Origin of the sequence: Billgrantia tianxiuensis, assembly GCF_009834345.1 — a bacterium.
Classification (GTDB): domain Bacteria; phylum Pseudomonadota; class Gammaproteobacteria; order Pseudomonadales; family Halomonadaceae; genus Halomonas; species Halomonas tianxiuensis.
The window spans coordinates 2,557,878-2,786,433 of record NZ_CP035042.1 but is presented as its reverse complement, the minus strand read 5'-3'; the positions used below and the strand labels follow the sequence as shown (position 1 = coordinate 2,786,433).

Here is a 228,556-nt window from a genome sequence, read left to right as displayed (position 1 = left end):
AAGCGCAACAACGTGGTCGTTTCCCGCCGCGCCGTGCTCGAAGCCGAGAACAGCGCCGAGCGTGAAGCCCTGCTCGCCACCCTGCAGGAAGGCCAGCAGATCGTCGGTATCGTCAAGAACCTCACCGACTACGGCGCCTTCGTCGACCTGGGCGGCGTCGATGGCCTGCTGCACATCACCGACATGGCTTGGAAGCGCATCAAGCATCCGAGCGAGATCGTGGCCGTGGGCGACGAGATCAACGTCAAGGTGCTGAAGTTCGACCGCGAGCGCAACCGCGTCTCCCTGGGTCTGAAGCAGCTGGGCGAAGATCCGTGGGTCAACATCAAGGACCGCTACCCCGAGGGTACCGTGGTTCCGGCCCGCGTCACCAACCTCACCGACTACGGCTGCTTCGCCGAGCTGGAAGAGGGTGTCGAAGGCCTGGTTCACGTCTCCGAAATGGACTGGACCAACAAGAACATCCACCCGTCCAAGGTCGTCAACATCGGCGACGAAGTGGATGTCATGATCCTCGACATCGACGAAGAGCGTCGTCGTATCTCCCTGGGTATCAAGCAGTGCACTCCGAACCCGTGGGAAACCTTCAATGCCCAGTACAACAAGGGCGACCGCGTGTCCGGTACCATCAAGTCGATCACCGACTTCGGTATCTTCATCGGTCTGGAAGGTGGCATCGACGGTCTGGTTCACCTCTCCGACCTCTCCTGGTCCGAGACTGGCGAAGAAGCCGTGCGCCGCTTCAAGAAGGGCGACGAAGCCGAAGCCGTCATCCTCTCCATCGATCCGGAGCGTGAGCGCATTTCGCTTGGCATCAAGCAGCTCGACTCCGACCCGGTGGCCGAGTACCTGGCCGTCAACGACAAGGGCTCCATCGTCTCCGGCCGTGTGGTCGAGGTCGATGCCAAGGAAGCTCACATCGAGCTGGCCACTGACGTCGTTGCCGTGCTCAAGGCTTCCGAGATCAGCGCCGACCGCGTCGAAGACGCGCGCAACGTGCTGAACGAAGGCGACACCGTCGAAGCCCGCATCGTCAGCGTCGATCGCAAGAACCGCGCGATCAACCTGTCGATCAAGGCCAAGGAGCAGGACGACACCCGTCAGAACCTGAAGAAACTGCGCGAGCAGGAAGTCGAGACCGGTGGCCCGACCACCATCGGCGACCTGATCAAGCAGCAGATGGGTCAGGACTGATCGTCCTTCGGGCTCCGCTCGCGGAGCCCGATGAGCCAAGGCTCAAACAAGAACGCCGCCCCTCGGGGCGGCGTTCTTGTTTGCATCCTATACCTGCCAAACCAGAGGGAAGCTCTAGCAAAGGCCAGGCTAGGCAAAAATTGACGCAGAAACGGAGTTTACAAGTTGTAAATGAGTATTCTAAGTCAATTTTTAACGACGCATGGCCGAAGATAGGGCTTTCTATGCACCGTAAAAATCCAAGAATTTGACCGGTTGTGCTTCCTCAATCACCTCCGCCCAGAGGTCGTACTCGTCGGCATTAGTCACCCGGGCGCGCACCACGTCGCCGGGGCGCAGGGTGCGCTTGGACTCCAGGAACACCATGCCGTCGATCTCTGGAGCGTCGGCTTCGCTGCGACCGATGGGGCCGTCCTCATCGACCTCGTCCACCAGCACTTCGATCTCGCGGCCGATCTTGCGCTCCAGGCGAGCGGCGGAGATCTGCTGCTGATGCGCCATGAAGCGCTCCCAGCGCTCCTGCTTCACGTCGTCCGGCACCGGCTCCAGGCCCAGTTCGTTGGCCGGCGCGCCCTCCACCGGTGAGTACTGGAAGCAGCCCACGCGGTCGAGCTGGGCTTCGCTCAGCCAGTCGAGCAGGTACTGGAAGTCTTCCTCGGTCTCGCCGGGGAAGCCGACGATGAAGGTGGAGCGAATGGTCAGCTCGGGACACAGCTCACGCCAGCGCTTGATGCGGGCGAGCGTCTTGTCCTCGAAGGCAGGGCGCTTCATCGCCTTGAGCACCTTGGGGCTGGCGTGCTGGAAGGGAATGTCCAGGTAGGGCAGGATCTTGCCCTCGGCCATCAGCGGAATCAGCTCATCCACGTGGGGGTAGGGGTACACGTAGTGCAGCCGCACGCGAATGCCCAGCTCCGAGAGCGCCTCGCACAGCTCGGTGAGGCGCGTCTTGACCTCGCGGCCGCGCCATTCACTGGGGGCGTAGCGCAGGTCCACGCCATAGGCGCTGGTGTCCTGGGAGATCACCAGCAGCTCCTTCACGCCCGCCTTGGCCAGTCCCTCGGCTTCGCGCAGTACGTCGCCCACCGGGCGGCTGACCAGCTTGCCGCGCATGGAGGGGATGATGCAGAAGCTGCAGCTATGGTTGCAGCCTTCGGAGATCTTCAGGTAAGCGTAATGGCGCGGGGTGAGCTTCACGCCTTGGGCGGGCACCAGGTCGATATGAGGGTCGTGCCGGTGCTGGTGCGGGGCGGCTTCGTGCACGGCGCCCACTACGCGCTCGTACTGCTGCGGGCCGGTAACGGCCAGCACGCTGGGGTGGACGTCGCGAATTGCACTCTCGTCCACACCCATGCAGCCGGTGACGATCACTTTACCGTTCTCGGCGATAGCCTCGCCAATGGCATCCAGCGACTCGGCCTTGGCGCTGTCGATGAAACCGCAGGTGTTGACCACCACCACGTCGGCATCGTCATAGCTGGGCACGATCTCGTAGCCGTCCGTGCGCAGCTGAGTCAGGATGCGCTCGGAATCCACCAGGGCCTTGGGGCAGCCAAGTGAGACGAAACCGACCTTGGGTGTGGTCATGCAGAACCTCTTGAAATAAAAATGCCTAGCGCTTCATCTCGCTCGGCGATTTGCCGAGTGCATCCGAACAAACGCGTGCGTAAGCAAAGATTAGCTATTCTCGTTAGCTAACATGTAGCAGGACGGGTACCCTGCAATGTGAAGGTGGAGCATTTTAGCGTTGTAGAGCAGCATAGGGAACCGCATGGCCACGATCGAACACAGTGCAATTCTCAAGGCCCCGCCGGAACGGGTCTATGCCCTGCTGGAGCGGGTCGAGGACTTCGTCGACTACTCCGACCTGATCAAGGCGATCGAGCCGCTGGGTGACGAACGCTATCGCTGGCACGTGCACGCCGTCGGCATGGACTGGACCTTCGAGGTGGCCATTACCGAGCATCAGCCGCCCGAAGTCCTGGCCTGGGAGTCGCTGGACGGTGTGCACAACCAGGGCTGCTATCGGCTCAGCCCGGTGGAGGAGGGCACGGAGGTCTCCTTTACGCTGACCTACACCATTCGCAACCGCCTGGTCGAGAAAGCCGTGAACAAGGCCGCCAAACCCCTGGTAAATAAGGTGAGCCGGCAGATCCTGGAGCGGGTGGAAGCCAGGCTGTAGCAGGCTTCTCGCTCAACGAGACGTGCAGGAGGCTGCTCTATTAGCAGCCTATCTATCTTTTTTTCACGGCCAGGACTACACTCGACTCGACGAGGCCGCATCGGCCTCAGCTCGTACGAATCGAGGTATACGACCGTGAGCGTGATCAAGGGGTTCATGTGGTGCCTGGCCGTGTTGTTCGTCCAGCTCGGGCTGCTGCGTTACATCGACTTGCGCGTTGCCGCCATGCCGCGGCTGCAGGATACGCCACAGGAACCCGGCAAGGAGCTGCCGTCCGCCGAGCCCGCCGACAAGGAAGGTGAATTCGGCGCCTGAGCGGGCGAAAAGTGACCTGAATGATCCGGCATGGCAACATTGCTGCAAACCTGACGGATGATTGCCAATGCCGAACGACTCGTCACTTCGCCGGCACTGGCGCTGGGTTGCCCTCGGCGCCAGTGCGACCATGGCCGCCTATGTGTGGTTCTGGCACTCACCGGACCTTTCGGCCGTGCGCCATTGGGTCGAGGAAACCTCGCATCATCCGCTGGTCGTCATCGGCGTCATGCTGACCATGGCCATCACCCTGGCCATCGGCCTGCCGGGTAGCATCGGGTTATGGCTCATCGCTCCCTTCTATCCGCCCCACATCGCTACGCCAATGCTGATCCTCGGCAGCGTCAGCGGTGCCTTGGGTGCCTACCACCTGGCGGCTCGGGTCGGCGAGCGCTGGAACCCCAAGGGGCTGACGCGCAAGATCATGGAGATGCTCACGGTACGCAGCGACCTGCTGACTCAATGCGCCCTGCGTGTGCTGCCCGGCTTCCCGCACTCGGTGATCAATTACGCCGCCGGCCTGTGCCGGCTCCCGCTCGGCACCTTCATTGTCGCCGCCGCCCTTGGCTTGGGGATCAAATGGGCCGTCTACGCCAGTGCCATTCATAGTGGATTGCAGGCAGTCAGTCGTGAAGACGATGCCTTCACCTTCGACATCCTGCTGCCGCTGTTCGCCCTGGCCCTGTTGCTGCTGGTCGGGGCGTGGATGAGGAGGAGGGTGGAGCAGGGCCGCGAGTTCTAGGCCATCGCTTACCGTCAGGGAATGACGAGGATCGGCAACGGCACCCTGGCGATCACTTCCTCGTCTTCCCTCAACAGGCTTTCCAGCTCGCCTCGGTGCAGCAGCAGGCCGCCGGCATCGGCATGAGCCAGCAGGTTCTCCAGCTCGCCGGCATGGCGAGCAGACAACGGGGCAGCCTCATCGAACAGCGCCGCCAGCCACTGAGGGATCGTGGGGATGGCTGGATTCTGTGCAGGGTCATTGCCACGGGTGTCCAGCCAGCGTAGTGGGCCACGCCGGAAAGGGTGTCGTTCGTCCCACAGCAGCACCGTGCAGGGAGCCTCCAGGATCAGGCGGCGGCTGGTGGAGCCGAGCCGGTTTCCCCAGCGCTCGCTGGTGCCGGCCTTGCCGAGTACCAGCACGTCGCCGGGCTCGGCCTTGGTCAGCGCCTCGGCGGCTATCTGGCCGCGGCTGACCTCGAGCCGGTGGTGCAGGTCGCGTCCGGCCACCGCGGTTGCCAGGGCCTGTTGCACGCGCTGAAGCTGAAGGGCGATGCTGGCTTCCAGCGATGCCGACGTGAGCGGCCGTGTCAGCCCCGATTGAGCGCCGATTTCACAGGAGAAGGGAAAGGTGGCGCAGCGCAACAGGTCGATGTCTTCCACGTACAGCGCCACCAGTTCGGCATGGCGCTGGCTGGCCAGATCCACCGCCGCGGCCAGAGCGGCCAGGCTATGGCGCGAGGCGTCGAGAAGGGCCAGCACCCGCGCCACATCCAGTGCCGGTGTCGGCGAGCCGCCGGGCAGGGCATCGTCAGTCGTCATCGCTACGCTCCTCGTCGCCTGGGCCCCCGTTTGCCTCATCGCTCTGCTTGCCGCTGTCCCGTTCGGAGCCCCGGCTCTTCTTCACCGCCTGGTGGAACGTCTCCAGACGCTCGACCACGCGGGCATTGAGACTGCCGGCAGGATAGTCCCCTTGTGCGTTCCGTTCGCCTGGCGTGAGTCCGGTGAGCAGCTCCAGCGCTTCGTCCAGGTGTGCGATGGCATAGACCCGGAAGTCACCGGCGGCAATGGCATCGCGAACCTCGCGCTTGAGCATCAGGTGCTCCACGTTGGTGGCCGGCAGTAGCACGCCATGCCCCTTTGCGCCGCCCCGTGCCTGGCAGATGTCGAAAAAGCCCTCGATCTTCTCGTTGACGCCCCCCACGGCCTGCACGCGGCCATGTTGGTCGATGGAGCCGGTGACCGCCAGGCGTTGGTCGATGCCCGCCTGGGCAATGGCCGAAATCAACACGCACGCTTCCGCCACCGAGGCGCTATCGCCCTCAATTCCGCCATAGGACTGCTCGAAGGCCAGGCTGGCGGAGAGCGAAAGCGGCGTATCCGGGGCATAACGGCTGGCCAGGCAGCGTGACAGGATCATCACCGCCTTGGAGTGGATACGACCGCCCAGGCGTGCCTCGCGCTCGATATCCACCACATGGCCGGGGCCGGGCCTAGCAGTGGCCGTGATACGGGTGGGTTGGCCGAAGGCATAGTCGCCCAGGCTCATCACCGAGAGCCCATTGACCTGCCCGACAACCGCCCCTTCGAGCTGAATCGCCACGGTGCCGCGGGCAATGGCCTCGTGGCTGCGCTCGTGGATGCGGCTGGCGCGCCACAGCTGCTGCGCTATCGCCTTGTCGACATGAGCGCGGGTGATCACCTTGGCGTCTTCGCGCTCGGCCCAGTGGTCGGCTTCTTCCAGCAGGTCGCTTAAGGCCGGTGGCGTGCGGTGAGCTTGCTCTGGTCGTCGGCCAGGCGGCTGGCCCGCTCGATCACCGCCGCTACGGCGCTGCGATCCAGCGGGCGCAAGGCCGACTCCCGTGCCAGGGTGGCCACCATGCGGGCATACAGCGGCTGGTTGCCGTGGTTGCGTTCCAGCTCATCCTCCAGATCGGCCTGCACCTTGAACAGCTCGAGGAAGTCGGGATCGTTCTCGCACAGCAGGTAATAGAACAGCCGCTCGCCGAGCAGCACGACCTTGAGATCCAGCGGCACCGGCTCGGGCTCCAGCGTAGTGGTGCTGATCAGGCCATAGGCCTGCTCCAGCGACTCGGTGCGAATCTCGCCGGCACGCAGCACGCGCTTGAGCGTCTCCCAGGCGCCGGCATGCATCAGCAGGGCGCGCACGTCCACCACCAGGTAGCCGCCGTTGGCGCGATGCAGGCCACCGGCCCGAATCAGCGAATAATCGGTCAGCAAGGTACCGTTGTGAACGTGATGCTCGATCCGGCCGACCAGGTGCTGGTGCGTCGGCAGGTCGAGATAGATGACGGGGGCTCCCTCGCAGTCGGTGTTGTCGACGATCAGGTTGATTTGAAAGCGGCTGAAAATCGCCTCGGGCGGCATCTCGGGTTCGTCGGCAATGAACGAATCGACGTGCAGCACCATTGCCTCGCGTATCGCGCCTAGATGATCTTGTATGCCGTCGTGGTCGGTGTAGCGCTCTTCCAGCTCGGCCAGCGGCGCTTCGATGGCCGTTTGCAGCATCTCCTGGTTGAGCGCGGTGATCTGTTCGCGCAACTGCTTCGCCAGGCGAGGCATGCGGCGAATGGCCTGGGCCAGCTTCTTCTGCAGTACCTGTACCGTGCCCTCGATGCGCTCGCGCTCGTCCCTCTCGAGCTGCTCGAACTCCTCGGGCGTCATCATCTTGTCATCCGCGGTGGCCGGGGCAAACGTGAAGCCGTTGGGCGTGGAGAGCAGCAGTATGTCGTGCTCGCGCGCCTCGCGTCGTACCGCCTCGACGTTGTCGCGCTGGCGTTCGCCCATGGCCTGCTTCAGCTCGTGCAAACGGTTCTGATATTCGTCGCCCTCGAACACGGCGGGAATGGCCGAACGCAGCTCCTCGGCCAGCAGCTCGAGATCGGTGCGCAGCATGCGGCCCATGCCGTTGGGCAGCAGCAAGTGCAGCGGCTGCGATGGGTCCTCGAAATTGTAGCGGTAGGCGATGTCCGGCGGCGTGGGCTCGCTGCGCGAGCGCTCGGCCAGGAAGCGTCCCACCAACTGGTGCTTGCCGTGGCCGGGGTGTCCCAGCACATAGAGGTTGAAACCCTCGCTGCGCATGGAAGTGCCGAAGTCCAGCGCATCGCGGGCCCGGGTGTGACCGCTGAGCATGTCCAGCGATTCGAGCTCGCTGGTGACCTCGAAATCGAAGGTATCCTCGGGCAGGCGCGATAGACCTGCGTGACGTCCAGTGGCTTCACCCGCCATTCTCCTTATTTGCTAATACACTCAGTATGGCGAAGTAAGTTCGATACTGCATGATCCAGGTCATGGGCGCGGTTGCTCGCTCGGCACGGAGACCTAAATGGCAATATGGATAGCAATAGGGATTGCGCTGGGGAGCGCTATTGGCAGTATGCTGGGAAACCTTCCGCTCGGCATTGGTATCGGTGTGGCGCTCGGATTGGCATTGCACGCGGCCCAGGGCCCCAAGGGATAGCGGCTTTCAACCATGGTTTGCAAAGAGACGACATCATGACCTTTACCTTCTGGTTCGAATTCGCCAGCACCTACTCCTATCCGGCCGCCATGCGGCTCGAGCATCTGGCGGCCGAGCGAGACATCGAAGTGCGCTGGCAGCCCTTCCTGTTGGGGCCGATCTTCCAGGCCCAGGGCTGAACGACACGCCCTTCAAGCTCTACCCGGCCAAGGGGCGCTACATGTGGCGCGACATCGAACGGATCTGCGAGCGCGACGGCATTCGCTTCCGGCGACCCTCGCAGTTCCCGCGCAACGGCCTGCTGGCGGCGCGTATCGCCAACTGGCATGCGGAAGAACCGTGGGTACCGGCCTTCGTACGCAGCGTGTTCCGCGCCAACTTCGAGCACGACGAGGACATCGCCGATCCCCAGGTCATTGCCAACTGCCTGGCGGAGGTCAACCTCGACGCCGAAGTGCTGCTGAAACAGAGCCAGCAGCCGAGGTCAAAGCGTCGCTGCGCGAAGCCACGGAGCGGGCGCAGGCACTGGATATATTCGGCGCGCCGTTCTTCATGGCCGGTGACGAGCCGTTCTGGGGCTACGACCGCATGGAACAGGCGCTCGACTGGTACGAAGCCCGGATGGGCGAAGAGGAGTGAGCACGCGATGAACGCCAGCAAGATCTTGCAGCAGCTGATGCAGCAGGCCGGTGGCCAGGGCGGTAACAGGAATAGTGGCGGTGTGGATGTCAAGGGCATGCTCGATGGCCTATCCCGCCAGTTGGGAGGCGGCTCGCCGGGCCAGGCTTCGCCCGGCGGCAACGGCCTGAACCTGGATATGAAGAGCCTGCTGGGAGGAGGGGCCATGGGGCTGCTGGTCGGCTCCAAGCGTGGGCGCAAGCTCGGTGGCAAGGCACTCAAGTACGGGGCCATCGCCGCGGTCGGCGTGCTGGCCTGGAAAGCCTGGCAGAACTCACAGAACTCACAAGGAGCGGTTGGCCAGCCGGCAGGCAGCGGTGCCGAAGGCGAGCGAGTCGAGGAGCTGGAAGGCGAGTACCAGGAGCGCCGCAGCCTCGAACTGCTGCAGGCAATGATCATGGCGGCCCGCGCCGACGGCCATATCGATGCGCAGGAGCGCGAACTCATTGCCCAGCAGATCGATGCCCTGGGGGCCGACGATGAACTCCATCGCTGGGTCGAGCAACAGCTCAGCGCCCCGCTGGATGCCGAGGCGCTGGCGCGCCAGGCCGATTCGCCCCAGGCCGCGCGCGAGATGTACCTGATCAGCGTGGCGGTGATCGACGAGCAGAATCCCATGGAACGCGCCTGGCTCGACCAGTTGGCCAAGGCACTGAAGCTCCAGCCCGCGCTGGTCGCAGAGTTGGAACACCAAGCACGGCAGGCAGGCTAGGGCACGCCAGGGCGTGCATTAGCGATAGCGGTAAATTCTGAGCGACGGCAGGTAGGGGGTATCTTCGAGCTTCTCGTCGCTACGGCGTGCCCGGGTACGGCTCTGCGGCGGCGCGGCCGGGGGCTGGTTGTGGTCGGGCAGGCGCCCGCGTGGCGCGGGCAGGAACAGCGGCAGCGCCACGTTCATGGCGCGGCGGGTGCGGCCATCTTCCAACGGCTCGCAGTAGAACAGGTTGGCGCGCATCAACGGCGCCTGGCGCTGCACCTGGGCCAACGGTTCGCTCGAGGGCAGGGCGGCCAGCTTGCGCAGCTGAATGCGAACGTGAGGGCATCGCTGTCCAATGCCAGCAGCTTCTTCTCCACCTCGCGCACCGTGAGCCGCTTGATCGAGCGGCCGCTGGAGTACCAGGCCAGGCGTACCCGGGCGACCGGCGCTTCGGCCACGGGAACGGCCCGCCAGCACTGCTTCAGGTGCAGCCGGGCCAGGCCGCTGCCGCGTAGATGGTCGTGCAGCTGTGGGTGGCGGAAGGGCAGTACCGCCTTGGCCTCGGCCAGCAGCGGTGGATGCTCGGCCTTGATGCGCGCAAGCCGCTTGGCGAACTCGCCTTGGTCGCATTCACCTCGGCTACCCGCGCCATGAGTATGTCATCGGCGGCAATCAAGCCCACATGGCTGCGGGTGGCGCGACCATCCTGTCCATCGGTGTACCAGAAATCGAGCAGGGCGCGACGCAGCCACTCGGTGCTGGCCTCGGCCTGAAAGGCCCAGGCTCGGAGGGCGAGGCCGCGTAAGCTTCGAGCAAGGCTTCGGTACTCTCGATCAGCCTGTCGAAGGCGAGTTCGAGTTCGGCCAGCAGCCGATAGGTCGGCGCCGGGGCCAGGGTCACCGCTCGTCGCCTCGCTCGGCGCGGGCCAGCCACTCGTCGATGTTGGTCTCGTCGAGCGCCGGCTCCCCGGCAATGCGGTGCGATTCATCGGCCCAGGCGCCCAGGTCGATCAGCTTGCAGCGCTCGCTACAAAAAGGGCGGTAGGGATTCTTCTCGCTCCACACCACCTTTTTCTGGCATTGCGGGCAGGCGACGGTCAGGGGACGTTGGTCGTGTTGGCTCATGAATCCAATGCGGTTGGTGGCTTTCCACTCATTCTAGCGGCTCTCGGCCATCTCTCGATAGCGTCGGTCCAGTTCGGCGACCTGGGCGGCGAGATGCTCCTCGCTTCCGCTGTTGTCGATCACATCGTCGGCGCGGGCCAGGCGTTCGCTGCGCGGCATCTGGGCGGCAACGATGGCGCGGGCCTGTCGTTCGTCCACGTCATCACGGAGGCGGTACGGGCGATCTGCACGCTCTCCGGCACGTCGATCACCAGGCAGCGGTCCACCATCTCGCTCTGGCCCGATTCGAACAGCAGCGGCGAGACCAGCAGCACGTAAGGCGCGCCCTCGTTCTGGAGCCGTTCCAGATGGGCGATGATGCGCTCGCGAATGCGTTGGTGGGTCACCGACTCGAGCCATAACCGCTCGCTTGGCTCGGCAAACACGATCTCGCGCAGGGCGCGGCGGTTCAGGCTACCGTCAGCCTGCAGAATCCGCACGCCGAAGCGCTCGGCGATCTCGGCCAGCGCCGGCTCGCCGGGCTCGACCACTTCGCGAGCCACGTCATCGGCATCCACCCAAGGCACGCCAGCGCCGCGAAGGCCCGCGCCACGGTACTCTTGCCGGAAGCGATACCGCCGGTTACGCCAACGATCAAAGCAGGTTCTCCCTCACAAGCCCTCACTCAGAGTGTCATGCCGACATAAATGGCCATCAACGGCTCGCCCACGAGCAATGCTATCCATCCCGATATGGCCAGAAAAGGGGCGAAGGGCATGGGGGCGCCGCGCAGGCGGGGCAGGGCGAGCTGCACCAGAATGCCGACGAGAGCACCGGCGCCGGCGGAAAAAATCAGCACCAACGGCAGGTATTGCCAGCCCAGCCAGGCGCCCAGCGCCGCCAGCAGCTTGAAATCACCGTAGCCCATGCCCTCCTTGCCGGTCACCAACTTGAACAGCCAATAGACGCTCCACAGGGCGAGGTAGCCTGCCATGGCGCCAATGACGGCGCTGGCAACATCAGCGGCTGGAACAGCAACTGGTAGAGCAGGCCGGCCCACAGCAGCGGCAAGGTCACCACGTCCGGCAGCAGTTGGGTGCGCAGGTCAATCACAGCGAGTGCCAGCAGCGCCAGGCAGGCGGCAAGAATGAACACGCCTTGCCAAGTCACGCCGTACAGCGCCACCACGGCCAACGTCAGGCCCGCGCCGGTCAGCTCCACCAGTGGGTACTGTAGACTGATGCGCGTCGCGCAAGTGGCGCAACGGCCGCGACGCTTGAACCAGCCGATGACGGCAGGTTGTCGTGCCAGGCAATCGGCGCCTCGCAGCGGGGGCAGATCGAGCGCGGCACCAGCAGATTGAAGCGGGGCGACTCCTCCTCCGGCAGCTCAGCGCCTCGCGGGCCTCGGCCCGCCAGCCAAGCATCAACATGACGGCAGGCGCACGATCACACGTTGAGGAAGCTGCCCAGGCAAAGGCCCAGCAGGGCTGCCAGTGGCCAAAGAAGGCGGGGGGTAGGTCAAGCAACAAAGGAATACCTCACAGCACCGTACCCAGCTCGAAGATCGGCAGGTACATGGAGACCACCAGGCGCCGACCAGCACGCCGAGTACCACGATGATCAGCGGTTCGAGCAGTGAGGTCAACGCGTCGACCTTGTTATCGACCTCTTCCTCGTAATAGTCGGCCACGCGGTTGAGCATGGCGTCCAGCGAGCCGGATTCCTCACCGATGCCCACCATCTGCACCGCCAGCGCCGGGAAGCGCTCCGTCAGGCGCATGGCGAAGTGGAGCTGCTGACCGGTGGCCACATCCTCGCGCACCTGGCGCGTGGCGCGCTCGTAGACCAGGTTGCCGGTCGCCCCGGCGGCTATGTCCAGCGCTTCAAGCATAGGGACGCCGGCACCGTAGGTCGTGGCCAGGGTGCGGGAATAGCGCGCCACGGCGGACTTGTCGAAGATATCGCCGAGGACCGGCAACCTGAGCAGGAACGCATGCACGCGGTAGGCAAAGGCCGGTGAGCGCTTGATGCCCTGGCGTATCAGGCACACGAAGGTGATTATGCCGCCCAGGCCCCACAGCCAATACTGCTGGGCGAATTCGGAAAGGGCGATGGTCATGCGAGTCATCGCCGGCAGCTCGGCGCCGAAGCCGTTGAACAGGCTCTCGAACTGGGTACCACCTTGATCAGCAGCAGTGCCGTCACGCCGATGCCTACCAGGATCACGGCGATGGGGTACCACAACGCCTTCTTCACCCGGCTCTTGAGCGATTCCACCTTCTCCTTGTAAGTGGCGATCCGGTCGAGCATGCGGTCGAGCGAGCCGGAACTCTCGCCGGCTTCCACCAGATTGCAGAACAGCCTGTCGAAGTGCTCGGGATGGTTGCGCAGCGCCTGGGAAAAACTCGAGCGCGGCGGCCACTTCATTCATCATCTGCTGCACCACCGCGCTCATGGCCGGCTTGCGAATGCTCTCGGCTACCACCTGAAAGGCCTGCAACACCGGTACCCCGGCGCGGATCATCGTCGCCATCTGGCGAGCGAACAGCATGACGTCCCGTGGCGTTATGGTGCCCATGCCACCGCCAAACCTACCCTTGCGCCGCACGGTCTTGACGATGATGTTCTGGCGGGCCAGCTCGCGTTCCACCTCGTATTTCCTGGCGGCTACGATTTCGCCGCTCACCTGCCGCCCTCCGGGACCCTTGCCCGTCCAACGCCAGCGGTACAGTTTCAGCTTCCTTGGCGCTCTCGCCGATCTCGTTGCCATAAATTCCCTGCGAAGTGACTTATTCAGTCTTTCCCATTCATTATCGCGCGGACCAAGAGGTTGCCGAGCGATTCGCTCGCTTAGGGCTAATCTTTTGTGACTCTGTTGACCTCGGTCAGGCTTGTAATCCCCTGCATTACCTTCAGCAGGCCGCTGCGGCGTAGATCCGGGTGGCCCTCCTCGCGCGCCAGGCGATCGAAGTCCATGGAGTTACCGTTACGCATGATCAGTTGGCTCATGGCGCTGCTGATCGGCACCACCTCGTAGATCCCCACGCGGCCCTGGTAGCCATGGGTGCACTGCTTGCAGCCTACCGCCTCGAAGACAGTGGCGCTATCCACTTCCTGTGCCGTAAAGCCCTCCTGCAACAGCGCCTCGCGGGGCAGCTGCGTCTCCTGGCGGCAGTGCTTGCACAGCCGCCGCGCCAAGCGTTGAGCGATGATCAAGCTCACCGAACTGGCAATGTTGAAGGGCGGCACGCCCATGTTGGCCAGGCGCGTCAGGGTCTCCGCGGCGGAATTGGTGTGTACCGTGGACAGCACCAGGTGGCCGGTTTGTGCCGCCTTCACCGCGATCTCGGCGGTCTCCAGGTCGCGGATCTCGCCTACCATCACCACGTCTGGGTCCTGGCGCAGGAAGGCGCGCAGCGCGCTGGCGAAATCCAGGCCGATCTTGGGCAGCACATTGACCTGATTGACTCCCGGCACCTTTATTTCCACCGGGTCCTCGGCGGTACAGATATTGCGCTGTACCTCGTTGAGGAGGTTCAGGCCGGTATAGAGAGTGACCGTCTTACCGCTGCCAGTGGGGCCGGTCACCAGGATCATGCCCTGGGGGTGGTCCAGTACGCTCTCGTAGAGCGCGCGCTGTTTCGGCGTAAAGCCCAGTGCATCGATACCGATCTGCGCCGAGCTGGGATCGAGAATACGCAACACGATCTTCTCGCCGTACACGGTGGGCAGCGAGTTCACGCGAAGATCGATCGAGCGCGACTTGGAAACCTTGAGCTTGATCGCGCCATCCTGCGGCAGGCGGCGCTCGGAAATGTCTAGCCGCGCCATTACCTTCAAGCGCGCGGCAATGCGTGAGCGCATGGCAAACGGCGGGTGCGCCGCCTCCATCAACATGCCGTCCACGCGCATGCGCACCGGTAGCTGGTTTCGTAAGGTTCGAAATGAATGTCCGAAGCGCCACGGCGAATAGCATCGAGCAGGATCTTGTTCACGAACTTGACGACCGGGGCGTCGTCGGTACCGCTGGTAACGGCGTCTGCCGCTTCCTTGCCGATATCTTCCCCGCCCTCGAATTCCAGCTCGCTGATGGCAGCGTCTACTCCCGCTAGCTCATTCATCATGTCGGTGTCGTGCTGCGCCAGGTAAGCCTCCAGCACCGGCATCAACTGGTCCACTGGGCATAATACGGCCTCGATACCCAGGCCGGTGGCGAAACGCAGCTCGTCGAGTCGCACCAGGGTGGAGGGATAGGGCACCGCCACCGTGAGCCGATGCCCACGGCGGGCAAGCGGCACCGCGCACAGCTTGCGTAGCAGCGCATGGGGATACTCGCTGGCGGCGGGCAGGCTCGCCAAACGCAGTGCGTCCAGATCGACCAGCGGCAGGCCATACTCCCACGCGGCACACAGCGTCCCTTGACGGGCCGTGACGAGGCCTGTCGCGATCACATGCTCCAGCAGGCTGGTCTCGGCTTCGCGCGCCTCGTGCTCTGCCCGCCGTACCGCCGCGGGTGAGAGCAACCCATGCTCCACCAGCCGCTGGGGGAAGCCACGCAGCCCCTCGAGGCTGGCGGCATGTCGTTGAGCGGTATCTGCGCTGGCTGGCTCGTGGGCACCCAGCGGTACCGTTCGATAGTCGTTCATGGCGCCCCAGGTATCAGGCCCGCAAGGGTATTTGGCGAAAATCTACCAGGCATTCTAGCCCCCTGGCCAAGGTACGGCACGACGCGCTGGCCAACGCCACTCCAACTGGTATTAACGTACTGGTCGTTTATGATGAGACAGCTTTCATGCCTACGTAGGAACGGCTTGCGAGGCGTGGGCTGAGTCATCTAATGTACGCGACAAGGCTCATGGGGCCACAAGGAAAGGTGTTGACAAGGCATGATGGAGAAGATGTCGCAGCAGGAAGTGGCCGCCAAGCGAAGGCAGGGCGGTTTCACGCTCATCGAGCTGCTGATCGTGGTGGCTATCATCGGAATATTGATGACGGTCGCGATTCCGCAGTATCAGAGCTATACGCAACGAGCGGCAAACAATGCTTGCGAAGTGGAAGTGCGGTCTTATGCCAATGCTGCGGCAGCCGAACTTTTCATTGGAAGCACGCCCCCTGCCTATCCGGTAGACTCGGCATGTACGAACTGGTCTCCCGCTGATCCAGCAAGTATCGCTCTAGGGTCGACGATTTCCGCCGATGCAGTGGCTCCTGGGCGCGAAGGGTATTTCCGTCGATATCTGAAGCAGAGCATTGTCGCTTGCAGGGCAGCTACTCAATGCGAAACGGCACCATACAGCCACTGTTGTGGCAGTGCGATTTCCAGGCCGTGACATGCTGGTTGCGTAGTGTTTTGGCATAAAGCAGCAGATAGGAGATATCCCGGGCCTTGTCGGCGCTCTCCTGCATTCGGTTGCCGTTCTGTTCCAGCAGGAACCACACTCCCGCTTGTCTCAGCCCCTGTCTGAATTCCGCTATCTCCGCGTCGATACCATGCTCGGCATAAGCGAGAAAGACCTGACATTCCACAGTCCATCGCTCGCTGTGCCGCGAACTCTCATAGCACGCCCAGCCCATGTCGTATCCTTTGGCAATGGCCTCGTGATAAGCGGTGTCGCCGTAGGCCGGTAGGGAGACGAGCGGCGCCAGTGAGAGAACCAACAGGGCGAGCACTCTCTTGCCACTGGGGTGCATGACGATCTCCTGTGAGTCAATCGATTTGATTGACATCGGCGAGTGCGGGAGAAACTTAAGAAAAATTCGCAATCAATGTGACAAAGTGTGCCGGAACATGCCGTTTCGTTGCACGCTCATTGCGTATTCATCTCCTAGGCTCAAGATGACAGCCAACCTGCAAGGAGTGCCACCATGCGTCATGCCAAGCGAATTCTGCTGCCGAGCCTGGCAGTGCTGATTCTGACCGCGACTCATGCCCAGGCGCAGCCGGGCGAGAACCGCGGCCAGGGGCAAGGGCCAGAACAGCAGCAGGGGCAAAGTCAGGGCCAGGGCCAGGCGAGAGGGCAAGCCCAGCAGGCAGTGCCGGGCCAGCCCGGACGAGGCGCCGATCACGAGCCCGGACGCGGGGCGAGGGGAAGCGACGAGTGGCATGACGACAGGCGAGACGAGCGCCGCATCATCGTCGATGGCCCGCGTATCGACGAGCGCGAGATCCGCCGCCTGTTGATCGAGCGGCGCGACTGGGTCGAGATAGACCGCAGCCGCGAGAGCCTGCCGCCTGGCATACGCATGAACCTGGAGCGCGGCAAGCCGCTACCTCCCGGTATCGCCAAGCAGCTTGACGAGCGCATTCTGCGTGACTTGCCGCGCTACGACGGTTATGAGTGGCGTCGGGTTGGGCCGGATGTCGTGCTGGTGGACGTCGCCAACGCCATCATCTACGAGATTCTGCGCGACATTTTCTGAGCCGGATACTGAACCAGAGCCCGCCCCCATGGAAGTGGGGTGGGCTCGAGTGGCTACCTCCGCGCGCCGGGGAAAACTGACCCCGATCAACAGATTTGCATGTCTTGTAAAAAAATTGGTGATATCAGGAGAGGCCTGGCCCAAGGGGCATCGCACCGGCCAGCCTGCATTTTACCGGTGGTGCGACGTCAGGAAAGAAACTCCATGTTTTCCTGCCTGAAACCGCCCAGTGTGGCCAGGCCGCTCCAATTCATGATGCGAATTTGCCTGTTATCGCAGTTCTCGATCAGTCCCTTGCGCTTGATCTTGCTGATCGAGCGGCTGACATGCACGCTGGAAAGCCCCAGCACGTCGGAAATTTCCAACTGCGTGAGCGGGAAGAAATAGCGGCCTTTATAGGTCAGCCCGGCCGCATGGGAGCGGGCATAGCATTCGCACAACAGGTTGGCGATGCGCCCCTCGGCACTGCGCGCCGAAACGTTGATGATCCAGTTCAAGGCCACGTTATGGCTCATGTGGCCCGAGGCCTTGAACAAACGCAGTATTCTTGGGCGTTTGAACAGCCGCTCGGCGCTTTCCGGATTGATGGTAGTGAAGCGGAGCGGTGTCAGGGCCTTGATCGAAAAATCCATCCTGGTATGCAGGCCATGCCGCTATCGCTGAGATCGCCAGGCAACAGCAGCGAAGTAATGGGCTCGCTGCCGTCGGGCAGCATCTTGTAGCGACAGGCCCAGCCTTTCTCGATCAGGTGCAGGCACTCGAGCGGTTCGCCTTCGCGAGCCAAGTGGCTACCTTTCCGCACCTCCCGTGCGGGGCCGGTGCAGGTGGCGAACAGGCGCTTGTCCTCGTCGCATAAGTCATTGCGTTCCTTGAAGTTATGGAACAAATACATTGACGTCCCTTTCGTCGTATCGCTCATCGCTTCCCTTGCAGTGTAACAAAGCTCCGGGGGCTTACAAATTGCTTCATTAGAAATATCTGATTCACTGGTGTAGCCTCGAGGCTTGCTAGTTGCACTTCGGCATGGTGCAACCCGGGCGCACGAAGAGTAAAAATATGACTCATGCAATTGACAAATTGTGATGTTTCAGTTTATGAGGGGCGTGCCGTGCTTAAAAGATGCGAGCAATTGGTTCTCGCCTATACGCAGGTTTTTTTGACACCAAGTGCCTCTTAACTGCACGCGTATTTGACTCACTCCGTTCGAGTCGGCTAAAACTAGATCGAAGTGTTGTCATTTCGGTCGGGTTGTTGTATTTATAAGCGGCATCCCATAAACCTCCCATTTAGAAGCAAGGACCGTGCACATGTCTCTTCTCAGCGAATTCATGCAGAAAGAACAGCAGCTCAAGCAGCTTCAGGCTGAAATGGAGCGGCTGCAGAACGACGAGCGCCTGAAGGCCGAACTGGAATTCAAGGATAAGCTCGAAGCCCTCATGCGCGAGTTCAACAAGAGCTCAGCCGATGTTATCGGCCTGCTGGAGCCGCAGGGCGGCAAGTCAGCGCAGGCCAAGTCCGCGGCTTCTTCCAGCACCGGGCGCCGCAAGCGCAAGCTGAAGATCTACAAGAATCCGAAGACCGGCGAAGTGGTGGAAACCCGCGGCGGCAACCACAAGACGCTCAAGGCATGGAAGGACGAGCACGGCTCCGACACCGTAGAAGGCTGGCTGGTTCGCGTCGAATCCTGATGCACGTGGAATTCTGATTAGAGGGTCGAACCCTAATTAGGACTGTGGGCTCGCGCCATACGCGTGAGCCCACTTGTCTGGCCTCATCAGGCCTGGTGAATGGGCAGTCTGATCATAATGCCGGTTTCGTCCCATTCCACCTGAACGGCATCCCCGCTGGCATGAAGCTTCTTATCCGGCAATCCCTCGCAAACGAGGAATTGTATGACATCCGGAATCTCCTCCAGTGCTTGCAGTTTGACACAAGCGTGCTGCTGGGCGGGGAGTTTCAGCAAGCGAAAGGAGGCGGGAATGGCAATTCCCGGCGCTTCGTGCTGCTCGATCAGCGGACCGACATCGATCCGTTCCACATCGCTAGGTAGAGGCGTGTTATGCATCAAGGCAATGGTGCGCCCCTGCCGTAGGCGTTCCGGCAGGCTCTCCACGCCTTTGGCATGTTGGGTCCATTCGCGCAATACGCCGAAAGAACGATGGTTATCCTTACGGTATAAGCGTGTCGCCAGAGCGTAGCGCACAGGCGCCTTGCAGATTTCGAACTCGGGCGCCGTGCCGCCATGCCCTTGGCAATAAGGATTGTGATGTAGCTGCAAACGCAGCGCTTGGCGGTATTGGCGCGGCGTTTGGTTGTGGTATCGTTGGAAGGCGCGGCTGAAAGCAGAATGATTTTGATAGCCACACCGGGTCGCGATGGTCTGTATCGGGAAGGGGGTGAACGCCAGCAGGCGTGCCGCCTTTTCCAGTCGCAGGGTGTCGCGATAGGCGCTAGGGGACAGACCGAAGCACTGCTTGAACCTGCGCCGGACCTGTGAGGTCGAATAACCGAGTCGGCTGGCGAGGTCTTCTACTCCCTGCTGGCTCTCCAAATGTTCCTGCAGCCAGATCTCCGCCCGCATCATCTCGTTAAACATAACTGTCCCTTGCTTGATCCCGCAGCATATGAGGTGCTGCATCCATAACAACGCTGGTGCCCTCAATGGCGCCGGGGCAGTGCCGGAAGCGGCATGTGCCCGTGATCTTTATGGTTTTTATGCACCTCTTTATGCGCTTTGGCAGGAGGCAAAGGCAAGTTTGGTTAGAGATTTTGACCGTTTGTGCATAATTGTAGCCGGGTGCGATGTGACGCTCCTTGTGCGTAAGCCCGCGTATCTCTAAGGGTAGCGCACTGGCTGGCCTTCGCTACTCGAGGTGTTGGCGGTATACTCGAGGCCTATCGCCATCGGGTGCCGTCAAGGAAGCGAAGCCATTCATGCAGCGCTTCCAGGTACTTGAGCAATTACGGATACACATGAGAAACCAAAAACCCAACCGATCGATGGACGAGCGCGAGAAACTGCGCAAGTTTCGTGAACTCGATGACGCCTTCGCTCAGGCGCTGCGCGAACTGGAAAAGCCCAATTCACGTCTCGACATTCCCACGGGGCCGCCGGTGCGCAGCCTGGCCGAGCTGGAGGCGGAAGAGCAGCAGCAACGCCAGCAGGCGTTCGAAGCGCAGCTCAAGGCATTGATGAAGGAATACGCCCAGCCCAGGGAGAGTGTGGCCGACCTGCTGCGCACCCTGAAAACGCTCGGCCACATCGCCTGATTCACCCATGACCCATACTCGCCAATGACCTACTTGCTGGTGATGGGCAGCCTGGTACTGTCTGTCGTGTTCACGCTGGGCTGGGCGCTTTCGCGCCTGTTGCGCTGGGTAGCCGCCGGCCTGCCGGGTGGCGGCAAGGCCAAGCGCAAGCCCGCCAGGCGCAGCGGCGCCACGCGCCAATCCGGCTCGAGCCGGGCATCGCGCGGCGCCGGCACCAAAGCTGCCGCCAAGGCTAGCGCCAAGCCGCCCCGCGAGCCTTGGCGCGTCACCCGGCGCCTGGCCGAATGGCATTCCAGCACCGCGTTCGCCCTGGTGGCGGCGCTCACCTACCTGGTGGCACGCCTTGCCGAGCACGGCATGAGCTTTCGTCCACCCCATAGCGTGCCAAGCGGCTTCACCGACTTGGTTGCCGGCCTCGGCTGGCTAGCCGCCGGCCTGATCCTGCTCGCTCTCCTTCATCGTCTAGCCGCTTGGCGCTGCCGTTGAGTTAGCGTTGTCTTGGCGCTTTATCAGTCGTTTTCGCGATTTCGCTGTCATATTTTCGTAAAACGCGAACAACTCACTGACCGCTCAGCATTATTCGGATTCACTCAGCGGTAGAGCAACGCGCCCGAGTCCCGTAGAATCATGCCATTCCAATAACGATATTCGGCAGGGGGCCTGAAAGCGCAGCGACCCATGCTGTACTTCAGGAAATGTCGAGCGCCAGCTCGGCGACGGACCGTGAGAAGTGGCGTGCCAGGGGCTTGCCCTGTGCTTTTCCGTGCGCGTTTTCGCAACGGCCCGTTCCCGTTCTGGTATCGCTCCGTGACAGGGCCAGGGAACCGCCCGGAACAATCCCCGGGCGGTAGCGTGCCTGAACAGTGGCTAGCGGCCACGAAAGCCCATACGTAAGGGAACGAACCGAGTGAAGCTGCCGGTCATCGGCACGACGCTGTTTCGCGAAACTGGGTTCGACAAACCGCGACAAGAACGAAGAATGAAGATTCTCCACCACGGCGCTGCCAGCGGCGTAACCGGTAGCTGCCATCGGTTGCAGATTGCACCGGGCCGTGCACTGCTGATCGATTGCGGCATCTTCCAAGGGCAGGATGCCGAGCGTCTTGATAGCCTCGAGCAGCACCAGGTGCGCTTCCCGGTGGAGGACGTGCTGGCGCTGGTGGTCACCCACGTACATATCGATCATATCGGCCGCTTGCCCTACCTGCTGGCGGCGGGATATACGGGGCCGATTCTCTGCTCGGTGCCCTCGGCCCGGCTACTGCCATTGGTCATAGAAGATGCCCTCAAGGTCGGCTTTACCCGCGACCGTGCGCTGATCGAGCGCTTCCTGGCCGAAGTGCAGGGCCGCCTGGTAGCGCTGGACTACAAGACCTGGCACACCGTACTCGACGACGAACGCCACCGGGTGCGGGTCAAGCTGCAGCGTGCGGGCCACATACTCGGCTCCGCCTACGTGGAAGTGGATACGCTCGATAAGTCCAGTGGCAAGCAACAGCGCACCATCTTTTCAGGTGACCTGGGCGCCCCCCATGCACCGCTGCTGCCGGCACCCCAGCCGCCGTATCGCGCCGACGTGCTGGTGCTGGAAAGCACCTACGGCGACCGCCTGCATGAAGACAGGCGCCATCGCCGCGAACGACTCAAGGCCGCCATCGACAGGGCACTGGCAAACGGTGGCACCGTGATCGTTCCCGCCTTCAGCGTGGGGCGCACCCAAGAGCTGCTCTACGAACTGGAAGGGCTGATACACAACGCGCAAAGCGAGCGCTGGCGCGAACTCGAGATCATCGTCGATTCGCCGCTGGCCGCCCGCTTCACCGAGGTGTACCGCGAACTCAAGCCGTGGTGGGACGCCGAAGCCCACCAGCGGCTGCGCAGTGGACGCCACCCGCTCAGCTTCGAGAACCTCTACACCGTGGAAGGCCACGAAGCCCACGAGCGTACCATCGAATACCTGGCCGACAGCGGCCGGCCGGCAGTGGTGATCGCCGCCAGTGGCATGGCCAGCGGGGGCAGGGTGGTCAACTACCTCAAGCGCATGCTGGGTGACGAACGCCACTGCGTGCTGTTTACCGGCTACCAGGCACAAGGCACCCCAGGGCGCGACATACAGCGCTTTGGCCCCAAAGGCGGCTGGGTAGTGCTGGATGGCCAGCGGATAGACATTCGCGCCCGCATCGAAACCGTGAACGGTTACTCGGCTCACGCCGACCAGCACGACCTGCTCAACTTCGTGCGACGCATGCGCCACCCGCCCAGGGAAGTGCGCCTGGTGCACGGCGACGCCCACGCCCAGGCCGCGCTCAAGGCCAAGTTGCTGGAATGGGCCGAAGGAGCACGGCATGAGTTGAGCGTGACGCTGGGGGCGGATCACCTGTACGACGAGAAACTACCCGAGACAGCCTATGCACCTTGACCGCCTGAGGCTTGAGAACTTCCGCGCCTGCGAACAGCTCGAGATTGAGCTGGGCAGGCGCCTGACAGTGCTGCTGGGTAACAACGGCAGCGGCAAGACCTCCGTTCTGGATGGCATTGCCATTGGCCTGGGGGCTGCACTGACGCATCTGCCATCAGTATCGGGCATCACATTCAGGAAAACGGGAGACATTCGCCAGCAGGGCAATGCACTTGCGCCTTATACCCGCGTGGCGCTTACCCTGCGCTCAGGCGTGAAGTGGGATCGTATACAGCGACGCGACAAGAGCAAGGCCACGGTAGCTGCTACGCCGAAAGCCACGGGGCTCAAGGAGCTGGAAGCCTACCTAGACAGCACCGTCATCGATCCCCTGAATGCTGGAGGGCAATACGATCTACCCATGGTGGCCTACTACGGTGTGAGCCGAGCCGTGCTGCAGGTGCCGCTCAGACGGAAAGGTTTTCCCAAGAGCCATACGCGCATGGAAGCCCTGGAAAACGCGCTGGAGGCGCACAGCAGTTTCAAGTCTGCATTCATCTGGTTCTACAACAAGGAAAACGAAGAGAGCCGCCTGCAGAAAGAACGGCGAAGCTTCGATGTGACACTCAAGGAGCTGGATGCCGTCCGTCGCGCCATCCGCCAAGTGTTTCCGGACATTAGCAATCCCCATATAGAAGTCAATCCTCTTAGGCTCGCCGTAACGCTCAACGGCGAGACGCTAGATTTGATGCAGCTCAGCGATGGATACAAGACCCTGCTAGGCCTAGTCATCGATTTGAGCATGCGCATGGGGCTAGCCAATCCACACCTGAGCAATCCCCTGAGTGCGGAGGCGGTAGTGATGATCGATGAGGTGGATCTCCACCTTCACCCTTCATGGCAGCGCCGTGTATTGGCAGACCTGTTACGCACTTTCAGCAACACCCAGTTCATACTGACGACGCATAGCCCCTTCATCGTGGAAGCGTTGAACAACCATCTGAAGCGCCATCAACTGGGTGAACCAGCGACCGGGGATCAGGAAATCGACCATTTGATGCCTCTCTCCAGTGACGATGTGCGTGCCTATTTGATGGAGAGCAGCGCCAAGCATTCACTGGTCGATGAGGAAACCGGGCTGGTGGATGACACCTTGCTGATGCACTTCAACGACATCAACGCGCTCTATGATCGTATGCGCGACATCGAATGGAATCGAATGGATGATCAACACAGGTCCGTATAGTCACTGCGAGTGCGTACGGATGGGGAACATCCATTCGGTATGCAAGACCGATTTGATGCTGGAAGAGCAAGGCAAGAAGGTTTCCCTGAGCTTACGCGCGAATGAAGAGGCAAAGGCGTTAGTGCTCGATGGCTGTGTCTTCACGAATAACGCCATGAAGTGCGATGCCATGTACCTGTTCAAGGGCCACAACAAGAAGGTAGTGGTGCTAGTGGAGCTTAAAGGCGCAGGCGATATCCCACATGCGTTTGAGCAGCTTGCTTACACACGCTTTCAGCGAGCCGAATACAGTCAGTTGAAGCAACTTCTTGATACCTCCGGTCCTGGCCAGATGGCTGAAAAAGCATTCATCGTGAGTAACGGTATGCTATCCAAGCCGGCAATCGAACGGCTTGAAAAGGCGCACGGCATTCGTGTGGGAGCAGTGCTTCACTCAGAGCCGTCGAGCAAGGTACCGGACCTGAGGGAGTGGTTGTGAGATATACCAAGGCCAAGCTGCTGGAATGGGCCGAAGGGGCAGGGCACTCGCTTGAGGTGACGTTGGGTGGCGATCACCTCGCCGGGACGACAGCAGACGAGGCCGTTCTGGCCACGGCGTGACGGCGATCAAGCTCTGGGCTAACACAAGCCCGACTATACCTCTGGAAGAGAATTCATAAAGGAACGGCAATGAACGTTACCGTATTCGGAACCGGCTATGTGGGCCTGGTGACTGGTGCCTGTCTCGCCGATGTCGGGCACGACGTGATGTGCATGGACATCGATGCCGACAAGATCGCGGGCCTGGAGCGCGGAGAGATTCCCATCTACGAGCCGGGGCTCGAAGCCATGGTCAAGCAGAACGTGGCCGCCGGGCGGTTGCGCTTCACGACCGAAGCCGCCAAGGCAGTGGCCTTCGGCAGGCTTCAGTTCATCGCCGTGGGCACTCCGCCGGATGAAGACGGCAGCGCCGATCTGCAATACGTCCTCGCCGTGGCCAAGAGCATTGGCGAACACATTGACGACTACAAGGTCATCATCAACAAGTCGACCGTACCGGTGGGAACGGCGGACAAGGTGCGCGTGGAGGTGAGGAACGCCCTGGAGGCTCGCGGCCATCAGGTCGACTTCGATGTCTGCTCCAACCCCGAGTTTCTCAAGGAAGGCGCCGCCATCGAGGACTTCACTCAAGGTGCCCGTATCGTGGTCGGTACCGACTCCGAGCGGGTCAAGGCATTGATGCGCGAGTGCTACGCCCCCTACAACCGGCTGCGCGACAAACTGATGTTCATGGACATCCGCGCCGCCGAGCTGACCAAGTATGCCGCCAACGCCATGCTGGCGACCAAGATCAGCTTCATGAACGAAATTGCCAACCTGGCCGAGAGGCTGGGCGCCGACGTGGAACAGGTGCGCCATGGCATCGGCTCGGACCCGCGAATTGGCTACCAGTTCATCTACCCCGGCTGCGGTTATGGCGGCTCCTGTTTCCCCAAGGACGTACAGGCGCTAATGCGTACCGCCAGCCAGGCAGGGTATGAGCCCGCACTGCTCAACGCGGTTGAAACGGTCAATCGCCGCCAGAAGCAAACCCTGTTCACCAAACTCATGCAGGCCTTCGATGGCGACCTGAGCGGCAAGACCATCGGCTTATGGGGGCTGGCGTTCAAGCCCGACACCGATGACATGCGCGATGCTCCCAGCCGCGTACTGATGGAAGCCCTGTGGGACGCCGGTGCCAAGGTACAGGCCTACGACCCGCAAGCGATGCGCGAATGCCGGCGCATCTATGGCGACCGTGACGACCTGATACTGGTGGCCGATCGTATTCAGGCCGTGAAAGGCGCCGATGCCCTGGCGATCTGTACGGAGTGGAAAGACTTCCGCGCCGTGGATTTCGACTGGCTGAAGCAGCAATTGGCCTCGCCCGTCATAGTGGATGGGCGCAATGTGTTCGATCCAGTACGAGTGAGGGAAGCCGGGCTTCTCTATTTTGCTGTCGGTAGGGGCGATTCCCTGCAATGACGGTTTACGTTGCATGAACGGTAACGGCACCAAGGCAACCAAGTGGCTCAAAAGTTAAATGTCGATTGATGCGTTAGCCACGTTGGGCGTCATTGGGGTGGTGCTGGCATTGCTGGCTCTTACTAGAATTGCTGCCGATGTCATTCTCATGGCATCGCTAGCCACTCTGGTCGTTTCAGGCATCCTGACCCCCGGCGAGGCCCTGGCCGGGTTCGGCAATCCTGGCGTCATGACCATCGCGGTGCTTTATGTCGTGGCCGCCGGGCTGAAGGAAACCGGCGCCATCCAGTGGCTGGCGCACCGCTTGCTGGGTCAGCCACAGCGCCTGCGGCAAGCGCAACTGCGCGTTTTGCTACCGGCATCGGGTTTGAGCGCCTTCATGAACAACACCACCGTGGTGGCCATGTTCATCCCTGCCATTCAGGAGTGGGCGGGGCGCCTGCGGCTGCCACCCTCCAAGCTGCTGCTGCCGCTCAGCTATGCCGCCATCATCGGTGGCACCTGTACCTTGATCGGCACCAGTACCAATCTGGTCGTGGATGGCCTGCTGCAAAGCGAGAAGGGAATCGGGCTTGCCATGTTTTCGCTCGCCTGGGTCGGCATCCCTGTCGTACTGATAGGCGGCACTTTTCTTTACCTTTTCGCCGATCGCCTGCTACCGAACCGGCAGGGCGTGTTGGAGCAGCTCGAGCAGGCGCGCGAATACTCGGTAGAAGTGGTGGTAGACGAGAAAGGGCCGCTGGTCGGCAAAAGCATCGCCGATGCGGGGCTGCGTCACCTCAGCTTCGGCTACCTGGCCGACATCGAACGGCATGGCCGTCTGCTTACCGCCGTGCCGCCGAGTACCGAACTGCAGGCAGGCGACATCCTCATTTTCATCGGTGCGCCCGAGTGCGCCCGTGAGCTGCGCCGCATCCACGGCTTGAAACCGGCCAGTGGCGACGTTCACAAGCTGGATATTGCCCACCATCAGCGCTGCCTGGTGGAAGCCGTGATCGGGCCGGACTTCGGCGGGCTCAATCAAACGGTACGCGAATCGCGCTTCCGCTCGCGCTACCAGGCCGTGATTCTGTCGATTTCCCGCCATGGCAAGCGATTGCCAGGCAAGCTAGGCGATTTGCGCCTGCAAGTGGGCGATACGCTGCTGATCGAAACCGCCCAGGACTTCGTCGATCAGTACCGCTACCGCAAGGACTTCCTGCTGGTCAGCGCACTGAACGACTCCACGCCGCCGGATTTTCGCAAGGCTCCGGTGGCGATGGGCATTCTCGCGGCCATGGTAGTGGCCAGTGCCACGGGGCTTTTGAGCATTCTCGAAGCAGCGCTGCTGGCCGGCGGCGGCATGCTGGTCTCACGCTGCGTGCCGGCAAGCAAGGCCAGGCGCTATGTGGACCTCTCCGTACTGGTGGTGATAGCGGCTTCGTTCGCGCTGGGCGCGGCCATGACGAAAACCGGCGCCGCCGCCCAGATCGCCCAGTGGCTGCTGCTGATAGACGGCCTGGCACCATGGGCTGCACTGGCGCTCGTCTACCTCATGACGGTGCTATTCACCGAACTGATCACCAACAATGCGGCCGCAGTGCTGATGTTTCCCATCGCCGTGGCCGTGGCCGAGCAGTTGGGCGTGAGTTTCATGCCCTTCGTCATTGCCATCATGTTTGCCGCCTCGGCCAGCTTCATGACGCCACTGGGCTACCAGACCAATCTCATGGTGCTAGGCCCCGGTGGCTATCGCTTCATTGATTATCTGCGCCTCGGTGCACCGTTGAGCTTGATCGTAGGCGTTACCGCCGTGGCGTTGATACCGTTGGTTTGGTCGTTTTGAGCGACAAGATGCCGCTACGCGGCTGAAGAGGTAAGAGGTAAGAGGTAAGAGGACTTTCCCTCTTCTCACTTCTCACTTCTCTCTTCCCTCTTCCCTCTTCCTTCTTCTATCTTCTGTCTGATTGCGAGAATTATCTGTGACATTTTTCATTACCGACAACATGCGCACCCGTTTGGTCGAGGGCGTTCATGCTGCAGGCCGCGAAGTGATCTCGATCTACGAGCGGGATTTCAACGTCGAGACGAAGGATGACAAGAGCCCACTGACCGAAGCGGACATGGCTTCCCACCACGCCCTTGTGGATCTGCTGGAAAACCTTGCCCCAGAGGTACCGATTCTCTCTGAGGAGTCTGCGGAAATTCCTTTCGCCACTCGCTCGGCCTGGCAGCGCTACTGGTTGATCGACCCGCTCGACGGTACCAAGGAGTTCATCAAGAAGAACGGCGAGTTCACCCTGAACGTGGCATTGATCGAAGCGGGGGAGCCGGTATTCGGCATCGTGCACGCACCGGTACTTGATGCGACCTGGGTAGGCCAGCAAGGGCAGGGGGCATGGAAACAGGAAAACGGCGGGGCTTTGCATCCTATCCAGGTGCGGCCTCTTCCCGAGCCGGAGCAAGCGCCCTGGCAAGTGGTCGGCAGCCGTTCCCATGGCTCCAAGGAGTTCGAGGCGTTCCGCGCCGGGCTCCCAGCCCATGAATGCGTCTCCATGGGAAGTTCGCTCAAACTTTGCCTCGTTGCCGAGGGCAAGGCCGATCTCTACCCACGCCTGGCACCGACCAGCGAATGGGACACCGCAGCCGCCCAGGCAGTGGTTACCGCAGCGGGCGGCCAGGTACTGAATGCCCATACCCTGGAGCCGCTGCGCTGCAACCAGCAGGAGAGCGTGCTCAACCCGTTCTTCATCGTATGTGGGCAGCGGGATGAGCGCTGGGAAACGGCCCTGCGGGCTAGTCTGAAGAGATAAGAGAGAAGAGTTAAGAAAGAAGAGATAAGAGATAAGAGAGAAGAGCTTCTTCCCTCTTTCTTCTTCCCTCTCCCTTCTTCTTTTATTACCGAAGGTTTTTCGATGCCTGAAATTTCCATTGAACGTCAGACCCACCTCAAGCAACTCGAAGCCGAGTCGATTCATATCATCCGTGAGGTGTCGGCCGAGTTCCGCAACCCGGTGATGCTCTACTCCATCGGCAAGGACTCCTCGGTGATGCTGCATCTGGCGCGCAAGGCCTTCTTCCCCGGGCCGCCGCCGTTCCCGCTGATGCACATCAACACCACCTGGAAGTTCCGCGAGATGATCGTCTTCCGCGACCGCATGGCCGGTGAGGTGGGCATGGAGCTGATCGAGCACATCAACGAAGAGGGGCGGGCCGCGGGCATCAACCCCTTCGATCACGGCTCCAGCGGCTATACCGACGTGATGAAGACCCAGGCGCTCAAGCAGGCGCTGGACAAGTACGGCTTCGATGCCGCCTTCGGCGGTGCCCGCCGCGACGAGGAGGCCAGCCGCGCCAAGGAGCGGGTGTTCTCCTTCCGTGACAAGTTCCACCGCTGGGACCCCAAGAACCAGCGTCCCGAGCTGTGGAACCTCTACAACGCCCGGGTCAACAAGGGCGAGTCGATCCGCGCCTTCCCGCTCTCCAACTGGACCGAGCTGGACATCTGGCAGTACATCTACCTGGAGCAGATTCCCATCGTGCCGCTCTACTACGCCGCCCCGCGCCCGGTGGTGGAGCGCGACGGCATGCTGGTGATGGTCGATGACGAGCGCATGCCGCTGGCCCCCGGCGAGGTGCCCGAGGAGAAGTGGGTGCGTTTCCGCACGCTGGGCTGCTACCCGCTGACCGGCGCGGTGGAGTCCAAGGCCGACACCCTGCCCGAGATCATCCAGGAGATGTTGCTGACCCGCACCAGCGAGCGCAGCGGCCGGGCCATCGACCACGACCAGGCCGGCTCGATGGAGAAGAAGAAGAGGGAAGGATACTTCTGAGCCTCCGGCTCATAAGTATCAAGAGGGAAGAGCGAAGAGAGAAGAGAAATGGACTTCGAAAAACTGGACGTATGGAAACGCTCGGCGCGCCTATCCGCCAATCTCTATCTTCACTTCGCTGATTCCAGAGACTTCGGCTTCAAGGACCAGATCACGCGGTCCGGTTTATCCGTACCCAGCAACATTGCAGAAGGTATGGCACGACCTACTGTCAACGACCGCGTCAGGTTTCTCTATATTGCGAAAGGTTCCTGTGCCGAACTCAGGACACAAATTTATATCGGTATGGAAATTGGATACATTGAACGCGAGAAGGGGCAGCAATGGGTTGCCGAAACGAAGGAGATCGCCGCCATGCTGACTGGCCTGATTCGCAAGCAGCCAGCCTTCGAACCAGGCTGACCGGGTTTTCTTCCCTCTTTCCTCTTCTCTCTTATCTCTAGGGTTTCCCATGTCACACCAATCCGCAATGATCGCCGAGGATATCGAAACCTACCTCCGCGAACATGAGAACAAGGACCTGCTGCGCTTCATCACCTGCGGCAGCGTCGACGACGGCAAGTCGACCCTGATCGGCCGGTTGCTGCACGACTCCAAGATGATCTACGAGGACCAACTGGCCGCCATTGCCAGGGACTCGAAAAAAGTCGGCACTACCGGGGAAGAGGTGGATCTGGCGCTGCTGGTCGATGGCCTGCAGTCGGAGCGCGAGCAAGGCATCACCATCGACGTGGCCTATCGCTTTTTCTCCACCGACAAACGCAAGTTCATCATCGCCGACACCCCGGGCCACGAGCAGTACACCCGCAACATGGCCACCGGGGCCTCGACCGCCAACCTGGCGATCATCCTGATCGATGCCCGCTACGGCGTGCAGACCCAGACCCGGCGCCACAGTTTCATCTGCGATCTGCTGGGCATCCAGCACCTGATCGTGGCGGTGAACAAGATGGATCTGGTCGATTACTCCCAGGCACGCTTCGACGAGATCGTCGAGGAGTATCAGGCCGTTGCCGAGAAGCTCCACGCCCGTGACATTCGCTTCGTGCCGATGTCGGCCCTCAAGGGCGACAACGTCGTCAACAAGAGCGAGAGCATGGGCTGGTACGATAAGCCGGCCCTGCTGGAGCTGCTGGAAAGCGTAGAGATCAGCCACGATCACAACCTGCGCGACCTGCGTTTCCCTGTACAGTACGTCAATCGCCCCAATCTCGATTTTCGCGGTTACTCCGGGACCCTGGCTGCCGGCATCGTTCACCGCGGCCAGGCCGTGAGGGCGTTGCCCTCCGGCAAGGTATCCAAGGTGGAAAGAATCGTCACCTTCGATGGCGACCTCGAAGCCGCCTACCCGGGGCAGGCGATTACCCTCACCCTCGAGGATGAGATCGATATCTCTCGTGGCGACTGGATCGTCGCCGAAGAAGCCAAAGTGCCGCTGGCCAATGGCTTCGAGGCGGATATCGTATGGATGCATGAAACGCCCCTGGAGCCCGGCAAGCTGTACGACCTCAAGCTAGCCACCCGGGCCGTGGCCGGCAAAGTCACGGCCATCGACTACCAGGTCGATGTCAACACGCTCGAGCACCGCCACGCCGAAAATCTCGATCTCAACGCCATCGCGCGCTGCCATATCGAACTGACGGCTCCTGTGCCCGTCGACGACTACCGCACCAGCCCCGGTACCGGCTGCTTCATCGTCATCGACCGCCTCAGCAACGTAACGGTCGGGGCGGGGATGATTCATCAGCCGCTGGATAGCGAGCTGCCCTACGAATTCCGCGAGCACGAGAGCAAGGCCAACGTGGTGTGGAACCGCACCAGCGTTACTCAGGCCATGCGCGAGCAACTCAACGGCCATCAGGGCAAATGTGTGTGGTTCACTGGGCTTTCCGGCTCGGGGAAATCGACCCTGGCCAATGCTCTGGAAGTGGAACTGAACCGCCGTGGCTATCACACCATGCTGCTGGATGGCGACAACATCCGCCACGGCCTGTGCAAGGACCTCGGCATGAGCGAGGAAGACCGCGCCGAGAACATCCGCCGCGTGGGCGAAGTGGCCAGGCTGTTTGCCGAGGCCGGCATCATCGTCATTACCGCCTTCATCTCACCGTTCCGCAGCGACCGCGACGCCGCACGGGCTCTGTTCCAGAACGGGGACTTCATCGAAGTACATGTCGATACCCCGCTGGATATCTGTGAGCAGCGCGACCCCAAGGGGCTTTACCAGAAGGCACGCGAAGGCAAGATCAAGGACTTCACGGGCATTAACAGCCCCTACGAGGTGCCTAAATCAGCAGAACTGACGGTCAATACCGCAGAATTGAGCCAGCAGGAAATCATTGGGCTGTTGCTGAAGCAGCTGTAATTCAGCTCTTGGCTCGCTAATTTTTCTCACCCTCTCATCAAGCAGTCTTTTGCCCCCTATGCCCATCAAGACCCTCTGCGTGTTCGGCACGCGCCCTGAAGCCATCAAGATGGCACCTCTCGCCCTTTCTCTCGCCGCCGACGATCGTTTCGATGCCAAGGTGTGCGTAACCGGGCAGCACCGGGAAATGCTCGACCAAGTGCTGGAACTGTTCGAGCTGGAGCCGGACCATGACCTGAACATCATGAAGCCGGGGCAGGACCTCACCGACGTAACCACGGCAATTCTGCAGGGCATGAAGGGCGTTCTCGCCGAGGAGAAGCCGGATATCGTGCTGGTGCATGGGGATACCTCCACCACGCTTTCCGCCACGTTGGCTGCCTACTACCAGCAAGTGCCGGTAGGGCATGTGGAAGCCGGCCTGCGCACCGGCAATCTCTATTCGCCCTGGCCGGAAGAGGCCAACCGCAAGCTGACCGGGCGCTGGCTGAATTGCACTTCGCGCCTACCGAACGCTCACGGCAGAACCTGCTAGAGGAAGGGGTGGCGCCGAGCAAGGTATTCGTGACCGGGAATACCGTCATCGATGCGCTGCTCGACGTGGTCAAGAAGCTCGAGAACAGCGCCTCTTTTCAAGAGCGCTTTACCGAGCAGTTCGGCTTTCTGGATGCCAGTCGCAAGCTGATCCTGGTAACGGGGCATCGCCGGGAAAGCTTCGGCGGCGGGTTCGAGCGTATCTGCCAGGCGCTGCATGACGTGGCGGCGCGCCACCCCGAAACCCAGATCGTCTATCCCGTGCACCTCAATCCCAACGTGCGGGAGCCGGTCAACCGGCTGCTCTCCGACATCGACAACGTACACTTGATCGAGCCGCTGGATTACCTGCCGTTCGTCTATCTGATGAACCGCGCCCACCTGATTCTCACCGACTCCGGTGGCGTACAGGAAGAAGCCCCTTCCCTCGGCAAGCCGGTTCTCGTCATGCGGGACACCACCGAGCGGCCGGAGGCAGTGGATGCAGGCACCGTCAAGCTGGTAGGCACTGATGTAGAGCGTATCGTCACGGAAATGCATACCTTGCTCACGGACAAGATTGCCTACGAAGAGATGAGCTACGCCCATAACCCCTACGGCGATGGGAAGGCGTGTCGGCGCATCCTCGATGCCTTGGCTGGCCTGAAGTAAGCCTCGCTTCTTGAACATCTTTTCCTCGATTTTCGCTGCTATTGGATAAGCCATGAATTTCAACACGATTTCCGTTATTGGCCTGGGCTACATTGGCCTGCCGACCGCTGCCGTCATCGCTTCCCGCCGCAAGAAAGTGATTGGGGTAGATGTCAACCAGCACGCTGTCGATACCATCAACCGTGGCGACATCCACATCGTTGAGCCAGAACTGGATATCGTAGTGCATGCGGCAGTAAAGGAAGGCTATCTGCGCGCCACCACCGAGCCGGAGCCGGCGGATGCCTTTCTCATTGCCGTGCCCACTCCGTTCAAGGCCGAGAATGGCAACGATCACGTACCCGATCTCAGCTATATCGAAGCGGCAAGCAAGAACATCGCCCCGGTGCTGAAAAAAGGTGACCTGGTCATCCTCGAATCTACCTCGCCAGTTGGGGCAACCGAGCAAATGGCGGCATGGCTGGCAGAAGCCAGGTCGGATCTCACCTTCCCGCAAACCCATGGGGAGGATTCGGATATCCGTGTAGCCCACTGCCCGGAACGTGTACTTCCCGGCCATGTGGTGCGTGAACTGGTGGAAAACGACCGAGTGATTGGCGGCATGACGGCCAAGTGCTCGGAAGCGGCTACGAAACTCTACAAGATCTTCGTGGAAGGGGAGTGCATTACCACTACGGCACGTACTGCCGAGATGGCCAAGCTCACCGAGAACAGCTTCCGCGACGTGAACATTGCTTTCGCCAATGAGCTTTCCATCATCTGCGATAAGCTCGACATCAACGTGTGGGAACTGATTCGCCTGGCCAACAGGCACCCTAGGGTGAACATTCTGCAGCCTGGGCCTGGTGTGGGTGGCCACTGTATTGCCGTTGATCCTTGGTTCATCGTTAGCGAAACGCCTGAAGAGGCGCGCCTGATTCGCACCGCTCGAGAAGTCAACGATGGCAAGCCACAGTGGGTAATCGGCAAGGTCAACGAGGCGGTAGGCAAGTTCCTGAGCCACCACCCTGACAAGACTGCCAAGGACGTTACCATCGCTTGCTTTGGCTTGGCATTCAAGCCGGATATTGACGATCTGCGTGAAAGCCCCGCGCTGAAAATTGCCGAGAATATCGTGTCACGGCATCCAGGACGGGTATTGCTAGTTGAGCCAAATATCGCTGAGCTTCCGAAAGGAAAGGCGGTGGGAGGTAATTTGGCCGATCAGCAGCAGGCACTCGAGATAGCCGATGTCGTAGTACTGTTGGTGGATCATAAGCCTTTCAAATCCATACCTTCTACTCGCGTGAAGATTGATTACCTTGTTGATAGTCGTGGGGTGTGGGAAGTCAGATAAGTATTTTGTGAACTCCATGAATATTCGGTATATTAAAATTTGAGAGTATAGGGATGTTTACTCAACAAAGTACCTTCGGCTTAGGAAGAAGAAAAATAAAAAATATCTCTCAGAGAGTTGGGCTTTACCCGTTTCTGTTAAAGGTCAAGAGACTTTTGGCTAATGGGAGAAAGGTGGTAAGGTCGCCTTCGCTTATATTTAATAAATTAAATGAAATAAAATATCGTTCGTCTTTCAGAGAAGCTGTTCACCTGTTCTACAAGCAGGGAAAGGTTAGCGCTGCGTACACTGTGTTAGAAGAGCTACGAAAAAGTGGAGCTATCTTTGATAAAAAGAATCTTGAGCTTTTGGGATTGATCCAAGGATATATGCGCCTTGCAAACGGGGTGGCTATACCTCCTCGACAGCCCAACCCAGGCTTGATGTCACGCCGTCAGCATATTCTCTACTGCCTACACCAATCAGTGCCTCACGCCACCAATGGCTACTCGACCCGTTCGCATGGTGTGGCAGTAGGCTTGCAGCAAGCAGGTTGGAAAGTATGTGCAACTACTCGTCCTGGCTTTCCTTGGGATACCGGCATAGAGGGGTTGAACAAAGGCTACCATAAGGAAGAAGTTGAGGGGGTCAGCTATACGGCGGTGTCTGGGTGGAATCTAGCCAGGACGCCATTGGACTACTATCTAGCTGAAGCAGCTGACCACTATCTTCGCGAGGCGCAGATTAATGGTGCCGAGGTTATTGTTGCCGCCTCCAACCACATTACTGCACTGCCCGCCTTGGTGGCAGCTCGACGTTTGGGGTTGCCCTTCGTGTATGAAGTACGTGGCCTTTGGGAAGTGACGCAGGCTTCCACTCAGCCCGAGTGGGCCGGCTCTGAGCGCTACCGGTTGATGCGCAAATTAGAGAAACAAGCCGCATTGGAAGCGGATCTGGTGATTACTCTCACCGAGGAGCTGGCGGATGAACTTGCTAGCTGGGGGGTGGCTCGAGAGCGTATCGAGGTGGTGCCTAATGCGGTCAATGCCCAGCGATTCCAGCCCATGGCGCCGGACGCCACCATTGCCAAGGAGCTTAACCTAAAACCCGGTGTGCCGGTAATCGGTTATGCGGGCAGCGCTGTGGCCTATGAAGGTTTGGAGCTGTTGATGGAGGCGATGGCCCAGCTCAAGCAGAAAGGCCAAGCTTTCACCTTCGTGCTGGTGGGCGACGGCAAGATCATCAACACCGTCAAGGCCAAGGCCAAGGAACTAGGCATCGAAGCGCAGTGCCGCTTTACCGGTCGGGTTCCCTTTGAGGAGGTGCCACGCTATCTCTCCTGTATGGACATTTTGCCAATTCCTCGGCTGTCTTCGGCTGTAACCGAAATGGTCTCTGCCCTCAAGCCGCTGGAGGCTATGGCCATGGAGAAGGCCTTGGTACTTTCGGATGTATCGCCTCACAAGACAATGGCTGGGCCCAACGATGAGCGTGCCCGATTATTCACCAAAAACAGCGTCGAGGCCCTCTGCGAAGCTCTACAGCAACTGATCGATAGCCCGAAGAGCGTAAGCGTCTAGGCAAGGCCGCACGTGCATGGATCGAGCAGGAGCGTACCTGGAATCACGTAACGCGACGCTATGCCGAGGCTCTGCAGCGATTGCGTCGTAACGCTGCAGGCACTGCCGAGACTCAGTTTGCCGAAGCAAAAACATTGGAGCAGATAACGCTGGGCCTGATTGCCGATCAGTTCACTACCGACACCTTGGCCAGTGCCGTTAAGGTAGTGCCGCTGTCACCTCAGAATTGGCGGGAAGAGTTGGAAAAACAGCCCATCGACGCGTTATTCGTCGAATCTGCCTGGAGGGGCAATAACGGGCAATGGCACCGTAAGGTGGGCTACTACTGCGACGAAGAATTAAATACGCTCAGCGAACTACTTAATCACTGCCGTGAACAAGGTATTCCTTCTCTTTTTTGGAACAAGGAAGATCCAGTTCATTTCGAACGTTTCCGTAAGGCGGCCAGCCTGTGTGACCATGTATTCACTACGGACAGTCGCAAGATCATTGCCTATCTCTCGACTCCAAGTGCGGTAACGCAAACGGCAAGTAGCTGTCCTTTCTTTGCTTCGCCAAAGATTCACAACTTACTGCCTTCTACCCGCGACTGGCAGCCCACCGCGGCCTATGGCGGCACTTACTATGGTGAACGCTACCCGGAGCGCACCGAATACATGGACAAGATCATGAGTGCGGCGGCGCCCTTGGGCCTCACAATCTACGACCGCCAGCACAATGATCCGGAATCACCCTACAAATATCCTGGTGGCCTGAGCGACTATGTGGCTGGCAGTCTCAGCTACGAGGAGATGATTCAAGCCTACAAGGCTCATCCAGTTCAAATCAACGTCAATTCTGTGCTTGATTCACCCACGATGTTCTCGCGTCGGGTAATGGAAGCGGCTGCCTGCGGTTCACCAATTGTCTCAGGTCCTGCTCTAGGCATGAACCGCTACCTAGAAGGAGCTGGGAATATCGTGCGTACTGAGAGCGAAGCCGCTCAGGCACTAGAGGATCTGCTGCAGTACCCTGCTTACCGCTGGCGAGTGGCGATGAAAGGCGCACGGGCGATTATGCGTGCCCACACAACCCAACACCGTCTGGCTCAGATGCTGCGCACCGCCGGCTTGGTGATTGATGCGCCTCAACCGCCTCGGTTGCAGTTGGTGACAGGCGAAATGTCTGATGTTGCTGTGAAGCGTCTCATGAACCAATCGCTGCGTCCCCATCGAGTAGTGGCTAGCCAGTGGCAAGCGAACACTCGGACATGCTTGGAAGCTGCCGGTATTGAGTGTGATACCTACGGTGGTTCTGTCGACAAAGACGAATCGCTCTGGCTATTGGCAGAACCAAGTGCGCTTGAAACCCTCGGACCAGAAGACCTGGAAGATCTGGCTTGGCCCACCCGATACGCGTCGCATAAGCGCATTGGCTTTGACCGTGGGTCACCTTGGACGCTGGCCAGTGGCCCGGTATCGCTTTTGAAGGCCAAGCAATTGATGCTAGCCTTCAGTTGATTCGTCCTCCTGCAGGCATGCCGATCAAGGCACTCGACGAATGGGCTGCACAGCAGCCGACGCTGGCCCTGCGAAAGCCGGCGGGGACCTATGAGCAAGCACCTAACATCTTCCCAAAGAAAACCATGGTAATTGCGGGGCATGATCTCAAGTTCATCAAGCCTTTCTATCCTTACTTCACAAAAGCGGGAATTCGAGTGCTGCTGGACTTCTGGAGTGGCCATAACCAGCACAATGAAATTGCCAGCAAGCGCTTGGTACGGCAGGCAGATACTGTGTTCTGCGAATGGATGCTGGGCAATGCCATTTGGTATGGCAAGAACAAGCGGGAAGGGCAGAAATTATTGGGCCGACTACATGCTCAAGAGTTGCGTAGCCCTCTGTTTGTTAAGGTGCCATTCGAAGTTTTTGATACCGTGATCTTTGTTGGTCCACATATGCTACGCAATGCCCAGAAGCGTAACCCTACGCTGAAGCGGAACGGTACAGTCGTCTATAATGGTGTGGACACAGACGCTATGAAAGCCGTCCCGCGTAAGCAAACTAACGGAAAAGTACTTGGCTTCGTTGGTATGGTACCTCAAAGCAAGCGATTGGATCGGGCCTTGGATGTCCTCAAGCAGCTTCGTAAGAAAAATGACAGCTACACTTTACGGGTTAAAGGAAAGCGGCCAGAAGAGTACCCCTGGATGGCGCAGCGTATCGAAGAAATGGCCTGGTACGAAGCACTGTATAATCGTATCAAGTCAGATCCAGACCTAAAAGGAGCTGTTTTTTTTGATCCCCAAGGCAATGATATGCCCGAGTGGTATTCTGGTATCGACTATATACTTTCTGTTAGCGATCATGAAAGTTTTCATCTTGCTGTGGCTGAAGGAGCAGCTAGTGGTTGTAACCCTCTGGTACTCCCTTGGGAAGGTGCAAAAGAAATATACCCGCATGAGTGGATTTTCTCAGATACTAAAGAAATTGCTGAATATTTATTGACGCTTTCTAATGCTAATATTCAGCTAGCACAGCTTAAAAATATCGACTGCGATATAAAAGTTATATTTAATGAGCTTAAAAAGCGTATTGGTTGATTCTATATTATATGCAATAGCGAGTATGAGATTTTTATGGAAAGCTTTCGATTGAGCATGATTAAAGATTTTATCAAAAATAAATTCAAAGAGAAAAACAAAAGCGAAAGTTTTGACGTTGAGATGTTGGAGTTGGAAAGAGAGAATGCTGATTTAGTTAAAAGGATGAAATTTGTTCCAGGAAGAGATGTTGATGATTATAACCGTTATATAAAAAATCTAAAAAGACTTTTTGAGATAACGGGAACTTCGATACACCTGATAAACATTTGCCGTGCTGAGAAAAAAATGCATGGAGTATTTACACCATTAGCGAAAAAGTGCGCAATAGAAGCTTACGATAAGAATAAAAATGAGAAGACCTTATATTTTGTCCTTGAGGTATGTCTCGCGAATTTGAAGCCAGCTTTGGCAAGAGAAAAATTAGACGATATTTTTTCCAAAACAAAAAAACCTGAGCTTCAAGTAATAAAAAAAATATACAGCGCTGGGTTGGCTAATAAAGAAGGGCAATATTGCAAGGCTAATAATTTATTGTCTGAGTTCAAGAAAAAATATAACGGCAAGGTTTTGTGGCAGTCATCTTTTGTAATAACTGATTTTGAAACAGGAAGTGAGGAAAACTATTGGTTAGGAAATGACAGTGCAATAGAGGTCGATAACGATCTGCATCTTGATAATATTAAATACGTCATAAGCGTTTCGTGCAACAAGCTTTATTTCGATACCTATGCTGAATATTTCCTCTCATCAGTTAAGGAGAGTTGTGGGAAAGATGCTCTTGTGCATATAGCTCTCGTGAATATGGATAAATCATATGTAGAAAAGAAGTTAAAGGAATGGGCGGAGGATCTAAATATTAGCTATAAGCTGTTTTCAGTGAATGAAAAAAAAGAAATACCCGTTTCAGCTACAGCTAGACTTTTTTTAATAAGGAGTCTACTGAAGGCGTATTTAAAGCCTGTATTTTATTGTGAAATTGATAGTGCAATAACAAAAAATTTGAAGACGTGGAAAGAAAGACTGGAGCAGAAAGATGCCGACCATTTAATAAGAAAAGTAGGATCTCTTTTGCCGTGGCGTATGTATACATGTGGGTTTGGGCTTATTGTGCCTACTGAGTCTGGTTTGAAAACTGCCTCTCTAATTGAAGCTTATTGTAAAGGTGTTTTTAATCAAGCCGACAAGCTTGTTTGGGCTGATCAAGCTATTCTTGAGGGAGCAATACGCTTTTCAAGTATAACAGATTCTAATTACAAAACTTTTTCGCCATCTTTAAAAGAAATATCTCAATTTATATGCACTCCAACAGGTTCCCATTACAAGAAACAGAAAATACTCAAAAGCACAGTAGCTCAGTACAGATTAAAAAACAAACGCTGCATCCAAGTGATTGGACTGCAGAGAAGTGGGACAAATTTTTTAACGGAAGTGCTAAAAAATAGTCAAACAAGTTATACACTGATAGAAACTGGTAATAATTATTATGCATGGAAGCATGCATTGCCTGACGAGAAAAAGATGACAAACAAGGAGTTTAATACAGTTAAGGACTCTTTGATGTCTGAAGAACATTTAAAAATAGTGCTTATTTCTAAGCACCCGTTGTGGTGGTTGTCTAGCATACTAAATAGAAATCCGGCAGATATAGTATCTCACAGGTCACACTTGTTAGATGAAAATGGAAATATAGATCCGATAAAAGCAATAGACTTCTATTTGCTTTTTTACAGGTCTTGGATTTCAAGTTTTGACAAAAACAAACTAATTCATATCAAATATGAAGATATATTGAACGATGCTGGCAATAGCTTGCAAAAGATAGATGAACAATTAGGCATGGGTTTAACAAATGACTTGAGCCTAGATGAAATAAAAGTTAAGTACTCTAAAGGTTCTTTTTCCGAGAAAAAAGATTTTTATTTGAATTCAAGGCTTGACTTAGATGAAAAGATTTTAAGTATGGTAAAAGACTCGGTTAGTGAGAAGGATGAAGTTTTTATCAAAGACTTGGGTTATACATTGCAAGTTTAATTGTTTTTCAAAGGAGGTTGTTAGTGTTATCTCATTTCCATAAAACTATTTTTGTGCATATACCTAAGTGCGGAGGCCAATCTATTGAAGATATTTATATAAGAGAGACAGGACTTACTTGGAAAAATCGGGCGCCTCTATTATTAAGGAAAAGAGCTGATGGGGAGAGTGCGCCTCCGAGGTTGGCACACCTGACGATTAAGGAATACTTAGAAAACAAATATGTCTCTAATGAGATGTTTGATAGTTATTTTAAATTTTCAGTGATAAGAAATCCCTATACAAGAGTAGTCTCGTTCTATAAATATATGGGCTTTTCCGACAAAATAAGTATAAATGAATTTTGTCAGGAATATCTAGTTAAGTTTAATTCTAAAAAGCATGCAAAATATTGGTTTTATATGCCGCAAGTTAATTTCCTATTAATGCGAGATGGGAGAGTTGGCATAGATAAGTTACTTAGGCTGGAAAATTTACAGGAAGACTGGGAAAGAAGTGTGCTATCATTAACTAATGTCGTGACGAGCAAAGTGCCACATGTGAATATCTCTAAAGAAAGTGACGAAAGCACTAGGCGTACAGATTATTTGCGTGAATTAAATAAAAAAAGCTTCGAAGTTATAAATCGCTTGTACGATAAAGACTTTTTGTTTTTTAACTATGAGCGCAGGTTGTACTAAGTTGCCGACGTGAAATTTTCGCATGAAAATATGAGGTGAACTTAGCCAACATGGGCGAACATACTTGTCAAGTTCAATGTCTAACTATTTCGGTATGGTTCTGCCATGGCTCAGTCTGTCATCTTGGACTGAAAGCATAGCTGTTGTTATGCTGATACGAACTTCTTAATTGATTCTAAACAACACACGTCAACTGATGAAATTAGACCTCCAAAGGTAGGTAAACAGACTGTCAGGATGGATGAAGTGTGCAACGAACTCGATGGCAAACTCTGGCCCACGAGCCGCGCGCCATGGTGATCTAGGGGCAAGTCGGAGTTTGATTAAGAGGTTTACAAGCTCTGTCAACTTGGTTGTCTGCATTTGCCCAACAATAGTGGACATCCCGTTAAGGCAGTACACTGAACAAAATGCCGCATGGCAAAGAACGTCCCTATGTGGCAACCTCAATCCATACACCGGCTCAGTGAGTTAAACTCGATTTGTGAGCCCGAGACTCAGAAGTTCGTATCATGTCTAAACCGCCATCAGAGCTGCTCGATCACTCTAGGTCACACCTAACCTGAAGCTGGAAAAGCGCACGCGGTGCCAATTCTCGACCGAGTACAAGTTGCGCATTCTAGCAGAGACCGATGCCTTCCGACATGGCGAGATCGGCGAGCTGCTACGGCGCGAAAAGCTGTACAGCAGTCAGCTGGCCAATTAGCGCAAAAAGCTCGCTCAGGACGGCGTGGAGAAGCTCTACAAGACCGCACTGGAGCCTAAGGCAAACCTGACACCAGAGCAGAAGCGCATCGAGGCGTTGGAGCAGGAAAATTTCAAGCTGCAACAGAAGTTGTCGCTGCCGAAGACTGCCTTTCGCTCCACAAATGCGTTGTCAATGCTCGATCGCATGATCAATGGGAACAAGCCATGATGACGGTGCTGGAAGCACGCTCGTCGCACCTCCCGGTGGTCAAGGTTTGCCGAGCCTTGGTATCAATCGCAGTATGTGGTGATTGCGGCGTGATAAGGCCCCTCTGAGCGAGTGGCGTCACGTTGGCACTGTCCGCAACCAAGAGCGCTATCGGCTGAGGAGCACGCGGATACTCAAGATTGCGCACAGCGAATGTATTGGGATCAACCGGTGTATGAGATCTACCATGACCTGCTGCAGCAAGGGATTTATCCCGGCTCACTCAGTACCTGATATCGGCAGCTGCGTGATGCGAAGGAAAGCGATGATCGTCGCCCTCAGCGTGCGCCTCAGCACCCTGCGTTGCCGCAGATCACGGCCAGGGTCGTCAATGAGGCTTGGACGTGGTGCATCAGAAAATTACCCCACCGCGCGCCGGAGCGTCTATCTCAACCTCTATGTGGTAGTGCTGGACCTTTATAGTCGCTTCATCGTGGTCTGGATAAACTCTCGCAAGGAGAATGCGGCGCTGGCCCAGCAGCTATTCTAGGAGACGGTAGACCGCTACAGCATTCCGCACGGTGCGCTGGCCCTCCACCAGGGCCGGGGCTCGCTGATGATCGCGCGCGGCTATTTGGGTCTGATGGGGGGGACGTGCAGCCATAGCCGCCACGGGTCAGTAACGACAACCCCTTCAATGAAAGCCAGTTCAAGACCAGTAAATACCAGCCGAACTACCCGGGTCGATTCGACAGCATCGCTCATGCCCGCAGTGTTATCGCACCGCATCTATTGCATCATCATCACAGCGGGCTGATCGGCTTCACGCCAGAGCAGGTCTCCACCGGCCGTTATTTCGCTATCGCGGAGGTTCGCCAGCAAGCCCTCGACTTGACTTTCGCCCTCCGAGTGATATACAGGGGACGCCCGACGGTGGCGATGCTACCAGCCAGTGTCTCGATCAATCCGGTACAGACTGATGGCGGCGACCCGGCCCCCTACAACGTGGTGAACTTTCCGGTGCTATCGGCGGCAAGCGTTACTGCCGCAAAATCGACGTTAATTTTTAACGTTCTGTCTGAATCAGGTTGATATGTAGGGGCTCGGATGATCGTTTAGGTCGGTGTCCACTGAAGCTAAGCAACATCAGTTCCCGGATGAGTTGCTGGAAAACTCTCTGGCAGCTAGCAGGGGATAACTCTTATAGGCGACTTAATCATCCTAGCCCTACATCTAGTGTCATAAATCAATATTTTTAAAGGATATATATATGTTGCGTGATTATCTTTTAAGTCCTGAAAAGTTTTGGCCAGAAACGCATTGTCGAAATTCGTTGAAGTTGCAGAAGAATCTTATAAAAGGGTGCGGAAGCAATGATAAAAAGATAATCGAAAAATATGTTGATAACATAATCTCTTTAGCAGAGTTGAGGTCTAGGTTTTCACCTAAACATGTATATATAGTTAATGCTGGCAGTTCAGGCTCACATTGGTTAGAAAAGATGTTGAGCTTTTTCCCAAATTTTCACAATGGCGGTGAAATTTACATCCCAAAAAATCTTATTAATTACATGGGGAAGATTTCAGGTGATCAAGCAAATATAATTTTGGATGCAATTTATATTGTTCATACGGGTGATGTTTTTAAGGATTCGCTCTCTGCTACGATAAGTAACTCCGCTCACTTGGCAAAACATAATCGTATTTCAAAGTTTAGCAGAAATAAATTACGTGTGTTGCTTTTGAGGAATCCTGTGGATATTGTTGCTTCAAGAACTTTTAGAAAGGATGAGTATAAAAAATATGTGGCCCCAAACGCGTCCGATAAAGAATATTTAGAAAGAAATTGCTCTTATGTAGAAAATTTTTTTAAAGAAATAGTTTATGATGATTTTGATATTATACTAAAATACGAAGATATTCTGAGCGACCCCAAAAATATTATTTCTAAAATTCTAAGTTATATTGATGTAAGCGCATGTGACGCTGACTTAGAAAAAGTCGTAGCCCTTACATCTAAAGAGGCAATAAAAAAATCAGTGGAAGAAGGTAGAGATGCTGTAACAAATGTCTATTTGGGTGAAAGAAAAGATTATGGGTGGGCAATGGAATATATAGAAAAAAGGGTGCATGATGTCGCTTTGAGTATGGGGTATTTATAAGACTGGAAACAGTATGTTCTTAACATATGAATTGAGTTATGGATTGAAGGTTGCCATAAATACCTTGGGTGAAGTTTTAAGTAATAAATCTCTTCGTAGGCTAGACATCAGCACACAGATAACTCTAAGACGTAATTATATCTATTTTCAAGCAAGTAGGCCTGCAAGCAGTACTGCTAGGTATGCATAGTAATGGTGTTCACTATGACACATAGACTAGGAGTGTCCACGGCACTGGGTAAGTCCAGTATTTGTACTTCGTGACATTGAGGGATGGTTTGGCTGGAGAGTTTCTAGTGTACCCTACACTGAGAGCGAAGAGTTGGTGCGTGAGTTTACTATCGACATCGTCCAGCAACCCAGTGCTACTTATTGTGGATAGTAAGTATTACTATCGACAGCGCGTTCCGCAGGTTTAAACTTTGTGTTTTGAGTGAAGTGAAAGACTGGAAAGACTAGCTTAATCTGTTCCGTTTGCCTTGCTTTAGCAATCTATTTGAGATGCTCTGAGCAGATGAGCCAAGGGTGGCTGTACTTTTATAGCCTCTCCTAATAGCCTATGGGTAACTAGTCGCTATTTCTTTTGAGGGTGTTATGTCCACATCAGTTCAAGAGTTTAAAATATTTGGAGAAAGAAACACGTCGACCAATGCCGTTGAGAAAGTTTTAAGACTTAACTTTAATAACTTGTATTTCTTTCCATCTACATCTGGTCAGATAGAGCCGAGAATTAAAGAGAAAATAAATTTGGCTTGCCAAGGTCTAGATGGTTTTCATCGGCTAAGGGAGAGAGAGAAAGTTATTGATTCGGTTTTTAAAGAGTGCGGATTGTTAACCTTATGGAAGCACTGTGCTTTAAATTTTGATGACTTTAGTAGCATGGGTGATACAAAATTTATTATAACGGTGAGGCATCCGGTTTCTTGGCTAATAGCACTTCACAAGAGGCCTTATCATAAGCTCCAGCGAATCGAAGAAAATTTTAAGGATTTCGTTGTTCAACCATGGCAAACAGTTGAAAGAGAGAGGTTGGGTTGCGCCATCCTAACTCCAATCCAACTTTGGAATGAAAAAGTTGGTTCGTATTTGCGGTTTCTGGAAGAGGTTTCCTTTCGAAATAATATTTACTTTGTGAAATTTGAGGACTTTGCTCGCTCTCAAGAGGAGGCGCTAAAGGATGTTTTAAATGCTATTGGGGGTATTCACGGCTTCAAAGAGCTTAATGTCTCCGCTAAAGGTGATGATAGAAATGTTCATTGGTATAGGAATTATTATGGAAATGAAGTTTGGCGTCGCGAAATTGAAGATGAAGCATTTAGAATTATTGAGGAGCGAATAGATAAGCGGCTGTTATCCATATTTAATTATGAAATTTAGGACTTGCGTGTTTTCTCTATTTGTCTATTGGTGAGGGGCTTTATTGTTTGCTATAGTCTGCTTGCGAATTTTTAATTATCTGTGATCTGTTTCAAGTGTTAAGTACATTGCTTCCGGACTTCTCCACGAAGTTTGATTTTTTTAAATTAAATATACTGGTTTATATCTATGCCTTTGCCTAAGCTTTTTGTTCATGTAGGGTATCCGAAGAGTGCATCTACTGCGTTACAGAAGGCTTGCTCTGACTCTCGGGAGAGGCTTAGGGAAAAAGGCGTGAACTACCCAAGCGCGCTCTGTGTAGGTGATATAAAGCATGAAGAGTTATTTCGTTTTGTACGTTTGGGGAAAATAAGTAAGGCGCTTAAAATTCTTCGTAAAGACTTGATTACCCATAAAGATAAAACGGTTTTTCTTTCGACTGAGTCCATAGTCAATCAGTTAGATAACATAGAAGATTCTCGTTGGGTAGAACTTTTTGAAGGTTTGAAAAAACTGGGTTGTCTTGAGCTTCTGATTGTTGTGAGAGAGCCTGTAGCATTCTTAAAATCTTACTACAAACAGGCTGTTGTTAACCAGCCTTCTTCGGCAATGAGCTTTTATGCAACGCCTCTAACTCTTGATGATTTCTCAGGGCTTGCCTCTATACAGAATCTTTTAGATTACCCAAAAGTTATTGAAAAACTCGAAAGGCTCAGTGGTTCTTCAATAAGAGTTTTTGAATATGGTGCTGATATTGTTGACGATATTTTAACTTGTGTAGTTGAGGGGCCTGTAGAAAATATTAAAGCTCAACGTAGTAATGAGAGCTTAAAGCCGGAAGAAGTTGAGTTGATTCGCCAGATTAATGCATTGGGCCTCTCTAGTGGCCAGCGCAATGCTTGGTTCAAGGTGATGAGTCACAGTTGCTCCTTGAATAGCCAAACAGCTTTAAGCTTGGCAAGTCGGGCTAATTACGAAGATCTTTTGGCGCTAGATGCTAATTGGCTACTTAATGTTAGGCTTGGTCAAAATGAAAACCTGGGCGTGAATGATAATAAATTAATGGCTTTATCACATGAAGTGCATCAATGGCTAGTGAAATATCAGCATGCTCATGAGGTTAAACATTTGCTTAGTAATACAGAGCGGGGGGCTATGTCCTTAAAAAAAGCTGGTTGTCTTGAGCTCGAGTGTTGCGTCCAGAAAAAATTGCTGCAGCTCTCGAATCATTCGAGAAACAAGGCGCTGGGCGAGAAACTATTCGCCAAACAGCAGCTTGAGCTAGCCCCTTTCAAAGCTGTCCCATTTTCCGGATGGGGTGAGTGGGAGAAGGACCCGCTCAACAACCGCAGCTGGCAGTGGCGATTGAACTGGTTGTCCTTTCTATCTTACCTGATAGCCTTTCATCGAACCAATGGTGAAGAGGCGGTACTAGACACAGCTCGCGAAGCGATCCAATCATGGCTTGACACCTACTTAGATACAGATACCAGCTACCCATTCGAGTTTATCTGGCACGACCATGCAACTGCGTTGCGCGCTGAGCAACTCGTGCTGTTTGCTTACTACTGCCGTGAACATGCAACCGAGTGGGCAAGCAAAAATAGTAAGTTTCTGACCTCCTTGGAACAGGCGTTGGTAGTGCATGGTCAGAGGCTGGCCAAGGATAGCTTTTATTCAGAGCACACCAACCACGGCCTGGAGCAGGCCCGTGTATTGCTATTGCTCGGTACCGTGTTTGAAGGAGGGCGGGCCCGAGAGTGGCAGCAGATCGCCATTCGACGTATCAGCAGTGAGCTGACGTTTGCCTTTACCGAAGAGGGCGTCCACGTCGAGAATAGCCCCGCCTACCACATCTTCGTCTTCAAGGTGTTCTTGGGTATAATCAAGGACTATCCAGAACAGATGCTGGGTGATCTGGCTGAACAGTTCAATCAGTTCTCCAATAAGGCGTTGAGCTTTATCACCCATGTTCTACGCCCAGATGGCAAGCTGCCACCCATTGGTGATACCGAGCAGCTACCCACCTCGGATGCTTATCGTGAGATGTTCGGCCACCGCCTGGAGTACCAGTATTTTCTCTATGCTCTGACCCAGGGCGAGCAGGGTGTAAGACCACCGGTACTGAACTGCGTTTATCCTAAGTCTGGTTACGCGATTTTCCGCGACCATTGGCCTATCAAGGAGCACTACCAGAAAGCGTTCCACCTGATCGCCAAAGTGGGCTGCTCCAGCCGTTATCACCATCAGCAAGATGAAAGCCATGTTAGTCTTTATGCTGGTGGTGAAGACTGGCTAATTGATTCTGGTCTCTATAACTATATCAATAATGATCCGGTGCGAAAGTATATGCGTGGTCGCCACGGTCACAATGTACCATTGATTTCTCATGCCAACTATCATAAGAATTTTGATCATCGTTTGAAGGCTTGGGAAGTCTTAGACTATTCAATAGATCCATCAAAGCCTTTTTTATGCATGAAGCTTGATGTCCTGGTGCCTGTGGCACATGAGCGGCGAGTCGAGTTTGATGCTAAAGACAAAATCGTGGAGATTAAAGATAAAATCTCATCAGGTGACGGTGAATATAGAGATATTACTTTGCAATGGCACTTTCCAAAGGATAAAAAAATTACGATTGAGGACGAGCAGGTAACGGTGACCAGTCGCTCGGGAAATCTCTTGCATATTAGTTTTGAGGGAAAGGTTCCAGACAGCCTGTCAGTAGTAAAGGGTAGAAAGGAAGAGCGTGTTTTTAGTTGTATCTCCTATAAGGCCAATCAAGTCGAGCCCAGTCAAATGCTACGTGTAGTATTCAAGAGTCGGGCAGGACTGGAGGTGACTACTAAGTTTGCATTTGAGATGTCAGAAGAGAAGGTGGCTCCTGCTGCGGCAGCTCCTGTAAAAAATGTTCAGTCACTAGGAGCCTCTTTTAAGTATTGGCAGCGAAAATCTAATAGGCAACATTCGGTTGTATTGGGGGCTGATGCTGTTTGTATAAAGCTAGCCAAGGCCCACCGAGCTAAAAAAATTGGTAAAGTTGACTGCCTTGCTAGTGGTTGTGGGGAGGGTAATTTTACCGACTTTAGTAGAGAAGATGGGCTCTCTGAGTGGCTTTCACTCCAGCTACTAAACGTCAGCGGTTCCTACCCGTTCGTTGACGATAGACAAGTCCTGCAGGGCTTTCAAGATCTAGAGTTGCTAGTTATTTCTGGAGCGGGATTTTCAGAGAAAGAATTTGCTCCGGTGCTCGTTTCCTTGCTGCCGAGTTTGTTTAAGTGTATGGCCGACGCTGGACAAGTTTGGGTCAATGATAGTTTGCCTGAGGAGTTAAAGACGTTTTGCCTGACATGGGCTATACAACATAACCTTTCGGTTAAGCTTATTTCTGGGTTGGAAGAGGCATTAGCCGTACCTCGTACGGTGAAAGAGAAATCACGAATGCTAACTGTTGTAAGTAGAATTATTAGGGGAATAAGAAAATTGGGTTGAGTATTTTATGTGGGCGGCATCGCTTCTCTTAGATGGAATGGTCTGCTTTGATATTGGTTGTATGGGGCGTCGTACTTTGATGCTTTCTTTTTCTATTAGTGCCCAGGTGATATGTTAGATGCTTAATGCAATTTTGAGCGCTTTGCGTTGGAGTGTATCTTTAGGGGCAAAATTTTATAGGGTCGTGCCTTACTATACCACTGGCATCGTGTTACTAACCCTGATAGCGCAGCTATCAGCGCTTTTGTCCTCCTTTCTTCCCTTGAAAGTTATTATACTGCTTGGGTCAGATGGGATGCCCCGTTACTTCCCATCATCGTTTCAGTCAGTAGATCGTGACTTGCTGGTAGTATTGCTTAGTGTTGCTACGGTCGGTTTCTTCCTGTTCAACCTTTTGGCGAATAAACTGATTGATTTGGCGACAGCTGCTGCGTCTGAAAAGCTACTTTCTAAGAGTCAGAAGCTAAGTCTGTTCGAAAATCAAGATCAAGTAGCGGCCAATGGCTATCAGAAATATTCAAGCGCTTTGGCTGGGCTGGTATTTGTTTTCCTTTCTTTGTCCGGAATTTCATTTTTTTACTCTTCTATGTCGTTAGTGTTGCTCGCTTACCCGGTTAGTGCTTTCCTGCTGGTTCTTGTACTATCCCGATATGTCTCAGCGTTCAATGATTATTTGGAAGCCAACCTCTCGGCCTTTGTTGGTTTGATTAGTAATGTTGGGTTTTTTGTTGCCTTTGCCTTTCTAATAGTGGAGTTTGTAATTTGGACGCCCCCTAGTTTTATTGTCGTAATAGTGTCTTTGTTGCTTAGTCGCCAAGTGTTCTCTCGAGTCACAGGTTTTGTTAACAGTATATATGGGCTAAGTAAACAGCGTCAAAAATTGGATGCGCTTTTTTTTCATGGCAAGCAACTCATTCCCTCGTCTGTATCGTCAAAGCAGAATAATATCTGGAGCTATTTGAGTCCGGAAGTGCGCGACGGTTGGTTGCCGCCTTTGCTTTCAGATGTTAAAAATTCACCATTATCTGCTAATTGTATAAGCGTGAAGTGGCTAGAAAGTGGGCAGCAAAATATTCCACACTTGCTGGTTTCTGTTGATGGAGATGAAAGAAAATTCTTGATCAAACTCTACGAAAAAAACCGTACCGCGCTGGCGAGACATGAGGCCTCTTTGTTGCTGGACCCGCCTAGTGGGTTACCCGCTCCAATTTTATTGCATGTAACAGAGATTGAGAAGCTTTCTTGCCATGTGTGTGAATTATCACCAGGAAGGATGTTGACAAAAAAGCAAGCAGACAAGGGGCGTTGGAAGTTGGTTACTCCCTAGCTCTTATCCTTCCTTCTGCTAGTTTAAAAAACCGTTATCTACGTTCCAGGCCATTAGTTGGTGATCGCTTAACGCCCGGCTTGTTGCAAAGAGTAAAGGTGGCCGTCAACGATGAACATCATTTGTTTACTGTTGATGAGTTTATTGAATCCTTGCCGGATCTTAAGAAGCTATTGGATAAGTTGCCATTGGTAATTGTAAACCCTGCTATTCGCAATGGAGTATGGAAGGATAGAAATTCAGATGCTCATCTGGCAATTAATTGGGAAAAATGGACGCTTGAACCCTTAGGGGCGGGTGTTCCACCTGGTCAGGTAAACAAGCTTTTAAATTATATTGAATCCGAGGGTGTAGATGTTCACAAGAACTTAGATCCAGACTGGGTTAAGCTTGCTGCTTTGGCATTAGAGCTCGAGCGCCTCATTAATAAGCAGAAGCTGTCTTTAGCATTTGGTAAAGTCAAGAACATGCTTCGCTTGCTAAATGAAAAGTGATAGGTGGAAATTAAATTGACAAATACAGTTTCCATGGTCGTATGGAACGAGTTTCTTAATGATGCGCGGGTGTTGAAGGAAGCACAGACGCTGCAATCGTCAGGTTATCAAGTGGTCGTGCATGCACTGCATACACCCGGTGTGACGGAAGAGCGAGAAATTCTTGCCTCTGGTGTTCAGGTGGTACGTGTCTCTCGCAGCCCGCTGTGGAAGCTTCGCAAGCGCAAGCGTATAGAAGCCGAACGCAATGCCGCCAAGAAGAGTGAGAAGACAAAGTCGCAACCGCAGAAGGTTGCTGCTCCGCCACCGGAAACCTTCATGCGCCAATTACTCAAGCTGGTGGCTAGGTTATGGACCCATGCTGGGCTTGCCGCTCAGCTCGTGCGCTCACGTCCGGATGTCATCCATGCTCATGATGTCAATGTACTACCTACCGCTTGGCTGGCGGCTAAGATTGCTCGCGTACCCTTGGTTTACGATGCTCACGAGATCAGTACGGACCGGGAAGGGTACAAGGCATTTCGAGGGCTGGTGGGGTGGCTGGAAAAGAAGCTGATGCCTAAAGCGGCGGGCACCATTACCACTACGGATGCACGTGCCAAGTTTTTTGCTCGTGCTTATGGCATACCGCGCCCCTTGGTGCTGCAGAATCGTCCGCGGCTGGTCAAAGTGGAGGGCTCGAACCGTATTCGTGAGGAGCTGGGGCTGGCCGAGCCTTGGCCGATCGTGCTCTATCAGGGCGGGTTACAGCCGGGCAGGGGGCTTCCTCGTTTGGTGGAGGCTGCTGCCAGTGTACCGCATGCCTATTTCGTGTTTATTGGGGGAGGCCGCCAGGCCGCTGAGCTGCACGAACTGACCGCCGAGTTGGGGTTGGAGGAGCGTGTGCGCTTCATTCCTACTGTTGCGCTCAGTGAGCTGCCGTCCTATACCGCCTCGGCGGATGTCGGTGTGCAGCCCATCGAGAACACTTGCCTGAACCACTTCACTACCGATTCCAACAAGCTATTTGAGTACGTCATAGCAGGCTTGCCGGTAGTGGCTAGCCAGCTACCCGAGATTGGTAAGGTGGTACGAACCCATGACTTGGGTTTGTTGGTGCCTCCGGGTGATACCGAAGCCTTGGCAAACGCCATTCGCCAATTGGTGGAGTCACCGGAGTTACGAGCTTACCATCGCGCCAAAGCGGAGCAGGCAGCCGGGTCGCTCAACTGGGAGAGTCAGGAGCGGGCATTGGTCGAGCTGTATGAGCGGATATTGCCCAGTTCACGGGTTGCCAAGGCAGGGCGTTAGGCTTCGTGAGATTGCTCCTGCTTGGGTTCTATTATCCGCCGGATATCAGTGCCGGTGCCTTTCGTACCGAGGCACTGGTGAATGCATTGGCGTGTCGTTTGCCCAAAGGGGCGGAGCTACATGTCATCACTACGATGCCTGGCCGGTGTGTAGCCGGAGGTGACGCACCGCCTGAAGAGGAAACGCTTTTCTCGGGTAGTGTGAGAATCATACGCTTACCTGTTCCCGGCGGGCGTGGTATGGCCGCGCAGGCTCGCGCGTTCACTTGCTATGCGCTTCAGGTACGTAGGCTGATCAAGGGCGTTTCGTATGATCTGGTGATCGCTACGTCATCGCGCTTGGTAACCGCTGCGCTTGGGCAATGGGTGGCAAGGCGTTGCAACGCCAAGCTATATCAGGATATACGCGATAATTTTGTTGCTAACCTGCCTTACGTGCTACCTAGTGGCGTGGGCCGGCTGCTGGCGCCTATCTTTGGTTGGGTGGAGCGCTGGGCATTGGACCGGGCCGACCGCATCAACCTGGTGTCGCGAGGGTTTGCTCCCTATTACGAGTCTCATTATCCATCCCAAGATTTCACGTGGCACACCAACGGTATCGATCTTCCGTTCGTCGAGGCGGCGGAATCCGGCTTTTTCGAGCGTGCGGATTGCCACGGCACCGAACCGCTGAAGGTACTCTATGCCGGCAACTTGGGGGCTGGCCAGGGGATCGAGCACGTGTTGCCGAGTTTGGCTGAGCGGTTGCACAAACGGGTTGAATTTACCGTTATCGGGGCCGGGGCGGGACGAGAGGCACTGTGCCGCGCTCTGAATGAGCGAGGCATCAAGAACGTTAACGTGCAAGACCCCGTGCCACGCGAGGCGCTGCTCGGTGCCTATCGCACAGCCGATGTGCTGTTTCTGCAACTGAATACCCTGCCTTCGCTGGAGACCGTGCTGCCTTCCAAACTGTTCGAGTATGCGGCAACAGGGCGCCCGATCTGGGCTGGGCTGGCGGGCTTTCCCGCGCGCTTCGTCAGGGAGGAAATAGATAACGCTGCGCTATTCGCACCAGGTGATGTCGAGTCGGCTGTCGCTGCATTGGATCGACTTGAGTTACACTGCCGCCCGCGCCCGGCATTCGTAGAAAAATGGCGGCGTGACAAGATCATGGCCGACATGGCCGAGGAAGTTTTGGCTCTGGTGACGAATGAAACGTAAGTACGAGCGCCGGCACTCCCGCTGGTACGAGGTGTTATTGCTGGGGCTGGGCATTCACGTGCTGGTGGGGTTGCCGCTGGTCATCCTGCTGCCATCGCTGGAGCGTTGGGGATGGGAGTTCTGGTTGTACCTGCCGGATGTCCGCAGTAACACCATTATCGCGGTTGGGTTGGCGTTCATGGCTTCTGCCCTGACGCTGCGTCGCTTGGCGGATTACCCAGGCACTCAGTTGCCTGCCTATATCCTGCCTACGGTATCCATTGCTTTTCTGATTGCCGTAGCCCTGCTGTTTTTTACTCGTGAGGGCTACACCCGCCAGGTAATGTTCGGTGGCTACCTGGCCAGCCTGATATGGTTCTATCTCGGCTATTTCATTGGCAAGCGCTATCGCAAGCTCAAGCTGGCCTTGGTGCCGTTCGGCGACACCAAGCGGCTGCTGGGCAGTAGGCGCCTGGACCTGCGTATGCTGGATGAGCCCGATCTTCAAGGGGTCCGCTTCGATGGCGTGGTGGCCGATCTACGCGCCGAGGATCTGCCGCCGGAGTGGGAGAAATTTCTGGCCACCTGCACCCTATGCCACATTCCCGTTTACCACATTCGCCAGATCCATGAGTCGATTTCCGGGCGCGTGCAGATCGATAGCCTCTCCGAAAACGAGTTCGGCAGCCTGCTGCCTTCGTTGATGTACCTACGCTTCAAGCGCCTTGCCGATACCCTTGGGGCTATCCTGCTGTTACCTGTGTTGCTGCCGATCATGCTGGTTACGGCTATTCTCATCAAGCTGGATAGTCCTGGCCCGGTGTTCTTCATGCAGCCGCGCGTGGGCTATCGCGCCCGGCCTTTCCTGATGTTCAAATTTCGCAGCATGTACCACGACATGAGCGGCGAGGATTTCACTATCTCCGAGGATGATCCGCGCATTACCCGGGTCGGCAAGGCCATTCGCAAGTACCGTATCGATGAGCTGCCCCAGATCTTCAACATCCTGAAGGGGGAGATGAGCTTCATTGGCCCGCGCCCGGAATCGGCGTCGCTCTCCGAATGGTACGAGCAAGACGTTCCTTTCTTCAGCTATCGCCATGTGGTGCGCCCGGGTATTACCGGCTGGGCCCAGGTCGAGCAGGGCTATGCGGCAGAGGTGCAGGGCATGACCAAGAAGCTGCAGTATGACTTCTACTACATCAAGCACGTATCGCTGTGGCTGGATGTGCTGATCTCCCTCAAGACGGTGCGCATCCTGTTTACCGGCTTTGGTGCCCGTTAAGGCTTGGCTGCACATCGCTATCGTGGGAGCTAGCCCTCGGACACTCATCGGCCTCAACGCACCGCCCGGTGCGGGAGGTGATATGATCTCAACGAGCGCCTGCGGGCGCTCGTTGCGTTTATGGCTCGCTTGGGGGAGAGAAGGGCAATGAAAGGGGTGTTCGAGCGAAAGCGAGCTTTGTGGGTCAACCAGTGGGCGTTGTTCCTGGTGCTGGTGCTTCTCATCGCCACGCCGATACGTAGCCATGCCGTGGTTGCGGTGCTGCTGCTTTATTCCATCGGCTATTTGGTGGTCAATCGCCACACGCTGACGATCACTCCGTTCGATTGGGTGGTGGTTGCGCTACTGCTGTTATTCTTGCTTTCCCGGCTGCCTATCTATTTCTGGGCCGATCAAGAGTCCCGTTACCTGGCTCCAGGCGCGCATATGGCCGCTTTGGTGCCCATCTACCTGATGCTACGCCACCTGCTGGTCCCGCCTGACTTGCCTGCTTTAAGGCAATACATGGAAGCGGGCTTGGTGCTGGGCTGCCTTGGTGCACTGGCCGTTGCGCTTTATCAAACCCAGGCATTGGGGAGCTACCGTGCCGACGGCTTTCTGTTCAGCATCAACCTGAGCTATCTCAGCTGTGCCATGGCTTTCCTGGCAGCCTGTTTGATCCGTGGTAGCCGCCATAAGGCATGGCTGTTGGCCGCGGCTCTGGCCGGTGCCGTGACTTGTGTGCTCACGCTAGCCAGGGGAGGCATTCTGGCAATGCCCATCCTGCTGATAGTGCTCTTGATGCTGAATATCGACAAGATCGGCTGGAAGACCTTCGCCAGCGGTATCGCTGCCTTGTTGCTGCTGGGCACGGTGAGTTATGTCGCGCTGCCCAGCGTACAGGATCGGGTTGCCTACACCATCGCCGAGTTGGATAACCTGTCAGAGGGTGACATTGAAGCTGCGGTATCCACCGGTGGGCGCTTGCAGCTTTGGACTGCGGCTTCTCATGCTTTCTTGGCTCGCCCACTGATCGGGCTTGGCTATGAGGAGCGCGAAGCGCTGAATGCGCAGTTGGTAGAAGATGGGGAAATAACCGAATGGGTACTCGGGGTCAGCCGTGGCCATGCTCATAGTCAGTATTTCGAGATGGCTGCCACGGGTGGTGTCTTGGGATTGGTGGCGCTCTTTGGCTATTTGGTCGTCCCTGGTGTTTTCCATTGGCGGCTGTGTCGGCAGGACAGCAGTAATGTCTGGTCGCAGGCAGCATTGGTGTTTACGCTAGGATTTGCCTTGTACAACCTGACCGAAGCGGCGATACACCATGAAATGATGACAACTTTCTACACCTACATGCAGGTGACGCTATTGGCGATGGCGCTCTTGCATCGGAATCAGATGTCCGAGAGGCAATGAGGGGTTCGGTACCATGCATTGCCTCTGGGTGTGCGGAGCCTCTACCATAGGCATCGCAGCTAGGCGGCGCGCATAAAGTACGCCGCCTTCTCTCATTAACCGATGCGAAGATGACGGTCTAGCAGGGTGAGGTAACGCTCTTGTGTTGCCTCTTTATGCTCGGCCAATGCGCGGCTTCTGCTCACGATGTTGCCAATTGAAGCGTCAATCGTTTCTTTTACCTGCTCATAGGGTCGTCAATAGCTATCATGTCTGCAAGGAAGCCTTTTACCGTGGCCGCTCGTCTATCATGAGCAAGCATGATGCCGGGGATTCCCATGGAGGCCGATATTCCGATACCATGGACACGGTAACCTATTACCAGATCATAGCGATTATAAATATCCAGATAATCTTTGGCGTCGTAGGAGTATCGAACGGTTTGATCACCGAAGTCCTTTCTAAAATGAGATAGCTCGTCTATGTAGTGTGAGACAAACTCTATTTCGTATTCGTCACCGTAATCATCAAGTAATTTTTTATAAATATTCATCATGTACTGGTAGGTATCGCTAGAAACGTTGTTGCTGGCAACCGCGTCGTTCGTACCGTACATTAAGCCGATTCTTTTGACTTTATCTACCAATCTTCCGCTTTTGCTAGATAGCAAGGCAGGGCAAGGTAGCTGATGGGTTTCTAGCGGTTGCAGCCCATCATGTGTGTCAGTATCTCTTGTGGTTATTAGCGAAGCTCGTTTAAAAACTTCTTGTTCTTCCTTAGTGAAGTGTTCGTCATTGAAGCTGAATTTCCCGCTGGTCCCCAAGCCAAGAAAAATGGTAGGAAGATCGTATTCGAGAATGGATGAATAGAGCTTGACCATGCGTCTGCCTCGCCACTCGGGGAGCCAGCGAAGACTACCATGTCAGCATAATCCATAGGCGGCCTTTCTTTGACCGAGTTGTCGAGAAATTTCTCAACTAGATCTTTGCCGGCCGCCTTGTCGATGGCTTTGATGATATCATACTTACGGGCGCGTCGTGTCTGCGGGTTTCGGTTGTAAATGATGGGATTAAACTCACCGAGGTATTGCTGAAGCAGGTTGATACACCCCATGAGAATAAATTCGTCGCCAGGATTCCACTGGCGGGTGGTCGAAAAAACGATATTCACGTCTATGCTCCTGGTTGGGTAGCCAAGGTCGTTACGGCTCGGTTATCGGGAGCGATGTGATGTGCTACCCTGAGCCATTTCCGGGTGCGGCAAGCCTAACGAAAAGTTCTTTCCGTTGCCAGTGTGGCCAGACGCGAGGGTGAGTGGTGGGATACCTTATCAGAAAAGGGTTGAATGGGGTCCGGTCGAGCCGAGATAGGCTTCGCATCGCACTGATTCGACGGCTTTTTGATCGTGAAAAGCTGGCCGTTGAAAGGCCCTCAGAGGTTCGCAAGGTGCTTTTCATCCGGTGGGATGCCAAATGGGGCGATTCGGTAGTGTTCTCCTTCGTGCCCAGAGAGCTGCAGCGGCAGGGCATTTCGGTGGAAGTCATCGCCACAGCCGATATGGCACCGGTATTTCGCGATCAGTTTGGCGTGGATACAGTGCACGTAACGAAGAAGCGTGCTGGCTACGGCGAAATCCGACAGCTAGCCAAGCGTATTGGTCAGGTCGATCTGGTCGTGTTTTTCAGCCATTTGGCTAACCATCGAGCGCTCTACCTGCTGAGTCAATTGCAGGCCAGGCATGTTGCTAGCCTGGACGATAGCGTAGGGCTGGTCGATCTCAAGCTGGGAGAGGCTACTCGAGGGCGTCATTTTGCCGAGAAATACCTGACACTGCTTGAACGCTGTGGCGTACAGGGGGCGGATACCCAGTACCTCGTCCCCGTAACGAGCAGAGCGATGAGCGGGTGGCTACCTTTGTGAGAGGTCGACGTCCCTTCATCTGTTTCAACGCTTTCAGCAAGGGGCGTGCCCGTACTCTCACGTTCGAGACTAGCCGGCAACTCATCCCCATGCTGCTTGAACGACTGCCTGGGCACGACGTATGCGTATTATCCGCTCCCGGCAAGCAGCAGGAGGTCGAGGCACTGTGTCAACAATGGAGTGAGCGAGTCTTTTCGTTGCCCGACACGCAGAGCGTCTATGACAATATCGCGCTTATCGCCCATGCCGATGCCCTGGTGTCGGGTATAACTGCTACGGTTCACATAGCTGATGGCTTGGGTGTGCCCTCCTTTGTGCTGTTCCCCTATGATCCGGCCGATCGCGACGATTGGCACAGCCGGCACCCGCTGTCGGTTAATATGTTGGCACAGCCTAGCGAGCCGCTGGATGTCAATCAGTTAGACTGGGATGAGGTGAAAAAACAGTTGAGCTGGTTTACTAGTGAGCTGGGAGTTTCGAAACTAGATCATAGCTCTCCGGAACCGTGAGGGCTGGGGCATGTCGTAGCTGGGGTATCCATGAAGAGGGGAAGCGAGTGAACAACTTTGGCGTACTGGCCTTTGCCAGGATGGTGAAACTGCTGGCCAACGTGACCAAGCTGGCTTCCTACGGCTTCCATTTTCTCTTTCCCAACAAGCGCTTCACCATTCCCGAGCGTGCCGCTCCCTGGTGGAGGTCGAAGCGCGCGGCCGAGGCCAAGGTGCCACGCATCCTGTGGCAGACCAACTTCACCGACAAGGCTACGCTACCGGTCTACCTGAACTATCTGTTCAACCGGCTGATGGCGCCGAGCTTCGAATATCGCTTCGTGATCACCGAGGCACGGGCCGCGTTCATCGAGCAGAATTACCCGGCGGATATCTTTGAAGCCTACTCACGCTTGCAGGTGGGCGCGGCCCAGGCCGATTTCTGGCGCGTGCTGGTGCTGCAGCGGCACGGCGGGGTCTACATGGATATCGACGGCCACGCGGTGTGGCCGTTGGCACGGATCGTCAAACCCGAGATCGGTGAGCTTTACGTGACGACCCGGCGAGGGATATCAGCAATTACTTTATCGCCAGCAAGCCCGACAATCCGCATCTGAATGGAATCATCGAAGCCATCTACTCCAATATCGAGAGCGAGGCCGACAAGAACATTTTCGAGCTGACCGGCCCCGGCGTGTTCAACAAGATGTTGCCACGCGATGAGATTCCAACCGCTTGCTACCGCTACACCTGCAACCAGGGCAACTTCACCAACGAGTACTTCCAGTACATGGACAAGCCCAGGGCAAGTGGACCCGCGAGCAAAGCAAGGTCGACGTGGTACGCAAGCGCGAAGCGGTGCAGTAGAGGCTCTTCGGTTCCACGACCAGTTGACGTTGGAGCCGCACATTCATCGGCAAATTAGTCCGCTCAAGGTCTTGTGCGAGCCGCCTTGGTGATTGTCCGGGCGCGCTCGCTCAACGGCGCAGCCTGCCATGGCGTCAGCGGCTACGTTTGGCGCTGAAGTCGAGCAAGATCAAACGGCGTAGGAATAAAACAATGTGGAAGGCAGCTTCCCGTCTCAGAATCGCTACGGAAAAGGGCTGAGACTCAGCTCGTCGGCGTTTTATTCCATTCGCTTCGTATGAGATAATCCATGACGCTGAATTAGCACATTTGGTATCTCGCTCTGCAAAAGCTTGGGTTACGTTGGAATACATTCCATTGAGTATGGAGTGGATTCAATGGCGACTCTTGTTACCGGCGTGGCGGGATTCATTGGCTACCATGTGGCTCGGGCCTTGTGCCACCGCGGCGAGATGGTGGTGGGGCTCGATAACCTCAATGACTACTACGATCCGGAACTCAAGAAGGCGAGATTGGCGAGTCTTGCCGAGGAAGCGGGCTTCCATTTCATCCGTCTGGATTTGGCTGACCGCCGTGGTGTGGATCAGCTTTTTGACGTGTGGCACCCAGAACGGGTGATTCATTTGGCGGCTCAGGCTGGCGTAAGGTATTCGCTCGAGAACCCCATGCTTATATGGAAAGCAATATGGTGGGCTTTCTGAATGTGCTGGAAGGGTGCCGAACGCAGCGAGTGGAGCACTTGGTGTACGCCTCTTCGAGTTCGATTTATGGGGGAACGTACGCACGCCATTCAAGGAAGGTGATCGCGCCGACCATCCTCTCAATTTATATGCGGCAACCAAGCGGGCCAATGAATTGATGGCGCATGCTTATAGCCATTTGTACGATCTTCCCACCACGGGGCTGCGATTCTTCACCGTCTATGGCCCTTGGGGGCGCCCTGACATGGCGCTATTCACTTTTACCAGGAAGATACTTTCCGGTGAGCCGATAGAAGTATTCAACTATGGCCGGCATCGCCGTGACTTTACTTACATCGAAGATATCGTTGAAGGCGTTCTGAAAATTCATGATCATCTGCCAGTGGCGGATGATGGCTGGTATGACCTGGCCGCCGTAGGCGAGCCCCCGGCGGCGAGCAGTACGGCGCCTTGGCATATCTATAACATTGGCAACCAGGCGCCCGTTGAGCTGATTCACTACATCAAGGTCTTGGAAGAGTGCTTGGGCAGGAAGGCGGAAGTTCGCCTGCTGCCGCGTCAGCCTGGCGATGCGCTGGATACCCATGCCGATGTCACAGGGCTACAGCAGGCCGTGGGCTACAGCCCTCGAACCACGGTGGAGGTGGGGGTGGCTCGCTTCGTCGAGTGGTATAGGGAGTACTACAAGGTACCGGAACACAAGGTACCGGAGCAGGAGCCTCTCCTGGACGGCCAGGATGCCCTGACCATGGTATCGCAGCCTGCGGTGCCACAGCCTGTGATATCGCAGCCTATGACAGGTACATGATGCATCCCCTGGGGTAGCGCGGGGCAAAATTGGCTTCGCTCCTGACTTGCTCTTGGTTTTTTGGCAGGGTACTTTCTTCTGGCTGCTTGGCCTGCATACTGAGGCCTGGCAACGAGATGACCGGGGGAATCGAGTGAAGATCACTGCGGTGGAAATTGCCGGCCGCAGGCGGAACTACCTGTTGTTCGAAAGCGGGCGAATGCGCCTACCACTGAGCTTGAGCAAGGACGACCGGTCCCGCCTGATGGAGGGAATGGCAAGCAGCGAGTTCTATTTCGACAAGACGACGGGCGTGCTGGCCAAGGTCAAGAGCGACAAATATCGCTGGCAGCAAAGACCCGTGCGCTGGTTTCTGCGCGATTTCATCGACAAGCGTATCTTCTGGCAGTTCGAGGCGCGCAAGGAAGTTCGTAGCAAGAAGATTCTGCAGCAGGCGGGGCTGAACACGCCGCGTTGTCTGGCCTGGGGCTTGTCGCTGAATCCGTTTAATCATCAGGGTTCGTTATTACTGATCGAGCATGTCGATGGGGTAATGACGGGCGAGCAGTATTTTGCGGGCTTGGGCGAATATCAGCGCGAGGGTTTTCTCGCCAGCCTGTGCGATGACCTGATGAAGTTGGCCGCTGCCGGCTATGTGCACCGCGACCTGCACATGAACAATTTCCTGTGCACTGCCACGGGTGAGATCATCTGGATCGATACCCACGTCAAACCGCTGCCAATCAACAAGCGTGCCAAGTGGCGCGCGCTTTATCGTTCGATAAGCCAGCGGCACCTGCTCGATTCGCACTATCGCGAATCGCTGCATCGCTATTTGAAGCGGCGCTGGCGCTCGGCGTGAGTAGGCGGTTGCCCAACCTTCGTTGGGCTACATCCGTGTGCGAGCCGCCTTGGTGATCGCCCGGGCGCACTCGATCAGCGGCGGAGCCAGCCGTTCGAGGGCGGCATCCAGCGTCCAGCGGCTGCCGGGGGCCGTGATATGAACCGCGGCTACCGGTTCGCCTGAGCCGTTGAGTACCGGTGCGGCGATGTTGATGTCGCCCAGGAAGTACTCGGCGTTGTTCCAGGCCACGCCGCGCTTGCGACACGCCAGGATCAGCTCCAGCAGGGTATCGATGTCCGTCACGGTGTCGGGGGTGTAGCGAATCAGCTCCGAGGCCTCCAGGTAGCGACGGATGGTCGTTTCATCCTGCGCCGAGAGGAAGGCCGCCCGGAAGCCGTGCAGTACATGGGCACCCGGCTGCCGATGGGCATGTGGATGGGAATGTAATGGCGGCTGGTGAAGCGGGCCACATAGACCATCTCGAGCCCACTGGGCTCGGTCAGCGAGACCGTTTCGAGGCAGCGGTTGCTGAGATCGGAAAGGTAGGGATTGGCGCAGTCCACCAGCAGGTCCGCTTCCAGGTATTGCGAGGCCACCGTCAGGATCTTGATGCCGATACGATACTTGCGCGAGGCGGGTACCTTGATCAGGTAGCCCAACTGCTCCAGCGTATGGGTAATGCGCTGTACCGAGCCCATGCTCATGCCGCTGAGCCGGGCGATTTCGGAAAGGCTCAGCTGGCTATGCTGGGCGCCGAACAACCCCAGGATGGCGAATGCCTTCTCGATGGATTGGTTGAACAGGGAAGAGCGCGAGGGCCGTTCTTCGCCGGTCGTCATTCGCTTGGCTCCTGAGATATCGTTGTTGAGATATCACTACTGAGATCGTTATTTGGCGCCCAGCCTACCATGCGCGGACTCTCCAGGGAGAGGGTGATATAGCGCAGACATTTTTCGCAAAGAGCCTAGCGTTCCAGCCAATCCCGGGCTCGATAGTAATTCACCACGGCACCCACGTAGAGCCGCTGCAACCCATGCAGGGGAATGGGTTGTATGGGCGTGATCGGGAGGGGCAAGGCGTCGTGGAGCGAGGCGTTGCCCAGGTGTTCGCCGATCAGCTTGCCCAGGTGCGTGCCCATGGCCACGCCCCGTCCGTTGTAGCCGAGCGCTACGGTCAGCCCCGCTGCGGGCTGATGCACGTGGGCAGGGCGTCGCGTGTCAGGGCGACCCGGCCCGCCCAACGGTAGCCGATCTCCACATTCTTCAGAGCCGGGTAGAGCTTGCCGATGGCCCGCTGCAGGTGGCGGAAGTCGGGCTCGCCCCGGGGCTCGTGGAACGGGCCGCGCCCTCCCATCAGCAACCGGCCGCTGGCGTCCCGCCGAAAGTAGAGCAGCAGCTTGCGGGCATCCGAGACGACTTCGCCCCCGGCAGTATGCCTTGCGCTTCCGTGTCGGTGAGCGGTCGCGTGGCGATCTGGTAGCTGTTGGCGGCTATTACGCTTCTTGCCAGCCCGGGCTGCAATCCTCCCGAATAGCCATTGGTGCATAACAGCACCTGGCCGGCGTCGATTCTGGCGCCACCCTGCACCTCGACCACCCATCGGCCTGACTGGGCATCCAGCCCCTGTACTGGAGAGCGCTCGAAGAGCCGTGCGCCGGCTGCCTCGGCGGCCGTTGCCAGGCCGCGTGCGTAGGCCAGTGGATTGAGGCCGCCGGCACGCGGGTCCAGCCAGGCGCCGAGATATGCCTCGCTGCCCAGGCGCTCGGCGCATGCCGCTCGGTCGAGCCAGCTTACGTCGACGCCGTGGTCGGCCCACTGGCGGGCGCGTGCCTCGATCACCTTCAAACTGGCATGCGTGGCGGCCGGCTGGATCCAGCCGTTACGGCTGGCCTCGCAGTCGATACCGTGGCGCTGGATCAGTTCGAACACCACATCGGCATTGCGTCCGGTGAGTTCGACCATCTTCTGCCGCGCTCCTGGCCATAGCGCTGGCGCAACGTCTCGGGATCGTACTTCAGCCCCGGTATGACCTGGCCGCCATTACGGCCCGAGGCGCCCCAGCCAATGGCGTTGGCCTCGAGCAATACGGTATCGATGCCGCGCTCGGCCAGCGCCAGTGCCGCGCTGAGCCCGGTAAAGCCGCCTCCTATCACCACGACGTCGGCGCGACGGCTTTCCGTCAGGGCGGGCCTGGCGGTGCTGCCGGTGCCGTATCCGCCCACAGCGAAGGGGGCATATGTTGCAGTTCGTCCATTGGCTCGGTTCCCTGTGGGCGGTTCAGTGATTGAGGACTCGGCGAAGGAAGTCCTGGGTTCGCTCATGCTGCGGTTCGGTGAGCAGGGCCCTGGCGTTGCCTTCTTCCACGATCTGGCCGCCGTAGAGAAAGCAGACGCGGTCGGCGACTTCCTTGGCGAAGCTCATCTCGTGCGTCACCACCACCATGGTCATGCCTTCTCTTGCCAGGTCGCGCATTACGGTGAGCACGTCGCCGACCAGTTCCGGGTCGAGGGCCGAGGTGGGTTCGTCGAAGAGAATGGCATCGGGGCGCATGGCCAGGGCGCGTGCTATGGCGACCCTTTGCTGCTGCCCGCCCGAGAGTTGCTGAGGGTAGGCGTCGACCTTGTCGCCCAGCCCGACCTTTTCGAGCAGCTCGATGGCTTGCTTGCGCGCTTCGCTGCGTGGTTCGTGTTTGACGTAAACCGGGCCCTCCATCACGTTCTCCACCACCGAGCGATGCGGAAACAGGTTGAAGCGCTGGAAGACCATGCCGACGCGGGTGCGCAGGTCGTGAATGTCCCGGCTGTCGGCATCGACCTGCCGGCCGTTGATGGTGATCGCGCCGCCGTCGTATCGCTCCAGGCCATTGATGCAGCGCAGGACCGTGGACTTGCCGGAGCCGGACGGGCCGATCAGGCAAACGACTTCACCTGCGTTCACTTCGAGGCTGACGCTCTTCAGCACTTCGGTGGTGCCAAAGGATTTGTGGATGCTGTCGATCGTGATCATTTGCCTGCCCCTTCGCGGATTTGCCGAAGTAACGCTCCAGCCGGTTGACGCCGAAGATCAGCGGCAGGCTCAGCGCGAGGTAGAGAAGCGCGACCATGGTGTACACGGTGGTGTTCTGGAAGGTGGAGGCGGCAATCAGTTGGCCGGCCCGTGTCATCTCCGCCACCGTGATGGTGGAAGCCAGCGAGGAGTCCTTGAGGATCATGACCGCCGTGTTGCCGTAGGGCGGCAGGGCGATGCGAATGGCCTGGGCAGCACCACGCGACGCATGATCAGGCGACTCTTCATGCCGATCGATTTGGCCGCTTCGATCTGGCCGCTGTCGATGGCCTCGATACCGGCACGGAAGTTCTCGGCCTGGTAGGCACTGTAGGCGATGCCCAGGCCGATGATGCTGGCCTGGAACGCGCTGAGCTGAATGCCGAGTTCGGGTATGACGAAGTAGATGTAAAACAGCTGCACGATGATGGGCAGGCCGCGAATCACGTTCACGATGGTGCTCGCGGTCAGCGATAGGGCGCGGAAGGGCGAGAGCTTCATCAGTGCCAGGACCAAGCCAAGCAACGAACTCAGCAGCAGGGCGCCGATAGTGATCTGTACGGTGACCACCGCGCCTTTCAGCAGGATGGGCAGGAAAGCGACTACGTCGGAGAACTCCATGGGAGAACCTTTTTTCCAGGCGCATGCCGGCGATGCCGAAAGGCACTGCCTGCGTTGCGCTGTTCATGGAATCGTCGAAGGCGCCGGCCGGAAGGTGCCGCCGGCGCGCGGACGTGGAGAAGGTGCTTCAGGCGAAGCTCAGAGTCCCCACTCCTCAAATATGGCCTCCACCGTCCCATCCTCTTTCAGCTTCGCCAGCGAGGCATTGAGCTGCTCGAGCAGTTCCGTGTTGTCCTGCGCCACGGCCAGGCCGATGTGGCCGACCATCTGCTGCTCATAGCCTTCGGCCAGCTGTAGATCGGGGAAGCGCCCCTGGCTCAGCTGGTAGCCCATGATGGGAGCGTCGCCCACGCCGGCCACGATCCTGCCGAGGGAGACGTCTCGCATCATGTCCGCCAGGGTGTCGTAGTTGCGTATCTCGGGGAAGATGCCCATGGCATTGAGCTGTTCGACGTAGGTGGTTCCCACCTGGGCGCCGATCGTCTCTCCCGCTAGGTCGTCCAGCGAGTGGATTTCGCCCTCGTAGTCGGTCTTGATGACCACCCCTCGCCATAGGGATAGACATCGTCGCTGAAGGCGACCACTTGCGCCCGCTCCGGTGTCTTGAGCATGGCGGCGGAGATGATGTCGATCTTGCCGGAGGTGAGCGAGGGAATCAGGGCGTTGAACTGGGACTCCTGCACGGTGACGTCATAGCCCATGTCTTCGCCCAACGCTTGCACGAGGTCCACCATGGCGCCGGTGATCTCGTTGGTCTGTACGTCGAGGAAGGTGAAGGGAATGCCGCTGGGGGTGCCGCCTGCGCGCAGTGTCTCCTGCGCCTGAAGGGTGGCGCCGGTCAGCAGCAGTGCCGTTCCGAACAAGCCGGGCAGCAGGTAGCGACGCAGGCTGGAGGCTTTGGTTGTGCTAGCGGAGCGTTTGGGCTCGAGGGGAGTAAGGGTCATGAAAGCACCTTGCATGGCTATTGAGGTTGTTATGGTCAGGTAGCTCTACGACTACACCTCCCCGAGCCTAGGTGAAGTTAAAGTTATCGGCAAGAGTTATTTATTATCGCATATCGATAAAATCTATCGTGAAGCTCCTGTGGCGGCTTTAACTAACCATTGAGCGAGGAATGGTGAAAAATTAGTTAAATCCCGGTGGGAGCGGGCTCCGAGCGTTGGCTTGGTGGCTCGAATGCCCTAAGCCGGTTTTGCTTGCTAGACGGAAAGCGTTGAAAAATCTCTCTATTTTCCCCGTTGGAGTGGAGGCTGGCATGGTAGGTTATCGGCTTCCCGGAACCGCGTGGGCTGGGGCGTGTCGTAGCTGGGGTATCCATGAAGAGGGGAAGCGAGTGAACAACATTGGCGTACTGGCCTTTGCCAGGATGGTGAAACTGCTGGCCAACGTGACCAAGCTGGCTTCCTACGGCTTCCATTTTCTCTTTCCCAACAAGCGCTTCACCATTCCCGAGCGTGCCGCTCCCTGGTGGAGGTCGAAGCGCGCGGCCGAGGCCAAGGTGCCACGCATCCTGTGGCAGACCAACTTCACCGACAAGGCTACGCTACCGGTCTACCTGAACTATCTGTTCAACCGGCTGATGGCGCCGAGCTTCGAATATCGCTTCTTGATCACCGAGGCACGGGCCGCGTTCATCGAGCAGAACTACCCGGCGGATATCTTTGAAGCCTATTCACGCTTGCAGGTGGGCGCGGCCCAGGCCGATTTCTGGCGCGTGCTGGTGCTGCAGCGGCACGGCGGGGTCTACATGGATATCGACGGCCACGCCGTTTGGCCGCTGGCGCGGATCGTGAAGCCGGAAATGGAGGAGCTGTTCGTCACCACCAAGCGGGGCGATATCAGCAACTACTTCATCGCCAGCAAGCCCGACAACCCGCATCTGCACAAGGTGATCGAGGCGATCTACGCCAACATCGAGAGCGATGAGGAGATGGGAATCTTCCACCTCACCGGCCCCACCGTGTACAACCAGGTGCTGCCGCGCGACGAGATCCGCACCGCTTCCTACCGCTATACCTGCAACCAGGGCAACTTCACCAATGAGTACTTCCAGTACATGGACAAGCCCCAGGGCAAGTGGACCCAGGAGCAATACCAGGTCGATGTGGTGCGCAAGCGCGAGGTGGTGGAGTAGGGCCTCGATGGCCGGGACGCAGGCTGTCCCGGCCGCTTTCTTTACAGCGTTAGCGTTTAAAAGCTGTAGCTGATCCCGATCATGGCGACGGGGTAGACCTCGAGCTTCTTGGCATAAAAATCAAACAGTTAAGGTTTTTTCACCATTCACTGGGTGGCTGTAGTGGAGCCCAAACCGGACATTAAAGTCCGTTGCCTTAACTTCCGGTATAACCTTACCACCTTCCTTCTTCAGATCAACTATTCCATATTTCTCGAGAGTTTTTAATGTCCTGGAAAGATTGGATTTTTTCCTTGACGTTATTTTTTCAAGATCGGAGATGGAGCGTGGTTTGTTATGAATTATTGTTCTCAGTAATTCTTGGTTGTCGCTGTTAAGAACCTGAGCCATAGAGGCGATAGATTCGAACCATATTTTTGGTTCGTTTTTCTTTGGCTTATACTCGCCTTTTGCAATGGCGATAGTGCGTTTGCGATAATCTTCTTTTGAGATGATGCCTACTGTCATGACTTTAGTTTTCATCTCACACCTATTTCATAGCCAATATGGTTTCAACTTCATTCCAAAAATCTTCCAGAAGCCTGCCGGCGCTCTCAAACTCGTAATCTTCGACGCTTTCCATTTTGTGTTTGTGATCCCATGTTTTCTTTTTTGCCGAATAGTTCCTTCTTTTAGGCTTTATAGCGTGAGCGTTGTCATACCCAAGTATTCTTTTGTTGTGCTTGTCATGTAGGGTTATGGAGTATCTCACCCCATGAGGAATTTGCTCACTAGAATCGACCTTCCAAGCCTCGAACTTTGTCCAATATCCATCCTCCATAGGGAAGACCTCACCATTAAGGTCTAAAAGGACTTCTAGACCTGGATCTGTTGTTTTTTCATCTGACACTTTTACCTCAGCTCACGGTGTTATCATCCGATGATAACACATGAAGGTGGAATGCGCGATCTTCCCCTCAGAGGATGACCCTGTTTCGTCCCGCTGCCTTGGCCAAGTACAGTTGCTTGTCGGCGAGGACGATCAGTTCGTGAGCCCCTTCGGTATCCTCTTGGGGTACCAGGCTGGCTCCTCCGATACTGACGCTCAGGTGAGAGGCCGCGGTCGATACGGGGTGCTCGATGTCGAGATCGCGTACCGCCGCCCGCATGGTTTCGGCCAAGTGGTTCATGCCCTGGCGGTTGGTGTGTGGAAGCAGGGCGGCAAACTCCTCGCCACCATAGCGGGTCACCAAATCGTTACTCCGATGCAGACAACGGCTCAAGGCCAGGGCGACCTTACGCAGTACCTCGTCACCGGCAAGGTGGCCGAAATGGTCATTGAACGCCTTGAATTCGTCCACATCGATCAGCAGCAGCCCCAGCGGCTGCTTATGGTTCAGATGGTGTTTCCACTCCCGCATGAGTTGGAGGTCGAAGGTGCGGCGGTTGGCAACCCCGGTCAGTCCATCTACCTGTGACCATAGGGCCAGCTGCTTGCGTTGCCGCTCCATCAGCAGGTGATTGCGAACCCTGGCCCGGAGGATGGGAGGTGAAAATGGCTTGCGGATGTAGTCCAGGGCGCCTAGGTTCAACCCTTCTTCTTCATCCTGCTCTTTGCCCAGTACGGTGAGGAAGATGACCGGGATGTCATGGGTGAGAGGCTCGGCCTTGAGTTTTCGGCAAAGCTCGAACCCGCTCATCCCCGGGAGGCAGACATCCAATAGAATCAGGTCTGGATGCTGCGTCAAGGCCAGTTCCCAAGCCTGTTCGGCATTTGCCGCCGGGATCAGGGTGCAGAGTTCCTCCAGTTCAACCGCAGCCAGCTCCCTGTTCAGTTCGACGTCCTCGACAAGCAGCACCTTCTGACGGCTCTCCGGGTCGCAGAACCTTCTGTGCCAGGTAGATATCAAGTCGGTTCCTCGCTGTTAGGTTCGAGACAGGCACGGAAGGTTTGTTCGAGCACGTCCAACGCTTCGGTTACCAGGTCGGGAAGCTGCAAGGCGAGGCAAATCGTCTCTGCTTGGTCGCCGTCGTGTAATGCTTGGTTGAGTTGTGCCGCCTGCTCGGCAAGGCGCTTCATCCCTGCATGGCCTGCGGTGCCGATCATGTCATGGGAAAGCTGGCGCAGCGGCTCTGTGCGTGCTTCTTGAGCCAGGCGGTAAATCTCTTCTGCTCGTTGGCGACAGTCCTTCACCAACATGGAAAGCACCCGTGCAAAACGCGCTTCCGGTATGCGCTGTTGAAGCTTCGACAGCGGTTGGGGATCGAACACCGCAGCAGTCATGGCATCGCGCGACAGGGGCTTGTCGTCAGTGACGGTGATGTCCTTGCCGATCAGGCAGTTCACCAACACCTGCCATAACTGCCTTTCATCGATGGGTTTGGCCACATGCCCATTCATGCCAACCGCCTGGCACTGTTGGATATCCCTGGCGCTTGAATTGGCTGAAACCGCAATGACCGGTAATTGCTTGAAGCGTGCTTGCTGCCGGATCCGACGGCACGTTTCCATTCCATCGAGTTCCGGCATCATCAGATCGAGCAGCACGGCATCGAAGTAGCCATCCTCCTTCTCGGCCAGCCTGTTCAGAGCATCGAACCCATCGACCGCCGTTTCGACCTCGAGGCCGGCTTCCTGCAGCAATTCGGCAGCGAGAAGGCGGTTCACCTCGGTATCGTCGACCAGCAGGAGCCGCATCCCGACCAGTTGCCTGGGATTGACCGGCATCTTGCTGTGCGCCGGACGCTCCGATGCAGACTCGATATCAACGCGGACCCTGAACCAGAAGACACTGCCTTCTCCAGGGACGCTTCTGACGCCGACACTTCCTTCCATCAGCTCAGCAAGGCTGCGGGAGATGGCCAGTCCTAGTCCCGTTCCGCCAAACTTGCGCGTAGTGGAAGCATCGGCCTGCTCGAATGGAGTGAACAGCCTCTCCTGATCCTCCGCCCGTATGCCGATGCCTTGATCGATCACTTCACCGTATAACCAGGGTAAACCGGTAGCCGATTGCTCGACCACCAGGCGGACCTTGATCTCGCCGCTGTTACTGAACTTGATTGCATTGTGGGTGTAGTTCAGCAGAATCTGGTTGATCCGTAGAGGATCGCCCAGCAACCTGGGCATCTCGGCGTCGAATTCGCAAGTTAGCTCGAGATTCTTCTCCTGGGCCTTTTCTTCCAGCATGCCCCGCATCTCTTTCAGCAGCAGGCCCGGCGCGAAGGGAATCCTCTCGATCCTGAGGTGGCCGCTATCAAGGCGGGTGAAATCGAGGATATCGTTGATGATACCCAGGAGGTGCTCGCCGGCATGGACGATTCTCTCCATGCGCTCTCGCTGTCGTGGCTCGAGTGGATGTTTCAGGGCTTGCCGGGCGAGACCGAGAATGGCGTTCATCGGGGTGCGGACCTCATGGCTCATGGTGGCCAGGAAGGCGGCCTTCGCCTTGGCGGCTTCCGCCGCGAGTTCCAGATGCTCGGCGCGTTCCAGGGTATCGCGGAACACTTCCATCGCCTGGGCCATTTGCCCGACTTCGTCGTTTCGATCGGTGTAGTCGATGCGCTGCTGATACTGGCGATGGGTCAAGCGGCCCATCCCTCGGGTCAACTGTACGATCGGCCGTGAGATATGGGTCACGGAGAGGTAGGCGGCCAAGCCAATCACCCCGATCAACGCCAACCCGAACGCCAGGGAGGTGTTGAGCAGGGTGGCCCGGGTCGTCGAGCTCAGATGGGCGGAGGTGGCCTGGTAATGGGCGACAGTGCGATCGTGTATGGTCGCGATGTCACCCTTCAGGGCGTTGAGGGCGGGATCGAACCGTTGATGGATGACGTTGAGTGCCCTGTCTCCCCGCCAGCGAGCGGCCCATTCCACGATCTCGGCGGCGAGGGCGAATACCTGGGTCTGCTGCTCCATGATCCGCACGAAGGCCTGGTCCTGGGCGCTCAGCAGCGGGCGCGCCTCGGATACGATCCCGAGGAATCGCGCCTGATGCTCATCCAGCACTTCTTGTACGGCCCGCATCTTGTCGGCTTCCTGCTCGGTAAGCACGGCGAAGACCAGTCGGCTGGCATCGCTGAGTTCGAGCGCTGCATTGTTGATCAACATGGAGGCCTGGGCCTCTTTGTCGATCAATGCCCGATAGTCTCTATCCACTTCATAGAGGTTGAGCAGCGAGTAGAGAGTGATCGCGATCGCCAGCGCACCCAAGAGGCCAACCAGGCAGATGATCTTGACCGTCAACGAAAGGTTGATGAGGAAACGCGGCATGTCATCAGCGTCCGGCTGAATGATTCATGAGTGCCTCTCTTAGACGGTGCACGGCCTCTTCGTCATCGATCCGGCCATAGAGGTGATCGCTTACCACCTGATAGATGGCGTTTTTCACTTCCGGCGGGTTGGCATTGCCCATCGCGATGGACCCCATCAAGGTGCGGCGCATATTGGTGCTGCGCATATCGCTGATGGCTTGTCTGCCACAGGGGTTGAAGGCATCTCCCGGCACATCGACCCTGGCGGGGGCCGCACCACTGGAAACGTTCACGTCACGCTGCAAGTCGACATCCATCAAGGTGCTCACGAACTCCCTGCGAGCCTCCTCGTCGCCAGGCCCCTGCTCGAACAGCATGTATTGATCACTATTGAAGAGGAACATCCCTTGAGTGTCGGGGAAGCGGAAACAAGCGTAGTCCTGCCCGGGGATATAGCCGTAATAGGAAAACTCGCCATCCACCCAGCTGCCTTGTACCTGCAACAGGGCTTCGCCGGAAAGAATGAGTCGCGTGGCTTGGTTCCAGGTGATCCGGGAAAAGTCTTCATCCAGATATTCCCGCAGTTGACTCATGCGCTGGAATATTGCCAGTAGCAGGTTTTCATCCAGAGCCGTTGGATCGAGTTCCAGAAAGGCCCTGCGGTAGAATTCGGCACCGCCAGCGCCCGCAGCCACGGCCTCGAACAGCAGCGTATGCTCCCAGGCCTCATGCCCTATGGCAAGTGGGACGATATCCAGTTTGCGCGCTTCTTCGAGCATGGAAAGCAGGTCTTCCCATGTGTCGGGGGCAACGCCACCCAAGCGGCGGAACAGATCGCCATTGAGCCATAACCAGTTCGTCGAATGGGTATTGATCGGGGCGGCATACCAGTGGCCCTCGTATTTCGACAAGGTCTGAATGCCGTACGGCACCACCTCGTCCCATTCCTGTTCCCTGGCAATATCGTCCAGGTTGACCAGTTCGCCTCGGCTTGCCCAGTAATGAATGTCGTAACCGATGACCTGGGAGGCCATGGGCGGCTCGCCGGCTTCGACGGCTGCCTTCAATACATCGCCGAAGCGGGCGGTGCCGCTTCCGGCAATGGCGCGATCCTGCCAATGCATGCCGCGTGCTTCGATATATTGCTGGATCACCTTGATGCTGGCGTGTTCTCCATCGGATACCCACCAGTGATATACCGTGGCATCGGCTTGGTGATCCGCCATGACGAGAGAGGAGGCTTGGGGTATCAGCAGCCCCAAGAGTAGGGCATGACGACATATCGTTTTCATTGTGTAGTTAACGTCTTGTTAGCTGGCTGGTTTCTCGCTGCCCAGTATATTGCCGAAACAAGAGAGCACGACAGCGGATACCTTCGAGCCCTCAGGAAACGCTGAACAAATTGACGAGCGAGATGAAGCGCAACGCAGCGATTCGCTCGCGTAGGCATTTGTGCAGTGTTTCCCTCAGTGCAGACCCTGCCCGAGGTGGCGCTGAAGGATGACAAGGCGTTCTATCAGTCTTCGCGCAAGGGATCGTGAGTGTGTGAGGCTTATGTGGACGAGGGAGGCGGGGGGTGAACTGCGTGCTCGAGTAGGGCCGCGTGACGCGGCACGAGACCTACCTTTAGGCCCAACCTTGAGGCCCAGCGGACGGGAGACGCGGCTTGCGCCATTGAGGAAGCAGTGCCGGCCGGCCATGCAGTGCATAGCCGGGCCGGCATGGTGGGGTTGTCTTCAAACGATTGGAGGTTCGCCCAATATATCGAGCCCAGTGCCCAGCTTGGCTTCGATGGCCTGGCCGATGGCCAGCAGGCGTGCATCCTGCCAGGGACCGGCGAGTACTTGCAGGCCCACGGGCATGCCGGCGTCGTCTTGGCCGACCGGCAGCGTCAGGCCGCACAGTCCCATGAAGTTGGCCATGACGGTGTTGCGCAGGGCCTTCATGTTGGCCTTGGGATAGGCCCCTTCCGGCTGCAAGCTCTCGAGTGTCGGTGGGGTGATTGCCACGGTGGGGGTCAGTACGGCGTCTACCTGGCCCATGCACTCGGCTGCGGCCTGATAGAGGCGGTCGATCACCACGCGACGGCGTACATACTCCCATGCGGGCATATCATCGGCGGCAGCGACGCGAGCGGCGACGTTGGGGTCCAGGGTCTCGAGCATGTCCGGCAGCTCCATCCGCAGGAAAGCGGCCAACTCCGCGGCGGCCAGGCCGCCTTGCTGGAACAGCTCGTACGCCTCGTCGGTTTTGGGCAGTTCCAGCGTTACCATTCGCGCACCGGCAGCTTCCAACTGGCGAATGGCCTGTTGCACGGCCTCGGCGATGCCGGGGCTGCAGTCGTCCCAGAAGAAGCGCTGCGGTATGCCGAAGGTGAGGTCGGCAAGATGGGGAATGGCGGGGACCTTCGCGGGGTGGGGGCTCAAGTCGACGTCCAGGGCGTCGAAGGCATAGGCCAGGTCATCGACCCGCCGGGCCAAGAGCCCAGGGGTGTCCAAGGTGGTGGAGAGCGGTACGATCCGTTCCGCCGGCCAGCGACCTGCCGTGGTCTTGAGACCGGCTACGCCGGTCATGCTGGCGGGAATGCGCACCGACCCGGCGGTATCGGTACCCAGTGCCAGGCTGGCGGTACCGCTGATGAGCGAGACACCCGCGCCGGAGCTGGAACCCCCCGGCGTGCGGTGGGTGTCACGATCCCATGGGTTGCGGGGGGCGCCCCAATGGGCGTTGGTGCCCAGGCCGCCGAAGGCGAACTCCACGGTGTGGGTCTTGCCCATCAAGCTGGGGAGTTGGGCCAGCAGAGCCGTCACCAGCGGCCCCGGTGTCTCCCAGTGCGGGGGTAGCCGGCGCGATGAGCCGGCGTAGGTGGGCAGCCCCGGTACGGCGTAGATATCCTTTATCGATACCGGGATGCCCATCAGTGCGCCGCTATTACCTCCTTGGGCAATCAGGGCATCGGTGGCGCGGGCAAAGGCCAGGGCGGCCTCGCCCTGCCAGGTGAGGTAGGCATTGTCGTGCTTGCCTCGGCTGGCATAGGCCGCGCAGGCGGCTTCGGCCAGCTCGGTGGCGCTGAGCGTGCCATCACGCAGCGCGGCGGCCTGTTCGCGCAGCGACCGCAGCAGGGGGGAAGGGGGCATGGCGCGTCTCCTTGTGATGTATCAGTCGCGAATCTCGAAGATTGATTCGACTTCCACGGCGGCGTTGCCGGGCAAGGTAGCCACACCAATTGCCGTGCGGGCATGACGGCTGGCCTCGCCGAACAGTGCGATGAACAGCTCCGAGGCACCGTTGATGACTAGTGGAACATCGTGAAAGCCGGGGGCCACGTTGACGAAGCCGTTCATGCGAACGCAGCGCACCACGCGCGTCATGTCGCCATCCACGGCATCGCTGAGCGAGGCCAGCAGGTTGAGCGCGCAGGCCTGGGCAGCCAGCTTGCCGGTTTCCAGGTCGAATTCCGCCCCGACCTTGCCGGGGTAGAGTACCTCGCCGCCACGTTCGCAGATCTGGCCTGCCAGGAACAATTGGTTACCTAGCCTCGACCAGGGCCGAAAGGTGCCGCGTGGCTCGGGAATGGCGGGCAGGGTAAGGCCATGGGCGGCCACGGCATCGGCTATGGTGTGCATTTGTCGTTATCCTTTTGGTTGTACGTTTAGTAGTACGTTCTCGACCGTGCTGGCCAGGGCTCGCACCGCCAATTCAGCCTCGGTGCGTTCGATGTCTTCGTCGGGATGATGGCTGATACCTGCCCGGCAAGGGGTGAACAGCATGGCGGTGGGGCATACCCGTGCCAGGTGGATGGCATCGTGAAAGGCGCCGGAGACCAGCTGTGGTGCGCTGGAGCAGTATTGCTTGGCGGCGGAGTCGGCGAGTTCCACCAGGGTGGGGTCGAAGGCTACCGGTGCCACTCGCGACGCTACCTTCAGGCTGGCGCTGCAGCCGGACCACTCGTGCTTGGCCAGCTCATGAAAGGCGGCATCGAGTTCGTCGAGCACGGCCTGGCTGGGGTGGCGCAAGTCGATGGTGAAGCTGGCGCGCTGGGTATGGTGTTGGTAGAGCCGGGCGCCACAGTGAACTTACCGATGGTGAAGCGCACCTGGTCGTCATGCTGGGCAACGACCTCCTTCAGCGCGCCGATCAGGGCATGGGCGCCCATGAAGGCGTCGCGGCGAGCGACTTCCGGCGTGGTGCCGGCGTGATTGGCCTGGCCGCTCACTTCGAACTCGTACCAGTTGACCCCCTGGATACCGCTGACGGCGCATACCGGTACACCCAGGCTCTCCAGTACCGGGCCCTGTTCGATATGCAATTCCAGGAAGGCGTGGGGTACGTAGGGCTCGGGGCGCAAGGTGGTGCCCTCGGTTTCCTCGAGCAGGGCGAGGCAGCGCTTCAGGGCATCGCCGAAGCGAATGCCGTTGTCGTCGCGGGTCTCGAGAATGGCTTCGGCGCCGCGTTGACCGGCGAACCAGGAGGAGCCGGAAGCACCGGGGGCGAAGCGCGCACCTTCTTCGTTGGTCCAGGCTACGACTTCGACGGGGCGCTCATGCTCGATGCCCCGTTCCTGCAGCGTGCGCAGCACCGCCAGCCCGGCGACCACGCCCAGCGTGCCGTCGTAGCTGCCGGCGCTGGGCTGGCTGTCCAGGTGGCTGCCGATGAGCAGCGGCGCCAGGTTGGGGGCGCTGCCCTCCCGGCGCAGGAAGACGTTGCCCATGGCGTCATGGTAGGCCTGGCAGCCAGTCGCCCGGCCTTGTTCGATCAGCCATAGGCGGGCGCGGTTGTCGTTGTCGTCCAGCGCCAGGCGGCGCAGGCCCCGGGGTTCGAGTGCGCCGATCTGGGCCTGCTCCTGAAGGTCGCTCCAGAAGCGCTCGCCATCGAGGCATTCTGCCAGTGTCATAGTCAGGTTTCCTTTTCGTACAGGCGCATCAATAGATCAGCGAGGGCACCCAGGTGCTGAGCCATGGCACGTAGGTGAGAATGATTAGGGCGATGAACATCATCACGATCAGCGGGATGCACGCCTTGAACACCTCGATCAGTGACATCTTCGAGATCGCCATGGCAACGAACAGGTTGAGCCCCACGGGCGGGGTGATCATGCCCACCGAGAAGTTGACCAGGGTGATGATGCCGAAGTGAACCGGGTCGACGCCGACCTGGGCGGCGATGGGCTGCAGCAGCGGCGAGAGCACGATGATGGCCGAGGCGCTGTCGAGGAAGAACCCGGCGATGAGCATGACCAGGTTGAACAGGGCCATCACCTGGACGGGCTGGTCGGTCAGCGAGAGGACTTGGCTGGCCAGTTGGGTCGGCGTGCCGGTAATGGCGAGCAGCCAGGAGAAGGCCGAGGCGCCGGCGGTAATCAACAACAGCGTGGCCGAGGTCAGCCCCGAGTTGCGCAGGGTGCTGAGGAGTTCACGCCAGCCGATGGTGCGGTAGACCACCATGCCGACGAACAGGCCGTATACGCAGGCCACGGCGGCGGACTCGGTCGGGGTGAAGATGCCGCTGTAGATGCCGCCCAACAGGATGACCGGCAGGCCCAGGCCCCAGGCGGCCGATTTGAACGCGGTGACGATTTCGCGCAGCGAAGGGAAGGGCGAGCGTGAATAGCCCTTGAACGATGCGTAGACGATGCAGTAGGCAGTCAGCAGCGAGGCGATCAGGATGGCCGGCAGCAGCCCCGCGGCAAACAGCCGGCCCACCGAGGTCCCGGTCACCGAGCCGTAGATGATCAGGGCGATGCTGGGCGGCACGATGGGCCCCAGGGTGCCGGCCGTGGCGATCAGGCCGATGGCAAAGCGCTTGTCGTAGCCGGCCGCTACCAGGGCGGGGAACATGATCGAGCCAATCGCCACCACGGTGGCGGGGCTGGAGCCTGAGATCGCGCCGAACAGCAGGCACGAGAGCACGGTGGCTGCCGCCAGGCCGCCCGGCACCCAGCCGACCAGGGCCTTGGCCAGCTCGATCAGGCGGTTGGAGAGCCCACCGATACGCATCAGCTCGGCGGCCAGGATGAAGAAGGGAATGGCCATCAGCGAGAAATTGTTCATCCCGGTGAACATGCGCATGGGCACGATGACGGGATTCGTGGTGCCGAAGAAGTCGATGGCCAGGAACACGGCAAAGGCCAGTGCGGCGAAGATGGGTAGCCCCAACAGCAGTACCGCGAAGAAGAGGGGAAGCAGAGCCGTAATCATGGGAACTCCAGGCGTCAGACGAGCTTGTCTTTTTCGGCGGCGAGCTCTTCGGCAAGGCTGACCGGTGGTTTGGTCCAGGCTTCGTGAATCACCCACAGGTAGCGCAGGATCAGCAATATGCCGGCGATGCCGATGGGCAGGTAGAACCAGGCCATGGGCAGGCGCAGGGCGGCAGTGAGCTGGCCACGCCCCAGGGTGTTGAAGTAGAGCTGGAAGCCGTAGTAGGCCAGGTAGCCGGCGAAGGCGATGCCGAGCAGGGCCGCGACGATGTGCAACCAGCGGTTGACGGCCGGCGGGGCGAAGGCGTTGAGCACGTCGACGGAGATGTGCACACCATGCCGAACCCCCATGCTGGCGCCGACGAAGCTCATGCAGATGATGGAGTAGATGACGACTTCCTCGACCCAGAAAAGCGAGCTGTTGAAGCCATAGCGATAGACGACCTGGACGGCAGTGAGGACGGTGGCGATCGACATGAACACGACCATCGCCACGCTCTCCAGGAGATCGAGAACCTTGTTGAGCGCATCGAACATGGCAGGACCATTCCGTAGGAGGATGCTGGGGCGAGCTATGCATGCGGGCGCCGGGCGCAGCGTTGCAATACGCCTGGCCCGGGGAGCCCGCACTCACGGCATCAGTAGCTGATGCCAACCTCGTCGTAGACCTTGTGAAGCAGCTCGGTGGTCACCACGCTTTCATACTCCTGGTGCACCGGCATGCTGGCCTCGATGAACGCCTCGCGTGCCTCGGGGGTGATCTCGTTGATGGCAATCTCGTCGCGGATGGCTTCGAGAATCGTCTCCTCGTCCTCGAGGGTCAGTTCGCGCGAAGCGGTGCGGCCGTTATTGAAGGCTTCGGTCATGACCTCCTGCAGGTCTTCGGGCAGGGAGTCCCATGCGTCCTGATTGATCACCGCAGCATAGGCGTGATAGGCGTGGTTGGTCAGCGAGAGGTAGTCCTGTACTTCGTGGAAGCGCATGGTGTAGATGTTGGCCAGCGGGTTCTCCTGTCCTGACACCACGCCCTGCTGCAGGCCGTTGTATACCTCGGTAAAGGCCATGGCCGTGGCATTGGCGCCGAAGTTCTCGTAGGTGGAGATGATGATCGGCGCCTGCATGGTGCGCATGCGGATGCGCTCCAGGTCCTCGGGGCCTTCGATCGGGCGCTCGTTGTTGGTCATGTGACGGAAGCCGGCACCCCAGAAATTTACCGCGTGCATGTTGTGCTCGCTGAGCGTATCGAGGATCTCGCGGCCCACGTCGCCGTCCAGCACCTGGACCATGGTGTCGTAATCGGCGATCAGGAAGGGCAGGTCGAGGATCTGCATGCGCGGTTCGAAGTTGCCCAGGGTGGCGGTAGGCGGAATGCCGATGTCCACCAGGCCCATCTGGATCTGTTCGATGATTTCCACGTCGCCACCGACCTGTGCGGCAGGCAGTACGTTGATCTGGATCCTGCCGTCGGACTTCTCTTCCACCTCTTCCTTGAAGCGCAGGGCAGCCTGACCGTTCGGGTATCTTCGATCAGCACGTGGGCGAAGCTGAAGGTGTACTCGGCGGCCTGAGCCTGCCCCAAACCTAGGGATGCAGTAGCGATAGCCGCTATGAGCGAAACTTTTGTCATCTTGTTTTTCATGTCGTCACCTCATGGATGGTGGGGACTGCGTAGAGATCGGCACCGATCCCGGTGCCTGCCGTACGCCGTACGGGTCTTGCTGGACTGGACGAGCAGTCCTGCCTGGGTCGAGCGCGTCACGCGTGCGGGTGCGTTCGGTCCAGGCTTAGTTCAGTAGCGTCTTCATCCTCGCTGCCAGCCCTTGCTGGCTGGGCGATGCGAGGAGTACCGTGAGCGCCAGGCGTGCCTTGCGTGCGCTCAGGTCGAGTACCGGCAGGGCACCCATCGATTCCAGGCTGGCTAGGCTGCCGGTGAATTCATATGCCTGGTGCACGGGCCCGCTGGGGCAACTACTGACCACGGCGATCGGGACGCCGCGCTCGATAACTCTTGCCAGGCTTGGCACCCAGTCGGGCGGTACATGACCGCGCCCCAGGCCATCGATGACCAGCCCCACGGCACCTGCCTCCACCGCGGCATCGATCAGGCTCGGTGAAGCGCCGAGATAGGCGGGCAGGATGTCGACCCGTGGCAACGTCGACCCGATGGCGACAGCACTGGCCGGTGGCCGGACAGGGCGAGCCGCCAGGCGAATTCTCGCGCCGTCGACGTAGCCGAGCGGCCCGGTTTCGGGCGCAGCGAATCCGTTCACCTGAAACGTGCTGACCTTGCGCACTTGCCTGGCCGCGTAGATCGTTTGATTGAACACCACCAGGGTGCCTAACCCGGATACTTGCGAGGCCGCCGCCACCTGTAGCGCGTCGGCCAGGTTGCGAAAGGCATCCGTGCCGGGTTCGTGGGGGCGCGCTGGGAGCCTGTGAGCACGATGGGCAACTGGCCGGGCAGAGTGATGTCGAGAAAGTAGGCCGTTTCCTCGAGGGTATCAGTGCCGTGGGTGATGACCACGCCGCATACGTCGGGGGATTCGGCAAGTGCCTGGCAGTGGTCGCGAAGCAGGAGGAGATCGTCGCAGGTCATGGCGTTGCTGGGCTTCTGCAATACCGAGCGGACCTCGACCCTGGCTTCGAAGTCGGGCGGCAGGCTGACCTGGGCCATGAGGGCATCGCCCTGCAGGGCGCCCGAACGGTTGCGCCCCGACTCATCAGGCTGACTGGCGATGGTGCCGCCGGTGGTCAATACGACGATTCTGTTTGTTGTCATTGTGCTCGCTCGTCTTGCCTCTGCTCGGTTTGTACCCGTTCGCACTGTAGCGATGCCGGTCGGCTGAGGGAGGCCGGAGTGACATGTGTCATGAGACATCAGATGTCTGTCGTCTGTGTGCTATGCTAGGCAAACATTTGCCCAATGCGCAAGGGCGCGAGACAATTCATACTCCCGTTCGAAGCGGGGCATCATGAAAACAAGAGCAATAACTTCCTGTTTCGGTTGGTATTGATAGACTGAATCGCAATGACAAGACAGAGACGCCAATGAGTTTGAAACGACAGCTCACGACCCAAGCCATACCGACCGAACCGTTTGGAGGCTCCATCGAGCGAAGCTCGGTCGCCATGCAGCTCCTCGAGCGAATCAAGGGCGCGCTGATTCGCGGCGAACTCAAGCCAGGCGATTTTCTGCCCTCCGAGAGCGAACTCACCCATAGCCTGGGCATCGGCAAATCCAGCGTTCGCGAAGCGATCAAGATGCTCCAGGCCATTGGTATCGTGGAGGTACGAAGGGGGCAGGGCACCGTGATTCGGCGTGAGCCTGGCGACCCGATCGTCGACCCCATGGCCTTCGGGATGATCCTCGCCCGCGGCATGACCCGCGACGTGCTGGAGTTCCGCCGCATGTTCGAACCCGCCTACACCCTGCAGGCGATGAGCAATGCCACTCCGGAGGATCACGCACGGATCCGGCAGGCCATCGACGACATGGAGGCGGCCATCGCCAACGGTGAGCAGACCGCACGACACGACGTGGCGTTTCACCGCGCCATCCTGCACGCCACCCACAATCCGATGACGATTCGCGTCGGCGAGACGCTGTTGCAGCTGATCGAAGCCGCACTCGAAACCTCGATGCAGACCCTGCCCGACGTGGCGTTGAAGGATCACAAGGCGATCTACCAGGCGTTCGCCAAAGGAGACCGCGAGGGCGTGCAAGCCGCGATTCAGGTCAGCAGCAAGAGCTGGGAAACCAACCTGACCTATGTGGACGAGGGGGCAGGGGGGTGAAGCGCGCGCTCGAGTAGGGCCTGTTGACGCGGCACGAGACCTACCTTGAGGCCCAGCGGGCGGTAGACGCGGTTCATGGCTTCCAGCGTCATGTTGGCGCGGTCGCGCTCCAGATCGGAAAGGGTGCGGCGGCACCGCGCCCTACACATCGAATTCGTCGATCTGGCTGTTGGCCCGTTGTCTGACGAGGTGAGGAAAGGCACGCTCGACGGCTTGCGTCGTCGACAGTTCACGTAGCTCGTCGCGAAGCAGGGTGGCTATCAGGCGAGCCTGGGCCTCGTCTCGGTGACGTTTCATTGGTTCCCGGTCGGGCTGTTGGCTGACGTGCCACTTATGCAGCACGAAGGCGCGGGGATCGACGGTAGACAAGCGCAGCGGCATGCCTCGTTCATCGAATACGATGGCTTCGAAGCGTGGCGACGCTATGGCCCATTTCAGGGAGTCGATGCCTACCGGCTTCAAGTCGCCCGCCTCCAGATGATGCTCGAAGTCGCTCATTGCCATGGGGTCTGCGGCCTGCGTGATCAGGTCGATCATGTAGCCTTTAGCGTTCGCGGCCCGAAACTCGAAAGGAGACTCGGTGAGCGGCTCGAAGGTGCGATCGCTGGATTGCAGGACGGAGAGCAGGGTTTCCCCCTCAAGGGCCGTGACGATTCTCAAGCCCTGCCGGGCATCCATGAGCACATCGATATCGGCGGTCGCCAAATGTTCGGGCTCGATCAGCACGCCGGCACGGGCTTCATAGGCGTACAGGGCATTGGTACCGATTACCCGGAAAGGGATTTGCTTGCGTTGCAGTGCCCGTATCGCCCGGGCGCCGGCGATGGGGAAGCGGTTCAGCCGGTTGGCTCGGATGTAAGCGGAGTGCACCTGGAGCTGCTCCTTCAGCGACTGCTCCCGCGCCTGGTACTCCGCCTTGCGAGCGTCAAAGGCTTTTATAATGGCTTCTGTCTCGGCGGAGCGTGGGCCCAGCGAATGATTCTTGCCTCCCGTGTAGGCACGATACAGGTACTCGCGTCCATGGATACGCTTCCAGTGCATCGAGCCCTTGACCTGGCGCGCCTGGGCGCGATGCTGCTCGAGCGCTTCGAAGAGCTGCGTCGCGTTGACGGCAACCCGGGTTTGTTCCGCTTGGAGGCGCTGGTAGGACATTGGGGTAGGCTCTGGATGGTTTTAACTAACATCAAGCCAATTATGATGAAGAATTAGTTAAAGTCCAGTGCGCTTGTCGTCACGCCATACGCTTAGCGTATCGTGGCGGCTCATGTGCTTTGGGCCTCTGGCAACTGGGCCGTCAGCTCGATGCCCAGGGCGTCGAGTACCATAGCACCCGTACCAGGCTGCAGGTTTCGCGCCCGTTCTCCAGCTCGCTGAGAAAACGGATGCTTAGCCCGCAAAGGCCCGCCAGGGTCTCGAGGGTATGGCCTTGCTGCTTGCGCACTTGGCGGATGAGGCGGCCAAGGGTGGCGGCAAGCGAATTTTCCCAATCGGGAAATTTGAAGCACATAGGCTTGTAGCAGCACTTTTCTTTCCCTATTGGGAAAATAACAGGCACGATGCCGTATCGTGAGCCCATCCAGGCTCTCCTGCGGAAAATTGGGAGATAAACGCACCAAAACGGTTATGGAAGCGATTTCCATGCGCTTGAGCGGTGCTGGGACGAGATTTATGACATACAGTGACGTATCTTTAGGTCCTGAGGGCAAAGTTTCGTCACCCTGGTGAAATGTCGATAAAGCTGGGGCATGATGTTTCTCGATGTCACACAGGAGAAACCTCATGCCTACACAATCGACTGCTGTGCTGCGCGAAGTGCTGGATCACTGGGTCTCCCAAGCCCAGGCTCAACTGGCGGCTTGCGACGCCATCGCTGCCTACATCGGCTGATACGGCACGCGCTACCAGGACCAGGGAGGGTCCGCGCTTTACGACTTTCTCCTGACCTCTTCCTCCTTCCCTCTTCCTTCTTATCTCTTCCTTCTCTTCCTTCTTATCTCTTCCTTCTCTTCCTTCTTATCTCTTCCTTCTTATCTCTTCCTTCTTACCTCTTCTCTCTTATTTTCTTCTCTCTTTGTCTCTTATCCCCTCAATGCCGAGGCGGCAGGATGCGCCCCGGGTTCATCAGTCCGTCGGGGTCGAACAGCGCCTTGATGCCTTCGGCCAGCTCGCGCTCCACGGGTGAGAGGCGGGCCAGGTAGGCGGGCTGCTTGACGCGGCCGATGCCATGTTCGGCGCTGATGCTGCCGTTGAACTCGTCGAGCACGTCGAACAGGCGGGCTTCCAGGGCGTGGAGATGCTCGCGCTTGTCCGCTTCGGGCATGGCCGGTGGCGGCAGGATGTTGAAGTGCAGGTTGCCGTCGCCAATGTGGCCGTAGGCGATGATCTCGCAGTCGGGCGAGGCTTCCATCACGCTGCGGCTGGCCGCGTCGAAGAAGGCGGGGATCGCTGAGATGGGTACCGAAATGTCGGTGCGCAGGTGCTCGCCGCGGCGGCGCTGGCCTTCCAGCATGCTTTCGCGGAACTGCCACAGCTGACGCGACTGCGCTTCGCTCGTGGCAAGCGCGCCGTCGAGCACCAGCTCGCGGGCCATGCCCTGCTCGAGCAGGTGCTCCAGCAGGGCAGTGAGGTCGAGCGGGCCGCTGGCGCTGATCTCCATCAGCACGTACCAGGGGTAGGGTTGGTCCAGCGGGTCGCTCAGCGCTGGTGTGGCCTCCATGGCGAGTTCGATGCAGCGGCGTGGAATCAGCTCGAAGGCGCTGAGCAGGTCGCTGCAGTCGCGCCGGGCGAGTCCGTACAGGGCGATGACTGCCTCCAGCGAGGGAACGCCGAGCAGTGCCGTGCGGGCTTGGTTGGCTCGCGGCGAGAGCTTGAGTACGGCGCCGGTGACGATACCAAGGGTGCCTTCGCTGCCCAGAAAGAGCTGATGCAGGGCATAGCCGCGATTGTCCTTGTGCAGGGCGTTGAGGCCGTTCCACAGGCGGCCGTCCGGCAACACCACTTCGAGCCCCAACACCAGCTGGCGCATCATGCCGTAGCGCAACACGTTGAGCCCGCCGGCGTTGGTGGCGATGTTGCCACCGATCTGGCAGCTGCCCTGGGCGCCGAGGGCGAGCGGAAACTCGCACTCGTGTTCGGCGGCGGCTTGCTTGACGTTCTCGAGGATGCAGCCGGCATCGACCGTCATGGTGAAATTGATCGGGTCGATGGCGCGTATCCGGTTCATGCGCTCCAGGCTGACGATCAGTTCGTTGCCCTCGGCGGCGGGTAGTGCACCGCCGACCAGCCCGCTGTGCCCGCCCTGGGGCACCATGGCCACTCCGTGCTCGCGGCACAGCCGTACCGTCTCGACGACTTCCTCGGTGGACGCGGGGCGGGCAACCGCTCGCGGCATGCCGAGCCTGTCGCCGGCCCAGTCGGCCACGTAGCGGGCCATCTCGTCTGCTTCGCGCAGCAGTCCGCGTTCACCCAGGCGCTCGGCGAGCGCATCGAGAAAGTCGTCGCGTTCCATTCAGGTCTCCTCCTGCCACGCTTCTTGCCAGACGGCGCCGCCCGGAAGCGATACCGGGCCAGCGGCTTGGGGTACATGGTATTTGCAAAGCCCTGGTGCTTGGCCAGGACTCGTCTACCATGCTAATGATACTGTGTTGTATGACAGGTATGCCAAACAGGCTCACTCTAGCTCAAGGATCCGGGCCAGGTCGACAGCCGGCAGTGCGGACCACGTTCCATTTCGCATGTTTCATTTCGCACGTTCCATTTCGCATGTTTCATTTCGATAGGGGGAGAGTTCAGCAATGCTCGATGAGTGGAAAGGCAAGCGCGTGTTGATTACCGGGGCCAGCCGGGGCATCGGCGCCGCCGTGGCGCGGCAGTTGGGTGCCTTGGGCGCCCGGGTCGCGGTGCACTACCACGCCAGTGCCGATGCGGCCGAGGCAGTGGCCCAGGATGTGCGTGAGGCGGGTGGCGAAGCCGTGGTCGTGAAGGGCGACGTGAGCCGTTCCGCCGAGGCACGGCGTGTCGTCGACGAGGCCGCCGAGCAGTTGGGCGGGCTGGACCTGCTGATCAACAACGCCGGCGACATGCTCGGTCGCGTCACGCTGGCGGAGATCGACGACGCCCACTACGACCGCGTGATGGACCTCAACGCCCGCTCGGTGGTGATGGTCTCGCAGGCGGCGCTACCGCACTTCAAGCGTGCCGGTGGCGGCAGCATCATCCATACCACCTCGATTGCGGCGCGCAACGGCGGCGGCCCGGGTGTGGGGCTGTACGCCTCGGCGAAAGGCTTCGTCAGCACGCTGACGCGTAACATGGCCAAGGAGCTGTTTGCTGACAACATACGCGTCAATGCCGTGGCGCCGGGGGTCATTGCCACCGATTTCCACGTACGCCACTCGACCGAGGAGCAGTTGGCCGCGGTATCCGCTTCCATTCCCATGGGGCGCATGGGCACCGCGGAAGAGTGCGTGGGCGCCTATGTGTTCCTGGGCACCGACAGCATGAGCGGTTACGTGACCGGGCAGATCATCGAGGTCAATGGAGGCCAGTTGATGCCATGAGCGAAATATCACCAGCGACCGATGCCGTTCGCCGCGGCCATGAGCTCGCCATCACCATGGGCGATCCCGCCGGCATCGGCCCGGAGATCATCTGCCGGGCCGTGGCGGGCATGTCGGGCGCCGAGCGTGGTGCCGTCCTGCTGGTCGGCGATCCCACGATCTATCGGCGCGCGGCCGCGCTGATCGACGCGCCGCTCGAATTCGTCGCGCTGGAGGAGGCCCGGCCCGGCGACGGACGGGTGGCGGTGGCCGAGGTGCCGGTCGAAGGGCAGATCGCCGATGGCCGGATCGGTGCCGCGGCGGGCGACCTGGCCTTTCGCTGCGTCAAGCGCGCGGTGGAGCTGGTGCAGGATGGCCAGGCGAGGGTGATCGTCACCGCACCGCTGAACAAGGCGGCACTACACGAGGCGGGTCACTACTACGACGGCCACACCGGCATGCTGGCGGCGCTCACGGGGGCGCCATCTTCCTTCATGCTACTGGCTTCCGAGCGGCTTTCGACGCTGCATGTCTCCACGCACGTTTCCTTGCGAGGGGCGATCGAGCGAGTGACCGAGGCGCGTATCGCGGCCACCGTGGAGGTGGGCCACGAGCATCTGGCGGCCATGGGCGTGGCCGCGCCGCGCATCGCCGTGGCCGGGCTCAACCCTCACTGCGGTGAGGGCGGGATCTTCGGCGACGAGGATGAGCGGATCATTGCGCCGGCGGTGCGCGCGTTGCGCGAGCGGGGCTTCGATGTGCACGGGCCGATCTCGGCCGATACCGTGTTCTACCGTGCCTTCCGCGGCGAGTTCGACCTGGTGGTGGCTCAGTACCACGACCAGGGGCATATCCCGGTGAAGTTGATCGCCTTCGATACCACGGTCAACGTGAGCCTGGGGCTGCCGGTGCTGCGTACCTCGGTGGATCACGGCACGGCCTTCGACATCGCCTGGCAGGGCAAGGCGGACGCCACCAACATGGGCGCGGCGATTGCCTATGCCCGCCGGCTGGCCGGGAACGCACGGCCATGAGCCGCTGCCGGGTTGCCATCGTCGCCGATGACCTGACCGGGGCGCTCGACGCCGCGGCTCCCTTTGCCGCTCGGGGCGCTCGGGCGCGGGTGGTGATCGCGCTGGAGCACTTGGAGACGTGCTTGGAAGCATTCTGTGCGGAGCGCCTGGAAGGGGAGCAGAACGGTGTCCCGCAGGTGATCGCGGTGAATACCGAGTCGCGTCACCTGTCGGCCGAGGAGGCGGCAGCACGCGTGGCCGAAGCCACTGCGCTGCTGGCACGGCTCTCACCGGCCGTTTGGTTCAAGAAGGTGGATTCCACCTTGCGTGGCCAAGTGCTGGCCGAGAGTGTGGCGATGATGGAGGCAACGGGCCGCAACCTGCTCGTGGCCCCAGCCGTGCCTGCCCAGGGGCGGGAGGTGCGCAATGCCGAGGTGTGGGTCGAGGGAGCGCCCCTGGCGGCTACCGCCTACGCCGCCGATGGCCGTTCGCGGACCCTGCAGGGGCCGCTGGATGCCGCTTTCGCCTCGGCCGGAGTGGTCATGGAGCGCTGGCTGGCCCCGCTTGGGCGAGATCTGCCGGATGGCCACTGCGTGGTCGATGCCTCGACCCAACAGGAACTCGCCTTGCTCTGCGATATCCTCTCTCGACGGCCGGAGCGCTGGCTGCTGGTAGGGGCGGCGGGCCTGGCAACGGCAATCGCACAGCGCTGCTTTGGCCTGATGCGCGGCGCTGCGTCGCCGTTGAGCGGTATTTCCCGGTGTCTGTTCGTGGTGGGGTCGCGTAGTCCGCGTGCCCAGGAGCAGTGCCGGCGATTGCGGGAGCACGCCCCCACATTGAGCGTGGAGTCGGTGCTGGAGGCTGCGCCTGGAGCGGAAGGGGCGGCGATGCGTCTGCTGGTTCCCGGCGGGCAACCTGGCGAGATTCGCTCGCCCGAGGAGGTGGCCAGGGCGATGGGCGATCGTGTGGCGGCGATAGAGCGTGAATGGAGCGGGGCGGAGACGCGGTTGCTGTTTCTGACCGGGGGCGATATCGCCATGGCGGCGTTGAGTCGCCTGGGAGGGCGGTTCATCGAAGTGAAGGCGGAATGGAGGCCGGGCATCGCCTTGGGCGACCTCGATGGCGATCCCAGGCGCCGTGTGATGACCAAGGCGGGAGGGTTTGGCGATGCGGCGCTGTTGCTGCATTTGCACGACGAGATCGCCGGTCCCGAGATTTCTGAAACCGGGTTCGCTCGCCTGACTTGAGGCGGTTAGGAAACGATTGCGGTTGCGCGGCAGCAGGCGACCGTCTAAGTTTGGATAGGGTGGTATGATACGTATACAACAAGACAGCATCCCCATCAGGCCGGCTCGCCCGTTTCAGCCGCAACACCGAAGCCAACGAGCCGAGCCGAGTCGAGGAGCTGAGCCCACGGACGCCACTACCCAACGCCTGCACCTAAGTTGACAAGCAGAATAAACCGACAGGTTGTAAGGAGAACAAGATGAGCCATAAGCGCCAACGCCAGCCCAAGCTCCTGCGCATGACGGCCGTTGCCCTCGCGGCGGCGAGCATCAGCATGGCGGCATCCGCCCAGCAGAGCCTGCGTTTCGCCCACGTCTACGAAACCTCCGAGCCCTTCCACAAGTGGGCGCTATGGGCGGCCGACGAGATCGAGCAGCGCACCGAGGGACGCTACACCATGCAGGTGCACCCGGCTTCGTCGCTGGGCAAGGAGGAGGACATCAACGAGGGCCTCGAGCTTGGCACCATCGACGTCATCTATACCGGTACGCAGTTTGCCGGCCGCTCCTATGGCCCCATCGGCATTGCCGGCGCCGCCTACATGTTCCGTGACTTCGATCACTGGCAGGCCTATGCGGACAGTGACCTGTTCCAGGAGATCGCCGAGGGCTACCAGAATGCCACCGGCAACGTGCCTGTCGCGCTCAACTACTACGGCGAGCGCCACGTGACCTCCAACAAGGAGATCAGCGTGCCCGAGGACATGCGCAACCTGCGCATTCGCGTGCCCAACGCGCCGCTCTACATGATGTTCCCCCGCGCCGTGGGTGCCAACCCGACGCCCATTGCCTTCGACGAGGTCTACCTGGCCCTGCAGCAGGGCGTGGTGGATGCCCAGGAGAACCCGCTGCCCACCATCCGCGCGAAGGCGTTCCATGAGGTACAGGACTACATCAACCTGACCGGGCACATTACCGACTCGCTGATCACCATCGTGGGTGGGCCGCGTTGGAACCAGCTCTCCGAAGAGGACCGCGAGATCTTCCGCGAGGTGTTCGAGGAGGCGGCACGCAACAACACCGAGGAGATCGTCCAGGCTGAGCAGGACCTGGTGGCGTGGTTCGAGGAGCAGGGCACCACGGTCAACCAGGTCGACCGCACGCCTTTCCGCGAGGCGGTGATGCCGGAGCACCTGGGCGATGCCGCTACCTGGGATGAGGAAACCTACGAGCGGTTGCAGGCCATCGGCCAGTAACGGCAAGCGTTTCGTTTCCTACGTACTCATCTCGCAGCCGGTCCCGCGCTCCAGCGTGGGGCCGGCCAGGAGGCATGCTTCATGTCCCGCACACCGTCTTCCAAGGCGCCGTCGTCACCACCCGTCGAGCCCGAAATCGACTTCAACATGGCGTTCGATGACGACGACTTTCGGTTTCGCGACTATGCCGTCGAGGATTACGTCACCCTGGTGGTGTTCTGGTCGCTGATCTTCGTCGTGTTCCTGCAGTTCTTCACCCGCTACGTGCTGGGCGACTCGACGACCTGGACGGAGGAAATCGCCCGCTACTTGCTGATCCTGGTGGGCTTCATCGGTAGCGTCATGGCGGTTCGCCGTGGCACGCACATCATGGTGGAGTTCTTCTACCACTACATGCCCGCCTGGTTGGCGCGGTTGCTCAACTACTGCGTCGAGGTGGTCAGCATCGCCTTTTATTCCATGCTGGCCTGGGTCACGTTCAACCTCGCAGGGCGCACGGGCGGCATGATGATCTCGGTGGACGTGCCCAAGAGCGTGCTCTATTACGCTGTCTGCGCGGCCTTCGTGCTGATGGCGGTGCGCGGAGTGCAGCGCCTGGTGAGCCGCAGCCTGGCGGAGCGTCGCCAGGTCCAGCGTCGACCCGCACCATCCGATTCCCGCTGACGACAACGACAAGACTCTTTTTTCGCGAGGCTACGCATGGCTCGACTCTCCGTGATGCGCTGGCACAAGCCCATCGTCACGCCCACGCTCTCGGCACTGGCCGTGCTGGGGTGCGTGATCCTGGCCGTGATGGGCCATTACCTCTCCTTCCTGTTCTTCTCTCTGTTCACCATGCTGGTGCTTGGCGTGCCGATCGCCATCAGCCTGGCGGGCTCCTGCCTTATATTCGTGCTGATCAGCGGCCAGGTGCCCAACATCGTCGTGGCACACCGCATGATCAACGGCATCGATAGCTTTCCGCTGCTGGCCATCCCGTTCTTCATCTTTGCCGGCAGCCTGATGAACAATGCCGGTATCACCGAACGCATCTTCAACTTCGCCAAGGCCCTGATGGGCTGGATGCGCGGTGGGCTGGGTCACGTCAACGTGGGGGCGAGTATCGTCTTCTCGGGGATGTCGGGCGCGGCGGTAGCGGATGCCGGCGGCCTCGGCATGATCGAGGTGAAGGCCATGAAGGACGCCGGCTACGACGAGGAGTTTGCCGTCGGTATTACCGCGGCCTCGTCCACCATCGGTCCGATCATTCCGCCCAGCCTGCCGATGGTCATCTACGGCGTGATGGCGTCGGCTTCGGTGGGCCAGCTGTTCGCCGCCGGCCTGCTGCCGGGCCTGCTCATGGGCGCCATGCTGATGCTGATGATCTTCCTGATCGCCCGCCGCCGCGGCTACCAGCGCGACACCACCTTCTCCGTGCGCGTGTTGGGACATACCTTCGGCCGGGCGCTGCTCTCGCTGATGACACCGGTGATCATCGTGGGTGGGATCATTACCGGCGCTTTCACTCCCACCGAAGCCGCCGTGGCCGCCGTGTTCTATGCGCTGTTCCTCGGCGTGGTGGTCTATCGCACCCTGACCTGGCGCAAGCTGCTCAAGGTGAGCATGGAAACCATCGAGACCACGGCGGTGATCCTGTTCATCGTGGCGGCCGCCTCGATCTTCGCCTGGATCCTCACCAGCAACCAGGTGACCCAGCATGTCATCGCGCTGATGGGGCCGTTCTCCGACAGCAAGGTCGTGGTGCTGATGATGGCCAACCTGGTGCTGATCATCGTCGGCTGCTTCATGGAGACCATTGCCGCCATCACCATTCTGGTGCCGGTATTGCTGCCGCTGGTGATGGCGGTGGGCGTCGACCCGGTGCACTTCGGCGTGATCATGGTGCTCAACCTGATGATCGGTCTGTTGACGCCACCGGTGGGCATGGTGCTCTACGTGCTGTCGCGGGTTTCCAACGTCAGCTTCGAGCGCTGCATGCGCGGCACGATACCGTTCCTGATTCCGCTGGTGATCTGCCTGCTACTGGTGACCTTCGTGCCGGCCATCTCCATGTGGCTGCCCACCTTGGTGTACCGCTGATACGACGAACCACAAGGGACGTGAGCGATGAGTGAGTGCGTAACCGATTTCAGAGTGGCACGGAATGAGCTGGAGCGTTTCATGCTGGCGGTGCTGGCGCGTGCTGGCGCCGATGAGGCCTCGGCCAGTGCCGTGACACGTGCCCTGGTGACGGCCTCGCGCATGGGCACCGACAGCCATGGCCTGCGTCTGCTGCCGCACTACGTCAGCGTGCTGCAGGGGGGGCGCGTTTGCGGCTCTCCCGAGATGCGTTTCGAGCGCCGCCTGCCGGCCACCGGCTATCTGGATGCTGGAAATGGCTTTGGCCATTTGGCGGGTTATACCGCCATGCGACATGCCGTCGAAATGGCGGAGGAGGTCGGCATGGGGGCGGTGGCCGTGGGCCGCTCTTCCCACTTCGGCGCGGCAGGCTGCTACGCCCTGGCAGCTGCCGAGCGCGGCTTGATCGGGCTGGCGCTGTGCAACTCCGATCCCTTCGTGCTGTTGCACGGTGGTAGGCATCCGTTCCATGGCACCAATCCCATCGCCTTTGCCGCGCCGGTTGCCGATTCTCCTCCCTACCTGCTGGACATGGCAAGCAGTTCGATTCCCTGGAACCGTGTGCAGCAATATGGCGCCATCGGCCGCGAGCTGCCCGATCAGGTGGCGGCGGATGGCGAGGGCAGGGTGACGCGCACCCCCGCCGAGGTGGCGGCACTGCTGCCGCTGGGCGGGGCGGACTTCGGTTTCAAGGGCGCCGGCCTGGGCGGCATGGTCGAGGTGCTCAGTTCCACCTTGGCCGGTATGGCGAATGGCTTCCGGCTGTTGCCCATGGGCGGGCCGGACATGTCCACGCCGCGGGGCGTCGGGCATTTCTTCCTGGCGCTGAAGCCGGATGCCTTCGCACCGGGCGATGCCTATCCGGCCAGAATGCGCGACTACCTCGACGACCTGCGCGCCCAGCCCGGAAGGGGCGAGGCCCGAGTGCTGGCGCCGGGCGACCGCGAGTGGACCTGCCAGGCGCACCGCGATGCCGAGGGCATTCCCCTGGATAGCGCCAACCAGGCCGCCTATGACGAGCTGGCCGAGCGGCTCGATGTCGCTCCGCTGCAGCGCCTGCGTGGCGCCGGTCAACGCTGAAAATGCGGTAAACTGGCGGCAATTGGCGCATTTATCAGGAGACACCGCCTATGAGCAGATATCGGGTCGAGCGCAAGACGCTCTCGGAGCAGGTGGCGGAGCAGCTCGAGGCGGAAATCCTCGAGGGGCGGCTCAGCGAGAACGATCAGTTGCCCTCGGAGCGTGAGCTGATGGAGCAGTTCGGCGTCGGCCGCCCGGCGGTTCGCGAGGCACTGTTCTATCTGCAGCAGCTCGGCCTGATCGCCATCAACAGCGGTACCCGCGCCCGGGTGATTCGTCCCACCGCCGAATCGGTCATGGCACGGCTGTCCGGCGTTACCCGTCAACTGCTCTCCAAGCCCGATGGCCAGCAGTACTTCCAGGAGGCTCGGGCAATGTTCGAGATCTCGCTGGCCCGCCATGCGGCACGCCACGCCAGCGACGAGGACATCGTCCGGCTGCGCGAGGCACTACAGGACAACCGCGACGCGCTGGGTGACGAGGCGCGCTTCAAGCGTTCCGACAACGACTTTCACGGCGTGCTGGCGAGCATTGGCCGCAATCCGATCTTCGACGCCATCCACGTGGCGCTCTCCGAGTGGCTCGACGACCGCCGCGCCCAGGTCCTGCAGCAGAAGGACGAGGACAAGGCGGCGCTGGCAGCGCATAGGGAGATCGTCGACGCCATCGAGTCCCGCGATCCGGACGCTGCCGAGGCGGCCATGCGGCGGCACCTCGACCGGCATTATGGGACCTATATGAAGCTCAAGAAGCGCCTTGCCGACTGATGATCTGCCACTATAAAGAGACGCCGCGCTTCCAGGGGATAAAATCATACTGCGCCAATCTCACCGCATGGGGTCGGTAGCGGCCGGAAGCGGTGTCGATGCACAGCGCGAGCAGGCGGTCGGCGAGTTCGTCGATGGTTGCCTCGCCGCGAATGATGGGGCCGGCGTCGAAGTCGATGACGTCGCCCATGCGTGCGGCCAGTTCGCTGTTGCTGGAGATCTTCAACACGGGCGTGATGGGGTTGCCGGTGGGCGTGCCGAGTCCGGTGGTGAAGAGGATCAGGTTGGCGCCGGAGCCGGCCAGCGCGGTGGTGGACTCCACGTCGTTGCCCGGCGTACAGAGCAGGTTCAGCCCGGCCCGTGTATGCGGCTCGGTGTAGTCGAGCACGTCGACCACCGGGCTGTCGCCGCCTTTCTTGGCGGCTCCGGCGGATTTCATGGCATCGGTGATCAGGCCATCGCGAATGTTCCCCGGCGAGGGGTTCATCGAGAAGTCGGCGCCGACTCGGGCAGCATGCTGCTGGTAGGCTTCCATCAGCGTCTTGAAGCGCTCGGCCACGACATCGTTGCGACAGCGCGCCATCAGCTCGTGCTCGACGCCGCACAGCTCGGGGAATTCGCTGAGGATGCCGCTGCCTCCCAGCGCCACCAGGCGGTCGACCACTGAGCCCACCAGCGGGTTGGCCGAAAGCCCGGAGAAGCCGTCGGAGCCGCCGCACTCCACGCCTAGGGTCAATGCCGAGAGCGGCGCAGGGGTGCGCTCGACGCGATTGGCCTCGGCCAGGCCATCGAAGATGGTGGTCAGCGCCTCGCGGATCAGCGCCTCTTCGCTCGCGCTGGCCTGCTGTTCGAGGTAGTGAACCGGGCGCAGCCCCTGGGGATCGCGCTCGGCCACGGCGGCTTTCAGCATCTCGATCTGTGCCTTCTGGCAGCCCAGGCTGAGCACCGTGGCGCCCGCCACGTTGGGATGGCAAATGTAGCCTGCCAGCAGTTGGCACAGGGCGCGGGCATCGTCGTCGGTGCCACCGCAGCCCAGGGTATGGGTGAGGAAGCGAACGCCGTCGACGTTGGGGAACAGCCTCTCGCCGCCGGGAGAGGTCTGCACGGTGTCGCTCTCGCCGTGCAGCAGGGCACGGGCCATGCGCTTGTAGTCGCGGTAGGGGTCTTCACCCAGGGCATCGGCGACGCACTGGCGCAGCACTTCGATATTGCGGTTCTCGCAGAATACCAATGGCACCACCAGCCAGACGTTGGCCGTGCCGACCCTGCCGTCGGGGCGGCGATAACCCTCGAACGCGGCATCGGCAAATGACGAGACGTCGGGGGCTCGCCATTCGCCGCGCCTGGCCTGGGGCGTGGCGGAGGCGGTGCTGTGCTCGGTGTTGTCGACCGTAATGGCCGTTCCCGCCGGGATGGGGCGCGTGGCACGGCCCACGGTGACGCCGTACATGACGACGGCATCTCCAGCGGCGATGTCCTCGAGGCTGAACTTGTGCTTGTGGCGAATCGGCTCTGCCAGTTGCAGGGTGTGCCCGTCGTCGTCGACCCGGGTGCCGGCGGCGAGATCCTTCAGCGCCACGCGCACGTTGTCGGCGGCGTGAACGCGCAGGCTCCCCTGTTGGCTACCGTCGCTGGCAATGGTCTCGGTCATGGTCTGGGGCTCCGCAGCAGGATGCTAGGTGTCGTTAGAAGGTTCGGCGATCACACGCTGGGTCTGGATGCCGAGGCCTTCGATGCCCAGGCGCATCTGCTGGCCGGGCTTGAGGTAGACCGGCGGCTTCTGGCCCATGCCCACTCCGGGCGGGGTGCCGGTGGAGATGACATCGCCGGGCTGAAGGCTCATGAAACGGCTCAGGTAGCTGATCAGGAAGGGGATCTGGTAGACCATGGTGCGCGTGTTGCCGTCCTGGTAGCGATGCCCGTCCACTTCCAGCCACAGGTCGAGTTGGTGGGGATCGGCGATCTCCTCCGGCGTTACCAGCCAAGGGCCCAGCGGTCCGAAGGTGTCGCAGCCCTTGCCCTTGTCCCAGGTGCCGCTGCGCTCGAGCTGGAACTCGCGCTCGGAAACGTCGTTGACCACGCAGTAGCCGGCCACGTGGGCCATGGCATCGGCCTCGGCGACGTAGCGTGCGGTCTTGCCGATCACCACGCCGAGCTCGACTTCCCAATCGGTCTTGCGCGAGTCGCGCGGAATGATCACTTCGTCGTTGGGGCCGCAGATGGCGCTGGTCCACTTGTTGAAGATCACCGGCTCGGGCGGCACCTCGGCGCCGGTTTCCGCGGCGTGATCGGAGTAGTTGAGCCCGATGCAGATGAACTTGCCCACGCCACCCACGCAGGGACCTATGCGGGTATCGGGAGAGACCTGGGGCAGGCGGGAGGGGTCGAGCCCAGCCAGCTCTGCCAGGGTGTTGCGGCCCAAGTGGCGGCCATCGATGTCGGCCACGTGAGCCGAGAGGTCGCGGATCCCGCCGTCGGCGTCGAGCAGGCCGGGTTTCTCGCGGCCCTTGGGGCCGAAGCGCAGCAGTTTCATGACGTCTCCTCTCTCATAGTCTGTTCCCGATGGTGTCGTCAGATCAGCCAGCCGCCGTCAATGACCTGGGCGGTGCCGGTGGTATAGGCGGACTCGTCCGCGGCGAGATAAGTAGCCAGGGCAGCGATTTCCTCCGCCGTGCCCAGTCGCCCGAGCGGCTGACGGGCAAGGAACTCGGCGTGAACCTCGGCTTCGGGGCGCGCCTGCCGATGGGCCTGCTCGCGGATGCGCTGGCGCAGCGAGGGGGAGTCCACGGTGCCCGGACAGATTGCATTGCAGCGAATGCCCTGGCCGATGAAGTCGGCGGCGATCGATTTGGTCAGGCCGAGCACGGCGGCCTTGGTGGTGCCGTAGGCGCAGCGGTTGGGCACGCCCTTGAGGCTGGAGGCCACCGAGGCCATGTTGATGATGCTGCCGCCGCCATGTTCGATCATGGCCGGGAGCAGGGCGCGGGTCAGGCGCATCATGGCGGTCACGTTCAGCGATAGTGACAGCTCCCAGTCATCGTCGCTGCCTTCGAGCAGCGAGCCGCTGGCGACGAAACCGGCGCAGTTGAACAGGACGTCGAGCGGTGGCAGTTCGGCGGCAAGGGCGTCGATGGCAGCGGCATCACGCACGTCCAGGCGACGGGTTTCGATGCCGGCCGTGGATGACAGGGTGTCGAGTTTCACCGCGTCGATGTCGGTGGCGATCACTCGGGCGCCCTCGGCGGCGAAGCGCAGGGCAGTGGCACGGCCGATCCCTTGGCCCGCTGCCGTGATCAGCGCCGTCTTGTCGCGCAGTCGCATGGCGGTTCCTTGTTGTGGTTATTTGGAGCGATGTGGCTGGAACTGACATGCGTCAGGCTATCCTGGCGAGCCGCACCGAAGCGTGCGCTAGCTGGTATGATAGGATACTAGCCTGACGTTTATCCCGATTATGGCCCAGTCCGGAGGAAATGCAACTTGCCGTTCCTCTCGCGCGTACTGCGTACTGGGGGAGGGGGAAGTGGATCAGCGGGCGAGCCAGCCGCCATCCACCGCCAGGGTGTGGCCGTTGACGTAGCTGGCGGCATCGGAGCAGAGGAAGATCGCGGCCCCTGCCAGGTCCTCGGGCCTGCCCCAGCGGCCCATGGGGATGCGGCCGAGAATCTCTGCGCTGCGTACCTCGTCCTCGCGCAGCGCCTGGGTATTGTCGGTCGCCATGTAGCCGGGGGCGATGGCATTGACGGTGATGCCATGTACGGCCCACTCATTGGCCAGCAGCCGCGTGAGCCCCAGGATGCCGCTCTTGCTGGCGGTATAGGAGGGAACCCGGATACCGCCCTGGAACGACAGCACCGAGGCGATGTTGACGATTCGCCCCGGTGCGCGGCGCTCCACCAGGTGACGTGCGACATGTTGGCTGAGGAAGAATGCCGCCCTGAGGTTGACGTCGATGACTTCGTCCCAGTCCGCTTCGCTGAACTCCAGCGCGGGAGCGCGGCGGATGGTGCCGGCATTGTTGACGAGAATGTCAAGGCGTCCCATGCGCTCGAGGGCCTGGGCGACGATGTCGCTTTCCCGGTCTCGCCCGAGCTGCGCTTCGAGGTTCTCGTAACGGCGGCCGAGCGAGGCGATGCGCTCGGCGGTCTCCTCGGCCGGGCGACGATTGACACCGACGATGTCGGCGCCGGCTTCGGCCAGAGCCACGGCGATGGCTTGCCCGAGCCCCTTGTTGCATCCCGTCACCATGGCGATCCGGCCGTCCAGCGAAAAGCGTGACATGAGTTCCTCCCTCTGCGCGGCTGTATTGCTGTGAATGGATCATGCAGAGATGAAGATAGCGTCGATTCGCCTGCGCCGTAACGAAAGGACGGCTCGATCGCCATGGTGCCGGCTACATGCCGCGTGCCCTGTAGGGATGGCAACCAACTGAATGGAAAGTACAAAAGAGACTTTCCATTTGCGTTCGAACGCGATAGTATACGCCTCGTTCTCAGGGGCGCTGGCAACGGCCGGTCAACCTGAAGCGCCGGATATCGCTACGCTTTGCCGTGGCGGAATCGACGCAAAAATGTCGGAGCGTGGCGCAGCTTGGTAGCGCGCTGCAATGGGGTTGCAGAGGTCGCAGGTTCGAATCCTGTCGCTCCGACCACTTGTTTCAAAGAGAAACCGCCACTACGGCCTGCGCCGAGTGGCGGTTTTTCGTTTCAATCCTCAAGATTTTCCTGCCTGGCGGCGCTTCGCTTGCTGGACCGTTGTGTCGCGATACATCCGGTCGACCGCTCAGAGCTCTTCCCAGATGCGACGCCTGAATTCCTGGGGCAGGCTGGCTACCTGCTTGATGCGCTGCATGTGGTGCTCCGCGACTTCACGGGCGATCTCCTCATAGCATTCCTGGATCTTTTCAGGATCGTGCCCGTGGGTTTCATAGCACTGGCCAAGCTGCTGTCCGGCGGCGGAAAGGGCGGCAATGAAGCGTGCCTCCTGTTGCATCATGTCGCTCATGCTCTCCATCCAGGCGAGCTGCAGGCGTGTCATCGGGGTGATGCCTTGAATCCACTGTTGAGCCCACCACTCCACGAGTGGCTGTGAGGCGAACAGCGCTGGATTGGTCGGAGGGCTTGTGGTGTTGGTGCTGGGCATGGCGAACTCCTGTGGTAACTCCTGTGGTATAGGTGAGGGCAAGCGTCAGGGGGCATTCCTTTGAGTGTAGCCGCCTGGGGGCAAGGCTCCATGCATTTTTTGTTGCGCTGCGGTATGAATTTTTATGATACCCAGTGAACAACGCTTTACTTGCCCGGATGGGGGTGGGCATGCTTTGAGATGGCTGAGTGCACTGGGAGCATAGCGATGTGGGGCGTGATCAAATCGGTATTGGCCGCTTTCCTTGGGGTGCAGCGGGATCAGCAGCGCCGCGAGGATTTCGAGAAGGGCAACCCGCTCGCCTTTATCGTGACGGGCATCGTCATGGGAGTGTTGTTAGTGGCAATCATTGCCCTGGTGGCGTTTCTGGCGGCGGGTTGAGGTCGACGAAACGATGAGGTTTGTCGTACAACGTTGACTGCCGCGTTAGCCAGAAGGAGGAGATCGGACCAGTGACTTTCTGATTTTGGCTCCATATACTCGCTCAAGAAGCGGCTAATGTTCTCTGGGATGAGAACCCCGAACCCTGACACACGGGACTGCCGTTATCTAGACAACTACAAACATCGGGAGGCGTCGATGCGCACTCTGCTCGTCTGGTTGGCAGGGGGCTTGACCCTTGTCGGCTCGAGCCAGGTGGCTCTGGCTAGAGGCTGGAACATGCCTGTCGGGGTCACTGACCTCAGTGGTGAAATTTACGGCCTGCACATGATCATATTCTGGATCTGTGTGGTCATCGGCGTGGTCGTGTTCGGGGTGATGTTCTACTCCCTGCTCCGCTATCGCCATTCCCAGGGCGCCAAGGCCGCCAATTTCCACGAAAACACCACTGTCGAGATCATCTGGACGACGGTACCGCTGCTGATCCTGATCGGCATGGCGGTGCCCGCCACGGCAACGCTACAGAAGATTTACGACCCTTCCGATGCCGAACTCGACGTCATGATCACCGGACAGCAGTGGCGCTGGCGCTACGAATATCTCGGTGAGGACGTGGCCTTCAACTCCAACCTTGCAACCCCCCGATCGCAGATCCGCGGCGAGGAGGAGCGCGGCGAGCATTACCTGCTCGAAGTCGACGAGCCTCTGGTGTTGCCGATCAATCGCAAGGTGCGTTTCCTCTTTACTTCCGATGACGTACTCCACGCCTGGTGGGTGCCGGACTTCGCCGTCAAGCAGGATACGATCCCCGGCTTCGTGAGCGAGAATTGGGTCCAGGTCAACGAGCCGGGCATCTATCGCGGCCAGTGTGCCGAGCTTTGCGGTGTCGACCACGGCTTCATGCCGATTGTGGTGCATGCCGTCGAAGAGGAAGAATTCGATGCCTGGCTGGCCGAGCGCAAGGAAATGGCCGCCGAGGAAGCCATGGGCGTCGATCGTGAATGGGAGATGGACGAACTGATGGAGCGTGGTGAAGGCGTCTACGGCAGCATCTGCGCTTCCTGTCACCAGCCCGAAGGGCAGGGCTCACCGCCGGCATTCCCGGCGCTGGCTGGCAACGACCACCTGATCGACGATCTCGAGTGGCACATGAATACCGTCATCAACGGTGTGTCGGGTACTGCCATGCCTGCATTCCGCACCACGCTCAATCCGGTCGAGCTGGCAGCAGTGATCACCTATACCCGCAACGCCTGGGGCAACGACACCGGCGATGTGGTGCAGCCCTCGGAAATCGCCGAGCGGCTGGAGTGATGATCCATCACGGTGCCGTCGGCACCGTGATGCCCCTGACCAAGCTACGACACAACAAGACAATGAGACTGGAGTATTCCGATGGCCCCTAAGGTACCTCCTCAACCGACTCTCGAGCAGAGCACCAGCGCCGCGGAAGCGGGGCATGGACATGCCCACGAGGCGCCGCCCAAGGGCATCATGCGATGGTTGCTGACCACCAACCACAAGGAGATCGGTACCCTGTACCTGATCTTCTCGCTGATCATGTTCTTCATCGGCGGGATTTTCGCGCTGGTGGTTCGCCTTGAGCTGTTCCAGCCCGGGCTGCAGTTCGTCAATCCGGAATTCTTCAATCAGATGACCACCATGCATGGCCTGATCATGGTCTTCGCGGCGGTCATGCCAGCCTTCACGGGCTTGGCCAACTGGATGATTCCGCTGCAGATAGGCGCGCCGGACATGGCGCTGCCGCGACTCAACAACTTCAGCTTCTGGCTGTTGCCGGTGGCGTTCGGCCTGCTGCTCTCTACCTTGTTCATGCCGGGCGGCGGTCCCAATTTCGGCTGGACCTTCTATGCGCCGCTGTCGACCACCTACGCACCGCCGTCGACGACGTTCTTCATCCTGTCGCTGCACATCGCCGGTATCAGCTCCATTCTTGGAGCGATCAACATCGTTGCCACCATTCTCAACATGCGTGCCCCTGGCATGCGCATGATGGATATGCCGCTGTTCGTGTGGACCTGGCTGATCACCGCGTTCCTGCTGATTGCGGTGATGCCGGTCCTGGCCGGCGTCATCACCATGATGCTCATGGACATCAACTTCGGCACCAGCTTCTTCAATGCCGCGGGCGGTGGTGACCCGGTACTGTTCCAGCACCTTTTCTGGTTCTTCGGGCATCCCGAGGTCTACATCATGATCCTGCCGGCGTTCGGCATCGTGTCGGCCATCATCCCGGCGTTTGCCCGCAAGCGCCTGTTTGGCTACGCCTCCATGGTGTATGCCACGGCCGCTATTGCCGTGCTGTCGTTCATGGTGTGGGGCCACCACATGTTCATCGTAGGCATGCCGCTGGTCGGACAGCTGTTCTTCATGTATGCCACCATGCTGATCGCGGTGCCCACCGGGGTGAAGGTATTCAACTGGGTGGCGACGCTGTTCCGGGGGTCGATCAGCTTCGAGCCGCCGATGCTGTTCGCCCTGGCCTTCGTGGTGCTGTTCACTATCGGTGGGTTCTCGGGCCTGATGCTGGCCATCGCGCCGGCCGACTTCCAGTACCACGACACCTATTTCGTGGTGGCGCATTTCCACTACGTACTGGTGCCGGGAGCCATTTTCGCGATCATGGCAGGGGTTTATTTCTGGCTGCCGAAATGGACCGGGCACTATCCCAACGTGCGCCTGGCGCAGTGGCACTTCTGGCTATCCGTGATCGGGGTCAACCTGACCTTCTTCCCCATGCACTTCTCGGGGCTGGCCGGCATGCCACGACGTATTCCCGACTACGCGCTGCAGTTCGCCGATTTCAACATGGTGTCTTCCATCGGCGCCTTCATGTTCGGCTTCTCGCAGCTGCTGTTCGTTGCCGTGATCGTGATGTGCGTACGCGGTGGCCAGAAGGCGCCGGCCCAGGCCTGGGGCGAATACGCCGATGACCTGGAGTGGAGCGTGCCGAGCCCGGCGCCGCTGCATACGTTCGAGACACCGCCCACCTTCCAGCGTCCGGCTCACTGAGCCGGGCGGCCGTTCCCTTTGCGGATCGGCATGTGAGAAGAGGAGTGAAGCATGAGTCAGAACGATACTCAGGCTCGGCAGGTCGCGGTGCGGCGGACGGTATGGCGCAGCGTGGCCGCACTGGTCGGCATGTTCGCCTTCGCTTTTGCCCTGGTGCCGTTGTATGACGCCTTCTGTCGGGTGACGGGCATCAATGGCAAGGTCGATACCAAGGCCCAGGCCATCATTCATGACGAGGTCGATCAGTCTCGCATGGTGACCGTGCAGTTCATCACGCGCAATGGCTCGGGCCTGCCCTGGAACATGGAGGTGGAAACGCGCCAGGTGCGGCTGCATCCGGGCCAGACCTCCGAGGTCAATTTCTCGTTCAGTAACCAGAGCAGCGTGGAGAGCTGGGGGCGCGCCGTACCCAGCGTTTCACCTTCCACCGCTACCCGGCATGTCCGCAAGGCGAGCTGCTTCTGCTTCGAGGAGCAGCAGCTGCAAGCGGGTGAGCGCGTCGAGCTGCCACTGGTTTTCCAACTGGCCCGTGACCTCCCGCCGGAGGTCAATACCATCACTCTGGTCTATACCCTCTATCCCGTGGAGGGCAGGAACATACCGCTGCAGGCCGGGGTAAAGAGCGATGAAGGAGGTGAGGCATGAGTGGTGGCAGTTATTACGTTCCCGCGACCAGCAAGTGGCCGATACTAGGCTCCCTGGCGCTTGGGGTGATGATGATCGGGACCGGGATGGTGCTGGTTCACGGGCGTGGCACCATCATTTCGCTGATCGGCCTGGTGGGCGTCATCACGGTCATGGCGCTGTGGTTCCGCGATGTGGTGAGCGAGTCCCGCAGCGGCCTCTATGATGCGCAGATGGACCGCTCCTTCCGCTGGGGCATGGGCTGGTTCATCTTCTCGGAGGTAATGTTCTTCGCCGCCTTCTTCGGCGCGCTCTTCTACGTACGTACCTTTGCCATTCCCTGGCTGGCGGGCGAGGGGACCAAGGGAGCAACGGCGCTGCTGTGGCCGGAATTTACCGCCCACTGGCCGCTGCTCAGCCCTCCGGATTCGTCCGTGACCGGGCCTGCCCAGGTCTTCAGCCCATGGCAACTGCCGCTGGTCAATACCTTGATCCTGGTATCCTCGAGCATCACGCTGACCGTGGCGCACGAGGCCCTGAAGGAGGGTAAGCGCCAGATCTGCCGCAACTGGCTGGCGGGGACCGTCCTGCTGGGGCTGTGCTTCATCACGATCCAGGCGGTGGAGTACTACGAGGCCTATGTCCATTACGGCATCACCCTGCAGGCGGGCATCTACGGCGCAACGTTCTTCATCCTCACCGGCTTCCATGGCCTGCATGTCATCATCGGCACGATCATCCTGATCGTCATGCTGATGCGGGTCATGCGCCATCACTTCTCGCCGGAGGAGCACTTCGGCTTCGAGGCATCATGCTGGTACTGGCACTTCGTCGACGTGGTGTGGGTGGGGCTGTTCTTGTTCGTCTACGTCTTCTGAGGTCGTGCGTATCGCGTCGAAGCCTTGTTCGGTAGGCCTGGCCCTCAAGCGGGGCTCAGGCTGCCGAAATAGAAGCCATAGAACAGCAGGGCCAGCAGCAGCGCCGCGAGGCTGACGCGGATCTTCAGCGACACCAGCAATCGCCTCGAGCTGATGTCGTCGCGGAGGAGAAAGCCGGCGCCGGCGGCCAGGCTGGTCAGCATGGCCAGGAATACGAGGGCTATCAGGGTCTTGAGAAACATGCATCACTCCATCAGAGGTCAAGGGGCAGGAAGCTGGCGGCTGGCCGCCTGGTTCTTGTTTTGGTCGCTGCTGGTGATATTAGGGGTGTTTCTTGGACTATGGCAGTGGGAGAGGGCCGACGACAAGCGTGACTATCTGGCCCGGCTGGATGCTGCGCCAACGCTCGAGGCGCCGGGCAAGGTCCCGCCCGAAGGTACCCATCTTACCCTGCGTGGCCATTATCTGGCCGAGCGGACCCTGTTTCTCGACAACCGTACCCACCAGGGGCGATTGGGTGTGGCGGTGTTGACCCCCCTGCGTACCGAGGATGGCCGTGTGTGGCTGGTGCAAAGAGGTTTCGTGCCGACCGGGCCGAGCCGTGAGTCACCCGAGGTGGATACGCCCACCGGAGAAGTCGTGGTAGAGGGACGGTGGCAGCAGGCGGGCGAGGGCACGCCGCTGTTCGGCCCCAACCGTGAGGGGGACAGGTTGCAACGAATCGACCTTGCCGCCTGGGAGTTCGGTGACTTTGCCCATGAGGGGTGGATGCATCTCGAGCGCGGTGCGGGAATGCTCGAGCCCTGGTGGGAGCCCAGTGTCATGCCCCCAGCCGTCACGTCGGCTATGCCGTGCAGTGGTGGGGCCTGGCGCTGGCCGCTCTGGTGGTGATGCTCCTTGGCGGATACAGGTTGATGAAAGACCGCAGCCCCCATGGGGGTGGCGCCGAAAACGCAACATCCGAGGAGACGGAAGGGTGCAGGAAGCCGTGAATATACGCCATCAGCGCATCAAGCTGCTGGCATTGATTGCCGTGTTTGCCTTGCCGGTGCTGACGGCTTGGGTCATGGTGCAGTGGCGCATCGGCATTCCCGAGCAGCGCACGGCCCATGGCCAGTTGGCACCCGAGATCCCGCGTTTGGCCGAGTGGCCCTTGGCCGAGTCGTTCGGCACGGTGGACGGCGGCGACTGGATACTGGCATTCGATTGCACGAGTGACTGTGCCCAGGAGGCCGACCGCTGGTGGCGCTTGCATCGTGCATTGGGTCGCGAGGCGCCACGCGTCACCCGGCTCAGGATCGGCGGCGAGGGCGATGTGCTGCCTGGCGAGGTTGGCAATCATTGGCGGAACGTGCCCGATTGGCAGAGCCCGGGACGGGTCTGGCTGCTCGACCCTCAGGGCAAAGTCGTATTGACCTATGAACGAGAGGTCGCGGAACGTGACGTAATGGACGATCTCAGTCATCTGTTGCGCATGAATCCTGACCCTCGGGCGGCGCCTGAGCTCGATGGCACGCATCGCTGAGGTGATGCGAGGGTGGCAAAGAACGATTCGATACGTGACGAGGTCAAGGAATCCGATATGCAGGGTGCTTCGATGCCGAACTCTCCCGCGCAGGCGCATACGTCGCGGCTACGCTTGTTGCTGATCCTCAGCCTGTTGGGCGTCGTCCTCACCGCGGTGGTGATCCTCATCGGTGTCTGGACTCGTCTGGTGGATGCCGGGCTGGGCTGTCCGGACTGGCCGGGGTGCTATGGGCGCCTGGTGGTGCCTGATGCCGAGCGTGCCATGGCACACTCTCCCCATGCGCCGCTCGAGTCGTTCAAGGCCTGGGTCGAGATGATCCATCGTTATGTGGCCTCCGCCTTGGGTCTGCTGGTCATCAGCCTGCTTGCGCTGGGGGCTGGGCTGCGTCGGCGTCCTGGCTATCCCTGGAGGGCCAACGTGGCGCTGCTGGCAGTCATCCTGCTGCAGGGGGCATTCGGTGCGTTCACCGTGACCCTCAAGCTGTGGCCCCAGGTGGTGACGTTGCATCTACTGGGTGGCCTCACGGTGCTGGTCCTGTTCCTGTGGCTGCATCTAAGCCTGCGTCGCTTCGCCAAGGGCGATGGGCCCGGCGTGCCCAGGCGCCGGCTGACACCGCTGTGGGGGCTGGCCATGACCCTGCTGGTGCTGCAGTTGGCATTGGGTGGCTGGGTGTCCAGCAACTACGCCGGTATTGCCTGCCAGGGGTTCCCCACCTGTAATGGCCAATGGTGGCCGGAAATGGACTGGAGCGAAGGGTTTCACCTGACCCAGACGGTAGGGCCCAATTACCTGCACGGCCAGCTACATGCCGATGCCCGCACGGCCATTCACCAGGGGCATCGTATCGGTGCGCTGCTGCTGGGACTGGCGTTGGTGATGCTGGCGGCACGCTACTGGGGAGAGGCGCGCATGCGGCCCTGGCTCGGCGGGCTGGTCGTTGCCTATGGTATTCAACTGGGGTTGGGAATCGCCAACGTCCTGATGTGGTTGCCGTTGTGGCTGGCGTTGCTGCATACGGCCGGCGCCGTGTCGCTGGTCCTGCTGTTGGCGTTGGCGACCTGGCACTGGCGGGAAACGGCTGTCGAGGCCGTAAGTTCGAAACGACGGGACAAGGAGTGGGTGCATGTCTAACGCGCTGATGAAGCGGGCGGGTGTGAAGCGCGTATTGCTGGCTCATTTGGCAGCGTCCGATTGGACCTGGCAGGACCTGCTCACGCTATGCAAGCCCAGGGTGGTGGTGGTAATGCTGGCCTGCGCCCTGGTGGGGATGGCGCTGGCAACGCCTAGTCTGCCTTCTCTGGCAACGGTGATGTTCGGTCTGGCGGGCATTGGGATGGCCGCCGGTGGTGCGGCAGCCTTCAACCATGTCGTCGACCGTCGGCTCGATGCCATGATGCTGCGTACCTCGCAGCGCCCCCTGGCTGCCCAACGGATGCCTACTGCGCTGGCATTGGCCTGGGCTTCGCTATTGTCGATTGCCGGCATTGCCCTGTTACTGTGGCAGGTCAATGCCCTGACGGCTTGGCTGACGCTGGGCTCGTTGATCGGCTATGCCCTGATCTATACGGCTTTTCTCAAGCGCGCCACGCCGCAGAACATCGTGATCGGTGGGGTGGCGGGGGCGGCGCCGCCCATGCTCGGTTGGACGGCCGTCACCGGACAGCTGGGGCCGGAGCCGCTGCTGCTGATGCTGATCGTTTTTGCCTGGACGCCGCCCCACTTCTGGGCGTTGGCCATCCACAAGCGCGATGAGTATGCCCGTGCGGGCGTGCCGATGCTGCCGGTGACCCATGGCGAGGCGTTCACGCGGCTTCAGGTCTGGCTCTACGGTTGGCTGACCGTCGCCGTGACACTGCTGCCTTTTGTCATCGGCATGAGCGGCTTCGTCTACCTGTGCGGTGTCATGGCGCTCAACCTGCGCTTCATGTACTGGAACTGGAAGGTCTGGCGCGGCCAGGACCCCAAGGCACCGCTGGCGGCCTTCTGGTTCTCGATCCGCTATATCCTTGGGGTGTTCGGCGTGCTGTTGCTGGACCACTATGCCGGCTTGTGGGCCATCTAGCCGGCCATACGTCTGACTCTTTTCCGCTGACGCAGGAACGCCCGGCCCATGGTCGGGCGTTTTTGCGAAGAGGGTCGCATGCAATTGTGTCGTTGCGTATATCAGAGTTGTTACGAGGGCTGTTACGAAAGTTGTTATGAGGGTTGTAGTGAGTCGAGGACTCGGCTTGAGTTACAATCCGGCCCGGAACTCATCAGCCTGGAGATTCGATGACGACGACAACGGCACTGATCCTGCTTGCCGTGGGCCTGGCCATCGTGGCTGGCCTGGCGGCTTATGCTTTCACGCTGTGGCAGGAGGTGAAACGCCGAGAAGCCTTTCGCGAGGATGAGCTGCGCCGGGCGCACGAGAATTGCCTGGCCAATCTCGAGATCGTCGCTTCTTCCTTGTTGCAGGAGCAGGTCGATATCACCGAAGGCGCCTGGCGCTGCAAGCTGCTGCTCGATATTCTCGATCCCCATCTGCTCGAAAGGCCCGATTTCCAGGCTTTCAGCGAGGTCTACGTCCGCACCCAGCACTTGCATACCCATTCGGCTCGCAAGCAGCTGGCGCCGCGCGAACGCATGCGCGAAGATCGTGAGCGCCTGGAGATCGAGGCGGAGTGGCGTGGGCCGGTAATGGCGGCGGCGGAGGAAGTGCTCAAGTTTCGCCAGAGCTGGCCCAACCGCCTCCACTGAAACTATACAACGGCTCTACAGCAAGGTATGTTGGCAGCGCCTTGCGTACTCCGGCAAGCTAATCAATGGCCATTCAGCAGGTTTTTCTGGCAGGAAACGGCAAATGGCCAATGAAAGGAGTGAAACGACGCTTTGAGCAAGGCCAATAACGGCCTACACTTGAAGCCGTTGGGTCAATGAGTGTCCTGACCGTCGGGGAGTTCGCTTCTGCATAGCCCGAGATGAAAATCAAGAAGGAGTCTTGCAATGAAAAAATCAACGACTGGCTTGCTACTGGGTTCTGCACTGGTGATCGGCCTTTCTGGCTGTGCCACGGATTTTCAGCGGGGTGGCCAGGCGTCCGGTGGTGCGACAACCGCTTCTTCCGGTACCGCCTGGTACCAGCAGCCCGTTGTGTGTGGCATCGCTGGTGGCTTGATCGGTGGCAGCATTGGCTATGCGACCAGCGGCAGCTCTGACGAGGAAACTGGCGCTGCGACTGGCGCCGTGGCCGGTTCCGCGATTGGCGCTCTGCTGTGTGCTGACCGCACGCCGCCGCCCGAGCCGGTAGCCGAGCCCGAGCCGATGCCGGAGCCGGAGCCCGAGCCCGCCCCGGTCACCGAGTTCGAGCCCGTGACTCTGGACAGCGAAGTCACCTTTGCCTTCGACTCCGCCGAGATCCGCCCGGGTGCCCACCAGACCCTGGATCAGGTGGCAACCACCCTGCGTGAGAACCCCAACCTGCGGGTTCGTATCGAAGGTCACACCGACTCTGTCGGTTCCGCGCAGTACAACCAGGGCCTGTCTCAGCGTCGCGCCGACTCCGTCCGCGACTTCCTGGTCTCCCGTGGCATTGCCGAGAATCGCATGACCACGCGTGGCTTCGGTGAGGAGCGTCCGGTCGCGACCAACGAGACCGACGAAGGTCGCGCTCAGAACCGTCGCGTCGAGATCCTGAACTGGGATTGATCGATGCCTCCGGGCGATACGCCCGGTGAGCGACATGTCAGGGGCACCTCCGGGTGCCCCTGTTTTTGTGGCCAGCTTTTGTCTCTGGACGGCTTTTTGTCTATGGCAATGAGTTCCGTGGCGCACGCAGGGTCGATTCTGTTAGTCTTGTCGGCTCCGTGACGTGCGGCGGGGCCGGCTGGCTAGGCACCCGTATCGCCCAGAGTAGTGGGTGGGCCGTACGCTTCCCGGATTGAACCCTGTTTTTGAATTCTGCTATCAACCGCGACATGTGATCCCTGGTATGGATCACCACTGCGCAAAGGACGCTTCGATGCCCATCGTGACCCTGCCGGACGGCAGCCAGAGAACCTTCGACGAACCCATTAGCGTGATGCAGCTCGCCGAGTCCATCGGACCCGGTCTGGCCAAGGCCTGCGTGGCCGGCAAGATCGATGGCGAGCTGGTGGACGCCGCCGATCTCATCACCCATGACGCCGAGGTGGCAATCATTACCGCCCGCGATCCCGAAGGGCTCGAGATCATCCGCCACTCCTGTGCGCATCTGATCGGCCATGCCGTCAAGCAGCTCTATCCTGACGCCAAGATGGCCATCGGGCCGGTGATCGATGACGGTTTCTACTACGACATCGATTTCGGCCGTTCGGTGACACCGGACGACCTTGCCGCCATCGAGGAGCGCATGAAGGCGCTGATCGATAGTGAATACGACGTGGTGCGCGAGTACGTCGATCGCGACAAGGCGATGCTGACTTTCCTCCATCGGGAGGAGCCCTACAAGCAGGAGATCGTGCGCGAGATCCCCGAGGGCGAAACGATCCGGCTTTATCATCACCTGGAATATACCGACATGTGCCGGGGCCCCCACGTGCCCAATACTCGGCATCTGAAGGCGTTCAAGCTGACCAAGCTGGCGGGCGCCTATTGGCGCGGCGATGCCACCAAGCCGATGCTGACCCGTATCTACGGCACCGCCTGGGGCGACAAGAAGGAACTCAAGGCCTACCTGCAACGCCTCGAGGAAGCCGAGAAGCGCGATCATCGCAAGCTGGCCAAGCGCATGGACCTCTTCCATTTGCAGGAGGAGGCACCGGGCATGGTGTTCTGGCATCCCAACGGCTGGACCCTGTACCAGGCGCTGGAGCAGTACATGCGCCGGATCCAGATCGAGCACGGTTATCAGGAGATTCGTACGCCGCAGGTCGTCGATCTGTCGCTGTGGAAGAAGTCCGGCCACTGGGGTCACTACAGTGACCTGATGTTCACCACCGAGTCGGAGAAGCGCGAGTACGCGGTCAAGCCGATGAACTGCCCCTGCCATGTGCAGGTGTTCAACCAGGGGCTGAAGAGCTATCGTGACCTGCCGCTGCGCCTGGCCGAGTTCGGCAGCTGTCACCGCAACGAGCCTTCCGGCTCGCTGCACGGCTTGATGCGGGTGCGGGGTTTCACCCAGGACGATGCCCACATTTTCTGTACGGAAAAGCAGATTCAGGGCGAGGCCGAGGCCTTCATCGCCCTGACTCTGAAGGTTTACAAGGAGTTGGGCTTCGAAGACGTCGAGCTCAAGCTTTCGACGCGTCCCGAGGATTTCATGGGCGAGGCGGCACTGTGGGATCGTGCCGAAGCCGGTCTCGAGGCGGCACTGAACGCCACCGGCCTCGACTGGGAGTTGCAGCCGGGCGAGGGGGCCTTCTACGGGCCGAAGATCGAATTCGCGCTGCGCGACTGCCTCAATCGCGTGTGGCAGTGCGGTACCCTGCAGCTCGATTTCAACCTGCCGGGCCGCCTGGGCGCCCAGTTCGTCGACGAGGACGGCGAGCGCAAGACGCCTGTCATGCTGCATCGGGCGATACTGGGTTCCTTCGAGCGCTTCATCGGTATCCTGATCGAGCACTATGCAGGTGCAATGCCGCTGTGGCTGGCACCGGAGCAGGCGGTGGTGATGACCATTACCGATGCGCAGCGCGATTATGCCCTTGATCTCGAGCGTCGCTTGCAGAAAATTGGCCTTCGCGTCAAGGCGGACTTGAGGAACGAGAAGATCGGCTTTAAAATCCGCGAACATACGTTGCAGAAGATTCCCTATCTCCTGGTAGTAGGAGATAAGGAAGTCGAAGCCGACTCTGTTGCCGTGCGTACGCGCAGTGGCGAAAATCTGGGCACCATGACCGTCGATGCCTTCATCGAGCGGATCAGGGCTGAAGGCTGGTAACAAGGCTGACAGGCCCAGGTGGGTATGGCCCAGGTGGTAAAGACAGTTGGCTACCGACATCGTCAATTACCGGAACGGAGACGGAACGATCAAGCGAAGCAGCCCGCGCGGACGTCCACAGGACAAGCGCCCCCCAATGAACGAGCGGATAACCGAGGATCAGGTACGCCTGATCGACAGCGACGGCGAGCAGCTGGGCATTGTGCCGACCAGCGAAGCGCTCGAGCGCGCCGAAGCGGCCGGTCTAGACCTCGTCCAGATTTCCAATGCCGATCCGATCGTCTGCAAGATCATGGATTACGGCAAATTCGTCTTCGAGCAGAAGAAGCAAAAGGCAGCTCAGAAGAAGAAGACGAAGCAGATTCAGGTCAAGGAAGTCAAATTCCGGCCTGGCACCGACGAGGGCGATTATCAGGTCAAGCTTCGTAACCTGATCCGCTTCCTCGAAGGTGGCGACAAGGGCAAGGTCACGCTGCGTTTTCGCGGCCGTGAAATGGCGCACCAGGACATCGGCCGCAAGCTGATGGAGCGGATCGCCGCGGATCTCGAGGATATCGGGACCGTGGAGGCCTTCCCCAAGATGGAAGGGCGCCAGATGACCATGATCATTGCCCCCAAGAAGAAGTGATCCGCAGGCCCGTCAAACGGATGGTCGGCCAATGCCGGCCATCGGCCCCGGATTTTCTGAAAAACCTCGAGCGGAGTTAGTCTCATGCCGAAAATCAAGAGCAACAGCGGCGCTGCCAAGCGCTTCAAGAAGACGGCCAACGGCTTCAAGCACAAGCAGTCGTTCCGTAGCCACATCCTGACCAAGAAGTCGACCAAGCGTAAGCGTCAACTGCGCGGTATGAAGCAGATTCACGACGCCGACAAGGCCCTGATCCAGCGCATGCTGCCGAATCTGTAAGCCCTTGGTTGCCCATATCTAAGTCAGGAGAAAGCCATGACTCGTGTCAAGCGTGGTGTCGTCGCTCGTCGTCGTCACAAGAAGATTCTTAAGCTGGCCAAGGGCTACTACGGTGCCCGTTCGCGCGTCTTCCGCGTAGCCAAGCAGGCCGTCATCAAGGCCGGTCAGTATGCCTATCGCGACCGTCGCCAGCGTAAGCGTCAGTTCCGTGCCCTGTGGATCCAGCGTATCAACGCCGGTGCCCGTCAGCACGGCCTGTCCTACAGCCGCTTCGTCGGTGGCCTGAAGAAGGCCGGGATCGAAATCGATCGTAAGGTGCTGGCCGACCTGGCCGTTCACGAGAAGGCTGCTTTTGCCGCTATCGTCGAGAAGGCCAAGGCTGCCCAGTAAGTGACATCGGCCGATGGCGTCGGGCCGGCTTAGGCTGGTCCGACACGATGCCAGACCGTCGCAGGGGAAGAGCAGCCGCTCTTCCCCTGTTTTTTTGGTGATTGCCTATCCATGGCAACCACCCTACGGGCCGTCGCTGGCGCGACGTTAAATCGTTCCCGGCGTTTTTTGCCGCGCGCCAGTGATGTGCTAATAGCAGAATCAACGATTCGGAGCTCAACGGATGGACCATCTACCGACATTGGTCGCCGAGGCCCGTCAGGCCATTCAGGCCGCCGAGAGCATCGCGGCGCTCGAAGAGCTGCGGGTACGCTACCTCGGCAAGAAAGGCGAGATCACCGCTCAGCTCAAGGGGCTGGGCAAGCTTCCGGCAAGCGAGCGTCCGGCGGCAGGGGAGCGTATCAATCAGGCCAAGCAGGCGCTGACGGAAGAGCTCGATGCGCGTCGGGCGGCGTTGTCGAAGGCCGAGCTCGAGGCGCAACTGGCCGCTGAGAGTATCGATGTGACCCTGCCAGGGCGTGGCCAGGTCAGTGGTGGCCTGCATCCCGTGACTCTCACCCTGGAGCGCATCGAGGGGCTGTTCAGCCGCATCGGCTACGATGTGGCGGTAGGGCCCGAGGTCGAGGACGACTATCACAACTTCGAGGCGCTCAACATCCCGGCGCACCACCCGGCGCGGGGTATGGCCGATACCTTTTACTTCGATGCCACGCGTCTGCTGCGTACCCATACCTCGCCGGTTCAGGTGCGTACGATGAAGGAGCAGGCGCCGCCGATCCGCATCGTCTGCCCGGGTCGCGTCTACCGCAGCGACTCCGACCTGACCCATACGCCCATGTTCCATCAGGTCGAAGGGCTGCTGGTCGATGAGGACGTGAGCTTCGCTGACCTCAAGGGCACCATCGAGGACTTCCTGCACGCCTTCTTCGAGCGCGACGATCTTTCGGTGCGGTTCCGGCCTTCCTACTTCCCCTTCACTGAGCCTTCCGCCGAGGTCGATATCCAGTGCGTGATGTGCTCCGGTGAAGGGTGCCGGGTCTGCTCGCACAGTGGCTGGCTCGAAGTGATGGGCTGCGGCATGGTGCATCCGGAAGTGTTCCGTCATTCCGGCATCGACTCGGAGCGCTACAAGGGCTTCGCCTTCGGCATGGGCGCCGAGCGCTTGGCCATGCTGCGCTATGGCGTCAACGATCTGCGCATGTTCTTCGATAACGATCTGCGCTTCCTGCGCCAGTTCGCCTGACCGACCGCTGCAGAACACAGGATTTGTCATGAAATTTTCCGAACAGTGGCTGCGTGAATGGGTATCGCCGCAGCTTGGCGTACAGGGCCTGGCCGACCAGATCACCATGGCCGGCCTGGAAGTCGATGCCGTCGAGCCTGTCGCATCCGCCTTCGATGGCGTGGTGGTGGCCGAGGTCGTCGACAAGCAGCCGCATCCCGATGCCGACAAGCTCAATGTCTGTCAGGTGGTTGACGGCAGTGGCGAGCCGGTGCAGGTGGTGTGTGGTGCGACCAACGTGGCAGTGGGGCAGAAGGTGCCCTTTGCCCGGGTGGGAGCGGTGCTGCCTGGCGACTTCAAGATCAAGAAGGCCAAGCTGCGTGGCGTCGAGTCGCGCGGAATGATCTGCTCGGCTTCCGAACTAGGCCTGGCCGAGGAGACCTCGGGGGCATTCTGGTACTGCCTGCCGATGCGCCGGCCGGCGAGGATTTTCGCGCCTGGATGGGGCTCGACGATCACACCGTCGAGGTCGACCTGACGCCCAACCGCGGCGATTGCCTCAGCCTCAAGGGGCTGGCGCGGGAGGTTGGCGTGCTCAACCGTCTGCCGATCACGCCGCCCGTCATCGAGCCGGTCGCTCCCCGTCATGACGAGACGTTCCCCGTGCGCGTCGAGGACGGCGGACGCTGCCCCCGTTACATCGGTCGGCTGATCAAGGGTGTCGACGTCACCGCCGCCACGCCGCTGTGGATGGTCGAGCGTCTACGGCGCAGTGGCATTCGCTCCATCGATCCGGTGGTCGACGTCACCAACTACGTGATGCTCGAGCTCGGCCAGCCGCTGCACGCTTTCGATCGCGACAACCTGCACGGTGCCGTAGTGGTGCGACTGGCCCGCGAGGGCGAGCGGCTGGTACTGCTCGATGGCCAGGAGATCACCCTGGGCGCCTCCACGCTGGTGATCGCCGATGAGCGCGGGCCGCTGGCCATCGCTGGCGTGATGGGCGGGGAGCACTCCGGGGTCAGTCCGGCGACCCGCGATATTTTCCTCGAATCCGCCTTCTTCTCACCGCTGGCGGTGGCGGGCCAGGCGCGCTCCTACGGGCTGCATACCGATGCCTCGCATCGCTTCGAGCGTGGGGTCGATCCGCAGCTCACACGTGAAGCCGTGGAGCGTGCAACGGCGCTGCTGCTCGAGATCACCGGCGGCGAGCCGGGGCCGCTGGTGGAGGTGGCGAGCGAGACCAACCTACCCGCCGAGCGTGAGGTCATGCTGCGTGCCGCGAGGCTCGAGCAGGCGCTGTGCAAGGCGCTGCCCAGCGCTGAAGTGCAGGACATTCTCGAGCGGTTGGGCATGCAGGTGAGCGTCGTCGAAGCCGGGTGGCAGGCGAAGGTGCCGAGCTGGCGCTTCGATATCGCCATCGAGGAGGATCTGATCGAGGAAGTGGCGCGCATTCACGGCTACAACCTGCTGCCGGTGCGTCGTCCGGCGGCGCGTCTGGCGCTGCGCCCCGACCACGAGGCGCGTACCCCCCTGGCACGTTTGCGCCGTCAGATGGTAGCGCGTGGTTATCAGGAAGCGGTTACCTACAGCTTCGTTGCTCCCGAACTGCAGCAAGCCCTGCTGCCGGATGCGGTGTCGCCACGCCTGGCCAATCCCATTTCCAGCGATTTGGCGGTGATGCGGGCGAGCCTGTTCCCGGGGCTGATACGAGCGTTGGAGTACAACCTCAACCGCCAGCAGACCCGTGTGCGCCTGTTCGAGACCGGACTGGTGTTCCGCGGCGACCTCGACGAGCTGGAGCAGACCCCCATGGTCGGTGCTCTGGCCTGCGGCGAGCGTCTCCCCGAAGGCTGGGCCGGTGGTCGCGAGAAGGTCGATTTCTTCGACCTCAAGGGCGATCTGGAGAGCCTGATCGCGCTGGGTGGTGAAGAGGGCGCCTGGCGCTTCGAGCCCGGCGAGCACCCGGCGCTGCATCCGGGGCAGAGTGCGCGGATCATTCACCGCGGCGAACCGGTCGGCTGGATCGGCGCGCTACACCCAGGGGTGAAGGCCGAGCTGGGTCTCAAGGTCGAGGTCTTCCTGTTCGAGGTACGCCAGGATGCGCTGACCCATGGCCGGCTGCCGACGTTCGAACCGCTCTCCCGTTACCCGGAAGTGCGGCGGGACCTGGCATTCCTGCTTGGAGAGGATCGTCCCGTCCAGGCGCTGCTGGATTGTGTCCGCGCGCAGGCGGGGCAGTGGCTGCGGGAGCTTCGCTTGTTCGACGTCTATCAGGGCAAGGGGGTACCCGAAGGTCGCAAGAGTGTTGCCTTGGGCTTGACCTGGCAGCATCCTTCGCGCACGCTGAATGACGAAGAAATCAATCAGTTGGTCGATGCCATCGTCGCTGAATCGCATCAGCATCTGGGAGCCGAGCTGCGCGGCTAGCGCAGCACGCCGGAAGCCATGCAGGCGGCGGGCTGGACCGCCACTCTGAGGAGTAGACATGGGAGCGTTGACCAAGGCGGAACTGGCCGAACACCTCCACGCCGAGTTGGGGCTGACCAAGCGTGAGGCCAAGGCCATGGTGGAGGCCTTCTTCGAGGAGATCCGGGCGTGTCTGCGCGAGAACGAGCAGGTGAAGCTGTCGGGATTCGGCAATTTCGATCTGCGTGACAAGCGCGAGCGGCCCGGGCGCAACCCGAAAACCGGGGAGGAAATCCCCATTTCGGCGCGCCGTGTCGTGACCTTCCGGCCCGGCCAGAAGCTCAAGAGCCAGGTTGAGCGTTACGAAGGTCCGGCGTCCAGCTGATCCAGCTGATGTACCAACCGCCAGCCCGCTCTCTCGTACATCGCGAGAGAGCGGGCTGGTGTCGTTTCATTTCTGCAGGCTTCGTCTGAAAAATCGGCGTGTGAAGGTCAGGCAGTTTCCCTAGATGCCGCCGCTCTCCATTAACCAGGTGATGACCACCTTGAAGATGTAGCCCATCATGCCGGCGCCGAGCACGACGAAGAGCATGATGGTGCCGAAACGTCCGGCCTGGGATTTCTTGGCCAGGTCCCAGATGATGAAGCCCATGAACAGGATCAGGCCGCCAATGAGCAGGGGAGTGATCCAGGCTTCGAACGTTTGCGTCTGCAGCATGTTGCCTCCTCGAACGAGAGGCCAACCATTATACTCGGGCATTGCCCGAGCCGCATGCGACAACCCGTCGCTGAGCGTCTCGATGACTTGCTGCGCTTTGCCGCGTGCATTCCTGCCGCATCGAGGCTGGCTGCCTGCGGCAAGGGTCGGGTCGTGGTACCATCGCGTCGAACGAATTCAGGTTTATTCCCGACATGCCAATGCTGAAGATCTTCGTAGGAACCATGTATGGCGGCGCGCTCGATGTCGCCGAGCAGATCGCTCCGCTGTTCGAGGCGGCCGGTTATGAGACTGCCATTCTGGAGCAGCCCACGCTGGAGGATTTGACCGAGGAGCGGCCCGATCTGGCGCTGTTCTGTGTCTCCACCACCGGTAGCGGCGACTTTCCCGGCAATTTCGTGCCCTTTGCCCGCGGGCTGGATGAGCAGAGTCCGGCCCTCGTCGGCCTTCGCTACGGCCTGATCGCCTTGGGCGACAGCTCCTACGGCGATACCTTCTGTGGCGCCGGGCGTCGGCTGGACGAAATGCTCGAGGATCTAGGCGCCACCCGTCTGGGAGAGCGCCTGGAAATCGATGCCATGGAGACTTTCATGGCTGACGATGCCGCGTTGCCTTGGGCCGAGGAGTGGATCGAAACCCAGCAGCTCACGGTGGCCTGAGATGAGTGCGACACCGACTGCGGAGCGACTGAGCCTGTTGGTGGGGCTGCTGGTCCTGATGCTGGCCACTGTGCCACGCTACCTTGCCGGCGGCCATGAGAACCGCCTGAGCCTGATCACGATTGCCTTGCTGGTGATTGCCGCAGTGGCCGTGATGAACTGGCGCATGCTAGATGCCGACGAGCGGGGTAGGCTGCCCCGACTGGGCAAGCGTCTGTGCGTGTCGCTGGTCGTGGGCTTGGGGGGATGGGCCTATGGCATGCGCTGTTCACCGCCTGGATCAGCTGGCAGCTGCTGATTGCGCACGGGGCCACCCTGGGGCTGCTGCTGTATGCCGTGTGGCTATGGTGGCGTCCTGCCGAATAGTGCTGGCCGAGCGGCGCCATACGCGGCGCCGCTCGACTTGGTGCGGGTACGGTCGTGTACCCTCAAACCAGCCGATAACAGGGCACGTACTCCTGCCCGGGCAGCTTCATACGACCCTGGGCGACGAAGGAGCCGAGCAACTCATCCAGGCGACGCATCAATTCCGACTCGGCGTGCAGTTGGAAGGGGCCGTGGGCCTCGATGGCGCGTAGGCCGCGCTCCTTCACGTTACCCGCCACAATGCCCGAGAACGCCCGGCGCAGGTTGGCCGCCAGTTCGTGCACCGGCTGATTGCGGTGAAGCGCCAGGCCGGCCATGGCCTCGTGGGTGGGCTCGAACGTTTCCTGGAAATCGCGGGCGATGGTCAGGCGCCAGTTGAAATGGAAGGCGTCCTGATGGGCGCGCCGGAACTCCGTGACGCTGTCGATGCCCTGGCGCATGGTGCGGGCGACCTCGATGGGATCGTCGACGATGATGCGGTATTTGCTGCGTGCCGTCTCGCCCAAGGTGTAGACCAGGAATTCGTCGATCCGCTGAAAGTACTCGGCCGAATTGGCGGGGCCGGTGAAGATGACCGGCAAGGCCATGTCGTCATTGTCGGGGTGGAGCAGAATGCCCAACAGGTAGAGTATCTCCTCGGCGGTACCGACGCCTCCAGGGAAGACCACGATGCCATGGCCGAGCCGCACGAAGGCTTCCAGGCGCTTCTCGATGTCGGGCATGACCACCAGTTCGTTGACCAGCGGATTGGGTGCTTCGGCGGCGATGATGCCCGGCTCGGAGACACCCAGGTAGCGACCGTCGGCGATACGCTGCTTGGCATGGGCCAGGTTGGCCCCTTTCATCGGCCCCTTCATGGCCCCGGGGCCGCAGCCGGTGCAGATATCCAGTTCGCGCAGGCCCAACTGATAGCCGACGTCCTTGGTGTACTCGTACTCCTCGCGGGTGATGGAGTGCCCGCCCCAACACACCACGATACCGGGATCGCGCCCGGGTTTCATCGTGCCGGCCTTGCGCAGGATATGAAACACCGCGTTGGTGGTGCCTTCTCCGGTGGTCAGGTCGAAGCGGGAGTGGCGCTGAATTTCGTTGTAGACATAGACGATATCGCGCAGCACCGAGGAAAGATGCTCGCGAATGCCGCGGATCATCTTGCCATCGACGAAGGCCTCGGCCGGGGCATTGGTCAACTTGAGGCGAATGCCGCGGTCCTGCTGGATCACTTCGATATCGAAGTCGTGATAGGTCTCCATCAGTACCAGGCTGTCGTCGGTCATGCTGCCGGAGCTGAGGACGGCAAGCGAGCAGCGTCGCAGCAGGTCGTGCAGGCCGGCCTTGGAGGTATCGCGCAGGCGATTGACCTCGTGTTGCGAAAGCACTTCCAGGCTTCGCAGGGGAGAAACGGTGGTGGAGATGGTATCGGGCATGCAACGATCCTTGTGTCGTCGGAGTCTCCCGTCGAGGCCGGTTGATGCCAGCACGTGGCTGGGCCGACAGGAGAGTCATTCATTCTTCATCGAGTCGTAATGCGATGCTATCACGGCGGCTGACACGGCGCAGCGCTGCAGCACTGGGCATGCGGTGGTAGGATTAAGCGATCCGGTTTCGACCTCGTCCCTGACTTCAAGCGATGTGCCATGTTCAACGCCCAGTATTTCCGTACCTTCATCACGCTGGTCGAAACGGGTAGCTTCACGCGCACCGCACGACACCTCGACATGACGCAACCTGGCGTCAGCCAACATGTGCGCAAGCTCGAGCAGTATCTCGACAAGCCGTTGCTGGAGCGCCAAGGACGACGCTTCACACTGACCGAGGCCGGGCGGCGGGCCTATGACTACGGCCTTAGGCTATTCTCCGAGCACGAGCAGTTCCGTCATTCGCTCGATGACGACGCACTCGATACCGGAGAGTGCCGAATTGCTTCGCCGGGCAGCGTCGGCCTGATGTTCTACCCCTATATTCTCGGTCAGCAGCAGATGTCGCCCGGGCTGACGGTCAACTACAGCTTCGCCTTCAGCCACGAGATCGTCTCCGATGTGCTGGCGGGGCGTCACGACCTGGGGATCGTCACCGAAACGATTCGACACCCGGAGCTGGAGTGCCGGCTTTGGCATCAGGAGCCGCTGTGTCTTGTGGTGCCGGCCGATTTCGCTGGCACTTCGCTCACCGAGCTGATGGGTATCGGCTTCCTCAACTACTCCGACGGCATCAATCATGCCGGGGCGCTGTTGCGCAGCAACTTTCCCGACGAGTTCCGCTCCATGAGCCAGTTCCGCCGCCAGGGCTTTACCAATGAAGTGGGGATGGTGCTTGATGCAGTGGCCCGCGGCCTGGGATTTACCGTGGTGTCGCGACTGGTACTGGAAACCTCGCCCTGGCAGCGCCAGGTCAAGGAACTCGACCTGCCGGTGACCGAGTACGAGACGCTGCACCTGGTCAGCCGCTCCGGTGCCAAGATACCGCGCCGCTATGCGCGGTTGCTGGAGGGATTCCGCGAGCAGCGCATGCGTGAGCGTTTCGGGCATGGGGATATCGTGTCGCCGCTGTAGCTGCCAGCTGGTACACGCCGCTGGTGAGTGATCCGCCACGCTTCGATTAGGCGTAGCGTCTCGAAGTCTGCTTTGTAAGTCATTTCCTACACCGTTATCAGCGAAGTGCCACAGATACTCCCTCTCGTGGCTGGTAAGCTTTTCGCGCGAAGCATCAGTATTTTCTTAATCAACGATAAAGTGGCGTCATCTTCCAGACGCAGGGAGGCACATTGGCCGATGCACATGGATGGCAATTCACCCTGGCCTTGGCCGGGGCCGAGGACCTGGCGGTCATTGAATTCACTCACAAGGAAGCGCTGTCCCAGCCCTTCGAACTGAGCGTGCGCTTCGCCAGCCGTGACGGCCGCCTCTCCGCCACCGATATCCTCGATCGCGAGGCCACCCTGACGATCTGGCAGGAGGGCGAGGTGCTGCGCCGCGTTCATGGCATCGTCAGCGAGTTCGCCCGTGGCGACCGCGGCCACCGCCACACCTTCTATCGGGTCGAGATCCGCCCCGCGCTGTGGCGCCTCTCGCTGCGGCAGAACTCGCGCATCTTCCAGGCGGTCTCGCCGCTCACGGTGCTCAACACCCTGTGCGACGAGCATGGCCTGACCGATCTCGCCTTTGCCGCCACCCGCGAACCCGAGTCTCGGGAGTACCTTACCCAGTACCGGGAAGACGATCTCGCCTTCGTCGAGCGCCTGGCCGCCGAAGAGGGGCTGTTCTACTTCCATGAGTTTTTCGAGACCGGTGGCGAGACACCCAGCGCCGCCCACCGCCTGGTGTTCGCCGACGCCCCTCAGGTGCTGCCCCACCTGGGCGAGCGCACCTACCACGGCCGCGCCGGCGGCACGCCGCCCACGCGCCACGTGCGCAAGCTGCACCAGCACGCCCGGGTTGCCCCGGCCTCGGCCACGCTCAAGGACTACTCGTTCAAGAACCCGGCCTACGGCCAGCTGCACGACCACGCCGCACGCGATCTTGGGGCGCACGGTCAGAGAAGTGACTACGAACACTACGACTACCCCGGGCGCTACAAGCGAGACGCCTCCGGCCAGGCCTTTACCCGCATCCGCCTCGAAGCGCTACGCCGTGGCGCCAACACCGCCGACGCCGAGAGCGACCTGCCCGAGCTTGCCCCGGGCACCCGCTTCACCTTGACCGACCATGACCTCGACGAACTCAACCGCGATTGGCAGGTGCTCGGCGTGGTCCACCACGGCAAGCAGCCCCAGGCGCTGGAAGAGGACGGCTTCATTCAGAGCGGCGGCCAGGGCGATGGGCAAGGGAATAGTGGCCTGCAGGGTCGGGCAGGCTCGGAAGCCATGACCCGCTACCACAACGACCTCGTGCTCATGCCCGCCGACCAGGCCTGGCGCCCCGAGCCCAATCCCCGGCCCCGGGTCGACGGCCCTCAGATCGCCTTCGTCGTCGGTCCCGAAGGCGAAGAGATCTATTGCGACGAGCACGGCCGGGTCAAGGTGCAGTTCCCCTGGGATCGCTATGCCGAGCCCAACGAAACGGCGAGTGCGTGGCTCCGAGTCAGCCAGGACTGGGCCGGCGGCGGCTACGGCAGCCTGGCGATTCCCAGGATTGGCCATGAGGTCCTGATCAGCTACCTGGAGGGCGATCCAGATCAACCGCTGATCACCGGGCGGGTCTACAACGCCGTTAGCACACCGCCCTACGCGCTACCCGAGCACAAGACCCGCACCGTCATCCGCACCCAGAGTCACCAGGGCGAAGGCTTCCAGGAACTGCGCTTCGAGGACGAAGCGGGCCAGGAGCAGATCTGGCTCCACGCCCAGAAAGACCTGGAGCTGCTGACGAACAACGACCGCACCGAAGAGATCGGCAACGACAGCCACCTCACCGTGCATCATTACCGCATCAGCGAGATTCACGCCGACGACCACCTCACCGTGCACGGCCAGCGCCACCTCCAGGTCGACGGCGACGACCACCTCATTGTCGGCGCCACCCGCCACGAGAAGACCGCCCGAGCCCAGCTCGTCGAAGCGGGCCAGGAGATCCACCACAAGGCCGGCAGCAAGACCGTGATCGACGCCGGCGCCGAGATCACGCTGAAGGCCGGCGGCAGCTTCCTCAAGCTCGACCCCAGCGGCATCACCATCGTCGGCGCCCAGGTCAGGATCAACTCCGGTGGCAGCCCCGGCGCGGGGAGCGGGCAGGGGGCGGCGGCGGCGCTATTGCCGGGTGGAGCGACGGCAGAAATCCACGAGCCGGTCGATCCGATTCTGCACGAGCAACTGCTGACTGCCGCCTTGCAGGGGGCCGCGGTGATCGAGATCTGCCAGCGGCTGGCTACGGGTGATGCCACGAAGGTGGCTGACTGTGCGCTGGGGGAGGCTTGCCCATGTCGCTGAGGCCCGTTTCCCGAGCACAGGTGTTCTACCTGGTTGACCAGGCGCTTTACTCGCAGGCGCAGCAGCGCATGTTCGAGGCGGACGACTCGCCGACGTACCAACTGCTCTACCTGCAAACCCCGTATCGTCAGCATGCGGCACACGGTCCGCTGCTGGTGCTGCCCTCAACGGCGGATGCCCAGGCTATTCTGGCGCGCTGGGTCGAGCAGGGCGTGGCCATCGAGATTCACTCGCACCATCCATTTTCCACGCTGGTCGAGCACTGGCGTAGCTTGACCCAAGTGCGTCGTCAGGAAGGACCGCCAGCGCTGTTCCGCTATGCCGATCCAAGGCTGTATGCGGGCCTCGAGGCAGCATTGAGCCCACACGAGATCGCTCGGTTGCTCGGGCCTGCTCATCTCATGCATGGCTTCGCTGCCGGTAAGGCCTGGCGCCTGAAATTGCCTGACAGCCAGCTCGCGTTTTCGAGCGAGGAGTTCGTGCTGACCATGGCGCATCAGCGCGCCCTTGAAGCCTGGCGGGAAGGTGTCTTCAGCAGTCGGCTTGCCGAGGAATATGAGTTGCCCGAAGCCTGCGTCTTGACCTGGCTGGAGCAAATGAAAGCGCTGGCATTTCCAACTGAACATGCCCAGTGGGAAGGGTGCCGCGTGCTTGCCGAGGCGGGTCGCCGGTCGCCGCTGTCGGACCGGCAGATGGACCGCTTGGGGCATCACGCTTATCCATGGCAACAGCGACTCGCACAACTGCGTGTCCTGGCGACGACAGCCCATGAACCGGATGAGGCGATCTCATGAGTGACACCTTGGCGCCGCCTGCGCTTCAGCCCAGCCGGGCTTCTACATCGGGTAGCAGCGTGCCCGCCCACTGCTGTGTGAGTGTAACGGTCATCATTGAGCACCGTGACACCCTGGGGCGACTTCTTCCGGCCGGCACGGAAGTGGAGCTTTGCGATATTACCCGCCGTACGTATACGGCTCGTATCGACGAGTATGGTATCAGTCGCCACGAGGGCGTAACGCCCGGCAGGGTGGCCTGGCAGTTGCGTGACCTTCAGGGCCAGCACCTCGTCGCCGTCGACGACGAGCCATGCGACCCGAGGCAGGCAGCGGCGGCTCCGCCCGAATGCGATGTCGTCGCGGACGAAACCACGTTGCGGGCGACCTATCTGCCGCCACCCATCGTCATCAATCTGCGTAAGGATGCGGATGCGTCAGCGCCGGACCTGCTAAGCGACGAGGAATTGGAGCAGCTACGCCTGGCCGGCAACAACGCCACGCTGTTCCTGCACGGCTACAATGTGCCTTTTGGCGGCTACCACCACTTCGCCAACTGGGAGCAGCGCGATGACGTGACCGAGCGGCCCATGCTGGTTCCTTCGGGAAGCGCGCGCATTGCGACCATTCGGCAGGAGTTGAAGGGGTGTCGATCCACCTTCCTCCTAGAGCGTGGGGAAATCATTATCCATCGTCTAACGATGCGAGCTCCGATCAACTGGAAGCTTTGCTCAACGGTTCGGCAGCACACAGCTGGTGCCTGCACATGGAGTACCGGCTCAATGCCGCCGCCGGTATGCAGGACGACGACTGGCGCCCTTATACCCGCATCGTTGGCGTGGCCTGGTCCGGCGACACCGGAACAGTGGACTTCTTCCAGGCGGAGCTCAACGCCATGGCAGCGGGGCGCCGCCTGGTGGCACTGCTGAACCAGCTCCACGAAGCTGGTATTTCTATCAACGTGATCAGCCACTCCCTCGGGGCGCGTGTCATTCTGACCGCCCTCAATATTCTCGGCGAGCAAGACCACTACCAGGTGCTGGACAACCTCTACCTGTGGCAGCCCGCCGTGGCGGACAACGCGCTGGTTAACGACCCCTCGCAGGACAGCCATCCGCTGGGCATGGGCATCTTCCCCGATGCCCACAAAGCGGTGCGCAACGTGGTGGTGCTGCTCTCGCAGGAAGACGGCATACTCGGGCCGCCGCCGGCAGACACTCGCTCCTTCTGGCGGCAACTGGCCGAAAGGGACCAGGCTATCCGTGGGGCTCTCTGGTTACTGGAGACGCTCGGCGCCGACGACTGGTTGGATGAGCTGATCGGACGGCAGGCGGTGCCTACGGCAAGAAATGGTGGGTGTTCCCCAGCGGCCTGTCGACGCCCATCACCCAGTACTACCTCGACAAGGCGCCGGCCCATACCGTGAGGCCACCGACTCCTAGCCAGCCACCCGTGGGGCCGGACCCCTACGGCATAGAGCGCGCCGCTCGAGGCTGGCAAGCGTTCAAGGAGCAGGCGATGCAGGAAGCGCGAGACGCCCTGGCCAGCGGCGACGCGCTGCCCACCTACCATTTGTTGGCGCCGCTGGCGCATCACGCCGTGATCTCGGAAGCGCGCGCGGCTCAGTATGTCGATACCCTCCAGGCGCTGGTGGCCAGGCATTGGCGGGCAGGGAAGACACCGCGTGCGGCACTGGGGCATATTGGGTTTGGGGCAGTAAGGAATGAGAGTCGCTTTGTTGAAGGAAAATTAAGGGCAAAAAATTACGATTTCGTAGACCAGACGCTTTGGTTGTTCGATCACTCAGGGATGCGTATACCCAGCGATGAGGTGTTTGAAAAGAGCTACAAGGAAGGCATCTACGACCGCATCAAGGAGTCATCTCGCTTTGGCCGTTATGAATAAGGGAAAGTTGGTTGCACTTATTGCTGGGGCAGCACTGGTCTTTGCTGTGGCTGCGTACGGCTTGTTCTTCTTCTCTCGGCTGGAGCCCGTGACCTCGCTAAGCGTGTCGTCGGATGGCCGCTACGTGATCAGCGTGCATGAAGACTCTCGGCTGGTGCTATGGGACCTGGAGAAGCGGAAGCGAGAGATTCTGTCTGAATCGGCCAACCTCTACAGCGCCTACTTTATTGAAGATAGCGACGCCTTCCTGTGGCAGGATCTCGATGACGTCGTCCGTGTGCAACGCATAGATGGAGAAGTGATCGAAGCGTTCGAGCACTTTCCCACCTATGGGCATGTGATGTCCTCTGACATGCAGGATTATCTCTCCGCCAACGAGACCTGGAATATCTATCATGGTCATGGCGATGCATTGCGCCCCGTATTGCGCGACAGCCGTAGCCCCAGCTTCACGGGAACGGGGCAGGTGCTGAACCTCTCTATTGGCGGTCGTTATTTCGTCTCCGGCGGCTCGGGCAGCCCTGGCGGCGAACTGGAGGATTCCCCGCCGGTGCGGGAAGAGGAGGAGTTCCGCTTTTCTTCAAGCTATGGCGGCGTCACGCTATGGAGTCTCGATACCCTGGCGCCCGTGGCGAAGCTGCCCGGCAACTCTTCCAAGACCTATGCCACCATCAGCCCGGACGGGCAGTGGGTGGTCAGTGGTGATGAGAATACTATTGGCAATTACTGGAACACCGACGCGCCAGACGAGCGCTATGGTATGGCCAGTTATGATTACGGCATTTTTCGAGATCATCTGCCGGATGGGCTGGGGAAGATGAATACTGGGATGACAGCAAGCTAATTCCCGTTCCGAAGGCAGACAAACCTGATAAGTGGGGCACTATCCGCTCCTTGTCGACTCCGACGACGATTGCCATCGCCTTTATTAACGGTAGCGAGGAGTTCCTTCGTATCGGCCATAGCCATTATCGCCGTGACGGCTCCAGCGCAACCTATGCCGCACTGTTCGAGGCGGGCAATCCCTGGCCACAGGCGTACCTGGATTTGGGCACCGATCCTTTCCCCTCGGTCAACAACTACTCCCGCAACCTGAGCATCGACTCGGCCCCCGAGGCCAACCTGCTGGTCACCGGACACGCCTTCGAGGGCGGGATTACTGTCTACCGCTACGATCCCGAGGAGCGCACCCTGACCAAGGAGTGGGTAGGGCGGTGACGTTTCATTGACTCCGACAGCAAACGGCCCGCCGATCGCTCGGCGGGCCGTTTCGCTTTGCTGCTTCAGTCAGCGACGCGTCAGTCGCGGTACTCATCGATGCTGGGGCAGGAGCAGATCAACTGGCGGTCGCCGAAGACGTTGTCGACGCGATTGACCGCCGGCCAGTACTTGGCTGCCTTGACCGCTTCCGCGGGGAAAGCGCCGATCTCGCGGGAGTAGGGGCGCTCCCAGGCCGGATCCATCAGGTCGGCCATGGTATGCGGTGCGTTCACCAGCGGGTTGTCGTCGGCCGGCCACTCGCCGCGCTCTACCCGGGCGATCTCCTCGCGGATGGCGATCATGGCGTCGCAGAAGCGATCGATCTCGTAGCGCGACTCCGACTCGGTGGGTTCCACCATCAGCGTGCCGGGCACCGGGAAGGACATGGTCGGCGCATGGAAGCCGTAGTCCATCAGGCGCTTGGCGATGTCCTCCTCGCTGATGCCGGAGGCCGCCTTGAGCGGGCGGATGTCGATGATGCACTCATGTGCCACGGTGCCGTTGACGCCGCGGTAGAGCACCGGGTAGTGCCGCTCGAGACGCTTGGCGACGTAGTTGGCGTTGAGGATGGCCAGCTCGGTCGCCTGGCGCAGACCACGCGCGCCCATCATCTTGATGTAGGCCCAGGAGATCGGCAGGATCGAGGCGCTGCCGTAGGCTGCCGCGGAGACGGCGCCACAGTTCTCGTTGACACCGGCAATGGGTGTCACCACGTGGTTGGAGACGTAGGGGGCCAGATGCGCCTTGACCCCGATCGGACCCATGCCGGGGCCGCCGCCGCCGTGGGGAATGCAGAAGGTCTTGTGCAGGTTGAGGTGGCTGACGTCGCCGCCGAAGTCGCCGGGGCGGGAGAGGCCGACCTGGGCGTTCATGTTGGCACCGTCGATGTAGACCTGGCCGCCATGGCGATGGACGATGGCGCACGCCTCGCGGACACCCTCCTCGAACACGCCGTGGGTCGAGGGGTAGGTGAGCATGATCGCCGACAGGGCTGCGCTGTGCTGTTCGGCCTTGGCGCGCAGGTCGTCGAGATCGATGTTGCCCATTTCGTCGCACTCGACCACCACGACCTTCATCTGAGCCATGGCGGCGGAGGCGGGGTTGGTGCCATGGGCGGAGCTGGGAATGAGGCACACGTCGCGATGCCCCTCGCCCTGGGCGGCCTGGTAACGGCGGATGGCCACCAGGCCGGCGTATTCGCCCTGGGCGCCGGAGTTGGGCTGCATCGAGATGTGGTCGTAGCCGGTGATCTCGACCAGAAAGGCCGCCAGCTCGTCGATCATCTGCTTGTAGCCGACCGCCTGGTCCTGCGGTACGAAGGGATGCAACTGACCGAACTCGGGCCAGGTGATGGGAATCATCTCGCTGGTGGCGTTGAGCTTCATGGTGCACGAGCCCAGCGGAATCATCGCATGGGTGAGCGAAAGGTCCTTGTTCTCCAGCCGCTTGAGATAGCGCAGCATCTCGGTTTCGCTGCGGTAGCGCAGGAAGGTCGGGTGCGTCAGGAATTCGCTCTGGCGACGGCTGCCGGCGGGAATGCCGCTGATACCCTGGCCGGCCACCTGTTCGTCCAGTGCGCTGATCGAGAGACCGTGCTCCTCGTCGAGCAGCACGTCGAACAACACGTCGAGATCGTGGGCGGTAGTGGTTTCGTCCAGGCTGACACCGATGTCGCCATTGTCGAAATAGCGCAGGTTGATCTCGTGGGTCAGTGCGCGGCCATGAATCTTGCCGGCATCGACGCCGGTCAGGCGCAGGGTATCGAACCAGCTGTCGTGCACCAGCGCCACCCCTTTGGCCTTCAATCCTTCGGCCAGGATGGTGGTCAGGCGGTGGATGCGCGTGGCGATGGTGGTGAGGCCTTCGGCACCGTGATAGACGGCATAGAAGCCGGCGATGTTGGCCAGCAGCGCCTGGGCGGTACAGATGTTGGAGGTGGCCTTCTCGCGACGGATGTGCTGCTCGCGGGTCTGCATGGCCATGCGCAGGGCGGTGTTGCCGCGGGCATCCTTGGACACGCCGATGATGCGGCCCGGGATCGAGCGCTTGAGCTTGTCAGTGGTGGCGAAGTAGGCAGCGTGGGGGCCGCCGTAGCCCATCGGCACGCCGAAGCGCTGGGTGTTGCCGACCACGATGTCGGCGCCGAGCGCGCCCGGCTCCTTGAGCAGTACCAGGCTCATGATGTCGGCGGCAACGCAGGTCATCACGTTGTTTTCGCGTGCGGCGGCGAGCAGCGGGGCGAGGTCGTGGACCTGGCCGCTCTCGCCGGGATACTGCAGCAGGGCACCGAATACGTCGTGTTCGGCCAGGCTTTCGGCGGGGCCGACGATCAGTTCGAAACCGAAGTAATGGGCGCGGGTACGTACCACGTCCAGCGTTTGCGGCAGCACGTCATCGGCGACGAAGAAGGCGTTGCTCTTGGATTTCTTGTTGGCCCTCTGGCACAGCGCCATGGCCTCGGCAGCGGCGGTGGCCTCGTCGAGCAGCGAGGCGTTGGCCAGCTCCATGCCGGTGAGGTCCATTACCATTTGCTGGAAATTGAGCAGGCCCTCGAGGCGACCCTGGGCGATTTCCGGCTGGTAGGGCGTGTAGGCGGTGTACCAGCCCGGGTTCTCCAGCACGTTGCGCTGGATCACGGCGGGCACATGCGTGTTGTAGTAACCCTGGCCGATGTAGGTCTTGAAGACCTTGTTCTGGCGCGCCAGGCGCTTGAGATAGTCGAGCGCTTCGGCTTCGCTGCGTGGCGGATCGAGATCCAGCTCGCGACCCAGGCGGATGTCCGCCGGTACGGTACGTTCGACCAGAGTATCGAGGCTGTCCATGTCCAGCGCCGCCAGCATGGCGGCTACATCTTCGGCTCCGGGGCCGTTGTGGCGGCGGATGAAGGCGTCATGATCGGCCAGTTCGGCCAGGCGGCGGGTGTCGTTAACCATGGAGAACCCTGTCGTTGAGACATGTAAAGGAAGAAAGGAGCCCGGCCGCTCGGCCGGGCGCGCTGGGGCGTTGCGCTCAGGCTTCGCGCTCAGGCTTCGCTGTCGACCACGGCCTGGTAGGCATCGGCATCCAGCAGGGCTTCCACTGCGGCTGCATTCTCGACGCGAACCTTCATGATCCAACCATTCTCGTAAGGAGATTCGTTGACGGTTTCAGGCGCGTCCTCCAGTGCCTCGTTGACCTCGACGATCTCGCCGGCCAACGGGGCATAGAGGTCGGAAGCCGCCTTGACCGACTCGATTACGCCGAACTCTTCGCCCTTTTCCAGGGTGCGGCCGACCTCGGGAAGCTCGACGAAGACGACGTCTCCCAGGGCTTCCTGAGCATGATCGGTGATGCCGATGGTGACGGTGCCGTCGCCGTTGTCCAGCACCCATTCATGACTGTCGTTGTAGCGCAGGTTGGCAGGAATCGAGCTCATGATGATTTTCCTATAAGAAAAGGTTTTCCGACTGGGCGAATGCTAACGCCATTGGCGGCGTTTGGCGAGCCTGAAGGCGGGCCCTCTTCCAGGCCAGTCTCGACTCGTCGCATCCATAGCGTGGCGCGCCCCGGGACGAGCGTCTAGTCCCATTCGTCTACGGTAGAGGGCGCGAGGCATGACGACGCTAATTCGACACTGCTGCCATGGCTCACTAATCTGACAGGGAACGCTGTCTTAGCCCCGGCTCCCGAAGCGTGTCGCCAATCTGAAAGTTGATGTGGCGCTGACATTTGTTTCCGATACGAAACACGAGCTAAGCTAGCGCAGACGCAATACCCGTCGAGAAGTGTGCAGCAGGCATTTCGTCGAGGTGGTGCTTTCCTGGCGTTTTCCGCTATGGTACGCCGTCTCGACGTATCGATACTTCGAGAAAGGCAACAAAAACAGTCCATACAACAGAGGGAAACGTTCGTGGAAACCTTGACTTCGATCTTCACCGCCATCAACGGCGTGGTCTGGGGACCGTTGATGCTCATCCTGCTGCTTGGGGTGGGTCTCTACCTGCAGATCGGCTTGAAGCTGATGCCTATCCGCAAGCTGGGCACCGGCTTCAAGCTGATGTGGCAGGGGCGTGATGCCAAGCCCGCGCCTGGCGAGGCCAAGAAGGCGGATGAAGAGGGTGAGATCTCGCCCTTCAATGCGTTGATGACAGCACTCTCCGCCACCATCGGCACCGGTAACATTGCCGGGGTGGCCACTGCCATCGCCCTGGGTGGCCCCGGTGCGGTGTTCTGGATGTGGATCACCGCGCTGGTCGGCATGGCGACGAAGTTCTCCGAGGCGGTGTTGGCGGTGCGTTATCGTGAAACCGACAGCACCGGCTACCACGTCGGCGGGCCGATGTTCTACATCAAGAATGGCCTGGGCAGGAAATGGCTGTGGCTGGGCGGCGCCTTCGCCTTCTTCGGTGCCGTGGCGGCCTTCGGGATCGGCAATACCGTGCAGTCCAACTCAGTGGCCGATGCGCTGGATTCGACCTTCGGCATTCCTCACTGGCTCACCGGCGTCGTCATCATGGTGCTGGCAGGGGCCGTGATCCTGGGTGGCATCAAGCGCATCGCCAAGGTGGCCGGCAAGCTGGTACCGATCATGGGGATCGCCTACGTGCTGGCGGGCCTCGTAGTGCTGGTCGTCAATGCCGGGCAGATCGGCGATGCCTTCAGCATGATCTTCTACTATGCCTTCAACCCGCATGCGGCCATGGGCGGCTTTGCCGGTGCCGCGGTGATGGCGGCGATTCGCTTCGGCGTGGCACGCGGTATCTTCTCCAACGAGGCGGGCCTGGGTAGTGCGCCCATTGCCCACGCGGCGGCCAAGACCCGCAACCCGGTGCGCCAGGGTATGATCGCCATGCTCGGTACCTTCATCGACACCATCATCATCTGCACCATTACCGCGTTGGTGATCCTGACCTCCACGGTATGGGTCGAGGGCGAGGCGGGCGCCTCACTGACGGCGCTCTCCTTCGATGCCGCGTTGCCCGGCTGGGGCAATCAGATCGTGTCGCTGGCACTGGCGGTATTCGCTTTCACCACCATCCTGGGTTGGTCGTTCTACGGTGAGAAGTGCTTCCAGTTCCTGTTCGGCACCCGTTCGATCATGCTTTACCGGGTGCTGTTCGTGCTGGCGATTCCGCTGGGTGCGATTGCGCAGCTTGGCTTCATCTGGCTGATGGCCGATACCTTCAACGCCATGATGGCCATTCCCAACCTGATTGCCCTGGCGCTGCTGTCACCGGTGGTGTTCAAGGTCACGCGCGACTACTTCGACGGCAAGGAAGTACTGCCGGGCGAGGATCTTGACCACAACCGGCCATAACACTCGGCCACCCTATTGGCTAACACTTGGTCACAACATGGGGGATAGGAGCCTCGCGTACGACGAGGCGCCACGTGCGCCTCGTCCCGCCTCCTTTGCCCACCATCCATGTCACGAGGAATTTGCATGAGCCAACTCAAGCGCACGCCGCTGTTTGACCTGCATCTCGAGCTGGGGGGCAAGATGGTGCCCTTTGCCGGTTACGAGATGCCGGTGCAATATCCGCTCGGCGTCAAGAAGGAGCACGAACACACCCGTAGCGCCTGCGGCCTGTTCGATGTCTCCCACATGGGGCAGATCCTGCTGCAAGGCCCACGGCCCGCCGAAGCGCTGGAGACGCTGGTTTGTGCGGATATCGTCGGCTTGCCTGAAGGCATGCAGCGTTATGCCCTGTTCACGGGGCAGGAAGGGGGCATTCTCGATGATCTGATGGTGGCCAATCCTGGTGAGGGGCTCTATCTGGTCGTCAACGCTGCCTGCAAGGAGCAGGATGTCGCGCTGCTCGAGATGGGACTCGACGACGAGCACCGTATCGAAGTGCTGGATCGTGGCCTGCTGGCGCTGCAGGGGCCCAAGGCCGCTGACGTCATGCGCCGTCACTGCCCGCAGGCCTGCGAGATGGTGTTCATGCAGCACGGTCGCTTCGAGATCGATGGCGTGCCCGTATGGGTGAGCCGCAGTGGCTACACCGGCGAGGATGGCTTCGAGATCTCGGTGCCGGCCAGCGAGACCGAGGCATTGGCGCGCCGCCTGCTGGCGGAAGAGGAAGTCGAGGCGATCGGCCTGGGCGCGCGGGACTCCCTGCGCCTGGAGGCGGGGTTGTGCCTCTATGGTCACGATATCGATACCGAGACCACGCCGGTGGAAGCCGGATTGGTCTGGGCCATTGGCAAGGCGCGTCGCCACGGCGGTGAGCGTTCGGCCGGTTTCCCTGGGGCGGACGTGATCCTGCATCAGGTCGATGCCAAGGATCATCGCCGCAAGCGTGTCGGCCTGCTGGGCGAAGGGCGCGCGCCGGTACGTGAGGGAACCGAACTCTTCGATGAAGAGGGCCAGCGTATCGGCTCTGTGACGTCGGGCGGCTTCGGGCCAAGCGTAGGCAAGCCGGTGGCCATGGGGTACGTCGACATCGCCCATGCCGAGCTCGGTAGTACCGTCTATGCCGAGGTACGGGGCAAGCGGCTGCCCATGCTGGTGAGCAAGATGCCCTTCGTGGCGCCGGGCTACCACCGCGGCTGAGCGTAGCGCTAGCCAGTTATACCGTTATCTTTCCTGAAGACCACCGCGATCGCTGCGGTGGTCTTCGTCATTACGACGATCGGTGGCGGTTTCCGTACAGTGCCTAACGCATCATATCGGCCTGCTGCTCCCAATAGCGCCCCATGCTGCGCTCTTCGGTCAGGTCGTAGAGTGCTTGGCGGCGGGCCAGCTGGGCGCCGCCGTCCCGCGTGAGCGGGCGCCACGCCAGCTGCGCACGCTGGCGGGTGGAGCGGACGAAGAAGGCGTCCAGCGGCAGCGAGAGGTAGATTCCCTTGTCGAAGCTGCCCTCGCCGAAGTCACTGCCGGCATCGGTGAAGGTAGCCCAGCCTCCTAACCTGACGCCGGAGTCGAACTCGCGGGACACATCGAAGGTCATGCCGAGATCCCCGGCCAGGTAGCGACCCACGCTGACCTTGGCCAGCATGTCTTCGATGTCGGTCTGCCAGTATCCGGTCAGGTGACCCGTCCAGGTAGAGTAGTCGCGCATGTCGAAGCGCTGGTCGAAATCGCGCTGCTTGACCCAGTTGACATCGAGGCCGACGGCCACGTCGCCGTTGAAGGGGCGATAGAGCAGTTCGCCGCCTACACCGGCGAACATCGTCTCGAGCAGGCCGCCGTAACCCATGGCATACCAGTCGCCGCCCAGGTGGCCGGTATGGGTGTACTGGAGGTTGCTGATGCCGATGTCGGTTTCCGCCAGATAATCGCCGATGTGGGTCCGCACCCGTGGCAGATCGGACGGGCCGACGTAGCGGTACTTGTCGAGGTTGTCGTCCACCGTGTAGCTCAGCGTGGCCGAGAGCCAGCCGTTGGCGTTGAAGCGGTATTCGCTGTCGAAGTTGGCGGAAAGCCGATAGAGGTAGCCGTCCGGACCGCCGAAGTTCTGTTCGAGCTGCGGTTCGAGACTGTAGGAGAAGCCGCGGGGCGTGGACTCGTACAGCAGCTCTCCCTGCTCGGGCTCAAGCAGGGCATGGGAGTAGATCCCATGACGATAGGCGACGGCATGCTCGCTGGAATCGATGGCGGCGACCAGGTCGTCGCGCTGGTGCACGCTTTCGCGCAGTGCCATGCCGCGCTCGTGCCAGCGGAAGCGGAAGGTTTCCACCTCGCTGCCCAGATGATTGTGCAGCAGGCGCCCGGCGCGCTGCTCGCTCTCGGCCAGGGAGCGGTAACGCGTGGGCTCGCCCTCCACCACGACACTGGAGCCGTCTTGATGGATCCGGTAGACGCCAAGGCCGGCGTTGGCTTCCAGTTCCCGGCTGAGTCCGTTCCAGTCGCCGTCATGTGTGGCGGGAGCCGCTGCCAGATCGGCCGGAGGCGGGTCGCGTTTGACCTGGGAAACGGTGGCCAGGTTGGTTGAGAAGCTGATCCCGAGCATGGCGGTATTGCCGCGTTGCCAGCCAGCTTTGAGTTCGATGCTGTCCGTCAGCTGCAGGCGAGCGCCGAGATTGACGCGTGAATCCTGCTGTTGGTGGTTGCGCTGGGGTTCGTGCCGATAGTCGTTGCCTTCCAATTCCAGTTGCAGGACCAGCGGTTCCCATGGGGTCTGGTATTCGATGCCACCGAACAGGGCGCTGCGGCCGCTGAACAGGCTGCCAAGGTTGACGCTGCCGCCGTCACCCCCGAGGAGAATCCGGAGCGGCGTTCGAAACGCTCGTCGAGTCGGGCCAAGGGGTTGGTGAAATCCTCCTGGTTGCCGAGATAGCCCCAGCCGATCCCCAGGGAGAAATCGAAGTCGTGCCAGCGTTTGCTGGCCACCAGATATTCGCCCGCGAACAGGCCGGTGCCGCCGATGTCGCGGGCGCCGATGGCGATCTGCGGCCAGTAGCGATCCTCCTCGCGTAGCCTCACCTTGAAATCGATGCCCTTGTCGAGGTTGTTGCGGTCGCCGGTCGCGGCCAGATAGCGGCGATTCTCCACCTCGACGTAGCGGAAGCCGGCTTCGAGCCATGCGGTGGGCTGAAAGAACAGGCTGTAGCGTCGATAGGGTGCTGTACGTGAAAGCGAGAAGGCGAAGCCGCCGAGCGGCTGCATCCGCGCGCTAGGGGTCTGCATCAGACCGGCTCCACCGAAATCGCCCTGTCCGCTGCCCAGTCGCGGTTGGCCCGGGTCGGCGATGGCTGCTCCGGTTGCGGCCATGGCAATGGCAAAGGCCAATGGGGTGAGCGACAGCGTTCGTATGCCGGGCTGCTTCATCGTGCGGGCCCTCCCGCGCCGGCTCGATCCGCCATGTCCGGTAACTCGATGATGTGGCAGGTATCGCCAGGGAGGCGGGTCGCCAGGAAGCCGGGCAGCGCCCGGTTGATCCAGTCGGCTTCCTGTACCGGCTCGGGAAGTGCGAGTGCGATCCGACTGCCGGCGGCCAGTGGGGCATCGCTGGCATTCCAGGCCGCTATGCCGATACGGCGGGGCTCACTCTGCGGTGCGATCAGCCAGGCCTCGTCGGCGCGGGACCAATGGGAGCGCGGCTGACGACGAAGCAGGTCGCCTAGACTCAATCCAGGGGTCCAGCGGTGCCGGGTTACGCCGCCGAAATGCCACAGTTCGATCCACTCGGGCATGACACAGTGACCGACTTCGGCCAGGCTCTCCTGCAAGGGGTCGTGCTGTGGCGAGGCGAGTAGGGCGGCAAGATCGGCTCTGGCCGGTGTGCGCCCCGGCGACTCCTCCAGCTCGGCAAGCGCGGTTTGCCATTGACGCAGGCCCTGGGCCGCTCCTGTATGGCCGGCCAGCGAGTACCAATCGCTCAGCGTCGCCAGCTCTTGCTGCAGGCGCCTTGCCTGGCGTTGCTGCGGTGCTTGGTGCCGCGTCAGCAGGTAGTAGCTGTAGGCGGGTGCCTCTGGCAGCGCATGCTGCTCCAGCCACAGGTGCGAGAGTCGGGGGGCATCGGCCTTGCTCTGTAGGGGAAGAAAAGCGGCCAGTAGTGCGCTCAGGCCGACTGCGCACCAATGGCAGGCAGGAGAGTGGTGACGTTGGGGCATGCTCGTTCTCTTTGTCACGACGATGACGCGCTGTTGGGCTCGGCGTCTTGCCCAACGTCGCGTCCGGTGTCCTCGGCATCGCTCCACCAGGGTCTCGCCACCTGCCAACGCAGGCGTGGACCGTCCGGCCAGAGCGCCATGTCACCCCCCCAGATCCGCAGGCTGACCGGATCGCGCCAGTACACCCCGCGGGTATGCGTATTGCGGCTCGCCCAGTCGAGCCGTTCCGTACAACGTTCCAGTGCCAGGTGAATCAAGGGCAGCTCGACGGGCCGGGCCGGTTCGCAGGTGCGTTCCGCCGTCGCCACGTCCTGCCACTCCTGCCCGCTGGCATCTCTCCAATGGACATGGACCCGGTAGCGATTCGAACCGGTGTCGCCCGAGTACTGCCGTCCCAGCAGAATCTCCTCGAAGCCGGCCGTGCTGGCGGGCAAGCCGTCGCGTAGATGTAGAGTGGCGCGATCCCCGGCTTGCCAATAGGTATCGCGGCCATGCTCTCCGCTGCGATGTGCCATGATCAGCAGTGCCTGGTTGCCCTGGCTGCGGGCCACCAGCGATGCATAGGGCAGGGCTTCTGCCTGGGCTGACGGATCCTCGCCATGCCTGTCGCCAAACAGCGTGGCTCCCATCGGTGTCAGCTGCCCACCCTGTGCGCAGGCCGTAAGGCCCACGATCATTCCCCCCAGTAACAGCCAGCGCCAAAGCAGGACCGCCTTGCGGCGGTCCTGGATCGGCACACCAACATCTCTGTACCGTCTGTCACGACTCATCAGCGCGTCCCGGTACCGGTTCCGGTGCCAGTACCCGTGCCGGTGCCGGTGGCACCGATCGCTACGCCGATGCCAACGGCTCCCCGGCTAACGGCGCCGGCCAGAGCCTGGCCGGAATTGCCCGGGGCCTCGACGCCGGCACCAATGCCGGTGGCGAGGCCGCCGCTTGCCACCGCAGCTGGTGCGGGAGTGTTGGCTGAATTGCCCGGGGCGCCCGGTGTTCCCTGGGGCAACGTGGCTTGCTGAGCCAGGGCCAGTGGCGCCAGGCCCAGCAGGGTCACGCCTGCCAGGGTGACCACGCGTCGTCGCAGCTTCGCGGGACCGAGTCTCATGGTTTCAAGCATATCGATATGGCTCCTTCTGTTGCGCCGGCAATCACCGGCGGGGCGAGTGGCCGAATGGTGCGTTCCCTATGTCGACTTGGAATCACGATCCGGCCTGCCTGCCTGTGGCAGGCAATTCAGATAGGCCAGAATAGAATTACCCCCGCGACACTTTAAAGTCATGGGGGTATCTGGAATGCTGAATTGATACCCCAATTGAAGATTGCTGGAAAGAAACTTATCTTATTTTAGCTTTTCCTTTTGTATAGTATGGTAAAAAAATGTGTAAAGCCTGGTCAGGGGTAGTGATAAGCAAAAAAAAAGATTATTCTAGCCTCATCAACTTGGTTCCTTGCATGGAAGTGAGGGCCCCGTCTTATCAATCTCCTTGAGTTTCCATCGTGCCACGGCTTGTGCCGATGGTTGAATTATGCCTTGTGGATCAAGGTATTGCGATTGGCTTCGGGGATTGTCGTTTAACCTCGTGGCGGTAGCGTGCCCGCGCCGGTCTCATGAAGAAGGGTGTTTTGTCAGGATATTAAGAATACTTTGGTTTTGGTTCTTGAAATTCAAGGTGTCTAAGTAGGGCGACAGTTTAAGCTAGCTGATGTCGCCGAACGACAACGCTAGTGTCTGAAAAGAGTGTCATGGTAAGAAATGTGTAGGAGATAGGTGTTAGTTGTTTGTTTCTTTCTGTGTCACTGGTTGGCGACATTGAGTGAATAATAAGAGAGACATGTAATGGTGTCTTAAAGAGACAGGCAGGGTAAAGGTTAATAATGACCAGCGAGTGAAGAGTCGATGAATCACTACTTTCTGCGACCCCGGATGGGTCGTGTGCTTTTCGTGTTCGGGCTGTTTGCCCTGGGTGGATGCGCCTTTGCTCCCGGCGGGCATATCGATTATCGCGCCGATTCCGCCCCGATCGACGATCTGGTCGATATTGAACCCATTACCTTCGGGCTGGTGCGCAGCCAGCGCCAGGAGGTCGAGGCAGCCCGGACGCCGGAGGAGTTCGGCAAGGTCAGCGAGGCGCTGCGCGAGGGCATCAGCGGCTATGACTACCACATCGGCAAGGGCGATGTGCTCACGGTCATCGTCTATGGCCATCCGGAGCTGACGATTCCCGCCGGCGGCGAGCGCAGTGCCGCGGAATCGGGCAATACCGTGCACAGCGACGGCACCATCTTCTATCCCTTCATCGGCCGCATTCCGGTGGAGGGGCGTACGGTGCGCGAAGTGCGCGACATCATCGCCCGCGGGCTGGAGCCCTACGTGGCCATGCCTCAGGTCGAAGTCCAGGTTGCCCAGTACAACTCGCAGAAAGTGAACGTCACCGGCGCGGTGCAGGATCCCGGCCCGCTGGCGATTCGCAACGTGCCTATAAGCGTGCTCGATGCGATCAACCTGTCCGGCGGCTTGGCGGAGCACGCCAACTGGCACGATGTACTGCTGACGCGGGACGGTGAGGAAATTCGCGTCTCCCTGCACGAGATGCTCAATCGCGGGCGCCTCGATCAGAACCTGCTGCTGCGCGACGGCGATGTCCTGCATGTTCCCGACAACAGCGACCAGAAGGTCTACGTCATGGGCGAGGTGCGCGAGCCGAAAAGCCTGCCCATGGGGGCAAGCCGGCTCACGCTGACCGATGCGCTCTCCGAGGCCGGCGGTATGAACGAGGGCAACGCCAATGCCTCGGGCATCTTCGTCATCCGCCGGGCTCCTGCGGACAGTGACAAGCTCGCCACGGTCTACCAGCTCGATGCGCGCAATGCGACCGCCCTGATGCTGGGGGCTGAGTTCACCTTGCAGCCCACCGACGTGGTGTATGTCACCACGACGCCGCTGGGACGCTGGAACCGGGTGGTGCGCCAGCTTCTGCCTACGGTCAGCAGCATCTATCAGACCACCCGAACCGGGCGTGAACTGGAACGTATCGGCGAGTAGGGGGAGGCAATGTTTCAGGAGGTTCTGGTGGTGTGCACCGGCAATATCTGTCGCAGTCCGGTCGGGGAGGCGTTGCTCAAGCGGGCGCTACCCGGTCATCGCATCGCCTCGGCGGGCCTGGGGGCTCTGGTGGGGCACAGTGCGGAGCCCACTGCCGCGCGACTGGCGGAGGCCGATGGGCTCGACCTTTCCGATCACCGGGCGCGCCAGATCGACGCCGGAATGATCAGGGATGCCGACCTGATTCTGGTCATGAGCGAGGGGCAGCGTCTCGCCCTTGCCGAGCGTTTTCCCTTCGCCACCGGCAAGACCATGTGCTTCGGGCGCTGGCTGCCGAGTGAGACGGGCAAGGGGGTAGACATCCCCGACCCCTATCGCAGGAACGAAGAGGTCTTTGTGCGCGTGCATCGACAGCTCACCGAAGCGGCACGGCTGTGGCAGTCACGCCTCGGTAGCCCTCGAGGCTGACGCGAACGATCCACCTTTTCACGCCAGGACTCTATCAATGGTGAAAGAGACAAAGACGGGCTCGCGCCCAGGTTACGACGACATCGATCTGGGCAGGCTGTTCGGCGTCCTGCTGGACAACAAATGGCTGATCATGCTGGTGACGGCGATCTTCGCTCTGGCTGCCGTGATACATGTGCAGCTGGCCACGCCGATCTTTCGCGCCGATGCGCTGGTCCAGGTGGAAGGCAAGACCGGACTGAGCAATCCGCTCGCCGAAGTTCGCTCGATCCTGGGCGAGGAACCCAAGGCCGATGCCGAGCTGGAAATCCTGCGCTCGCGAATGGTGCTGGGGCAGGCGGTCGACCAGGAGCGCCTCGATATCGACGTGATACCGACCCGCTTCCCCGTGGTTGGCGGCTACTTGGTGCGACGGGGTATGGAGCGGCCCGAGTTCGCGCGCCGCAGTGTATGGGCCGGCGAATATCTCAACGTCGGCGAGCTGCGCGTCGATCACGAGTGGTTGGGGCGTGCGCTGCGCCTGGTGGCCGGCATCGACGACGGCTATCGGCTCTATCACGGCGAAGAGCTGCTCGGTGAGGGGCGCGTCGGCACCACCGAGAGCTTCGACGAGGGACGCATCGAGCTGCGCGTGGCGGAGCTGGAAGCCGGCGAGGGCGCCGAGTTCACCGTGGTGAGGCGCACTCGCCTGGCTGCCATCAACCAGCTCCGTTCACGCTTCAGTGTCGCGCAACGCGGTCGTGATAGCGGCGTGTTCAACATGACCCTGCTCGATGAGGATCCCCGTCGCGCCCAGCGCACCCTGAGCGTCATCGGACAGATCTACCTGACCCAGAATGTCGAGCGCCAGAGCGCCGAGGCGGAGCAGAGTCTCGAATTCCTCGAGGCACAGGTGCCCCAGGTGCGCACCGAGCTGGCCGCCGCCGAGGATGCGCTGAATGCGTTCCGCATGCAGCACGAGAGTGTCGACCTCAATATCGAGACTCGCTCGGTGCTGGACCGCGTGGTGGAACTCGACGCCCGTCTCAGCGAGCTGGAGATGGAGCAGGCCGAACTGAGCCGGCGCTACAACGCCTCGCACCCGCTCTATGCCGCGATGATGGAGAAGCGCAACAACCTGGAGCGCGATCGTGAGCGGCTCAACGAGCGGATCCACGACCTGCCCGAAACCCAGCAGCAGATCCTGCGCATGTCGCGTGACGTGGAAGTGACCCAGCAGGTCTACGTGCAGCTGCTCAACAAGATCCAGGAGATGAGCATCACCAAGGCCAGCACCGTGGGCAACGTGCGCATCCTCGACGATGCCGTTGCCCAGCCGGGGCCGGTGGAACCGCGCAAGCCGGTAACGGTGGCCATGCTGACCCTGGTCGGTGCCTTCCTGGCGGTGGCATTCGTCATCGTGCGTAGCATTCTCAACCGCGGCGTGGAGAGCGCGGAGCAGATCGAGGATCTCGGCCTGCCGGTCTATGCCACCGTGCCGCTCTCCGACGACCAGCAGAAGCTGGTGCGGCGGGTCAAGCGCCATAATCGACGCCGCGGCCGTGCGGTGGCCAATGGGGTCTTGGCCCAGAACGCTCCCGGCGACACGGCGGTCGAGGCCTTGCGTGGCCTGCGTACCTCGCTGCATTTCGCCATGCTCGAGGCGAGCGACAACCGGCTGATGATCACCGGGCCGAGCCCGAACATCGGCAAGAGCTTCATCTGCATCAACCTCGGGGCGGTAATCGCCCAGAGCGGTCAGCGTGTACTGATTCTGGACGCCGACATGCGCAAGGGCCACGTGCACACCGCCTTCAATGCCGACAGCAAGGGCGGCCTGTCCGAGGTGCTCTCCAACAAGGCCGAACTCGACCAGGTCATTCGTCAGTCGCCCATCAATGGGCTGAGCTACGTGGCGCGGGGTAAGGCGCCACCCAATCCGGCCGAGCTGCTCATGAGCGAGCGTTTCTCCCGGTTGCTCGATGCACTCAGCGAGCGCTTCGACCTGGTCATCGTCGATACGCCGCCAATCCTTGCCGTGACCGATGCCGCCGTCATCGGCCATCACTGCGGTACCACGCTGATGGTGGCCCGCTTCGGGCTCAACCCGCCGCGCGAAGTCGATGTGGCCATCCGTCGGCTCGAGAGCAGCGGTGTCAAGGTCAAGGGCGGCATTCTCAACGCCATCGAGCGCAAGGCCGCCACCAGTTATGGCTACGGCTATTACCACTATGCCTACAAGACCACCGAGACCTGAGCGCGATGTGCGCAGCAGGGTCCTGACCGTGCCTGCCTGAGCAGGCCGTTCCCTGACGCGAAGCCGCGGGCCGCAATGTGCTGTCGCCGGGCCCAGCGTCGATCACTACCACTCGAAAACCATGGAAGCGTCATGACCACTATCAAAGATCGTCTGATTGGCCGGCTCGAGCGCAAGGAAGCCGTGATCGGGATCGTCGGGCTTGGCTATGTGGGTCTGCCACTGATGCTGCGCTATAGCGAGATCGGCTACCGCGTGCTGGGCATCGATATCGATGCGGGCAAGGTGGAGAAGCTCAATGCCGGGCGCAGCTACATCGAGCATATACCCGCTGAACGAGTCGCCGGGGCCAGGGATGCCGGCTTCGAGGCGACTACCGACTTCTCCCGTGTCAGCGAAGTCGATGCGGTGATCCTGTGCGTACCGACACCGCTCAACAAGTACCGCGAGCCCGACATCAGCTTCGTCATCGGCACCGTTGATGCACTGAAGGCGCACCTGCGCGAGGGACAAGTGGTGTCGCTGGAGAGTACCACCTACCCCGGCACCACCGAGGAGGAACTGCTGCCACGCATCGAGGAGGGCGGACTCAAGGTCGGCGACGGTCTGTTCCTGGTCTATTCGCCGGAGCGCGAGGACCCGGGCAATCCCGACTTCGAGACCCGCACCATTCCCAAGGTGGTCGGCGGCCATACCCAGTCTTGTCGTGAAGTGGGCGTGGCACTCTATCGGCCGGCCATTGACCAGGTGGTACCGCTCAGCTCGACCCGGGCGGCCGAGATGACCAAGCTGCTCGAGAACATTCATCGCGCGGTGAACATCGGCCTGGTCAACGAGATGAAGATCGTCGCCGACCGCATGGGCATCGACATCTTCGAGGTGGTCGATGCCGCCGCCACCAAGCCGTTCGGTTTCACTCCCTACTATCCGGGGCCGGGACTGGGCGGGCATTGCATCCCCATCGATCCCTTCTACCTGACCTGGAAGGCGCGCGAATACGGCCTGCATACGCGCTTCATCGAGCTTTCCGGCGAGATCAACCAGGCCATGCCCGACTACGTGGTCAGCAAGCTGATCGAGGGGCTCAATCAACGCGGCAAGGCGCTGAAAGGCAGCCGCGTGCTGATCCTCGGCATCGCCTACAAGAAGAACGTCGACGACATGCGTGAGTCGCCGTCGGTATTCATCATGGAGCGCATCCGCGACCGCGGCGCCGAGGTGGCCTACAGCGATCCCCACGTACCGGCGTTCCCGCCCATGCGCGAGCATCACTTCGACCTGGAGAGCGTGCCGTTGTCACCCGAAACCCTGGCCGAATACGACGCCGTGGTGCTTGCCACCGATCATGATCGCTTCGACTACGACATGATTCGCGCCCATGCCCAGCTGATCGTCGATACGCGCGGCATCTACCGCGGCGTGAGCGACGAGCGAGTGATCAAGGCCTGATCTTCATGTCCAACGCACAGGTAAACGCCATGAAATACTTCGCACTGATCGGTGCCGCCGGCTACATCGCTCCACGCCACATGAAGGCGATCAAGGAGACCGGCAACCACCTGGCCATGGCCTACGACATCAACGACTCGGTGGGCATCATCGATTCGATCTCGCCGGAGAGTGAGTTCTACACGGAATTCGAACGTTTCCTCGAGAGCGCCTGGCAGCGCAAGCGCGATCCCTACACGGCGCTCGACTACGTCTCGGTGTGTTCGCCCAACCACCTGCATCACGCCCACATCGCCTCCGGTCTGCGCCTGGGCTGCAACGTGATCTGCGAGAAACCGCTGGTGCCCACGCCGGCCCTGCTCGATGAGCTCGGCAAGGTCGAACAGGAAGCCGGGCGTCGCGTGTTCAATATCCTGCAACTGCGTCACCACCCGGCCATCGTCGAACTCAAGGAACGCGTGGCCGGCACACCGCGTGACGACAAGTACGACGTCGAGCTCACCTACATCACCTCGCGCGGCAAGTGGTACCACGAGAGTTGGAAGGGCGATCCGCGCAAGTCCTTCGGCGTGGCGACCAACATCGGCGTGCATTTCTTCGACATGCTGCACTTCGTGTTCGGCAACCTGGAGCGCAACGTCGTCCACTACCTCGACGAACACCGTGCGGCGGGTTACCTCGAGTATGAGAAGGCGCGGGTGCGCTGGTTCCTGTCGATCGACAGCAACGACCTGCCGAGCAGCGTGCAGGGGCAGCAGACCACCTATCGTTCGATCCTGTGCGAGGGCCGCGAGATCGAGTTCTCGGGCGGCTTCACCGACCTGCATACCGTGTCCTATCAGGAGATCCTCGCCGGACGCGGCTTCGGTCTCGAAGATGCCCGCCACTGCATCGAGACGGTCGATACGATTCGCAATGCGGCCCTGGAAATACCCGCCCGTAACGAGGCGCATCCCTGCCTCAAGCGGCACCTGATGTGAGGCTCGCCATGGATAGCCAAGCGCTCGAAAACCGTTACCCCGGCGTCCAGATCCATCCCAGCGCCATTGTCGACCCCGGCGCCGAGATCGGCGAATCGTCCCGCGTGTGGCACTTCGTGCACGTTTGCGGCGGGGCTCGGATCGGTCGCGGCGTTTCGCTGGGGCAGAACGTCTTCGTCGGCAACCGGGTGGTGATCGGCGATCACTGCAAGGTGCAGAACAACGTCTCGGTGTACGACAACGTCACCCTCGAGGCGGGTGTCTTTTGCGGCCCGAGCATGGTCTTCACCAACGTCTACAACCCGCGTTCACTGGTCGAACGCAAGGACGAGTACCGCGACACCCTGGTGCGCGAGGGAGCGACCCTCGGCGCCAACTGCACCATCGTGTGCGGGGTGACCGTGGGCCGCCATGCCTTCATCGGCGCCGGTGCGGTGATCAACCGGGACGTGCCCGATTTTGCGCTGATGCTGGGGTGCCCGCCCGCCAGCAGGGCTGGATGAGCCGTCATGGTGAGCGTCTCGAGCTGCCATTGGAGGGCGAGGGCGAAGTGACCTGCCCGCACACCGGCGATTGCTATCGGCTCGAAGGGAAGAGGCTCCGCTGCATCCCGGCGCAGGAAGGGGGCGCCGCCACTGACAAGGACACCCGTCGCATGGAGTTCATCGATCTTAAGGCCCAGCAGGTGCGTATTCGCGATCGCATCAATGCCGGCATTCGCAACGTGCTCGATCACGGCAAGTACATCCTCGGCCCCGAGGTGGACGAACTCGAGGCGCGCCTGGCCGACTATGTCGGCGTGCGCCACTGCATCACCTGTGCCAACGGCACCGATGCGCTGCAGATCGCGCAGATGGCGCTGGGTATCGCCCCCGGTGACGAGGTGATCACCCCGGGCTTCACCTACATCGCCACCGCCGAGACCGTGGCACTGTTGGGTGCGCGCCCGGTCTACGTCGACGTTGACCCGCGCACCTACCTGCTCGACCCGGAGAAGCTGGAAGCCGCGATCACGCCGCGCACCCGCGCGATCATTCCGGTTTCGCTCTATGGCCAGTGCGCCGACATGGACGCCATCAACGAGATTGCCGGACGTCATGGCATCCCGGTGATCGAGGACGGAGCCCAGAGCTTTGGCGCCACCTATCGCGGGCGGCGCTCGTGCAGTCTGTCGAGCATCGCCACCACCTCGTTCTTTCCCAGCAAGCCGCTGGGCTGCTACGGCGATGGCGGGGCGCTGTTTACCGATGACGACGAGCTGGCCAAGGTGCTGCGCCAGATTGCCCGGCACGGTCAGGGGCGGCGCTATTACCACGTCAGGATCGGCGTCAACAGCCGCCTGGATACGCTGCAGGCCGCCATCCTGCTGCCCAAGCTAGACATCCTCGACGAGGAGCTCAAGCTGCGCGAGCAGGTGGCCGAGCGCTATGGCCGGCTGCTGCGCGCCCATGGCTTCGACTCGCCTCATGTGGCGCCCTACAACACCAGCGCCTATGCCCAGTACACGGTGGAAGTCGACGACCGTGAGGTGGTGATCGCGCGCCTGGCCGAGGCCGGCATCCCGACCGCCGTGCATTACCCGATTCCGCTCAACCAGCAGCCGGCGGTGGCCGATCCGGCCGTGGACCTGCCGGTTGGCAATGCGGCCTCGCGCCGGGTGATCAGCCTGCCGATGCACCCTTATCTCAGCGCCGAGGATCAGGAGCGCATCGTTACGGCACTCGGAGAAGCGGTGGCCTGAGGCCACCTGTCAAGGAGAGACATCACGTGCTGAATCGGCTCGTCATACCGGCCAGGCGTCTGCTGCCGACCCATGCCTTCGCTCGCGGGGTGAGCGTGCTTGTGGGCGGCACGGCGGGTGCGCAGCTGCTGACCATCGCGGCGGCACCGCTGTTGACCCGGCTCTACGCCCCGGAGGATTTCGGCCTGCTGGCGGTCTACGGGGGCCTGCTGGCCTTGTTCACCGTGGTGGCCAGCGGTCGTTACCAGCTGGCGATTCCGCTGCCCGAAACCGATCGCGAGGCTGCCGAGGTATTGGCGCTCAGCCTGGTGGTGGTGGCGCTCACCACTCTGGCGGCGCTATTGCTGGTGGTAGTGGGAGGAAGGGCATTGGCCGAGGCGCTTGGCGTACCGGCCTTGGCCGCCTGGCTGTGGCTGCTGCCCTTGGGCGTGGCCTTGGCCGGCGGTTATCAGGCGGTCAGCCACTGGGCGGTACGCACGCGCGCCTTCTCCCAGATCGCGACGACACGCATCAAGCAGTCCCTGGCGCTGCTGGCGATCCAGCTCGCCGCCAGCCCCCTAGGCGGAGGCGGCCTGTTGCTCGGGCATGCCGCGGGTCAGGGAGCCGGTACGCTAACCCTGGCGCGCCCGGCGCTGCGTGCCGTCGCCGATCAGCGCGTCAGCCTGGCCGGTGTCTGGGCGGCGGCGCTGCGCTATCGCAAGTTCCCGTTGTTTTCCACCTGGTCGGGCTTGTTCAACACCCTTGGCAAGCAGCTCCCGCCGCTGCTCTTCGCCGCCCTGTTCAGCCCGGTGGCGGCGGGGCTCTACGCGCTGGCGCATCGCGTGCTGGCGATGCCGATGTCGTTGATCGGCGAGGCCGTCGGCAAGGTGTTTTTCGCCAGTGCCGCCGAGTCGCAACGGCGCGGCGCACTGGGCGCACTGGTGGCCAAGGTGCACGCCATGCTGGCGCACATCGCCATGCCGGTAGCCGTGGTGCTGGCGCTCATCGGCCCGGAACTGTTCGCCATGGTCTTCGGCGAGCGCTGGCGTGAGGCCGGCGAGTTCGCGCGCTGGATGGCGCCGTGGCTCTACTTGGTGTTCATCACCTCGCCGTTGAGTCATCTGTTCTCGGTGCTGGAGCGCCAGGGCCAGGGGTTGGCCTTCCAGACGCTGCTGCTCGGCGTGCGTGTGGTGGCGATCGCGATCGGCGCGGCGCTCGATGATCTGCTGCTGACGGTGGCGCTGTTCTCCCTGGGCAGTGCTGCCTGCTGGGTCGGTTTCCTCGCCTGGATTGCCCACCTGACCGGCAACCGTTTGTCCGTCCTGGCGATGGCCACTCTCTCTGCGCTGGCCTGGAGCCTGGTGCTGCTGGTGCCGCTGATGGTGGCTGGATGGTTCGCACCCGCGTGGCTGCCGTGGAGCGTCGCACTGCCGCTCAGCGGCGTGCTGGTGGGAGTGCGTTATCTCCTCCTGTTTCGAAAGGCCTATTCATGAGTTCGATACATTGTCACTTTTCTTCCCCGCGCTGGCAGGAGTGCACGCTGTCGGGCGATGACGGCCACGTATGCGGCAGTGCCTGGCTGAACGGGCATCGCCTTTCCGCCAGCGGTGCCCTCAAGCAGCTGGAGCTGGCCGAAGGCATCGAGGCGTGGCGCAAGCGCATGGGCGATCTCAATGGGTTCTACGCCCTGGTGCGGCGCAGGGGCAACGACATGGTGGCGGCCGTGGATCGCGTGCGCTCTATCCCACTGTACTACGGCGTGCATGCTGGCGACGTGTACCTGAGCGATGATGCCGACTGGGTGCGCCAGCAAGTCGACGAAACGCAGATTCACGACGAAGCGCGGGCCGATTTCGAGCTGGCCGGGTACGTGACCGGCCAGGACACGCTGTTTCGCCGGGTCAAGCAACTGCGTGCCGGCGAGGCCCTGATCGTCAGCGATTCCGACCTGGGGCTGACGCTCTCCGTGGAGCGATATTTCAGCTTCCAGTACTACGGCATGTCCGATCGTGACGACGACCGGCGCCTGATCCGGCTCGAAGAGGTGGTCGAGGAGGCCTGTCAGCAGTTGGTCAGGATGGCCAACGGTCGACAGATCGTGGTGCCCCTCAGCGGTGGCTACGATTCGCGCCTGATCGCCACGCTGCTGGCACGCTGCGGTTATCCCCGAGTGCTGACCTATGCCTACGGCCATCGTGACAATCAGGAGGCGAAGGTGAGTCGCGAGGTGGCCCAGAGCCTTGGGCTGCCGTGGACCTTCGTCGAGTACAGCCAGGAGGCGTGGAGCCAGGTCGCCGACAGTGAGGAGTACTGGCGCTACCAGCAGTGGGCTTCGGGCTGGAGCGGCATCGTCAACATGCAGGACTGGCTGGCGGTCAAGCTGTTGACGGAGCAGGGCAAGGTCGAACCGGGTTCGCTGTTCGTGCCGGGCCACTGCTGCGTGACCGGTTTCCTGCTTTCGAGCGTGTTCGAGGCCAAGCGGGCGGGGCGCCTGATGGAGGCGGGCGAGCTGACCGAGGCGCTGCGCCAGCGGCACTTCATCTTGAACGAGAGCGCCGAGGGCGAGGCACTCTTCCGCGAACGGGTATTGCCGCGCCTGGCGCAAGACTACCCGCTGGACGAAGCCTTGGACCCCGATGAGTTCATTCGTCAGTTCGTGCTGTTCGGCTGGCAGGAGCGCCAGGCCAAGTTCATCGTCAACTCGGTGCGCTGCTTCGAATTCTTCGGCCATGACTGGTGGATGCCGCTCTACGACCGCGACTTCATGGCGTTCTGGCAATCGGTGCCGCGCCACTGGCTCGAGCGCCGCTCCGGCTACGTCACCTTCGTCGAGAAGCTGTTTGCCGAGGTCAGCGGCCACAGCGCGCCGCTGGGCAACGCCGCACAGCAGTCGCGCCGAAGCCTGCGCGCACGCCTGACTCGCCTGGCCGCTTTCCGTCGCGGCCCGGGGGCGCACGTCAAACGCCTGGCGAAGCGACTGCTGCCAGGCCTGGCCCAGGGCAACACCCTGGCTTCCACGGGACGCTTTCCTCCCGAAGCCCTCGAACGCCTGCGCTCCCAGGGCTATTCGCACAATGGAGTCGCGGCACAGCTCTTCCTCGAGAGGTTCAGTCGATCATGAACGTCAACGCACCGAAGCGATATCTCCGGCTCGCTTTCGAAGCGGCCGCGCTGATCGCCCGCAACCTGCGGCGAATCCGCGGGTTTTCCGCCGTGCCGCTGCGCTGCCACGACGGCTACCGGCTCTGTGCCATGGGGCGCAGCCATTTGCCGGGGGCGCTGGCGCTGTATACCGACCTGCACGATGGCCAGCCGCTGGATCTGCCGCGACGCTGGCTGTACCGCCTGGCAGGGGACCGCCTCGGCGTGGTTGCCCTGGATATCGAAGGCCATGTGGTGGGGGCGGCGTTCTATGGCTTCAGCCGTCGCGACCTGCGCGAAGGCCGGGTTCATTCCAACTTCAGCGGCGTGCATCCGGCGCATCGGGGCAGGGGGCTGGCAACCGAGCTGCGGCGCACCGCCATCCTGCATTTTCGTGCCAACGGCGTACGCGGCTACTCCGCGCGCATCTCGGCCGACAACGTCGCTTCACTCAAGCCGAGCCTGCGGCTCGGTTTTCGCATCGCCGAGCGCTACCACGACCCGGACAGCGGCGAGCAGCGTTACTACCTGGTTTGCGACTTCGACGACGACTACCACGATGGGGCGGCCCATGAGCCCGGGGCGGACCCCGAACCGCAGCCCCCCACACCGGAGACGGAAAGGAAAGCCGTACCATGAACAACGATCCCTTGTTCCATGCCGGATGGATCCGCTTCAACGAGCAGCGCTGGGGCTCACGGCCGAACCGCTGATCCTCGAGCCCGACAAGGGCGATGGCTGGCGGCTCGAGACCGTGCTCTATCGCAACCGGCACGGTCGCCTGGTGACGCCGCCACGCAATCCTCATCTGCCCATCGACTTCCAGTGCACCAGCGAGCGGCCTGCATCGCGCAACCGACGCAAGCGCCTGGCGCTGACCCGGTTGGCCGAATACCTGCAGCAGTGCGAGTTCGGCGGCAGTCTCAGCCTATCTTCGGTGGCGGACGACGTGCGGCCCTTCGAATGGGCCAACATGGCGGCGCGCCCGCGCTACACCTATCACCTCGACATCGCCACGCGTGAAGCGGCCATCGACCCCAATGCGCGCAAGAAAGCACGCAAGTGTCGCCGGCTGGGCTATCGCTGCGAGATCACCGAGGACTATGCCGCCGTGGCCGACTGCCTGGCGGGGCCGGAAGCCCGCAAGGGATTCGACTACCGCCTCGACGCCGGGGAGCTCGCGCGCCTGGCCGAGCTGATGGGGCCCGAGCACTTCGTCTGCTTCCTGGCGCGCAACGGCGAAGGGGAAGCGATGGGAACCCGTGTCTGTCTGTTCGTGCCGGGCGGCCATGCCCTGGCCTGGTCGGCGGGCATGAAGACCGAAGCCATGAAAGATGGTGTCAACAATCTGGTAGCCGAGGAGGCGCTGGATTTCTTCGACCGTCAGGGATGCACCGTCTTCGACTTCATTGGCGCCAACATCGCGCCGGTGGCGGAGATGAAGGAGGCATGGGGCGGGCGGCTGGTATGCCACTACGCCATCAGCCAACGCGGTATCCGCCAGTTGGCTCGCGAGGCATACGTCACGGCCCGTACATTGATGAAGAGGGAATCCAAGTGAATGACATGACTGCATTGCATGATCGGAATTCCCGGGTACGGCTGAACGCCGCACCGAAGACACCCCAAATACCGGGTAGCCAACCCAGCGTCTCGGCAGCGGCCGCGGCGACGGGCGAACCGGTACTCGTCTGGCTGGAGCAGATCCTGCTGGAGCGCTTCGGACTGCCGCTGCGCCTGGAACGCGACGGCCCCGAACGACTCTATCTGCGGCATGCCGAAGCTCCGGGGTATCTGCTGTTCGACGCCTGCAACCGGGCTTCTACCTGGCGGCGTGGATCTACCACACGCTCAGTGGGACGCAGCGGCCGAGGGCTTCAGCGCACCGCTGGACATGCCGCTGCCGGCACCGGGTGCTGCCAGCCTGCCCGGCCGCTGGTGGAGCCGATGCCGGATGGACTGGCGATCCATTATGACATCCTGGGCCTGACCTACTGGATGCTGTCGCGCCAGGAAGAGGTCGATGCCAGGTGCTCGACCGCCACAGTCGTTTCCCCGCCAGCGCCTCCCATGCCGGTCGCCACGGCTATCTGGAGCGGCCGGTGGTCGATGAGTGGCTGGCGGTACTGGGCCAGGTGATTCGCTGCCAGTGGCCCCAGGTGAATCTGCGCCAGCACGCTTTCGCCCTGCGTCCGAGTCATGACGTCGATCGCCCCAGTCGCTACGGCTTTGCCCGCGACATCAAGCTGGCCCGGGTCATGCTGGGCGACACCCTGCGCCATGGCCGCCCCAGGCGCTGCTGGTCGGTCCTTGGATTCGCCTGTGTACCCGTCGCCGGCTGCACCCGCTCGATCCGCTCAATACCTTCGATTGGTTGATGAACGTATCGGAGCGCACGGCTTGACCAGTGCGTTCTACTTCATCTGTGGCGTACCGATCCGCGCAAGGACGCCGACTACGAGCCGGAGCATCCGGCCATGCGCGACCTCATGCGGCGTATCCATGCGCGGGGCCACGAGATCGGCCTGCATCCCAGCTACCACACTTTCCGCAATCCCAAGGAGTTGGCCAACGAGGCCGGACGCCTGCGCCGGGTGTGTGCCGAGGAGGGGATCGAGCAGGCTCAGTGGGGCGGGCGCATGCACTACCTGCGCTGGCAGATGCCGCTGACCCTGCAGGGCTACGTGCAGGCCGGCCTCGATTACGACACCACGCTGGGCTATGCCGAAGCCCCCGGCTTCCGTTGTGGCACTTGCTTCGAGTACCCGGCATTCGATCCGGTCAAGGGAGAGCCGCTGGCGCTGCGTATCCGGCCTTTGATCGCCATGGAGGCTTCGGTGATTTCGTCGCTCTACCTGGGGCTTGGCACGGGTGAGGAAGCCTTCGAGTGCTTCAGTCGGCTCAAGGGGCGCTGCCGTGCCGTGGGCGGAACCTTCAGCCTGTTGTGGCACAACTCCGAACTGACCACCTCGGCCCAGCGCGATCTCTACGAACGCGTACTGGCCGATTGAGCGATCCAGGGGTATCGGCATGATCCTGTCCGGTGATGCTCTGACGGCGCGCGCTTCCGCCATCGGCTTCTTCGTGCTCTTTCCGGGCTTCATCCTGTATCACACGCTGGTGGCGATGGGGATGATCCCGGCGCTGCTGGGGGGCCTGTTCGGCGTGGTGTCGGTGATGATGTTCGTCGTCTACTGCGCGCTGTTGCCGTCCCAGCTCTACTCATTGCTCAGCACGACGCGCGGTTATGCGCTGCTGGCGTTCGCGCTGTTTGCCTATGTCCTGCTGTGGGCCGTGGCCAACTACGTCCTGCTCGGCGGTGGCGTCATGCGCGCGGCACTGATCCAGACCATCGAGACGCTGGTGCTGTGGCTGGTGCTGTTCGTGATGGGGTATCGCGTACCGCTCGCATCGCCGCGGTTGATTCGCGCTTTCTGGATCGCCTTCGTGCTGATCGCCGCCTATCTGCTGTTCCACGTCGCGACCACCGGCCAGTGGATGTTCTTCGCCCGGCGGATGATCGAGGCCGAGGGTGGCGAGAACGTTTCCACTTATCAGGGGTATGCCCGCAGTGCCCTGGTACTGCTGGTATTCCTGATCGCGGTCAGCGAGCGCGCGGTGGTGCGCGCCGCGCTGATCGTGCTCGGCGCCTTCGTCATGTTCGTGCTGGGAGCGCGTTCGGAGCTGTACGCCTTCTCGCGCTCTCGACGTTGCTGCTGACGCTGTGGGCGGGCATGAGCGTCAAGTACATGCTTACGCTGCTGGCCGTGGTCGCGGCCCTTATCGCGCTGGTGGTCAGCCAGTTCGAAGCGCTGGCCGGTAGCCGCCAACTGCAGATCCTCGACCTGTCGGGAACCAGTTCGTGGCTGGCGCGCCAGAATCTCGGCCAGCGTGCCGTCGAGCAGATCCTGGAGAACCCGCTGCTGGGGCGCTTCGGCGGTCACATCAGTTCGGCGGAAGTGACCGGCGGCTATGCCCACAGCATGCTCTCCGCCTGGGTCAACTACGGGCTGCTGGGCTTCGTGCTCTATCTGGGATTGACGGTCAGCGCTTTCTTCGGCGCCGCCTACCGCATGCTCGTCGTCGGCGACCGTGCCGCCGGGTGGGTGTTCGCTTTTTCCATCAACTTCGTCTGCCTGCTGTTGATCGTGCTGGCCAAGCCGGTGTTCTGGCCACTGCCGGCACTGGGGTGGGGCGCCTATGCCAATGCCCTGGCCACGGCGCGCTGGGCACCAGGCAGCGATACCGCACGGCAGGACGGCGCGACCGGCGCCCACCATGACGAATCGGGGCAGCATGACGCTGCAAGGGACTCACAAGGACGCAACGATAATGAAAGTGGCACACCTGACCTCCGCCCATCCGCGCTATGACACTCGCATTTTTCACAAGCAGTGCCGTTCGCTGGCCGCCGACGGCCACTCGGTGACGCTGGTCGTCGCCGATGGCGAGGGCGACGAGACACGGGATGGCGTGGCCATCGCCGATGTCGGACGCCTGCCCGGGCGGGTCAACCGCATCGTGAAGACCACGCGGCGTGTCTTCGAGCGGGCCAAGGGGCTCGAGGCCGATCTCTATCATCTCCACGACCCTGAGCTGATGCCCGTGGGGCGGCGGCTCAAGCGCCTGGGCAAGTGCGTGGTGTATGACGCTCACGAAGACCTCCCACGCCAGATGCTGGCCAAGCACTATCTCGGCAAGGTCACGCGTCAGGTGCTTTCACGCGGGGTCGAAGCATACCAACGCCGGGTTTGCCGCCACTTCGATGCCGTGGTGGCGGCCACCCCCTACATTCGTGATCGCTTCGGCGAGTTTCATCCGCGGGTCGTGGACGTCAACAACTTCCCCATGCTGGGCGAACTCGACGGTGCGCCCGATGCGCGCCTGACCGCCGGCGTGGGGGAGGTGCCGATGGTGTGCTACGTGGGCGGCATCGCCGAGGTTCGCGGCATACGCGAGATAGTGCGCGCCATGGAGCGGGTCGAGCAGGATTGCCGGCTGCAGCTTGCCGGCGATTTCAAGACCCTCGCCCTGGAGCAGGAGGTCATGACCTATGCCGGCTGGTCCCGGGTCGAGGCGCATGGCTATCTCGACCGTGACGGCGTACGCCGGGTGATGGCCAGTTCGATTGCCGGGCTGGTCACGCTGCATCCGATCATCAACTACCTCGATGCCTTGCCGGTGAAGATGTTCGAGTACATGAGCGCCGGGCTGCCGGTGATCGCCTCCGACTTTCCGCTGTGGCGCGAGATCGTCGAGGGCAGCGATTGCGGGATCTGCGTCGATCCCCTCGACCCGGAAGCCATCGCCGAAGCCATCGACTTCATCGTGACCCGACCCGAGCGCGCCCGCGAGATGGGCAGGAACGGCCAGCGGGCCGTGGCCGAGCGTTACAACTGGCAGCAGGAGGAACGCAAGCTGCTGGACCTTTATCGCGCCCTTTCCCGCTGACTGAGGATGGCATGAGACACGTCTGGATCCTGAACCACTATGCCAAACACCCCGACGCGGCCGGCGGCGCCCGTCACTACCAGCTCGCCAAGCATCTGCCGGCGCATGGCTGGCATGCCACCCTGATCGCCTCGAGCGTCGATCACCCCAGCGGCGAGCAGCGCCTGGAGCGTGGCGAGCCGTGGCGACTGGAGAACTGCGGTGAAGCGCGTTTCTTGTGGCTGCGTACTTCGAGCTATCGCGGCAACGGCGGGGGCGCATGAAGAACATGCTGGAGTACACCTGGCAGGCGGTGCGCCCGTCGCGCCTGGCCGGGCTGGAGCGTCCCGATCTGATCGTCGGCTCGAGCGTGCATCCCTTTGCCGCGCTGGCCGGTTGGTGGCTGGCGCGCCGGCATCGCGTGCCGTTCGTGTTCGAGGTGCGCGACCTGTGGCCGCAGACCCTGATCGACATGGGCCGCCTTCGGGAGGGCGCGGCAATGACCCGCGCGCTGCGCTGGCTCGAGACCTTCCTGTATCGCCGTGCGCGGCGTGTGCTGACCCTGTTGCCGCGGGCGGTGGACTACATCACTCCGCTGGGTGTGCCGGAGGAGCGGGTGGTGTGGCTGTCCAACGGGGTCGATCTCGCCGAGTTTCCCGATGCCAGCCCGCCGGCACCGCGCCCCCCGAGATGCCGCTGTCGCTGATGTACTTCGGCAGCCACGGCGAGGCCAACGGCCTCGGCGACCTGCTGGAGGCCATGGCGATCGTCAAGCAGGGCAGGCGCAAGGGCGAGGTGCCGGTACAGCTGCGCCTGATCGGCGATGGACCGGCCAAGCAGGAGTTGATGAGCCAGGCCAATCGGCTCGGGCTCGACGGGCGCTGGGTGCGCTTCGAGCCGCCGGTACCCAAGCGCGACATACCGGCGCTGGCGCGCGAGGCCGATGCCTTCGTCATTACCGTACGCGACCTGCCCAAGCTCTACCGCTTCGGCATCAGCATGAACAAGCTGTTCGACTACATGGCCGCCGCGCGTCCCGTGATCATCGCCTCGGCGGCGGTCAACGACCCCGTTGCCGAAGCCGGGGCCGGCATCACGGTTCCCCCCGAAGACCCCCAGACCCTGGCCGAGGCGATCGAACGGCTGATCGCGCTGCCGCACGAGGAGCGGGCGCGCATGGGCCGGGCCGGGCGGGCCCATATGGAAGCCGTCTACGACTACCGGATTCTGGCCGAGCGCCTGGCCGGGATCATGAACGACGTCATGGATGAGAGGCAATGAAGCGACTGTTCGATATCGTCCTGTCCCTGGTGGCCTTGGTGCTGCTCTCCCCGGTACTGCTCATGGTGGCTCTGCTGGTACGGCTGAGGCTCGGCTCGCCGGTGCTGTTCCGCCAGACCCGTCCGGGATTGCACGGGCGTCCGTTCGAGATGGTCAAGTTTCGCACCATGCGCGATGCCGTCGACCGTGACGGCAATCCGCTGCCCGACGCGGCGCGCCTCACGCCGCTGGGACAGCGGTTGCGCGCGGCCAGCCTCGATGAGTTGCCGGAGTTGTGGAACGTGCTCCGGGGCGACATGAGCCTGGTCGGGCCGCGTCCGCTGCTGATGGAGTACCTGCCGCTCTACACGCCGCGCCAGGCGCGACGCCACGAAGTGCGCCCGGGCGTGACCGGCTGGGCGCAGGTCAACGGGCGCAACGCGCTCTCCTGGGAACAGAAGTTCGAGCTCGACGTGTGGTACGTCGACAACCGCTCGTTGTGGCTCGACCTGCGCATCCTGCTGCTGACCGTGAAGAAGGTGTTGGTTCGTGAAGGCATCGCCCACGACGGCGATGTCGCCATGCCGCGGTTCCGTGGAGGTCATCGTCATGAGTAATCGCCGTCGTCTCGCCATTCTCGGCGCCAGCGGCCACGGCAAGGTGGTGGCGGACATTGCCATCCATGCCGGCTGGCAGGACCTGGTCTTCTATGACGATGCCTGGCCGCAGAAGACCCGGCTCGAACACTGGCAGGTGCAGGGCACGCTACCCATGCTGCTGCGCGACCTGCCCAGCTTCGATGGCGTGGTGGTGGCGATTGGTCACAACGGCATACGCGAAGCCAAGCTCGAGGCCTTGCTGGCGCAGGGTGCCAGGATCGTGTCGCTGGTCCATCCGCGTGCCACGGTAAGTCCCATGGCGCGTCTCGGGCCGGGCAGCGTGGTCATGGCCGGGGCGGTGGTCAACGCCTTCGCCGAGCTTGGCATGGGCGCCATCGTCAACTCCGCCGCCACGGTGGACCACGACTGCCGGCTGGGTGCCTGTGTACACGTGGCGCCAGGCGCCAACGTGGCCGGCGACGTGGAAATCGGACGTACCAGTTGGATCGGCGCCGGTGCCGTGGTGCGCCAGGGCGTGGCCATCGGCGAGGGCGTGATGGTGGGTGCCGGTGCGGCTGTGGTGTCCGACATCGACGGTTACCTGGTGGTGGGCGGCGTACCGGCCCGACCGTTGCCGTCATCGGCGAAGGACGATGACGGCGACGACGACACCACGCCTCCCGACACCTCGAACGTACTTCGCTTCGACCTGCTTTCACCGCAAGGAAGATCGTAATGCTCAATGGATCCTTTTCCCCCTGGCCTGCCTATACCCGTGAAGAAGCCGATGCGGTGGCCCGCGTCCTGCTTTCCAACCGGGTCAACTACTGGACTGGCGACGAATGCCGGGAATTCGAGCGCGAGTTCCGTCGTTTCGCCGACAGCGAATACGCCATTGCCGTGGCCAACGGCACCGTTGCCCTCGACCTTGCCCTGCACGGGCTCGGTGTCGGCCAGGACCCCAGCGATGAGGTGATTGTCACCTCGCGCACTTTCCTGGCCTCTGTTTCAAGCATCGTCATGGCAGGCGCCCGGCCGGTGTTCGCCGACGTCGACCGTGACTCGCAGAACATCACCGCGGCGAGCGTGGCCGAGAAGATCACACCGCGTACCCGGGCGATCGTTGCCGTTCACTTGGCCGGCTGGCCGTGTGAGATGGATGCGCTCATGAAGCTGGCCGAGCGCCACGGGCTGTATGTGATTGAGGACTGCGCCCAGGCCCACGGGGCCCGCTACCACGGACGCAGCGTGGGCAGCATCGGGCACGTGGGATGCTGGTCGTTCTGCCAGGACAAGATCATGACCACCGGCGGTGAGGGCGGCATGGTGACCACCAGCGATGGCGAGCTGTGGCGGCGTATGTGGGCCTTCAAGGATCACGGCAAGAGCTGGGAGGCGGTCTATGAGCGCGATCACCCGCCCGGTTTTCGCTGGTTGCACGAAAGCTTCGGCACCAACTGGCGGCTTACCGAGATGCAGGCTGCCATCGGGCGTATTCAACTGGCTCGCATGCCGCAGTGGAAGGTCGCGCGCCAGCGCCATGCCTCGCGCATCTGGCAGGCCGCGGCCGGTTCCCCGGGACTGCGCGTTCCCCGGGTGCCGACCCACTGCGACCATGCGGCCTACAAGTGTTACGTCTTCGTCGAACCCGAGCGGCTGGCGCCGGGTTGGGATCGTGACCGTGTCATGGACGAGATCAACGCCGCCGGAGTGCCTTGCTTCTCGGGTTCGTGCTCGGAGGTGTATCGCGAGAAGGCGTTCGACGGCACCGGCTGGCGTCCCAAGGCGCCGCTACCCGTGGCCCGCGAACTGGGCGAGACCAGCTTGATGTTCCTGTGTCATCCGACGCTGACCGAGGACGAGGTCGCGCGGACCTGTGCGGTGATCGAAGAGGTCATGGCGCGGGCCTGCGCCTGACGCCCCGGAACCCGGCGGGCGTATCGGCGCCCGCGTCATGGAGAGACGATATGCGAAACCTGCTGCAATCCCTGTTCCGCCTGCCGCGGCGGCAGAAGCGCACCATCCAGTTGACGGTGGATTGCGTGCTGATCGCGGTGAGCTTCCTGCTGGCCATGCTGCTGCGCCTGGAGAGCTGGGCGCCATTGGCGGAGGCTCGTACCTGGATGGCGCTGCTGGTGATGATTCCGTTGAGCCTGGCGATCTACGTCCGGCTCGGCTTCTACCGGGCGGTGATCCGCTATCTGGGGCCGAAGGCGATTCGCGCGGTAGTGATCGGCGTGGTGGTATCGGCGCTGTCGCTGCCGCTGGCCAGTTACCTGTTCGCCCTGGGCATCCCGCGCAGCGTGCCTTTCATCTACGCGATGCTGGCGCTGCTCACCATCGGCGGGGTGCGCTTCGGGCTGCGTGCCATTTACCTGCGCAGCCAGATCCGCCACAAGCCGCGTGTGGTGATCTACGGCGCCGGTTCGGCCGGTCGCCAGCTGGCGGTCTCGCTCAGTCACGGTCAGGAGTATCTGCCGATCGCCTTCGTCGACGACGCGGTGAGCCTGCAGAACACCTATATCGAGGGGCTCAAGGTCTATCCGCCGCGCCAGCTCGGCTACCTGGCCGACACCTACGGCGCCGAACGGGTGTTGCTGGCCATGCCTAGCGCCAGCCGGGCGCGGCGGCGCGAGATCCTGGCCGAACTCGAGCCCCAAGGCTTCCCGGTACAGACGATCCCCGGGGTGGTCGACATGGTGACCGGCCGCGCCCGGATCAGCGAGGTGCGCGACGTGGCGGTGGAGGATCTGCTGGGGCGCGATCCGGTACCACCCAATCCGACCCTGATGGAGGCCAACATCCGCGGCAAGGTGGTGTTGGTGAGCGGGGCCGGCGGCTCCATCGGCTCCGAGCTGTGTCGCCAGATCCTGCGTCACGGCCCGAAGCGGTTGCTGCTGCTCGACATCTCCGAGTTCGCGCTCTATCGCATCGAGCAGGACCTGCGCCGAATCGCCGCCGATGAAGGGCTCGAGGTGCGCGTCGAGGCGCTGCTGGGATCGGTGCAGCACCGGCAGCGGCTGACCACCGTGATGAAGGCCTACGAGGTGCAGACCGTCTACCATGCGGCAGCCTACAAGCATGTGCCGATGGTGGAGCACAACGTGGTCGAGGGCGTGCAGAACAATGTCTTCGGCACTCTGTCGACGGCCCGCGCGGCGATGGATGCCGGCGTCGAGACCTTCGTATTGGTTTCCACCGACAAGGCGGTGCGCCCGACCAATGTGATGGGCACCACCAAGCGGCTGGCCGAACTCATCTGCCAGGCCTTCGCCAAGCACCAGGACACCACCCGTTTCTGCATGGTGCGCTTCGGTAACGTGCTGGGCTCCAGCGGCTCGGTGGTACCGCTGTTCCGCGAGCAGATCCAGGCGGGCGGGCCGATCACCGTGACCCATCCGGACATCACCCGTTTCTTCATGACCATTCCCGAAGCGGCCCAGTTGGTCATCCAGGCCGGCGCCATGGCTCGCGGGGAGACGTCTTCGTCCTCGACATGGGCGAGCCGGTACGCATCGCCGACCTGGCGCGCCAGATGGTGCGGCTGTCGGGGCTCAGGGTGCGCGACGAACGCAGCCCGGATGGCGACATCGCCATTGCCTACAGCGGACTGCGGCCCGGCGAGAAACTGTTCGAGGAGCTGCTGGTGGGCGAGGACGTCGCGCCGACGTCGCATCCGCGCATCATGACCGCCCAGGAAGTGTTCTGGGAGTGGCCGCGGCTCGAGAACTTCCTCGATCGTCTGTTCGAGGCGTGCCGCAACTTCCATCACGACGGCATTCGCCGGTTGTTGCTGGAGGCGCCGACCGCGTATCGGCCGGAGGGTGACATCGTCGACCGGGTATGGCTGGAGAAGCGTCGCCGCGAGGCACTCACACCGGTGTCGAACACGGCGGTGACGCCGCTGCGCCCGGTGCTGGAGCGCCACAAGTAGGAACGGTATCGCAGGCCGTCGCCCAGGAAGGTCGACGGCCGACTCTCATCGCAGCCGGTGCATCGCACCACGAATCGCCCAAAGCGTGCACATCGGCCACGGCCGTGGCACCGTTCATGGAGAACAGAACATGTGTGGCATCGTAGCTGCCGTGGGTTCGGACAACGTCCTGCCCATTCTGATGGAAGGTCTCAAGCGCCTCGAGTATCGAGGCTACGATTCAGCGGGTGTCGCCCTGGTGGAGGCCCCCGGCAAGTTGGGCCGCGCTCGTGAGGTGGGCAAGGTGGCGGCTCTGGAGCGCCTGCTCTCGGCGGCGCCGCTGACGGGCCTGACCGGTGTGGCGCATACGCGCTGGGCGACCCATGGCGAGCCCAGCCAGGACAATGCGCATCCCCACGTCTCGGGACGAATCGCCGTGGTGCACAATGGCATCATCGAGAATCACCAGGCGCTCAAGGCCGAGCTCATTGCCGATGGCTACGTCTTCACTTCGGCCACCGATACCGAGGTGGTAGCGCATCTGGTCGAACGCGAACTCAAGGTACATGGCGAACTGCTGGCCGCGGTCGGGGCTGCGGTGTCCCGCCTCGAGGGCGCCTATGCCCTGGGGGTGATCGATGCCGACAGGCCCGACCGGGTCGTCGGTGCGCGTCATGGCAGCCCGCTGGTGGTCGGTATCTCCGACCAGGGTTGCTACCTGGGGTCCGATCCTTTGGCGCTGCTGACGGTGACGGACCGTTTCGTCTACCTGGAAGACGGGGACCTGGTGGAGGCGACTCGCAAGGGCTGCGTCGTGCATGGGGTCGATGCCGCGGGCATCCGCCAACCCGTGGTGCGCGAGGTGCTGCGCTATGAGCACGACGACCAGGCCGTCGGCAAGGGCGAGTTCGAGCACTACATGCTCAAGGAGATCCACGAACAGCCAGTCGCCGTGGCCAATGCCCTGGAAGGACGCCTGGGCAGCGATCAGGTGCTGATCGAGGCGTTTGGCCCCCAGGCCCGTCAGCTGCTCGGCAGGACCCGCCAGATCCATCTGGTAGCCTGTGGCACCAGCTATCATGCTGGCATGGTGGCGCGTTACTGGATCGAGGCACTGGCGGGTGTGCCGTGCCAGGTGGAGATCGCCTCGGAGTACCGCTATCGCGACGTGGTGGCGCCTCCCGGGACGCTGCTGCTGACCCTGTCGCAGTCAGGCGAGACGGCCGATACCCTGGCCGCGTTGCGTCATGCACGCAAGCGCCAGGAGGAGAATTATGTCGGGACGCTGGCGATCTGCAACGTGCCGGGCAGCTCGCTGGTGCGCGAATCCGACCTCAGCCTGATGACTCATGCCGGGCCCGAGATCGGCGTGGCTTCGACCAAGGCGTTCACCACTCAGCTGACCTCGCTGATGCTGGTGGCGCTGGCACTGCGCCAGCTGCATGGCGGCGACCGCGACCTGACGGCCAGGCTGGTGCATCGACTGCGCTACCTGCCGACCTTGCTGGGGGATACGCTGCAGCTCGACGGTGAGATCGCCGCCCTGGCCAAGGGCTTCGCCGACTACCGCCATACTCTGTTCCTGGGCCGCGGTGCACAAATGCCGATCGCCCTGGAGGGGGCGCTCAAGCTCAAGGAGATTTCCTACATCCATGCCGAAGCCTATCCCGCCGGTGAACTGAAGCATGGTCCGCTGGCGTTGATCGATGGCAGCATGCCGGTCGTGGCGCTGGCTCCCATGGATGAACTGATCGACAAACTCAAGTCTAACCTGCAGGAAGTCCGGGCGCGGGGAGGCCAACTGCTGGTCTTTGCCGATCCCGAGAGCGGCCTGGAGCAAGAGGAGGGCATGACAGTCGTCAAGGTACCCGGTTGCTGCCGCTTCCTGGCACCGATCGTCTATACCCTGCCGCTACAGTTGCTGGCCTATCACGTGGCGGTGGTCCGGGGTACCGATGTCGATCAGCCGCGTAATTTGGCCAAGTCGGTCACCGTGGAGTGAAGCAAGCCTGCGCGGTGGGTATCGGTTCCACCCCGCATCGATTCCACTATGCTGAGAGGTAATGTGACATCACGGCGCCAGGAGAGCCAGGAGGGCAGCGCGCCCTGGCGCCGTTCACGGCAGCGTATCAACGGACGAACTTTTGCCATGATCGAAGACAACTCCTGTCAACCTCCCGCCGGGGCCATGCCCCGCCACCTGAAGGTGCTTTACCAGACCTGGCTGACGGCCGCGGCCATGCTGCTGCTGGGCGCGGCGATGCTGGTACTGCCATGGACCCTGCTTATCCTTGTGCCGCCACTGCTGCTGTTGACGGCTTGGCTCGGCGAGGAGGGCCAGATGGCGGCGTTCCCCAGTCGCCAGGATCTGCTGCTCCTGGGAGCGCTGGGGCTGCAAGGACTCATCTGGATCGTCATGCTGCTATTGCATGGGGAGGGGGCGGATGGCCTGGCCGACGCCTGGCCTTTTGCCCTTGGCATGGTGACGTTGCTGGCCTTCGCCAGAGCCAGGATGCCCGTCACTTGGCTCTGGGCCGGTTTGGCGCTGGGCAGCCTGGCGGCAAGCGGGTGGGCCGTGTGGCAGCGTGTCGTCGAGGGAACGGCGCGGGCGAGTGGCCACGAGCCGTTGCATGCCATCCTGTTCGGTAATCTCGGTCTGCTGTTGGGACTGCTGTGTTTTGCCGGCTTGAGCTGGTCGTTTGCGCGCCGGGAACGCTGGCCCTGGTCGCTGCTGCTGATTGCCGGAGGCCTGGCCGGACTGATCACCTCGGCGTTTTCCGGTTCACGGGGGGCTGGATCGGCCTACCGCTGGCCGTCTGGGTGCTCTACCGTGGGCATGGGCGCCGCTTGTCGCTGAGCTGGCGGGTGACCCTGATTGCCGCCCTGATGGCGCTATTGGGGAGCCTCTACGTGATGCCGCAGACCGGCGTGGCCACTCGGGTGGATAATGCCATCGACAGCATGCGTCAGTATGTGGCGGGCGATGACGAGATGACCTCGGTCAGTGCCAGGCTGGAGATGTGGCGCGGCTCCTCACAGCTGATCCTGGAGCGTCCCCTGACGGGCTGGGGAGGCAGCGGCTATCAGGATGCCATGCGCGAGCGTGGCGCCGAGGGTGTGCAGCATCCTTCGCTGGGACGTTTCTGGCACGCCCACAATGACGTGCTCGATGCTTGGGTCAAGCGGGGGCTGCCGGGGCTGCTGGCTCTGCTGGCGCTCTACTTCATGCCGCTTTGGCTGTTTGCGCGCGGTGTCAGTGCCGGCTCCGGCGAGCGCCGGGCATTGGCGGTGGCGGGCACGTTGGTGCCGGTGGCGTTCATCGACTTCGGCCTGACCTACAGCTTCCTGGCGTATCCCGCCGGTGGGCTGGTCTATGCGCTGTTGATCACGATTCTGTGGGGGCTCTATCGCCAGGCGCGCTGATGCCACCAACGTTCCCTGCCGGCCAGTGAATCTGGCGAAACGTCAGGCTGATACGCAGCCCGGGGATGCGCCGAGGCAGCAGCGCGTGCTGCAACAGGGTCTGGCAACCGGGTCCCATCAGTAACAGGCTGTCGTGGGGTAGCCAGACGTTGAACGGTTCACCCGCGCCATGCTTCCAGCGAAACCGCAGCGGTCGTTCGGCGCCTAGCGTCACGGCGCCGACGATGGGGTCCTGACCGAGTTCGGGCTCGTCGTCGCTGTGCCAGCCCATGCGCTCGTGGCCGTCGGCATAGCGGTTGAGCAGCACACTGTTGAAGGTGACTTCGAGGCCCTGCGCCGCCAGCAGGGTGGCGATCCGGTCGCGTATTGCGAGGATTTCCGGATCCCAGGCGACCGGCATGAAGTCGCGCCCCGAGTAGCGGTAGCACGCCTCGGGCTCACCCATCCACACCTGTCGACGCGGGATGGGGTGCTCGCGTCCGTACAGACGCAGGCTGGGCTGCTGCCAGTCCAGCGAGGCGTCCAGCCTGTCGAGCACCTCGCTGGCCCTGGGTTCACCGAGTACACCCTGATAGCGAGCCAGGAGAGGTGTGGTCGAGAGTCGCTCCCAGCCTGGCATGGTGCTCTCCTCGATTCCCTATCTCAGCGCAGCACGCGGCGGGGATCGATCGGCTTGCCCCCGAGCCGCATGTCGAAGAGTAGATCGAAGCGTTCGGTGGCGTTGCTGAAACCGACTTCGCAGACCGGCGTACCACGCGTGACCCGTGCACCATCGTTCACCAGCAGATTGTCGCACAGGGCGTAGACGCTCTGCAGGTTGTCGGCGTGGTGCACGATGACCACGCGGCCCAACTGGCGCATGCTACCGGCGAAGCGCACGTCGCCGTCGGCGACCGCTCTGGCCCGGGCGCCGCGATTGGTGGCCAGCAGCATCGGTTGCAGGGTGCCGTTGTTGTCGGTGCCGTAGGCACGCACGATGCGGTAGTCCTCGAGCGGCCAGGGCCAGTTGCGCGCCGAGGCGGGCAGCGAGCTGGGCGCGGGTGAGGGACTCGCCGAACGCGCAGGCGTGCTCGAGCTACCGCTGGAACGGCTGGTGGAGGCGGCGCCTGACGAGGACGAAGAGCTTGCCACGGCGCTGCCCGAGCCGCGTAGTGGCACCTGGACGATCTGGCCCACCCGCAGTCGAGTCGGCTCGACCCCGGGATTGGCCGATTGGATGCGCGCCGGTGTGGTGCCGAAGCGGCGGGCAATGGCCGAATAGGTATCGCCTGGACGCACCTGATAGCGATAGGGACCGCCGGAAGGAGCGCGCTCCTGTTGAGTCGGTATCAACAGCCGCTGACCGACTGCCAGCCGGTTGGGGTTGACGTCGGGATTGAAGCGCTGGAGGCGGGCAAGCGGTACGTCGGCGCGGGCGGCAATGCTGCCCAGGGTGTCGCCGCGCTGTACCACGACCCACTGTCCGGCGATTCCCGGATCGCTGCTACGCTGGACCTCGCCACTGCCGCGGGGCGAAGCGCAGCCGGCGAGAAGCAACAGCGACAGCAAGCAGAGCAGCGTCAGCGCGATTCGAGCGCCTGGTCTTTTTCCTGCCACAGGGCATTGAGCCATGAGTGGAAGCGTTCCTTGTAGTGCGGGTCGTCATGGTAGCTGCCGTCGAGCATCCAGGCCGGTACGTCACGGTGCCTTGCCTCGAGAGTGATCGGACCTTCGCGGCCACACAGGAAACCCCAGAAGGTAGGTCGGGGGTTCGCGTAGTGCAGCGTGACGTCCAGGATGCCGTCGAGCTGTTCGCCGAGCAGGCTGAGTACCTGGGCGATACCGCCGGCCTTGGGTCGCAGCAGGTGGCGGAAGGGGCTATTTTGCGCGTCGCGCTTGGCCGGGGTAAAACGCGTGCCTTCAACGAAGTTGAAGATGGCGATGGGCATCTCGCGGGCACGCTCGCACATGCGTTCGGTGGCCTGGCGGTCGATGTGGGCCAGGTGCGGGTTGCGTTCGATCTGCTCGCGGCTGTAGCGGCGCATGAAGGGATACTCGAGCGCCCACCAGGCGAGCCCCACGATAGGAATCCAGATCAGCTGCTGCTTGAGGAAGAAACGCGGCATCGGGATTTGCCGGTGCAGGACCATCAGCAGCATGAAGATGTCGGTCCAACTGCGGTGGTTGGAGATCACCAGCCAGCGCTGCTCGGGTGAAAGCCCCTCGGGCAGGGTCGCCTCGAGGCGGGGCTTCAGCCAGCGACGCATCCACCACAGGTTGCAGCCGATCCAGTTGAGCGCCACGCCATTGAGCCCCCGCAGTACGATCAGCCGCAAGGAACGTGTCGGTGTGATCAGCTTGAGCAGTGTCAAAAGGATCAGGGGGACCGACCAGAAAAGGGTGGTGATCACCAGTAACAGCACGCTGACGAGCCCTTTCAGGGTCGACATTCCTGACTCCTCGAGTTGCGTCATGGCACTTATCGACGAATAGCCGCACATGCTAATGGATCAGGCCCTGACTGCCTAGCAGCCTGTGCCAGCGCTTCCACTCACGCTGACGGTTCGCACAGCGTCGTTTGCAGCACTTCGTGCAATGCCCGCGCCGCAGTCGAGAGTTCCTGACCGGCGCTCAGGACCACGCCCACGGTGCGGCGTATCTGCGGATCGAAGAGCGGCACGCAGCGCGCGCCGAGTTCGTGCATCTGCTCGCGGCACAGCGTCGGTACGGCGCTGACACCCAGGCCGCTGGCCACCATGCGGCCGACGGTGGCGAGTTGGTGGCTCTCGAAGGCGACCGGCAGCTCGGTATGCCGGCGGGCCAGCGCCTGCTCCAGCAGGATGCGCACCATGGAGGGGCGTTGCAGGGTAATGAAGTCGTGCGCGAGCAGCGTCTTCCAGTCGATCGAGTCGGCCGCCGCCGAGGGTGAGTCTGGCGGCAGGACGGCCACGAAGGTGTCGTCGAACAGCGGCAGGAAATCGATGCCCTCGCGGGTTTCCGGTTCGAAGGCGATACCGAGCTCGACCTGCTGGCGGCGCACCATGTCGATCACTTCCTCGTTGATCACGTCATGTACCGTCACGTTGACCCGCGGAAAGCGCTCGCGAAAGCGGCGCAGGGCGCTAGGCAGCCGATTGCAGGCGACCGATGGCATCGCCGCCAATGCCACGCGGCCGAGCTGCAGGGTGAAGCGCTGGCGCAGCAGCTCCTCGGTGTTGTCCCAGTCGGCCAGCAGGCGCTTGGCCAATGGCAGCAGGGTCTCGCCCTCCGGCGTGAGGCGAACGCTGCGTGTGCTGCGAATCAGTAGCGGACCACCCAGGGTTTCCTCCAGGCCCTTGATGGCCAGGCTCAATGCCGGCTGGGAGAGGTGTAGCCTTTCGCAGGCCTGGGTGAAGCTCAACGTCTGGGCCACGGCAAGGAAGGCCCGCAACTGCTTGGCGGTCATGTCGGCTGGCTCATTTTATAAATCATTCATATCAATTCATAAAAAAAACAAACTTAACAAATATATGGGGTGGGTCAACACTGTCTGCTACCGTCAATTTACCCACTTCACAACAAGACGAGGCTTTGCGATGTCCGGATTCGACAAGCGCGTGTACTCCTACGAAGAGGCAATGGCTGGCATCGAGAGCGGCATGACCGTCGTTGCCGGGGGCTTTGGCCTGTGCGGTATCCCCGAAAACCTGATTGCCGAGATCAAGCGTCGGGGCGTCAAGGATCTCACGGTCATCTCCAACAACTGCGGCGTCGACGGATTCGGCCTGGGCCTGCTGCTGGAAGACAAACAAATCAAGCGCTTCTATGCCTCCTACGTGGGCGAGAACGCCCTGTTCGAGCAACAGATGCTCAACGAAGAGATCGAAGTGATCCTGACGCCGCAGGGAACCCTGGCCGAGAAGATGCGCGCCGGCGGCGCCGGTATTCCCGCTTTCTACACCGCCACCGGTTACGGCACGCCGATCGGCGAGGGCAAGGAGGTGCGCGAGTTCAACGGGCGTCACTACATCCTCGAGGAGGCGTTCCACGCCGACTTCGCCATCGTCAAGGGCTGGAAGGCCGACCGCTATGGCAACGTGATCTACCGCGACACGGCGCAGAACTTCAACCCGCTGGCCGCCACCTGCGGCAAGGTCACCGTGGTGGAGGTCGAGGAGATCGTCGAGCCGGGCGAGCTGCGTCCCGACCAGATCCATACGCCGGGCATTTACGTCGATCGCATTATCCAGGGCACCTTCGAGAAGCGTATCGAGAAGCGCACCGTACGCGAGGGTTGAACCCTTCGCCGTTCAGGCGCCGGCTCACCGCCGGCATCGATTTTCCGCTTCTCCACCGAACACAAGAGGCAAACAAGATGGCACTGACTCGCGAACAGATGGCGCAGCGCGTGGCGCAAGAGTTGAAGGACGGCTTCTACGTCAACTTGGGGATCGGCATTCCGACCCTGGTAGCCAACTACGTCCCGAGGGCATCGATGTGATGCTGCAATCGGAAAACGGCCTGCTCGGCATGGGGCGCTTCCCCACCGAGGACGAGGTCGACCCGGACATGATCAACGCCGGCAAGCAGACCGTGACGGCGCGCCCCGGCGCGGCCATCTTCCATTCAGCGGAATCCTTCGCCATGATCCGTGGCGGCCATGTCGACCTCACCGTGCTCGGCGCCTTCGAGGTCGACCAGGAAGGCAACATTGCCTCCTGGATGGTACCGGGCAAGCTGATCAAGGGCATGGGCGGGGCCATGGACCTGGTGGCGGGTGCCGAGAACATCATCTGTACCATGACCCACGCCTCCAAGCATGGTGAATCCAAGCTGCTCGAGAAGTGCACGCTGCCGCTGACCGGCGCCGGTTGCATCAACCGGGTGCTGACCGACCTCGCTTACCTGGAGATCGAGAACGGTGCTTTCGTCCTCAAGGAGCGTGCGCCCGGGGTGAGCGTCGAGGAGATCGTCGAAAAGACCGCCGGCAAGCTGATCGTGCCCGATCACGTACCGGAAATGACATTCGACTGAGCCTCTCTGGACGGCACTTTCAGGCCCGGGCTTGGCCCGGGCCTTTCTGTTTCGGCATGTGATGATTTTATGATCAATGTCACCGGAGCGCGCTGTTTCCGGCCCGATGTCGGTTACCACAGCGTCTTGCACAGCGTTATCCACAATTTCTGTGGATAACGCTTTCGGTGGCTGACGACGGCCGTCTCAGGTGATCTCGCAGCGGGTGTGATGCGGCAGCAGCAGTTCCACGGCGCGCTCATGGTCGCTGCTCAGGCGCTTCTGCATCAGCGCCAGACCGCCCAGGCCGATGCGGTGTTCGTCCCCATCGGCAAAGGCAAGGCGCTGCGAGCAGGTGGGGTAGAAGCGGTACTGGAGCAGTGGTGAGACGGGAAAGACTCCGTGATGGCGGTCCTCGCTACCTGCCAGGCCGGCTGCGGCAAGGGCGGCATCGAGCTTGTCGAAGCGATGGCCAAGGCGCTCGCAATCGAAGCCGGCATGATGCACGCTCGGCCCCATGACCGCGATCCAGCCGGCCAGCGGATGGGCCTCGTAGAGCAGGCTGTAGAGCTCCCAGCTGGGCATGGCCCAGGGGCGTCCCCGACACAACAGGTTCTTGCCGCGGGTGTCCTGCGGGTGGGTATGGCTGACTAGCGCGGTCAGCATGTTGCGTGGCTCGCGCGACAGGCTGCTGAGCTGTAGCTCGGCCAGCACCAGCCAGGTGCCGTCGTCGGGCGGGGCCAGTAACGATACCAGCAGGCCGCGATCGGCCATGGCATAGCGATGTACGGGGCGATAGCCGAGATGGCCGAGAGTCGGCAACAGGTCCTGTTCGGCGAATGGCGACTGGTCGAGCGTAAGTAGGGTCAGGTACTCGACCGGCGCATCTGTCGGCCACAGGCGAAGCATCCCCACATCCGGGTGATGATGGATGTAGTCGAGCCAGAGTTGCTGGAGGAATTCTTCCCTTTGCATCGTGCCGTTCCTTTGTCCAGATGCGCCAAGCATTAGACCTCAGTATAGGGCTTGGCGAGGAACGTCTTTCAACGCGGGGGAAAACGTTAAACGGGAAATGAACGCTGGCTTGGGCCCGGGGTGGCGAGCCGGGCCCGGTACAAAAGAAAGGGTCACGCCAGAAGGGCGTTGTCGCGCACGTACTGGTCGAATTCGGTGAAACCGCCGACGTGGGTCTGGTCGATGAAGACCTGCGGGACGGTCGACACCGGCTTGCCGATGGTCTTCTCCAGGTCGGCCTTGCTGATGCCTTCGGCCCAGATGTCCACGTAGCGGTGGCCCTCGATCACGTTGGCGCTTTCCAGACGCTCGGCAAGGGTCTGGGCGCGTACGCAAAAGGGGCAGCCGGGACGACCGAAGATGACCACGAACATACGAATGTCTCCTGAAGGGGGTAATGAGTGCCGTCATTGTGACGGATGGCGCCCCTGACGGCCAATAGGACACTACTAGTGGATCGATTGCAGGCTACTATTGCCTGCGCGCACTCAGGAAACACTGCACAAATGCCTGCGCGAGCGAATCGCTGCGTTGCGCTTCATCTCGCTCGTCGATTTGTTCAGCGTTTCCCTCAGTAGAGACGCAGCTCATTGGCGTCGGCTGCACGCAGCAGCTCACCCAGCTCGGCATGGATCTCCGGGGCGCTGACCAGCAGGTTCTCGCCGTAAAGATCCTCCGGGATCCCCTTGGGGCAGGGGTAGAGGTGACCGGCACGGGCGCCGGCCTCGCGGGCGATCAGCACGCCGGCGGCGAAATCCCAGGGCGAGACGCTCTCGTAGTAGGCATCCAGGCGCCCGCAGGCCACGTCGCACAGATCGAGAGCGGCCGAGCCGTTGCGCCGCACATCCTGACAGTGCTCCAGTACGGCCATCAGCCGGCGCATCAGCGGCGGGCGACTGTCGCGGCGGTAGGGAAAACCGGTGCCGACCAGGCAGCGCTGCAGGTTGGTGGTGCGGCTGGCGTGGATCGGTTTGCCGTTGCGCCAGGCCCCCTGGCCGTACAAGGCGGTATAGGTCTCGCCGAGGAAGGGGCATGTACCACGCCCAGGCGGGTCTTGCCTTCACTCATCCAGGCGATGGAAACGGCCACGTGGTGCAAGCCATGCGCGAAGTTGACGGTACCGTCGATGGGGTCGATGACCCACAGCGACTCGGCCGTATGCGCCACCTCGCGGTCGGGGGCAAGCTCCTCGCTGAGGCGCTGTTCGCCGGGCAGGGTGGCGTCGAGCCGCTCACTGATCAGCGTGTCGATCGCGACGTCCACGTCGGTGACGAGTTCGTGCCCATTCTTGAGCTGCTGGTTGAAGGTCTGTTGGTTCCTGGCCACGACGATCCGTTCGCCGGCCTCCAGAGCAATGGAGACGGCCAGCTCTAGACGCTGCTGGGGGAGCATGAGCATTCCTCGTTGCGCATGGACCTGCCAGAATAGCAGTCGCGAGGCGTCCTGCCGAACGGGACGTCTGTGCCCCTCAGCTTACCAAGGAGTGTGCCATGCTGGCCCCGACGCCCGAGCAATACCAGCGCCTGAACGAGATGGCCCAGGCCTGGAAGCGACGGCATGGCGCTGCGCTCGAAGCAGCGCCGGGTCGCAACCCGCGCCTCGAGGTCGATGCGTTGTGTTTCCAGGTCTGTCCGGACGATGGCGTGACGGCGACCGGACGCGACTATCTGGTTGGCGCCTTGATCAGTCCCGTCTCGCTATCTCTCGTGCTGTTTCCGGTCTTTGCCAGCGCCGCCCCGCCGAGCGAAGGCGAGTGCCGGGCCTTTGCGCTGCCTTCGGGCCGCTACCCCTTCGTCGCCGAGACGCTGGAAGAGGGTATCTGGCTGTGGCGCTGCGAGCTGCTCGACGACCTGTCCGACCTGGAGACACGCGAGGAGGGCAGCCGCCTGGCCCAGCGTCTGATGACCAAGGTGATGACGCCGGCGGAGGAGCAGTAGTTCGCGGGCTTTTCAGGCTGGCCTTGTTCGCAACCCCGGGCTTATGCTGAAGGACCCGCGAACTTCCAACGCCGTGTAGAAGGATTTACCCCATGACCAACACAACGACTTCCGTGCCACGCGTCGCCCTGGTGACGGGAACCGCCAGCGGTATCGGCGAGGCCGTGGTACGCCAGTTCCGTGAACTCGGCCACCAGGTGCTGGCCGTCGATTTCAATGAGCAGGCCAAGGACAAGGCCGACGCTGCCGGGGCGGCGTTCTACCAGGCCGATCTCACCGACGGCGAGGCCTGCAAGGGGGCCGTGGCGGAGGCGATCCAGCGCTTCGGGCGGGTCGACATTCTGGTCAACAACGCCGGCATCCAGCATGTCTCGCCGATCGAGGATTTCCCCGAAGCCAAGTGGCGGCAGATCATCGACCTGATGCTGACGGCTCCTTTCCTGCTGACCCAGGCGGCCTGGCCCTCGATGCGCCGGAACGGCTGGGGGCGGATCGTCAACATCGCCTCCGTGCATGCCCAGGTCGCCTCGCCGGGCAAGTCGGCCTATATCAGCGCCAAGCACGGGTTGATCGGGCTGACCAAGACGGCGGCGCTGGAGGGCGGCCCGCAGGGGATCACCGCCAATGCCATCTGCCCGGCCTACGTCAAGACACCCTTGGTGGAGAACCAGATCGCCGACCAGGCCCGCTTGCATAACATGGACGAGCAGGACGTGGTGGAGCAGATCATGCTCAAGAACGCCGCGGTCAAGCGCCTGATCGATCCTGAAGAAGTGTCGGCGCTGGTGGCCTACCTGGCTTCGGATGCGGCAGGCGCGGTGAGCGGCTCGAGCTGGAATATTGATCTGGGCTGGACGGCTCAATAAGCGCTACGGAAATTGCTACTCACGCGAGCGGCACCGGGGACAGGTCGAAGCGGAGGTCTTTTTCCAGGGAAGGAAAAAGTAGCGCCCAGGGATGGGTTTACAGCGCCTCCGCGCAGACCTGTCGCCGGGAAAGTCGCGACGTCAACCTCCAACCTGGCAGCCGAAACCTCGCCACGCTGGAAAGTCAGCGCCGCACTGGCCGCTTCTGCAGCTTGCGCTGCAGGGTGCGGCGGTGCATGCCCAGGGCGCGGGCGGTGGCGGAGATATTGCCGTCGTGCTCCTGCAGAACCTTCTGGATATGCTCCCAGGCGATGCGGTTGATCGAGGGCGGGTTGTCGGCCACCTCGGCATCCGGGTCGCCCTGTTCCCGCTCCAGTGCGGTCAGGATCTCGTCGGCATCGGCGGGCTTGCACAGGTAGTTGACTGCGCCGAGCTTGATCGCTTCCACGGCGGTGGCGATGCTGGAGTAGCCGGTCAGCACCACGACACGACAGCTCGGCACCACCTCGAGCAGCTCCGGCAGCAGCTTCAGGCCCGAGCTGTGCTCCAGCTTGAGATCGAGGGTGGCCAGCTCGGGGCGGTGACGGCGGGCCAGGGCGATTGCCTGCTCGGCATCGTTGGCCACCAGCACCTCGTAGCCGCGCCGGCCCAGGGCGCGGGAGAGCACGTGGCAGAACATTTCGTCGTCGTCGACGATCAGCAGGCGTGTTTCGGCGTCTTGCATGGTGTCCTCGTCGCTCAGGGCTCACTGTGCGGCAGGATCACTTCAGTCAGCGTCCCCCCGTCAGGATGATTATACAGCCTCACGCCGCCGCCGAAGCGGTTGATGGTGGCGTGGGTCAGGAACAGGCCGATGCCCAGCCCCTTGCTCTTGGTCGAGACGAAGGTCTCGCCCAACTGGTCGGCAATATCCAGGGTGACGCCGGGACCGTGGTCGCGGATGTCGATCACCGTCTCCTCGGCGTTCCAGTCGAGACGAATGTTGATGTCGTCCGGATTGGCGTCGGCGGCGTTGTTGAGCAGGTTGGTGATGGCCTGATCCAGCGTCGTGTCGACCTTCAGCCAGGGCGTGCCGCGCTGTTCGCTGATCTCGAGGCGGTAGCTGACGTCGGGGCGCAACACCAGCCAGCGCTGCACGACTCCCTGGAGCCAGTCGCGCGCATCGCGCACCTCGGGCTCGGCCATGCGCCGTCGGTCGGCGCTCTCCACCAGATGGCGCAACCGCGATTTGCACACGTCGACCTGGCGACGCAGCAATTCGATATCTTCGATCAGCTCAGGGTTGTCGCGAGCATCCTCGCGCATTTCGGCGAGCAGCACCGCCATCGTCGATAGCGGCGTTCCCAGCTCGTGGGCGGTGCCTGCCGCCTGGGTGGCCACCGCGACGATCTGCTCGTTGCGCAGAGCGGATTCGCGGGTCTGGGAAAGGGCCCGTTCGCGGCTGCGCAGGGCGTGGGCCATCTTGAAGATGAAGAACGTCACGAGCCCCGCCGATAGGCCAAAGTTGAGCCACATGCCCAGCACGTGCAGGTTGACGCCAAAGCCCTCGTGATAATGGGCGAACTGCGGCACCGGATGGTAATCCCACATCAACAGCGTGTACGAGGCCATGGCCGCCGAAGCGACGATCCAGGCGTAGCGCCAGGGCAGGGTGGCGGCGGCAATGGTGACCGGTACCAGGTAATAGTTGATGAAAGGATTGTTGGAACCGCCGGTAAGGTAGAACAGCAGCGTCAGCCCGAAGATGTCGGCCAGCAGGTGCAGCACGTATTCGGTATGGCTGACCGCCCACTGGCGGCCGAGTCGCCACCAGGTGAACAGGTTGACCAGCCCCATGCACACGATCACGCCGATGACGGCGGGTACCTCCAGCTCGAAGTGGAGCAGCTCGATACCCACGATGACCGCCGCCAGGAAACCGGTCCAAGTGATGCCTCGCACGATGGTCAGGCGAATCAGGTTGCGGCTGGGCGTGGAAAGCGGCAGGGGCGGGGCGGTTGGCATGGGGGCTCCAGCGATGAATCCGCCCACATGATACCGTGTCGTGCCGCCATTCGCTCAGGCTGGGCGCGAACCCGGCAGTAGCCATTCGCGTCGTCGCCCTACAACTGAGTCGGGCAAAACCGTAGAATGCGTGCCACTTCACCATTCACGCACCGCCCCGCGGTGCCAATGACGACGAAACTATCTGATGTCAGCTGCCGATCTGGCCCGTGAAGTCGGGCTGCGTAGAACCTTCGCCATCATCTCGCACCCCGATGCGGGCAAGACCACCATTACCGAGAAGATGCTGCTGTTCGGAAATGCCATCCAGCTCGCCGGTTCGGTGAAGAGCAAGCGCAACGACCGCCACGCTACCTCCGACTGGATGAAGATGGAGCAGGAGCGGGGTATCTCGGTGACCACCTCGGTGATGCAGTTCCCCTATGGCGGGCGCATGGTCAACCTGCTCGACACGCCGGGGCACGAGGACTTCTCCGAAGACACCTACCGCACGCTGACGGCGGTGGATTCGGCGCTGATGGTGATCGACGGTGCCAAGGGTGTCGAAGAGCGCACCATCAAGCTGATGGAAGTGTGCCGCCTGCGCACTACGCCGATCCTCACCTTCGTCAACAAGATGGACCGCGACATCCGCGATCCCATCGAGGTGATGGACGAAGTGGAGACGGTGCTGAACATCCAGTGTGCGCCCATGACTTGGCCGATCGGCATGGGGCGCCACTTCAAGGGCGTTTATCACCTCTACAACGACGTGATTCATCTCTACACCCAGGGGCAGGGCAACCGTATCCCGGACGACAAGCGCATCGAGGGGCTCGACAACCCCGAGGTCGACGAGGTGCTGGGTGCCGAGCAGGCCGAGGAGCTGCGCATGGAGGTGGAACTGGTGCGCGGCGCTTCTCACGAGTTCGATCTCGACGCCTACCGTCGCGGTGAGCTGACCCCGGTCTACTTCGGTACCGCCATGGGCAACTTCGGCGTGCGCGAGATGCTCGACGGCTTCGTCGAATACGCGCCGTCGCCGCAGCCGCGCGAGACCGACACCCGTACCGTGGAGGCCGAGGACTCGCGCTTCACCGGCTTCGTTTTCAAGATCCAGGCCAACATGGACCCCAAGCATCGCGATCGCATCGCCTTCCTGCGGGTGTGCTCGGGCAAGTACGAGAAGAACATGAAGATGCGCCACGTGCGTATCGGCAAGGACGTCAAGATTGCCGATGCCCTCACCTTCATGGCCTCCGACCGCGCCCACGTCGAGGAGGCCTGGCCCGGTGACATCATCGGCTTGCACAACCACGGCACCATCCAGATCGGCGATACCTTCACCATGGGCGAGGACATGCGCTTCACCGGCATTCCGCACTTCGCCCCGGAGCTGTTCAAGCGTGTGCAACTCAAGGATCCGCTCAAGCTCAAGGCGCTGCAGAAGGGGCTCCAGCAGCTCTCAGAGGAGGGCGCCACCCAGCTGTTCCAGCCGCTGGACAACAACGACTTGATTCTCGGCGCCGTGGGCACCCTGCAGTTCGACGTGGTCGCGCATCGCCTCAAGGAGGAGTACAAGGTCGATTGCGTCTACGAGCCGGTCAACGTGCAGACCGCGCGCTGGATCTACTGCGACGACGCCAAGAAACTCGAGGAGTTCAAGCGCAAGGCGAGCGCCAACCTGGCGCTGGATGGCGGCGGCTACCTGACTTATATTGCCCCCACGAGGGTCAATCTGCAGATGACCCAGGAGCGCTGGCCGGAGATTCGCTTTGCGGCAACCCGCGAGCACTGAGTCGAGCAGGCCAGGTGGCGACTCAGTGTGAGGTTGGGGAGAGATTCCAATGGCATCGAAGATGCTGAAGGAGTTCCGCGAGTTTGCGGTCAAGGGGAACGTGGTAGACATGGCGGTGGGCATCATCATCGGCGCCGCCTTCACTTCCATCGTCAACAGTCTGGTGCGGGATGTGTTCACCCCGTTGATCAGCCTGGCGACGGGTGGGATGAACTTTACCAACCAGTTCCTGGTGCTGCGTGACGGTCCTGGCGACGAGGTCTACCACACTCTGGAACAGGCCCAGGCGGCCGGCGCGGTGACGCTCAACTACGGTCTGTTCCTCAATGCCGTACTGTCGTTCCTGATCGTTGCTTTCGCCACTTTCCTGCTGATCCGCAACATCAATCGGCTCAAGAACCTCGCCTATCCTCCCGAGACGGCGGCGGCGCCGACGGTCAAGGATTGTCCTTACTGCCTGAGCAAAATCCCCATACCGGCTACCCGCTGTCCGGCCTGCACCTCGCAGTTGCCTGCGATGCAACCCGAGTCGGAGTGACTCGGGCTCAGGCGTGGCCATTATCACGCAAGGGAGCACGACACGGATGTTGATCGACGCCCACTGTCATCTCGACTTCGAGGCCTTCGACGACGACCGCGAAGCGATGTTCGACCGCGCCAGGACGGCCGGTGTCGGCCACTTCATGGTGCCGGGTACCACTCGCGAGCGCTGGCCCGACGTGCTGGCGCTCGGCCAGCGCGATGACGTCCACGTCAGCCTGGGTCTTCATCCCTATTTCATGCATGAACACGGCGAGGGCGACGTCGAGGCGCTGGCGCAAATGCTGGATGATCATCCCGAGGTGCGGGCGCTGGGCGAATGCGGCATCGACGCGCGCTTCGAAGAGACCCTGGACGACCAGTGGGAGCTGTTCAGTGCCCAGTTGCGTCTGGCCAAGGCGCGCCACCTGCCGGTGGTGATCCACTGCGTGCACGCCAACGACAAGGTCTCGAAGCGGCTGCGCCAGCTCGATCTCCCAGCGGGCGGTTTGATTCACGCTTTCGCCGGCTCGCCGGATCAGGCCTGGAAGTTTCTCGACCTCGGCTTCGTGGTGGGGCTGGGTGGTGCGGTCACCTACGAACGCGCCCAGCGCCTGTGGCGCGCGGTGAAGAGCCTGCCCGAGGATGGCTTCGTGCTCGAGACCGACAGCCCCGACATGCCGCTGTGCGGCTACCAGGGGCAGCGCAACGAGCCGGCACGCATCGTCCAGGTCTGCGAAATGGTGGCGAAGCTGCGCGGCGAGACCACGGAGGCGGTCGCCGCCCAGAGCACGGCGACCGCCAAGCGGGTGTTCGGCTTGGACTTGCCCTAGGCGCTTGCCTGGGTCAGGTTCTCCGGGTCGAGACGCTCGATCGGGTAGGGCAGCTTCAGCAATTTGACGGCCTGACCGTCGACGCTGAGTGGTCCGATATCCTCCCGGGTGGTGAGTACGGCGAGAATTTCGGCCTGACCGTAGGCATCGAGCTCTGCTGCCACGATCTCACCTGCAGCCTTGCCATCGGCATCGACCACGCTGGCGCCGAGTTCGGGCAGCCGGCTTCCTTCCAACTGCGCGCGGGCCAGGCGCTTCTTCACCTGGCCGCGGAAGTGGGCACGTGCCACCACTTCCTGGCCGGTGTAGCAGCCCTTCTTGAAGCTGATGCCACCCAGCGCCTCCCAGTTGATCATCTGCGGCAGCAGAGCATCCTGGTGGGCTGGCGTCAGCCAGGCGAGCCCGGCCTGGATGTCCTGCAGGCACCACACGGCGTTGCCGACCGGAGCCGCCTGTTCGCTGAGCCGGGTGGCGACTGCCTCGGCCTGCTCCAGCGGCAGGCAGGCCAGCAGCCGATGCTGTGGCCCCGGGTGGGCCAGCAGTTGCACCGTCTCGTCTCCCGACTGGTGCCAGACGGCGGGCGGGACGGCATCGAAGCGGACTTCCGCCAGGGCCTGGGCTTCCTTGCCGATCAGCCCCAGCAGTACCAGATCGTCGCGGATGGCAAGTTCGCTCTTGTAGAACGGCGCGAACTTCTTCAGGTGGTCGCGCAGCGGCTCGAGCAGGCCGCGATGCAGGATCAGGCGGTAGCGCTCGGCATCGATGCGCAGCAACTGAGCGTTGGCCAGCATGCGCCCCTTGGCGCTGCAGAAGCAGGTCAGCGGGGCGAAGCTGCCATTGGCGAGATCGACTTGGGCGCTGGTCTGGCCCTGTAGCAGCTTGTCGGCACCAGGGCCGCTGACATCCAGCACGCCAAGGTGAACGAGTGGGGTGATGACGGTACGCTCCATGGCCTGGCGGGCGGGCTCGGAGGTGTCGAACGTCACCCGCTCGTCGCTCAGGTATCGCCCTTCCAGGGCGGTTATCCAATCGTTCATGCCTGTATGGCTCCGGGTCGTCATGTCAGGGATATGGCCAATGGTATGCGGGCAGGGCGGCGGGAATGCAAGCGGCTGCCGCTTCAGGGTTGCCATGTTAGACTCGTGCTTTCCTATTCCATGCCCGGGGAGTCAGGCATGCCACAGCAGTCGCTCAGTTTCAGTGGCGTGGAGAACGCCGACCAGGTCAACCGCATTACCACGGCCCTGATGATGGTGGATGGCGTGGAGAGCGCCGAGGTGGGGCGCCATGGGGCGGAAGTGGAAGGGCGCGTCAGTCGCGAGGCGCTGATTCGTGCCGTCCAGGCTCTCAAGCTTCCCATCGAGATCAAGTAACCGAGCGGAATCGTTCATGCACAAGTCCATCGAGATCGTCAGCGAGCGCAACAGCATCTTTCGTCAGCGGGTCCATATTGAAGGGTTCGAGGATCTCTACTCTGATGTGCCCGTGGCCTTCGGCGGCGAGGGGAGTGCACCGGACCCGCATGACTATTTCGACCTCTCGCTTGGTGCCTGCAAGGCGATCACTGCCCAGATGTACGCCCGGCGCAAGCAGTGGCCGCTCGAGGGGATCAGCGTCAGGATCAACCGCGACGACAGCGAGGAACGCAAGGGCGTTTACCGACTCGAAGTGGTGATGACCTTTCATGGCATCGAGGATGCCGATCAGCGGGCGCGGCTGGAGGAGATCAGCGACAAGTGCCCCATCCATCGCCTTATGACCAGTGCCACTGTGGAGGTCACCACGAGCAGCGCCGCTATCGCCGGGGCGTAGCCTTTCTGCGTCACCGCCGCAATAGCGGCTACATTGGACGTTGATACCAGGCCAGGCGCCCTTCGGCGCCTGAGGCCTGTTGGGAGCTGCCATGAGCAAGCCGTTTCGCCTCAATGCCAACTTCAAGCCCGCTGGCGATCAGCCTTCCGCCATAGAAGGCCTGATTCGGGGGCTCGAGTCCGGGCTGGCCCACCAGACGCTGCTTGGCGTGACCGGCTCGGGCAAGACCTTCACCATGGCCAACGTGGTGGAGCGGCTGCAGCGGCCCACCATCGTCATGGCGCCCAACAAGACCCTGGCTGCGCAGCTCTACGGGGAGTTCAAGTCTTTCTTCCCCGATAACGCCATCGAATACTTCGTCTCCTACTACGACTACTACCAGCCGGAAGCCTACGTTCCCTCGTCGGATACCTTCATCGAGAAGGATGCCTCGATAAACGACCACATCGAGCAGATGCGGTTGTCGGCGACCAAGGCGCTGCTCGAACGCCGCGATGCGCTGATCGTGGTCTCGGTCTCGGCGATCTACGGCCTCGGCGATCCCGACCAGTACCTGAAGATGCGCCTGCACTTCACCCGCGGCGAGCTGATCGATCAGCGCAGCTTCCTGCGCCGCCTGGCCGAGCTGCAGTACACCCGCAACGACATGGACTTCAAGCGTGGTACCTACCGGGTGCGTGGCGACGTGATCGACATCTACCCGGCCGATTCCGACGAGGAAGCGGTGCGGGTCGAGCTGTTCGATGACGAGATCGACTCGATCCGGCTGTTCGACCCGCTTACCGGTGAAGTGCGCGGCCAGGTGCCGCGCATGACCATCTATCCCAAGAGCCACTACGTGACGCCGCGGGAGACGATCATCTCGGCCGCCGATGCGATCAAGGCCGAGCTGGTCGAACGCCTGGAGTGGCTGCGCAAGAACGACCGCCTGGTCGAGGCCCAGCGGTTGGAGCAGCGCACCCTCTACGACCTCGAGATGATGAACGAGCTGGGCTACTGCAACGGCATCGAGAACTACTCGCGCTATCTTTCGGGCCGCAATCCCGGAGAGCCGCCGCCCACTTTCTTCGACTACCTGCCGGACGACGCGCTGCTGTTCATCGACGAATCCCACGTCAGCGTTCCTCAGGTCGGCGGCATGTACAAGGGTGACCGCTCGCGCAAGGAGACCCTGGTCGAGTACGGCTTCCGCCTGCCCTCGGCGCTGGACAACCGCCCGATGACCTTCGAGGAGTGGGAACGCATCTGCCCGCAGACGATCTTCGTCTCGGCCACCCCGGGGCCCTACGAGGCCGAGCACGCCGGCCAGGTGGTGGAGCAGGTGGTGCGCCCCACCGGGCTTGTCGATCCCGAGATCGAGGTGCGTCCGGCCTCGACCCAGGTCGACGACCTGCTCTCCGAGATTCGCCTGCGCGCCGAGGTGGGCGAGCGGGTACTCGTCACCACCCTGACCAAGCGCATGGCGGAGGACCTCACCGAGTACCTCGACGAACACGACGTGCGGGTGCGCTACCTGCACTCGGACATCGATACGGTGGAGCGGGTGGAGATCATCCGCGACCTGCGCCTGGGCAAGTTCGATGTGCTGGTGGGCATCAACCTGCTGCGCGAGGGCCTCGACATCCCCGAGGTCTCGCTGGTGGCGATCCTCGATGCCGACAAGGAGGGCTTCCTGCGCAACGAGCGCTCTCTGATCCAGACCATCGGCCGGGCGGCGCGCAACGCCCACGGCAAGGCGATCCTCTATGCCGACCGGGTGACCGATTCCATGCGCCGCGCCATCGACGAGACCGAGCGGCGCCGCGCCAAGCAGATCGCCCACAACGAGAAGCACGGCATTACGCCCACCACCGTGACGCGCTCGGTGGCCGACATCATGGAGGCGGCCCAGGCCCCGGGACGCAAGGGCAAGGGGCGGCGCAGCGAGCGCAAGGTGGCCGAGGGCGCGGCGATCTACGATCTCGGCGAACTCTCACCGACCGATCTGGCCAAGGAGGTCTCGCGGGTCGAGGATGCCATGTTCGAGGCGGCTCAGAACCTGGAGTTCGAGGAGGCGGCCAGGCTGCGAGACCGGCTGCATGAGCTCAAGGAGCGGCAGCTGGCTTTGGGGTAGGCGCCGTTGAGTGCCTGCTGCGCTCGATATCTTGCCCGCCGGCGGTATCGAGGCGTCGAACCGTCGCAATCCTCATTGAGCAGCAAGTCAACTCCGGTTGCTGCGCTCCGGCGGCGGGCAACCTCTCTTCGCTCGCGACGCCAATCCACAGATGCTCTTACGTATATCGAGGAGTCAGAATGCCACGGAGCGAGGGGCGCCGGGGGCAGGCCGAAGAGGAGGTCTTTTGCCAGGGATGGCAAAAGTAGCGCCCAGGGATGGGTTCACAGCGCCTCCTCATAGGCCTGTCCGCGGATCAGCCCCGAGCGCCATGATCGCCGGATTCGTTGCTGAGATCGTAAGGAAAAGGGATGCCCGAAGGCCCTGAGATCCGCCGTGCCGCCGACCGCCTGCACGAGCAGCTTGCCGGCAGGCGGCTGGAGTCCGTGTGGTTCGCCTTCCCCGAACTGGCCGCCGAGGCCGACTCGCTGATGGGGCGTGAGGTCACGGCCGTGGACAGCTGGGGCAAGGCGCTGCTGACCCGCTTCGACGACGGTCGCGTGCTCTATTCGCACAATCAGCTCTACGGCGTATGGAAGCTGCACGACGCCGAGCGTGAGCCCGATACCGAGCGCTCGCTGCGCGTACGGCTGACGGCGGAAGGGCGCTCGGCCAGTCTCTACAGCGCCTCGGATGTCTCGCTGTGGCCGGCCGACAGGCTCGCCGAGCATCCGTTTCTCTCCCGGCTCGGGCCCGACCTGCTGACTCACGGGGTCACGCCGGAGCAGGCTATGGCGCGTCTGACCGAGCCGCGTTTCGCGCGCCGCCGGCTGGGTGGCCTGCTGCTCGACCAGGCGCCTTTCGCCGGCATCGGCAACTACCTGCGCTCCGAAATCCTGTTCTTCGCCGGGCTGCCGCCCACGGCCCGCATGGTGGACTTGAACGCTGAGCGGCAGGCAAGGCTGGCGCAGACCATCCTCGATGTGACCCGGCAGGCCTATGAGCAGGCCGGCGTGACCAACCGCGCCGAGTGGGCGGCCGACGCCAAGCGGCAAGGCGAAAGCCGGCGGCTGTGTCGATTCGCCGTGTTCGAGCGTGATGGGCGCCCTTGCCATGCCTGCGGCACGCCGATCGAGAGATTGATGGTCGCCTCGCGCCGGCTCTATCGCTGCCCGAGCTGTCAGCCTGGCTAGACTCGTTTTTATACCGTTATCTTCAAGGGCGCAGCAACCCGCCATGCCCCATCTGAGGCCATGGCTGGGCCAGTCGCCGTTGCGTCTCGCGCTTGAACGCTATTTCTTGCGCTTGAAAAGCGAGCGTCCCATCTGCTTGGCCGACAGCTTGGCGCTGTGCAGACCGCTGGAGTCACCCTTGAGCATCGAGGCGAGATAGCTCTTGGCCTGCTCGAACTCGATATGCGGGGGCAGGGGGGCGATGTCGCCGTCGGTGTAGGCGTTGATGACCACCGGGCGGTCGGCGGTAAGTGCCTCGTTCCACACCCGGTCGATGTCGTCGGGTTCACGCATGACCAAACCCTTGAAACCGAGCAGCTCGGCGTACTGGTCGTAGCGGAACTCGGGCAGTTCCTGGGAGATGTCGAACTTCGGGTCGCCCTCCATCACACGCTGCTCCCAGGTCACCTGGCTCAGGTCGTGGTTGTTGAGCACCAACACGATGCAGCGGGGGTCTTCCCACTCCTGCCAGTACTTGGCCAGGGTGATCAGCGCATTGTTGCCCAGCATCTGCATGGCGCCGTCGCCCACCATGGCGATGGCGGGGCGGTTCGGATGGCAGAGCTTGGCTGCGATCAGGTAGGGCACGCCGTTGCCCATCGACGCCAGGCCGCCCGAGACCGAGCCCAGCATGCCCTGGCGGATCTTCAGGTTGCGTGCGTACCAGTTGGTGGCCGTACCCACGTCGCAGGTAAGCATGACGTTCTCGGGCAGCCGGGGCGAAAGGCTCTGGAACACTCGCTGGGGGTTGATCGGCGTGGCCTCGGTGGCGGCGCGGGCCTCCGTCTTCTCCCACCAGTCGTCGATCCAGCCCTGCACCTGCTTGCGCCACTTGTCATTGGCCTTTGGCTCGAGGCGTTCGGCCAGGGCGGCCAGGGTGGCGCCGGCATCGCCATGCAGGTTGATCTCGGTGGGATAACGCACGCCCAGCGCTTCCGGTACCACGTCGATCTGCACCGCGCGAGCCTGGCCAGGTTCGGGCAGGAACTCCACGTAGGGGAAGCGCGTGCCTACCATCAGCAGGGTGTCGCACTCCTTCATCATGCGGTCGCTGGCTTCGGTGCCGAGCAAGCCGATGGCTCCGGTCACGCCGGGTAGATCGTCGGGGACCATGGTCTTGGCCAGTATCGCCTTGGCAATCCCGGCGCCGGTGAGGTCGGCCACTCGGATGAGCTCATCGACGGCGTGCTTGACCCCGGCGCCGGCGAGAATAGCCACCTTCTCGCCCTGGTTGAGTATCGCGGCGGCGGCATCCAGGTCGGCCGGTTCCGGCAACTGCTGAGGGAAGCGATAGCCGACGCCGGAGAACACGGCGCCATGCTCGCGCGGCGGGTCCTCCATGGGCAGGTCCTGCACGTCGTTGGGCAGGATCACGCAGGTCACGGTGCGGCGGGCGAGGGCGATGCGCATGGCCTGGTCGATGACGTGGCGAGCCTGGGCCGGCTCGGTGACCATCTGCACGTATTCGCTGGCCACGTCCTTGAACAGCGCCATCAGGTCCAACTCCTGCTGGTAGTCGGTACCCAGGCTCTTGCGCGCCTGTTGGCCGACGATGGCCACTGCCGGCATGTGGTCCTTGCGCGCATCGTAGAGCCCGTTGAGCAGATGCACCGCACCGGGACCGGAAGTGGCGACACAGACGCCGACCTGGTCGCTGAACTTGGCATGCCCGCAGGCCATGAAGGCGGCCACTTCCTCGTGGCGCGGCTGGATCAGGCGTGGGTTGCCTTCGGCACGGCGCAAGGCGGACATGAAGCCGTTGATGCCGTCGCCGGAGTAGCCATAGAGGCGCTCCACGCCCCATTCGCGCAGGCGGGAAACGAGGAAGTCGGAAACGGTGGGTTGCATGATCGGCTCCTTGATCGTTGCGGGTTCGAATCCATGATCGCGCTACAGGCAAGCGTAGAGCCGGCTCGGGAGGCAGACAAATGGAAACTTTTATACCGTTATCTTCCATGGCCGTTGCCTTAGAAATTCGACCTTGGCGGCACGACCCTGTCTAGCAGGCTGCGATACGGTATAATTCGCCCCCGTTCGAGCCCGCCGCTTCGCGCTCGCGAATCAGAAGCGGGCATGCCGACACTGCCGAGGAGTTCCTTGCACATGACCGTGATCCGCCAGGACGATCTGATCCAGAGCGTCGCCGACGCCCTGCAGTACATCTCCTATTACCATCCCAAGGATTTCATCGACGCCATGGCGGCGGCGTACGAGCGGGAAGAGAATCCGGCGGCCAAGGATGCCATCGCTCAGATCCTGATCAATTCGCGCATGTGCGCCATGGGCCATCGCCCGATCTGCCAGGACACCGGTATCGTGACCGTGTTCGTGCATGTCGGCATGAACGTGCGCTTCGAGGCCGACATGAGCCTCGACGACATGATCAATGAGGGCGTGCGTCGCGCCTACAACTACCCGGACAACGTGCTGCGTGCCTCGGTGCTGGCCGACCCGGACGGCAAGCGCAAGAACACCGGCGACAATACGCCGGCGGTGATCCATCACAAGCTGGTGCCGGGCGATACCGTCGAGGTGCACGTCGCGGCCAAGGGCGGCGGCAGCGAGGCGAAGAGCAAGTTCGCCATGCTCAACCCCTCCGACAACGTGGTCGACTGGGTGCTCGAGCAGCTGCCCAAGATGGGCGCCGGCTGGTGTCCGCCCGGCATGCTAGGCATCGGCATCGGCGGTACCGCCGAGAAGGCCATGGAGATCGCCAAGGAAGCGCTGCTCGATCCCATCGACATCCAGGAACTGCAGGCGCGTGGCCCGTCCAACCGCGCCGAGGAGCTGCGCCTGGAGCTGTTCGACAAGGTCAACAAGAGCGGCATCGGCGCCCAGGGCCTGGGTGGCCTGACCACGGTGCTCGACATCAAGGTCAAGGACTACCCGACCCATGCCGCCAACAAGCCGGTGGCGATCATTCCCAACTGCGCCGCTACCCGCCATGCGCATTTCACCCTGGATGGCAGCGGTCCGGCGGCACTGCCGGCGCCGAAGCTCGAGGACTGGCCCGAGATCACCCGCGAGGCCGGAGACAACGTCAAGCGCGTCAACCTGGATACCGTGACCCCGGAAGAAGTGCAGACCTGGCAGCCGGGCGACACCCTGCTGCTCAACGGCAAGCTGCTCACCGGTCGCGATGCCGCCCACAAGCGCATGGTCGACATGATCGCCAAGGGCGAGGAGCTGCCGGTCGACCTGAAAGGGCGCTTCATCTACTACGTCGGCCCGGTAGACCCGGTGCGCGACGAAGTGGTCGGCCCGGCTGGCCCGACTACCGCCACGCGCATGGACAAGTTCACCCGTACCATGCTGGAAGAAACCGGCCTGCTGGGCATGGTGGGCAAGGCCGAGCGCGGCCCAGCCGCGATCGAGGCGATCCGCGACAACAAGGCGGTCTACCTGATGGCCGTGGGCGGCTCCGCCTACCTGGTGGCGCAGGCGATCAAGAAGTCCCGCGTGGTGGGCTTTGCCGACCTGGGCATGGAAGCGATCTACGAGTTCGAGGTCGAGGACATGCCGGTCACCGTGGCGGTCGACAGCCAGGGCACCTCGGTGCATCAGACCGGCCCCGCCAAGTGGAAGGAGATCATTGCCGAGCGGGCTTGATGTTGGTACGGAATATCTAGTTACATAGGCCAACGGCCCCGCCAACTGGCGGGGCCGTTGTTGTCTGAGGTATGCTGCAGACTGCTGTTTTTTCAGGGAGAGATCATGGCATCCTGGCTGTTCGGCCTGGCGATTTTCCTGGTACACCTGCTGGGTTTCCTGTCGGCGATCCTGGCGCTGCTCTCGAGTCGTACCTCGCAGGGCGCGGTGGCTTGGATCATCTCCCTGGTGACCATTCCCTATCTGGCAGTACCGGCCTACTGGATCTTCGGCCGGCCGCGTTTCTATGGCTACGTTTCCGCCCGCGGCGAGCGCGACACCGTGCTGCGACGCATCCTGGCGCGTTATCGCGAGCGCCTGGAGCCGTACCTGGCGGATGCGCGCAACCCCGACATTCGCGCCGTGGAGCAGCTTGCCATGATGCCGCTGACCAGCGGCAACCAGGCCGAGCTCTTGATCGACGGCAAGGACACCTTCGACAGCATCTTCGCCGGTATCGATGGTGCCCGGGAATACGTGCTGGTGCAGTTCTTCATCGTGCGCCACGATGCGCTGGGTCACCGGCTCAAGGAGCATCTGCTGAGGGCGGCAGAACGGGGCGTGCGGGTCTATTTCCTGTTCGACGAGGTTGGCAGTCGCAAGCTGGCCGAAGGTTTTCTGCGCGAATTGAGTGATGGTGGCGTCGAGGTCAGCGCGTTCCGTTCCTCCCGTGGCTTCAAGCATCGCTTTCAGCTCAATTTCCGCAATCATCGCAAGATTCTGGTGGTGGATGGCCGCGAAGGTTGGCTCGGTGGCTTCAACGTCGGTGTCGAGTACCTGGGCCAGCATCCCCGGCACGGCCCCTGGCGCGACACACACCTGAAACTCACCGGGCCCAGCGTGCTGGGGCTGCAGGAAGCCTTCTGGGAGGACTGGCACTGGGCCACCGGCGAGGTCATCAACCTGTGCTGGGAGCCACAGATCACCTGCGAGGAGTGCCAGAACGTGATCATCGTGCCCTCGGGACCGGCCGATCGTCAGGAGACCGCCAGTTTGCTGGTGCAGCAGGCCATTCACAGCGCGCATGATCGACTCTGGGTCACCAGCCCTTACTTCGTACCCGACCAGGGCGTTCAGGACGCCTTGCGCCTGGCCGCCATGCGTGGGGTCGACGTTCGTATCATGATGCCGGAGCACCCCGATCACCTGCTGATCTATCTCTCCGCCTTCTCGTTCCTCCCCGACATGGTGCGGGCCGGGGTCAAGGTGTATCGCTACCAGCCGGGTTTCCTGCATCAGAAAGTGATCTTGATCGACGATGTCGCGGCATCCGTCGGCACGGTGAATCTCGACAACCGCTCGTTTCGCCTCAATTTCGAGATCACGGCTTTCATTCCCGACCGCCACTTCGCTGCCGAGGTCCGCCTGATGCTCGAGCGCGACTTCGCCGACTGCCGCCGGATCAGCTACGACGAGCTGCAGCGTCGTCCGCTGTGGAGCAAGCTGGTGTCACGGGCGGCCTATCTCACCGCGCCGATCCAGTAAGGCGTGAATTCCTTGGGTTCAATGAGCGGCTGGGGTACATTAGGCGCTGCCTCAACAAGATGTTCTGGGGCACGATGAATTCCTTTCGAATCGTGATTGCTGTCAGCGGGAGTCCCGGTGAACCTCGAGACAAAGTGGCTGGAAGATTTCGTGGCCCTGGCCAACACCCGTAGCTTCTCCGCCTCCGCTCGGCAGCGCCATGTCACTCAGCCGGCCTTCAGCCGCCGGATTCGTGCCTTGGAGCAGGCCGTAGGCGTGACCCTCGTCGACCGCTCCACCACGCCCATTAACCTGACGCCGGAAGGGCAGCTGTTCCTGGTCACGGCGCGCAACCTGGTCGAGCAACTCAACGAGTGCCTGGGGCATTTACGCGGCGTTTCCATGGCGCGGGAGGCGCTGGACATCGTTGCCGCCCATTCGCTGGCATTGAGCTTCTACCCTGAGTGGATCTCACGCCTGCAGGAAGGGCTGGGCGAACTGCCGACTCGGCTCGTGGCCATGAACGTGGGCGAGGCGATCCATGTGCTGCGCGAAGGCAACTGCGACTTGATGCTGGCCTACCACGACCAGTACGCCACCATGCAGCTCGATGCCGAGGTGTTCCCTTCGTTCTCCATCGGCCAGGTCAAGATGCTGCCGGTGAGCGTGCCGGATGCCAAGGGCAAGCCGCGCTTCAGTCTCGAGAGCAAGGATACGATTCCCTACCTGGCCTATACCCAGGGTGCTTTCCTCGGCCGCAGCGTGCGCATGCTGTTGAAGAACGATCCGCTGCGCCTGCGCCTGCGGACCGTTTACGAGACCGCCATGGCCGAGGGCCTCAAGGGCATGGTGCTGCAAGGCGTGGGGTTGGCCTGGATTCCCGATTTTTGCGTTCGCGAAGAGCTCAAGAGCGGACGCCTGGTACGTGCCGGCGACGAAAAATGGGACGTGCCGCTGGAGATCCGCCTGTACCGCTGCTCACTGGTGCACAAGCCGGGGGTCGAAAAGCTGTGGCGGCAGATGATGAAGTTGCCCCGGGACTTCCTCCAAGCCTGAAAAAGTACTCCACGGCTGGCTGCGCCGCCCAATCGCTGCGTTACGCGGTGCTCGGAGGTGTCACATATACCCCATATGCTCCACCTCCTGCGCTCCGGGCGCCTTGCGCTTGAGCCGCTCGCCAACCCGTGAAGCACTTTTTATCTGCAGCTAGATCCCGCCGAAATCGGCCGGCAGGCCGAGAAAATTCTGGATGATGAAGAAGTGGTCCTCGAACAGACTGTCGGGTTCGAGTTCGGCCAGCGGCACCCAGCGCGCGTGGTCGCCGCCCTTGACCGGCTTGAGCCGGGGAAGCTGCTGGTCGGGGCGCAGGGCGAAGTAGAAAGCCTCGGCCAGGGTGCGGCCCCGCCAGCTGCGGTGGGGTTCGTCGAACAGTCGCTGGCCGCGCAGCGAGCCCTTGAGCACTGGCTCCGGCACCTTGAGGCGGACGCGCTCGCGCAGCTCGCGCAGGCAGGCGTCGAGCAGTCGCTCGTGGGGGTTGATGAAGCCGCCGGGCAGGGCCAGCAGCCCCTTGCCGGGGGCGGCGGTGCGGCGCACCAGCAGCACATGGCCGGACTGCACCACCACGGCGTTGACAGTGACGAAGATCGGCGGGTAGGGGGCATTGCCCCACGCCTGGCGATACTGCTCGAGCAGTCGTTGCTCTTCCATCAACTGCTGGTGAGCGTCGCTGCCGGAAAAATCGCGTAGCGTCTCGCACACGCCTGGCGGCAGGTCATGGGTCGCACCGGTGCTGAGGTAGTCTTCGGTGGAAGAGGGCGAGCGGAACAGCCGCTCGCGGATCTGGCTGGCGGAGATGCCGTCGACCAGCGGCACGCTGACCGATTCCCACTGGGGGAACAGCGAAAGGTAGTAGCTCGACTGGCCGCGGCTGGCACCGATCAGGCCGATGCGGGGCAGGCGGGTGTGATGGTGGCCAGCAATGTCGCGCACCTTGCGTTGCACGTCGCGCACCCAGACATCATCGTTGTAAAGCGCATCCAGCAGCGGCACGATTTCCAGCCGTGCATTCTCTTCCTCGTCGAAGCAGCTACGCAGCATCTCCTGGCGTTCGTCGAAGCGCCATGGGTTGCGCAGCGAACGTGCCTGCCAGGCCGAGCCCACCAGCACGATCACCTGTCGCGCCTGGCGCAGGGCCTGGTTGATGACGGCCAGGTGGCCCAGGTGAGGCGGCTGGAAACGCCCGATGAAGACGAGACAGTCGAATTCGTGAACGGCATCGCTCATCGGCGAATCCTTCGCTGGTGGCTCGGGGGGGCCTTATTATGGGCGTGGCCCGGTGGGGCTGCAAATGCGCAACTGGCCGACATCAGGCATTCAATCGGATATGCTGAATGATAGGGAATTCATTGCCAAGGAGGTGTCGTGCGCAGTCTCTCGCTCAGGTTCTGGTGGAATACGGTTCAGCAGGCGATCAGCCTGTGGTTGGAACGCAATGCCTTCAGTTATGCCGGTTCACTGGCTTTCTATACGCTGTTCTCGCTTGCACCGACTGTCATCATCGCCGTTGCCGTGATCGGCGTGGTGTTCGGCGAGGATGCCGCTCAAGGGCAGATCGTGGCTCAGTTGGAGGGAACCTTGGGTGCGGAAGCGGCGAGGGCAATCGAGCAAGCCGTGGCGTCGTCACGCATCGAGGAGTCGGGTGTGTTGCCGACGTTGCTCGGGGTGGGTGGCCTGCTGGTGGGGGCTACCACGGTCTTTGCCCAGATGCAGTTCTCGCTCAACATGATCTGGGGCGTAACCGCCAAGCCCAACCGTAACAGTATCCTGGTGTTTCTCAAGCAGCGCCTGCTGTCGCTGGCCGTGGTGCTCGCGATCGGCTTCATTCTGCTCGTCTCGCTGCTGGTCGGGATCATGCTGCGCGCCATGCTACAGGCGGTTGGCGATGCCATGCCGCTGATTGGCCCGCTCACGGCCGGAGCGGAATTCCTGATTTCCCTGGCTGTGATCACGGCGCTATTCGCTACCATCTTCAAGGTGTTGCCGGACGTGGTCCTGGGTTGGCGAGATGTGCTGTTGGGGGCGCTGGTCACTGCGCTGCTGTTTGCCGTGGGCCGCAGCGCCATCGCCTCCTATCTGGCCTATACCGCGACCGCCTCGACCTACGGGGCCGCCGGTTCGGTGGTCATGATCCTGCTGTGGGTCTACTACAGCTCGCTGATCCTGCTGCTCGGTGCGGCCTTCACGCGCAGCTACCTGGTGGCCAAGGGGCGCAACGTCGTGCCGCGCAACAGCGCCGTTATCGTCAGGCGCGAGCTGATGATGGAATGAGTCGTCGCCGGGCGGGCATGCCGCCCGGCGCCGGGTTCAGCCCTGCAGTCTCTCTCTGGCCAACTGATCGGCAATGCCAGCCGGGCTGGTGTCCTGTGCCTGGGCACGGGCCAGGATCTCATCGACCGTCGCGGCGATCCGCTCCACGTGGCGCATCACGGCATCGCGATCGTAGTTCTCGTGACGCTGGGCTTCCACCTCGATGACGCCGCCAGCGTTGGCCACATAGTCGGGAGTGTAGAGGATCCCCCGCCGATGCAGCAGTTCCGCGACCACGGGGGTGGCCAGTTGGTTGTTGGCTGCACCGCAGATCGCCCTGGCCCTGAGCCGCCCGGCTACGCCTTCCGTCAGCACAGCGCCCATGGCGCAAGGGGCGAATACGTCGACCTCGGCATCGAAGATTTCCTCGGGAGCGACACTCAATGCTCCCAGCTCATCGCTGAGCAGGCCAAGGCTATCTCGATCGACATCGGTCAGCACCAGTTGGGCGCCCGCCTCGTGCAGCTCCCGGGCGAGGTGGGCACCGACATGACCGACGCCTTGGATGGCCACACGCAGTCCCTTCATGTCGTCGCGACCGAAGCAATATCGCACGGCGCTCTTCATTGCGCAGAACACGCCATGGGCGGTAAAGGGCGAGGGGTCGCCGGATTCGCCGTCATGGCCCAGGCCGCTGACGTGACGGGTCTCCTCCCGAATCAGCCGCATGTCTTCTTCGCCGCTACCGGAGTCTTCAGCGGTGATGTAGCGTCCGCCCAACGATTCGACGAGCCGGCCCATGGCGCGCAGCAGCGCGGGGGTCTTGTCGGTGCGCGGGTTGGCGATGATGACCGCCTTGCCGCCACCGAGGGGCAGGTCGGCCAGGGCCGATTTGTAGGTCATGCCGCGGGACAGGCGCAGCACGTCGGTGAGGGCGTCGTCCTCGTCGGCATAGGGGTAGATGCGCAGGCCGCCCAGGGCAGGGCCGCGGCGGGTGTCGTGAATGGCGATGATGGCTCGAAGTCCGCTGGCTTCATCGCAGCCGAAGACAATTTGCTGATGGTGGTCGAACTCGGGGTGATCGAAGACCCGCATGGCGTTATCTCCCTTGTGAGGATGCTTTGTTGTGGTGGAGCGCAGTGGGTGGCACCGCTTCCGTTGGGGCGGCCGTTGCTTGTGGCGAGGCCGCATCCCTATTATCAAGATTAGAGCATTTGCAGGCCCGACTGGAATCGTGCCTGGATATCGGTGCGTTGATGGCAGCGCGCCAAGCCGACTTGACGCGAGACGCGGGCTCGGAACTGACGAGGCGAGGAGGACGAATGAGCAAACGCTGTGTGAAGGCCCTGGTGGCCGGCAAGGTACAGGGTGTGTGGTATCGCCGTGCAGTGCAGGAGCAGGCGCTGCAGCATGGCCTGACCGGCTACGCCAAGAATCTGGCCGATGGCCAGGTGGAGGTGATGTTGTGCGGCGACGGCGAGGCGGTCAATCAGGTCGCCAACTGGCTGTGGCAAGGGCCGCCGAATGCCCGGGTCACGCACGTCGAGCTGGAAGCGCTGGAGTGTCACGACCCGGACAATTTCGTTTGTCTCTAATGCCGAGGAAGCCTAGCCGAGGGTGTCGGCAATCCATTCCACCACGGCCTCGCCGTCCACCTCGAGGCACACTTCCGCCAAGGGTGTCTGTGACCAGCGATCCTGAATGAAGCCGCGCCCCTCGGGGGCGAACAGGGTCTGGCCCTCGGCGATGCCCTCGGTGACGACAGACAGGTGCCCCGGCGCAGTGGTGAACAGCTCCGGACGCAGCAGCCAGGCCAGCGCGCAGCTGTCGTGTGGGCAGCAGCCGTCGATGCCGAGGAATTCGCGATAGAAGTCGCGATAGAAGGCGTAGCTGCCGGCCAGCACCTTGCCCAGCTCGCCCTGGCCCGCTTCGATGCGCTGCATGTGCGCCTGGCTGAGCACGCAGCGGTGGGTAACGTCGAGCCCCACCAGGGTCAGCGGCCAGCCGGCGGTGAGCACGCGCTGGGCGGCATGAGGATCATTGAACATGTTGGCTTCGGCTACCGGGGTGACGTTGCCACCCTCGCGGATCGAGCCGCCCATGATCACCACGCGCTTGACCTTCTCGGTGAGCGCCGGGTCGAGCTGCAGGGCGGCAGCCAGGTTGCCTACCGGGCCGACCGCGACCAGCGTGACCTCGCCGGGACGGGCGTTGACCGTATCGACGATGAACTGTGCGGCGCTGCGCGGATCTTTCTTCCCCTTCACTTCGGGCAGCTCGATGTTGCCCAGGCCATTGGCACCATGAATATGGGCCGGCGCCGGGTGGCGCGGCTTGACCATGGGGCCGGCGGCACCCTGGGCAACGGGAATGTCGCGGCCTGCCAGCTCGCTCAACAGCAGGGCGTTGTGGGTGGCGGTCTCGATGTCGACGTTGCCGTAGGTGGTGGTCAAGCCGAGCAGCTCAATGTCGGGATGACGCAGGGCGATGGCGATGGCCTGGGCGTCGTCGACGCCGGGGTCGGTATCGAAGATGATCGAATGCGACACGTTGCCTCCTTGGGGTGTCAGTTTAGAAACCGCTCGACCTCGTCTCGCGACGGGATGCTGTCGGCGGCGCCGGGGCGTTGTACGCCGAGCGCCGCGGCATGAGCGGCGAACGCCAGGCATTGGGGAGGGAGCGCTGCTCTTGCAGTGCCGCCATGAAGTAGCCGATGAAAGTATCGCCGGCGCCAGTGGTATCCACCGGCTCCACCGGCAGTGCGGGCTGGAAGTGACGTTCGCTGCCGGACTGATACCAGGCGCCTTCGCTACCAAGGGTCAGCACCGTTGCTGTATTCGGCAGTCGCTCGTGCAAGCCTTCCAGCAGCACACGAGCGTCGCTCGTCTCGGGTAGGCCGGCGAGCCAGGCGGCCTCGCCGCGGTTGACGAACAGTAGTTGGCAGGCTTCCAGCGGCAGTGCCAGTACCGTGTCGCTCATCGGTGCGGGATTGAAGGCAATGGCGAGCCCTTGCTGGCGTGCGCATTCGAGCAGCTCGGGCAAGGCGTTGCACTCATTCTGCACCAGTAGCCAGTCGCCGGGCTTGGCCGTCTCGCACAGTGCTTCGCGGTGGTGGCGGGTGAAACCGTGATTGGCCCCCGGACAGAGAATGATGGCGTTCTCGCCGTGGTCATCGACCTGGATGATGGCATGGCCGCTGGGCTCGTCCACCAGTTCGACATAAGTGACGTCGACGCCGGCTCGGGCCAGCCGGTCGCGAGCCCAGCCGTCCTGGCGGCCCAGCCGGCCCCAGTGGCACACCTGGCCGCCGGCCAGGGCCATGGCCAGTGACTGATTGGCGCCCTTGCCACCGAGGCCGACCTGATAGCTGCGGCTGGCCAGCGTCTCGCCGGGGTGGACCAGGTGCGGTACCCGATAGAAGTGGTCGAGGTTGATCGAGCCGAGGTTGTGAAGCATGGAGTTATGCAGCATGGTCATGCTCCGTCCCGCTGGGCCTTCCAGCGGCGCAAGTTGTCGCTGGTCAGTGCCACGATACGCTGGCGTGCTTCAGGGGTGATCCAGGCGTTGTGCGGGGTCACGATCAGGTTCAAGGGCTCGCTCAGGGCGTCTAGCAGGGGATGGCCGTCACGCGGCGGCTCCGCCGGCAGCACGTCGACGCCGAGACCGCCGAGCCGCCCCTCTCGCAGCGCGGCAAGTGCAGCATCTTCGTCGATGATCCCCCGCGGGCGCAGTTCACCAGCAGGGCATCGGGCTTGAGGGTCGCCAACCGCTCGGTGCCGATCAGGTGGCGAGTGGCGTCGGTGAGCGGGCAGTGCAGGCTGATGACGTCGGCTTCGGGGGCGAGTTCGGCGATGCCGGGACGGCTGTCGGCGGCTTCGTTACCGGGGCGGGCGGCGAAGCTCACACGCATGCCCAGGGCTTCGCCGAGGGCGCCGACGCGGCTGCCCAGCTCGCCCTGGCCGACGATGACCAGATGCTTGCCTTCGAGCTGCAGCGTGCCGTGGTCCATCAGGCAGAAGAAAGGGCTCTCGTTCCAGCGTCCGGCCGCCACGTCGCGCTGGTAGAGCGGCAGGCGATTGGCCAGGGCCAGGATCAACATCAACGTGTGCTGGGCCACGCTGGCGGTGCCATAGGCCGTGACGTTGCGCACCTCGATGCCCAGGCGCTCGGCGGTGGTCATGTCGATGTTGTTGGTGCCGGTGGCCAGCACGCAGATCAGCTTGAGCTCAGGCAGCGCCTCGAGGGTAGTGGCATCGAGCACTACCTTGTTGACGATGGCTACCTGGGCGCCGACCAGGCGCTCGCGACTCTGCTCGGTCGTGCTGGCCTGGTGGACTTCGAGATCGTCGACCTGTTCCCGGATGGCGGAAAGGTCGATATCGGGCCCCAGGCTGGCGGCATCGAGTATCACGGCTTTCATGCTGGTTTTCCTTGTGCTGTCGCCGTGGCAAGGCCGGGACAGGCCATGCCAGGCACGTTATACTATCGGGCTTTCACGGCAGGCTTGGAAAGTGCACCGCTCGACCCTATATCGCCGTTGGTTGCGCGCTGTCGAATCAGGAGTGAATTGAACCATGCCCATCTATGAATATCAGTGCAAGGCCTGCGGCCATCGACTGGAGAAGCTCCAGAAGCTCAGCGCCGCCCCCCTGACCGATTGCCCCGCCTGCGAAGCGCCCGAGCTCGGCCGCCTGGTGTCTGCCGCGGGCTTCCGTCTGGCCGGTGGCGGCTGGTACGAAACCGACTTCAAGTCCGGCAGCAAGAAAAACCTGGCCGGCGACTCGGCGAGCGGTGGCGGAGAAGGCAAGCAGAGCAAGGCGCCGGCGAAGGACGGCGCCGCGGCCTGACCGTGACCCATACCGACCATTTCACAGACAACGCTTAACGAAACAGGATACGACATGCGCAGCCATTATTGCGGCCAGCTAAACGAGACCTTGGTGGACCAGACGGTCACCCTGTGCGGCTGGGTTCACCGTCGCCGTGACCACGGCGGTGTGATCTTCCTCGACATGCGCGATCGCGACGGCATCGCCCAGGTCGTGGTCGACCCCGACACCGCCGAGGCCTTCGCCACGGCCGACCGCGCGCGCAGCGAGTATGTGCTGCGCGTCTCCGGTCGCGTGCGGCTGCGCCCCGAAGGCACCCAGAACCCCAAGATGCCCACCGGGATGGTCGAAGTGCTGGCCAAGGATGTCGAAGTGCTGAACACGGCGGCCACACCGCCGTTCCAGCTCGACGAACATGGCAAGGTGGGCGAGGAGGTGCGCCTCAAGCATCGCTACATCGACCTGCGCCGCCCGGAGATGATCGAGAAGCTGCGCCTGCGCTCGCGCATTTCCCACCACGTGCGTGCCTTCCTCGAAGGGCAGGGCTTCCTCGACATCGAGACGCCGGTGCTGACCCGCGCCACGCCGGAGGGCGCGCGCGACTACCTGGTGCCCAGCCGTACCCATCCGGGCAGCTTCTTCGCCCTGCCGCAGTCGCCCCAGCTGTTCAAGCAGCTGCTGATGGTGGCCGGCTTCGACCGCTACTACCAGATCGCCAAGTGCTTCCGCGACGAGGACCTGCGCGCCGACCGTCAGCCGGAGTTCACCCAGATCGACATCGAGGCCTCCTTCGTCGAGGAGGAGGACATCATGGGCGTCACCGAGTCCATGATCCGCGAGCTGTTCCAGGACGTGCTCGACGTCGAGCTGCCGGCGTTCCCGCGCATGACCTGGGCCGACGCCATGGACCGCTACGGCTCCGACAAGCCTGACCTGCGTATTCCGCTGATGCTGGTCGATGTCGACGACCTGATGAAGCAGGTCGACTTCCAGGTATTCTCCGGCCCGGCCAATGCCGCCGACGGTCGCGTGGCGGCACTCAAGGTGCCGGGCGGGGCCAGCATGTCGCGCAAGGTGATTGACGACTACACCAAGTTCGTCGGCATCTACGGCGCCAAGGGTCTGGCCTGGATCAAGGTCAACGAGCGCGCCAAGGGCCTCGAGGGCCTGCAGTCGCCGATCGTCAAGTTCATGGAGAACGTGATCGAGGAGTTGCTCGACCGCATCGGTGCGGAGGATGGCGACATCGTCTTCTTCGGCGCCGACAAGGCGCGCATCGTCAACGAGGCGCTGGGTGCGCTGCGGGTCAAGCTGGGTGAGGACCTCAACCTCTATACCCGTGACTGGGCGCCGCTGTGGGTGGTCGACTTCCCCATGTTCGAAGCCGATGACAACGGTCGCCTGAGCCCGCTGCATCACCCGTTCACCTCGCCCTCGTGCAGCCCCGAGGAGCTCAAGGCCAACCCGGCCGCGGCGCTCTCGCGGGCCTACGACATGGTGCTCAACGGTACCGAACTGGGTGGCGGCTCGATCCGTATCCACGACCAGCAGATGCAGAGCACCGTCTTCGAGATCCTCGGCATCGGCGAGGAGGAGGCCCGCGAGAAGTTCGGCTTCCTGCTCGACGCCCTGCACTATGGTGCGCCGCCCCACGGCGGCCTGGCCTTCGGTCTCGACCGCCTGGTGATGCTGATGGCCGGTGCGCGCACCATCCGTGAAGTGATCGCTTTCCCCAAGACCCAGAGTGCGGCCTGTCTGATGACCGACGCACCGGGCGAGGTGAGCGGCGACCAACTGCGCGAACTCAACATTCGTCTGCGCCAGAAGGTCAAGTCGGAAGGGCAGGAGTGAGTACGCCAGCCAGCTATGCGATGAATGAAACCGGCGCCCATGTGGCGCCGGTTTCACGACGCTTCCAGCGATGCCATGCCGGGTGCGTGTCGGTCGCTCACGAGCGGGAGAGCCTGGCGTGCTGATCCTCGGCATCGATCCCGGCTCGCGCATTACCGGCTACGGCGTGCTCGATGTCACTACGCCTCAACCACGCTATGTGGCCAGTGGCTGCATTCGCCTGCAGGACGCTGACTTGCCGCAGCGCCTGGCGCGCATCTATGCGGGTATCGCCGAGTTGATCGGTGAGTATCGCCCGGGTGAAGTGGCCATTGAGCAGGTATTCATGTCGAAGAATCCGGACTCCGCGCTCAAGCTCGGCCAGGCGCGTGGAGCGGCCATCGTCTGCGCCGCCAATCACGGCCTGGCCGTGCACGAATACGGGCCGCGTCAGATCAAGCAGGCGGTAACCGGCAGCGGTGGGGCGACCAAGGCTCAGGTGCAGCACATGGTGGTGGCGGTTCTGGGGCTGGACGGCTCTCCCCAGGCCGATGCCGCAGACGCACTCGCCATTGCCCTGACCCACGCCCACGCCAGGCTCGGGCTGCTGACCCAGGGCAGTTTCGGCGGGCATCGCACGCGACGCCGAGGCGGCTCCTGGCGTGATTACCGCCCTTGATGGCGGGTCGGCGGCCTGGGCAAAATAATTCTCGAACACCGTTTACCATGGGCTGGTCAGCCGCTTGAGCGACCAGTATAGTGGCGCCAGGAAGGGGCCTTCGGCCTGGACGTATTTCGGAACGGGATTTATCGGAATGGGACTGTAAGTCGCCATGATCGGACGCTTGCGTGGCACCCTGCTCGAGAAGCAGCCGCCCTGGTTGGTGGTGGACGTGGCCGGTGTCGGCTACGAACTCGAAGCCTCGATGACGACCCTGGTGGCGCTGCCTGGGGCGGGGGAGCCCGTCTCCCTCTATACGCACCTCACCGTGCGCGAGGACGCCCATCTGCTGTTCGGCTTCGCGCGTGAGCAGGAGCGGGCGTTGTTCCGTGCGCTGATCAAGGTCAATGGAGTCGGTCCCAAGCTGGCCCTGGCGATTCTGTCCGGCATGGACGAGACGGCGTTCATCCGCTGCGTGATGGAGGACGACGCCAAGTCGCTCACCCGTCTGCCCGGGTCGGCAAGAAGACCGCCGAACGCTTGATCATCGAGATGCGGGATCGCTTTCCGCACTGGGAGCACCCTGGTGCGACCGATCTTGCCGGTGCTATGGCGCCGGCCAGCGAGGCTCGGGAACGGCAGGATCCGCTGGCGGATGCCGAGGCAGCGCTGGTCAGTCTGGGCTACAAGCCCACCGAGGCGGCGAAGATGCTCTCGGGCTGGAAGAGGGCCTGTCGACCGAAGCTCTGATCAAGGCCGCCCTGACCAGGCGTATGGCCGGCTAGGTCGTGTCATGCATTGTCGTGACCGGCCAGTCACCCGTACCGTCCTGTCCGCTGAAACAGTGACCGCTACCCTGGATGTTTCATGAACGCCGCGAGTGTTCGACATGATGCACAATGACCGCTTGATCGCCGCCGACGAGCGCGAGGGCGAAAATCGCGTCGATCACGCGATCCGTCCCAAGCGGCTAGCCGAATATATCGGCCAGCCCCGCGTGCGCGAGCAGCTGGAAATATTCATCAGTGCAGCACGTGGGCGTGACGAGAGTCTCGACCATACCCTGGTGTTCGGTCCTCCCGGGCTGGGCAAGACCACGCTTGCCAATATCATTGCTGCCGAGATGGGGGTGGGGCTCAAGTCCACCTCCGGTCCGGTGCTCGAGCGTGCCGGTGATCTCGCCGCCATGCTCACCAACCTGCAGCCGGGCGACGTGCTGTTCATCGACGAAATCCATCGTCTCTCTCCGGTTGTCGAGGAAATCCTCTATCCCGCCATGGAGGACTTCCAGCTCGACATCGTCATCGGCGAGGGACCGGCGGCGCGCTCGATCAAGCTCGACCTGCCGCCTTTCACCCTGGTGGGCGCCACCACGCGTGCCGGCCTGCTCACTTCGCCGCTGCGCGACCGCTTCGGCATCGTCCAGCGCCTGGAATTCTACGACATCGAGGAGTTGACCGAGATCGTCGCGCGCTCGGCGCGGCTGCTCGGCGTAGAGGCGGACCGTGAGGGCGCCCGTGAGGTGGCGCGGCGTTCGCGTGGCACCCCGCGCATCGCCAACCGCCTGCTACGGCGGGTGCGCGACTTCGCTCAGGTGCGCGCCGATGGCAAGGTGGATGCCGCCATTGCCGATCAGGCGTTGAATATGCTGCATGTGGACCATCATGGGCTCGACCACATGGACCGCCGCCTGCTGTTGGCCATGATCGAGAAGTTCGACGGGGGGCCGGTGGGCATCGACTCGCTGGCAGCGGCAATCGGTGAGGAGCGCGATACTATCGAGGACGTGATCGAGCCCTACCTGATTCAGCAGGGGCTGATGATGCGTACCGCACGCGGGCGGGTGGTGACTCGCCAGGCGTGGCAGCATTTCGGTCTGGTGCCCCATGAGCAGGCCCTGGATGCGAGCGGCGAGGTGCGTCAGTGAGTGATTTTCTCCTGCCGCTGCGTGTCTACATCGAGGATACCGATGCCGGGGGCATCGTTTATTACGTCAATTACCTCAAGTACATGGAGCGGGCACGCAGCGAGTGGCTGCGCCATCACGGTTTCACCCAGCGCGAGCTGCTCGAAGCCGGTATCCAACTGGTCGTGCATCGGCTGGAGTGTCGCTATGCCAAGCCCGCCCGCCTCGACGATGAGCTTAACGTCTCGGCAGCCGTCCTGTCGTATGGGCGCTGCCGGTTGAGTTTCGTGCAGATAGTGATGCGTGACGGGGAACCCTTATGCGAGGCGAGGGTCGACATCGCCTGTCTGGATGCCGTTCGTCTCAAACCCACACCCTGGCCGCCGGCACTCGCCGCGGTTCTTAACGGTTAACTGCAAGATCAGCGAGGAAGCCCGTGAACGACTCCATGTCAATACCGCACCTGATCATGAGCGCCAGCACCGTGGTGCAGCTGGTCATGCTGATCCTGGTGATAGGCTCGATTCTCTCCTGGGTGGTGATTTTCCAGCGTACCTTCGTGATGCGCCGGGCACGTGCCGCGCATCAAACCTTCGAGGAGCGCTTCTGGTCCGGTGTCGATCTCAACGAACTCTATCGCGAGACCCCTTCGGAGCAGGAAACCCAGGGCGCCGAGCATGTCTTCCGTGCCGGATTCCGCGAATTCAATCGCTTGATGGCCAAGACCAAGAGTGCCGATGCCATCCTTGACGGCGTCCAGCGCAGCATGCGCGTGGCCTGGTCGCGGGAGGAGGAGCGCCTGACCATGCATCTGGTGTTTCTCGCCACGGTAGCCTCGGCGAGCCCCTATATCGGCCTGTTCGGTACCGTGTGGGGCATCATGGGCTCGTTCCAGTCGCTCTCGATGGCACAGCAGGCAACGCTGGCCACTGTGGCGCCCTGGATCGCCGAGGCGTTGATCGCCACCGCCATGGGCCTGTTCGCCGCCATCCCCGCGGTCATCTTCTACAACCGCCTGTCGTCCGAGTCCGATCGGCTGCTGGGCAAGTACGAAGACTTCGCCGAGGAGTTCCACTCCATCCTGCACCGCAATCTGCAGGGGCGCAGCGAAACCGGCGCCGCCTGAGGGAGACGCGACATGCATGGACCGTTCAACCGCGGCGGCCGCCGCAAGCCGATGGGGGAGATCAACGTCGTTCCCTTCATCGACGTCATGCTCGTGCTGCTGGTCATCTTCATGATTACCGCGCCGATGCTGACTCAGGGCGTACAGGTCGAGCTGCCCCAGGTCACCTCCGAGCCGATCGAGAGCCAGGAGGACCGCGAGCCCATCATCGTGTCGGTGGATCGCGAAGGCGGCTACTACCTGTCGATCGGCGGCGAAGAGATGAACGTCGATCTCGAAGAGCTGGGCGATCGCGTGATCATCCTGCTCGATCGCCAACCGGGAACGCCGGTCATGGTGCGTGGGGATCGTTTCGTGCCCTATGGCGAAATTGTGACCCTGATGAGCACCCTGCAGGTGGCCGGGGTGGCCAATGTTGGACTGATTTCCGAGCCGCCGCCGCGTGATTAAGCGCCTTTTGCACAAGAAGGTAGGAGACGTGATGGCCCGACGTCAGCGCGGACCTGCGCGTAGAAACGACAAACCTGTCGGCTATGGCGTGCCTGCGCTGCTTGCCATCGGCCTGCATGTACTGGTCGTGATACTCAGTGTTATCACCTTGCCCCAGCGGCAGCCGGTCGAGCCCGATTCGAGTTCGATCGTCCAGGCCACGCTGGTCAGCACCGAGACCACTACCGACCAGGCGCAGCGTGCCGAGGAGGCTCGGGCGCGGGCGGCGGCACGCCAAGCCGAGGAGGAGGCTCGTCAGGAAGAGGAGGCGCGGCAGGCCGAAGAGCAGGCGCGTGCGGAAGCCGAGCGTCAGGCAGCCGAAGAGCAGGCCCGCCAGGCCGAGCAGGAGCAGGCGGCGCGCGAGGAAGAGGCACGCCGGCTGCAGGAGACCCGTGAGGCCGCCGAGGCGGAAGCCCAGCGGCGCGCCGAGGAAGCGGAGCGCCTGGCTCGCCAGCGTGAAGAGCAGGAGGCCGAACGGCAGCGCCAGCAGGAAGAGGCGGCCGAAGCCGAGCGACAGCGTCAGCAAGAGGCCCAGCGTCGTGCCGAAGAGGAGGCGCGTCGCCAGCAGGAGGCCGAGGAGCAACGCCAGCGCGAGGCGGAGGAACAGCGCCGCCGCGAGGAAGAGGCCCAGCGTCAGCGTGAGGCCGAGGAGCAGCGCCGTCGCGAAGAGGAAGCCCAGCGTCAGCGTGAAGCGGAAGAACAGCGCCGTCGCGAAGAGGAAGCCCAGCGCCAGCGTGAGGCCGAGGAGCAGCGTCGCCGCGAAGAGGAAGCCCAGCGTCAGCGTGAGGCTGAGGAGCAACGCCGCCGCGAAGAGGAAGCTCGGCGTGCGGCCGAAGCCGCGTCCCAGGGGCTTGATCGTGCTATCGAGGGTGAGTCGGACGCAGTGGCCAATGCCCGGCAGGCCCAGGAAGCGGCGAACAGCTTCATCAACCTGGTCCGTCGTGCAGTGGAGCAGGCGTGGGTGATTCCGCCCGGAGCCAGTGGCGGTCTCTCCGCTACCGTTCAGGTGCAGCTGGGTCCCTCGGGTGAATTGTTTGGCGCTACCATTAGTCAGAGTAGTGGTGACAACAGTTTCGATCGCTCCGCTATCCAGGCAGTGGAAGCCGCCGCACCGTTCAACGAACTGCGCCAATTGCCGCCAGCGGCACAACGTGATTTTCGACAGTTCAATCTGCGTTTCACACCGGGAGATGTACGCTGATGAAAGCCCTGATGACCACATGGCTGGCTGCCTTGCTGCTGATGTTAGGCACGCTTGCCCATGCCCAGTCCGATCTGACTATCGAAATCACCCGAGGCAGCGACCGGGCGACCCCCATCGCGGTCGTGCCATTCGCTACCGACGGTGAAAGCCTGCCCGAAGACGTGGCCCAGATCATCAGTGACGACCTGGAGCGAAGCGGTTTCTTCGCTCCGCTGCCGCGCGACGCCATGTACGATCGCCCCAGTTCCGGCGATGAGGTCCGCTATGGTCAGTGGCGTGCCCTCGATGTCCGCTACCTGGTCGTGGGCAATGTCAGTCGTGGTTCCGATGGCTATCGCATTCGCTACGAGCTGATGGACATCAGTGGCCAGCGTCGTATGATCGGAGAGAGCGTCAGCGCGGGGAGCAATGAGCTGCGCGGCGGCGCCCACTACATCAGCGACCAGATCTTCGAGGCCATCACCGGCATTCGCGGTGCTTTCTCGACCCGCATCGCTTATGTCACGGCGCAAGGGACGGACCAGGACATGCAGTTCGCCCTGTACGTTGCCGATGCCGATGGGCATAACAGCCAGCAGGTGCTGAGTTCGCGTGAGCCTATCCTGTCGCCGGCGTGGTCGCCGGATGGACGTAAGCTGGCTTATGTCTCCTTCGAGACGGAGCGTCCCGCCATCTACGTGCAGGACGTGGGCACCGGCCAGCGCGCCCGCTTGGCTTCGTTCGATGGCATCAACGGTGCGCCGGCCTGGTCGCCCGATGGCCGGCGTCTGGCCATGACCCTGTCGAAAGACGGCCAGCCCGAGATCTACGTAATGGACGTGGGCTCGCGCAACCTCGAGCGCATCACCAACAACTCGAGCATCGATACCGAGCCCAGCTGGGCGCCGGATGGTCGTAGCCTGATCTTCACCTCCGATCGCAGTGGCGGTCCGCAAATCTACCGTTACAGCTTCGGTGGTGGACAGGTCGAGCGGCTGACCTTTACCGGCAACTACAATGCGCGGGGCCGCTTGTCGCCGGATGGGGAAACACTGTTCCTGGTTCACCGCAGCAGCAACGGTTATCAGGTGGCGCGCCAGGACCTGGGGTCTGGACGTCTGGTCGTTCTCAGTGACTCCCGTTGGGATGAATCACCTAGTGTTGCGCCCAACGGGACCATGGTAATCTTCGCCACCCAGCAAGGTAACAGCGGGGTGTTGGGGGCCGTGTCGGCCGATGGACGGGCGTCCTACCGGTTGCCTTCGGCGCGTGGTGACGTGCGCGAACCCGCGTGGTCACCGTTCTTGAACTAAAGCAACTACGTGTCATTCGAAATCCTTTGAGGAGTTTGACGATGCAATTCAAGTCGCATGCCAGAACCCTGGCAATCGCCCTGTCTCTGGCTCTGATTGCCGGCTGTTCCAGCACCGGTGGCAGCCGTGACGGGTCCATGGATGGCACACGCACCGATGGCGGCGTCGGTACCGGTGTCGCCGGTTCTGGCCAGGTCGGTGGCACCGGCGTCAGCGGCGATCGCGCCGGTCAGCAGGCCGACGGCCGTATCCCCGAAGTCCGTACCATTTACTTCGATTTCGACCGTGACACCATTCGTCCCGAGTTCGAATCCGTGCTGGTGGCGCATGCTCGTTACCTGCGCTCCAACGGCAATGCGCGCGTCGTGCTGCAGGGGCACACCGACGAGCGCGGTACACGCGAGTACAACATGGCGCTGGGTGAGCGTCGTGCCAACTCGGTGAAGCGCTTCCTCGAGGTGCAGGGCGTCTCCCCGTCGCAGCTCGAGGTGGTCAGCTACGGTGAAGAGCGCCTGGCGGTGCGTGGCAACGGCGAAGATGCCCATGCCCAAAACCGTCGCGTGGTCTTTGCCTACTGAGCGAACTGGCGCAATCGCGCGCCTATGGAGTGAAGCATGAGACACAGTCTGAAAAGGCTGTGCGGCGCGGGAGCCCTGGTGCTCCCGCTGTCCGTGATGAGCCTTGTCGAAGCCCAGCAGCGTCCGATCGTGGAAGACCGCACCGCACAACCGCGGGGCTTTCTCGAACAGGCCGAGGTGCGTGAAGAGGCCGGCGGCAGCCTGGTGATGTACAACCAGTTGCAGGAACACCAGCGCGAGATCCAGCAACTGCGAGGCCAGATCGAGGAGCTGCGTCACCAGCTCGAACAGCTGCGCAACCAGACCCGCCAGCAGTATCTCGACCTCGATGAGCGGCTGATGGCGGGCAGTGCCGGTATCGAGGCCAATCCGCAGGTCGATGAGGAATCGGCCAGGCAGGTAGCCCAGACGCCCTCGCCGAGCGGTAACAGCCCCGACGCCCAGGCCGCCTACCAGGCTGCCTTCGCCAAGGTCCAGGCGCGCCAGTTCGGTGAGGCGATCGCGGCCTTCGAGGCGTTCGTCGCTGACTACCCCGACACCAGCCTGACCGCCAATGGCTATTATTGGTTGGGGGAACTGCACTCGGCCGAGGCCAATCTGGACCAGGCTGAAGGCGCGTTCCGCCAGGTCATCGACAACTACCCGCAGAGCAGCAAAGTGCCCGATGCGCTTTACAAGCTCGGCCTGATCAAGGCGCGCCAGGGCGAACTCGAACAGAGCCGTTCACTGCTCGAGCGCGTGCGTGACGACTATCCGGACAGCAGCGCTGCCGGGCTTGCCAACGATTTCCTGCGCCAGTCCCTGTAACGGGCTGGCCCCGCTCAAGGAGCCAAGATGACCTGCAAGATCGACTATGCGGCGCCTGCCGACCTGCTTCGCGACCGTATCATCCTCGTGACGGGGGCCGGTGATGGCATCGGCCGCGCGGCGGCCCTGGCCTTTGCCCGGCATGGCGCCACAGTGATACTGCTGGGTCGTACCATTGCCAAGCTGGAAAAGGTCTACGACGAGATCGAGGCTGCAGGCGGCCCGCAACCGGCCATCTATCCGCTCAATTTCGAAGGGGCCGCGCTCAAGGATTACCACGACATGGCCGAGACTCTGGACAAGGAGTTTGGCCGGCTCGATGGCATTCTGCACAACGCCGGGCTGCTGGGGCGCATCACTCCGTTCGAGCAGTACAATCCGGAGCTGTGGGAGCAGGTCATGCAGGTCAACATCAATGGGCCGATCTGGATGACCCAGGCCTTGTTGCCCTTGCTGCAATCCTCTCCCGATGCTTCGGTCGTCTTCACTTCGTCCAGCGTGGGGCGGAAAGGCCGTGCCTTCTGGGGTGCCTATGCCGTCTCCAAGTTCGCCACCGAAGGGTTTGCCGAGGTGCTGGCCGACGAGATCGAACACCTCGGTACGCTGCGCGTGAACACGATCAACCCCGGAGCCACTCGCACCAAGATGCGTGCCAATGCCTATCCGGGCGAGGATCCCGAAACCCTGCGTACACCGGAAGAGATCATGCCGACCTATCTGTGGCTGATCGGGCCGGAGAGCAGGGGGGTTAACGGCGAGCGCTTCGACGCCCAACCGCCCAAGTAAGCAAACGGGGCCTGTCTGGTATTTCAGGCAGGCTCCAGCAGGGCCTCGACCAGCTTCTCGCAGGTCTCGAACCAGAGGTCGGCCGGCCACTCCCGGTAGTCGTCTCCCTCTTCGATGTAGCCGTAACCGACGGCGACGGCCACCATGCCGGCGGCGCGGGCCGCCTGCATGTCGCGCAGGTGGTCGCCGATGTACCAGCACTGCGATGCCGGCACGTCCAGTCGTTCGGCGGCGGCCCATAGCGGTTCCGGCGCCGGCTTGCGCTGCGGCAGGTCGTCGGCACACAGCAGCGCACCGGGAGCCAATCCCAGCGCCTCGACGAGCGGTGCCGCATAGGCGCGGGGCTTGTTGGTGACGATGCCCCAGGGCAGCCCCCGGTCCTCCCAACTCTCCAGCAGCCGGTCGAGGTGGGGAACAGGCAGCTCTCTTCGGCCACGGCCTGGCCGTACGCGTCGAGCAGGAACTGGCGCGCCGCGTCATGGTCCCGATGCGCCTTGTCCAACCCCAGCGCCAGGGCAACCAGCGCGCTGCCGCCGTTGGAGACCTGCGCGCGGATCACCGAATAGGGTAGTGGCTCGAGGCCATGATGAGCGCGTAGCGCGTTGGTGGCGCGGGCCAGGTCCGGTGCGGTGTCGACCAGCGTGCCGTCGAGGTCGAACAGCAGTGCGCGGGGCGAAGACGTCATGCCGGCTCCCGGCGGCAGTGCACCATATAATTGACCGAGACGTCCCGGCTGGAGAGACGATAGTGGCGCGTCAGCGGGTTGTAGGTGAGACCGTTCTGCTCGCGTACGGAGAGTCCATGCTCACGGCACCAGCCGGCAAGCTCCGAGGGGCGGATGAACTTGCGATACTCATGAGTGCCACGGGGCAGCATCCGCAATAGGTACTCGGCACCGACGATGGCCAGGGCATAGGCCTTGGGATTGCGGTTGATGGTGGAGAAGAACAGATGGCCACCGGGCTTCACCAGCGCCGCACAGGCCTGGATGACCGAGCCGGGATCGGGAACGTGCTCGAGCATCTCCATGCAGGTCACCACGTCGTATTCGCCAGGCTGCTCGGCAGCCATGGCTTCGGCGCTGGCCTGACGGTACTCCACCTCGACGCCACTCTCCAGCGCATGCAGGCGTGCCACGCCAAGCGGCGCCTCACCCATGTCGACCCCGGTGACGCGAGCGCCTCGATGCGCCATGGCCTCGGCCAGGATCCCGCCGCCGCAGCCCACGTCGAGCACCTTGCGGCCGGCGAGCCCGCAACGGGCATCGATGAAATCCAGGCGCAGCGGGTTGATGTCATGCAGCGGCTTGAACTCGCTGTGCGGGTCCCACCAGCGGCTGGCCAGGGCTTCGAACTTGGCAATCTCGCCCTGGTCGACGTTGTGGTGGAGGGTTGCGCTCATGTGGTCTCTCCGTGTCAATTGGTCTGGCACCCTGGCAACATTCTTTACCTTCGGTATCATGCACATTGTACCCGTAGCTGCCCGGGCTTTCCCATGACGGAATCAAGGACAGACCCGGGAAGCGATATTCACCAACGTCCGTTCACCAACTGACAAGGAAGGCACCCATGATTCGCAAGGCCGTACTGCCCGTGGCCGGATTCGGCACCCGCTGTCTGCCGGCCTCCAAGGCGATTCCCAAGGAAATGATCACCATCGTCGATCGCCCGGTGATCCAGTACGTGGTCAGTGAGGCGGTTGCCGCCGGCATTCGCGACATCGTGCTGGTGACGCATGCCAGCAAGAGCGCCATCGAGAACCACTTCGACACCCACTACGAGCTCGAGGCCACCCTCGCCGCGAAGAACAAGCAGGAGCTGCTCGACGAGTTGCGCGCCATCGTACCTGCCGACGTCAATATCATCAGTGTGCGTCAGCACGAGCCGCTTGGCCTGGGCCACGCCGTGCTCTGCGCGCGCTCCGTCATCGGCGACGACGAGCCCTTCGCGGTGCTGTTGCCCGACGTCCTGGTCGATGACGATGGACTCGAGCGCAACGACCTCGCCGGCATGATCGATGCCTTCGAGTCGACCGGGCGTTCGCAACTGATGGTCGAGGACGTGCCGTGGGAGAACGTGCACAAGTACGGCATCGTGAGCCCGGAAGGCGAGCCGCCTGCCGCTGGCAAGTCCTGCCCGCTGGCCGGCGTGGTGGAGAAGCCCGCGCGCGAGGAAGCGCCTTCCAACCTGGCGGTAATCGGCCGCTACGTGCTGCCGGGCAGCATCTTTCCCTTGCTGGCAGAGACCCGCCGGGGGCCGGCGACGAGATCCAGTTGACCGATGCCATCGAGACGCTGCGCCAGCGCGACGGTGTCGACGCCTGGCGCATGCGCGGCAAGACCTACGACTGCGGCCATCAGCTCGGCTATCTCGAGGCGACGCTGGTCTATGCCCGTCGGCATCCGCGCTTCGGCGAAGGCTTCCGCGAGCTGCTCGCTCGCTATAGCCAAGCGGGGTGAGCGACATGCGCATCGAGATACATGGCAGCGAGCTGGCGGCGGCTACGGCCGCCGCCGCGCTCTCCTGGGTTGGCCATCAGGTGCGCTGGGTGCCGCACGAGAGCATGCGCTGGCCGGCACTCCAAGCGGCCGACTGGCTGCGGCGAGAACCCGATCTGCTCGACCGCCTCGAAGAGGGGCGGGAGCAGGGCACCCTGCATCTGGCCAACGGTGAGGATGCCACCTCGGCTGAAAGCATCGACATCCTGTGGCTCGCATTGTCTCCTGAGCAGCGTGAGGAAGCCGACGCGCTGGTGGTCCAGGTCGCTTCGCGCCACCAAGGACCGCTGACCCTGGTCAACAACTCGACCTTTCCCGTCGGCGAGACGGAACGGCTGGAAGCGCGGCTCGGCGGTAACGGCCGGCGTGCGGTCGCGCTGGTCGACATGATCGAGGAGGGGCGGGCATGGGCCAGCTTCACGCGCCCCGGCCGCTGGCTGCTGGGCTGCGACGATGAGCGTGCCGAGGCCCAGGTGCGCGAGCTGTTGCGCGCCTTCAACCGCCGTCGCGACGTGATCCAACTGATGCCTCGTCGTGCGGCGGAGCTCACCAAGCTGGCGACGATCGGCATGCTCGCCACGCGCATCAGCTACATGAACGAGATCGCCGGGCTCGCCGACAGCCTGGGGGTCGACGTCGAGTACGTGCGCCAGGGCATGGGGCAGACTCGCGTATCGGCTATGAGTATCTCTATCCCGGCTGTGGCTTCGGTGGTCCCCATCTTTCACGCGACCTGATGCGTCTGGCCGATGTGCAAGAGGCCAGCGGCCGGCATTCGGCACTGCTGGAGCAGGTGCTGGACATCAACGAGCAGAAGAAGGAGACGCTCTTCCGCAAGTTGTGGACCCACTTCCACGGACAGCTTGGAGGACGAACCCTGGCGATCTGGGGAGCGGCCTTCAAGCCGGGCTCGGCGCGTATCGATCATGCGCCGGTGCTGACGCTGCTCAGGGCGCTGTGGGCCCAGGGCGTTCACGTCCGGCTGCATGATCCTGCGGCCATCCCGGCCGTGCGCGCCGAGATAGGCGACCATCCACTGCTGAGCCTGTTCGATGGCGATCCCTATGCCGCCTGCGAAGGTGCCGATGCGCTGATGCTGGTCACCGAGTGGAAACACTACTGGAACCCGGATTGGCCGCGCCTGGCCGAGCTGTTGCGCGAGCGGCTGCTGCTCGACGGGCGTAACATCTACGATCCCCGCCATGTGGCCAGTTGGGGACTGACCTACCGCGGTATCGGTCGAAGGGCCGATCCGCGGAGCCAAGCGCGACGCGTTGAGGCAGCCGTGTGCGTGCAGGCGCTGGACCTGCTTACAATGGACAGGCGCCTGCCGCACCTGCCTAGAAGGAGTTTGACATGCCCGAAGCGCGTCCCTCCGAGCGACGTCCCATCGTGCCCGACCCGGATTCCAGCCTGACAAGGCCGAGACGTGTTTCCCAGCCGCAACCGCGCCTTTGGCCCTTGAAGTTTGCCGTGCTGCTATTGCTGGCCATGCTGCTCGGCGTGGCATGGCTGGGGTGGCAGGAGATTCAGCGCTTGAGCGCCGAGGTACAGCAGGTCACCTCGGGAATGTCCAACGTGCATGCTCGCTTCGATGCGGAGGAAGGGCGCGGCGATCGTCTCGAGAACATCGAGTCGCGGCTCTCCTCCACGGAAGAGCATGCCGAGTCGGTGGTGGCTCGGATGGCGGGCCTGGAAGTCGAAGTGCAGCAGGTTGCCGAGCGGGATGCCTCACGCTTCGAAGCGCTGGACGAGCGCATTGACGATGTTGCCTCCAGGCTCGAGCGACTCGACGGCGAGGCCGAAGATCGCGATGCTCTGCTCGAGGCGGTGCGAGCCTCTCTCGATTCGCTTGAGCGTGTCGCGGAGGAGGGACGTGAGGTCCTGGTCGCAAGGATCGAGGCGTTGGCCGAGGCCAACGAGCGCCAGGGCGAGCGTCTCGCCGAATGGGAGTCGTTACAAGATGAACTGGCGGAACGTCAGCAGGGCGTGAGAGCATCGCTCGATGAACGGCTCGAAGCCGTGGACGAACACGTTCAGCAGCTCCTGGAGCAGGAACTCTCCACTCTGGAGGAGCGCCTGCAGGCTCGCACGGTGGCCCTGGAGACACGCCTCGACGATCTCGCCGGGGAGATCGAGTCGACCGCCGATAGTGAGGAAGCCTCACAGGCGATCGAGAGTCTTCGGGCTCGCTTGGCGTCGATGGAGGCCGAGTTGCGCGAGTTGCGTCAGGAACAGTTGTCACTCAGCGCAGGGCTGGAAGCTCTGCGATAGGTTGCCTGGTTCTCACGGGCCGGGCAGGAGTCGAGTCGGGAAGCCGTGTATATGGGAATAGGCGTGATCTCACGCATGGGGGCGGCGGCCCTGTGTCTTGGTATGGCGCATGGAGCGCTGGCACTGGAGGCACGCATCGACGGGTTGGATGGCGACGTTGCCGACAATGTCCGTTACTACCTCGGTGAGCTGGATGCCGCGCAGTATGACCGTCGCCGCCTGGAAGGCGAGGTGGTACGGCGAACGCGCGAGGCCATGCGGGTCTATGGCTACTACGAGCCGCGCGTGCGCTCACGCCTCGACGAACAGGATCCACCGCGCCACGTCGACCTCGCCATCGATCCGGGGCCGCAGGTGGTCATCGAAGTGCTCGACATTCGTCTCGAAGGCGAGGCGGCCGAGGACGAACCCTTTCGCGATACCGTGGGCGCCTTTCCCCTGGCGGAAGGCGACCCTCTACAGCATGCACCTTGGGATCGCATGCGCAACCGGCTTGCCAACCTCGCCCTCGAGCGTGGCTATTTCGACTGGTCCTTCACCGACCGACGCATGGAAGTGCGTCCATTCGACGAGAGTGCCAGACTCTACCTCACGCTCGACAGCGGGCGCCGCTATGCCTTCGGCGACATCGCGATCCGTGGCAGCCATATCGTCGAGGACCGCTTGCGCAACATGGCGCCCTTCGAGCCAGGTGGGCCTTATCTCGCCGGTCAGGTGGCGCTCTACGCCCAGCGCCTGGGACAAACCAACTGGTTCAGTTCGGTCAGCGTGCGTCCCCGACTGGATGCGCGCCGCGAACTGGCTCTGGCGCCTGCGACGCTGGGCTGGTGGAATGCGGTGGCCACCGAGGGTGAGGCGACGTTGCCGCAAGCGCCTTCCAGGCAAACGGAGATGGTCAGCGGACCGAGGCTCTCTGCCACTGCGCTGGCTGCCGCCGCGCGCCTGCATGCCCCAGAGCGTCCCAGCATGCCGGTCGACGTGGTCCTGGCTCCGGCCGATCGTCATCAGTTCGAGACCGGTATCGGCTATGCCACTGACGTCGGCCCACGTCTGCACTTCGGCTGGAACCAGCCGTGGATCAACCGCTATGGCCACAGTCTCGATCACGACTTCTTCATCTCACAGCCCGAACAGCGGCTGACCGGCACCTACCTGCTGCCGCTGGACAATCCGCTGCGTGACCAGTACCGCTTCCAGTACGGTCTGCGCCATCGTGACAACGAGGATACGCGCAGCAACGAGGCGACCGTCGAATTGGCTCGGCGCTGGGAATTCGACAACCGTTGGGTGCAGACCCTGTTCGTGCGTGCCACCTACGAAGACTTCACCCAAGGCGGCGAAGCCGAGAGCGTCTTCATCTACTACCCGGGGGTAAGCTGGTCGCGGACACGAACCCGCGACCCCCGTTTCCCCACTTGGGGCGACCGCCAGCGCATCACCTTCGAATATTCCGACACGAGCTGGGGATCGGGTGCCGATTTCCTGCGTATGACGGGTAATACCGAATGGATACGCATGCTGGGGGACGACTTGCGATTCGTCACTCGCTTGGCCATGGGGGCTATCGAAACCAGCGACTTCTCCCAGGTTCCCCCTCGCTGCGTTTCTTTACTGGCGGCGACCGTTCGGTGCGCGGGTATGGCTTCGAGACCCTGGCGCCACGCAATGAAGAAGGCCTGCTGCGTGGCGGCCAGCAAATGCTGGCCGGCAGCGTCGAGTTCCAGCGGCGCGTGACGGGCAACTGGTGGGGCGCAGCCTTCGTCGACAGCGGCGACGCCTTCGACGACTGGTGGCCGGAAACCCTCAATACCGGTGCGGGCCTCGGCGTACGTTGGATTTCCCCCGTCGGGCCGGTGCGTTTCGATATTGCTCACCCCTTCGATGACGAGGAGAACTCGTGGCGTCTGCACTTCGCCATCGGCCCGGAATTCTGAGAATGCGCCTGCTGCTGTGGTCGCTCATTCGGCTGCTGATCGTGCTGCCCCTGCTGGCGATCGGCGTAGTGATCCTCGTGCTCGGCCTGGCGCTGTCGCCGTGGGGTGCCGGGCTATTGCTCGAGGAAGGAGCCAAGCGAGGGCTCTATCAACTGGAGCGGGTCGAAGGCGCGCCGCTGGATCGCCTGGTGCTGCATGGGTTCCAGCTCGAGGCCGGCCCCGTCGAGATCGCCGCCGAACGTCTCGAACTCGCCTGGGCCGACGACTGTCTGCTGCGCGGCCGCCTGTGCATCGAGCGCCTGGCCATGCTGGGAGGAAGCGTACGGCTGCATGAAACGGCGACTGCCGAGCCGGATGAGGCGGCACGGCCGAACGAGGTGGGCGACCCCATCCAACTGCCGCTACCCATGGAAATCCGTGAGCTGATATTGCAGGACACCAGGGTTGAGCTGGCGGATGGCACCCGGATCGAACTCGAGCGGCTGGCGACGGCAGCTCAGGCGGAGAACAGCCAGTTGCACCTGGCAGCCTCCCGCGCCGATGGCCTGCGTGTCGAACTGCCGGATACGCCGGAATCGACACCGGGAGCGGACGAGATGGCAGCGCCGACCCAAGCTACCGAGCCACTCGAAGATGAGCCGTTGGTGATAGCCCCCGCACCGTTTCGCTTTCCACTCGACATCTCTGCACCGGAACTCGAGGTGGAAGATGTCGAGCTACGACTCGCCGACGGCACTCGCATCGGTTGGGATCGTCTGCATACCGGCATCGAGGCAGAGGACGAGCGCCTCACGCTGTTGCCGACGCGGCTCGTCGCGCTGCAGGTCGCGATGCCTCCGGCTGCCACTGCACTGGCCCTGGATGAGTCGGGAGATGTGGCGGTACTGGACGAACGAGCCCTGGCGGCTGCCGAGGCCGTGCAGGCGCCGGCGACCGCTGTCGAGGCAGCGGTGCCGCTCGACCAGCGTGAGCGCATCGCGCTGCCCGATATCAGCCTGCCGTTGACCGTCTCGGCACCGCGGGTCCACCTCGATGGTGTGGAGCTGAGCGGCCCCGTGGACTACACCTTGCGGCACCTGACGCTCGCCTTCGAGGCGAGTGGCCAGGAGGTGGAAATCGCGGCGCTGGAAGTTGCCAGCCTCGATGCCGATGCCCGCTTGACCGCGCGGATTGCGCTGCATGACGACTATCCGCTCGAGGCGCGGCTCGAGGCCGCCTTGTGGGTGCCGGAGTTGATGCCCGGGCTGGCCGGACAGCGCCTTGAGCTGCACCTCGATGGCAGCCTGGCAGAGCTGCGGGCCCAACTGGTGGCAAGCGGCCCCGTGGATGCCCGCCTGACGGCCCGCGCCGACGTGCTGGATCCCACGCTGCCGTTCAGCGCCAGCGCCCAGAGTGAATTCCTGCAATGGCCATTGCCGATGACCGCCGCGCTGGCTGACGAGACCGAAGAAGCCGACGTCGCCGAGCCGTTCGTGGTGGAGGATCTGGAGCTGAGAGCCTCGGGCAGCCTGGAGGATTACACTGCCGCGCTGTCCATGCGGCTGGAAGGGCCCGACATCCCTCTGACCCGGGTGGCGCTGTCGGGAAGCGGAGATTTCGAGCACTTCGCCTGGACGCCGCTCTCGCTTGCCCTCGGCAATGCCTCGGTGGTCAGCCGGGGGAGTGTCGAGTGGCGGGAAGGGTTGAGCCTCGAGGCCACCGCGCGCCTCGACAACGTCGATCCGGGGCTGTTCACCGAAGCGATGGAGGGGCGCCTCAGCGGGAACGTCGACGTGGCCTTCAGCCAGACGCCTGAAGGATGGCAGTTGCATGTGCCACGCCTGGCCATAGACGGTGAACTCCAGGAGTTGCCTCTGTCGTTGCGGGCGCGTCTGGCCGGCAACAGCGACATGCAATGGCAGGTCCAGGAGTTCGATTTCCGCCAGGGTAACAACCGCATCACGGCAGATGGTGCCATCTCCGAGCGACGCATGGATCTCAGCGGGAATATCTCGCTCACCGAACTTGGTAGCCTGCACGACGAGCTCAGCGGCAGCGTGACTGGGCGTTTCCGCACTGCCGGCACGCCAGAGCGGCCGCAGTTGAACCTCGACCTGCAGGGCAGCGAACTGGCCTTCGAAGACAACCGCCTGGAGGCGCTGCAGCTCACCGGCAGCGTGCGCGGTCTGGACGATCCCGAACTCGACGTGGACCTCGTCATCGAGCGTCTCAACGCAGGCGGCCAGCGCTTCAGTGAGGTTACGCTTGGCCTGGCGGGTCGACTGTCGTCCCATCGCGCGGAACTTGCCGCCATCGCCGGTCGAGGCATGCCGTTGTCACGGGTGGCACTCACCCTGGAGGGCGGCTTGTCTACCGAACGTCAGCGCTATACGGGACGTATCGATCCTCTGGAGGTCGATACCGATCATGGTGACATGCGCCTCGACGAGCCGATCGAATTCAACGCCGATCTGGCAGCCGGTCGCATCCAGGTTCGGCCGTTCTGCCTGCGCCGCCAGCAGGGTGGCCAGCTATGCCTGGACGACACGCTCCAGGCCAGTGCCGACCAGGGGCAGGTCGCCCTGTCGGTGCGTGGCTTGCCCATGGAGCTGCTCGAGGAGTGGCTGCCCGAGGATTGGCAGGCCAGCGGTGCCACCGATCTCGAGTTGCAGGCCCGCTGGCGACAAGGAGGACGCCAATGGAATGTCGAGGCGGACCTTGCCAGTGAGCTGGACCTCGAGGGCTTCGATATCTACGGCCAGCCGTGGTCGATGCCGGATACGCGCCTCAACGTGAGGTTGAACGCCAGCCAGACCCGTACGGATCTCGATCTCGACCTGGCGCTTGGCGATGCCGGTCGTCTTAACCTCGACATCGGCCTCGATGATCCGCTAGGCCGCGGTGAGCTCGATGGAGTCCTGGTCCTCGACGGTCTCGACCTGTCGCGCTATCGCACTCTCGCCGAGGGGCTCGATACGCTGGAAGGCGTCGTGACCGGCAGGGTGCGGATCGGGGGAACTCGCGACAACCCGAGCCTGGATGGTGCGCTCGAACTGACCGGGCTACAGGCCTCGGGGCTCGATGTGCCGCTGATCGTCGAGGATGGGCGCATACGCATCGAGTTCAATGGCGATAGTGCGCGCCTGATGGGCTACGTCGCCAGCGACGAAGGACGCCTGGTGGTCGACGGTAACGCCAGTTGGCCGTCGTTGGACGAGTGGCGCATCGCCGTGGATCTGGACGGTACACGGCGACCGCTGCTGGTGACGCTTCCCCAGTTCGGGCGACTGCGTATCGCGCCGGAAATCGCCGTGCGCATCGATCCCCAGCGGCTGCGGGTGCGCGGCGATGTACGCGTCCCATGGGCGAGGCTGGAGATCGGCGAAGCGCCGCCGGCGGCGGTCAGTCCCAGCCCCGATGAGATCATCATCACCCGGCGTGACGAGGCGCGGGCTCAGCGGCGCGAGGACTTGCAGGCGACCACAGGCGACGACGAAGCGGCCGCTGTCGCCCTGCGCGAGGCGGGCATGATACTGGATGTGCGCCTCGAGCTGCATCTCGGGCCGGACATGATGCTCTCCGCCTCGGGCCTCGAAACCGGGCTTGCCGGCACTTTGCAGGTACGTCAGCAGGATGGCCCGGTGCAACTGTTTGGCGAGGTCAACCTGGTCGACGGCCGCTTCCGGGCCTTTGGCCAGGATCTGCTGATCCGCCAGGGCCAGCTGCTGTTCAGCGGTCCGCCGGATCAGCCACTGCTCGACTTCGAGGCCATTCGCAATCCGGACATCACCGAGGATGGCGTCATTGCTGGCCTGCGGGTGACCGGCTTTGCCGCCGAGCCGAGCCTGGAGATTTTCTCTGAACCGGCCATGGACGAGGCGCGAGCGCTCTCCTACCTGCTGCGCGGACGTGCCCCCAGGGATGGCGACGCGGATGGCGCTCTGACGGCCGCGCTGGTTGGCCTGACGCTGGGCCAGACGGGAGGTGTCGTGGGCGCCATCGGCCAAGCCTTCGGCATCGACGACCTGGCGCTGGAAACCACCGGGGTGGGCGACGAGAGCCAGGTCGTGGTGAGTGGCTACCTGACAGAAGATCTACGTGTCAGCTATGGTGTCGGTATCTTCTCGCCAATCGCCGAACTCACCCTGCGCTATACGCTGTGGCGCGATCTTTACGTGCAGGCGGTATCCGGCGCCGCCCAGGCCATCGATCTGGTCTATGTCTTCACTCGGCCCGGACGGCCGCCCAGACTGGAAAGCGAGCCATGACCATGCAACCGACCCGTCTCCCGAGGACAGTGCCATGACCGTCGAACCTGCCCACGCCCTGCCGGGGCGTGATACACCGATCCGAATCTCCGGAATCCATGCCGTGAGCGGGCACTCGATGCTGCCTCCCTTCCCGCAGGGACACGAGCAGATCGTCTTCGGCCTGGGTTGCTTCTGGGGTGCCGAACGGCTGTTCTGGGAATTGCCCGGGGTGTATGTCACGGCGGTGGGCTACGCCGGTGGCGTGACGCCCAATCCCACCTACGAGGAAACCTGCACCGGGCGGACCGGCCATGCCGAAGTGGTTCAGGTGGTGTTCGACCCGCGCGAGGTCGACCTGAAGACGCTCTTGAGGGTCTTCTGGGAGGCGCACGATCCGACCCAGGGCATGCGCCAGGGCAACGACATCGGAAGCCAGTATCGCTCGGCGATCTATACCACCGACGATGCCCAGTTGAACGCTGCCAAGCGCAGTCGCGACGCCTATCAGTATGCACTGGCCCAGGCCGGGCGAGGGCGGATCACCACGGAAATCAGCGCACTCGATACCTTCTATCTGGCGGAGGAGTACCACCAGCAGTATCTGCACAAGAACCCCGCAGGGTATTGCGGACTGAAAGGTACCGGAGTCAGCTGTCCGATCGGCTGAGGTGGCGGTGCATGGCCGAGCGCCATGACGCCCCGGTATCGGCCCAACAGGCCAGTTCATGGGCCAGGCGTCGCGCCAGCCACGGGTGCAGGCGTCGACCATGCCACTCCATAAACCCGACATGACCGCCATGGCGGCTGATCTCGAGACGCACCGCGTCGGCGGGGCGCGGCAAGCGCTCGAACAACCCGCCGGCATGAACGGATCGTCGGCGGCATGCAGGATCAGGGTGGGAAGCTCGATGTCGCCAAGCAGGCGTCCGGCGGAAGCGCGTCGATAGTAATCGGCGGCATCCTGGAAGCCATGTAGCGGTGCGGTGACTGCATCGTCATAGCCACGCAGGCTGTCGATTCGTGCCAGCGCCTGGGTATCCAGCGTCAGGGGGAGTTCGCCTCGGGCCAGCCGCGGCTCCACCTTACGCTTCAGCGCACTAAGCAAGTGACGTTCGTAAACCCGTGAAAAGCCTTGGTGCAGGGTGTCGGCGCTGGCGGCGAGGTCGAGCGGTGCGCTCACCACGATGGCACCGGCCAGATCGAGGCCGCCACCGCCCTGTTCGGCTACCAGCTTGAGCAACATGTTGCCACCCAGCGAGACGCCCGCAGCGATCTTCAGCGCCATGGGGTAGCGGCGCGACAGCTCGGCGATCAGCCAGTAGGCGTCGGCGGTGTCGCCGCTGTGATAGGCGCGAGGCAGCCGATTCGGCCGATTGCCACAGCCACGGAAGTGCATCAGCAGCGCCCGCCAGCCCATCTGGCTGGCCGTTGCCAGCAGCCAGCGGGCGTAGGGAGAATGAAACGAGCCCTCGAGGCCATGGAACAGCACGAAGATCGGTGCCGTACCGGCGAGGGGGCTCGGACGGATCCAGTTGAGCTCGACGAAGTCGCCGTCGGGAAGCTCCAGGATTTCGACATCGCGAGCGAGCCGTGGCCGAGGCAACAGACGTGGCAGCAAGGTCTGCACGTGCGGATTGGTCAACCCGCGCGGGGAGCAAAGTCGGCTGGCGGCCGCCGTTCACTCATGTCGCTTACTCGAAAGTCGTTTACTCGAAGGTCGTTTACTCGAAGTCTGCTGTCAGATTCCTGGCGGAATCTGACGTTACCGCTACGTTATCCTCGCTGCGAATGCCGCCATGAGGTGCCAGGCGCTCGACCAGCGTCCAGTTCACTTCACGGCCGACAGGGCTTGCCTTTAGCGGCTCGAGCAGCATGGGGATGACGTACAGTCCCGGTTCTATGGTGACCGTCATTCCCGTTTCCAGTTCCCGTGTCAATCGCAGCGCCGGATACTGGGCAGGCGGCGGCAAGACAGTGCCATCCCTTGCCTGGCGGCCGGCAACGTCGTGAACCTGGAGGCCGAGCAGATGGCCGAGCCCATGGGGGCAGAAGGCCCGGGTGATACCGCTTTCGACGGCCATTTCCGCGGATCCGGTGACGAGTTCACTCGCTACCAGCAGTTCGCCGAGCAGGTGGTGCATCCGCTCGTGCAAGGCAACGAACTCGATGCCTGGTGCCACTGCTGCAACGAGGCGCTGCTTGATGTCGTGCATGCCTGCGATCAGGTCGGCGAAGAGCGGGTCGGTGTCGGTTCCCGGCCAGGTGCGGGTGATGTCGGCACAGTAACCGCGAAAGCGATGCCCCGCATCCACCAGCAGGCTGGGGCGGGAGCGCGGTGGTTCACTATCGTAATGCTGGTAGTGCAGCACTGCGGCATGAGGACCGATCCCGACGATGTTGCCATAAGGCAGCTCACTTTCGCGCTGGCGTGAGGCCTGCAGATAGGCGAGCTGGATATCGAGTTCGCTGCCGCCTGCGAGAAAGGCCTCATGCGCAGCGCGATGGCCGAGCATGGCCATACGATTGGCCTCGTTGAGGCAGGCGATCTCGTACGCGCTCTTGCGCAAGCGGCCCTCGTCGAGGGCGGCCAGCAGGTCCGCTGGGTTGCACTCTACTCCAGGGGCGTGGACTCCAAGGGCCTGGGCGGTTGCGCGATCGACGTCGCCGATCACGGCGAAGCGGCCCGCGCCGAGTCGCGGTGGTGTGGCGTCGCGCACCACCGCGACCTCGAGATGCTCGGTCCATGCCTGGTCGGGCAACTGGGGCGGCAGGTGCCAGAAGTCGTCCGGCGCATGAAAGAAGCAGCGGGTCGGTTGGCCCGGTTGGACCAACAGCCAGCTGTGGGCGAGTCCGGATTGTCCCGTCCAGTGCTGAAAATGGCCATAGCTGCAAAAGCTGGCGTACTGATCGTCGCCGAAGTGAAGGGTTGGCCGGCCGCTGTAAATCAGTACGCCGTCGTAGCCGAGGGCGGCCAGTGTTTCGGCATAGTAGCGTTCGAGGTGCTGAAGATGTTCGCGCTGAAGCGCGGCAAGTGGGTCGGACATGTCATGTTCCCAGCGCTGAATGTCGCTTGCAGTATGAGGTGGCGTGGCGGCGACCCGGCTCAGCAGGCATCGGGCGTCGCTTCGATGCGATCGATACGATAAAGCGTAGCCACCTGATCCAGCCCCTTCACGGTGCAGTCGAGATCGGTGATCCGGCCATCACCGAGTCCATAGATCCAGCCATGGACGGACAAGGGTTGGCCGCGTTGCCAGGCGAGCTGGACGATCTTGGTGCGACACAGGTTGTTGACCTGGGCCCGCACGTTCAATTCGCACATGCGGTCGATCTGCTGCTCGAGGGTAAGCCCGGCGAGGGCAGGGCGGTGAAGACTGTAGAGTTCGCGCACCGAATGCAGCCAGTAATCCACCATGCCGCATTCGCCACCGGCCACGGCCGCACGCACCCCGCCGCAGCCGTAATGTCCCACCACCATGATGTGCCTGACCTTGAGTACATCGACGGCATACTGCACCACCGAGAGGGCGTTCATATCGTTGTGATGCAGCAGGTTGGCGACGTTACGGTGAACGAAGACCTCCCCCGGCGGCAGCGACACGATCTGGTTGGCCGGCACGCGGCTATCCGAACAACCGATCCAGAGATAATCGGGATTCTGCTGGCGCGACAGACGTGTGAAATAGTCTGCGTCCTCCTCGCACATCCGCTCTGCCCATGCGCGGTTATTGTCGAGCAGGGTCGCTATTTCCTTGTCCATGATGAGGTCCGTTGGCCAGGGGGAGGGTTGGATGGAGCGCCTCTTTTACCGCCGCATGCCCTGGCGGTCAACCGGCTGCGGCGGAGAGGGCCGGCTCTACACACCGGCATGGCACTGGTAAAATCGCCCGATTGGACCGGTCCTGTCATCCATGGCCCGGCAAGACGAGGAGAATCGAGTGTCTGATTTCGACTATGACCTGTTCGTCATTGGCGCCGGCTCCGGTGGGGTCCGTGCCGCCCGCACCGCCGCGGCGACAGGCGCCCGGGTGGCCGTCGCCGAGGATCGCTATCTAGGGGTACTTGTGTCAATGTAGGCTGCGTTCCCAAGAAGCTCTACTCCTATGCCGCGCATTTCCACGATGCCTTCCTGGATGCTCGTGGCTTCGGTTGGGAATTGCCCGAAGCGCCGCGCTTCGATTGGGCAACGCTACGTGACAACAAGGTTCGCGAGATCTCACGGCTCAACGAGATTTACGGGCGTCTACTGGAGAATGCCGGAGTGCGCCTGATCAATGGCCGGGCAAGCGTGGTAGATGCCCATTGCGTCGAGGTCGCCGGACAGCGCTTCTCCGCCGCCAAGATTCTGGTCGCCGTCGGTGGCTGGCCCTGGATCCCCGACTTTCCTGGCCGTGAGCTGGCCGTGACCTCCAACGAAGTGTTCGATCTGGAGCGTATGCCGCGACGCTTCCTGGTCCTCGGTGGCGGCTACATCGCCGTGGAGTTTGCCAGCATCTTCAATGGGCTGGGAAGCGAAGCCCACCTGGTCTATCGCGGCGAGTTGTTCCTGCGTGGCTTCGACCGTGAAGTTCGTGAATTTACCCGGGAGCAGATGGCCATCAAGGGGGTCAATCTGCACTTCGAGACTAACATCGAGCGCATCGACAAGGTCGAGGACGGCTTGAGAGTGACGCTGACCAACGGCGAGACGCTTGCAGTGGATACCGTGCTGGCGGCGACCGGTCGTAAACCCAATCTCGAGGGGCTCGGACTCGATGCTCTGAACGTCGAACTCAATGCCGACGGTACCGTCAAGGTGAACGATCGCTTCGAGACGTCAGTGCCATCTATCCTGGCACTGGGCGATGTCACCGGCGGGCCGGAGTTGACGCCCGTGGCCCTGGCGGAAGCGATGCACTTGGTGCAGCAGCATTTCAGCGATGCAAGACCGGCGCCGATGGATTACCGCAACATTGCCACCGCGGTCTTTTGCCACCCCAACATCGGAACGGTGGGGCTATCGGAAGAGCAGGCGCGCAAGCAATACGAAGCCATTCGTGTCTACCGCACCGATTTCCGTCCCATGAAACACACGCTTTCCGGCAGCCAGGAGCGCTGCCTGATGAAGCTGATCGTCGACGATGCCAGCGATGTGGTGGTTGGCGCCCATATGGTGGGAGAGGAGGCCGGTGAGCTGATCCAGGGCATCGCCATCGCCGTGAGGGCCGGCCTGACCAAGGCGGACTTCGATGCCACGGTTGGCATCCATCCAACGGCTGCCGAAGAGTTCGTCACCATGCGTACGCTGTCGCGTCACTGAACGGCGCGTCGAGCCGCCTACTTTCATCGGGCCACCATCAGGTGGCCCGATGTCGTTTCAGGCCCTGCCTGCCGTGCCATCCTGGACTAGACTCATTCGGGTGAATGGTCATTCGAATACCGCTTCCTTCAGGGAAGAACAAGCTTCAAGGACGAACAAGGCGGGGAGGTGGTGGTGAATTGCGTGGCTTTCCGTCAGCGATGATAATTTTTTGTTATGCAATTGTGGCGTAGCCATAACTCCAATTTTGATTTGCCGGCAAGCCCTGTTATCATTATCCGCAACATCGCTACAGCGAAGCCTTACCATGAACGTGACACCGCAGCCTTTTACGCCCTCCGCCGACCTGGCTCGCCCCAGTGTGGCCGACGCCGTGGTTGGTAGTGATGCCTCGCCACTGTTCATTCGCAAGCCCAACCCAGACGACGGCTGGGGAATCTATGAACTGGTCAAGTCCTGCCCCCCGCTCGACGTCAATTCCGCCTACGCCTACCTGCTGCTGGCTACGCAGTTCCGCAATACCTGTGCCGTTGCCACCGACGAAGAGGGCGAAATCGTCGGTTTCGTATCCGGCTACGTGAAGAGCAATGCCCCGGATACCTACTTCCTGTGGCAGGTCGCGGTGGGTGAGAAAGCCCGCGGCACCGGCCTGGCCCGGCGCCTGGTCGAGGCCGTCATGAGCCGCCCTGAGCTGGCCGAGGTTCATCACCTGGAAACCACCATCACACCTGATAACCAGGCGTCCTGGGGGCTCTTCCGCCGCCTCGCCGATCGCTGGCAGGCTCCCCTCAACAGCCGTGAATACTTCTCCACGGATCAACTCGGCGGTGAACACGATCCCGAGAATCTCGTGCGTATCGGCCCCTTCGACACGCGCCGCATCTAAATCCCATCCGAATCGCGGGATGGCCGAACCCAACGGCCGTCCATGCTTCCCTTCGTCCGATTATCCCGACAGGAGGTCGACATGCAGACCCAGACACTCGAACGTCTCGAATCCAACGTCCGGACCTACTCCCGTTCTTTCCCGGTGGTGTTCACCAAGGCCAAGAACGCTCGCCTGACCGATGAAGAAGGGCGGGAGTACATCGATTTCCTGGCCGGTGCCGGCACCCTCAACTACGGCCACAACAATCCGCATCTCAAGCAGGCTTTGCTTGACTACCTGGACAGCGACGGCATCGTCCACGGCCTCGACTTCTGGACCGCCGCCAAGCGGGATTATCTGGAAACGCTGGAGGAGGTGATCCTCAAGCCACGTGGCCTGGAGTACAAGGTGCACCTGCCGGGACCGACCGGCACCAACGCCGTAGAGGCCGCGATTCGCCTGGCCCGAGTGGCCCAGGGGCGACACAACATCGTCACCTTCACCAATGGCTTTCATGGCGTGACCATGGGCGCGCTTGCCACCACCGGCAACCGCAAGTTCCGTGAAGCCACCGGTGGCATTCCGCTACAGGGCAGCGCCTTCATGCCGTATGACGGTTATCTGGGCAAGAACGCCGACAGCCTGGACTACTTCGAGAAGCTGTTGGGCGACAACTCCAGCGGCCTGGACCTGCCGGCAGCAGTCATTGTCGAGACCGTGCAGGGCGAGGGCGGTATCAACGTGGCCGGGCTCGAATGGCTCAAGCGCCTGGAGCGGATCTGCCGCGACAACGATATCCTGCTGATCGTCGACGACATCCAGGCCGGCTGTGGCCGCACCGGCAAGTTCTTCAGCTTCGAGCACGCCGGTATCAAGCCCGACATCGTCACCAACTCCAAGTCGCTGTCCGGCTTTGGCTTGCCGTTCGCTCACGTGCTGATGCGCCCCGATCTGGACAAGTGGAAGCCCGGCCAATACAACGGCACCTTCCGCGGCTTCAACCTGGCCTTTGCCACGGCCGCTGCCGCCATGCGACAGTACTGGCGGGACGATACCTTCGAGCGTGATGTCCAGCGCAAGGGCAGGGTAGTCGAGGATCGCTTCCAGAAGATCGCGGCCTGGATCAGCGAACAGGGCGTGCCGGCTTCCGAGCGTGGCCGCGGCCTGATGCGCGGCATCGACGTGGGCAGCGGCGAACTGGCCGACAAGATTACCGCCAAGGCTTTCGAGAAAGGTCTGGTGATCGAGACCAGCGGTCAGGCTGGCGAAGTGGTGAAGTGCCTGTGCCCCTTGACCATTCCCGACGAGGACCTGCTCAAGGGGCTGGATATCCTCGAGGAGAGCGTCAAGGAGGTCGTCGCCTAGGTTCGCGAACCTACGCAGACGAACTAGCGGCCGGCTGTGCCTGCAGCCGGCCGGTCTATGGATTGAACGGAGATACGAGAAAGATGATCGTTCGCAATCTCGAGGAAGCGCGCAAGACGGACCGGCTGGTGAAGTCGGAAAGCGGAACCTGGGACAGTACGCGCCTGGTGCTCGCCAATGACGGCGGCGGCTTCTCGTTCCACATCACGCGGATCTACGAAGGCACCGAGACGCATATCCACTACAAGCATCACTACGAGTCGGTGTACTGCATCGAAGGTGAAGGTGAAGTGGAAACTCTGGCCGACGGCAAGATATGGCCGATCAAGCCCGGCGATATCTACATACTCGACCAGCACGACGAGCATCTGCTGCGGGCTCACAAGACCATGCACCTGGCTTGCGTGTTCACGCCGCCGATCACCGGCAAGGAAGTGCACCGCGAGGATGGTTCCTACGCGCCGCCCGACGAGATTTGACGGGCCTCGGTGGTTCGCGGTGATATGGAGAACCCTGGCACTGGCCGGGGTTCTTCGTATGGACGTGGTGCATGTGCCTGCACGGGCGTGTCAGCCCGGCGCATGTCAGGAGAACCTCGCTGGGATCAAAGTTCGCATAATGTATATTATGTTAAATTGGATGTCTGTCGCGACGTTGGACAACGCCACCTCGAAATCCTTATCATCCTCCGTCATGTTTCGAGCAACGAAACCCGAGCCCATCAAGCAAGCCCACTGCCGCTGCGCCTAGCCCGTAGCCCGACCGGAGGCTGTCGACCCACATGCGACCGAGAACGCTATCCGCACCCATACCCTGGTTGCTGAGTTCATTGTTGATCAGCGGATGCGCCCTCACGCCCGGTTCTCATTCCGAGCCCGAACCCACATTGAGTCCCGATGCCTTCGAGACTCGCATCGGCCAGCTCGAGGAGCGGATCGTCCAGAGCTGCGATCGCTCCGACGCCCTCGCTGCCAACGGCCGTCACCAGGCCGAGCTGCTCGCCGAGTTGCGCGACGCTGGTGTCACGCTGCGTCATCTGCGTGGCGATATCGAGCGGCTGGAGCAGCGTCGTGGCGACGAGCCGGTGCTGGTACCCGCAGAGTGCAACACTGAGCTCAGCGAAACGCTTGCGGCCAAGGAAATGGTCGGTCGCGCTGAATGGATCGGGCTGCCTGATGTCGGCACTTATCTTCGCGCGCGGGTGGATTCGGGGGCCAACACTTCTGCCCTGTCGGCCACGGACATCACGCGCTTCGAGCGCGATGGCGAGGACTGGGTACGCTTCAAGCTGGGCCTTACCGACGATGATGTCTTCGTCGAGCATATCCGGGATGAATGGATCGAGCGCCCGGTCGAGCGCCGGGTCCGCATCCTGCAGGCCGCAGGCAGCGAATCGCGTCCGGTGGTCAGTCTATTGATGACCCTTGGGCCCATTCGTGAAACAGTAGAATTCACCCTGAGCGACCGTACTCATCTCAACTATCCGGTGCTGCTGGGACGTCGCTTCTTGATGGACATCGCCTTGATCGACGTGGCGGAAAACTACATTCATCCACGCCCAGAGTTCCCAGGGGGACGTCCGGCCTCCGAGGCGCCGCAGGACGAAGTCAACGACAGGGATGAAGAAGAAGGCTGATACCGAGCCTGATCGCCCTATCTGCAAGGACCTCTCTAAAGGACCTATCTGCAAGGAAGAGAAATGTCACGACTGCCCTTCTATCTCATCGTGGGCCTGCTGATGGCGCTCGGCATCGGCACAAGCCTGCATCGCCATATCCAAATGGAAGTGCCGTGGACCCCCGGTGAGCAGCGCCAGGTATGGGAGGTCGAGGCCATCGTCGACTTCACGGCCGTGGGCGATCCTGTGCGCGTTGAGCTGGCATTGCCCTCGCATCAGCGCGGCTACCGGATCCTGACCGAGAATACCGCCTCACCGGGCTATGGGCTGTCGTTCCTGCAGGACGAAACCGGTCGTCGCGCGCAGTGGTCGATTCGACGGGCAACAGGCAGCCAGCAGCTTTATTACTCCGTGCGCATGCAGGTGACCGATGACCGGCGACAGCGTCAGATCGCTCGTCCGGCACTGCGTGAAGTCAGTTGGGAGCGTCCTTACGACACAGCGGCGGCCCAGGTGATCGAACGTGCCTGGGCGCGCAGTGCCGATCCCTATACCTTCACTCGGGAATTGATCCGCGATTTCGACGCAGAGCGTCAAGGCGAGAACGCCCGCTTGCTGCTGACCCAGTTCGATCGCACCCCCCTGCTGGTGCGCCTGCTCAACCAGGCCGGGGTGCATGCGCGCGAAGTGAGCGGGCTCGTGCTCGAGGATGGGCGTCGGCGCCAGACCTTGACGTCATGGATCATGGTCTTTGCGGACGAGGAGAACTGGGCGCTGTTCAACCCGCGCACTGCCGACCAGGGCCAGCCGGAAAACCTGCTGCTGTGGGAAACCGGGGGCCGCGCAGTGCTCGAGGTACAGGGCGGCACCAACTCGCGGGTCACCTTCTCCATGCTTTCGCGCAGCCAGCCCGCCGCGGCCGCGGTACGCAGCCAGCTGGTCGACGACACCCTGCTCAACTTCTCGATCCACAGCTTGCCGCTGGAGGAGCAGGCGCTGTTCCAGACCATCCTGCTGATTCCTATCGGGGCGCTGGTGGTAGTGTTCCTGCGTATTCTCGTCGGGATCAAGACCTCGGGCACCTTCATGCCCGTGTTGATCGCACTGGCCTTCATCCAGACGACCCTGCCCACTGGATTGATCGGCTTCCTGCTGATCGTTTCGGTGGGGCTGGTAATACGTAACTACCTGTCGTATCTCAACCTGTTGTTGGTCGCGCGAGTGTCGGCGGTGATCATCACGGTCATCGCCATCATCTCGATCTTCTCCGTGCTCTCCTATCGGGTGGGGCTCAATGCGGGCCTGACGATCACCTTCTTCCCGATGATCATTCTGGCCTGGACCATCGAGCGTATGTCGATCCTCTGGGAAGAAGAAGGTCCCAAGGAGGTCTTGATTCAGGGCGGCGGAAGCCTCATTACTGCCGTACTGGCTTATCTCGCCATGAACAACCCGTGGATACGCCATATCACCTTCAACTTTTTGGGCGTACAGCTCATCATCATGGCTTTGATCCTGCTGCTGGGTAACTACACGGGAT

At 61.8% G+C, this 228,556-nt stretch carries 212 protein-coding genes, 1 tRNA gene and 23 pseudogenes (2 of these 236 only partly in view); 158 read left to right on the top strand and 78 right to left on the bottom strand.

Annotated elements, in window-relative coordinates:
- Positions 1–1,194: the 3' portion of a 30S ribosomal protein S1 gene (rpsA, locus tag EKK97_RS13005; RefSeq protein WP_159552429.1), read on the top strand. The gene continues 483 nt to the left of window position 1, outside the view; 1,194 of the gene's 1,677 nt are visible here — the last part of the coding sequence; its start codon lies off the left edge, out of view; the stop codon is at positions 1,192–1,194.
- A gap of 222 nt (positions 1,195–1,416) precedes the next feature.
- Here the strand turns inward: rpsA and rimO are convergent, their stop codons facing one another.
- Positions 1,417–2,778: a 30S ribosomal protein S12 methylthiotransferase RimO gene (rimO, locus tag EKK97_RS13000; protein ID WP_159552427.1), complete on the bottom strand. Its 1,362-nt coding sequence runs from the start codon at positions 2,776–2,778 to the stop codon at positions 1,417–1,419.
- A 184-nt stretch (positions 2,779–2,962) separates the two neighbouring features.
- On the opposite strand from rimO, the gene EKK97_RS12995 reads away from it, so the two are divergent.
- The 3 genes from EKK97_RS12995 to EKK97_RS12985 all read left to right on the top strand — a co-directional run bounded on the left by EKK97_RS12995 (position 2,963) and on the right by EKK97_RS12985 (position 4,430).
- Positions 2,963–3,373 (top strand): SRPBCC family protein, encoded by a 411-nt coding sequence (locus EKK97_RS12995; protein ID WP_159552425.1) that lies wholly within the window; start codon positions 2,963–2,965, stop codon positions 3,371–3,373.
- 135 nt (positions 3,374–3,508) lie between these two features.
- The gene (locus EKK97_RS12990; RefSeq protein WP_159552423.1) at positions 3,509–3,688 is read left to right on the top strand and encodes a hypothetical protein; all 180 of its coding nucleotides are present in this window, start codon (positions 3,509–3,511) and stop codon (positions 3,686–3,688) included.
- A gap of 67 nt (positions 3,689–3,755) precedes the next feature.
- Entirely contained in the window at positions 3,756–4,430 is a 675-nt protein-coding gene (locus EKK97_RS12985; RefSeq protein ID WP_159552421.1) for a TVP38/TMEM64 family protein, read from the top strand.
- A 14-nt stretch (positions 4,431–4,444) separates the two neighbouring features.
- Here EKK97_RS12985 and EKK97_RS12980 read toward each other — a convergent pair whose 3' ends face one another.
- From EKK97_RS12980 to EKK97_RS23890, 3 genes are read right to left on the bottom strand one after another with little or no spacing between them, the layout of a single operon-like run.
- The gene (locus EKK97_RS12980) at positions 4,445–5,230 is read right to left on the bottom strand and encodes a universal stress protein (protein WP_159552419.1); all 786 of its coding nucleotides are present in this window, start codon (positions 5,228–5,230) and stop codon (positions 4,445–4,447) included.
- Positions 5,220–6,110 (bottom strand): S16 family serine protease, encoded by an 891-nt coding sequence (locus EKK97_RS23895; RefSeq protein ID WP_201296888.1) that lies wholly within the window; start codon positions 6,108–6,110, stop codon positions 5,220–5,222. Before EKK97_RS23895 ends, EKK97_RS12980 begins: the two co-directional genes overlap by 11 nt.
- 50 nt (positions 6,111–6,160) lie before the next feature.
- A complete protein-coding gene (locus EKK97_RS23890) occupies positions 6,161–7,657 on the bottom strand; it encodes an AAA family ATPase (RefSeq protein WP_201296887.1) in 1,497 nt (498 codons plus the stop codon).
- A gap of 97 nt (positions 7,658–7,754) precedes the next feature.
- Between EKK97_RS23890 and EKK97_RS26245 the strand changes: the two genes are divergently transcribed.
- The 4 genes and pseudogenes from EKK97_RS26245 to EKK97_RS12965 all read left to right on the top strand — a co-directional run bounded on the left by EKK97_RS26245 (position 7,755) and on the right by EKK97_RS12965 (position 9,279).
- Positions 7,755–7,889 carry a glycine zipper domain-containing protein gene (locus tag EKK97_RS26245; protein ID WP_479688628.1) on the top strand — a complete coding sequence of 45 codons (135 nt, stop codon included), beginning with the start codon at positions 7,755–7,757 and terminating at the stop codon, positions 7,887–7,889.
- 35 nt (positions 7,890–7,924) lie between these two features.
- Positions 7,925–8,068, top strand: a complete 144-nt coding sequence (locus tag EKK97_RS25445) for a DsbA family protein (protein ID WP_201296886.1) — start codon at positions 7,925–7,927, stop codon at positions 8,066–8,068.
- A gap of 41 nt (positions 8,069–8,109) precedes the next feature.
- Positions 8,110–8,528, top strand: a pseudogene (locus EKK97_RS26120) (DsbA family protein).
- A 7-nt stretch (positions 8,529–8,535) separates the two neighbouring features.
- The gene (locus EKK97_RS12965; protein ID WP_159552417.1) at positions 8,536–9,279 is read left to right on the top strand and encodes a tellurite resistance TerB family protein; all 744 of its coding nucleotides are present in this window, start codon (positions 8,536–8,538) and stop codon (positions 9,277–9,279) included.
- Positions 9,280–9,297: 18 nt separating this feature from the next.
- Here EKK97_RS12965 and EKK97_RS25860 read toward each other — a convergent pair whose 3' ends face one another.
- Both EKK97_RS25860 and EKK97_RS25855 read right to left on the bottom strand, forming a co-directional pair.
- Entirely contained in the window at positions 9,298–9,552 is a 255-nt protein-coding gene (locus tag EKK97_RS25860; protein WP_340162862.1) for a hypothetical protein, read from the bottom strand.
- Complete coding sequence (locus EKK97_RS25855; protein WP_340162861.1) at positions 9,522–9,722, bottom strand: hypothetical protein; 201 nt, start codon at positions 9,720–9,722, stop codon at positions 9,522–9,524. Before EKK97_RS25855 ends, EKK97_RS25860 begins: the two co-directional genes overlap by 31 nt.
- A 57-nt stretch (positions 9,723–9,779) precedes the next feature.
- On the opposite strand from EKK97_RS25855, the gene EKK97_RS25850 reads away from it, so the two are divergent.
- A complete protein-coding gene (locus EKK97_RS25850; RefSeq protein ID WP_340162860.1) occupies positions 9,780–10,037 on the top strand; it encodes a hypothetical protein in 258 nt (85 codons plus the stop codon).
- A gap of 123 nt (positions 10,038–10,160) precedes the next feature.
- Here EKK97_RS25850 and yacG read toward each other — a convergent pair whose 3' ends face one another.
- From yacG to pilB, 5 genes and pseudogenes are all read right to left on the bottom strand, one after another.
- Positions 10,161–10,388, bottom strand: coding sequence for a DNA gyrase inhibitor YacG (yacG, locus tag EKK97_RS12955; RefSeq protein ID WP_159552415.1), 228 nt, complete (start codon positions 10,386–10,388; stop codon positions 10,161–10,163).
- Positions 10,389–10,421: 33 nt separating this feature from the next.
- Positions 10,422–11,025, bottom strand: a pseudogene (gene coaE, locus EKK97_RS12950) (dephospho-CoA kinase).
- Positions 11,026–11,052: 27 nt separating this feature from the next.
- A pseudogene (locus tag EKK97_RS24710) lies at positions 11,053–11,609 on the bottom strand (prepilin peptidase).
- A gap of 298 nt (positions 11,610–11,907) precedes the next feature.
- Positions 11,908–13,139: pseudogene (locus EKK97_RS12940) on the bottom strand (type II secretion system F family protein).
- An 86-nt stretch (positions 13,140–13,225) separates the two neighbouring features.
- Positions 13,226–15,015: pseudogene (gene pilB, locus EKK97_RS12935) on the bottom strand (type IV-A pilus assembly ATPase PilB).
- A gap of 240 nt (positions 15,016–15,255) precedes the next feature.
- Between pilB and EKK97_RS25430 the strand changes: the two are divergent.
- Positions 15,256–15,699 (top strand): pilin, encoded by a 444-nt coding sequence (locus EKK97_RS25430; protein ID WP_277987310.1) that lies wholly within the window; start codon positions 15,256–15,258, stop codon positions 15,697–15,699.
- Here EKK97_RS25430 and EKK97_RS12925 read toward each other — a convergent pair.
- Entirely contained in the window at positions 15,638–16,060 is a 423-nt protein-coding gene (locus EKK97_RS12925) for a hypothetical protein (RefSeq protein WP_159552413.1), read from the bottom strand. The genes EKK97_RS25430 and EKK97_RS12925 overlap by 62 nt on opposite strands.
- 174 nt (positions 16,061–16,234) lie before the next feature.
- On the opposite strand from EKK97_RS12925, the gene EKK97_RS12920 reads away from it, so the two are divergent.
- Positions 16,235–16,789, top strand: a complete 555-nt coding sequence (locus EKK97_RS12920) for an anti-virulence regulator CigR family protein (protein WP_159552411.1) — start codon at positions 16,235–16,237, stop codon at positions 16,787–16,789.
- A gap of 188 nt (positions 16,790–16,977) precedes the next feature.
- Here the strand turns inward: EKK97_RS12920 and EKK97_RS12915 are convergent, their stop codons facing one another.
- Both EKK97_RS12915 and EKK97_RS12910 read right to left on the bottom strand, forming a co-directional pair.
- Complete coding sequence (locus EKK97_RS12915; RefSeq protein ID WP_159552409.1) at positions 16,978–17,421, bottom strand: Crp/Fnr family transcriptional regulator; 444 nt, start codon at positions 17,419–17,421, stop codon at positions 16,978–16,980.
- Positions 17,397–17,681 carry a cyclic nucleotide-binding domain-containing protein gene (locus EKK97_RS12910; protein ID WP_159552407.1) on the bottom strand — a complete coding sequence of 95 codons (285 nt, stop codon included), beginning with the start codon at positions 17,679–17,681 and terminating at the stop codon, positions 17,397–17,399. The genes EKK97_RS12915 and EKK97_RS12910 overlap by 25 nt, the downstream gene beginning before the upstream one ends.
- 415 nt (positions 17,682–18,096) lie before the next feature.
- Between EKK97_RS12910 and EKK97_RS12905 the strand changes: the two genes are divergently transcribed.
- A complete protein-coding gene (locus tag EKK97_RS12905) occupies positions 18,097–18,477 on the top strand; it encodes a histone-like nucleoid-structuring protein, MvaT/MvaU family (RefSeq protein WP_159552405.1) in 381 nt (126 codons plus the stop codon).
- Between the two features lie 86 nt (positions 18,478–18,563).
- Here EKK97_RS12905 and EKK97_RS12900 read toward each other — a convergent pair whose 3' ends face one another.
- Complete coding sequence (locus tag EKK97_RS12900; protein WP_159552403.1) at positions 18,564–19,385, bottom strand: helix-turn-helix domain-containing protein; 822 nt, start codon at positions 19,383–19,385, stop codon at positions 18,564–18,566.
- 377 nt (positions 19,386–19,762) lie between these two features.
- Here EKK97_RS12900 and EKK97_RS12895 point away from each other — a divergent pair, with 377 nt between their 5' ends.
- From EKK97_RS12895 to EKK97_RS12770, 29 genes and pseudogenes are all read left to right on the top strand, one after another.
- Positions 19,763–20,059: a hypothetical protein gene (locus EKK97_RS12895; RefSeq protein ID WP_234286213.1), complete on the top strand. Its 297-nt coding sequence runs from the start codon at positions 19,763–19,765 to the stop codon at positions 20,057–20,059.
- A 24-nt stretch (positions 20,060–20,083) separates the two neighbouring features.
- A complete protein-coding gene (locus EKK97_RS12890; protein ID WP_159552401.1) occupies positions 20,084–20,545 on the top strand; it encodes a hypothetical protein in 462 nt (153 codons plus the stop codon).
- Between the two features lie 493 nt (positions 20,546–21,038).
- Positions 21,039–22,478 (top strand): MBL fold metallo-hydrolase RNA specificity domain-containing protein, encoded by a 1,440-nt coding sequence (locus tag EKK97_RS12885; protein ID WP_159552399.1) that lies wholly within the window; start codon positions 21,039–21,041, stop codon positions 22,476–22,478.
- Complete coding sequence (locus EKK97_RS12880) at positions 22,468–23,703, top strand: AAA family ATPase (RefSeq protein ID WP_159552397.1); 1,236 nt, start codon at positions 22,468–22,470, stop codon at positions 23,701–23,703. Before EKK97_RS12885 ends, EKK97_RS12880 begins: the two co-directional genes overlap by 11 nt.
- Positions 23,704–23,758: 55 nt before the next feature.
- A complete protein-coding gene (locus EKK97_RS12875; RefSeq protein ID WP_201296883.1) occupies positions 23,759–24,181 on the top strand; it encodes a hypothetical protein in 423 nt (140 codons plus the stop codon).
- Positions 24,178–24,303, top strand: coding sequence for a hypothetical protein (locus tag EKK97_RS25425; RefSeq protein ID WP_267963950.1), 126 nt, complete (start codon positions 24,178–24,180; stop codon positions 24,301–24,303). Before EKK97_RS12875 ends, EKK97_RS25425 begins: the two co-directional genes overlap by 4 nt.
- 69 nt (positions 24,304–24,372) lie before the next feature.
- Entirely contained in the window at positions 24,373–25,707 is a 1,335-nt protein-coding gene (locus EKK97_RS12870) for a UDP-glucose dehydrogenase family protein (RefSeq protein WP_159552393.1), read from the top strand.
- 58 nt (positions 25,708–25,765) lie between these two features.
- Positions 25,766–27,532, top strand: a complete 1,767-nt coding sequence (locus EKK97_RS12865) for an SLC13 family permease (RefSeq protein ID WP_159552391.1) — start codon at positions 25,766–25,768, stop codon at positions 27,530–27,532.
- 160 nt (positions 27,533–27,692) lie between these two features.
- Positions 27,693–28,499: a 3'(2'),5'-bisphosphate nucleotidase CysQ gene (gene cysQ, locus EKK97_RS12860; RefSeq protein WP_159555791.1), complete on the top strand. Its 807-nt coding sequence runs from the start codon at positions 27,693–27,695 to the stop codon at positions 28,497–28,499.
- Positions 28,500–28,601: 102 nt separating this feature from the next.
- A complete protein-coding gene (cysD, locus tag EKK97_RS12855) occupies positions 28,602–29,519 on the top strand; it encodes a sulfate adenylyltransferase subunit CysD (RefSeq protein ID WP_159552389.1) in 918 nt (305 codons plus the stop codon).
- 48 nt (positions 29,520–29,567) lie between these two features.
- Positions 29,568–29,921, top strand: coding sequence for a four helix bundle protein (locus EKK97_RS12850; protein WP_159552387.1), 354 nt, complete (start codon positions 29,568–29,570; stop codon positions 29,919–29,921).
- A gap of 49 nt (positions 29,922–29,970) precedes the next feature.
- Positions 29,971–31,884, top strand: coding sequence for a sulfate adenylyltransferase subunit CysN (cysN, locus tag EKK97_RS12845; protein ID WP_159552385.1), 1,914 nt, complete (start codon positions 29,971–29,973; stop codon positions 31,882–31,884).
- A 64-nt stretch (positions 31,885–31,948) separates the two neighbouring features.
- Positions 31,949–33,069: pseudogene (gene wecB, locus EKK97_RS12840) on the top strand (non-hydrolyzing UDP-N-acetylglucosamine 2-epimerase).
- Between the two features lie 52 nt (positions 33,070–33,121).
- A complete protein-coding gene (gene wecC / locus EKK97_RS12835; RefSeq protein WP_159552383.1) occupies positions 33,122–34,405 on the top strand; it encodes a UDP-N-acetyl-D-mannosamine dehydrogenase in 1,284 nt (427 codons plus the stop codon).
- Between the two features lie 53 nt (positions 34,406–34,458).
- Positions 34,459–35,964: a glycosyltransferase family 4 protein gene (locus EKK97_RS24700; protein WP_236551213.1), complete on the top strand. Its 1,506-nt coding sequence runs from the start codon at positions 34,459–34,461 to the stop codon at positions 35,962–35,964.
- Positions 35,965–36,044: 80 nt separating this feature from the next.
- Complete coding sequence (locus EKK97_RS24695; protein ID WP_236551212.1) at positions 36,045–37,463, top strand: CgeB family protein; 1,419 nt, start codon at positions 36,045–36,047, stop codon at positions 37,461–37,463.
- Positions 37,397–38,545, top strand: coding sequence for a glycosyltransferase (locus EKK97_RS24690; protein WP_236551211.1), 1,149 nt, complete (start codon positions 37,397–37,399; stop codon positions 38,543–38,545). Before EKK97_RS24695 ends, EKK97_RS24690 begins: the two co-directional genes overlap by 67 nt.
- A 57-nt stretch (positions 38,546–38,602) precedes the next feature.
- Complete coding sequence (locus EKK97_RS12825) at positions 38,603–40,579, top strand: sulfotransferase family protein (RefSeq protein WP_159552381.1); 1,977 nt, start codon at positions 38,603–38,605, stop codon at positions 40,577–40,579.
- Positions 40,580–40,602: 23 nt separating this feature from the next.
- Complete coding sequence (locus tag EKK97_RS12820) at positions 40,603–41,259, top strand: sulfotransferase family 2 domain-containing protein (protein ID WP_159552379.1); 657 nt, start codon at positions 40,603–40,605, stop codon at positions 41,257–41,259.
- 730 nt (positions 41,260–41,989) lie between these two features.
- Positions 41,990–42,175, top strand: a complete 186-nt coding sequence (locus tag EKK97_RS12815; protein ID WP_159552377.1) for a hypothetical protein — start codon at positions 41,990–41,992, stop codon at positions 42,173–42,175.
- Between the two features lie 1,249 nt (positions 42,176–43,424).
- Positions 43,425–44,315 carry a sulfotransferase domain-containing protein gene (locus EKK97_RS12810; RefSeq protein ID WP_159552375.1) on the top strand — a complete coding sequence of 297 codons (891 nt, stop codon included), beginning with the start codon at positions 43,425–43,427 and terminating at the stop codon, positions 44,313–44,315.
- 594 nt (positions 44,316–44,909) lie between these two features.
- A complete protein-coding gene (locus tag EKK97_RS12805; RefSeq protein WP_159552373.1) occupies positions 44,910–45,692 on the top strand; it encodes a hypothetical protein in 783 nt (260 codons plus the stop codon).
- A gap of 273 nt (positions 45,693–45,965) precedes the next feature.
- Positions 45,966–49,163 (top strand): heparinase II/III family protein, encoded by a 3,198-nt coding sequence (locus EKK97_RS12800; protein WP_159552371.1) that lies wholly within the window; start codon positions 45,966–45,968, stop codon positions 49,161–49,163.
- 118 nt (positions 49,164–49,281) lie between these two features.
- Positions 49,282–50,490 carry a hypothetical protein gene (locus EKK97_RS12795; RefSeq protein WP_159552369.1) on the top strand — a complete coding sequence of 403 codons (1,209 nt, stop codon included), beginning with the start codon at positions 49,282–49,284 and terminating at the stop codon, positions 50,488–50,490.
- Between the two features lie 98 nt (positions 50,491–50,588).
- Entirely contained in the window at positions 50,589–50,984 is a 396-nt protein-coding gene (locus tag EKK97_RS12790) for a hypothetical protein (protein ID WP_159552367.1), read from the top strand.
- 3 nt (positions 50,985–50,987) lie between these two features.
- On the top strand, positions 50,988–52,274 hold the full coding sequence (locus EKK97_RS12785) for a glycosyltransferase family 4 protein (protein WP_234286218.1): 1,287 nt from the start codon (positions 50,988–50,990) through the stop codon (positions 52,272–52,274).
- Between the two features lie 5 nt (positions 52,275–52,279).
- Positions 52,280–53,476 (top strand): glycosyltransferase family 4 protein, encoded by a 1,197-nt coding sequence (locus EKK97_RS12780; RefSeq protein ID WP_159552365.1) that lies wholly within the window; start codon positions 52,280–52,282, stop codon positions 53,474–53,476.
- Positions 53,466–54,740: an exopolysaccharide biosynthesis polyprenyl glycosylphosphotransferase gene (locus tag EKK97_RS24685; protein WP_159552363.1), complete on the top strand. Its 1,275-nt coding sequence runs from the start codon at positions 53,466–53,468 to the stop codon at positions 54,738–54,740. Before EKK97_RS12780 ends, EKK97_RS24685 begins: the two co-directional genes overlap by 11 nt.
- Positions 54,741–54,887: 147 nt before the next feature.
- A complete protein-coding gene (locus EKK97_RS12770) occupies positions 54,888–56,135 on the top strand; it encodes an O-antigen ligase family protein (protein ID WP_159552361.1) in 1,248 nt (415 codons plus the stop codon).
- Positions 56,136–56,352: 217 nt separating this feature from the next.
- Here the strand turns inward: EKK97_RS12770 and EKK97_RS23855 are convergent, their stop codons facing one another.
- The gene (locus EKK97_RS23855; protein WP_201296882.1) at positions 56,353–56,994 is read right to left on the bottom strand and encodes a polysaccharide pyruvyl transferase family protein; all 642 of its coding nucleotides are present in this window, start codon (positions 56,992–56,994) and stop codon (positions 56,353–56,355) included.
- A gap of 433 nt (positions 56,995–57,427) precedes the next feature.
- On the opposite strand from EKK97_RS23855, the gene EKK97_RS12760 reads away from it, so the two are divergent.
- The 6 genes and pseudogenes from EKK97_RS12760 to EKK97_RS12740 all read left to right on the top strand — a co-directional run bounded on the left by EKK97_RS12760 (position 57,428) and on the right by EKK97_RS12740 (position 61,738).
- A complete protein-coding gene (locus EKK97_RS12760; protein ID WP_159552359.1) occupies positions 57,428–58,033 on the top strand; it encodes a glycosyltransferase family 9 protein in 606 nt (201 codons plus the stop codon).
- Between the two features lie 89 nt (positions 58,034–58,122).
- Positions 58,123–58,542 (top strand): glycosyltransferase family 9 protein, encoded by a 420-nt coding sequence (locus EKK97_RS12755; protein ID WP_159552357.1) that lies wholly within the window; start codon positions 58,123–58,125, stop codon positions 58,540–58,542.
- 47 nt (positions 58,543–58,589) lie between these two features.
- Positions 58,590–59,138 (top strand): glycosyltransferase family 32 protein, encoded by a 549-nt coding sequence (locus tag EKK97_RS12750; protein WP_236551210.1) that lies wholly within the window; start codon positions 58,590–58,592, stop codon positions 59,136–59,138.
- A gap of 627 nt (positions 59,139–59,765) precedes the next feature.
- A pseudogene (locus EKK97_RS25845) lies at positions 59,766–60,106 on the top strand (GDP-mannose 4,6-dehydratase); the annotation flags it as partial.
- Positions 60,103–60,897, top strand: a complete 795-nt coding sequence (locus EKK97_RS25835; protein ID WP_422672567.1) for an NAD-dependent epimerase/dehydratase family protein — start codon at positions 60,103–60,105, stop codon at positions 60,895–60,897. The pseudogene EKK97_RS25845 and the gene EKK97_RS25835, both read left to right, overlap by 4 nt.
- Positions 60,898–61,030: 133 nt before the next feature.
- Positions 61,031–61,738 carry a lipopolysaccharide kinase InaA family protein gene (locus EKK97_RS12740; protein ID WP_159552355.1) on the top strand — a complete coding sequence of 236 codons (708 nt, stop codon included), beginning with the start codon at positions 61,031–61,033 and terminating at the stop codon, positions 61,736–61,738.
- A 27-nt stretch (positions 61,739–61,765) separates the two neighbouring features.
- On the opposite strand, the pseudogene EKK97_RS26115 reads toward EKK97_RS12740, so the two are convergent.
- The 10 genes and pseudogenes from EKK97_RS26115 to EKK97_RS23815 form a co-directional block, all read right to left on the bottom strand.
- A pseudogene (locus tag EKK97_RS26115) lies at positions 61,766–62,559 on the bottom strand (IclR family transcriptional regulator).
- Between the two features lie 125 nt (positions 62,560–62,684).
- Positions 62,685–62,918 carry a hypothetical protein gene (locus EKK97_RS23840; protein WP_201296879.1) on the bottom strand — a complete coding sequence of 78 codons (234 nt, stop codon included), beginning with the start codon at positions 62,916–62,918 and terminating at the stop codon, positions 62,685–62,687.
- Positions 62,894–63,073: an FAD-binding oxidoreductase gene (locus EKK97_RS23835; RefSeq protein ID WP_201296878.1), complete on the bottom strand. Its 180-nt coding sequence runs from the start codon at positions 63,071–63,073 to the stop codon at positions 62,894–62,896. The genes EKK97_RS23840 and EKK97_RS23835 overlap by 25 nt, the downstream gene beginning before the upstream one ends.
- Positions 63,073–63,681 (bottom strand): NAD(P)/FAD-dependent oxidoreductase, encoded by a 609-nt coding sequence (locus EKK97_RS25420; protein WP_201296877.1) that lies wholly within the window; start codon positions 63,679–63,681, stop codon positions 63,073–63,075. The genes EKK97_RS23835 and EKK97_RS25420 overlap by 1 nt, the downstream gene beginning before the upstream one ends.
- Positions 63,636–63,941, bottom strand: coding sequence for an NAD(P)/FAD-dependent oxidoreductase (locus EKK97_RS25415; protein ID WP_201296876.1), 306 nt, complete (start codon positions 63,939–63,941; stop codon positions 63,636–63,638). Before EKK97_RS25415 ends, EKK97_RS25420 begins: the two co-directional genes overlap by 46 nt.
- 55 nt (positions 63,942–63,996) lie before the next feature.
- Complete coding sequence (locus EKK97_RS12725; RefSeq protein WP_159552353.1) at positions 63,997–64,725, bottom strand: amino acid ABC transporter ATP-binding protein; 729 nt, start codon at positions 64,723–64,725, stop codon at positions 63,997–63,999.
- Positions 64,643–64,930 carry a hypothetical protein gene (locus EKK97_RS24675; protein ID WP_236551209.1) on the bottom strand — a complete coding sequence of 96 codons (288 nt, stop codon included), beginning with the start codon at positions 64,928–64,930 and terminating at the stop codon, positions 64,643–64,645. The genes EKK97_RS12725 and EKK97_RS24675 overlap by 83 nt, the downstream gene beginning before the upstream one ends.
- On the bottom strand, positions 64,927–65,385 hold the full coding sequence (locus EKK97_RS24670; protein ID WP_236551208.1) for an ABC transporter permease subunit: 459 nt from the start codon (positions 65,383–65,385) through the stop codon (positions 64,927–64,929). Before EKK97_RS24670 ends, EKK97_RS24675 begins: the two co-directional genes overlap by 4 nt.
- 138 nt (positions 65,386–65,523) lie before the next feature.
- Complete coding sequence (locus tag EKK97_RS23820; RefSeq protein WP_201296875.1) at positions 65,524–65,928, bottom strand: substrate-binding periplasmic protein; 405 nt, start codon at positions 65,926–65,928, stop codon at positions 65,524–65,526.
- Positions 65,877–66,329 carry a transporter substrate-binding domain-containing protein gene (locus tag EKK97_RS23815; protein WP_201296874.1) on the bottom strand — a complete coding sequence of 151 codons (453 nt, stop codon included), beginning with the start codon at positions 66,327–66,329 and terminating at the stop codon, positions 65,877–65,879. The genes EKK97_RS23820 and EKK97_RS23815 overlap by 52 nt, the downstream gene beginning before the upstream one ends.
- Positions 66,330–66,718: 389 nt before the next feature.
- Here EKK97_RS23815 and EKK97_RS12710 point away from each other — a divergent pair, with 389 nt between their 5' ends.
- Positions 66,719–67,519, top strand: a complete 801-nt coding sequence (locus tag EKK97_RS12710) for a glycosyltransferase family 32 protein (RefSeq protein WP_159552351.1) — start codon at positions 66,719–66,721, stop codon at positions 67,517–67,519.
- A 120-nt stretch (positions 67,520–67,639) separates the two neighbouring features.
- On the opposite strand, the gene EKK97_RS12705 is transcribed toward EKK97_RS12710, so the two are convergent.
- The 4 genes from EKK97_RS12705 to EKK97_RS12690 form a co-directional block, all read right to left on the bottom strand.
- Positions 67,640–68,041, bottom strand: coding sequence for an HVO_A0114 family putative DNA-binding protein (locus EKK97_RS12705; protein ID WP_201296872.1), 402 nt, complete (start codon positions 68,039–68,041; stop codon positions 67,640–67,642).
- A gap of 7 nt (positions 68,042–68,048) precedes the next feature.
- Positions 68,049–68,408 (bottom strand): toxin-antitoxin system TumE family protein, encoded by a 360-nt coding sequence (locus EKK97_RS12700; RefSeq protein ID WP_201296871.1) that lies wholly within the window; start codon positions 68,406–68,408, stop codon positions 68,049–68,051.
- Between the two features lie 67 nt (positions 68,409–68,475).
- Positions 68,476–69,357, bottom strand: a complete 882-nt coding sequence (locus EKK97_RS12695; RefSeq protein ID WP_201296870.1) for a diguanylate cyclase domain-containing protein — start codon at positions 69,355–69,357, stop codon at positions 68,476–68,478.
- Positions 69,358–69,404: 47 nt separating this feature from the next.
- On the bottom strand, positions 69,405–71,414 hold the full coding sequence (locus EKK97_RS12690; protein ID WP_159552347.1) for a response regulator: 2,010 nt from the start codon (positions 71,412–71,414) through the stop codon (positions 69,405–69,407).
- A 75-nt stretch (positions 71,415–71,489) separates the two neighbouring features.
- On the opposite strand from EKK97_RS12690, the gene EKK97_RS12685 reads away from it, so the two are divergent.
- Positions 71,490–71,798 carry a hypothetical protein gene (locus EKK97_RS12685; RefSeq protein WP_159552345.1) on the top strand — a complete coding sequence of 103 codons (309 nt, stop codon included), beginning with the start codon at positions 71,490–71,492 and terminating at the stop codon, positions 71,796–71,798.
- Here EKK97_RS12685 and EKK97_RS12680 read toward each other — a convergent pair.
- From EKK97_RS12680 to EKK97_RS24655, 10 genes and pseudogenes are all read right to left on the bottom strand, one after another.
- A complete protein-coding gene (locus EKK97_RS12680; RefSeq protein WP_201296869.1) occupies positions 71,773–73,011 on the bottom strand; it encodes an ABC transporter substrate-binding protein in 1,239 nt (412 codons plus the stop codon). The two genes, EKK97_RS12685 and EKK97_RS12680, sit on opposite strands and share 26 nt — an antisense overlap.
- A 474-nt stretch (positions 73,012–73,485) precedes the next feature.
- Entirely contained in the window at positions 73,486–74,886 is a 1,401-nt protein-coding gene (locus EKK97_RS12675; protein ID WP_159552343.1) for an amidase, read from the bottom strand.
- 21 nt (positions 74,887–74,907) lie between these two features.
- The gene (locus EKK97_RS12670; protein WP_159552341.1) at positions 74,908–75,375 is read right to left on the bottom strand and encodes a RidA family protein; all 468 of its coding nucleotides are present in this window, start codon (positions 75,373–75,375) and stop codon (positions 74,908–74,910) included.
- Between the two features lie 6 nt (positions 75,376–75,381).
- Entirely contained in the window at positions 75,382–75,657 is a 276-nt protein-coding gene (locus EKK97_RS24665) for a M20/M25/M40 family metallo-hydrolase (RefSeq protein WP_236551207.1), read from the bottom strand.
- A 14-nt stretch (positions 75,658–75,671) separates the two neighbouring features.
- The gene (locus EKK97_RS12665) at positions 75,672–76,643 is read right to left on the bottom strand and encodes a hydantoinase/carbamoylase family amidase (protein WP_236551206.1); all 972 of its coding nucleotides are present in this window, start codon (positions 76,641–76,643) and stop codon (positions 75,672–75,674) included.
- Positions 76,644–76,671: 28 nt separating this feature from the next.
- Positions 76,672–77,946: a TRAP transporter large permease gene (locus tag EKK97_RS12660; protein ID WP_159552339.1), complete on the bottom strand. Its 1,275-nt coding sequence runs from the start codon at positions 77,944–77,946 to the stop codon at positions 76,672–76,674.
- Positions 77,947–77,960: 14 nt separating this feature from the next.
- Positions 77,961–78,482: a TRAP transporter small permease gene (locus EKK97_RS12655; protein WP_159552337.1), complete on the bottom strand. Its 522-nt coding sequence runs from the start codon at positions 78,480–78,482 to the stop codon at positions 77,961–77,963.
- 101 nt (positions 78,483–78,583) lie between these two features.
- Positions 78,584–79,426, bottom strand: coding sequence for a TRAP transporter substrate-binding protein (locus EKK97_RS12650; protein ID WP_236551205.1), 843 nt, complete (start codon positions 79,424–79,426; stop codon positions 78,584–78,586).
- A gap of 303 nt (positions 79,427–79,729) precedes the next feature.
- Complete coding sequence (locus tag EKK97_RS24660) at positions 79,730–80,035, bottom strand: L-asparaginase family protein (RefSeq protein ID WP_236551455.1); 306 nt, start codon at positions 80,033–80,035, stop codon at positions 79,730–79,732.
- Between the two features lie 159 nt (positions 80,036–80,194).
- Positions 80,195–80,724, bottom strand: a pseudogene (locus EKK97_RS24655) (asparaginase domain-containing protein); the annotation flags it as partial.
- Positions 80,725–80,993: 269 nt separating this feature from the next.
- Between EKK97_RS24655 and EKK97_RS12640 the strand changes: the two are divergent.
- A complete protein-coding gene (locus EKK97_RS12640) occupies positions 80,994–81,740 on the top strand; it encodes a FadR/GntR family transcriptional regulator (RefSeq protein ID WP_159552335.1) in 747 nt (248 codons plus the stop codon).
- Between the two features lie 141 nt (positions 81,741–81,881).
- On the opposite strand, the gene EKK97_RS12635 is transcribed toward EKK97_RS12640, so the two are convergent.
- The 3 genes from EKK97_RS12635 to EKK97_RS12625 all read right to left on the bottom strand — a co-directional run bounded on the left by EKK97_RS12635 (position 81,882) and on the right by EKK97_RS12625 (position 85,248).
- Positions 81,882–82,892: a GSU2403 family nucleotidyltransferase fold protein gene (locus tag EKK97_RS12635; protein WP_159552333.1), complete on the bottom strand. Its 1,011-nt coding sequence runs from the start codon at positions 82,890–82,892 to the stop codon at positions 81,882–81,884.
- A 142-nt stretch (positions 82,893–83,034) separates the two neighbouring features.
- Entirely contained in the window at positions 83,035–83,247 is a 213-nt protein-coding gene (locus EKK97_RS12630; protein WP_201296868.1) for a helix-turn-helix domain-containing protein, read from the bottom strand.
- A 579-nt stretch (positions 83,248–83,826) separates the two neighbouring features.
- Positions 83,827–85,248 carry an FAD-binding oxidoreductase gene (locus EKK97_RS12625; protein ID WP_159552331.1) on the bottom strand — a complete coding sequence of 474 codons (1,422 nt, stop codon included), beginning with the start codon at positions 85,246–85,248 and terminating at the stop codon, positions 83,827–83,829.
- A 286-nt stretch (positions 85,249–85,534) separates the two neighbouring features.
- Between EKK97_RS12625 and EKK97_RS12620 the strand changes: the two genes are divergently transcribed.
- The 8 genes from EKK97_RS12620 to nanR all read left to right on the top strand — a co-directional run bounded on the left by EKK97_RS12620 (position 85,535) and on the right by nanR (position 93,738).
- Positions 85,535–86,299 carry an SDR family NAD(P)-dependent oxidoreductase gene (locus EKK97_RS12620; protein ID WP_159552329.1) on the top strand — a complete coding sequence of 255 codons (765 nt, stop codon included), beginning with the start codon at positions 85,535–85,537 and terminating at the stop codon, positions 86,297–86,299.
- The gene (gene pdxA / locus EKK97_RS12615) at positions 86,296–87,312 is read left to right on the top strand and encodes a 4-hydroxythreonine-4-phosphate dehydrogenase PdxA (protein ID WP_159552327.1); all 1,017 of its coding nucleotides are present in this window, start codon (positions 86,296–86,298) and stop codon (positions 87,310–87,312) included. The genes EKK97_RS12620 and pdxA overlap by 4 nt, the downstream gene beginning before the upstream one ends.
- Positions 87,309–88,538, top strand: coding sequence for a four-carbon acid sugar kinase family protein (locus EKK97_RS12610; RefSeq protein ID WP_159552325.1), 1,230 nt, complete (start codon positions 87,309–87,311; stop codon positions 88,536–88,538). Before pdxA ends, EKK97_RS12610 begins: the two co-directional genes overlap by 4 nt.
- A 239-nt stretch (positions 88,539–88,777) precedes the next feature.
- Positions 88,778–89,773, top strand: coding sequence for a sialic acid TRAP transporter substrate-binding protein SiaP (locus tag EKK97_RS12605; RefSeq protein ID WP_159552323.1), 996 nt, complete (start codon positions 88,778–88,780; stop codon positions 89,771–89,773).
- Between the two features lie 81 nt (positions 89,774–89,854).
- Positions 89,855–90,436 carry a TRAP transporter small permease gene (locus EKK97_RS12600; RefSeq protein ID WP_159552321.1) on the top strand — a complete coding sequence of 194 codons (582 nt, stop codon included), beginning with the start codon at positions 89,855–89,857 and terminating at the stop codon, positions 90,434–90,436.
- Between the two features lie 36 nt (positions 90,437–90,472).
- Entirely contained in the window at positions 90,473–91,852 is a 1,380-nt protein-coding gene (locus EKK97_RS12595) for a TRAP transporter large permease (RefSeq protein WP_159552319.1), read from the top strand.
- A gap of 27 nt (positions 91,853–91,879) precedes the next feature.
- Positions 91,880–92,971, top strand: a complete 1,092-nt coding sequence (locus EKK97_RS12590) for an Ldh family oxidoreductase (protein WP_159552317.1) — start codon at positions 91,880–91,882, stop codon at positions 92,969–92,971.
- Between the two features lie 50 nt (positions 92,972–93,021).
- The gene (nanR, locus tag EKK97_RS12585; protein ID WP_159552315.1) at positions 93,022–93,738 is read left to right on the top strand and encodes a transcriptional regulator NanR; all 717 of its coding nucleotides are present in this window, start codon (positions 93,022–93,024) and stop codon (positions 93,736–93,738) included.
- A 10-nt stretch (positions 93,739–93,748) separates the two neighbouring features.
- Here nanR and EKK97_RS12580 read toward each other — a convergent pair whose 3' ends face one another.
- From EKK97_RS12580 to kduD, 4 genes are all read right to left on the bottom strand, one after another.
- The gene (locus EKK97_RS12580) at positions 93,749–95,389 is read right to left on the bottom strand and encodes a UxaA family hydrolase (protein ID WP_159552313.1); all 1,641 of its coding nucleotides are present in this window, start codon (positions 95,387–95,389) and stop codon (positions 93,749–93,751) included.
- A gap of 24 nt (positions 95,390–95,413) precedes the next feature.
- Positions 95,414–96,271 (bottom strand): fumarylacetoacetate hydrolase family protein, encoded by an 858-nt coding sequence (locus tag EKK97_RS12575; RefSeq protein ID WP_159552311.1) that lies wholly within the window; start codon positions 96,269–96,271, stop codon positions 95,414–95,416.
- A gap of 38 nt (positions 96,272–96,309) precedes the next feature.
- Positions 96,310–97,059: an SDR family oxidoreductase gene (locus EKK97_RS12570; RefSeq protein ID WP_159552309.1), complete on the bottom strand. Its 750-nt coding sequence runs from the start codon at positions 97,057–97,059 to the stop codon at positions 96,310–96,312.
- A 204-nt stretch (positions 97,060–97,263) separates the two neighbouring features.
- Positions 97,264–98,016, bottom strand: a complete 753-nt coding sequence (kduD, locus tag EKK97_RS12565) for a 2-dehydro-3-deoxy-D-gluconate 5-dehydrogenase KduD (protein WP_159552307.1) — start codon at positions 98,014–98,016, stop codon at positions 97,264–97,266.
- Between the two features lie 293 nt (positions 98,017–98,309).
- Here kduD and EKK97_RS12560 point away from each other — a divergent pair.
- Positions 98,310–98,386, top strand: a tRNA-Pro gene (locus EKK97_RS12560).
- Positions 98,387–98,517: 131 nt separating this feature from the next.
- On the opposite strand, the gene EKK97_RS12555 is transcribed toward EKK97_RS12560, so the two are convergent.
- On the bottom strand, positions 98,518–98,877 hold the full coding sequence (locus tag EKK97_RS12555; RefSeq protein WP_159552305.1) for a hypothetical protein: 360 nt from the start codon (positions 98,875–98,877) through the stop codon (positions 98,518–98,520).
- Between the two features lie 207 nt (positions 98,878–99,084).
- Between EKK97_RS12555 and EKK97_RS12550 the strand changes: the two genes are divergently transcribed.
- The 5 genes from EKK97_RS12550 (at position 99,085) to EKK97_RS12530 (ending at position 103,793) form a co-directional block, all read left to right on the top strand.
- Positions 99,085–99,258 carry a DUF2970 domain-containing protein gene (locus tag EKK97_RS12550; RefSeq protein ID WP_159552303.1) on the top strand — a complete coding sequence of 58 codons (174 nt, stop codon included), beginning with the start codon at positions 99,085–99,087 and terminating at the stop codon, positions 99,256–99,258.
- 198 nt (positions 99,259–99,456) lie between these two features.
- Positions 99,457–100,572, top strand: coding sequence for a cytochrome c oxidase subunit II (gene coxB / locus EKK97_RS12545; RefSeq protein ID WP_159552301.1), 1,116 nt, complete (start codon positions 99,457–99,459; stop codon positions 100,570–100,572).
- Positions 100,573–100,653: 81 nt separating this feature from the next.
- Positions 100,654–102,291: a cytochrome c oxidase subunit I gene (gene ctaD, locus EKK97_RS12540; protein WP_159552299.1), complete on the top strand. Its 1,638-nt coding sequence runs from the start codon at positions 100,654–100,656 to the stop codon at positions 102,289–102,291.
- A 51-nt stretch (positions 102,292–102,342) separates the two neighbouring features.
- Positions 102,343–102,936: a cytochrome c oxidase assembly protein gene (locus EKK97_RS12535; protein ID WP_159552297.1), complete on the top strand. Its 594-nt coding sequence runs from the start codon at positions 102,343–102,345 to the stop codon at positions 102,934–102,936.
- The gene (locus EKK97_RS12530) at positions 102,933–103,793 is read left to right on the top strand and encodes a cytochrome c oxidase subunit 3 (protein ID WP_159552295.1); all 861 of its coding nucleotides are present in this window, start codon (positions 102,933–102,935) and stop codon (positions 103,791–103,793) included. The genes EKK97_RS12535 and EKK97_RS12530 overlap by 4 nt, the downstream gene beginning before the upstream one ends.
- Positions 103,794–103,837: 44 nt before the next feature.
- Here EKK97_RS12530 and EKK97_RS12525 read toward each other — a convergent pair whose 3' ends face one another.
- Positions 103,838–104,035: a DUF2909 family protein gene (locus EKK97_RS12525; RefSeq protein WP_159552293.1), complete on the bottom strand. Its 198-nt coding sequence runs from the start codon at positions 104,033–104,035 to the stop codon at positions 103,838–103,840.
- Positions 104,036–104,120: 85 nt separating this feature from the next.
- On the opposite strand from EKK97_RS12525, the gene EKK97_RS12520 reads away from it, so the two are divergent.
- From EKK97_RS12520 to ihfA, 13 genes and pseudogenes are all read left to right on the top strand, one after another.
- Positions 104,121–104,684 (top strand): SURF1 family protein, encoded by a 564-nt coding sequence (locus EKK97_RS12520; protein ID WP_340162857.1) that lies wholly within the window; start codon positions 104,121–104,123, stop codon positions 104,682–104,684.
- Positions 104,685–104,769: 85 nt separating this feature from the next.
- Complete coding sequence (locus tag EKK97_RS12515; RefSeq protein WP_159552291.1) at positions 104,770–105,318, top strand: hypothetical protein; 549 nt, start codon at positions 104,770–104,772, stop codon at positions 105,316–105,318.
- Between the two features lie 57 nt (positions 105,319–105,375).
- Positions 105,376–106,452, top strand: coding sequence for a COX15/CtaA family protein (locus EKK97_RS12510; RefSeq protein WP_159555786.1), 1,077 nt, complete (start codon positions 105,376–105,378; stop codon positions 106,450–106,452).
- 7 nt (positions 106,453–106,459) lie between these two features.
- The gene (gene cyoE / locus EKK97_RS12505; protein ID WP_159555785.1) at positions 106,460–107,383 is read left to right on the top strand and encodes a heme o synthase; all 924 of its coding nucleotides are present in this window, start codon (positions 106,460–106,462) and stop codon (positions 107,381–107,383) included.
- Between the two features lie 209 nt (positions 107,384–107,592).
- A complete protein-coding gene (locus tag EKK97_RS12500; RefSeq protein WP_159552289.1) occupies positions 107,593–108,060 on the top strand; it encodes a DUF2489 domain-containing protein in 468 nt (155 codons plus the stop codon).
- Positions 108,061–108,306: 246 nt separating this feature from the next.
- Positions 108,307–109,008 carry an OmpA family protein gene (locus tag EKK97_RS12495; RefSeq protein ID WP_159552287.1) on the top strand — a complete coding sequence of 234 codons (702 nt, stop codon included), beginning with the start codon at positions 108,307–108,309 and terminating at the stop codon, positions 109,006–109,008.
- A gap of 313 nt (positions 109,009–109,321) precedes the next feature.
- The gene (thrS, locus tag EKK97_RS12490; RefSeq protein WP_159552285.1) at positions 109,322–111,220 is read left to right on the top strand and encodes a threonine--tRNA ligase; all 1,899 of its coding nucleotides are present in this window, start codon (positions 109,322–109,324) and stop codon (positions 111,218–111,220) included.
- 46 nt (positions 111,221–111,266) lie between these two features.
- Complete coding sequence (gene infC, locus EKK97_RS12485) at positions 111,267–111,848, top strand: translation initiation factor IF-3 (RefSeq protein ID WP_267963952.1); 582 nt, start codon at positions 111,267–111,269, stop codon at positions 111,846–111,848.
- 84 nt (positions 111,849–111,932) lie between these two features.
- Positions 111,933–112,127: a 50S ribosomal protein L35 gene (gene rpmI, locus EKK97_RS12480; RefSeq protein ID WP_089725334.1), complete on the top strand. Its 195-nt coding sequence runs from the start codon at positions 111,933–111,935 to the stop codon at positions 112,125–112,127.
- 36 nt (positions 112,128–112,163) lie between these two features.
- A complete protein-coding gene (gene rplT, locus EKK97_RS12475; protein ID WP_159552283.1) occupies positions 112,164–112,517 on the top strand; it encodes a 50S ribosomal protein L20 in 354 nt (117 codons plus the stop codon).
- A gap of 223 nt (positions 112,518–112,740) precedes the next feature.
- Positions 112,741–113,760, top strand: coding sequence for a phenylalanine--tRNA ligase subunit alpha (gene pheS, locus EKK97_RS12470; protein WP_159552281.1), 1,020 nt, complete (start codon positions 112,741–112,743; stop codon positions 113,758–113,760).
- Between the two features lie 28 nt (positions 113,761–113,788).
- Positions 113,789–116,169 (top strand): annotated as a pseudogene (gene pheT, locus EKK97_RS12465) (phenylalanine--tRNA ligase subunit beta).
- A 58-nt stretch (positions 116,170–116,227) separates the two neighbouring features.
- The gene (gene ihfA, locus EKK97_RS12460; protein WP_159552279.1) at positions 116,228–116,533 is read left to right on the top strand and encodes an integration host factor subunit alpha; all 306 of its coding nucleotides are present in this window, start codon (positions 116,228–116,230) and stop codon (positions 116,531–116,533) included.
- Between the two features lie 120 nt (positions 116,534–116,653).
- On the opposite strand, the gene EKK97_RS12455 is transcribed toward ihfA, so the two are convergent.
- Positions 116,654–116,866: a DUF2788 domain-containing protein gene (locus tag EKK97_RS12455; RefSeq protein WP_159552277.1), complete on the bottom strand. Its 213-nt coding sequence runs from the start codon at positions 116,864–116,866 to the stop codon at positions 116,654–116,656.
- A 194-nt stretch (positions 116,867–117,060) separates the two neighbouring features.
- Between EKK97_RS12455 and EKK97_RS12450 the strand changes: the two genes are divergently transcribed.
- Positions 117,061–117,525: a flavodoxin domain-containing protein gene (locus tag EKK97_RS12450; RefSeq protein WP_159552275.1), complete on the top strand. Its 465-nt coding sequence runs from the start codon at positions 117,061–117,063 to the stop codon at positions 117,523–117,525.
- 1 nt (position 117,526) lies between these two features.
- Entirely contained in the window at positions 117,527–117,823 is a 297-nt protein-coding gene (locus tag EKK97_RS12445; protein WP_340162856.1) for a hypothetical protein, read from the top strand.
- Positions 117,824–117,953: 130 nt separating this feature from the next.
- Here EKK97_RS12445 and ppnN read toward each other — a convergent pair whose 3' ends face one another.
- Positions 117,954–119,318: a nucleotide 5'-monophosphate nucleosidase PpnN gene (gene ppnN / locus EKK97_RS12440; protein ID WP_159552273.1), complete on the bottom strand. Its 1,365-nt coding sequence runs from the start codon at positions 119,316–119,318 to the stop codon at positions 117,954–117,956.
- 210 nt (positions 119,319–119,528) lie between these two features.
- Between ppnN and EKK97_RS12435 the strand changes: the two genes are divergently transcribed.
- From EKK97_RS12435 to EKK97_RS24650, 7 genes are all read left to right on the top strand, one after another.
- Positions 119,529–120,443 carry a LysR family transcriptional regulator gene (locus tag EKK97_RS12435; RefSeq protein ID WP_159552271.1) on the top strand — a complete coding sequence of 305 codons (915 nt, stop codon included), beginning with the start codon at positions 119,529–119,531 and terminating at the stop codon, positions 120,441–120,443.
- Positions 120,444–120,655: 212 nt separating this feature from the next.
- A complete protein-coding gene (locus EKK97_RS12430; RefSeq protein WP_159552269.1) occupies positions 120,656–122,815 on the top strand; it encodes a type VI secretion system Vgr family protein in 2,160 nt (719 codons plus the stop codon).
- On the top strand, positions 122,806–123,609 hold the full coding sequence (locus EKK97_RS12425) for a DUF4123 domain-containing protein (protein WP_234286234.1): 804 nt from the start codon (positions 122,806–122,808) through the stop codon (positions 123,607–123,609). Before EKK97_RS12430 ends, EKK97_RS12425 begins: the two co-directional genes overlap by 10 nt.
- Positions 123,610–124,354: 745 nt before the next feature.
- A complete protein-coding gene (locus EKK97_RS12420) occupies positions 124,355–125,014 on the top strand; it encodes an alpha/beta hydrolase (protein ID WP_159552265.1) in 660 nt (219 codons plus the stop codon).
- Positions 125,015–125,106: 92 nt separating this feature from the next.
- The gene (locus tag EKK97_RS12415) at positions 125,107–125,493 is read left to right on the top strand and encodes a hypothetical protein (protein ID WP_159552263.1); all 387 of its coding nucleotides are present in this window, start codon (positions 125,107–125,109) and stop codon (positions 125,491–125,493) included.
- The gene (locus EKK97_RS12410; protein ID WP_422673569.1) at positions 125,486–126,337 is read left to right on the top strand and encodes a WD40 repeat domain-containing protein; all 852 of its coding nucleotides are present in this window, start codon (positions 125,486–125,488) and stop codon (positions 126,335–126,337) included. The genes EKK97_RS12415 and EKK97_RS12410 overlap by 8 nt, the downstream gene beginning before the upstream one ends.
- A 50-nt stretch (positions 126,338–126,387) precedes the next feature.
- On the top strand, positions 126,388–126,711 hold the full coding sequence (locus tag EKK97_RS24650; RefSeq protein WP_236551203.1) for a hypothetical protein: 324 nt from the start codon (positions 126,388–126,390) through the stop codon (positions 126,709–126,711).
- Between the two features lie 80 nt (positions 126,712–126,791).
- Here the strand turns inward: EKK97_RS24650 and gcvP are convergent, their stop codons facing one another.
- Together gcvP and gcvH are read right to left on the bottom strand one after the other, a co-directional pair.
- Entirely contained in the window at positions 126,792–129,686 is a 2,895-nt protein-coding gene (gene gcvP / locus EKK97_RS12405; RefSeq protein WP_159552261.1) for an aminomethyl-transferring glycine dehydrogenase, read from the bottom strand.
- Positions 129,687–129,775: 89 nt separating this feature from the next.
- Positions 129,776–130,168 (bottom strand): glycine cleavage system protein GcvH, encoded by a 393-nt coding sequence (gene gcvH / locus EKK97_RS12400; protein WP_159552259.1) that lies wholly within the window; start codon positions 130,166–130,168, stop codon positions 129,776–129,778.
- Between the two features lie 474 nt (positions 130,169–130,642).
- Between gcvH and EKK97_RS12395 the strand changes: the two genes are divergently transcribed.
- Together EKK97_RS12395 and gcvT are read left to right on the top strand one after the other, a co-directional pair.
- Positions 130,643–132,049, top strand: coding sequence for an alanine/glycine:cation symporter family protein (locus EKK97_RS12395; RefSeq protein WP_159552257.1), 1,407 nt, complete (start codon positions 130,643–130,645; stop codon positions 132,047–132,049).
- 126 nt (positions 132,050–132,175) lie between these two features.
- On the top strand, positions 132,176–133,288 hold the full coding sequence (gene gcvT, locus EKK97_RS12390) for a glycine cleavage system aminomethyltransferase GcvT (protein ID WP_159552255.1): 1,113 nt from the start codon (positions 132,176–132,178) through the stop codon (positions 133,286–133,288).
- A gap of 103 nt (positions 133,289–133,391) precedes the next feature.
- Here gcvT and EKK97_RS12385 read toward each other — a convergent pair.
- The 4 genes and pseudogenes from EKK97_RS12385 to EKK97_RS12370 all read right to left on the bottom strand — a co-directional run bounded on the left by EKK97_RS12385 (position 133,392) and on the right by EKK97_RS12370 (position 137,404).
- Positions 133,392–135,343, bottom strand: a pseudogene (locus EKK97_RS12385) (YjbH domain-containing protein).
- 158 nt (positions 135,344–135,501) lie between these two features.
- Positions 135,502–136,290, bottom strand: a complete 789-nt coding sequence (locus EKK97_RS12380) for a capsule biosynthesis GfcC family protein (RefSeq protein WP_159552253.1) — start codon at positions 136,288–136,290, stop codon at positions 135,502–135,504.
- A gap of 14 nt (positions 136,291–136,304) precedes the next feature.
- Positions 136,305–137,027, bottom strand: a complete 723-nt coding sequence (locus EKK97_RS12375) for a YjbF family lipoprotein (protein ID WP_159552251.1) — start codon at positions 137,025–137,027, stop codon at positions 136,305–136,307.
- A 32-nt stretch (positions 137,028–137,059) separates the two neighbouring features.
- Positions 137,060–137,404: a hypothetical protein gene (locus EKK97_RS12370; protein ID WP_159552249.1), complete on the bottom strand. Its 345-nt coding sequence runs from the start codon at positions 137,402–137,404 to the stop codon at positions 137,060–137,062.
- Positions 137,405–138,211: 807 nt separating this feature from the next.
- Here EKK97_RS12370 and EKK97_RS12365 point away from each other — a divergent pair.
- From EKK97_RS12365 to EKK97_RS12255, 28 genes and pseudogenes are all read left to right on the top strand, one after another.
- A complete protein-coding gene (locus EKK97_RS12365; RefSeq protein ID WP_201296867.1) occupies positions 138,212–139,330 on the top strand; it encodes a polysaccharide export protein in 1,119 nt (372 codons plus the stop codon).
- A 9-nt stretch (positions 139,331–139,339) separates the two neighbouring features.
- Complete coding sequence (locus tag EKK97_RS12360; RefSeq protein ID WP_159552245.1) at positions 139,340–139,798, top strand: low molecular weight protein-tyrosine-phosphatase; 459 nt, start codon at positions 139,340–139,342, stop codon at positions 139,796–139,798.
- A 37-nt stretch (positions 139,799–139,835) separates the two neighbouring features.
- Positions 139,836–142,034 (top strand): polysaccharide biosynthesis tyrosine autokinase, encoded by a 2,199-nt coding sequence (locus tag EKK97_RS12355; protein ID WP_159552243.1) that lies wholly within the window; start codon positions 139,836–139,838, stop codon positions 142,032–142,034.
- Between the two features lie 132 nt (positions 142,035–142,166).
- Positions 142,167–143,483, top strand: coding sequence for a nucleotide sugar dehydrogenase (locus EKK97_RS12350; protein WP_159552241.1), 1,317 nt, complete (start codon positions 142,167–142,169; stop codon positions 143,481–143,483).
- Between the two features lie 29 nt (positions 143,484–143,512).
- Positions 143,513–144,463: a Gfo/Idh/MocA family protein gene (locus EKK97_RS12345; RefSeq protein WP_159552239.1), complete on the top strand. Its 951-nt coding sequence runs from the start codon at positions 143,513–143,515 to the stop codon at positions 144,461–144,463.
- Positions 144,464–144,471: 8 nt separating this feature from the next.
- Positions 144,472–145,064: pseudogene (locus tag EKK97_RS12340) on the top strand (acyltransferase); the annotation flags it as partial.
- Positions 145,065–145,118: 54 nt separating this feature from the next.
- Entirely contained in the window at positions 145,119–146,204 is a 1,086-nt protein-coding gene (locus EKK97_RS12335; protein WP_159555783.1) for a DegT/DnrJ/EryC1/StrS family aminotransferase, read from the top strand.
- Between the two features lie 26 nt (positions 146,205–146,230).
- Entirely contained in the window at positions 146,231–147,676 is a 1,446-nt protein-coding gene (locus EKK97_RS12330; RefSeq protein WP_159552237.1) for an oligosaccharide flippase family protein, read from the top strand.
- Positions 147,673–149,304: an asparagine synthase-related protein gene (locus EKK97_RS12325; protein WP_159552235.1), complete on the top strand. Its 1,632-nt coding sequence runs from the start codon at positions 147,673–147,675 to the stop codon at positions 149,302–149,304. Before EKK97_RS12330 ends, EKK97_RS12325 begins: the two co-directional genes overlap by 4 nt.
- On the top strand, positions 149,301–149,963 hold the full coding sequence (locus tag EKK97_RS12320) for a GNAT family N-acetyltransferase (protein WP_159552233.1): 663 nt from the start codon (positions 149,301–149,303) through the stop codon (positions 149,961–149,963). The genes EKK97_RS12325 and EKK97_RS12320 overlap by 4 nt, the downstream gene beginning before the upstream one ends.
- A 25-nt stretch (positions 149,964–149,988) precedes the next feature.
- Complete coding sequence (locus EKK97_RS12315; protein ID WP_201296866.1) at positions 149,989–150,885, top strand: GNAT family N-acetyltransferase; 897 nt, start codon at positions 149,989–149,991, stop codon at positions 150,883–150,885.
- A 5-nt stretch (positions 150,886–150,890) separates the two neighbouring features.
- Positions 150,891–151,463, top strand: a complete 573-nt coding sequence (locus tag EKK97_RS23810; RefSeq protein ID WP_201296865.1) for a hypothetical protein — start codon at positions 150,891–150,893, stop codon at positions 151,461–151,463.
- Positions 151,355–151,702, top strand: a complete 348-nt coding sequence (locus tag EKK97_RS23805; RefSeq protein ID WP_422672543.1) for a DUF7033 domain-containing protein — start codon at positions 151,355–151,357, stop codon at positions 151,700–151,702. Before EKK97_RS23810 ends, EKK97_RS23805 begins: the two co-directional genes overlap by 109 nt.
- 99 nt (positions 151,703–151,801) lie before the next feature.
- The gene (locus EKK97_RS23800; protein WP_201296863.1) at positions 151,802–152,335 is read left to right on the top strand and encodes a polysaccharide deacetylase family protein; all 534 of its coding nucleotides are present in this window, start codon (positions 151,802–151,804) and stop codon (positions 152,333–152,335) included.
- A 19-nt stretch (positions 152,336–152,354) separates the two neighbouring features.
- A complete protein-coding gene (locus tag EKK97_RS12305) occupies positions 152,355–153,044 on the top strand; it encodes a hypothetical protein (RefSeq protein ID WP_159552231.1) in 690 nt (229 codons plus the stop codon).
- Positions 153,045–153,058: 14 nt separating this feature from the next.
- Positions 153,059–153,697, top strand: a complete 639-nt coding sequence (locus EKK97_RS12300; RefSeq protein ID WP_159552229.1) for a hypothetical protein — start codon at positions 153,059–153,061, stop codon at positions 153,695–153,697.
- Complete coding sequence (locus EKK97_RS12295) at positions 153,657–154,775, top strand: glycosyltransferase family 4 protein (protein WP_159552227.1); 1,119 nt, start codon at positions 153,657–153,659, stop codon at positions 154,773–154,775. The genes EKK97_RS12300 and EKK97_RS12295 overlap by 41 nt, the downstream gene beginning before the upstream one ends.
- Before the next feature lie 11 nt (positions 154,776–154,786).
- Positions 154,787–155,038 (top strand): hypothetical protein, encoded by a 252-nt coding sequence (locus EKK97_RS23795; RefSeq protein WP_201296862.1) that lies wholly within the window; start codon positions 154,787–154,789, stop codon positions 155,036–155,038.
- The gene (locus tag EKK97_RS23790; protein WP_201296861.1) at positions 155,035–155,460 is read left to right on the top strand and encodes a glycosyltransferase; all 426 of its coding nucleotides are present in this window, start codon (positions 155,035–155,037) and stop codon (positions 155,458–155,460) included. The genes EKK97_RS23795 and EKK97_RS23790 overlap by 4 nt, the downstream gene beginning before the upstream one ends.
- On the top strand, positions 155,445–156,035 hold the full coding sequence (locus EKK97_RS23785) for a glycosyltransferase (RefSeq protein ID WP_201296860.1): 591 nt from the start codon (positions 155,445–155,447) through the stop codon (positions 156,033–156,035). Before EKK97_RS23790 ends, EKK97_RS23785 begins: the two co-directional genes overlap by 16 nt.
- Positions 156,032–156,631 carry a sugar transferase gene (locus tag EKK97_RS12285; RefSeq protein WP_159552225.1) on the top strand — a complete coding sequence of 200 codons (600 nt, stop codon included), beginning with the start codon at positions 156,032–156,034 and terminating at the stop codon, positions 156,629–156,631. Before EKK97_RS23785 ends, EKK97_RS12285 begins: the two co-directional genes overlap by 4 nt.
- Positions 156,624–157,349 (top strand): acetyltransferase, encoded by a 726-nt coding sequence (locus EKK97_RS12280; RefSeq protein ID WP_159552223.1) that lies wholly within the window; start codon positions 156,624–156,626, stop codon positions 157,347–157,349. Before EKK97_RS12285 ends, EKK97_RS12280 begins: the two co-directional genes overlap by 8 nt.
- A complete protein-coding gene (locus EKK97_RS12275; RefSeq protein ID WP_159552221.1) occupies positions 157,349–158,530 on the top strand; it encodes a DegT/DnrJ/EryC1/StrS family aminotransferase in 1,182 nt (393 codons plus the stop codon). The genes EKK97_RS12280 and EKK97_RS12275 overlap by 1 nt, the downstream gene beginning before the upstream one ends.
- Positions 158,531–158,580: 50 nt before the next feature.
- Positions 158,581–160,250: pseudogene (locus EKK97_RS25830) on the top strand (polysaccharide biosynthesis protein); the annotation flags it as partial.
- Positions 160,251–160,259: 9 nt separating this feature from the next.
- On the top strand, positions 160,260–160,547 hold the full coding sequence (locus EKK97_RS24635) for a hypothetical protein (RefSeq protein WP_236551475.1): 288 nt from the start codon (positions 160,260–160,262) through the stop codon (positions 160,545–160,547).
- Positions 160,548–160,677: 130 nt separating this feature from the next.
- Positions 160,678–162,528 (top strand): glutamine--fructose-6-phosphate transaminase (isomerizing), encoded by a 1,851-nt coding sequence (glmS, locus tag EKK97_RS12265; protein ID WP_159552219.1) that lies wholly within the window; start codon positions 160,678–160,680, stop codon positions 162,526–162,528.
- 63 nt (positions 162,529–162,591) lie between these two features.
- Complete coding sequence (locus EKK97_RS12260) at positions 162,592–163,383, top strand: hypothetical protein (RefSeq protein WP_159552217.1); 792 nt, start codon at positions 162,592–162,594, stop codon at positions 163,381–163,383.
- Complete coding sequence (locus EKK97_RS12255) at positions 163,374–163,949, top strand: O-antigen ligase family protein (RefSeq protein WP_236551202.1); 576 nt, start codon at positions 163,374–163,376, stop codon at positions 163,947–163,949. The genes EKK97_RS12260 and EKK97_RS12255 overlap by 10 nt, the downstream gene beginning before the upstream one ends.
- On the opposite strand, the gene EKK97_RS12250 is transcribed toward EKK97_RS12255, so the two are convergent.
- The 4 genes from EKK97_RS12250 to EKK97_RS12235 form a co-directional block, all read right to left on the bottom strand.
- Entirely contained in the window at positions 163,912–164,568 is a 657-nt protein-coding gene (locus EKK97_RS12250) for an alpha-ketoglutarate-dependent dioxygenase AlkB family protein (protein WP_159552213.1), read from the bottom strand. The genes EKK97_RS12255 and EKK97_RS12250 overlap by 38 nt on opposite strands.
- Positions 164,569–164,591: 23 nt before the next feature.
- On the bottom strand, positions 164,592–165,560 hold the full coding sequence (locus tag EKK97_RS12245) for a LysM peptidoglycan-binding domain-containing protein (RefSeq protein ID WP_159552211.1): 969 nt from the start codon (positions 165,558–165,560) through the stop codon (positions 164,592–164,594).
- Positions 165,509–166,378 (bottom strand): acyltransferase, encoded by an 870-nt coding sequence (locus tag EKK97_RS12240; protein ID WP_159552209.1) that lies wholly within the window; start codon positions 166,376–166,378, stop codon positions 165,509–165,511. Before EKK97_RS12240 ends, EKK97_RS12245 begins: the two co-directional genes overlap by 52 nt.
- Before the next feature lie 101 nt (positions 166,379–166,479).
- On the bottom strand, positions 166,480–167,373 hold the full coding sequence (locus EKK97_RS12235; protein ID WP_159552207.1) for a LysR family transcriptional regulator: 894 nt from the start codon (positions 167,371–167,373) through the stop codon (positions 166,480–166,482).
- A gap of 130 nt (positions 167,374–167,503) precedes the next feature.
- Between EKK97_RS12235 and EKK97_RS12230 the strand changes: the two genes are divergently transcribed.
- Entirely contained in the window at positions 167,504–168,205 is a 702-nt protein-coding gene (locus EKK97_RS12230) for a CoA transferase subunit A (RefSeq protein ID WP_159552205.1), read from the top strand.
- A gap of 77 nt (positions 168,206–168,282) precedes the next feature.
- Positions 168,283–168,941, top strand: a pseudogene (locus tag EKK97_RS12225) (CoA transferase subunit B).
- Positions 168,942–169,127: 186 nt separating this feature from the next.
- On the opposite strand, the gene EKK97_RS12220 reads toward EKK97_RS12225, so the two are convergent.
- The 3 genes and pseudogenes from EKK97_RS12220 to EKK97_RS12210 form a co-directional block, all read right to left on the bottom strand.
- A complete protein-coding gene (locus EKK97_RS12220; protein ID WP_159552203.1) occupies positions 169,128–169,895 on the bottom strand; it encodes a VOC family protein in 768 nt (255 codons plus the stop codon).
- A 152-nt stretch (positions 169,896–170,047) separates the two neighbouring features.
- Positions 170,048–170,308 (bottom strand): GrxA family glutaredoxin, encoded by a 261-nt coding sequence (locus EKK97_RS12215; RefSeq protein WP_159552201.1) that lies wholly within the window; start codon positions 170,306–170,308, stop codon positions 170,048–170,050.
- Between the two features lie 197 nt (positions 170,309–170,505).
- Positions 170,506–171,326, bottom strand: a pseudogene (locus tag EKK97_RS12210) (inositol monophosphatase family protein).
- Between the two features lie 98 nt (positions 171,327–171,424).
- Here EKK97_RS12210 and hybE point away from each other — a divergent pair.
- Together hybE and EKK97_RS12200 are read left to right on the top strand one after the other, a co-directional pair.
- A complete protein-coding gene (gene hybE / locus EKK97_RS12205) occupies positions 171,425–171,871 on the top strand; it encodes a [NiFe]-hydrogenase assembly chaperone HybE (RefSeq protein ID WP_159552199.1) in 447 nt (148 codons plus the stop codon).
- 92 nt (positions 171,872–171,963) lie between these two features.
- Complete coding sequence (locus EKK97_RS12200) at positions 171,964–172,737, top strand: 3-hydroxybutyrate dehydrogenase (protein WP_159552197.1); 774 nt, start codon at positions 171,964–171,966, stop codon at positions 172,735–172,737.
- 184 nt (positions 172,738–172,921) lie between these two features.
- Here EKK97_RS12200 and EKK97_RS12195 read toward each other — a convergent pair whose 3' ends face one another.
- Together EKK97_RS12195 and EKK97_RS12190 are read right to left on the bottom strand one after the other, a co-directional pair.
- Entirely contained in the window at positions 172,922–173,461 is a 540-nt protein-coding gene (locus EKK97_RS12195) for a response regulator transcription factor (RefSeq protein WP_159552195.1), read from the bottom strand.
- Positions 173,462–173,475: 14 nt separating this feature from the next.
- Positions 173,476–174,741: an ATP-binding protein gene (locus tag EKK97_RS12190; protein WP_159552193.1), complete on the bottom strand. Its 1,266-nt coding sequence runs from the start codon at positions 174,739–174,741 to the stop codon at positions 173,476–173,478.
- 187 nt (positions 174,742–174,928) lie between these two features.
- Here EKK97_RS12190 and EKK97_RS12185 point away from each other — a divergent pair, with 187 nt between their 5' ends.
- The 3 genes from EKK97_RS12185 to EKK97_RS12175 are packed head-to-tail and all read left to right on the top strand — an operon-like array spanning position 174,929 to position 177,870.
- Positions 174,929–176,518, top strand: a complete 1,590-nt coding sequence (locus EKK97_RS12185; protein WP_159552191.1) for a peptide chain release factor 3 — start codon at positions 174,929–174,931, stop codon at positions 176,516–176,518.
- A 49-nt stretch (positions 176,519–176,567) separates the two neighbouring features.
- On the top strand, positions 176,568–177,056 hold the full coding sequence (gene mscL, locus EKK97_RS12180) for a large conductance mechanosensitive channel protein MscL (protein ID WP_159552189.1): 489 nt from the start codon (positions 176,568–176,570) through the stop codon (positions 177,054–177,056).
- Between the two features lie 46 nt (positions 177,057–177,102).
- A complete protein-coding gene (locus tag EKK97_RS12175) occupies positions 177,103–177,870 on the top strand; it encodes a TatD family hydrolase (protein ID WP_159552187.1) in 768 nt (255 codons plus the stop codon).
- Here EKK97_RS12175 and ygfZ read toward each other — a convergent pair.
- Positions 177,867–178,907 carry a CAF17-like 4Fe-4S cluster assembly/insertion protein YgfZ gene (ygfZ, locus tag EKK97_RS12170; RefSeq protein WP_159552185.1) on the bottom strand — a complete coding sequence of 347 codons (1,041 nt, stop codon included), beginning with the start codon at positions 178,905–178,907 and terminating at the stop codon, positions 177,867–177,869. The genes EKK97_RS12175 and ygfZ overlap by 4 nt on opposite strands.
- Positions 178,908–179,045: 138 nt before the next feature.
- Here ygfZ and EKK97_RS12165 point away from each other — a divergent pair, with 138 nt between their 5' ends.
- From EKK97_RS12165 to nei, 4 genes are all read left to right on the top strand, one after another.
- Positions 179,046–179,243, top strand: coding sequence for a hypothetical protein (locus EKK97_RS12165; RefSeq protein ID WP_159552183.1), 198 nt, complete (start codon positions 179,046–179,048; stop codon positions 179,241–179,243).
- A gap of 16 nt (positions 179,244–179,259) precedes the next feature.
- On the top strand, positions 179,260–179,682 hold the full coding sequence (locus EKK97_RS12160; RefSeq protein ID WP_159552181.1) for an OsmC family protein: 423 nt from the start codon (positions 179,260–179,262) through the stop codon (positions 179,680–179,682).
- Between the two features lie 91 nt (positions 179,683–179,773).
- Positions 179,774–181,795, top strand: a complete 2,022-nt coding sequence (gene uvrB, locus EKK97_RS12155) for an excinuclease ABC subunit UvrB (protein WP_159552179.1) — start codon at positions 179,774–179,776, stop codon at positions 181,793–181,795.
- A 350-nt stretch (positions 181,796–182,145) separates the two neighbouring features.
- Positions 182,146–182,967 (top strand): endonuclease VIII, encoded by an 822-nt coding sequence (nei, locus tag EKK97_RS12150; RefSeq protein WP_159552177.1) that lies wholly within the window; start codon positions 182,146–182,148, stop codon positions 182,965–182,967.
- A 99-nt stretch (positions 182,968–183,066) separates the two neighbouring features.
- On the opposite strand, the gene EKK97_RS12145 is transcribed toward nei, so the two are convergent.
- Positions 183,067–184,854, bottom strand: coding sequence for a thiamine pyrophosphate-requiring protein (locus EKK97_RS12145; RefSeq protein ID WP_159552175.1), 1,788 nt, complete (start codon positions 184,852–184,854; stop codon positions 183,067–183,069).
- Positions 184,855–185,109: 255 nt separating this feature from the next.
- On the opposite strand from EKK97_RS12145, the gene EKK97_RS12140 reads away from it, so the two are divergent.
- The 3 genes from EKK97_RS12140 to EKK97_RS12130 all read left to right on the top strand — a co-directional run bounded on the left by EKK97_RS12140 (position 185,110) and on the right by EKK97_RS12130 (position 189,174).
- Positions 185,110–186,615: a fumarate hydratase gene (locus EKK97_RS12140; RefSeq protein WP_159552173.1), complete on the top strand. Its 1,506-nt coding sequence runs from the start codon at positions 185,110–185,112 to the stop codon at positions 186,613–186,615.
- A 105-nt stretch (positions 186,616–186,720) separates the two neighbouring features.
- The gene (gene cls, locus EKK97_RS12135) at positions 186,721–188,139 is read left to right on the top strand and encodes a cardiolipin synthase (RefSeq protein ID WP_159552171.1); all 1,419 of its coding nucleotides are present in this window, start codon (positions 186,721–186,723) and stop codon (positions 188,137–188,139) included.
- A 117-nt stretch (positions 188,140–188,256) separates the two neighbouring features.
- Positions 188,257–189,174 (top strand): LysR substrate-binding domain-containing protein, encoded by a 918-nt coding sequence (locus tag EKK97_RS12130; protein ID WP_159552169.1) that lies wholly within the window; start codon positions 188,257–188,259, stop codon positions 189,172–189,174.
- A gap of 150 nt (positions 189,175–189,324) precedes the next feature.
- On the opposite strand, the gene EKK97_RS12125 is transcribed toward EKK97_RS12130, so the two are convergent.
- The gene (locus EKK97_RS12125) at positions 189,325–190,401 is read right to left on the bottom strand and encodes a bifunctional nicotinamide-nucleotide adenylyltransferase/Nudix hydroxylase (RefSeq protein WP_159552167.1); all 1,077 of its coding nucleotides are present in this window, start codon (positions 190,399–190,401) and stop codon (positions 189,325–189,327) included.
- Positions 190,402–190,539: 138 nt separating this feature from the next.
- On the opposite strand from EKK97_RS12125, the gene EKK97_RS12120 reads away from it, so the two are divergent.
- A complete protein-coding gene (locus EKK97_RS12120) occupies positions 190,540–191,445 on the top strand; it encodes a YihY/virulence factor BrkB family protein (protein WP_159552165.1) in 906 nt (301 codons plus the stop codon).
- Between the two features lie 36 nt (positions 191,446–191,481).
- On the opposite strand, the gene EKK97_RS12115 is transcribed toward EKK97_RS12120, so the two are convergent.
- The gene (locus tag EKK97_RS12115) at positions 191,482–192,519 is read right to left on the bottom strand and encodes a Glu/Leu/Phe/Val family dehydrogenase (protein WP_159552163.1); all 1,038 of its coding nucleotides are present in this window, start codon (positions 192,517–192,519) and stop codon (positions 191,482–191,484) included.
- 227 nt (positions 192,520–192,746) lie between these two features.
- Between EKK97_RS12115 and yccX the strand changes: the two genes are divergently transcribed.
- Positions 192,747–193,019: an acylphosphatase gene (yccX, locus tag EKK97_RS12110; RefSeq protein WP_159552161.1), complete on the top strand. Its 273-nt coding sequence runs from the start codon at positions 192,747–192,749 to the stop codon at positions 193,017–193,019.
- A gap of 12 nt (positions 193,020–193,031) precedes the next feature.
- Here the strand turns inward: yccX and EKK97_RS12105 are convergent, their stop codons facing one another.
- The 3 genes and pseudogenes from EKK97_RS12105 to EKK97_RS12095 form a co-directional block, all read right to left on the bottom strand.
- Entirely contained in the window at positions 193,032–193,973 is a 942-nt protein-coding gene (locus EKK97_RS12105) for a nucleoside hydrolase (protein WP_159552159.1), read from the bottom strand.
- 22 nt (positions 193,974–193,995) lie between these two features.
- Positions 193,996–194,901 carry a ribokinase gene (locus EKK97_RS12100; protein ID WP_340162855.1) on the bottom strand — a complete coding sequence of 302 codons (906 nt, stop codon included), beginning with the start codon at positions 194,899–194,901 and terminating at the stop codon, positions 193,996–193,998.
- Positions 194,898–195,844, bottom strand: a pseudogene (locus EKK97_RS12095) (D-2-hydroxyacid dehydrogenase). Before EKK97_RS12095 ends, EKK97_RS12100 begins: the two are co-directional and overlap by 4 nt.
- Before the next feature lie 154 nt (positions 195,845–195,998).
- On the opposite strand from EKK97_RS12095, the gene EKK97_RS12090 reads away from it, so the two are divergent.
- The 13 genes and pseudogenes from EKK97_RS12090 to EKK97_RS12030 all read left to right on the top strand — a co-directional run bounded on the left by EKK97_RS12090 (position 195,999) and on the right by EKK97_RS12030 (position 206,932).
- Positions 195,999–196,271 carry an FmdB family zinc ribbon protein gene (locus EKK97_RS12090; RefSeq protein ID WP_159552157.1) on the top strand — a complete coding sequence of 91 codons (273 nt, stop codon included), beginning with the start codon at positions 195,999–196,001 and terminating at the stop codon, positions 196,269–196,271.
- 54 nt (positions 196,272–196,325) lie between these two features.
- Positions 196,326–198,104, top strand: coding sequence for an aspartate--tRNA ligase (gene aspS, locus EKK97_RS12085; RefSeq protein WP_159552155.1), 1,779 nt, complete (start codon positions 196,326–196,328; stop codon positions 198,102–198,104).
- Positions 198,105–198,222: 118 nt separating this feature from the next.
- A complete protein-coding gene (ruvC, locus tag EKK97_RS12080) occupies positions 198,223–198,762 on the top strand; it encodes a crossover junction endodeoxyribonuclease RuvC (RefSeq protein ID WP_159552153.1) in 540 nt (179 codons plus the stop codon).
- 154 nt (positions 198,763–198,916) lie between these two features.
- Positions 198,917–199,529 (top strand): annotated as a pseudogene (gene ruvA, locus EKK97_RS12075) (Holliday junction branch migration protein RuvA).
- Between the two features lie 104 nt (positions 199,530–199,633).
- On the top strand, positions 199,634–200,671 hold the full coding sequence (gene ruvB, locus EKK97_RS12070) for a Holliday junction branch migration DNA helicase RuvB (RefSeq protein WP_159552151.1): 1,038 nt from the start codon (positions 199,634–199,636) through the stop codon (positions 200,669–200,671).
- Positions 200,668–201,063 (top strand): tol-pal system-associated acyl-CoA thioesterase, encoded by a 396-nt coding sequence (gene ybgC / locus EKK97_RS12065; RefSeq protein ID WP_201296859.1) that lies wholly within the window; start codon positions 200,668–200,670, stop codon positions 201,061–201,063. The genes ruvB and ybgC overlap by 4 nt, the downstream gene beginning before the upstream one ends.
- 23 nt (positions 201,064–201,086) lie before the next feature.
- Positions 201,087–201,776 carry a protein TolQ gene (tolQ, locus tag EKK97_RS12060; protein WP_159552149.1) on the top strand — a complete coding sequence of 230 codons (690 nt, stop codon included), beginning with the start codon at positions 201,087–201,089 and terminating at the stop codon, positions 201,774–201,776.
- A gap of 12 nt (positions 201,777–201,788) precedes the next feature.
- The gene (tolR, locus tag EKK97_RS12055) at positions 201,789–202,226 is read left to right on the top strand and encodes a protein TolR (protein WP_159552147.1); all 438 of its coding nucleotides are present in this window, start codon (positions 201,789–201,791) and stop codon (positions 202,224–202,226) included.
- A gap of 31 nt (positions 202,227–202,257) precedes the next feature.
- Positions 202,258–203,466: a cell envelope integrity protein TolA gene (tolA, locus tag EKK97_RS12050; protein ID WP_159552145.1), complete on the top strand. Its 1,209-nt coding sequence runs from the start codon at positions 202,258–202,260 to the stop codon at positions 203,464–203,466.
- Positions 203,466–204,761, top strand: coding sequence for a Tol-Pal system beta propeller repeat protein TolB (tolB, locus tag EKK97_RS12045; protein WP_159552143.1), 1,296 nt, complete (start codon positions 203,466–203,468; stop codon positions 204,759–204,761). The genes tolA and tolB overlap by 1 nt, the downstream gene beginning before the upstream one ends.
- Before the next feature lie 41 nt (positions 204,762–204,802).
- Positions 204,803–205,339: a peptidoglycan-associated lipoprotein Pal gene (gene pal, locus EKK97_RS12040; RefSeq protein WP_159552141.1), complete on the top strand. Its 537-nt coding sequence runs from the start codon at positions 204,803–204,805 to the stop codon at positions 205,337–205,339.
- A gap of 36 nt (positions 205,340–205,375) precedes the next feature.
- Positions 205,376–206,146: a tol-pal system protein YbgF gene (ybgF, locus tag EKK97_RS12035; RefSeq protein ID WP_159552139.1), complete on the top strand. Its 771-nt coding sequence runs from the start codon at positions 205,376–205,378 to the stop codon at positions 206,144–206,146.
- A gap of 27 nt (positions 206,147–206,173) precedes the next feature.
- Positions 206,174–206,932, top strand: a complete 759-nt coding sequence (locus EKK97_RS12030; protein WP_159552137.1) for a YciK family oxidoreductase — start codon at positions 206,174–206,176, stop codon at positions 206,930–206,932.
- Positions 206,933–206,955: 23 nt separating this feature from the next.
- Here EKK97_RS12030 and EKK97_RS12025 read toward each other — a convergent pair.
- Positions 206,956–207,617 (bottom strand): annotated as a pseudogene (locus tag EKK97_RS12025) (HAD-IA family hydrolase).
- On the bottom strand, positions 207,614–208,333 hold the full coding sequence (gene ubiG, locus EKK97_RS12020; protein WP_159552135.1) for a bifunctional 2-polyprenyl-6-hydroxyphenol methylase/3-demethylubiquinol 3-O-methyltransferase UbiG: 720 nt from the start codon (positions 208,331–208,333) through the stop codon (positions 207,614–207,616). The pseudogene EKK97_RS12025 and the gene ubiG overlap by 4 nt, the downstream one beginning before the upstream one ends.
- Before the next feature lie 167 nt (positions 208,334–208,500).
- Between ubiG and galU the strand changes: the two are divergent.
- The 7 genes and pseudogenes from galU (at position 208,501) to msrA (ending at position 218,533) form a co-directional block, all read left to right on the top strand.
- Positions 208,501–209,390, top strand: a pseudogene (galU, locus tag EKK97_RS12015) (UTP--glucose-1-phosphate uridylyltransferase GalU).
- Between the two features lie 5 nt (positions 209,391–209,395).
- A pseudogene (locus EKK97_RS12010) lies at positions 209,396–210,684 on the top strand (UDP binding domain-containing protein); the annotation flags it as partial.
- 101 nt (positions 210,685–210,785) lie between these two features.
- Positions 210,786–211,703: a coiled-coil domain-containing protein gene (locus EKK97_RS12005; protein WP_159552133.1), complete on the top strand. Its 918-nt coding sequence runs from the start codon at positions 210,786–210,788 to the stop codon at positions 211,701–211,703.
- A gap of 51 nt (positions 211,704–211,754) precedes the next feature.
- Positions 211,755–211,988 (top strand): annotated as a pseudogene (locus tag EKK97_RS25825) (POTRA domain-containing protein); the annotation flags it as partial.
- Between the two features lie 1,220 nt (positions 211,989–213,208).
- Positions 213,209–213,637, top strand: a complete 429-nt coding sequence (locus EKK97_RS25820; protein WP_340162854.1) for an autotransporter assembly complex protein TamA — start codon at positions 213,209–213,211, stop codon at positions 213,635–213,637.
- Complete coding sequence (gene tamB / locus EKK97_RS11995; RefSeq protein ID WP_234286250.1) at positions 213,601–217,884, top strand: autotransporter assembly complex protein TamB; 4,284 nt, start codon at positions 213,601–213,603, stop codon at positions 217,882–217,884. Before EKK97_RS25820 ends, tamB begins: the two co-directional genes overlap by 37 nt.
- 34 nt (positions 217,885–217,918) lie before the next feature.
- Positions 217,919–218,533, top strand: coding sequence for a peptide-methionine (S)-S-oxide reductase MsrA (msrA, locus tag EKK97_RS11990; RefSeq protein WP_159552131.1), 615 nt, complete (start codon positions 217,919–217,921; stop codon positions 218,531–218,533).
- Between the two features lie 249 nt (positions 218,534–218,782).
- Here the strand turns inward: msrA and EKK97_RS11985 are convergent.
- From EKK97_RS11985 to can, 3 genes and pseudogenes are all read right to left on the bottom strand, one after another.
- A pseudogene (locus EKK97_RS11985) lies at positions 218,783–219,493 on the bottom strand (hydrolase); the annotation flags it as partial.
- A gap of 94 nt (positions 219,494–219,587) precedes the next feature.
- Entirely contained in the window at positions 219,588–220,910 is a 1,323-nt protein-coding gene (pepQ, locus tag EKK97_RS11980) for a Xaa-Pro dipeptidase (RefSeq protein WP_159552129.1), read from the bottom strand.
- Positions 220,911–220,969: 59 nt separating this feature from the next.
- On the bottom strand, positions 220,970–221,626 hold the full coding sequence (can, locus tag EKK97_RS11975; protein WP_159552127.1) for a carbonate dehydratase: 657 nt from the start codon (positions 221,624–221,626) through the stop codon (positions 220,970–220,972).
- A gap of 151 nt (positions 221,627–221,777) precedes the next feature.
- On the opposite strand from can, the pseudogene gorA reads away from it, so the two are divergent.
- The 6 genes and pseudogenes from gorA to EKK97_RS11945 all read left to right on the top strand — a co-directional run.
- Positions 221,778–223,165: pseudogene (gorA, locus tag EKK97_RS11970) on the top strand (glutathione-disulfide reductase).
- 307 nt (positions 223,166–223,472) lie between these two features.
- Entirely contained in the window at positions 223,473–224,051 is a 579-nt protein-coding gene (gene ectA, locus EKK97_RS11965; RefSeq protein WP_159552125.1) for a diaminobutyrate acetyltransferase, read from the top strand.
- Positions 224,052–224,132: 81 nt separating this feature from the next.
- Positions 224,133–225,398 (top strand): diaminobutyrate--2-oxoglutarate transaminase, encoded by a 1,266-nt coding sequence (gene ectB / locus EKK97_RS11960; RefSeq protein WP_159552124.1) that lies wholly within the window; start codon positions 224,133–224,135, stop codon positions 225,396–225,398.
- 83 nt (positions 225,399–225,481) lie between these two features.
- Positions 225,482–225,877 carry an ectoine synthase gene (locus tag EKK97_RS11955; protein WP_159552122.1) on the top strand — a complete coding sequence of 132 codons (396 nt, stop codon included), beginning with the start codon at positions 225,482–225,484 and terminating at the stop codon, positions 225,875–225,877.
- Between the two features lie 407 nt (positions 225,878–226,284).
- Entirely contained in the window at positions 226,285–227,034 is a 750-nt protein-coding gene (locus tag EKK97_RS11950; protein ID WP_479688627.1) for an ATP-dependent zinc protease family protein, read from the top strand.
- A gap of 63 nt (positions 227,035–227,097) precedes the next feature.
- On the top strand, positions 227,098–228,556 hold the 5' portion of the coding sequence (locus tag EKK97_RS11945; RefSeq protein WP_159552120.1) for an inactive transglutaminase family protein. The gene runs 47 nt beyond the window's last position; only the first 1,459 of its 1,506 coding nucleotides appear in the window; its start codon is at positions 227,098–227,100; the stop codon falls past the right edge of the window.

Excerpts from the sequence above, each read along its gene's own strand:
- EKK97_RS23795 (WP_201296862.1), top strand. The coding sequence starts at position 154,787 with ATGAGACACGTCTGGATCCTGAACCACTATGCCAAACACCCCGACGCG.
- EKK97_RS12795 (WP_159552369.1), top strand. The coding sequence starts at position 49,282 with ATGCTTAATGCAATTTTGAGCGCTTTGCGTTGGAGTGTATCTTTAGGG.
- EKK97_RS12160 (WP_159552181.1), top strand. The coding sequence starts at position 179,260 with ATGCACAAGTCCATCGAGATCGTCAGCGAGCGCAACAGCATCTTTCGT.
- EKK97_RS12885 (WP_159552399.1), top strand. The coding sequence starts at position 21,039 with ATGAAGATTCTCCACCACGGCGCTGCCAGCGGCGTAACCGGTAGCTGC.
- EKK97_RS12920 (WP_159552411.1), top strand. The coding sequence starts at position 16,235 with ATGCGTCATGCCAAGCGAATTCTGCTGCCGAGCCTGGCAGTGCTGATT.
- EKK97_RS12550 (WP_159552303.1), top strand. The coding sequence starts at position 99,085 with ATGTGGGGCGTGATCAAATCGGTATTGGCCGCTTTCCTTGGGGTGCAG.
- EKK97_RS12825 (WP_159552381.1), top strand. The coding sequence starts at position 38,603 with ATGATTAAAGATTTTATCAAAAATAAATTCAAAGAGAAAAACAAAAGC.
- tolB (WP_159552143.1), top strand. The coding sequence starts at position 203,466 with ATGAAAGCCCTGATGACCACATGGCTGGCTGCCTTGCTGCTGATGTTA.
- EKK97_RS12445 (WP_340162856.1), top strand. The coding sequence starts at position 117,527 with ATGAGTGCGACACCGACTGCGGAGCGACTGAGCCTGTTGGTGGGGCTG.
- EKK97_RS12100 (WP_340162855.1), bottom strand. The coding sequence starts at position 194,901 with ATGACCATGCTGCATAACTCCATGCTTCACAACCTCGGCTCGATCAAC.
- EKK97_RS12325 (WP_159552235.1), top strand. The coding sequence starts at position 147,673 with ATGAGTTCGATACATTGTCACTTTTCTTCCCCGCGCTGGCAGGAGTGC.
- EKK97_RS24685 (WP_159552363.1), top strand. The coding sequence starts at position 53,466 with ATGAAACGTAAGTACGAGCGCCGGCACTCCCGCTGGTACGAGGTGTTA.
- gcvH (WP_159552259.1), bottom strand. The coding sequence starts at position 130,168 with ATGAGCTCGATTCCTGCCAACCTGCGCTACAACGACAGTCATGAATGG.
- nei (WP_159552177.1), top strand. The coding sequence starts at position 182,146 with ATGCCCGAAGGCCCTGAGATCCGCCGTGCCGCCGACCGCCTGCACGAG.
- EKK97_RS12115 (WP_159552163.1), bottom strand. The coding sequence starts at position 192,519 with ATGCGGGTCTTCGATCACCCCGAGTTCGACCACCATCAGCAAATTGTC.
- EKK97_RS12915 (WP_159552409.1), bottom strand. The coding sequence starts at position 17,421 with ATGGATTTTTCGATCAAGGCCCTGACACCGCTCCGCTTCACTACCATC.
- EKK97_RS23790 (WP_201296861.1), top strand. The coding sequence starts at position 155,035 with ATGAAGAACATGCTGGAGTACACCTGGCAGGCGGTGCGCCCGTCGCGC.
- EKK97_RS23810 (WP_201296865.1), top strand. The coding sequence starts at position 150,891 with ATGACTGCATTGCATGATCGGAATTCCCGGGTACGGCTGAACGCCGCA.
- EKK97_RS12285 (WP_159552225.1), top strand. The coding sequence starts at position 156,032 with ATGAAGCGACTGTTCGATATCGTCCTGTCCCTGGTGGCCTTGGTGCTG.
- ybgF (WP_159552139.1), top strand. The coding sequence starts at position 205,376 with ATGAGACACAGTCTGAAAAGGCTGTGCGGCGCGGGAGCCCTGGTGCTC.
- EKK97_RS12625 (WP_159552331.1), bottom strand. The coding sequence starts at position 85,248 with ATGGAACGCGACGACTTTCTCGATGCGCTCGCCGAGCGCCTGGGTGAA.
- EKK97_RS12875 (WP_201296883.1), top strand. The coding sequence starts at position 23,759 with ATGCTGGAAGAGCAAGGCAAGAAGGTTTCCCTGAGCTTACGCGCGAAT.
- EKK97_RS12140 (WP_159552173.1), top strand. The coding sequence starts at position 185,110 with ATGACCGTGATCCGCCAGGACGATCTGATCCAGAGCGTCGCCGACGCC.
- rplT (WP_159552283.1), top strand. The coding sequence starts at position 112,164 with ATGACTCGTGTCAAGCGTGGTGTCGTCGCTCGTCGTCGTCACAAGAAG.
- EKK97_RS12600 (WP_159552321.1), top strand. The coding sequence starts at position 89,855 with ATGTCCCGCACACCGTCTTCCAAGGCGCCGTCGTCACCACCCGTCGAG.
- ppnN (WP_159552273.1), bottom strand. The coding sequence starts at position 119,318 with ATGCCCGATACCATCTCCACCACCGTTTCTCCCCTGCGAAGCCTGGAA.
- EKK97_RS12570 (WP_159552309.1), bottom strand. The coding sequence starts at position 97,059 with ATGCGACTGCGCGACAAGACGGCGCTGATCACGGCAGCGGGCCAAGGG.
- EKK97_RS12995 (WP_159552425.1), top strand. The coding sequence starts at position 2,963 with ATGGCCACGATCGAACACAGTGCAATTCTCAAGGCCCCGCCGGAACGG.
- EKK97_RS12185 (WP_159552191.1), top strand. The coding sequence starts at position 174,929 with ATGTCAGCTGCCGATCTGGCCCGTGAAGTCGGGCTGCGTAGAACCTTC.
- EKK97_RS12605 (WP_159552323.1), top strand. The coding sequence starts at position 88,778 with ATGAGCCATAAGCGCCAACGCCAGCCCAAGCTCCTGCGCATGACGGCC.
- EKK97_RS12450 (WP_159552275.1), top strand. The coding sequence starts at position 117,061 with ATGCCAATGCTGAAGATCTTCGTAGGAACCATGTATGGCGGCGCGCTC.
- EKK97_RS12630 (WP_201296868.1), bottom strand. The coding sequence starts at position 83,247 with ATGTGCTTCAAATTTCCCGATTGGGAAAATTCGCTTGCCGCCACCCTT.
- EKK97_RS12640 (WP_159552335.1), top strand. The coding sequence starts at position 80,994 with ATGAGTTTGAAACGACAGCTCACGACCCAAGCCATACCGACCGAACCG.
- EKK97_RS12900 (WP_159552403.1), bottom strand. The coding sequence starts at position 19,385 with ATGTTTAACGAGATGATGCGGGCGGAGATCTGGCTGCAGGAACATTTG.
- gcvT (WP_159552255.1), top strand. The coding sequence starts at position 132,176 with ATGAGCCAACTCAAGCGCACGCCGCTGTTTGACCTGCATCTCGAGCTG.
- EKK97_RS24700 (WP_236551213.1), top strand. The coding sequence starts at position 34,459 with ATGTTTACTCAACAAAGTACCTTCGGCTTAGGAAGAAGAAAAATAAAA.
- pal (WP_159552141.1), top strand. The coding sequence starts at position 204,803 with ATGCAATTCAAGTCGCATGCCAGAACCCTGGCAATCGCCCTGTCTCTG.
- can (WP_159552127.1), bottom strand. The coding sequence starts at position 221,626 with ATGGACAAGGAAATAGCGACCCTGCTCGACAATAACCGCGCATGGGCA.
- EKK97_RS12500 (WP_159552289.1), top strand. The coding sequence starts at position 107,593 with ATGACGACGACAACGGCACTGATCCTGCTTGCCGTGGGCCTGGCCATC.
- rimO (WP_159552427.1), bottom strand. The coding sequence starts at position 2,778 with ATGACCACACCCAAGGTCGGTTTCGTCTCACTTGGCTGCCCCAAGGCC.
- EKK97_RS12250 (WP_159552213.1), bottom strand. The coding sequence starts at position 164,568 with ATGCCAGGCTGGGAGCGACTCTCGACCACACCTCTCCTGGCTCGCTAT.
- EKK97_RS12535 (WP_159552297.1), top strand. The coding sequence starts at position 102,343 with ATGAGTCAGAACGATACTCAGGCTCGGCAGGTCGCGGTGCGGCGGACG.
- gcvP (WP_159552261.1), bottom strand. The coding sequence starts at position 129,686 with ATGGTTAACGACACCCGCCGCCTGGCCGAACTGGCCGATCATGACGCC.
- EKK97_RS12215 (WP_159552201.1), bottom strand. The coding sequence starts at position 170,308 with ATGTTCGTGGTCATCTTCGGTCGTCCCGGCTGCCCCTTTTGCGTACGC.
- EKK97_RS12455 (WP_159552277.1), bottom strand. The coding sequence starts at position 116,866 with ATGCTGCAGACGCAAACGTTCGAAGCCTGGATCACTCCCCTGCTCATT.
- EKK97_RS12355 (WP_159552243.1), top strand. The coding sequence starts at position 139,836 with ATGGTGAAAGAGACAAAGACGGGCTCGCGCCCAGGTTACGACGACATC.
- EKK97_RS12725 (WP_159552353.1), bottom strand. The coding sequence starts at position 64,725 with ATGATCACGATCGACAGCATCCACAAATCCTTTGGCACCACCGAAGTG.
- EKK97_RS12315 (WP_201296866.1), top strand. The coding sequence starts at position 149,989 with ATGGATCCGCTTCAACGAGCAGCGCTGGGGCTCACGGCCGAACCGCTG.
- EKK97_RS25850 (WP_340162860.1), top strand. The coding sequence starts at position 9,780 with ATGGTCGTGCAGCTGTGGGTGGCGGAAGGGCAGTACCGCCTTGGCCTC.
- rpmI (WP_089725334.1), top strand. The coding sequence starts at position 111,933 with ATGCCGAAAATCAAGAGCAACAGCGGCGCTGCCAAGCGCTTCAAGAAG.
- EKK97_RS12555 (WP_159552305.1), bottom strand. The coding sequence starts at position 98,877 with ATGCCCAGCACCAACACCACAAGCCCTCCGACCAATCCAGCGCTGTTC.
- EKK97_RS12580 (WP_159552313.1), bottom strand. The coding sequence starts at position 95,389 with ATGACCGAGACCATTGCCAGCGACGGTAGCCAACAGGGGAGCCTGCGC.
- EKK97_RS12090 (WP_159552157.1), top strand. The coding sequence starts at position 195,999 with ATGCCCATCTATGAATATCAGTGCAAGGCCTGCGGCCATCGACTGGAG.
- EKK97_RS12805 (WP_159552373.1), top strand. The coding sequence starts at position 44,910 with ATGTCCACATCAGTTCAAGAGTTTAAAATATTTGGAGAAAGAAACACG.
- EKK97_RS11955 (WP_159552122.1), top strand. The coding sequence starts at position 225,482 with ATGATCGTTCGCAATCTCGAGGAAGCGCGCAAGACGGACCGGCTGGTG.
- EKK97_RS12865 (WP_159552391.1), top strand. The coding sequence starts at position 25,766 with ATGTCGATTGATGCGTTAGCCACGTTGGGCGTCATTGGGGTGGTGCTG.
- EKK97_RS23815 (WP_201296874.1), bottom strand. The coding sequence starts at position 66,329 with ATGACCCTTACTCCCCTCGAGCCCAAACGCTCCGCTAGCACAACCAAA.
- EKK97_RS23855 (WP_201296882.1), bottom strand. The coding sequence starts at position 56,994 with ATGGTCAAGCTCTATTCATCCATTCTCGAATACGATCTTCCTACCATT.
- EKK97_RS12985 (WP_159552421.1), top strand. The coding sequence starts at position 3,756 with ATGCCGAACGACTCGTCACTTCGCCGGCACTGGCGCTGGGTTGCCCTC.
- coxB (WP_159552301.1), top strand. The coding sequence starts at position 99,457 with ATGCGCACTCTGCTCGTCTGGTTGGCAGGGGGCTTGACCCTTGTCGGC.
- EKK97_RS12410 (WP_422673569.1), top strand. The coding sequence starts at position 125,486 with ATGAATAAGGGAAAGTTGGTTGCACTTATTGCTGGGGCAGCACTGGTC.
- EKK97_RS12925 (WP_159552413.1), bottom strand. The coding sequence starts at position 16,060 with ATGCACCCCAGTGGCAAGAGAGTGCTCGCCCTGTTGGTTCTCTCACTG.
- EKK97_RS12295 (WP_159552227.1), top strand. The coding sequence starts at position 153,657 with ATGAAAGTGGCACACCTGACCTCCGCCCATCCGCGCTATGACACTCGC.
- EKK97_RS23835 (WP_201296878.1), bottom strand. The coding sequence starts at position 63,073 with ATGGGAGGGCGCGGCCCGTTCCACGAGCCCCGGGGCGAGCCCGACTTC.
- EKK97_RS12125 (WP_159552167.1), bottom strand. The coding sequence starts at position 190,401 with ATGAGCGATGCCGTTCACGAATTCGACTGTCTCGTCTTCATCGGGCGT.
- ygfZ (WP_159552185.1), bottom strand. The coding sequence starts at position 178,907 with ATGAACGATTGGATAACCGCCCTGGAAGGGCGATACCTGAGCGACGAG.
- EKK97_RS12705 (WP_201296872.1), bottom strand. The coding sequence starts at position 68,041 with ATGAAAACTAAAGTCATGACAGTAGGCATCATCTCAAAAGAAGATTAT.
- EKK97_RS12575 (WP_159552311.1), bottom strand. The coding sequence starts at position 96,271 with ATGAAACTGCTGCGCTTCGGCCCCAAGGGCCGCGAGAAACCCGGCCTG.
- EKK97_RS12320 (WP_159552233.1), top strand. The coding sequence starts at position 149,301 with ATGAACGTCAACGCACCGAAGCGATATCTCCGGCTCGCTTTCGAAGCG.
- EKK97_RS12530 (WP_159552295.1), top strand. The coding sequence starts at position 102,933 with ATGAGTGGTGGCAGTTATTACGTTCCCGCGACCAGCAAGTGGCCGATA.
- EKK97_RS12030 (WP_159552137.1), top strand. The coding sequence starts at position 206,174 with ATGACCTGCAAGATCGACTATGCGGCGCCTGCCGACCTGCTTCGCGAC.
- EKK97_RS12525 (WP_159552293.1), bottom strand. The coding sequence starts at position 104,035 with ATGTTTCTCAAGACCCTGATAGCCCTCGTATTCCTGGCCATGCTGACC.
- EKK97_RS12890 (WP_159552401.1), top strand. The coding sequence starts at position 20,084 with ATGACCTACTTGCTGGTGATGGGCAGCCTGGTACTGTCTGTCGTGTTC.
- EKK97_RS12175 (WP_159552187.1), top strand. The coding sequence starts at position 177,103 with ATGTTGATCGACGCCCACTGTCATCTCGACTTCGAGGCCTTCGACGAC.
- ctaD (WP_159552299.1), top strand. The coding sequence starts at position 100,654 with ATGGCCCCTAAGGTACCTCCTCAACCGACTCTCGAGCAGAGCACCAGC.
- hybE (WP_159552199.1), top strand. The coding sequence starts at position 171,425 with ATGCTGGCCCCGACGCCCGAGCAATACCAGCGCCTGAACGAGATGGCC.
- EKK97_RS12590 (WP_159552317.1), top strand. The coding sequence starts at position 91,880 with ATGAGTGAGTGCGTAACCGATTTCAGAGTGGCACGGAATGAGCTGGAG.
- glmS (WP_159552219.1), top strand. The coding sequence starts at position 160,678 with ATGTGTGGCATCGTAGCTGCCGTGGGTTCGGACAACGTCCTGCCCATT.
- msrA (WP_159552131.1), top strand. The coding sequence starts at position 217,919 with ATGACCGTCGAACCTGCCCACGCCCTGCCGGGGCGTGATACACCGATC.
- ihfA (WP_159552279.1), top strand. The coding sequence starts at position 116,228 with ATGGGAGCGTTGACCAAGGCGGAACTGGCCGAACACCTCCACGCCGAG.
- EKK97_RS12435 (WP_159552271.1), top strand. The coding sequence starts at position 119,529 with ATGTTCAACGCCCAGTATTTCCGTACCTTCATCACGCTGGTCGAAACG.
- EKK97_RS12005 (WP_159552133.1), top strand. The coding sequence starts at position 210,786 with ATGCCCGAAGCGCGTCCCTCCGAGCGACGTCCCATCGTGCCCGACCCG.
- EKK97_RS12880 (WP_159552397.1), top strand. The coding sequence starts at position 22,468 with ATGCACCTTGACCGCCTGAGGCTTGAGAACTTCCGCGCCTGCGAACAG.
- EKK97_RS12770 (WP_159552361.1), top strand. The coding sequence starts at position 54,888 with ATGAAAGGGGTGTTCGAGCGAAAGCGAGCTTTGTGGGTCAACCAGTGG.
- uvrB (WP_159552179.1), top strand. The coding sequence starts at position 179,774 with ATGAGCAAGCCGTTTCGCCTCAATGCCAACTTCAAGCCCGCTGGCGAT.
- EKK97_RS12370 (WP_159552249.1), bottom strand. The coding sequence starts at position 137,404 with ATGCTTGAAACCATGAGACTCGGTCCCGCGAAGCTGCGACGACGCGTG.
- EKK97_RS24675 (WP_236551209.1), bottom strand. The coding sequence starts at position 64,930 with ATGATCCTCAAGGACTCCTCGCTGGCTTCCACCATCACGGTGGCGGAG.
- EKK97_RS12685 (WP_159552345.1), top strand. The coding sequence starts at position 71,490 with ATGCTCATCCAGCACTTCTTGTACGGCCCGCATCTTGTCGGCTTCCTG.
- EKK97_RS12910 (WP_159552407.1), bottom strand. The coding sequence starts at position 17,681 with ATGTATTTGTTCCATAACTTCAAGGAACGCAATGACTTATGCGACGAG.
- EKK97_RS23785 (WP_201296860.1), top strand. The coding sequence starts at position 155,445 with ATGCCGCTGTCGCTGATGTACTTCGGCAGCCACGGCGAGGCCAACGGC.
- EKK97_RS12145 (WP_159552175.1), bottom strand. The coding sequence starts at position 184,854 with ATGCAACCCACCGTTTCCGACTTCCTCGTTTCCCGCCTGCGCGAATGG.
- thrS (WP_159552285.1), top strand. The coding sequence starts at position 109,322 with ATGCCCATCGTGACCCTGCCGGACGGCAGCCAGAGAACCTTCGACGAA.
- EKK97_RS12665 (WP_236551206.1), bottom strand. The coding sequence starts at position 76,643 with ATGACACTGGCAGAATGCCTCGATGGCGAGCGCTTCTGGAGCGACCTT.
- EKK97_RS12165 (WP_159552183.1), top strand. The coding sequence starts at position 179,046 with ATGCCACAGCAGTCGCTCAGTTTCAGTGGCGTGGAGAACGCCGACCAG.
- EKK97_RS24670 (WP_236551208.1), bottom strand. The coding sequence starts at position 65,385 with ATGGAGTTCTCCGACGTAGTCGCTTTCCTGCCCATCCTGCTGAAAGGC.
- EKK97_RS12655 (WP_159552337.1), bottom strand. The coding sequence starts at position 78,482 with ATGTTCGATGCGCTCAACAAGGTTCTCGATCTCCTGGAGAGCGTGGCG.
- ectB (WP_159552124.1), top strand. The coding sequence starts at position 224,133 with ATGCAGACCCAGACACTCGAACGTCTCGAATCCAACGTCCGGACCTAC.
- EKK97_RS12980 (WP_159552419.1), bottom strand. The coding sequence starts at position 5,230 with ATGACGACTGACGATGCCCTGCCCGGCGGCTCGCCGACACCGGCACTG.
- pdxA (WP_159552327.1), top strand. The coding sequence starts at position 86,296 with ATGAGCGAAATATCACCAGCGACCGATGCCGTTCGCCGCGGCCATGAG.
- EKK97_RS12200 (WP_159552197.1), top strand. The coding sequence starts at position 171,964 with ATGACCAACACAACGACTTCCGTGCCACGCGTCGCCCTGGTGACGGGA.
- EKK97_RS12635 (WP_159552333.1), bottom strand. The coding sequence starts at position 82,892 with ATGTCCTACCAGCGCCTCCAAGCGGAACAAACCCGGGTTGCCGTCAAC.
- EKK97_RS12660 (WP_159552339.1), bottom strand. The coding sequence starts at position 77,946 with ATGATTACGGCTCTGCTTCCCCTCTTCTTCGCGGTACTGCTGTTGGGG.
- EKK97_RS12350 (WP_159552241.1), top strand. The coding sequence starts at position 142,167 with ATGACCACTATCAAAGATCGTCTGATTGGCCGGCTCGAGCGCAAGGAA.
- cysN (WP_159552385.1), top strand. The coding sequence starts at position 29,971 with ATGTCACACCAATCCGCAATGATCGCCGAGGATATCGAAACCTACCTC.
- EKK97_RS12420 (WP_159552265.1), top strand. The coding sequence starts at position 124,355 with ATGGAGTACCGGCTCAATGCCGCCGCCGGTATGCAGGACGACGACTGG.
- EKK97_RS12235 (WP_159552207.1), bottom strand. The coding sequence starts at position 167,373 with ATGACCGCCAAGCAGTTGCGGGCCTTCCTTGCCGTGGCCCAGACGTTG.
- EKK97_RS12415 (WP_159552263.1), top strand. The coding sequence starts at position 125,107 with ATGCAGGAAGCGCGAGACGCCCTGGCCAGCGGCGACGCGCTGCCCACC.
- EKK97_RS12610 (WP_159552325.1), top strand. The coding sequence starts at position 87,309 with ATGAGCCGCTGCCGGGTTGCCATCGTCGCCGATGACCTGACCGGGGCG.
- tolA (WP_159552145.1), top strand. The coding sequence starts at position 202,258 with ATGGCCCGACGTCAGCGCGGACCTGCGCGTAGAAACGACAAACCTGTC.
- pepQ (WP_159552129.1), bottom strand. The coding sequence starts at position 220,910 with ATGTCCGACCCACTTGCCGCGCTTCAGCGCGAACATCTTCAGCACCTC.
- EKK97_RS25820 (WP_340162854.1), top strand. The coding sequence starts at position 213,209 with ATGGATACGCATGCTGGGGGACGACTTGCGATTCGTCACTCGCTTGGC.
- yacG (WP_159552415.1), bottom strand. The coding sequence starts at position 10,388 with ATGAGCCAACACGACCAACGTCCCCTGACCGTCGCCTGCCCGCAATGC.
- EKK97_RS12300 (WP_159552229.1), top strand. The coding sequence starts at position 153,059 with ATGAGCGTCAAGTACATGCTTACGCTGCTGGCCGTGGTCGCGGCCCTT.
- EKK97_RS12280 (WP_159552223.1), top strand. The coding sequence starts at position 156,624 with ATGAGTAATCGCCGTCGTCTCGCCATTCTCGGCGCCAGCGGCCACGGC.
- mscL (WP_159552189.1), top strand. The coding sequence starts at position 176,568 with ATGGCATCGAAGATGCTGAAGGAGTTCCGCGAGTTTGCGGTCAAGGGG.
- EKK97_RS12495 (WP_159552287.1), top strand. The coding sequence starts at position 108,307 with ATGAAAAAATCAACGACTGGCTTGCTACTGGGTTCTGCACTGGTGATC.
- EKK97_RS12275 (WP_159552221.1), top strand. The coding sequence starts at position 157,349 with ATGCTCAATGGATCCTTTTCCCCCTGGCCTGCCTATACCCGTGAAGAA.
- EKK97_RS12245 (WP_159552211.1), bottom strand. The coding sequence starts at position 165,560 with ATGGCTCAATGCCCTGTGGCAGGAAAAAGACCAGGCGCTCGAATCGCG.
- EKK97_RS12230 (WP_159552205.1), top strand. The coding sequence starts at position 167,504 with ATGTCCGGATTCGACAAGCGCGTGTACTCCTACGAAGAGGCAATGGCT.
- tolR (WP_159552147.1), top strand. The coding sequence starts at position 201,789 with ATGCATGGACCGTTCAACCGCGGCGGCCGCCGCAAGCCGATGGGGGAG.
- EKK97_RS12195 (WP_159552195.1), bottom strand. The coding sequence starts at position 173,461 with ATGCAAGACGCCGAAACACGCCTGCTGATCGTCGACGACGACGAAATG.
- EKK97_RS12595 (WP_159552319.1), top strand. The coding sequence starts at position 90,473 with ATGGCTCGACTCTCCGTGATGCGCTGGCACAAGCCCATCGTCACGCCC.
- aspS (WP_159552155.1), top strand. The coding sequence starts at position 196,326 with ATGCGCAGCCATTATTGCGGCCAGCTAAACGAGACCTTGGTGGACCAG.
- ubiG (WP_159552135.1), bottom strand. The coding sequence starts at position 208,333 with ATGAGCGCAACCCTCCACCACAACGTCGACCAGGGCGAGATTGCCAAG.
- EKK97_RS25430 (WP_277987310.1), top strand. The coding sequence starts at position 15,256 with ATGATGGAGAAGATGTCGCAGCAGGAAGTGGCCGCCAAGCGAAGGCAG.
- EKK97_RS12380 (WP_159552253.1), bottom strand. The coding sequence starts at position 136,290 with ATGCCCCAACGTCACCACTCTCCTGCCTGCCATTGGTGCGCAGTCGGC.
- EKK97_RS12240 (WP_159552209.1), bottom strand. The coding sequence starts at position 166,378 with ATGTCGACCCTGAAAGGGCTCGTCAGCGTGCTGTTACTGGTGATCACC.
- EKK97_RS12345 (WP_159552239.1), top strand. The coding sequence starts at position 143,513 with ATGAAATACTTCGCACTGATCGGTGCCGCCGGCTACATCGCTCCACGC.
- EKK97_RS12190 (WP_159552193.1), bottom strand. The coding sequence starts at position 174,741 with ATGCCAACCGCCCCGCCCCTGCCGCTTTCCACGCCCAGCCGCAACCTG.
- EKK97_RS12895 (WP_234286213.1), top strand. The coding sequence starts at position 19,763 with ATGAGAAACCAAAAACCCAACCGATCGATGGACGAGCGCGAGAAACTG.
- EKK97_RS12220 (WP_159552203.1), bottom strand. The coding sequence starts at position 169,895 with ATGCAAAGGGAAGAATTCCTCCAGCAACTCTGGCTCGACTACATCCAT.
- kduD (WP_159552307.1), bottom strand. The coding sequence starts at position 98,016 with ATGTCACGCTTTTCGCTGGACGGCCGGATCGCCATGGTGACGGGATGC.
- cysD (WP_159552389.1), top strand. The coding sequence starts at position 28,602 with ATGCCTGAAATTTCCATTGAACGTCAGACCCACCTCAAGCAACTCGAA.
- yccX (WP_159552161.1), top strand. The coding sequence starts at position 192,747 with ATGAGCAAACGCTGTGTGAAGGCCCTGGTGGCCGGCAAGGTACAGGGT.
- EKK97_RS12620 (WP_159552329.1), top strand. The coding sequence starts at position 85,535 with ATGCTCGATGAGTGGAAAGGCAAGCGCGTGTTGATTACCGGGGCCAGC.
- cyoE (WP_159555785.1), top strand. The coding sequence starts at position 106,460 with ATGAAGCGGGCGGGTGTGAAGCGCGTATTGCTGGCTCATTTGGCAGCG.
- nanR (WP_159552315.1), top strand. The coding sequence starts at position 93,022 with ATGAGCAGATATCGGGTCGAGCGCAAGACGCTCTCGGAGCAGGTGGCG.
- EKK97_RS12905 (WP_159552405.1), top strand. The coding sequence starts at position 18,097 with ATGTCTCTTCTCAGCGAATTCATGCAGAAAGAACAGCAGCTCAAGCAG.
- EKK97_RS12690 (WP_159552347.1), bottom strand. The coding sequence starts at position 71,414 with ATGGAGCAGCAGACCCAGGTATTCGCCCTCGCCGCCGAGATCGTGGAA.
- EKK97_RS12360 (WP_159552245.1), top strand. The coding sequence starts at position 139,340 with ATGTTTCAGGAGGTTCTGGTGGTGTGCACCGGCAATATCTGTCGCAGT.
- EKK97_RS12305 (WP_159552231.1), top strand. The coding sequence starts at position 152,355 with ATGATCCTGTCCGGTGATGCTCTGACGGCGCGCGCTTCCGCCATCGGC.
- EKK97_RS12675 (WP_159552343.1), bottom strand. The coding sequence starts at position 74,886 with ATGCCCCCTTCCCCCCTGCTGCGGTCGCTGCGCGAACAGGCCGCCGCG.
- EKK97_RS12850 (WP_159552387.1), top strand. The coding sequence starts at position 29,568 with ATGGACTTCGAAAAACTGGACGTATGGAAACGCTCGGCGCGCCTATCC.
- EKK97_RS12510 (WP_159555786.1), top strand. The coding sequence starts at position 105,376 with ATGCAGGGTGCTTCGATGCCGAACTCTCCCGCGCAGGCGCATACGTCG.
- cysQ (WP_159555791.1), top strand. The coding sequence starts at position 27,693 with ATGCGCACCCGTTTGGTCGAGGGCGTTCATGCTGCAGGCCGCGAAGTG.
- EKK97_RS12755 (WP_159552357.1), top strand. The coding sequence starts at position 58,123 with ATGCTGCTTGAACGACTGCCTGGGCACGACGTATGCGTATTATCCGCT.
- ectA (WP_159552125.1), top strand. The coding sequence starts at position 223,473 with ATGAACGTGACACCGCAGCCTTTTACGCCCTCCGCCGACCTGGCTCGC.
- EKK97_RS25445 (WP_201296886.1), top strand. The coding sequence starts at position 7,925 with ATGACCTTTACCTTCTGGTTCGAATTCGCCAGCACCTACTCCTATCCG.
- EKK97_RS12670 (WP_159552341.1), bottom strand. The coding sequence starts at position 75,375 with ATGCACACCATAGCCGATGCCGTGGCCGCCCATGGCCTTACCCTGCCC.
- EKK97_RS23800 (WP_201296863.1), top strand. The coding sequence starts at position 151,802 with ATGCGCGACCTCATGCGGCGTATCCATGCGCGGGGCCACGAGATCGGC.
- pheS (WP_159552281.1), top strand. The coding sequence starts at position 112,741 with ATGGACCATCTACCGACATTGGTCGCCGAGGCCCGTCAGGCCATTCAG.
- EKK97_RS12365 (WP_201296867.1), top strand. The coding sequence starts at position 138,212 with ATGGGTCGTGTGCTTTTCGTGTTCGGGCTGTTTGCCCTGGGTGGATGC.
- EKK97_RS12810 (WP_159552375.1), top strand. The coding sequence starts at position 43,425 with ATGTTGCGTGATTATCTTTTAAGTCCTGAAAAGTTTTGGCCAGAAACG.
- ruvB (WP_159552151.1), top strand. The coding sequence starts at position 199,634 with ATGATGCACAATGACCGCTTGATCGCCGCCGACGAGCGCGAGGGCGAA.
- EKK97_RS12425 (WP_234286234.1), top strand. The coding sequence starts at position 122,806 with ATGTCGCTGAGGCCCGTTTCCCGAGCACAGGTGTTCTACCTGGTTGAC.
- EKK97_RS23890 (WP_201296887.1), bottom strand. The coding sequence starts at position 7,657 with ATGGCGGGTGAAGCCACTGGACGTCACGCAGGTCTATCGCGCCTGCCC.
- wecC (WP_159552383.1), top strand. The coding sequence starts at position 33,122 with ATGAATTTCAACACGATTTCCGTTATTGGCCTGGGCTACATTGGCCTG.
- EKK97_RS26245 (WP_479688628.1), top strand. The coding sequence starts at position 7,755 with ATGGCAATATGGATAGCAATAGGGATTGCGCTGGGGAGCGCTATTGGC.
- EKK97_RS12335 (WP_159555783.1), top strand. The coding sequence starts at position 145,119 with ATGGAGTTCATCGATCTTAAGGCCCAGCAGGTGCGTATTCGCGATCGC.
- EKK97_RS25420 (WP_201296877.1), bottom strand. The coding sequence starts at position 63,681 with ATGGTCGAACTCACCGGACGCAATGCCGATGTGGTGTTCGAACTGATC.
- EKK97_RS12965 (WP_159552417.1), top strand. The coding sequence starts at position 8,536 with ATGAACGCCAGCAAGATCTTGCAGCAGCTGATGCAGCAGGCCGGTGGC.
- cls (WP_159552171.1), top strand. The coding sequence starts at position 186,721 with ATGGCATCCTGGCTGTTCGGCCTGGCGATTTTCCTGGTACACCTGCTG.
- EKK97_RS12870 (WP_159552393.1), top strand. The coding sequence starts at position 24,373 with ATGAACGTTACCGTATTCGGAACCGGCTATGTGGGCCTGGTGACTGGT.